This window comes from Uliginosibacterium aquaticum, from assembly GCF_012972705.2.
Classification (GTDB): Bacteria; Pseudomonadota; Gammaproteobacteria; order Burkholderiales; family Rhodocyclaceae; genus Uliginosibacterium; species Uliginosibacterium aquaticum.
Genome location: NZ_JABCSC020000001.1, coordinates 167,764 through 393,904 on the forward strand (window position 1 = coordinate 167,764; position 226,141 = coordinate 393,904).

General features: G+C 63.7%; 205 protein-coding genes and 1 tRNA gene (1 of these 206 cut by a window edge). 101 read left to right on the forward strand and 105 right to left on the reverse strand.

Annotated elements, in window-relative coordinates:
• Window positions 1–225 precede the first annotated feature (225 nt).
• From HJ583_RS00785 to HJ583_RS00795, 3 genes are all read right to left on the reverse strand, one after another.
• Window positions 226–834, reverse strand: a complete 609-nt coding sequence (locus HJ583_RS00785) for a HEPN domain-containing protein (RefSeq protein ID WP_170019660.1) — start codon at window positions 832–834, stop codon at window positions 226–228.
• A gap of 5 nt (window positions 835–839) precedes the next feature.
• Window positions 840–1,865 carry a ParA family protein gene (locus HJ583_RS00790; protein WP_170019662.1) on the reverse strand — a complete coding sequence of 342 codons (1,026 nt, stop codon included), beginning with the start codon at window positions 1,863–1,865 and terminating at the stop codon, window positions 840–842.
• 386 nt (window positions 1,866–2,251) lie between these two features.
• Window positions 2,252–3,544 (reverse strand): HEPN/Toprim-associated domain-containing protein, encoded by a 1,293-nt coding sequence (locus HJ583_RS00795; protein WP_170019664.1) that lies wholly within the window; start codon window positions 3,542–3,544, stop codon window positions 2,252–2,254.
• Window positions 3,545–4,036: 492 nt separating this feature from the next.
• On the opposite strand from HJ583_RS00795, the gene HJ583_RS00800 reads away from it, so the two are divergent.
• Together HJ583_RS00800 and HJ583_RS00805 are read left to right on the forward strand one after the other, a co-directional pair.
• On the forward strand, window positions 4,037–4,762 hold the full coding sequence (locus HJ583_RS00800; protein ID WP_170019666.1) for an FKBP-type peptidyl-prolyl cis-trans isomerase: 726 nt from the start codon (window positions 4,037–4,039) through the stop codon (window positions 4,760–4,762).
• Between the two features lie 165 nt (window positions 4,763–4,927).
• Complete coding sequence (locus HJ583_RS00805) at window positions 4,928–8,992, forward strand: sensor histidine kinase (RefSeq protein WP_170019668.1); 4,065 nt, start codon at window positions 4,928–4,930, stop codon at window positions 8,990–8,992.
• Between the two features lie 63 nt (window positions 8,993–9,055).
• On the opposite strand, the gene HJ583_RS00810 is transcribed toward HJ583_RS00805, so the two are convergent.
• From HJ583_RS00810 to dctP, 7 genes are all read right to left on the reverse strand, one after another.
• Window positions 9,056–9,445, reverse strand: a complete 390-nt coding sequence (locus HJ583_RS00810) for a cupin domain-containing protein (RefSeq protein WP_101942057.1) — start codon at window positions 9,443–9,445, stop codon at window positions 9,056–9,058.
• Window positions 9,446–9,563: 118 nt separating this feature from the next.
• Window positions 9,564–11,207 carry a DEAD/DEAH box helicase gene (locus HJ583_RS00815; RefSeq protein ID WP_170019670.1) on the reverse strand — a complete coding sequence of 548 codons (1,644 nt, stop codon included), beginning with the start codon at window positions 11,205–11,207 and terminating at the stop codon, window positions 9,564–9,566.
• A 321-nt stretch (window positions 11,208–11,528) separates the two neighbouring features.
• A complete protein-coding gene (locus HJ583_RS00820; protein WP_170019672.1) occupies window positions 11,529–12,041 on the reverse strand; it encodes a hypothetical protein in 513 nt (170 codons plus the stop codon).
• Complete coding sequence (gene ypfH, locus HJ583_RS00825) at window positions 12,038–12,667, reverse strand: esterase (RefSeq protein WP_170019674.1); 630 nt, start codon at window positions 12,665–12,667, stop codon at window positions 12,038–12,040. The genes HJ583_RS00820 and ypfH overlap by 4 nt, the downstream gene beginning before the upstream one ends.
• 175 nt (window positions 12,668–12,842) lie before the next feature.
• Entirely contained in the window at window positions 12,843–15,047 is a 2,205-nt protein-coding gene (locus HJ583_RS00830) for a rhamnogalacturonan lyase (protein WP_235943686.1), read from the reverse strand.
• 244 nt (window positions 15,048–15,291) lie between these two features.
• On the reverse strand, window positions 15,292–16,281 hold the full coding sequence (locus HJ583_RS00835; protein ID WP_170019676.1) for a TRAP transporter substrate-binding protein: 990 nt from the start codon (window positions 16,279–16,281) through the stop codon (window positions 15,292–15,294).
• Between the two features lie 158 nt (window positions 16,282–16,439).
• Window positions 16,440–18,596, reverse strand: a complete 2,157-nt coding sequence (gene dctP / locus HJ583_RS00840; protein WP_170019678.1) for a TRAP transporter substrate-binding protein DctP — start codon at window positions 18,594–18,596, stop codon at window positions 16,440–16,442.
• Window positions 18,597–18,803: 207 nt separating this feature from the next.
• Between dctP and ccmA the strand changes: the two genes are divergently transcribed.
• From ccmA to HJ583_RS00890, 10 genes are all read left to right on the forward strand, one after another.
• Window positions 18,804–19,430, forward strand: a complete 627-nt coding sequence (gene ccmA / locus HJ583_RS00845; RefSeq protein ID WP_170019680.1) for a cytochrome c biogenesis heme-transporting ATPase CcmA — start codon at window positions 18,804–18,806, stop codon at window positions 19,428–19,430.
• Window positions 19,427–20,092 carry a heme exporter protein CcmB gene (ccmB, locus tag HJ583_RS00850; protein ID WP_170019682.1) on the forward strand — a complete coding sequence of 222 codons (666 nt, stop codon included), beginning with the start codon at window positions 19,427–19,429 and terminating at the stop codon, window positions 20,090–20,092. The genes ccmA and ccmB overlap by 4 nt, the downstream gene beginning before the upstream one ends.
• 82 nt (window positions 20,093–20,174) lie before the next feature.
• Window positions 20,175–20,912, forward strand: a complete 738-nt coding sequence (gene ccmC / locus HJ583_RS00855) for a heme ABC transporter permease CcmC (RefSeq protein ID WP_170019685.1) — start codon at window positions 20,175–20,177, stop codon at window positions 20,910–20,912.
• Window positions 20,909–21,091: a heme exporter protein CcmD gene (gene ccmD, locus HJ583_RS00860; protein ID WP_235943687.1), complete on the forward strand. Its 183-nt coding sequence runs from the start codon at window positions 20,909–20,911 to the stop codon at window positions 21,089–21,091. Before ccmC ends, ccmD begins: the two co-directional genes overlap by 4 nt.
• 1 nt (window position 21,092) lies before the next feature.
• On the forward strand, window positions 21,093–21,536 hold the full coding sequence (ccmE, locus tag HJ583_RS00865) for a cytochrome c maturation protein CcmE (protein WP_170019687.1): 444 nt from the start codon (window positions 21,093–21,095) through the stop codon (window positions 21,534–21,536).
• Window positions 21,537–21,546: 10 nt separating this feature from the next.
• Complete coding sequence (locus HJ583_RS00870) at window positions 21,547–23,475, forward strand: heme lyase CcmF/NrfE family subunit (RefSeq protein ID WP_170019689.1); 1,929 nt, start codon at window positions 21,547–21,549, stop codon at window positions 23,473–23,475.
• The gene (locus HJ583_RS00875; protein ID WP_170019691.1) at window positions 23,472–24,002 is read left to right on the forward strand and encodes a DsbE family thiol:disulfide interchange protein; all 531 of its coding nucleotides are present in this window, start codon (window positions 23,472–23,474) and stop codon (window positions 24,000–24,002) included. The genes HJ583_RS00870 and HJ583_RS00875 overlap by 4 nt, the downstream gene beginning before the upstream one ends.
• Window positions 23,995–24,441 carry a cytochrome c-type biogenesis protein gene (locus HJ583_RS00880; RefSeq protein ID WP_170019693.1) on the forward strand — a complete coding sequence of 149 codons (447 nt, stop codon included), beginning with the start codon at window positions 23,995–23,997 and terminating at the stop codon, window positions 24,439–24,441. The genes HJ583_RS00875 and HJ583_RS00880 overlap by 8 nt, the downstream gene beginning before the upstream one ends.
• Before the next feature lie 2 nt (window positions 24,442–24,443).
• Window positions 24,444–25,643 carry a c-type cytochrome biogenesis protein CcmI gene (ccmI, locus tag HJ583_RS00885; protein WP_173863636.1) on the forward strand — a complete coding sequence of 400 codons (1,200 nt, stop codon included), beginning with the start codon at window positions 24,444–24,446 and terminating at the stop codon, window positions 25,641–25,643.
• A 175-nt stretch (window positions 25,644–25,818) separates the two neighbouring features.
• The gene (locus HJ583_RS00890; RefSeq protein WP_101942043.1) at window positions 25,819–26,121 is read left to right on the forward strand and encodes a hypothetical protein; all 303 of its coding nucleotides are present in this window, start codon (window positions 25,819–25,821) and stop codon (window positions 26,119–26,121) included.
• On the opposite strand, the gene HJ583_RS00895 is transcribed toward HJ583_RS00890, so the two are convergent.
• The 7 genes from HJ583_RS00895 to HJ583_RS19275 all read right to left on the reverse strand — a co-directional run bounded on the left by HJ583_RS00895 (window position 26,037) and on the right by HJ583_RS19275 (window position 33,055).
• Complete coding sequence (locus HJ583_RS00895) at window positions 26,037–26,768, reverse strand: hypothetical protein (protein WP_170019697.1); 732 nt, start codon at window positions 26,766–26,768, stop codon at window positions 26,037–26,039. The genes HJ583_RS00890 and HJ583_RS00895 overlap by 85 nt on opposite strands.
• Before the next feature lie 70 nt (window positions 26,769–26,838).
• Window positions 26,839–27,468 carry a YceH family protein gene (locus HJ583_RS00900; protein ID WP_170019699.1) on the reverse strand — a complete coding sequence of 210 codons (630 nt, stop codon included), beginning with the start codon at window positions 27,466–27,468 and terminating at the stop codon, window positions 26,839–26,841.
• A 61-nt stretch (window positions 27,469–27,529) separates the two neighbouring features.
• Entirely contained in the window at window positions 27,530–28,243 is a 714-nt protein-coding gene (locus HJ583_RS00905; protein ID WP_170019701.1) for a pseudouridine synthase, read from the reverse strand.
• A gap of 59 nt (window positions 28,244–28,302) precedes the next feature.
• Window positions 28,303–29,136: a bifunctional hydroxymethylpyrimidine kinase/phosphomethylpyrimidine kinase gene (gene thiD, locus HJ583_RS00910; RefSeq protein ID WP_170019703.1), complete on the reverse strand. Its 834-nt coding sequence runs from the start codon at window positions 29,134–29,136 to the stop codon at window positions 28,303–28,305.
• A gap of 163 nt (window positions 29,137–29,299) precedes the next feature.
• A complete protein-coding gene (locus tag HJ583_RS00915) occupies window positions 29,300–31,249 on the reverse strand; it encodes a peptidase U32 family protein (RefSeq protein WP_170019705.1) in 1,950 nt (649 codons plus the stop codon).
• A gap of 112 nt (window positions 31,250–31,361) precedes the next feature.
• Window positions 31,362–31,547 carry a hypothetical protein gene (locus tag HJ583_RS00920; protein WP_170019707.1) on the reverse strand — a complete coding sequence of 62 codons (186 nt, stop codon included), beginning with the start codon at window positions 31,545–31,547 and terminating at the stop codon, window positions 31,362–31,364.
• Between the two features lie 125 nt (window positions 31,548–31,672).
• The gene (locus HJ583_RS19275; RefSeq protein ID WP_173863637.1) at window positions 31,673–33,055 is read right to left on the reverse strand and encodes a DUF4832 domain-containing protein; all 1,383 of its coding nucleotides are present in this window, start codon (window positions 33,053–33,055) and stop codon (window positions 31,673–31,675) included.
• A gap of 107 nt (window positions 33,056–33,162) precedes the next feature.
• Here HJ583_RS19275 and HJ583_RS00930 point away from each other — a divergent pair, with 107 nt between their 5' ends.
• Both HJ583_RS00930 and HJ583_RS00935 read left to right on the forward strand, forming a co-directional pair.
• Window positions 33,163–34,755, forward strand: coding sequence for a putative bifunctional diguanylate cyclase/phosphodiesterase (locus HJ583_RS00930; protein ID WP_170019711.1), 1,593 nt, complete (start codon window positions 33,163–33,165; stop codon window positions 34,753–34,755).
• 74 nt (window positions 34,756–34,829) lie between these two features.
• The gene (locus HJ583_RS00935; protein ID WP_101942035.1) at window positions 34,830–35,024 is read left to right on the forward strand and encodes a hypothetical protein; all 195 of its coding nucleotides are present in this window, start codon (window positions 34,830–34,832) and stop codon (window positions 35,022–35,024) included.
• On the opposite strand, the gene HJ583_RS00940 is transcribed toward HJ583_RS00935, so the two are convergent.
• Window positions 35,021–35,545: a lipocalin family protein gene (locus HJ583_RS00940; RefSeq protein WP_170019713.1), complete on the reverse strand. Its 525-nt coding sequence runs from the start codon at window positions 35,543–35,545 to the stop codon at window positions 35,021–35,023. The two genes, HJ583_RS00935 and HJ583_RS00940, sit on opposite strands and share 4 nt — an antisense overlap.
• A gap of 253 nt (window positions 35,546–35,798) precedes the next feature.
• On the opposite strand from HJ583_RS00940, the gene HJ583_RS00945 reads away from it, so the two are divergent.
• The 3 genes from HJ583_RS00945 (at window position 35,799) to HJ583_RS00955 (ending at window position 38,705) form a co-directional block, all read left to right on the forward strand.
• Complete coding sequence (locus tag HJ583_RS00945; protein WP_170019715.1) at window positions 35,799–36,773, forward strand: TRAP transporter substrate-binding protein; 975 nt, start codon at window positions 35,799–35,801, stop codon at window positions 36,771–36,773.
• A gap of 90 nt (window positions 36,774–36,863) precedes the next feature.
• Window positions 36,864–38,150, forward strand: a complete 1,287-nt coding sequence (locus HJ583_RS00950) for a TRAP transporter large permease (protein ID WP_170019717.1) — start codon at window positions 36,864–36,866, stop codon at window positions 38,148–38,150.
• A 12-nt stretch (window positions 38,151–38,162) separates the two neighbouring features.
• Window positions 38,163–38,705, forward strand: a complete 543-nt coding sequence (locus HJ583_RS00955) for a TRAP transporter small permease (protein ID WP_170019720.1) — start codon at window positions 38,163–38,165, stop codon at window positions 38,703–38,705.
• Between the two features lie 140 nt (window positions 38,706–38,845).
• Here HJ583_RS00955 and HJ583_RS00960 read toward each other — a convergent pair whose 3' ends face one another.
• From HJ583_RS00960 to HJ583_RS00980, 5 genes are read right to left on the reverse strand one after another with little or no spacing between them, the layout of a single operon-like run.
• A complete protein-coding gene (locus tag HJ583_RS00960) occupies window positions 38,846–40,063 on the reverse strand; it encodes an ABC transporter permease (RefSeq protein WP_170019722.1) in 1,218 nt (405 codons plus the stop codon).
• Window positions 40,063–40,764, reverse strand: coding sequence for an ABC transporter ATP-binding protein (locus tag HJ583_RS00965; RefSeq protein WP_170019724.1), 702 nt, complete (start codon window positions 40,762–40,764; stop codon window positions 40,063–40,065). The genes HJ583_RS00960 and HJ583_RS00965 overlap by 1 nt, the downstream gene beginning before the upstream one ends.
• Window positions 40,761–42,044 (reverse strand): efflux RND transporter periplasmic adaptor subunit, encoded by a 1,284-nt coding sequence (locus HJ583_RS00970; protein ID WP_170019726.1) that lies wholly within the window; start codon window positions 42,042–42,044, stop codon window positions 40,761–40,763. Before HJ583_RS00970 ends, HJ583_RS00965 begins: the two co-directional genes overlap by 4 nt.
• 7 nt (window positions 42,045–42,051) lie before the next feature.
• Window positions 42,052–43,443: an efflux transporter outer membrane subunit gene (locus HJ583_RS00975; RefSeq protein ID WP_170019728.1), complete on the reverse strand. Its 1,392-nt coding sequence runs from the start codon at window positions 43,441–43,443 to the stop codon at window positions 42,052–42,054.
• A gap of 60 nt (window positions 43,444–43,503) precedes the next feature.
• A complete protein-coding gene (locus HJ583_RS00980) occupies window positions 43,504–43,992 on the reverse strand; it encodes a Spy/CpxP family protein refolding chaperone (RefSeq protein WP_158239186.1) in 489 nt (162 codons plus the stop codon).
• A gap of 158 nt (window positions 43,993–44,150) precedes the next feature.
• Here HJ583_RS00980 and HJ583_RS00985 point away from each other — a divergent pair, with 158 nt between their 5' ends.
• The 4 genes from HJ583_RS00985 (at window position 44,151) to HJ583_RS18910 (ending at window position 48,065) form a co-directional block, all read left to right on the forward strand.
• Window positions 44,151–44,843 (forward strand): response regulator, encoded by a 693-nt coding sequence (locus HJ583_RS00985; protein WP_170019730.1) that lies wholly within the window; start codon window positions 44,151–44,153, stop codon window positions 44,841–44,843.
• Window positions 44,844–44,845: 2 nt separating this feature from the next.
• A complete protein-coding gene (locus tag HJ583_RS00990) occupies window positions 44,846–46,240 on the forward strand; it encodes a HAMP domain-containing sensor histidine kinase (RefSeq protein WP_170019732.1) in 1,395 nt (464 codons plus the stop codon).
• A 53-nt stretch (window positions 46,241–46,293) separates the two neighbouring features.
• On the forward strand, window positions 46,294–46,656 hold the full coding sequence (locus tag HJ583_RS00995) for a CoA-binding protein (RefSeq protein ID WP_170019734.1): 363 nt from the start codon (window positions 46,294–46,296) through the stop codon (window positions 46,654–46,656).
• Between the two features lie 167 nt (window positions 46,657–46,823).
• A complete protein-coding gene (locus HJ583_RS18910) occupies window positions 46,824–48,065 on the forward strand; it encodes an alpha/beta hydrolase (protein ID WP_217423226.1) in 1,242 nt (413 codons plus the stop codon).
• A gap of 9 nt (window positions 48,066–48,074) precedes the next feature.
• On the opposite strand, the gene HJ583_RS01005 is transcribed toward HJ583_RS18910, so the two are convergent.
• The 11 genes from HJ583_RS01005 to gatC form a co-directional block, all read right to left on the reverse strand.
• Window positions 48,075–48,776, reverse strand: a complete 702-nt coding sequence (locus HJ583_RS01005) for a response regulator transcription factor (RefSeq protein WP_170019736.1) — start codon at window positions 48,774–48,776, stop codon at window positions 48,075–48,077.
• 49 nt (window positions 48,777–48,825) lie between these two features.
• On the reverse strand, window positions 48,826–49,464 hold the full coding sequence (locus HJ583_RS01010; protein ID WP_170019738.1) for an MBL fold metallo-hydrolase: 639 nt from the start codon (window positions 49,462–49,464) through the stop codon (window positions 48,826–48,828).
• 2 nt (window positions 49,465–49,466) lie between these two features.
• On the reverse strand, window positions 49,467–50,453 hold the full coding sequence (locus HJ583_RS01015; RefSeq protein WP_170019741.1) for an NAD(P)/FAD-dependent oxidoreductase: 987 nt from the start codon (window positions 50,451–50,453) through the stop codon (window positions 49,467–49,469).
• A gap of 3 nt (window positions 50,454–50,456) precedes the next feature.
• Entirely contained in the window at window positions 50,457–50,801 is a 345-nt protein-coding gene (locus HJ583_RS01020; RefSeq protein ID WP_170019743.1) for a DUF1840 domain-containing protein, read from the reverse strand.
• An 82-nt stretch (window positions 50,802–50,883) separates the two neighbouring features.
• Entirely contained in the window at window positions 50,884–51,474 is a 591-nt protein-coding gene (locus HJ583_RS01025; protein ID WP_170019401.1) for a hypothetical protein, read from the reverse strand.
• A gap of 52 nt (window positions 51,475–51,526) precedes the next feature.
• Window positions 51,527–51,991, reverse strand: coding sequence for a hypothetical protein (locus HJ583_RS01030; RefSeq protein ID WP_170019745.1), 465 nt, complete (start codon window positions 51,989–51,991; stop codon window positions 51,527–51,529).
• On the reverse strand, window positions 51,991–52,614 hold the full coding sequence (locus HJ583_RS01035; RefSeq protein WP_101942015.1) for a LysE family transporter: 624 nt from the start codon (window positions 52,612–52,614) through the stop codon (window positions 51,991–51,993). The genes HJ583_RS01030 and HJ583_RS01035 overlap by 1 nt, the downstream gene beginning before the upstream one ends.
• 299 nt (window positions 52,615–52,913) lie before the next feature.
• Complete coding sequence (locus HJ583_RS01040; RefSeq protein ID WP_170019747.1) at window positions 52,914–54,014, reverse strand: phosphonoacetaldehyde reductase; 1,101 nt, start codon at window positions 54,012–54,014, stop codon at window positions 52,914–52,916.
• Between the two features lie 4 nt (window positions 54,015–54,018).
• On the reverse strand, window positions 54,019–55,470 hold the full coding sequence (gatA, locus tag HJ583_RS01045; RefSeq protein ID WP_170019749.1) for an Asp-tRNA(Asn)/Glu-tRNA(Gln) amidotransferase subunit GatA: 1,452 nt from the start codon (window positions 55,468–55,470) through the stop codon (window positions 54,019–54,021).
• Window positions 55,467–56,051 carry a D-sedoheptulose 7-phosphate isomerase gene (gene lpcA, locus HJ583_RS01050; protein WP_101942012.1) on the reverse strand — a complete coding sequence of 195 codons (585 nt, stop codon included), beginning with the start codon at window positions 56,049–56,051 and terminating at the stop codon, window positions 55,467–55,469. Before lpcA ends, gatA begins: the two co-directional genes overlap by 4 nt.
• Before the next feature lie 7 nt (window positions 56,052–56,058).
• The gene (gene gatC / locus HJ583_RS01055) at window positions 56,059–56,346 is read right to left on the reverse strand and encodes an Asp-tRNA(Asn)/Glu-tRNA(Gln) amidotransferase subunit GatC (RefSeq protein WP_101942011.1); all 288 of its coding nucleotides are present in this window, start codon (window positions 56,344–56,346) and stop codon (window positions 56,059–56,061) included.
• A gap of 139 nt (window positions 56,347–56,485) precedes the next feature.
• Here gatC and HJ583_RS01060 point away from each other — a divergent pair, with 139 nt between their 5' ends.
• From HJ583_RS01060 to lipA, 9 genes are all read left to right on the forward strand, one after another.
• Window positions 56,486–57,529: a rod shape-determining protein gene (locus HJ583_RS01060; protein ID WP_101942010.1), complete on the forward strand. Its 1,044-nt coding sequence runs from the start codon at window positions 56,486–56,488 to the stop codon at window positions 57,527–57,529.
• Between the two features lie 98 nt (window positions 57,530–57,627).
• Window positions 57,628–58,746: a rod shape-determining protein MreC gene (gene mreC / locus HJ583_RS01065; protein WP_170019751.1), complete on the forward strand. Its 1,119-nt coding sequence runs from the start codon at window positions 57,628–57,630 to the stop codon at window positions 58,744–58,746.
• Between the two features lie 3 nt (window positions 58,747–58,749).
• On the forward strand, window positions 58,750–59,271 hold the full coding sequence (gene mreD / locus HJ583_RS01070) for a rod shape-determining protein MreD (protein WP_101942008.1): 522 nt from the start codon (window positions 58,750–58,752) through the stop codon (window positions 59,269–59,271).
• A 77-nt stretch (window positions 59,272–59,348) separates the two neighbouring features.
• The gene (mrdA, locus tag HJ583_RS01075; protein WP_170019753.1) at window positions 59,349–61,247 is read left to right on the forward strand and encodes a penicillin-binding protein 2; all 1,899 of its coding nucleotides are present in this window, start codon (window positions 59,349–59,351) and stop codon (window positions 61,245–61,247) included.
• Complete coding sequence (gene rodA / locus HJ583_RS01080; protein ID WP_170019756.1) at window positions 61,240–62,373, forward strand: rod shape-determining protein RodA; 1,134 nt, start codon at window positions 61,240–61,242, stop codon at window positions 62,371–62,373. The genes mrdA and rodA overlap by 8 nt, the downstream gene beginning before the upstream one ends.
• Window positions 62,374–62,398: 25 nt before the next feature.
• On the forward strand, window positions 62,399–63,433 hold the full coding sequence (locus tag HJ583_RS01085) for a septal ring lytic transglycosylase RlpA family protein (protein ID WP_170019759.1): 1,035 nt from the start codon (window positions 62,399–62,401) through the stop codon (window positions 63,431–63,433).
• A gap of 38 nt (window positions 63,434–63,471) precedes the next feature.
• Entirely contained in the window at window positions 63,472–63,741 is a 270-nt protein-coding gene (locus HJ583_RS01090; protein WP_101942004.1) for a YbeD family protein, read from the forward strand.
• Entirely contained in the window at window positions 63,741–64,376 is a 636-nt protein-coding gene (gene lipB, locus HJ583_RS01095) for a lipoyl(octanoyl) transferase LipB (RefSeq protein ID WP_170019761.1), read from the forward strand. The genes HJ583_RS01090 and lipB overlap by 1 nt, the downstream gene beginning before the upstream one ends.
• Window positions 64,377–64,395: 19 nt before the next feature.
• Window positions 64,396–65,370 (forward strand): lipoyl synthase, encoded by a 975-nt coding sequence (lipA, locus tag HJ583_RS01100; protein WP_170019764.1) that lies wholly within the window; start codon window positions 64,396–64,398, stop codon window positions 65,368–65,370.
• 65 nt (window positions 65,371–65,435) lie between these two features.
• Here lipA and HJ583_RS01105 read toward each other — a convergent pair whose 3' ends face one another.
• The 3 genes from HJ583_RS01105 to ilvD all read right to left on the reverse strand — a co-directional run bounded on the left by HJ583_RS01105 (window position 65,436) and on the right by ilvD (window position 68,144).
• A complete protein-coding gene (locus HJ583_RS01105; protein ID WP_170019766.1) occupies window positions 65,436–65,873 on the reverse strand; it encodes a PilZ domain-containing protein in 438 nt (145 codons plus the stop codon).
• Between the two features lie 153 nt (window positions 65,874–66,026).
• The gene (locus HJ583_RS01110) at window positions 66,027–66,239 is read right to left on the reverse strand and encodes a DUF3820 family protein (protein WP_170021283.1); all 213 of its coding nucleotides are present in this window, start codon (window positions 66,237–66,239) and stop codon (window positions 66,027–66,029) included.
• Window positions 66,240–66,281: 42 nt separating this feature from the next.
• A complete protein-coding gene (gene ilvD, locus HJ583_RS01115) occupies window positions 66,282–68,144 on the reverse strand; it encodes a dihydroxy-acid dehydratase (RefSeq protein WP_170019768.1) in 1,863 nt (620 codons plus the stop codon).
• Window positions 68,145–68,246: 102 nt separating this feature from the next.
• On the opposite strand from ilvD, the gene lgt reads away from it, so the two are divergent.
• Window positions 68,247–69,140: a prolipoprotein diacylglyceryl transferase gene (gene lgt / locus HJ583_RS01120; protein WP_170019770.1), complete on the forward strand. Its 894-nt coding sequence runs from the start codon at window positions 68,247–68,249 to the stop codon at window positions 69,138–69,140.
• A 296-nt stretch (window positions 69,141–69,436) separates the two neighbouring features.
• Here lgt and HJ583_RS01125 read toward each other — a convergent pair whose 3' ends face one another.
• The 4 genes from HJ583_RS01125 to hemE all read right to left on the reverse strand — a co-directional run bounded on the left by HJ583_RS01125 (window position 69,437) and on the right by hemE (window position 73,785).
• Window positions 69,437–69,832, reverse strand: a complete 396-nt coding sequence (locus HJ583_RS01125) for a type II toxin-antitoxin system death-on-curing family toxin (RefSeq protein WP_170019772.1) — start codon at window positions 69,830–69,832, stop codon at window positions 69,437–69,439.
• Entirely contained in the window at window positions 69,829–70,053 is a 225-nt protein-coding gene (locus HJ583_RS01130; protein ID WP_170019774.1) for an AbrB/MazE/SpoVT family DNA-binding domain-containing protein, read from the reverse strand. Before HJ583_RS01130 ends, HJ583_RS01125 begins: the two co-directional genes overlap by 4 nt.
• A 72-nt stretch (window positions 70,054–70,125) precedes the next feature.
• Window positions 70,126–72,309, reverse strand: a complete 2,184-nt coding sequence (locus HJ583_RS01135; protein ID WP_170019776.1) for a primosomal protein N' — start codon at window positions 72,307–72,309, stop codon at window positions 70,126–70,128.
• A 414-nt stretch (window positions 72,310–72,723) separates the two neighbouring features.
• Window positions 72,724–73,785 carry a uroporphyrinogen decarboxylase gene (hemE, locus tag HJ583_RS01140; protein ID WP_170019778.1) on the reverse strand — a complete coding sequence of 354 codons (1,062 nt, stop codon included), beginning with the start codon at window positions 73,783–73,785 and terminating at the stop codon, window positions 72,724–72,726.
• A gap of 179 nt (window positions 73,786–73,964) precedes the next feature.
• Between hemE and ubiB the strand changes: the two genes are divergently transcribed.
• The 4 genes from ubiB to HJ583_RS01160 all read left to right on the forward strand — a co-directional run bounded on the left by ubiB (window position 73,965) and on the right by HJ583_RS01160 (window position 79,214).
• Window positions 73,965–75,488, forward strand: a complete 1,524-nt coding sequence (gene ubiB, locus HJ583_RS01145; RefSeq protein ID WP_170021284.1) for a ubiquinone biosynthesis regulatory protein kinase UbiB — start codon at window positions 73,965–73,967, stop codon at window positions 75,486–75,488.
• Between the two features lie 184 nt (window positions 75,489–75,672).
• Window positions 75,673–76,431, forward strand: coding sequence for a substrate-binding periplasmic protein (locus HJ583_RS01150; RefSeq protein WP_170019780.1), 759 nt, complete (start codon window positions 75,673–75,675; stop codon window positions 76,429–76,431).
• Between the two features lie 169 nt (window positions 76,432–76,600).
• Window positions 76,601–78,148 carry a sodium:solute symporter family protein gene (locus tag HJ583_RS01155; RefSeq protein ID WP_170019782.1) on the forward strand — a complete coding sequence of 516 codons (1,548 nt, stop codon included), beginning with the start codon at window positions 76,601–76,603 and terminating at the stop codon, window positions 78,146–78,148.
• 13 nt (window positions 78,149–78,161) lie between these two features.
• Window positions 78,162–79,214, forward strand: coding sequence for a VanZ family protein (locus HJ583_RS01160; protein ID WP_170019784.1), 1,053 nt, complete (start codon window positions 78,162–78,164; stop codon window positions 79,212–79,214).
• A 242-nt stretch (window positions 79,215–79,456) separates the two neighbouring features.
• On the opposite strand, the gene HJ583_RS01165 is transcribed toward HJ583_RS01160, so the two are convergent.
• The 6 genes from HJ583_RS01165 to HJ583_RS01190 are packed head-to-tail and all read right to left on the reverse strand — an operon-like array spanning window position 79,457 to window position 83,230.
• Window positions 79,457–80,077, reverse strand: coding sequence for a Maf family protein (locus tag HJ583_RS01165; protein ID WP_170019786.1), 621 nt, complete (start codon window positions 80,075–80,077; stop codon window positions 79,457–79,459).
• A 7-nt stretch (window positions 80,078–80,084) separates the two neighbouring features.
• Complete coding sequence (gene rlmH / locus HJ583_RS01170; protein ID WP_170019788.1) at window positions 80,085–80,555, reverse strand: 23S rRNA (pseudouridine(1915)-N(3))-methyltransferase RlmH; 471 nt, start codon at window positions 80,553–80,555, stop codon at window positions 80,085–80,087.
• A 10-nt stretch (window positions 80,556–80,565) separates the two neighbouring features.
• Entirely contained in the window at window positions 80,566–80,940 is a 375-nt protein-coding gene (gene rsfS / locus HJ583_RS01175; RefSeq protein ID WP_170019790.1) for a ribosome silencing factor, read from the reverse strand.
• A 12-nt stretch (window positions 80,941–80,952) separates the two neighbouring features.
• On the reverse strand, window positions 80,953–81,609 hold the full coding sequence (gene nadD / locus HJ583_RS01180) for a nicotinate-nucleotide adenylyltransferase (protein WP_170019792.1): 657 nt from the start codon (window positions 81,607–81,609) through the stop codon (window positions 80,953–80,955).
• Window positions 81,606–82,355 (reverse strand): BPSS1780 family membrane protein, encoded by a 750-nt coding sequence (locus tag HJ583_RS01185; protein WP_170019795.1) that lies wholly within the window; start codon window positions 82,353–82,355, stop codon window positions 81,606–81,608. Before HJ583_RS01185 ends, nadD begins: the two co-directional genes overlap by 4 nt.
• Complete coding sequence (locus tag HJ583_RS01190) at window positions 82,355–83,230, reverse strand: DUF2189 domain-containing protein (protein WP_170019797.1); 876 nt, start codon at window positions 83,228–83,230, stop codon at window positions 82,355–82,357. Before HJ583_RS01190 ends, HJ583_RS01185 begins: the two co-directional genes overlap by 1 nt.
• Before the next feature lie 143 nt (window positions 83,231–83,373).
• Here HJ583_RS01190 and HJ583_RS01195 point away from each other — a divergent pair, with 143 nt between their 5' ends.
• Window positions 83,374–85,401: a TonB-dependent receptor plug domain-containing protein gene (locus HJ583_RS01195; RefSeq protein ID WP_170019799.1), complete on the forward strand. Its 2,028-nt coding sequence runs from the start codon at window positions 83,374–83,376 to the stop codon at window positions 85,399–85,401.
• A 66-nt stretch (window positions 85,402–85,467) separates the two neighbouring features.
• Here the strand turns inward: HJ583_RS01195 and HJ583_RS01200 are convergent, their stop codons facing one another.
• Complete coding sequence (locus tag HJ583_RS01200; RefSeq protein ID WP_170019801.1) at window positions 85,468–91,218, reverse strand: excinuclease ABC subunit UvrA; 5,751 nt, start codon at window positions 91,216–91,218, stop codon at window positions 85,468–85,470.
• A 283-nt stretch (window positions 91,219–91,501) separates the two neighbouring features.
• Here HJ583_RS01200 and HJ583_RS01205 point away from each other — a divergent pair, with 283 nt between their 5' ends.
• Window positions 91,502–92,665: a porin gene (locus HJ583_RS01205; protein ID WP_170019803.1), complete on the forward strand. Its 1,164-nt coding sequence runs from the start codon at window positions 91,502–91,504 to the stop codon at window positions 92,663–92,665.
• 86 nt (window positions 92,666–92,751) lie between these two features.
• Here the strand turns inward: HJ583_RS01205 and HJ583_RS01210 are convergent, their stop codons facing one another.
• Together HJ583_RS01210 and HJ583_RS01215 are read right to left on the reverse strand one after the other, a co-directional pair.
• The gene (locus HJ583_RS01210) at window positions 92,752–93,024 is read right to left on the reverse strand and encodes a hypothetical protein (RefSeq protein ID WP_170019805.1); all 273 of its coding nucleotides are present in this window, start codon (window positions 93,022–93,024) and stop codon (window positions 92,752–92,754) included.
• Window positions 93,025–93,129: 105 nt separating this feature from the next.
• On the reverse strand, window positions 93,130–95,337 hold the full coding sequence (locus tag HJ583_RS01215; protein ID WP_170019807.1) for an alpha,alpha-trehalose-phosphate synthase (UDP-forming): 2,208 nt from the start codon (window positions 95,335–95,337) through the stop codon (window positions 93,130–93,132).
• 68 nt (window positions 95,338–95,405) lie between these two features.
• On the opposite strand from HJ583_RS01215, the gene HJ583_RS01220 reads away from it, so the two are divergent.
• The 4 genes from HJ583_RS01220 to HJ583_RS01235 all read left to right on the forward strand — a co-directional run bounded on the left by HJ583_RS01220 (window position 95,406) and on the right by HJ583_RS01235 (window position 98,831).
• Window positions 95,406–96,560, forward strand: a complete 1,155-nt coding sequence (locus HJ583_RS01220; protein ID WP_170019809.1) for an AraC family transcriptional regulator — start codon at window positions 95,406–95,408, stop codon at window positions 96,558–96,560.
• Between the two features lie 306 nt (window positions 96,561–96,866).
• Entirely contained in the window at window positions 96,867–98,030 is a 1,164-nt protein-coding gene (locus tag HJ583_RS01225; protein WP_170019811.1) for a porin, read from the forward strand.
• Between the two features lie 78 nt (window positions 98,031–98,108).
• Window positions 98,109–98,300, forward strand: a complete 192-nt coding sequence (locus HJ583_RS01230) for a hypothetical protein (RefSeq protein WP_170019813.1) — start codon at window positions 98,109–98,111, stop codon at window positions 98,298–98,300.
• Between the two features lie 42 nt (window positions 98,301–98,342).
• On the forward strand, window positions 98,343–98,831 hold the full coding sequence (locus HJ583_RS01235) for a MarR family winged helix-turn-helix transcriptional regulator (protein ID WP_170019815.1): 489 nt from the start codon (window positions 98,343–98,345) through the stop codon (window positions 98,829–98,831).
• Window positions 98,832–98,834: 3 nt separating this feature from the next.
• Here the strand turns inward: HJ583_RS01235 and asd are convergent, their stop codons facing one another.
• Both asd and HJ583_RS01245 read right to left on the reverse strand, forming a co-directional pair.
• Window positions 98,835–99,683 carry an archaetidylserine decarboxylase gene (gene asd, locus HJ583_RS01240; protein ID WP_170019817.1) on the reverse strand — a complete coding sequence of 283 codons (849 nt, stop codon included), beginning with the start codon at window positions 99,681–99,683 and terminating at the stop codon, window positions 98,835–98,837.
• A 52-nt stretch (window positions 99,684–99,735) separates the two neighbouring features.
• The gene (locus tag HJ583_RS01245; protein WP_170019819.1) at window positions 99,736–100,137 is read right to left on the reverse strand and encodes a hypothetical protein; all 402 of its coding nucleotides are present in this window, start codon (window positions 100,135–100,137) and stop codon (window positions 99,736–99,738) included.
• A gap of 165 nt (window positions 100,138–100,302) precedes the next feature.
• Here HJ583_RS01245 and HJ583_RS01250 point away from each other — a divergent pair, with 165 nt between their 5' ends.
• Complete coding sequence (locus HJ583_RS01250; protein WP_170019821.1) at window positions 100,303–101,646, forward strand: extracellular solute-binding protein; 1,344 nt, start codon at window positions 100,303–100,305, stop codon at window positions 101,644–101,646.
• 52 nt (window positions 101,647–101,698) lie between these two features.
• Here HJ583_RS01250 and HJ583_RS01255 read toward each other — a convergent pair whose 3' ends face one another.
• Both HJ583_RS01255 and HJ583_RS01260 read right to left on the reverse strand, forming a co-directional pair.
• Window positions 101,699–103,927: a putative bifunctional diguanylate cyclase/phosphodiesterase gene (locus tag HJ583_RS01255; RefSeq protein WP_170019823.1), complete on the reverse strand. Its 2,229-nt coding sequence runs from the start codon at window positions 103,925–103,927 to the stop codon at window positions 101,699–101,701.
• A 61-nt stretch (window positions 103,928–103,988) separates the two neighbouring features.
• Window positions 103,989–104,855 carry a DMT family transporter gene (locus tag HJ583_RS01260; protein ID WP_170019825.1) on the reverse strand — a complete coding sequence of 289 codons (867 nt, stop codon included), beginning with the start codon at window positions 104,853–104,855 and terminating at the stop codon, window positions 103,989–103,991.
• Between the two features lie 286 nt (window positions 104,856–105,141).
• Here HJ583_RS01260 and HJ583_RS01265 point away from each other — a divergent pair, with 286 nt between their 5' ends.
• The 12 genes from HJ583_RS01265 (at window position 105,142) to HJ583_RS01320 (ending at window position 119,624) form a co-directional block, all read left to right on the forward strand.
• Entirely contained in the window at window positions 105,142–107,400 is a 2,259-nt protein-coding gene (locus HJ583_RS01265; RefSeq protein WP_170019827.1) for a TonB-dependent receptor, read from the forward strand.
• Window positions 107,401–107,457: 57 nt separating this feature from the next.
• Window positions 107,458–108,591 (forward strand): DUF1513 domain-containing protein, encoded by a 1,134-nt coding sequence (locus HJ583_RS01270; protein WP_170019829.1) that lies wholly within the window; start codon window positions 107,458–107,460, stop codon window positions 108,589–108,591.
• Window positions 108,592–108,604: 13 nt separating this feature from the next.
• Window positions 108,605–108,955: an energy transducer TonB gene (locus HJ583_RS19280; RefSeq protein WP_170019831.1), complete on the forward strand. Its 351-nt coding sequence runs from the start codon at window positions 108,605–108,607 to the stop codon at window positions 108,953–108,955.
• Between the two features lie 327 nt (window positions 108,956–109,282).
• Window positions 109,283–111,559 carry a TonB-dependent hemoglobin/transferrin/lactoferrin family receptor gene (locus HJ583_RS01280; RefSeq protein ID WP_170019833.1) on the forward strand — a complete coding sequence of 759 codons (2,277 nt, stop codon included), beginning with the start codon at window positions 109,283–109,285 and terminating at the stop codon, window positions 111,557–111,559.
• A gap of 1 nt (window position 111,560) precedes the next feature.
• A complete protein-coding gene (gene cobN / locus HJ583_RS01285; protein ID WP_173863638.1) occupies window positions 111,561–115,541 on the forward strand; it encodes a cobaltochelatase subunit CobN in 3,981 nt (1,326 codons plus the stop codon).
• Complete coding sequence (locus HJ583_RS01290; protein ID WP_217423229.1) at window positions 115,538–116,035, forward strand: MotA/TolQ/ExbB proton channel family protein; 498 nt, start codon at window positions 115,538–115,540, stop codon at window positions 116,033–116,035. The genes cobN and HJ583_RS01290 overlap by 4 nt, the downstream gene beginning before the upstream one ends.
• Window positions 116,032–116,442 (forward strand): DUF2149 domain-containing protein, encoded by a 411-nt coding sequence (locus tag HJ583_RS01295; RefSeq protein WP_170019837.1) that lies wholly within the window; start codon window positions 116,032–116,034, stop codon window positions 116,440–116,442. Before HJ583_RS01290 ends, HJ583_RS01295 begins: the two co-directional genes overlap by 4 nt.
• A 68-nt stretch (window positions 116,443–116,510) precedes the next feature.
• Complete coding sequence (locus HJ583_RS01300; protein WP_170019839.1) at window positions 116,511–116,810, forward strand: hypothetical protein; 300 nt, start codon at window positions 116,511–116,513, stop codon at window positions 116,808–116,810.
• 10 nt (window positions 116,811–116,820) lie between these two features.
• The gene (gene hemP, locus HJ583_RS01305; RefSeq protein ID WP_170019841.1) at window positions 116,821–117,012 is read left to right on the forward strand and encodes a hemin uptake protein HemP; all 192 of its coding nucleotides are present in this window, start codon (window positions 116,821–116,823) and stop codon (window positions 117,010–117,012) included.
• A gap of 128 nt (window positions 117,013–117,140) precedes the next feature.
• Window positions 117,141–117,752 carry a 30S ribosomal protein S4 gene (gene rpsD, locus HJ583_RS01310; protein ID WP_101941964.1) on the forward strand — a complete coding sequence of 204 codons (612 nt, stop codon included), beginning with the start codon at window positions 117,141–117,143 and terminating at the stop codon, window positions 117,750–117,752.
• Between the two features lie 136 nt (window positions 117,753–117,888).
• The gene (locus tag HJ583_RS19025; protein WP_235943688.1) at window positions 117,889–119,157 is read left to right on the forward strand and encodes a DUF2325 domain-containing protein; all 1,269 of its coding nucleotides are present in this window, start codon (window positions 117,889–117,891) and stop codon (window positions 119,155–119,157) included.
• A gap of 11 nt (window positions 119,158–119,168) precedes the next feature.
• A complete protein-coding gene (locus HJ583_RS01320; protein ID WP_170019843.1) occupies window positions 119,169–119,624 on the forward strand; it encodes a ferritin-like domain-containing protein in 456 nt (151 codons plus the stop codon).
• A gap of 35 nt (window positions 119,625–119,659) precedes the next feature.
• Here HJ583_RS01320 and HJ583_RS01325 read toward each other — a convergent pair whose 3' ends face one another.
• From HJ583_RS01325 to HJ583_RS01360, 8 genes are all read right to left on the reverse strand, one after another.
• The gene (locus HJ583_RS01325; protein ID WP_170019844.1) at window positions 119,660–121,906 is read right to left on the reverse strand and encodes a putative bifunctional diguanylate cyclase/phosphodiesterase; all 2,247 of its coding nucleotides are present in this window, start codon (window positions 121,904–121,906) and stop codon (window positions 119,660–119,662) included.
• Between the two features lie 177 nt (window positions 121,907–122,083).
• Window positions 122,084–123,424, reverse strand: a complete 1,341-nt coding sequence (locus HJ583_RS01330) for an ATP-binding protein (protein WP_170019845.1) — start codon at window positions 123,422–123,424, stop codon at window positions 122,084–122,086.
• Window positions 123,421–124,095: a response regulator gene (locus tag HJ583_RS01335; RefSeq protein WP_170021287.1), complete on the reverse strand. Its 675-nt coding sequence runs from the start codon at window positions 124,093–124,095 to the stop codon at window positions 123,421–123,423. The genes HJ583_RS01330 and HJ583_RS01335 overlap by 4 nt, the downstream gene beginning before the upstream one ends.
• 100 nt (window positions 124,096–124,195) lie before the next feature.
• The gene (locus HJ583_RS01340) at window positions 124,196–124,501 is read right to left on the reverse strand and encodes a hypothetical protein (RefSeq protein WP_170019846.1); all 306 of its coding nucleotides are present in this window, start codon (window positions 124,499–124,501) and stop codon (window positions 124,196–124,198) included.
• A 119-nt stretch (window positions 124,502–124,620) separates the two neighbouring features.
• Complete coding sequence (locus HJ583_RS01345; RefSeq protein ID WP_170019847.1) at window positions 124,621–125,067, reverse strand: CopD family protein; 447 nt, start codon at window positions 125,065–125,067, stop codon at window positions 124,621–124,623.
• A 127-nt stretch (window positions 125,068–125,194) separates the two neighbouring features.
• Entirely contained in the window at window positions 125,195–125,620 is a 426-nt protein-coding gene (locus HJ583_RS01350; protein WP_101941957.1) for an ExbD/TolR family protein, read from the reverse strand.
• A complete protein-coding gene (locus tag HJ583_RS01355; RefSeq protein WP_101941956.1) occupies window positions 125,620–126,345 on the reverse strand; it encodes a MotA/TolQ/ExbB proton channel family protein in 726 nt (241 codons plus the stop codon). The genes HJ583_RS01350 and HJ583_RS01355 overlap by 1 nt, the downstream gene beginning before the upstream one ends.
• A 36-nt stretch (window positions 126,346–126,381) precedes the next feature.
• A complete protein-coding gene (locus tag HJ583_RS01360; protein ID WP_170019848.1) occupies window positions 126,382–127,071 on the reverse strand; it encodes an energy transducer TonB in 690 nt (229 codons plus the stop codon).
• A gap of 190 nt (window positions 127,072–127,261) precedes the next feature.
• On the opposite strand from HJ583_RS01360, the gene alaS reads away from it, so the two are divergent.
• Together alaS and HJ583_RS01370 are read left to right on the forward strand one after the other, a co-directional pair.
• Window positions 127,262–129,916 (forward strand): alanine--tRNA ligase, encoded by a 2,655-nt coding sequence (alaS, locus tag HJ583_RS01365; protein WP_170019849.1) that lies wholly within the window; start codon window positions 127,262–127,264, stop codon window positions 129,914–129,916.
• Complete coding sequence (locus HJ583_RS01370) at window positions 129,916–130,218, forward strand: hypothetical protein (RefSeq protein WP_170019850.1); 303 nt, start codon at window positions 129,916–129,918, stop codon at window positions 130,216–130,218. Before alaS ends, HJ583_RS01370 begins: the two co-directional genes overlap by 1 nt.
• Window positions 130,219–130,267: 49 nt before the next feature.
• Here the strand turns inward: HJ583_RS01370 and HJ583_RS01375 are convergent, their stop codons facing one another.
• Together HJ583_RS01375 and HJ583_RS01380 are read right to left on the reverse strand one after the other, a co-directional pair.
• Entirely contained in the window at window positions 130,268–131,284 is a 1,017-nt protein-coding gene (locus HJ583_RS01375) for a glycosyltransferase family 9 protein (protein ID WP_170019852.1), read from the reverse strand.
• Entirely contained in the window at window positions 131,281–132,396 is a 1,116-nt protein-coding gene (locus tag HJ583_RS01380) for a glycosyltransferase (protein ID WP_170019854.1), read from the reverse strand. Before HJ583_RS01380 ends, HJ583_RS01375 begins: the two co-directional genes overlap by 4 nt.
• A gap of 177 nt (window positions 132,397–132,573) precedes the next feature.
• Between HJ583_RS01380 and HJ583_RS01385 the strand changes: the two genes are divergently transcribed.
• Both HJ583_RS01385 and HJ583_RS01390 read left to right on the forward strand, forming a co-directional pair.
• Entirely contained in the window at window positions 132,574–133,785 is a 1,212-nt protein-coding gene (locus tag HJ583_RS01385) for an O-antigen ligase family protein (protein ID WP_170019856.1), read from the forward strand.
• Entirely contained in the window at window positions 133,782–134,765 is a 984-nt protein-coding gene (locus HJ583_RS01390) for a glycosyltransferase family 9 protein (protein WP_170019858.1), read from the forward strand. Before HJ583_RS01385 ends, HJ583_RS01390 begins: the two co-directional genes overlap by 4 nt.
• Before the next feature lie 57 nt (window positions 134,766–134,822).
• Here the strand turns inward: HJ583_RS01390 and HJ583_RS01395 are convergent, their stop codons facing one another.
• Window positions 134,823–136,013 carry a class I SAM-dependent rRNA methyltransferase gene (locus tag HJ583_RS01395; protein WP_170019860.1) on the reverse strand — a complete coding sequence of 397 codons (1,191 nt, stop codon included), beginning with the start codon at window positions 136,011–136,013 and terminating at the stop codon, window positions 134,823–134,825.
• Between the two features lie 119 nt (window positions 136,014–136,132).
• On the opposite strand from HJ583_RS01395, the gene HJ583_RS01400 reads away from it, so the two are divergent.
• A complete protein-coding gene (locus HJ583_RS01400) occupies window positions 136,133–136,642 on the forward strand; it encodes a 3'-5' exonuclease (protein ID WP_170019862.1) in 510 nt (169 codons plus the stop codon).
• Between the two features lie 110 nt (window positions 136,643–136,752).
• On the opposite strand, the gene xerC is transcribed toward HJ583_RS01400, so the two are convergent.
• Genes xerC through HJ583_RS01425 form a run of 5 tightly spaced genes read right to left on the reverse strand, consistent with a single transcriptional unit; the run spans window position 136,753 to window position 140,950 of the window.
• Window positions 136,753–137,661, reverse strand: a complete 909-nt coding sequence (gene xerC / locus HJ583_RS01405) for a tyrosine recombinase XerC (protein ID WP_170019864.1) — start codon at window positions 137,659–137,661, stop codon at window positions 136,753–136,755.
• 4 nt (window positions 137,662–137,665) lie between these two features.
• Window positions 137,666–138,316, reverse strand: a complete 651-nt coding sequence (locus tag HJ583_RS01410) for a DUF484 family protein (protein ID WP_170019866.1) — start codon at window positions 138,314–138,316, stop codon at window positions 137,666–137,668.
• 23 nt (window positions 138,317–138,339) lie between these two features.
• The gene (gene dapF, locus HJ583_RS01415) at window positions 138,340–139,170 is read right to left on the reverse strand and encodes a diaminopimelate epimerase (RefSeq protein ID WP_170019868.1); all 831 of its coding nucleotides are present in this window, start codon (window positions 139,168–139,170) and stop codon (window positions 138,340–138,342) included.
• Window positions 139,171–139,196: 26 nt separating this feature from the next.
• A complete protein-coding gene (locus tag HJ583_RS01420; protein ID WP_235943727.1) occupies window positions 139,197–140,069 on the reverse strand; it encodes a lysophospholipid acyltransferase family protein in 873 nt (290 codons plus the stop codon).
• Between the two features lie 5 nt (window positions 140,070–140,074).
• Entirely contained in the window at window positions 140,075–140,950 is an 876-nt protein-coding gene (locus HJ583_RS01425; protein ID WP_170019872.1) for a lysophospholipid acyltransferase family protein, read from the reverse strand.
• A 200-nt stretch (window positions 140,951–141,150) separates the two neighbouring features.
• On the opposite strand from HJ583_RS01425, the gene metK reads away from it, so the two are divergent.
• Window positions 141,151–142,314, forward strand: coding sequence for a methionine adenosyltransferase (metK, locus tag HJ583_RS01430; protein ID WP_101941941.1), 1,164 nt, complete (start codon window positions 141,151–141,153; stop codon window positions 142,312–142,314).
• A gap of 150 nt (window positions 142,315–142,464) precedes the next feature.
• On the opposite strand, the gene HJ583_RS01435 is transcribed toward metK, so the two are convergent.
• The 4 genes from HJ583_RS01435 to HJ583_RS01450 form a co-directional block, all read right to left on the reverse strand.
• A tRNA-Gly gene (locus HJ583_RS01435) sits at window positions 142,465–142,538 on the reverse strand.
• Window positions 142,539–142,550: 12 nt separating this feature from the next.
• Entirely contained in the window at window positions 142,551–143,726 is a 1,176-nt protein-coding gene (locus HJ583_RS01440) for a glycosyltransferase family 4 protein (protein WP_170019874.1), read from the reverse strand.
• A complete protein-coding gene (locus tag HJ583_RS01445) occupies window positions 143,723–144,904 on the reverse strand; it encodes a glycosyltransferase (RefSeq protein ID WP_170019876.1) in 1,182 nt (393 codons plus the stop codon). Before HJ583_RS01445 ends, HJ583_RS01440 begins: the two co-directional genes overlap by 4 nt.
• Before the next feature lie 3 nt (window positions 144,905–144,907).
• Window positions 144,908–145,690 (reverse strand): UDP-2,3-diacylglucosamine diphosphatase, encoded by a 783-nt coding sequence (locus HJ583_RS01450; protein WP_170019878.1) that lies wholly within the window; start codon window positions 145,688–145,690, stop codon window positions 144,908–144,910.
• 118 nt (window positions 145,691–145,808) lie between these two features.
• On the opposite strand from HJ583_RS01450, the gene thiS reads away from it, so the two are divergent.
• The 4 genes from thiS (at window position 145,809) to ruvC (ending at window position 148,262) form a co-directional block, all read left to right on the forward strand.
• Complete coding sequence (gene thiS / locus HJ583_RS01455; RefSeq protein ID WP_170019880.1) at window positions 145,809–146,012, forward strand: sulfur carrier protein ThiS; 204 nt, start codon at window positions 145,809–145,811, stop codon at window positions 146,010–146,012.
• Window positions 146,013–146,067: 55 nt separating this feature from the next.
• Window positions 146,068–146,853, forward strand: a complete 786-nt coding sequence (locus HJ583_RS01460) for a thiazole synthase (protein WP_170019882.1) — start codon at window positions 146,068–146,070, stop codon at window positions 146,851–146,853.
• Between the two features lie 4 nt (window positions 146,854–146,857).
• Window positions 146,858–147,580, forward strand: coding sequence for a tRNA (guanosine(46)-N7)-methyltransferase TrmB (gene trmB / locus HJ583_RS01465; protein WP_170019884.1), 723 nt, complete (start codon window positions 146,858–146,860; stop codon window positions 147,578–147,580).
• Between the two features lie 112 nt (window positions 147,581–147,692).
• The gene (gene ruvC / locus HJ583_RS01470; protein ID WP_170019886.1) at window positions 147,693–148,262 is read left to right on the forward strand and encodes a crossover junction endodeoxyribonuclease RuvC; all 570 of its coding nucleotides are present in this window, start codon (window positions 147,693–147,695) and stop codon (window positions 148,260–148,262) included.
• A gap of 113 nt (window positions 148,263–148,375) precedes the next feature.
• Here ruvC and HJ583_RS01475 read toward each other — a convergent pair whose 3' ends face one another.
• Window positions 148,376–149,275 (reverse strand): fructosamine kinase family protein, encoded by a 900-nt coding sequence (locus HJ583_RS01475; RefSeq protein WP_170019888.1) that lies wholly within the window; start codon window positions 149,273–149,275, stop codon window positions 148,376–148,378.
• An 87-nt stretch (window positions 149,276–149,362) separates the two neighbouring features.
• Complete coding sequence (argH, locus tag HJ583_RS01480; RefSeq protein WP_170019890.1) at window positions 149,363–150,778, reverse strand: argininosuccinate lyase; 1,416 nt, start codon at window positions 150,776–150,778, stop codon at window positions 149,363–149,365.
• A gap of 73 nt (window positions 150,779–150,851) precedes the next feature.
• On the opposite strand from argH, the gene HJ583_RS01485 reads away from it, so the two are divergent.
• A complete protein-coding gene (locus tag HJ583_RS01485; protein WP_170019892.1) occupies window positions 150,852–151,904 on the forward strand; it encodes a sensor histidine kinase in 1,053 nt (350 codons plus the stop codon).
• Window positions 151,904–152,668, forward strand: coding sequence for a LytR/AlgR family response regulator transcription factor (locus HJ583_RS01490; RefSeq protein WP_101941927.1), 765 nt, complete (start codon window positions 151,904–151,906; stop codon window positions 152,666–152,668). The genes HJ583_RS01485 and HJ583_RS01490 overlap by 1 nt, the downstream gene beginning before the upstream one ends.
• 65 nt (window positions 152,669–152,733) lie before the next feature.
• Here the strand turns inward: HJ583_RS01490 and HJ583_RS01495 are convergent, their stop codons facing one another.
• Window positions 152,734–153,069, reverse strand: a complete 336-nt coding sequence (locus HJ583_RS01495) for a TfoX/Sxy family protein (RefSeq protein WP_170019894.1) — start codon at window positions 153,067–153,069, stop codon at window positions 152,734–152,736.
• Between the two features lie 148 nt (window positions 153,070–153,217).
• Here HJ583_RS01495 and HJ583_RS01500 point away from each other — a divergent pair, with 148 nt between their 5' ends.
• Complete coding sequence (locus HJ583_RS01500) at window positions 153,218–153,763, forward strand: NADPH-dependent FMN reductase (RefSeq protein WP_170019896.1); 546 nt, start codon at window positions 153,218–153,220, stop codon at window positions 153,761–153,763.
• Between the two features lie 68 nt (window positions 153,764–153,831).
• Here HJ583_RS01500 and HJ583_RS01505 read toward each other — a convergent pair whose 3' ends face one another.
• The 12 genes from HJ583_RS01505 to HJ583_RS19285 form a co-directional block, all read right to left on the reverse strand.
• The gene (locus HJ583_RS01505) at window positions 153,832–154,407 is read right to left on the reverse strand and encodes a hypothetical protein (RefSeq protein WP_101941924.1); all 576 of its coding nucleotides are present in this window, start codon (window positions 154,405–154,407) and stop codon (window positions 153,832–153,834) included.
• A gap of 285 nt (window positions 154,408–154,692) precedes the next feature.
• Complete coding sequence (locus HJ583_RS01510; protein ID WP_170019898.1) at window positions 154,693–154,980, reverse strand: hypothetical protein; 288 nt, start codon at window positions 154,978–154,980, stop codon at window positions 154,693–154,695.
• 107 nt (window positions 154,981–155,087) lie between these two features.
• A complete protein-coding gene (locus HJ583_RS01515; protein ID WP_170019900.1) occupies window positions 155,088–156,707 on the reverse strand; it encodes a methyl-accepting chemotaxis protein in 1,620 nt (539 codons plus the stop codon).
• Window positions 156,708–156,794: 87 nt separating this feature from the next.
• A complete protein-coding gene (locus tag HJ583_RS01520) occupies window positions 156,795–157,511 on the reverse strand; it encodes a substrate-binding periplasmic protein (RefSeq protein WP_170019902.1) in 717 nt (238 codons plus the stop codon).
• A gap of 172 nt (window positions 157,512–157,683) precedes the next feature.
• Entirely contained in the window at window positions 157,684–158,115 is a 432-nt protein-coding gene (locus HJ583_RS01525; RefSeq protein ID WP_170019904.1) for a hypothetical protein, read from the reverse strand.
• 14 nt (window positions 158,116–158,129) lie between these two features.
• Entirely contained in the window at window positions 158,130–160,160 is a 2,031-nt protein-coding gene (locus tag HJ583_RS01530) for a methyl-accepting chemotaxis protein (RefSeq protein WP_170019906.1), read from the reverse strand.
• A gap of 20 nt (window positions 160,161–160,180) precedes the next feature.
• The gene (locus tag HJ583_RS01535) at window positions 160,181–162,394 is read right to left on the reverse strand and encodes a methyl-accepting chemotaxis protein (RefSeq protein WP_170019908.1); all 2,214 of its coding nucleotides are present in this window, start codon (window positions 162,392–162,394) and stop codon (window positions 160,181–160,183) included.
• 21 nt (window positions 162,395–162,415) lie between these two features.
• Entirely contained in the window at window positions 162,416–165,178 is a 2,763-nt protein-coding gene (locus HJ583_RS01540; RefSeq protein ID WP_170019910.1) for a bifunctional diguanylate cyclase/phosphodiesterase, read from the reverse strand.
• Window positions 165,179–165,269: 91 nt separating this feature from the next.
• Window positions 165,270–167,177 carry a B12-binding domain-containing radical SAM protein gene (locus HJ583_RS01545; RefSeq protein WP_170021288.1) on the reverse strand — a complete coding sequence of 636 codons (1,908 nt, stop codon included), beginning with the start codon at window positions 167,175–167,177 and terminating at the stop codon, window positions 165,270–165,272.
• A 68-nt stretch (window positions 167,178–167,245) separates the two neighbouring features.
• Window positions 167,246–167,848 (reverse strand): hypothetical protein, encoded by a 603-nt coding sequence (locus tag HJ583_RS01550; protein ID WP_170019912.1) that lies wholly within the window; start codon window positions 167,846–167,848, stop codon window positions 167,246–167,248.
• 116 nt (window positions 167,849–167,964) lie between these two features.
• Window positions 167,965–168,699, reverse strand: a complete 735-nt coding sequence (locus HJ583_RS01555) for a hypothetical protein (protein ID WP_170019914.1) — start codon at window positions 168,697–168,699, stop codon at window positions 167,965–167,967.
• A 100-nt stretch (window positions 168,700–168,799) separates the two neighbouring features.
• Complete coding sequence (locus HJ583_RS19285) at window positions 168,800–169,291, reverse strand: Lrp/AsnC family transcriptional regulator (protein ID WP_328824797.1); 492 nt, start codon at window positions 169,289–169,291, stop codon at window positions 168,800–168,802.
• A 112-nt stretch (window positions 169,292–169,403) separates the two neighbouring features.
• On the opposite strand from HJ583_RS19285, the gene glmS reads away from it, so the two are divergent.
• Window positions 169,404–171,242, forward strand: a complete 1,839-nt coding sequence (glmS, locus tag HJ583_RS01565) for a glutamine--fructose-6-phosphate transaminase (isomerizing) (protein ID WP_170019916.1) — start codon at window positions 169,404–169,406, stop codon at window positions 171,240–171,242.
• Here the strand turns inward: glmS and HJ583_RS01570 are convergent, their stop codons facing one another.
• The 8 genes from HJ583_RS01570 to ppc form a co-directional block, all read right to left on the reverse strand.
• The gene (locus HJ583_RS01570; RefSeq protein ID WP_170019918.1) at window positions 171,243–172,211 is read right to left on the reverse strand and encodes an FHA domain-containing protein; all 969 of its coding nucleotides are present in this window, start codon (window positions 172,209–172,211) and stop codon (window positions 171,243–171,245) included. It lies immediately after the preceding gene.
• Window positions 172,189–173,163: a tRNA 2-thiocytidine(32) synthetase TtcA gene (gene ttcA, locus HJ583_RS01575; protein WP_328824798.1), complete on the reverse strand. Its 975-nt coding sequence runs from the start codon at window positions 173,161–173,163 to the stop codon at window positions 172,189–172,191. Before ttcA ends, HJ583_RS01570 begins: the two co-directional genes overlap by 23 nt.
• 153 nt (window positions 173,164–173,316) lie before the next feature.
• On the reverse strand, window positions 173,317–174,555 hold the full coding sequence (locus HJ583_RS01580) for a sigma-54-dependent transcriptional regulator (protein WP_170019920.1): 1,239 nt from the start codon (window positions 174,553–174,555) through the stop codon (window positions 173,317–173,319).
• A 25-nt stretch (window positions 174,556–174,580) separates the two neighbouring features.
• Window positions 174,581–176,716 (reverse strand): sensor histidine kinase, encoded by a 2,136-nt coding sequence (locus HJ583_RS01585; RefSeq protein WP_170019922.1) that lies wholly within the window; start codon window positions 176,714–176,716, stop codon window positions 174,581–174,583.
• Complete coding sequence (locus HJ583_RS01590; RefSeq protein WP_170019924.1) at window positions 176,713–177,285, reverse strand: DUF4390 domain-containing protein; 573 nt, start codon at window positions 177,283–177,285, stop codon at window positions 176,713–176,715. Before HJ583_RS01590 ends, HJ583_RS01585 begins: the two co-directional genes overlap by 4 nt.
• A 28-nt stretch (window positions 177,286–177,313) precedes the next feature.
• Complete coding sequence (gene rsmB, locus HJ583_RS01595; protein WP_170019926.1) at window positions 177,314–178,741, reverse strand: 16S rRNA (cytosine(967)-C(5))-methyltransferase RsmB; 1,428 nt, start codon at window positions 178,739–178,741, stop codon at window positions 177,314–177,316.
• Window positions 178,742–178,842: 101 nt separating this feature from the next.
• Window positions 178,843–179,988, reverse strand: coding sequence for a type IV pilus twitching motility protein PilT (locus HJ583_RS01600; protein ID WP_101941906.1), 1,146 nt, complete (start codon window positions 179,986–179,988; stop codon window positions 178,843–178,845).
• A 144-nt stretch (window positions 179,989–180,132) separates the two neighbouring features.
• Window positions 180,133–182,901, reverse strand: a complete 2,769-nt coding sequence (gene ppc / locus HJ583_RS01605; protein WP_170019928.1) for a phosphoenolpyruvate carboxylase — start codon at window positions 182,899–182,901, stop codon at window positions 180,133–180,135.
• A 128-nt stretch (window positions 182,902–183,029) separates the two neighbouring features.
• Here ppc and hemC point away from each other — a divergent pair, with 128 nt between their 5' ends.
• The 8 genes from hemC (at window position 183,030) to lnt (ending at window position 190,432) form a co-directional block, all read left to right on the forward strand.
• Entirely contained in the window at window positions 183,030–183,986 is a 957-nt protein-coding gene (gene hemC, locus HJ583_RS01610) for a hydroxymethylbilane synthase (RefSeq protein WP_170019930.1), read from the forward strand.
• Window positions 183,983–184,750, forward strand: a complete 768-nt coding sequence (locus HJ583_RS01615) for a uroporphyrinogen-III synthase (RefSeq protein ID WP_170019932.1) — start codon at window positions 183,983–183,985, stop codon at window positions 184,748–184,750. The genes hemC and HJ583_RS01615 overlap by 4 nt, the downstream gene beginning before the upstream one ends.
• Window positions 184,751–184,784: 34 nt before the next feature.
• Window positions 184,785–185,879, forward strand: a complete 1,095-nt coding sequence (locus HJ583_RS01620) for a uroporphyrinogen-III C-methyltransferase (protein ID WP_170019935.1) — start codon at window positions 184,785–184,787, stop codon at window positions 185,877–185,879.
• 8 nt (window positions 185,880–185,887) lie between these two features.
• On the forward strand, window positions 185,888–187,060 hold the full coding sequence (locus tag HJ583_RS01625; RefSeq protein WP_170019937.1) for a heme biosynthesis HemY N-terminal domain-containing protein: 1,173 nt from the start codon (window positions 185,888–185,890) through the stop codon (window positions 187,058–187,060).
• Window positions 187,061–187,062: 2 nt separating this feature from the next.
• Window positions 187,063–187,518 (forward strand): rRNA maturation RNase YbeY, encoded by a 456-nt coding sequence (gene ybeY / locus HJ583_RS01630; RefSeq protein WP_170019939.1) that lies wholly within the window; start codon window positions 187,063–187,065, stop codon window positions 187,516–187,518.
• Window positions 187,519–187,575: 57 nt separating this feature from the next.
• Complete coding sequence (locus HJ583_RS01635; protein WP_170019941.1) at window positions 187,576–188,418, forward strand: HlyC/CorC family transporter; 843 nt, start codon at window positions 187,576–187,578, stop codon at window positions 188,416–188,418.
• A gap of 11 nt (window positions 188,419–188,429) precedes the next feature.
• Window positions 188,430–188,885, forward strand: coding sequence for a C-GCAxxG-C-C family protein (locus tag HJ583_RS01640; RefSeq protein ID WP_217423233.1), 456 nt, complete (start codon window positions 188,430–188,432; stop codon window positions 188,883–188,885).
• A gap of 80 nt (window positions 188,886–188,965) precedes the next feature.
• Entirely contained in the window at window positions 188,966–190,432 is a 1,467-nt protein-coding gene (gene lnt / locus HJ583_RS01645) for an apolipoprotein N-acyltransferase (RefSeq protein ID WP_170019943.1), read from the forward strand.
• 6 nt (window positions 190,433–190,438) lie between these two features.
• Here lnt and HJ583_RS01650 read toward each other — a convergent pair whose 3' ends face one another.
• Together HJ583_RS01650 and HJ583_RS01655 are read right to left on the reverse strand one after the other, a co-directional pair.
• Window positions 190,439–191,272: a hypothetical protein gene (locus HJ583_RS01650; protein ID WP_170019945.1), complete on the reverse strand. Its 834-nt coding sequence runs from the start codon at window positions 191,270–191,272 to the stop codon at window positions 190,439–190,441.
• 83 nt (window positions 191,273–191,355) lie between these two features.
• On the reverse strand, window positions 191,356–192,279 hold the full coding sequence (locus HJ583_RS01655; RefSeq protein WP_170019947.1) for a type 2 periplasmic-binding domain-containing protein: 924 nt from the start codon (window positions 192,277–192,279) through the stop codon (window positions 191,356–191,358).
• Between the two features lie 146 nt (window positions 192,280–192,425).
• Here HJ583_RS01655 and glyQ point away from each other — a divergent pair, with 146 nt between their 5' ends.
• From glyQ to gloA, 6 genes are all read left to right on the forward strand, one after another.
• A complete protein-coding gene (glyQ, locus tag HJ583_RS01660; RefSeq protein WP_101941893.1) occupies window positions 192,426–193,367 on the forward strand; it encodes a glycine--tRNA ligase subunit alpha in 942 nt (313 codons plus the stop codon).
• Window positions 193,368–193,369: 2 nt separating this feature from the next.
• Window positions 193,370–195,541 carry a glycine--tRNA ligase subunit beta gene (gene glyS, locus HJ583_RS01665; RefSeq protein WP_170019949.1) on the forward strand — a complete coding sequence of 724 codons (2,172 nt, stop codon included), beginning with the start codon at window positions 193,370–193,372 and terminating at the stop codon, window positions 195,539–195,541.
• Window positions 195,542–195,694: 153 nt separating this feature from the next.
• A complete protein-coding gene (gene gmhB, locus HJ583_RS01670; protein WP_170019951.1) occupies window positions 195,695–196,237 on the forward strand; it encodes a D-glycero-beta-D-manno-heptose 1,7-bisphosphate 7-phosphatase in 543 nt (180 codons plus the stop codon).
• A gap of 2 nt (window positions 196,238–196,239) precedes the next feature.
• The gene (locus tag HJ583_RS01675; protein WP_170021292.1) at window positions 196,240–197,004 is read left to right on the forward strand and encodes a lysophospholipid acyltransferase family protein; all 765 of its coding nucleotides are present in this window, start codon (window positions 196,240–196,242) and stop codon (window positions 197,002–197,004) included.
• Window positions 197,004–197,762, forward strand: coding sequence for a M48 family metallopeptidase (locus HJ583_RS01680; RefSeq protein ID WP_170019954.1), 759 nt, complete (start codon window positions 197,004–197,006; stop codon window positions 197,760–197,762). Before HJ583_RS01675 ends, HJ583_RS01680 begins: the two co-directional genes overlap by 1 nt.
• A gap of 39 nt (window positions 197,763–197,801) precedes the next feature.
• Window positions 197,802–198,191 carry a lactoylglutathione lyase gene (gloA, locus tag HJ583_RS01685; RefSeq protein ID WP_101941890.1) on the forward strand — a complete coding sequence of 130 codons (390 nt, stop codon included), beginning with the start codon at window positions 197,802–197,804 and terminating at the stop codon, window positions 198,189–198,191.
• Between the two features lie 69 nt (window positions 198,192–198,260).
• Here the strand turns inward: gloA and HJ583_RS01690 are convergent, their stop codons facing one another.
• From HJ583_RS01690 to HJ583_RS01705, 4 genes are all read right to left on the reverse strand, one after another.
• Window positions 198,261–198,788, reverse strand: a complete 528-nt coding sequence (locus HJ583_RS01690) for a hypothetical protein (RefSeq protein ID WP_170019956.1) — start codon at window positions 198,786–198,788, stop codon at window positions 198,261–198,263.
• Between the two features lie 108 nt (window positions 198,789–198,896).
• A complete protein-coding gene (locus HJ583_RS01695; RefSeq protein ID WP_170019958.1) occupies window positions 198,897–199,148 on the reverse strand; it encodes a DUF6587 family protein in 252 nt (83 codons plus the stop codon).
• Complete coding sequence (gene feoB, locus HJ583_RS01700) at window positions 199,145–201,001, reverse strand: ferrous iron transporter B (protein ID WP_170019960.1); 1,857 nt, start codon at window positions 200,999–201,001, stop codon at window positions 199,145–199,147. Before feoB ends, HJ583_RS01695 begins: the two co-directional genes overlap by 4 nt.
• Window positions 200,998–201,246: a FeoA family protein gene (locus HJ583_RS01705; protein ID WP_101942228.1), complete on the reverse strand. Its 249-nt coding sequence runs from the start codon at window positions 201,244–201,246 to the stop codon at window positions 200,998–201,000. Before HJ583_RS01705 ends, feoB begins: the two co-directional genes overlap by 4 nt.
• 202 nt (window positions 201,247–201,448) lie before the next feature.
• On the opposite strand from HJ583_RS01705, the gene HJ583_RS01710 reads away from it, so the two are divergent.
• From HJ583_RS01710 to HJ583_RS01735, 6 genes are all read left to right on the forward strand, one after another.
• A complete protein-coding gene (locus HJ583_RS01710) occupies window positions 201,449–202,093 on the forward strand; it encodes a TetR/AcrR family transcriptional regulator (protein WP_170019963.1) in 645 nt (214 codons plus the stop codon).
• Complete coding sequence (locus HJ583_RS01715; RefSeq protein ID WP_170019965.1) at window positions 202,090–203,187, forward strand: efflux RND transporter periplasmic adaptor subunit; 1,098 nt, start codon at window positions 202,090–202,092, stop codon at window positions 203,185–203,187. The genes HJ583_RS01710 and HJ583_RS01715 overlap by 4 nt, the downstream gene beginning before the upstream one ends.
• Window positions 203,184–206,318 carry an efflux RND transporter permease subunit gene (locus HJ583_RS01720; protein ID WP_170019967.1) on the forward strand — a complete coding sequence of 1,045 codons (3,135 nt, stop codon included), beginning with the start codon at window positions 203,184–203,186 and terminating at the stop codon, window positions 206,316–206,318. The genes HJ583_RS01715 and HJ583_RS01720 overlap by 4 nt, the downstream gene beginning before the upstream one ends.
• Before the next feature lie 70 nt (window positions 206,319–206,388).
• Window positions 206,389–207,024 (forward strand): protein-L-isoaspartate O-methyltransferase family protein, encoded by a 636-nt coding sequence (locus HJ583_RS01725; RefSeq protein WP_170019969.1) that lies wholly within the window; start codon window positions 206,389–206,391, stop codon window positions 207,022–207,024.
• Window positions 207,025–207,034: 10 nt separating this feature from the next.
• The gene (locus tag HJ583_RS01730; protein WP_170019971.1) at window positions 207,035–207,361 is read left to right on the forward strand and encodes a rhodanese-like domain-containing protein; all 327 of its coding nucleotides are present in this window, start codon (window positions 207,035–207,037) and stop codon (window positions 207,359–207,361) included.
• A gap of 30 nt (window positions 207,362–207,391) precedes the next feature.
• Window positions 207,392–208,699: a TolC family outer membrane protein gene (locus HJ583_RS01735; RefSeq protein WP_170019973.1), complete on the forward strand. Its 1,308-nt coding sequence runs from the start codon at window positions 207,392–207,394 to the stop codon at window positions 208,697–208,699.
• Between the two features lie 46 nt (window positions 208,700–208,745).
• On the opposite strand, the gene waaA is transcribed toward HJ583_RS01735, so the two are convergent.
• Window positions 208,746–210,014, reverse strand: a complete 1,269-nt coding sequence (gene waaA, locus HJ583_RS01740; protein ID WP_170019976.1) for a lipid IV(A) 3-deoxy-D-manno-octulosonic acid transferase — start codon at window positions 210,012–210,014, stop codon at window positions 208,746–208,748.
• Entirely contained in the window at window positions 210,011–210,970 is a 960-nt protein-coding gene (waaC, locus tag HJ583_RS01745; protein ID WP_170019978.1) for a lipopolysaccharide heptosyltransferase I, read from the reverse strand. The genes waaA and waaC overlap by 4 nt, the downstream gene beginning before the upstream one ends.
• Before the next feature lie 66 nt (window positions 210,971–211,036).
• On the opposite strand from waaC, the gene HJ583_RS01750 reads away from it, so the two are divergent.
• The 13 genes from HJ583_RS01750 to HJ583_RS01810 form a co-directional block, all read left to right on the forward strand.
• Window positions 211,037–211,789, forward strand: coding sequence for a glycosyltransferase family 2 protein (locus HJ583_RS01750; RefSeq protein ID WP_170019980.1), 753 nt, complete (start codon window positions 211,037–211,039; stop codon window positions 211,787–211,789).
• A gap of 52 nt (window positions 211,790–211,841) precedes the next feature.
• Window positions 211,842–212,849, forward strand: a complete 1,008-nt coding sequence (locus HJ583_RS01755; protein WP_170019982.1) for an NAD-dependent epimerase — start codon at window positions 211,842–211,844, stop codon at window positions 212,847–212,849.
• 5 nt (window positions 212,850–212,854) lie between these two features.
• Window positions 212,855–215,008 carry a glycosyltransferase gene (locus HJ583_RS01760; RefSeq protein WP_170019984.1) on the forward strand — a complete coding sequence of 718 codons (2,154 nt, stop codon included), beginning with the start codon at window positions 212,855–212,857 and terminating at the stop codon, window positions 215,006–215,008.
• Window positions 215,009–215,013: 5 nt separating this feature from the next.
• A complete protein-coding gene (locus HJ583_RS01765; RefSeq protein WP_170019986.1) occupies window positions 215,014–216,486 on the forward strand; it encodes an oligosaccharide flippase family protein in 1,473 nt (490 codons plus the stop codon).
• Window positions 216,483–217,319: a glycosyltransferase gene (locus HJ583_RS01770; protein ID WP_170019988.1), complete on the forward strand. Its 837-nt coding sequence runs from the start codon at window positions 216,483–216,485 to the stop codon at window positions 217,317–217,319. Before HJ583_RS01765 ends, HJ583_RS01770 begins: the two co-directional genes overlap by 4 nt.
• The gene (locus HJ583_RS01775; RefSeq protein ID WP_170019990.1) at window positions 217,316–218,257 is read left to right on the forward strand and encodes an NAD-dependent epimerase/dehydratase family protein; all 942 of its coding nucleotides are present in this window, start codon (window positions 217,316–217,318) and stop codon (window positions 218,255–218,257) included. Before HJ583_RS01770 ends, HJ583_RS01775 begins: the two co-directional genes overlap by 4 nt.
• Window positions 218,250–219,305, forward strand: a complete 1,056-nt coding sequence (locus HJ583_RS01780) for an MraY family glycosyltransferase (RefSeq protein ID WP_170019992.1) — start codon at window positions 218,250–218,252, stop codon at window positions 219,303–219,305. Before HJ583_RS01775 ends, HJ583_RS01780 begins: the two co-directional genes overlap by 8 nt.
• A gap of 146 nt (window positions 219,306–219,451) precedes the next feature.
• Complete coding sequence (locus HJ583_RS01785; protein ID WP_235943689.1) at window positions 219,452–221,179, forward strand: polysaccharide biosynthesis protein; 1,728 nt, start codon at window positions 219,452–219,454, stop codon at window positions 221,177–221,179.
• 4 nt (window positions 221,180–221,183) lie between these two features.
• Entirely contained in the window at window positions 221,184–222,026 is an 843-nt protein-coding gene (locus HJ583_RS01790; protein WP_170019996.1) for a symmetrical bis(5'-nucleosyl)-tetraphosphatase, read from the forward strand.
• A gap of 195 nt (window positions 222,027–222,221) precedes the next feature.
• Window positions 222,222–223,661 carry a mannose-1-phosphate guanylyltransferase/mannose-6-phosphate isomerase gene (locus tag HJ583_RS01795; RefSeq protein ID WP_170019998.1) on the forward strand — a complete coding sequence of 480 codons (1,440 nt, stop codon included), beginning with the start codon at window positions 222,222–222,224 and terminating at the stop codon, window positions 223,659–223,661.
• Window positions 223,658–224,452 (forward strand): ABC transporter permease, encoded by a 795-nt coding sequence (locus HJ583_RS01800; RefSeq protein WP_170020000.1) that lies wholly within the window; start codon window positions 223,658–223,660, stop codon window positions 224,450–224,452. The genes HJ583_RS01795 and HJ583_RS01800 overlap by 4 nt, the downstream gene beginning before the upstream one ends.
• On the forward strand, window positions 224,452–225,678 hold the full coding sequence (locus HJ583_RS01805) for an ABC transporter ATP-binding protein (protein ID WP_170020002.1): 1,227 nt from the start codon (window positions 224,452–224,454) through the stop codon (window positions 225,676–225,678). The genes HJ583_RS01800 and HJ583_RS01805 overlap by 1 nt, the downstream gene beginning before the upstream one ends.
• Window positions 225,675–226,141: the start of an FkbM family methyltransferase gene (locus HJ583_RS01810; RefSeq protein ID WP_170020004.1), read on the forward strand. Its footprint extends 787 nt past the window's final position; the window shows 467 of its 1,254 coding nt (coding positions 1–467); its start codon is at window positions 225,675–225,677; the stop codon falls past the right edge of the window. The genes HJ583_RS01805 and HJ583_RS01810 overlap by 4 nt, the downstream gene beginning before the upstream one ends.

Genomic DNA, 226,141 nt, shown 5'->3' on the forward strand with positions numbered 1-226,141 from the left:
TCGGAATGGCCGCAGTACTTTGATACCTGCCGGACGGCCAATTCACACTACTCGGCCACTGCGGCCTGTCATGCACATGCACAGCGCCGTCCGCTCTAGTGTCTAGAGCGACCGTCGGCCGATGTAGGTGGCAAGGTTCAACATCTGACGTGAGGAGCCCTGCACAGAAACTCAAGCCTTTTCGGAAATTGCCACCGGATGTTTTAGTGCCTCCTGGGGCATGCATCAGACAACCAAGAGGCAGATTTGATTGCCGAGAGCGAGACAGAAATCAGATATATCCGTTGCTTCCGCCCGCGTAATTGGTTGTTTTTGGGCGGTCACCGGATGGAGGTCGGCCTCGTGCACAATCGCGTTTCGTCGTGTAACGATCAGTTTCTGTTTGCGCTTGGCGTCCTCGTCGGTCATCCCTAGTCCTACAGCGATCCGCTGCCACTTCTGGCTCTCATCCCAGATGTAGCTCAGGCCATCGGCGATTTTCGTAGGATCTTGGAAAGACAGCTTGCTGAGCTTTTCCCGAACGATTTCCTCAAAGCGGACGGAGGGAGGAAGAACTGCGCCGGCCGTCAAATCCTGGAGATGCTGGATTGCAATCGTTTCGTTCAGGTATTTTCCAGTCGGGGCTCTCTGCCTCTCGAAGATCTTGACCATGCCAATACGAATCAAATCGTGCATCAGCTTGTCGAAAGCGCTAACGGCATTGACGATTTGCGAGCGTAGCAAGTCATCGAACTGTTCCGGAATGGTCACCATGCCGCTCAGCTGAGCGTATAGGACTCCAAGCTCATTCGCTTTCTGAATGTTTTGGTGAAATACCCACTTGGCGTTGAGCATGATTTTCAGTGCATGAGATCCTGCAGCGTCTGTGCGACGGTGGAAAGCTGCGCATGAATCTGACTGCGCTTATCTTGCGAATTGGCCAAGACCACGCCGGTTGCGTTTAGCTCATCGTCATGCAATGCGAAGACCGGTACTCCGGCCTCATGAGAGCGTGGTAACAAGCCACCGAAATCCGGTATTTCCTCTAGGCAGAAGCCGTTGTTGCGAAGAGCTTCCGGATACTCGTTATCGGGCAGAGTGAGCCCGGCGTTCCTGAGTGCCGCATACAGGCGATGCTGGGTGATGTCCTTGATATCCGCTATGTTGTCCCGATACGGCGCAGCCGCGCGCCCCTTTCGCACATTGAAGCGCTGGATCACGGTACCAACGAACTTGGGGAGGCCGGGCCGCAGCGGGTAGGCAGAGTCGCGGAACACTCCCTCGTTGCCAGTCTTCCAAGTGGCCCAGCGCGGGAAGATGGATTCCAGTGTCTGCAGCGCCATGATAGAGAACGGGTCAGGATTGGTCGGGATCAGAAAGAAGTCTGAGTTCAAGAAAAGATTCTGGTTGATCGCGCTCAGCCCCGGATTGAGGTCGATGATGGTGTAGTCGATATCGTTAGCCTCCTCGACTTGGCGAATGAGCTCGTGGAAAGCACCCGGGAGGTTTTGTAATGTAGCCAACGCATTTGAGTTCTGGGCGAACGTCAGCGATGCGTCGTACTCAGAAAGCGTTGCATGGCCGGCCAAAAGCTGTACCCGTGGCTGGCGGTCTGGAGATTTGCAGATCACGGGCTGAATGGGGGTGGGCTTCCCAGTAAAGGCCGGAGCAACGCCGTCCTTAATATTCTGAAGTCGCGTCGCGTCGTCCAAGTAGTACTCATCGAAATCATCGCCGAGGATCAGGCTGGATAGGTTGCATTGTGGGTCAGCGTCCACTAGCAGAACCCGATGCCCCTGCTCTGCCAGCATCCAGCCCACGTTGTAGACCGTTGTGGTCTTACTGACGCCCCCTTTGTGATTGAACAAAACCAATCGCTTTGTCATTTCGACCCCCTGGGAATGAAACATCTTTGAGTAAGTGCTACCGCCACGTTCCGGTCAGCCATTCTAGGCGGAAGAAGGCCCCATGAGCACAATGCATGGCAAGACAGGCCTCACCTCGGCCGCACGTTCAGCTTCCGCCATTCTCCCGAACTCGCCAGCCAGCAGACGGCATGTAATTCAGGATGGTCACGCGCTAACTTGCGGGCGTGGTAGCCAGCGTCATTCGCCCCCCGCTGAATAGTGACCATTTCAGAAACGACACCCTTATCCGGCTGGCCGGGTTTCAACAGCTCCGGTTCTCCGGCAACCTCTCACGCCTGGTCCTTCATGCGTGGCGTCTCTGTCCTATCACCCAGGTGAAGCCATTTCATTGACTCGTAAAACGATCAAGGAGTGGAATGCGCCAAGGACATTGTGCAGCATTCGCGAAAGACACAATCGAGCACGGTGCGCAATTTGCCAACATCATAGGCGCCGGTGGCTATTGTTTGGGGGGTTTGATCCAGAAATGCTCTCATGTAAGTTTCTTTGTATTCGAGACTGCCTTGGTAGTCATTGCGTTCCTTCTTGTAGTTTGTCCACACGACCCGTGCCGGCGGTCTTCCTTCGAGACGCAGGTCCAAATAGCACTCGATAGCAGCGGCGCGCCGATTGATGTCCCCTGCCTTGACACCTTGTGGGCCAAATGCTGCGAAGTTTCGAAACTCATCAAGTTCCGGCAGGACCATGGTTCGCATATTCGGTGGCAGTTGGTAGCGCTGCACGTCATCGAATGCTGACCATCCTTCGGCATCATTATCGAATAGAAACAGAATTCGATTTTGAACATCGATCTTGACGAGTCCCTCAGCAAACTTAACGAGTCCCCCTGTACCTGAAAATGGATGCCTCTCACTAACGTCAATAAACCTGAAGAAATCCTGAACTTCCGGCATTAGTAAGGAAATCGCATGCTTAAGAATATGAACATCTGAACTTCCCTCGGTGGCAATCAGGAATGTTTGCTCGCGCCTCGCATTAGGTGCAAATTCAATCTCTTGCGCCCAGCCGTTGTTAACGAGCGTACCGTAGTGCCAGACAACTTCCGAAGTGTGGTTCTGCGGCACTAACGCCAGCATCCTCATCACAAAATATGGATGCAGGAATCCAATGAGCGAGCCGAAGTAACTACTTTCGGAATAGCCGTCACTTTGCTCCATTTGTGGAATTCGGTCATGCGCCGGGTCGGAAACAAAGCGGCTTCGAATTCTCGCCCTATCCTCGCTGCCAAACCCTTCAACGAAAGTAGAGTCAAGCGACTCTAGCGGGTGTCTGGTCAGAAATTCGATGAATTCAGTGAAAGGAAGTGGAGCCGGAGAGTTGGCGCCATTCATTTCAAGAATGTCATTCTGATATTCAAGGTACTCAGCAAGTAGCGCTTCGTATGCCGACTTAGTAGCATCCAGAGTGAATCCCAAAAGTTCAAGTCGCGGGACGACAGACTTCAATGATCGGGACAGCGCGCGTTCTGCAGGTTCTGTATCAACTCCGTGTTCTTCGCAGTATTCATAGTTCGTCTGGTCCGAATGAATGTGAGTCAAATCACTCATTTGGAATAGCGCGCCGTGGTCATAACCACGGCTATTCTTACTCCAGTCAACCATTACGTGACCAACTGTCAGGTCTATTTCAGTTCCCATTTCGTTGCGTCCTTGTAGATGTCATTTCACGTCATCAAGCGACCTCTGACGATGGCGATTTTATGCGTCAATTTCGCCATGAGTGCGGGCAACAACTTTATGCATAGAAAAGCGGGCCCGTAGGCCGACGAAGTGAGCGGATGCGATTCAGGCGCAACGTGGCCAGCCTCTTCGGATTGCCCGGACGTGGACGGGATGGGATCTGCTGGGCGTTGCCGTGGACACTGGCACCTAAAATGGACGAATAATTGCAATGTCTGTGGACATTCAGCACACTGCCCGGCAACGCTTTGGCAGCAAAGCATTTAGGCTCTGTCCATGGGCGCCCAACTCGCGCTTAGGTCGCCAGCCAGGGCATCAACGATTGATCGAAGACGGCTCCGGGGGAACTGCAGGCTGCTGCGCCGGTCTGCAAGCGCTGGAGCTTTCGCTGCAATTCCGTATGCTTGCCCCTCGTGCCGGCTTGACCGGCCTCATCCACAAGGAACCGTAATGAAGAAACTTGTTCTCGTTGCTGCTTTGAGCCTGGCCCTGCCGCTGCATGCGGCTGACATGACCGATGACCAGAAGACGATGTATGCGCTGGGTACGGTGCTGGGCCAGCAGGTGTCCAACTCTTTCAGCGCGACGCCGGCCGAGCTTGAGTTCATCAAGAAGGGTCTGACGGATGCGGCCAGCGGCGCCAAGCCGGCGGTTGAGATGGAAGTGTATGGCCCCAAGATCCAGCAATTGGCGCAGGCGCGTGCCGCCGTCAAGGCTGAGAAGGCCAATGCAGCCGGCAAGGAATTTGCGGACAAGGCCGCCAAGGAGGCGGGTGCCGTGAAGAGTGCTTCAGGCCTGATCTACATTCCGCTCAAGGAAGGAACAGGCGCCAGCCCGGCAGCGGCTGACATCGTGAAGGTGAACTACCGTGGCACGCTGACTGACGGCAAGGAATTCGATAGCTCCTACGCCCGCAACCAGCCGGCCCAGTTCCCGCTCAACGGCGTGATCAAGTGCTGGACTGAAGGTGTGGCCAAGATGAAGGTGGGCGGCAAGGCCCGTCTGGTCTGCCCGCCGGGCATCGCGTATGGTGATCAAGGCACGCCTGGCGGCCCGATCCCGCCCTCTGCGACCCTGAACTTCGAAGTCGAACTGCTTGAAATTACCAAGGCTGAAGCGCCCAAGGCCGCAGCCAAAGCGGCCAAACCGGCCGCCAAGGACAGCAGCAAGAAGTAAGCATCACCTGCCGCAGAGGCCGCCCGAGGGCGGCCTTTTTCTTTTCCGCTGACGGGGACTCAGGGGCGGCAGATGCCAGCAGGTTGTCACAAACCCGGACCGAGGCGTTAAGCTGCGGACGCGAATCGCTCAAGACAAGAAAGCGGGCAGGGCATGGAGTGGGGCATGGAGGGAATGGAGGCGCTCGCAGCCAGTTTGCTGGCGGGGCTGGTATTTCTCGGCTGGAAACTCGTGGAGCTGCGCCGCGAACTGGGTTATGCGCGGGCGGCGCTCGATCTGGGCCATCTGCCCTATGTGGTGCTGCGCGAGGACGGGCGGATTCGTGCCTGTAGCGAGGCCTTCGCACTGCTCAGCGGGGTGGCCCGCGAACGCCTGCTGGATGTGCGTCCGGACGCAGTGCTGCCGCGAGAATGGTGTCTGGTCCAGGCGCGCCAGCAGGCGCGTGCCTTGTCCGGCGAAACCGTGCACACGGAGCAGGCCTGGCTTGAGCGGCAAGATGCCGAACCGGTGCTGGTATCGCTGCGCGCGCGTCTGCTGAGTCGCGGCGGATTGCGTGAAGTGCTGTTGAGCTGTGAGGATTGCAGTCAGCTTGCCGAGGCCAGCCGCGAGCAGCTCGAAGCCACCATGCGGGCCCGCACCTATGTGCAGAGCCTGATCGACGTGATTCCGCAGCCTGTCTTCGTGCGCGATGGTGAGGGCCGCTACGTGCTGCTCAACGAAGCTTGCGCCAAGGCCCTGGGCCGGCCGCGCGAGCAGATTCTTGGGCATACGCCCGCGGAAATCGGCACGCCGATGGAGCAGGCCAGCGAGATCCTGCATGAGGATGCCGAGGTCTTCGCCGGGCGGGTGATCTACAAGGAAATCGACAACTGCCACGCCTGGGCGGGTGAGCATCGCCATCTGGTGCTTTCCAAAGGGGCGTGTGCGGACGCCAGCGGGCGCCCGGTGGTGGTGGGCACCTATTTTGACGTGACGCGCTGGCGTGCCGCCGAGACCGCCCTACAGGCCGCGCTGGAGCGCGAGACCCTGCGACGCGAGCGCACCCAGGCCTATGTGCAGCGCCTGATCAACGTGATTCCGCAGCCGGTGTATGTGAAGGATGCGCAAAGCCGCTACCTGCTGGTCAATGACGCTTTCTGCACTGAGCGTCGGCGCTCGCGGGAAGAGCTGATGGGGCAGAGCTCCTATGGTCTGGCCGCCGATCGCCAGCTCTCCAGCTCGATCGCCGACGAGGATCTGCGCGTGCTGGCCGGCGAAGTGATCCTCAAGGAGGAATGCCTGCCGCACATGTACACCGGTGAGGAGCGCTTCCGCCTCATCACCAAGGGTTCCTGCCTGGATGCCGAAGGGCAGCCGGTGATCGTCGGCGCGAATTTCGATATCACTCACTGGCGCCAGGCCGAGCGTGCTGCCGGGCAGGCGGCCGAGCGCGAGCGCCGGCTGCGCGAGCGCACCCAGGCTTTTATCCAGCGCCTGATCGATGTGATCCCGGAGCCGGTGTATGTGAAGGATGCGCAAAGCCGTTACCTGATGGTTAACGACGCTTTCGCACGCGATTTCCAGATGCCCAAAGAAGACATCCCGGGCATCGATTCGATCTCGCGGGTGGGCGAAGAGGACCCCGCCATCGGCGAAGCCGTGCGCAGCGAGGACCTGGCCGTGCTGGCCGGCGCCTCGATCCGCAAGGAGGATCATCGCCCCTGGCTGCTGACCGGCGAGGAGCGGCATCGCATCGTGACCAAGGGCAGCTGCGAGGATGCCGATGGCAATCCGGTGATCGTGGTGGCGAGCTTCAATGTGACGCGTTGGTACCAGGCCGAGCGTGAATTGCAGCAGGCCTTGCAGCGCGAGGTGGAGCTACGTGAGCGTACTCAGCAGTACATTCAGCGCCTGATCGACGTGATCCCGCATCCGGTGTTCGTGAAGGACGAGGAAAGCCGTTTCCTGCTCGCCAACCAGTCGATGGCCGATTACTACGGCTGCAGCGTGGCCGAGCTGATCGGCCGCACCTCCTTCTCAAGAGAGCATCCGCAGTCGCCGGTGGCGCTCAAGGTCAATAGTGAAGACCGGGCGGTGATCCATGATGGCCTGATCGTCAGCAAGGAAGAGCGCACCCTGCACCGCAGTTCGGGCGAGATGCGCGATCGCCTGTTTGCCAAAGGCCCTTGCGTGGATCCTTATGGCCGTACCGTGCTGGTCGGCACACATATCGATATCACCTCGCTGCGCAATGCCGAGCGCGAATTGCGAGCCGCCCTGCAACGCGAAACCGAGCGCCGCGAACGCACCCAGGCCTTCATCCAGCGCCTCATCGACCTGATTCCGCAGCCGGTGTATGTGAAAGATGCCCAGAGCCGCTTCATGATGGTCAACGAAGCTCAGGTTCGCGAGATGGGCGTGCCGCGCGAGGACATCATCGGCCTGCGCTCCTTTGCCTGGATCGAGGAGAGTCATGCGGCACTGACCCACACCGTGACTACCGAGGATCAGGAGGTGCTGGCCGGCAAGGTCGTCTTCAAGGAAGAACACGGCCCCAGCCCGCTTACCGGCGAGGAGCGTCATCGCCTCGTGTCCAAGGGCAGCTGCCTGGATGCCGACGGCAATCCGGTAATCGTGGTGGCCAATTTCAACGTGACTCGCTGGTACGAGGCCGAGCGCGAGCTGACCGAGGCCCTCGAGCGCGAGCAGCTCAATCACGAGCGCACCCAGCACTATATCCAGCGCCTGATCGATGTGATCCCCTATCCGGTCTACGTGAAGGATGCGGAGAGTCGTTTCCTGCTCGTCAACAACGCCTTTGCGCAGGATCGTGGCGTGAGCAAGGATGAGTTGCGTGGCGTCAGCTCGGTCACGCCAGAGGTCAGTACCGAGATCGGCATCACCCAGACGCGTGAAGAAGATGCGTTTGTGCTGGGCAGTCGTGAGCTGATCGTGAAGGAGGAGTACAAGCCCCACCCGCGCACTGGCGAAGAGCGCTACCGGGTCATTTCCAAAGCCTGTTGCGAGGATGCTTCCGGCAAGCCGGTGATCGTGGTGTCCGTGTTTGACGTCACGCCCTGGCGCCTGGCCGAGCGCCAGCTCTCGGAGGCCCTCGGACGCGAAACGGACCGCCGCCAGCGGATTCAGGAATACGTGCAGCGCCTCATCGATGTGATTCCGCAGCCGGTGTATGTGAAGGACGCCAGCAGCCACTACCTCATGGTCAATGAGGCCTTCGCCAAGGATCGTGGTCTGGCGCGCGAGGAGCTGGTGGGGAGGGTCTCCTCGGTGAGCCCGGAGATGTCGCGTCTGGTGTTCGCGGAAGATGCCGAGGTGCTGCAGGGCCGCAAGGTGCTCAAGGAAGAATATCGCCAGCACCCAAGCACGGGCCAGCCACGCTATCGCGTGATCGCCAAGGGCTGCTGCCTGGATGACGAAGGCCGGCCGGTGATCGTCGGCGCCAATTTCGATGTCACGCCCTGGCGCCTGGCCGAGGCGCGTCTGTTCATGGCGAAGGAAACCGCTGAGCGCGCTAACGCGGCGAAGTCCCTGTTTCTCACCAATATGTCGCACGAGCTGCGCACACCGATGCATGGCATCCTGAGCTTCGCCCGGATCGGCGTGGAGCGCGCCCTGACGGTGGAGCCGGAGCGCCTGCTCGGTTACTTCGAGCGCATCGTGGTCAGCGGCGAGCGCCTGATGGGCCTGCTCAATGATCTGCTGGATCTGGCCAAGCTCGAATCCGGGCGCATGGAAATCCAGTTGCATGAACAGGATCTGGCCGGGCTGATGCGTGATGTGCTCGGTGAATACGAAGCCATGGCGGCCGGGCGTGGCCAGAGTCTGCTGTTCGAACATGCGGGCGCCGCGTTTGCGGCGGTCGACAGCAAGCTTTTTGGCCAGGTGCTGCGCAATCTGCTCTCCAACGCGATCAAGTTCTCGGCGCCGGGCAGCCAGATCGAACTGGAGCTCCAGCCAGGTCAGCTCGAAGGCAAAGATGGCAGCCGGGTGCCCGCCATCGAGGTGCGGGTGGCCGATCGCGGCCCCGGCATTCCGGAGAACGAACTCGATGCGGTGTTCGACAAGTTCGTCCAGAGCAGCAAGACGCGCAGCGGCGCCGGCGGAACTGGTCTTGGCCTGGCGATCTGCCGCGAGATCATCAGCGCCCACCAGGGGCTCATTGTGGCGCGTAACCGCGTCGATGGCGGCGGTGCGGAGTTTATTGTCAGCCTGCCGCTGCGCCGGAGCTGAGTCCGGCGGCCACCCTGTGCAGCCGCCTACTGATTGGGGGCTGTACAGGGGTCACAAGCGTCTTCAGGACTTCACGAACACCGTTACCAGCGGCTGATTTCCGATCTGGCGGCTCCAGTGGCCGTGAATGGCGGGATCGAAGGTCGCGCCTTCCGGCAGGGTGTCGGCCGAGTAGAAGTGCTCACCGGCGACGAACACGCGCGAGCTGCCATCGACCAGACCCACTTCCATCGCGCCGCTGAGAATGAACAGCCATTGCGGCGTGCCGGTGCAGTGCATGGCGCTGCGGAAACCGACCGGGCTCTGGCGGAACTGCACGCCGCTGGCATTGAGGATCTGCGACAGGCGGGCGTTGGGGTTGCCTTCGGTCAGCGCGATTTCCTCTTCGCGAAAGCGGGCGCGGCCGTCGGTATCGGTGTACAGCGTGACCTGGGTGAAGCTGGGTGTTGTCATGGCGGGGTTCCTCGGCAAAAGAGCGCCATGTTACTCCTGAAGCCGCAGCAGGCGCTGCCACCCGTGCGCCAAGAAAAACGGGCCGCCTGAGCGACCCGTTGGATGCTTTGCTGACGAATCAGCTGAGATTGCGCAGGGCTTTCAGGCCACGCGCAAACACGCCCTTGATCCCCTTGCCCGGTTCCGGCGAGAGGTGGGTGTCGCGGCCGGCGCGATTGCCGTCTGCATCACGGCGCGGTGCCTCGGGTACGTTGCCATTGACTTCACGACGCGCACCGGCCGGCTTGTTGCCGTTGGGCTCGCCGCGGCGTGGCGGGCGGGCATGCTGCCCCTGACGCGGTGATTGATGCGCACGGCCGGCACTTTCGCCAGCGGGGCCGTTGCGACGAGTCTGGCCCGCCGGACGCTCGGCGCGGCCTTCTTCGGCAGGCCTGGCCGGTGCTGCGCGGCGCTCGTTGCCTTGGGGGCTGCGGCCTTCACCACTTCGTGCGTGCGGCTGAGCTGGCTTGCGGGCGGCTCCCTCGCGGCCCCCTTCGTTGCGGCCGCCCTCACGACGCTGGCCCTGACCCTGGCGACCACGGCCCTGCGGCTGGCGCGGCGGGCGGTCGTCGGTTTCGGCGGCAGCGTTTTCCGGCATCTCGAAAGCCGGTACTTCGATACGTTCGATCTTGCGCTTGGTGAGTTTCTCGATGTCGGCCAGGAACTTGCCTTCGTCGGACGACACCAGCGATAGCGCTTCACCGGTGGAGCCGGCACGGCCGGTACGGCCGATGCGATGCACATAATCTTCCGGCACGTTCGGCAACTCGAAGTTCACCACATGCGGCAACTCCGAGATGTCGATGCCGCGCGCGGCGATGTCGGTGGCGACCAACACCTGCAGGTCACCACTCTTGAACTCGGCCAGCGCACGGGTGCGGGCGTTCTGGCTCTTGTTGCCGTGGATCGCCAGCGACGGAATGCCGCCCTTGGTCAATTGCTCGGCCAGACGATTCGCGCCGTGCTTGGTGCGCGTGAACACCAGCACCTGGAACCAGGCGTGTTCCTTGATCAGGTGGGCCAGCAGATGGCGCTTGGCTTTCTGGTCGATGAACATCGCGCGCTGGGTCACCAGCTCGATCGGCGCATTGCGACGCGCCACTTCGATCATCGCCGGCTTGTTCAAGAGGCCATCGGCGAGCGCCTTGATTTCGTCCGAGAAAGTCGCCGAGAAGAGCAGGTTCTGGCGTTGCTTCGGCAGCAGTGCCAGTACCTTCTTGATGTCGCGGATGAAGCCCATGTCGAGCATGCGGTCGGCTTCATCGAGCACCAGGATTTCGACGCCGGAGAGGTCGATCGTCTTCTGCTGCACATGGTCGAGCAGGCGGCCAGGGGTGGCAACGAGGATGTCCACGCCACGCTTGAGCTGGCCGATCTGCGGATTGATGGAGACGCCGCCGAACATCATCATGGATTTCAGCGGCAGGTGCACGCCGTAGTGGCGCACGGATTCTTCCACCTGGGCGGCGAGTTCGCGGGTCGGAGTCAGCACCAGGGCGCGGATTGCGCCCTTCTTGCGGGCCGGGGTTTCGGTCAGGCGTTGCAGCAGCGGCAGGGTGAAACCGGCCGTCTTGCCGGTGCCGGTCTGGGCGCCGGCGAGCAGGTCGCCACCGTTCAGCACGGCCGGAATGGCCTGGGCCTGAATGGGCGTAGGGGTAGTGTAGCCACGCTCGGACACGGCGCGGACGATGGGCTCACTGAGCCCGAGGGATGCAAAGGACATTGTTCTCTCAATCAGAGAGCTGCGTCGACCAGCCGCTGCCTTCAGGGCGCGGCTCCAGTCGAGGAGGACGAAGCAGGTTCGTTGGATTCCTGAGAGCCGGAGAAAAATCGTCGCGAGCGGCGCAAGCTTGAAGAGATCAGCGAAAACGTACGTGAATACGTTGAGCACCGGAACTTCGAGATTGCCGCGCGCAGTAGATCTTTACTGGCTCTGAGGGCAGCAGAGGCTGCATACAGACTGTGACGGGGAGACTGGAACACGTGCCACAGGCTGCGCAGTGTGCACCAAAGCCGCTGCTTTGGATAGGCGCGCCACGATTCTTTACCTGACACGAACCAGCTCGGCGAAGCCAAGGTGGTGCATCACTTCGCGCAGGATCAGCAGGCTGGCTGCAAAGCTGGCGTCATCGGGTAACCCGCTGGCGCTGAGTGGAAAGCCCTCCGCGACCTCGGCAAGAAGGCGGAACTGCTGCTCCACGGCCTCACGGCTCAGCCATTCACGGCCCGCGAACAGCGGCTGCAGCGCAGCGTCGGCGGCAAGCAGCAGATGCAGGCGCGCTGCCGGTCGTAGTTGCCTGGCCAGCGGCGCCAGCTGATCTTCCACGACGGCGATGGCTTCTTCCAGCGCCAGCGCGCTGGGGGGCATGTGCTGGAAATGGCGACGGCCGATGACCTGGGCGCCAGCGGCCAGTACAAAGCAATTGGGCTCCGAGCCCGACTCGCCATTGATGAGATGACTCTCCAGCGCGCCAATCTGCAGCAGGCTCAGTCCGCTGGCGGCCGGCTCGGCCGTATTCAGGCGGGCGTAGTGCTGGCGCAGGCCGGCTTCGGTCATGGCGCAGCCCCTTCGGCGAGGCGTTGCAGTACGCAGGCCAGCGCGCGTTCATCGATGCCGTGGCCAAGCCCTGGGATCAGGTCCAGGCTGTGAGTTACGCCCAGTTGCTGCAAGGCGCTGGCGGCAGCCTGGCTCTGCTGCACGGGGATGACCGGATCGGCCGTGCCGTGCAGCAGATGTACTCGTACGGCACTGGCAAGGGTCGGCGGCGTGGCGAAGCGGCCGGCGATGGAGAGGATCTGCGCGGCCGGCGGGTCAGCCAGCTGCGTGGCTGCGAGGGACATGATGGCTCCTTGCGAGAAGCCGACGAGGCTGGTGTGCTCAGCTGTGAGGCCCGCCACCTCTTGCCAGTGCCGGACGGTGGCAACAAAGCCCGGCAATGCGGCGGCAATCCGCGCCAGCCGGTTTTCCTCATTTATCCCCTGTACCGAAAACCACTGGCGGCCACGCCCCAGATCCGATGGCTCGGCGGCGGCTATGCTCAGCACCATGGCGCCAGCTTGGGCCTGCGCGATGGCCTGCCCCAGTGGCAAGAGATCGCGGGCATCGGCGCCGACGCCATGGAACAGCAGGATCAGGCGCTGCGCAGCAGTGGCCGGTTGTTGGATCAGGAGTGTGTCATTCATGGCGCAAGCCTCGAGTGAAGGAGCGGGGAGGGGTATGCAGCCACTCTATTCGCGGCTTGTTCCGAGATAAACAGCGCTTTCATGGAGGCACTGTCCCGGGATTCGGGATTCTTGCGGGAGGCGCCCCAAAAAAAACGGGCTGCCGTGGCAGCCCGTTGTACGCCAGCCGGATGGATCAGGGCGTGCGGATGGCGGGCAGGCTTACCGTGCCCATGCCGTTGCCGAGGAAGAAGCTCGGGTGCGGGGGCTGGTTGTAAGCCATGTTCTGGCCAGCCACCTGCACGCGGTACTGCGGATCGTGCATCAGGGTCGGGAAGCGGTAGCCGGTCGGGATAGCGGTCGAATAGATCAGCAGCGCACTATTGTCGGTGTTGCGCCAGATGACTTCTTCGCGCCAGTCTCCGAAGAGATCCGCCGAAATCACCGGATTGGCCTTGGTGCTGTTGTTGGAGGCTGCGTTGGCGCCGGTTACCAGGCGGGTGACGCTGGACGAAGCAGGGACCCACTTGTCGATCTTCACACCATCAAGGAGCTCGCGCGACAGATCACCATCCCACCAGATGCCGAAGTTGATGCTCGGGCGCGAGCTGCTGATCGATACGCCCGTGGCGCTGTAGATGCCACCCACGCTGGACCAGCACTCATAACCGGGGAAGGACGGATCGATATCGGCGCACATGCCACGCCCGGTATCCACGCCGGTCTTCACGCCCCACAGGATCTTGCCGCTGGCCGCATCGTGCATTTCCATGCCGTAGGCGGCGCCTGTCTCCTCGTGCACCATGAAGACTTCCTGACCGCTGCGGTTCGGATCCAGGTCCGACATGTGCAGCGCATCGCCGTGGCCCAGGCCGGTGCGGTAGAGCAGCTTGCCATCGCTGCCGATGGTGGCGGCGCCGTAGATGATGTCGTCCTTGCCGTCCTTATTGACGTCGCCCACGGTGAAATAGTGCGCGCCTTGGCCATAGGCGCCGGAGCCGGAGGTCGGGCTGTCATGCGTCCAGCGCTGGGTCAGCTTGCCGTCGCGCCAGTCCCAGGCCACCAGCACCGCGCGGGTGTAGTAGCCGCGTGAGAACACGGCCGAGGGCCTGGTGCCGTCCAGATAGGCGACGCCCGCCAGAAAGCGGTCCACGCGGTTGCCGTAGGAGTCGCCCCAGCTCGAAACTGTGCCACGTGCCGGCAGGTAGTTGGTGGTGGCCATGGCGGCACCGGTGGCGCCGTTGAATACGGTGAGGTATTCCGGGCCGGAGAGGATATAGCCGGAGCTGTTGCGGTAGTCGGCGGTGCCTGAGCCGATCAGCGTGCCCTTGCCGTCGATCGTGCCGTCAGCCGTCTTCAGCATCAGCTCGGCCTTGCCGTCGCTGTCCAGGTCATACACCACCATCTGGGTGTAGTGCGCACCGGCGCGGATGTTCTTGCCCAGGTCGATGCGCCACAGACGGGTGCCGTTGAGCTTGTAAGCGTCGATGAAGGTGTTGCCGGTGTAGCCGGACTGCGAGTTGTCCTTGGAGTTGGTTGGTTGCCACTTGAGCACGATTTCGTACTCGCCGTCGCCATCCAGATCGGCGACCGAGCCGTCATTGGCGTCATAGGTGTAAGCCACGCCATCCGGAGTGGTGCCGCCTGCCGGCTTGTTGAGCGGGATGGAGAGGTAGGGATTGGCAAACACGGTGGCGTTGCTGCCGGCTTGCTCCGCGCCATTCACAACCGCCTTGACGGTGTAAGCCGAGCCGGCGCTGCCGGTGCTGTCCTGGTAATTGGTGCTGGCGGTGATCGGGCTGCTGTTGAGCTTGACCGATCCGCGATAGACGTTGAAGCCGGTGCTGGCCGACTCGGTGCCGAGCAGGCGCCAGCTCACCAGCATGCCGCTGGCGGCGGGCACTGCCACCGCGCCGCGGCCGAGCTTCTCGACATATTTACCGCTCGCGGCAGCGGAGCTGGCTACCGCCGAGCTGGCAGCTGCGGAGCTGGCGACGGCAGATGAAGCCGCTTTGGAACTGGCGGCGACGGAAGTGGCTGCGGAGGACGCTGCCGAGGAGGCCGCGACAGAGGATTTCGCCGCGCTTGATGCCGCGGCGCTCGAAGCGGCGACACTGGACGCTGCGGCGCTGCTGCTGGCTGCGGCCGCGTAGGAGCAGTAACGGGTGCCGGTGATGTGGGTGCTGCTCGGGAACAGCGGGGCCTGACAGGTGAAGCTGCCACTGAGGGTGGCATATACGAAGACGCCGGACTTGCCGAAGGAGACGCTGCGCGTGCCCGTCATGGCGCAGGCGGCGCCTTCCTTGGCGCATTTGGTATAGCCGCTGGGATAGTCGGTGGCGGCCTGGGCATGGGCCGTCAGCAACATGATGGCGAGCCCGCCGAAGAGTTTGCTGCGCATGGAGTGCCTCCTGGATTGGCTGCCTCACTGCGGCAGCTCTGGCTGAGTGCTTTGGATGTAGGAAAAACTCTTACATTCCTTCAAGCAGAGTTCCGCAACGTAGGTGAGGAGAGGTGCGCCGTCAAGCGCCTTCCGTACGGAGGCGTGTGATTTCCGTCAGACGGAATTATTCAGCCAGATCATGTACTTGTCAGGCATCCGGGTTCGGGTGCGAGGGCGCGCACCCGAACCCGGGGCGGGCTTATTACTGTGCCAGCACCTTCTGCCAGTCGGTCACCGTCCAGCGCGTGGCAAACAGCTGCCTGATTGCCGGTTCGGCGGCCTTGCGGATGGCGGCGGCATCCGGGGTCACGATTTGCATGCCGCCAGTCTGCAGTTCGGCGAGCAGACGGGCTTCGTCCTGCTGGATCTTGCGGCTGCCCCACAGCGCCGCCTTGTGCATGGCATTGCGCACCTTTTCCTGATCCGCGGTGGAGAGTTCGTTGCGGAAGAAGCAGGCATTGGCCAGTGGCATGCCGAAGCCGACGAGATGATTGGTGATCACCAGCTGCTTCTGTACTTCGTTGAGCTTGAGCGACTTGATCTGGGTGAGATCGCCTTCCGAGGCCTGGGCACTGCCCGTCTTGAGTGCGTCGTAGATGCCGGGCAGGGGCACTTGCACCGGGGCGACACCGAGCGGCTGCCACACCGAGATCCAGTCCGGCACCGGCGGCAGGCGCAGCTTCACGCCCTGAAAGTCAGCCGGGCTTTTGATGGGCTGGTTGCTGGTGAACTGACGGAAGCCGCGATAGACCGGCGCGAAGCTGACCATGCCACCCTTGGTTTCGAGCTGGTAGCGCAGGCTGTCGCCGATGCGGCTGTTCCACACGCGTTGCAGGTGATCGAAATCGCGGATCACATAGGGGCCGTTGAAGAAGAACCACTCCGGCGCGTAATCCTGGATCGGCTGGCCGCCGGTGAGCAGCAGTTCGCCGACCCGCTCGCCGGGTGCGCACTTCTGGAAGGCCGGGTTGATGCTTTGCTCGTTGAGCACGCCGGCCTGCACGCTGACCTGGATGTGCGGAGCGCTGAGCGCGAGCTCCCGCTTGAATTGCTGGGCGGTGTCGGCCAGCAGGTGGCCGTTGGCGAAGGGTGTGACTACGCGCAGGCTCACCGGAGCCGGGGCGGCCTGCGCCAGACCGGCTGCGAGCGTGGCGGCGAGGCTCAGGGTGAGGGATTTCAGGGCGATCTTCATGGATTTCCTCCGGGCTGTTTTGTGAGGCAGGCGTGCTGCCTCGGCCATGCTAGAGAACTGCCATGAAGCTTGTAATTACCCTTTTGGCCGGCCTGAAAACAAATCCGCCGGCAGGGGCCGGCGGGGAGGGGCACTTCAGGGCAGGTGCCCGGCTGGTTTCAGCGCAACTCCTGGATCGCGCGCAGCAGGCTCTTTTGTTCGGAGGATGTGATGAACTGGTCGTAGACCGGGCGCATCGCGTTCTCGAAGGATTGCTTGTTCACATCCTGGATGAGACGGGTGCCGGCGGCGACCACCGCCTTGCGGGCGCTGTCTTCGCGCTCCTTCCAGTACTGGCGCATCAGGCGCACAGAGTCGCGCGCGGCAGCACTGATGAGCTGCTGATCCTCGGCTGAGAGGCCATCCCAGCGGCGTTTGGAGAAGACCAGGATGTCCGGCGCCATCGAATGCTCGGTGAAGGAGTATTGCTGGAAGATCTCGAAGTGCTTGAAGCCCTCGTAGGAGGGCAGGTTGTTTTCGGCAGCTTCGACGAGCCCCATGCGCTGGCCGGCGATGATTTCATCCAGCGCCATCGGTGTGGGCTGAGCACCCATGGCTTTGGCAATCGCGATCCACAGATCGGATTGCGGTACGCGCAGTTTCAGGCCGCGCATGTCGGCCAGCGAGCGGACAGCCTTGTTGGCGTAGACCGAGCGCGCGCCGCTGTCGTAGAAGGCGAGGCCCACATAGCCGCCGGCTGCGCAGGAGGCGAGGATCTGCTGACCGGGCCCTCCGTCCATGCTCTTCTGCATGTGGTCGATCGAGCGGAACAGGAAGGGCATGCCCGGCACCACGGTGAGCGGGCAATCCTTGTTGAGGCTGGAGAGCATGCTGCGGGTCATGTCCAGTGCGCCATTCTTGATCCCTTCCAGCGCGTCCTTCTCCGAGCCGAAAGCGCCCTTGGACATCACGCGCAGGCGGATCCGCCCCTGCGAGCGCTCCTGGATCATCTCGGCCATGGCGCGCTGGGCACGCACCGCTGGGTGCTCGTCGGCATGGATATCTGCGACGCGCAATTCGAGGGTCTGCGCACCGGATGAAATGCGGTAGCGCGAGAGGGAGGCCACGATCTCGCGCCCGACCTGGCCGATGCGGCCGACGGCGACTGCCGAGGAGGCTGCGGCTTCGGAATTCTGCTCGCTCATCTGGGCGATCTGCTCGATGTTCTGGGCGATCTCGGTGCTGGAGGTCTGCTGCTCGCGGATGGCGCCGGCGATTTCCTCAACCACCCCGGCCGCTGCAGATGAGCCTTCCTTGATACGTTCGATCGAATCTCCGGCCTGCTGGGCGCTTTCCACGCCCTGACCCACAGCGGTCTCGGTGGTGGTCATGCTGTCGACGGCGGAGCGGGCGCTGTCCTGCATGCGCTGGACCAGGGCGGTGATTTCCTGGGTGGATCGGGCGGTGCGTTCGGCGAGCTTGCGCACTTCGTCGGCCACCACCGCGAAGCCGCGACCCTGCTCCCCGGCACGCGCCGCTTCGATGGCCGCATTCAGGGCCAGCAGATTGGTCTGGTCGGCGATCTCGCGGATCGTGCCGGCCATCGAGGAGATGCCGTCGCAGTCGGTGCGCAGGGTCTTGATGCGGGCAGAAGCCTCGCGCACCGAGTCGGCGATGGCACGGATGCCGTCCACCGTGCTGAGGATGGCGCCCGCGCTGTGGCTGGCAATGTCGCTGGAGTCCTGGGTATGCTGATTGGCATCCCGGGCCTGCTGGGCCACAACCGAGATGCTGACCGTCATTTCCTCCACCGCAGCGGCCATATTGGCCGAGGCGTCGCTCTGGATCTGCGAGTTGCGCGCGATCTTGCGCGAGGTGACGTCCACCTCCTCGGTCACTTCGAGCATGTGGCCGGTGGCTTGCTGGATCTCGGTGAAGCTCTGGCGCAGGCGCTCGAGCAGGCGGTTGTAGGCCAGCAGGGTCTGGCCGATTTCATCCTGGCTGGCGACCGTGATCTCGCTGGTGAAGTCGAGCTGATCGGCTGTGCGCTCGATCGTGCGCTGCATGATCTTGAGCGGGGTGATCAGGGCACGCCACAGCACGTAGCCGACTATCAGGATCAGGCCGACCCCGAGCACCAGCACCACAATATTGGTGCCGCGGGCCGCAGCGAAGGCTGCTTCGACGGTGCGCAGCTTGTCGGCACCATCGCTACCGAGCGCCTTGGCGGCTTCGGCATTCAGGCTGGAGAGGCTGGACAGGGCCACCCCAAACATGACGCAACAAGTGGCCAGTGCCGCGCCGATGAGGAACTGGATTTTTCGGGTGATGCTCATTTGCTGTTCTCCGCTCCCTGTGATGCTTGTTCGGCCTGGTGTCGCGCTGCTGCATGCGCAGGCAGATTCCGCCGGGTTTCTTGCGGGCTTACGGCAGGCCTGGCGGGTTTCTTGAGACGGGTTTGCCCGCATTGGGCGCCGCCCTTCTGCATGGCAGGCAGGCGCCTGAGGTGGCCGCGCCGCCTGAGTTGTGCTTGAATGCCGGCCATGCTCGAAACCCGTAAACTCGCCTGCCAGCGCGGCGAACGCCTGCTCTTCAAGGGCCTGGACCTGCGCCTCGGTGCAGGTGAGCTGCTGCGCATCGGCGGTGCCAACGGCATGGGCAAGACCAGCCTGCTGCGTCTGCTGGCCGGCTTGAGTCTGCCCGCGGCGGGCTCGGTAAGCTGGCAGGGGGCGGAGATCCAGAGCAGTCGCGAAGCCTTTCATGCTGCGCTCCTGTATCTGGGCCATGCCCCTGCATTGAACGATCTGCTCACGCCGCCCGAGAACCTGGCTTTCGCTTGCGCTACGGCCAGCCTGCTGGTGAGCGCGGTAGCCTGCCAAGAGGCGCTGACCCGGCTCGGGCTGACCCGACAGCTGGAGCTGCCGTGCAAGCTGCTGTCGCAAGGGCAGCGTCGCCGTGTCGGGCTGGCGCGCCTCGCGCTGTCGGCGAGCCGGCCCTTGTGGATTCTCGACGAGCCTTTCACGGCGCTGGACGTGGCGGCCGTGAGCGCGCTGGCCGCCCAGATCGACGCGCATTGTGCTGCGGGCGGCAGCGTGATTTTCACCTCGCACCAGGACGTGCCCTTCGCCACGCCCCTGCGCGTGCTGGACGTGGAGGCCTTCGCGCCATGAAGGTCTTTCTTGCGGTGCTGCGGCGTGACCTGCTGCTGGCCTGGCGCGCGCGCGCCGATCTGCTGGTGGCGCTGTCCTTCTTCCTGATCGTGGCCAGCCTGTTCCCTTTCGGCGTGGGGGCGGACCCGAACCAGCTGCGCGCCATCGGCCCCGGCGTGGTCTGGGTGGCGGCCCTGCTTGCGGTGTTGCTGGCCTTGCCGCGCCTGTTCGACAAGGATTTCGACTCCGGTGTGCTGGAGCAACTGCTGCTCTCGCCGGAGCCGGCCGTGCTGTGGGTGGCTGCCAAGATTGCCGCGCACTGGCTGGCCACTGGCTTGCCGCTGGTGATCCTGTCGCCGCTGCTGGGCACGATGTACCGCCTTGAGGGTGTGGAGCTTGGGGTGCTGGCAGGCGGCCTGCTGCTGGGTACGCCGATTCTGTCACTGGTGGGCGCCATCGGCGCGGCGTTGACCCTGGGCCTGCGCGGCGCGGGCTCACTCTTGGCCCTGCTGGTGCTGCCGCTCTTCGTGCCGGTGCTGGTCTTCGGCGCCGGGGCGGTGGATGCCTGGGGCGCCGGGATGGGCGTGAGCGCCCAGTTCTCGCTGCTCGGTGGCGGCCTGCTGGGGGCACTGGCCTTGTCACCTCTGGCCTGCGCGGCAGCCTTGCGTCTCGCCGTCGAGTGATTTCTTGAAGCGGATCAAGGCCGGTGCCGGGCCATTCCTGCGTATCATCCGGTTCAGCTGAACAGCCTGCTGACTGACAAGCATGAATATTTTCCGATTCTCCTCACCGCAGACTTTCTACCCGCTGGCTGGCCGCCTCGTGCCGGTCTTCGCGGTGCTGGCCGCTGCCTTCCTCGCTGCCGGCCTCTACATCGGTTTCTTCGAGGCGCCCACCGATGCCGTGCAGGGCGAGGTCTATCGCATCATCCACATCCATGTTGCCGCAGCCTGGATGAGCATGTTCATCTACCTCGTGATGGCCTTCTGGTCGGCGATCGGCCTCGGCTTAGGCACGCGCCTGTCCTTCTACATGACCCAGGCCCTGGCGCCCACCGGGGCGCTGTTCTGTTTCATTGCGCTGTGGACCGGCGCACTGTGGGGCCGCCCGACCTGGGGCGCCTACTGGGTGTGGGATGCACGCCTGACTTCGCAATTGCTGCTGCTCTTCCTCTACTTCGGCTTTATCGCCCTGACCCGCAGCATTGAAGACCCGCGCCGGGCCGACAAGGCGGGCGCGATCATCGCGCTGGTCGGCGCGGTGAATGTGCCGATCATCTATTTCTCGGTGAAATGGTGGAACACCCTGCATCAGGGCGCTTCGGTGAAGCCGGGCGGCTCCAGCATGGCCAGCGTGATGCTGTGGGCGATGCTGCTCACCGCGCTGGGCTGCTGGTTCTACAGCCTTGCGGTGACCTTGACCCGTGCCCGCAGCATCATCCTTGAACGCGAACGTCATACCGACTGGGCGTCCATCGAGATCGCACGACTGGGGAGCAAATGATGGTCTGGCAATCCTTCAGTGACTTCATCGACATGGGCGGGCGTGGCGCCTTCGTGTGGGGCAGCTATGGCCTGAGTTTTCTGCTCATGGCTGCGGAACTCTGGCTGCTGCGTAGCCGTCGGAAGCAGAGCATCCGGCGCCTGTGTCAGCTGCAACAACTCGAACAACAGAAAGACTGACGTGAAACCTCGCCACAAGCGCTTCCTCCTGATCGGCATCGCCCTGACTCTGCTGGCCGGCGCGACTGCGCTGGTGCTGAACGCCTTCAACGACAATCTGGTCTTCTTCCATACGCCCAGCGAAGTGGCGGCCGGCAAGGCGCCGCAGGGCCGCACCTTCCGCATCGGCGGCATGGTGGTCGCTGGCTCGGTGCAGCGCGCGGCCGACGGCCAGACCGTGCGCTTCATGATTACCGACACCGCGCAGGTCGTGCCTGTGGTCTACAAGGGCGCGCTGCCGGATCTCTTCAAGGAAGCCAAGGGTGCGGTGGCGCAGGGCAAGCTGGGCGCCGACGGGGTCTTCACCGCCAGCGAGGTGCTGGCCAAGCATGATGAGAACTACATGCCGCCCGAGGCCAAGGACGCTATCGATCAGGCCCACGCCACGGCCAAGACCCTGAAATGAGGCACGCCTGATGATCCCCGAACTCGGCCATTTCTCCCTGATCCTTGCTTTTCTGGTGGCGCTGACGCTGGGCGTGCTGCCCCTCATTGGCGCGGCCCGCAACGATGCGGCCTTGATCGGTCTTGCCCGCCCGGCCGCGCGGCTGGAGTTCGCACTGATTGCGCTGGCTTTCCTGTGCCTCACGCAGAGCTTCATTGCCAATGATTTCTCGGTGGCTTACGTTGCTTCGCATTCGAACACCAAGCTGCCGCTGGCCTACCGGATTACCGCCGTCTGGGGCAGCCACGAAGGCTCGCTACTGCTATGGGCGCTGCTGCTGGGCTTGTGGACTTGCGCCGTGTCCTTCGCGCGCAACCTGCCCGAGGAGTTTACGGCCCGCGTGCTGGCGGTGATGGGGCTGGCGGCCTCCGGCTTCCTGGCCTTCATGCTGTTCACCTCCAACCCCTTCGAGCGCCTGCTGCCCGGCGCGCTGGAAGGCAATGACCTGAATCCGTTGCTGCAGGACCCGGGCATGATCATTCACCCGCCCTTGCTCTACATGGGCTATGTGGGCTTCTCGGTGGCCTTTGCCTTCGCCATCGCGGCCTTGATCGGTGGCCGGCTGGACGCGGCCTGGGCACGTGCCTCGCGGCCGTGGACCCTGATTGCCTGGGTTTTCCTCACCCTGGGCATCATGGTCGGCTCCGGCTGGGCCTATTACGAACTCGGCTGGGGCGGCTGGTGGTTCTGGGATCCGGTCGAAAATGCCAGCTTCATGCCCTGGCTGGTCGGCACGGCGCTGGTGCACTCGCTGTCGGTGACCGAGAAGCGCGCGGCCTTCAAGAGCTGGACGGTGTTGCTGGCCATTTCGGCCTTCTCGCTGTCGCTGCTGGGCACCTTCCTCGTGCGCTCCGGCGTGCTGACTTCGGTCCATGCCTTTGCGACCGACCCCAAGCGCGGCATCTTCATCCTGGCCCTGCTAGTGCTGGTGATTGGCGGCTCGCTGCTGCTGTATGCCTGGCGGGCGACGAGTCTCGCCGGCGGCGGCAAGTTCGCCCTGTTCTCGCGTGAGACCTTCCTCCTGATCAACAACGTGCTGCTCTCGGTGGTGGCCGCCACGGTGCTGCTCGGCACGCTTTATCCGCTGCTGGTGGATGCGCTGGGCATGGGCAAGCTGTCGGTCGGCCCGCCGTATTTCGAGGCGGTGTTCTTCCCGCTGATGACGCCGGTGGTGCTCCTGATGGTGGTCGCGCCCTTCGTGCGCTGGAAGGATCAGGCGCTGCAGGCCTTGTTGCGCAAGCTGCTGCCGGGACTGGCGCTGGCCTTCGTGCTCGGCAATCTCGCCGCCTGGCTGGCCGGTGGCTGGAGCGTGCGCAGCGGCTTGGGCCTGTCGCTGGCGGCCTGGGTGCTGATTGGCAGCGGGCAGCTGCTGTGGCAGCGTCTGCGCGGGCCGGAAGCCAGCTTGCGCAATATTCCGCGCGCTTGGTGGGGCATGTGGCTGGCGCACTTCGGCATCGGCATCTTCATCATTGGCGTGGCAATGGTGAAAACCTTCGAAGCCAACATCGATACCACGCTCAAGATCGGCAGCTCGGCCGAGCTGGCGGGTTACCGCTTCACGCTCGACAAGGTCGAAGAAGCACGCGGCCCCAACTATGCGGCGGCACGTGCCACGGTGAGCCTGAGCCGTGCTGGCGCGAGCATCAACACCCTGCATCCGGAAAAGCGCATCTATCTGGCGCGCCAGATGCCGATGACCGAATCCTCGATCGACACCGGCCTGCTGCGTGACGTGTATGTGTCGCTGGGCGATGCCGTGGCGGACGACAGCTGGGTCGTGCGCCTCTACTACAAGCCCTTCATCAGCTGGATCTGGGCGGGCTGCCTGCTGATGGCGCTGGGCGGCCTGCTGGCAGCGCTGGATCCGCGTTATCGCAAGACGAAGAAAGTGGCCGCATGAAAGCCAAAGCCCTGATCCCGCTGGCGCTCTTCGTGGGCCTCGTGGCCCTGTTGGGCATCGGCCTCACCCTCAAGCCGCGCGAGATTCCCTCGCCGCTGATCGACAAGCCGGCGCCGGCCTTCAATCTGCCGCAGCTGCTGCAGCCGGATGCCCGCCTGAGTCTGCCCGACATGCAGGGCAAGGTGTGGCTGCTCAATGTGTGGGCCAGCTGGTGCGTGGCCTGCCGCGAAGAGCATCCGGTGCTGGTGCAGTTCGCCAAACAGAACGTGCTGCCAATCATCGGCCTGAACTACAAGGACAAGCGTCCGGATGCGCTGAACTGGCTCAAGGAAGGGGGTGATCCCTACACCCTGTCCATCGTTGATGCGGATGGCCGCGTCGGCATCGACTACGGCGTGTACGGCGTGCCCGAAACCTTCCTGATCGATCGCAATGGCCGTATTCGCTACAAGCACATCGGCCCGGTCACACCGGAAGCCCTTGAAAAGGAACTGATGCCGCGCATCAAGGAGCTGCAAGGTGCCTAAGCTGATCCTTTGCCTGCTGCTGTGTCTGACGAGCCTCGCCAGTCTGGCGCAGACCGACACGGCGCTTGAAGCACATGTCATGAAACTCTCCGAGGAGCTGCGCTGCCTCGTGTGCCAGAACCAGTCCATCGCCGAATCGCAGGCTGAGCTGGCGCAGGATCTGCGCCGCCAGGTGCGCGAGATGCTAGCGGCCGGCAAGAGCGATGATGAAGTGCGCAGCTTCATGGTCGAGCGCTATGGCGATTTCGTGCTCTACGAGCCGCCGGTCAAGCGCAGCACCCTGTTGCTGTGGCTGGGCCCGGCCGTGCTATTGCTGGGGGCGCTGGGAGCCTTCCTGTGGCGCCTGCGTAGTCGTCGCCAAGAGCAGGCTGAAGTGCCGGATGCAGCAGCGTTGGAAAAAGCGCGCGCCTTGCTGGCTGAACAAGACACCAAAGGATGAGCATGACTGCGTTCCTGATCGTTGCAGCGCTGGTGCTGCTGAGTGTGACTGCGTGGCTCGTCCGCCCCTTGCTGGCGCCGAAGGCGCTCTCCGCGGAGACGGAAAGCCCTGCCCTGCGGGTGCTGCGCGAACAGCGCCGCGAGCTGGAAACCGATCTGGCGGCTAACCGCATCAGTGCTGCAGAACATGCTGATAGCATGGCTGAACTGGAGCAGCGCACGGCCGCCGAAATGGCCGCGCTTGCCGCGCCCGGCGAAGCGCGTGCGGCGCGAGGCTGGGCGGCTGCGCTGGGGCTCGGCCTGCCGGCCGCCGCAATCGGCCTCTATCTGATCATCGGCCAGCCGGCCGGGCTGGATCCGGCCAATACCGCGCCGCAACAGGCTTTCGGTGCGGGCGAAATCGAGGCCATGGTGAGCAAGCTGGCCGCAAAGGTGGCCGCCAATCCGGATGATCTGGAAGGCGCTCAGATGCTGGGGCGCTCTTACATGGTGCTGGAGCGTTTTGATGAAGCGGTGAAGGTTTTCGCCGCATTGGCCCAACGCCGCCCACAGGATGCCCAGGTGCGGGCCGATTGGGCCGATGCGCTCGGCAGCGTGCAGGGCAATCGGCTCAGTGGCGAGCCAGCGCGTTTGATCGATGAGGCGTTGACGCTTGACCCGGACAACGTCAAGGCACTCGCGCTGGCCGGTTCGGTGGCCTTTGAGCAGGAAGACTATCGGCGCGCCTTGCGCCACTGGCAGCGCATGGCGAGCAAAGTGGATCCGCAGAGCGAGATCGGCCGCAATGCCGATGCCATGATCGCTGAAGCGCAGCAGCGTCTGACTGGCGCTGCGCCTGTGCCCGCACCGTCGCCTGCTGTGGCTGCAAACGGTTTGCAGATGGCAGGACGGATCAGTGTGTCTGCCAGCCTGCATAGCCAGTTCTCGCCAGACGACGCTCTGTTCATTTTTGCGCGTCCTGCCGCAGGCGGACCTCCGATCGCTGCCCTGCGCATGAAGGCAGGTGATCTGCCGGCAAGTTTTGATTTTGCTCGCGCCCAGTTGATGGGTGGTGACCCGGGGCAAGGGCCATTCGTCATCGGCGCACGTATTTCAAAGAGCGGAGAGGCGAAGGCGGGCGTAGGTGATATGGAGGGTTATTCTGTAGGTGTTAGTCCTAATACTAAAGACATAATCATAGAAATCGACAAAATCATCAAATGACAAACGGTTTTGTTGAATAGACTTGCTGAAAACGCCCTTGCAGCAAGCTTTGTGCATTAAGTCACAGATTGTGGTGGCGTTAATCCCGAGGACGCCGCCTTTGGTCATTACGCACCTTCAGACAGTATTTAAAGAGGGTGCGAAAAGCTAGGATGCAGGCATTGATTACAGCTTCATGTCTGCCATGTTCGATATCGCCATCTACAGCAAGACCGCCCTTGGCCGCGCCGAGATGAACGAGCGCAGGCTGGGCCTGAGCCAGCGTCTGCGACGCGCCCTGATTATGGTGGACGGCAAGACGCGCTACGGCATCCTGCGCGAGATGCTCGAACCGTTAGGTGAGCCCAAGGAAGTCATTGAGCAGCTCGTGGAGCTTGGTCTGATCGAGTCGGACTACGATCTGCCGCCTATGCCGGTGTTCGGCAACATGCTGGTAGAAGATCCTTCGACGCTGATGGATGTCCATCCCACCAGATGATGTTGTCGTGGCGTGAGGGACCACGCTGTGTGTTCCTGTGCAGGCAGCACACCGAAGCTGCCATGATCAAACAGTTCTAGTTCGCCGCCTGACCAGAAGGCGGCCAGCAGCTGCTCCAGACTTTCTCCCTCCTGCCACTTGCGCGCCTGTGTATTGCGCGGCGTGCGGCTGCCTGCGACCACATCGTGATAGCTTGCCCATGAGCTGCTCTGCAGGGCCTGCAGGAGTTGTGTCGGCCAGCGTGAATCGAGTTGTGCGAGTTGCTGACCGAGCGAGTTGGCAAACAGGAAGGCCGCTTGCGGATAGTGCTGGCGCAGGGCTAATGGTCCATGCAGGCCAGCGAAGCAATCAAGCTGGCCGTGCCGGAAGTGGATGGCCGGGAAGCGTCGGCGTAACAGGGCGCGCGCCAGCGGGTCCGGCTCCAGGATTTCCACCTTTGCAAAGCGGACGAGGAAATCGGCATTCAGCGTGTAACCGGCACTCGGACCAATGATCACCAGTTCTTTTTGTGGTGGCTGCCAGGCGGACAACCAATATCCCACCTGAGTCACGAAGGGCTGCCACAGGCGACGGCGATAGCGCAGGGCACGCCAGTGGTAGATCAGCCCGCCGCTTGGATTCCAGAGGTGGTTTTGCAGGGCGCTCATATCTGCAGGAGCGGCCGCTGGCCGTGAGTTCGTTGCCAGTGGCCGCCCCAACAGAAATCGGGTCGCACACTCACGCCAGGAGTGCCTTCAACTCTGCTACTTCGGTGCGCAATTGCATCACTTCTTCCCGCAGACTGGCGACTTCAGCGGCCAGACCCACACTTTCTGCGCCTCGCGTGGCGGGGGCTGCAGGCAATTCCGGTGTTCCGCTCAAGAGATGGGCCCAGCGGCTTTCTCGGGCTCCGGGCGCCCGAGGCAGCAGGATGGTCAGTGGATTGGCGGCGCGGATGGCAAGCTCCTCCAGGAAGGCTTCCAGCGAGGAGGCGTCGGCGAAGCGATAGAGGCGCTCGCAGTTGGCGCGCAACTCGGCCACGGTCTGCGGACCGCGCAGGATCAGGGTGGTGAGGATGGCCACCGAAGGCGTCGGTAACTGGAAGACCTTGGGCAGGTTGTGACCGTATTTGGTCACGCGTCCCCCTGAGGACTCGATGATCAGGCTGTAGCTGCGCAGGCTATCGATGGCTTCCAGCACGGCGGCTTCGGATAGTTCCATCACCGGCTCACGGGCGGTTTTCTGATTGCAACCAGTGACCAGCGCATTCAGCGAGAGCGGATAGGTGTCGGGAACGGAGGCCTGCTTTTCAACCAGAACGGCGAGGACGCGGGCTTCAATGGGGGAGAGCTGTTGGGGTTCGGACATGCTTTTTTTCGCTGCGGGTAAAAACCCAATCATAGCTGCCTGGCCCGTGAAACTATGCGATTCAGGCGTCCGGCCAGGGTAGCAGCCAGGGTTTGCCAGTGAGTTGGTCGGCAATGCGGGCAAACAGCTCGCCTTCTATCGGCCGTTCGAGGAAGTCGAAACACACGTTCTGCCAGGTGAAACGCAGGGCATAGGCATGCAGATAGCCGCGGTCGGCCGGACTGCCGCCGTAACGTGCGTCGCCGAGGATCGGGGCACTGAGGCTCTTGAGCGCCACGCGTAGCTGGTGGGTGCGGCCGGTGAGTGGGCGCAGCACGAACAGGCGCAGGCCATCCCCGGCCGAGAAGGCAAAGAATTGGGTGGCTGCGCGCAAATCGCCTTCACGCGACAGGCGCCAGCTGCCGCCACGCGCCTTGAGCATCGCGCCCTTGATCCAGCCCTGTTTCTTGGACGGTTTGTAATCGGACAAGGCCAGATAGCATTTGCTGATCTCGCCTGCCTCGAACATGCGCCCGAATTCGCGTGCCGCGTCGGCATGCCGGGCGAACAGCACCAGCCCCGAAGTGATGCGATCGAGGCGGTGCACCGGATGCAGGCCGGCCTCGCCAGTGGCGGCTTTCACCCGGGCGACGAAACCGGGCTCGTCCTCCTCGGTGTGAAAGCTCACGCCCGCCGGCTTGAGGGTCAGCAGGAAATCTGGATGGCTGTAGAGGACGAATTGCGCAGTCTTTGCGCAGTGATCGGCACTGTCTTTTGCGTCAGGGGTTTGCAGCATTTTTCCAGAAGCTATCCACAGGCTTGCTCAGGGTTCTTGGGGATATCAAAGGCTGTGAGTCACTTCCACAGTGCGTGGAAATGATGCACAGGACCATGACCGCTGCCGACCTGCAGGCTGCCCGAGGTGGCAATGGCACCGCGCAGCCAGTCGCGTGCGGCACGTACTGCGTTTTCGGTACGGCGGAATTCTCCGGCCTGTGGCAAGAGCGCTGCAATCGCAGAAGACAGCGAGCAGCCGGTACCGTGAGTGTTCTTTGTTTCGATGCGCGGGGCAGGCATCTCGATCATGCGGTCGCCGTCGAAGAGCAGATCGACCACTTCATTGCCAGGTAGGTGGCCACCCTTGAGCAAGACCCAGCGTTCGCTCGACAAAGGTTGCATCTCGCGCAGGCGTTCCACGGCGCGGTACATCTCCTTGACTGTTTCCGGCGCGCGCTGCTCCAGCAATACGCCCGCTTCCGGCAGGTTCGGCGTGATCATGAAGCTTTGCGGTAGCAGTGCTTCGATCAACATGCTGACTGCATTCTTCGCCAGAAGGTGATCGCCGCTCTTGGCCACCATCACCGGGTCGCACACCACATACGGGGCCTGCCAGTGGGCGAGGCGCTCGGCCACGGTGTGCACGATCTCGGCCGAGCCCAGCATGCCCAGCTTCACGGCGTGGATCTTCACATCTGCAAAGAGGGTATCGATCTGCAGCTTGAGGAAATCGGTGGGTGGCACATGCACGCCGGTGACGGCCTGGGTGTTCTGTGCGGTGAGCGCGGCCACCACGCCGCAGCCGTAGGCACCAAGGGCCGAGAATGATTTCAGGTCGGCCAGGATGCCAGCGCCGCCAGAGGGATCGACACCGGCAATGGAGACGACATTGGGGATCAGGCGTTGGCTCATGAGGGTGACTTGATTCAGTGGAGCGGGGATTGTACGGCTGCGCCGGGATTGTGGGAGCGGCCGGAGGCCGCTCCTACGAAATCACCGTGCCCCGTAGGGCCGGCTTCAGCCGGCGGGGCCCGAGGTGGCATGGGCCCATGCGGCTAAAGCCGCACCTACAAAATCAGGCGGGCCGCTTGGCGTGGAAAGTCAGCGGCACGCTCACCGGTGGTGGTGATTTTAGGATGTGCGACTTCATCTTGCCCATGACATGCATTTCGCATGGCTTGCAGTCAAAGCGCAGGGTGAGCTTTTCCTTGCCGTTGATCAGGGTCATCGGCTCGGCGCGCACTTGCCCTTGCACGCCGGTGACGCCCTTGGCCTGCTTGGGGCACAGATTGAAGGAGAAGCGCAGGCAGTGCTTGGTGATCATCAGGCTCACCTCGCCATCTTCCTCGTGCGCCTCGTAGGCCGCTTCGATCAGCTTTACGCCATGCTTCGAATAGAAGCGCCGCGCCGCGTCGTTGTATACGTTGGCCAGATACGATAAGGATTCGTCCGGATACTGCGCGGGCGGTTCACTGGCGGCGAAACGCGGCGGGCGGCCGAGTGCTTGGAGGCGGGCTGCTTCGAGCGCCTCGATGGCCTCGCGGCGCAGGGCGTTGAGTTGCGAAGCGGGCAGGAACCAGGGCTGCTGCCAGTCGACTGAAATTTCGCGTGCCGAGAAGATCGTGGCGCCGAGCTTGGCGAGGTGTTCGCGCAGGCTGGCTTCACTCTTTTCCGGATGTTGCGCGGGCTGCTTGTCGCAGGCCAGTTGCGCCGATGCTTCTGCGCCGGATTCATCCACTACGCGTAGCGCGAAGCCCTCGGGCGTCTCGGAGAAATGCAGGTCCAGTGCGATGCGGCGCTCGGCGGATTTCTTGAGCAGGGCCTGTTCCCAGGCGTGGTCGCGGTTGCGCGAGATTTCCACCCCCACGACCAGCCCCGGCAGTTCGCTGATTTTCTGGTTCGGCGTCACGCGCCATACATTGCCGATCTGCTTCACCGTGTCGGCCTGCACACCCTGCAGGCGGCGCTTGTAGAGCCAGCTGAGGCCGTCGCTGTTGGCGAGCGGTGCGGCGGATTCCAGTTCGAACCAGTCAGTGCTGACTTTCGTCACGGTGCCCAGACGTTCGCCTTCGTGGCTGGGTGCGTCGAAGGCGCCGATGTCTTCCTTGCGGCCCTGCACGAAGTAATCGGTGCTGCTGCGGTTGAAGCTTTTGTCCGGGTCCGGCTGGAAGCTGAATGCGCTCTTGCCGTGCGAGGCGGCGGCCAGTTCCGGCCGCTCTTCGAGAATGCCGTCGAGCAGCTGGCGGTAATGCGCGGTGATGTTCTTCACATAGCGCATGTCCTTGTAGCGGCCTTCGATCTTGAAGCTCTGCACGCCGGCGTCGACCAGTGCGCGCAGGTTGGCGCTCTGGTCGTTGTCCTTCACCGACAGCAGATGCTTGTCGAAGGCCACCACGCGGCCCTTCGAGTCTTCCAGCGTGTAGGGCAGGCGGCAGGCTTGCGAGCAGTCGCCGCGATTGGCGCTGCGCCCGGTGTGGGCGTGGCTGATGTAGCACTGGCCCGAGAAGGCCACGCACAGTGCACCGTGGATGAAGAACTCCAGTGGCACGGCCGGATTCACGGCGGCGCGGATCGCAGCAATTTCGTTCAGCGTGAGTTCGCGCGCCAGCACCAGCTGCGAGAAGCCGACTTCGCCGAGGAACTTTGCTTTCTCCACGGTGCGGATGTCGCACTGGGTGGAGGCGTGCAGCGCGATCGGCGGCAGGTCCAGTTCGAGCAGGCCCATGTCCTGCACGATCAGTGCGTCCACGCCTGCGTCGTAGAGCTCGCGGACCAGCTTGCGCGCGGGTTCCAGCTCGGCGTCGTGGAGGATGGTGTTGAGGGTGACGAAGATGCGCGAGCCATAGCGGTGCGCGAATTCGACTAGCCCGGCAATGTCGCTGACCGGATTGTCCGCCGAGGCGCGGGCGCCGAAGGAAGGGCCGCCGATGTAGACGGCGTCCGCGCCGTGCAGCACGGCTTCGCGGCCGATGTCGGCGGTCTTGGCGGGGGCGAGGAGTTCGAGTTGGTGACGCAGGAGGCTCATGGGGGCGCAGGGCAAATCTTGTTGTAAGCCGCGAGTTTACCTGCAAGCGCTCCGCGCTTCCCCTGAAAACACGAGCGGCCCCGCGGGGCCGCTGTGACGGAGGGGGAAGACTTCAGGCCGCCGGGCGCAGCGGCAGGCTTGCAGCGGCCGCCGTGGCTTCGGCTTCGTCCAGGGCGTCATGCCGGGGCGGCTGCTTCCTGTCGTCGTCTGCCGAGGCGGCGCGGCTGCCACCGGTGCCGGGCGAGCCGGACATGGCCGTGGCCAGCAGGAGCATCAGGAACATCGGGGTTTGCTTCATGGCGTGCGCCTCCGGAACTTCATGAACTGAAGCATAGGAAGGGGTTTTCCCGCACACAAGCGCAGAATTTGTTGTTGCACTGCGTCGCGTCTGAGATGGATCAAAGCCGGGTGTATCGGCATCAATCAGTGGAGTGTCAGCTTTTCCAGGCTGAGCCAGCCCGCCAGGTCTGCATCCTGCGTGCTGTTTGCGAAGCGTAGCGGCAGGCCTTTGGCAAGCGGATTGGTGGCGCGCAGCAGCAGACGATAGTGCCCGGCGCCGAAGCCCGCCAAGGGCAGGCTGGCCTCGCGCCGGTGGGCCGGCTGGCCTGGCAGGATGCCGTGCAGACCGCTCGCCAGATCCTGTTGCGCATGGAGCTTGCCGTGCTCATCGAGGAGGGCTAGTTGGAGTGGCCAGGGGTGATAGAAGGGGGCGACGCCACGGTTCTCGATTTCAAGCGTGATCTCCAGCCGCCCGCCCGAATGCCGCAGGGCGATGCGCGGCACGTGGAATTCGTAGCCCATGCGCCGCACCTGCTCAAGGGCGCGTGCGCGGCGCTCGGGGGGATTGGCGGTTTTGAACATGCCTGAATCCATCAGCCAGCTGACATGGGTGGCGGCCACGCACTCGGCAAAGTCCTGCAGTTGCGGCAAGCCCGGCGCGGTATCGAAGACCTTGCCCCAGGCTTCGGGGCGGATCTCGCCACCGATCGGGCGGGTCTGCCAGGCCTCCAGCGCGCCTGCCGCCTGCAGCTTGGCGACGAAATAGCTGGTCTTGCTGGGCAGGGTGTTCCAGGCGAAGGAGTCGTCGTGGAAACCGAATGGGCTGGCGGCATTGGCGACATACACCGGATCCGCGTCACCCGCCGGGTAGCGCAGCAGGACGGGGGTGCTGCGGAAGGCCCGTGCATAGGCGTCCATCACGCTTTGCTGCAGCGCCCGGTCGGCAAACAACTCGTTGCGGGGATAGTCATGCCATTCGCCCCACAAGCCGAGCAAGCCGGCGGTGATGAAGCCGATGCGGGCGTCACCGTCATAGCGTTGGCCAAGGGCGGCAATGAAGTTGGTGAGGGCGGGGGCGAGTGCCGGATGGCGGTAGTCCGGCGTTTCGTTGAGGACGGGCGGGCGGGGTGGGGTACTGGGGCGTTCCCAGCGCGTGAGCGTCACTACGTCGCGCAGTCCGGCCGGCAGGCCGGAAGGCTTGCCCGGATATTCGAGGTAGAAGCGGAAGATGGCCTGATGGCCGCGTCCTGCTACCTGATCGAGAAAGCGCTCCAGCACGCTCCAGTCGTACTGTCCGGGGCCACGCATCACAGCAGCGAGCGGGAAGTAGCTGAACTCCATGCTGTGCGGGAAATCGTCCGGATTTGCCGCACCGGCATAGGGCACCAGACCCTTGAGCGGGTTACCCGCCGGCGCCGGCGCATAAGCCAGCGGCTGCCAGTCCAGAGCATGCGCCTGAGCGCACCATAACCCTGTGGCCAGCAGGACGAGAAGGCATGAAAGGCTGACTCTCAGGGCATTTGTCACACGAAACATAATGTTGCATACGCTCAGGTATGTTGCTGGGCAGGATGGACTTAAGCTTGCGTCGAATCCTGCGCATAGTCATGCGCGGGCAGACGAGACAGCATAGCTTGAGAGTCAAACCCGCCGCGCCACCGCGCTTTTCTTTTTCCCCCCAGGCTCGCCGCGATAGCGTCGGTTTCCTGCTGCTCGGCCTGTGCCTGACCGCCAGCCTGCTGTGGCTGGACTCCTTCGACTGGTTCGTGCGCTTTGCGATGACTCACGAGCATTGGGAGCTGGATGAGCTGGCCACCGCGCTGTGCGTGATGGGGGGGCTTGGCTACGTCTTTGCCTGGCGCCGGATTACCGAGCTGCGGGGCGAGATCCTGCGCCGCGAGCAGGCCGAGGGGGAAGCGCGGCATCTGGCGAGCCATGATGCCCTGACCGGTTTGCCCAATCGCCGTTCGCTGCGCGCCCATTTCGATGCGCTGAGCAGCGCCCGGAGACAGAGCGGTTTTTACCTGACGATCCTGGACCTCGATGGCTTCAAGGCCATCAATGACCTGCATGGTCATGCGATCGGCGATGCCTTGCTGCTGGAAGTGTCACGCCGCCTTGAGCTGTGCTTTGGTGCGGATTTTGTGTGCCGTCTGGCCGGCGATGAGTTCGCCGTGATCGTCAGCTCGGTCGAGTCCGAAGCCGCTGCCCGTAGCTTGATCGAGCGGGCCGCCGCCGCCTTGCAACAGCCGATGCAGGTGGAGGCGCGCGCGCTGCAGGTTTCTGCAACCTTCGGGGTCGCGGTCTGGCCGGCTGATGGTCAGCAGCTGAGTCTGTTGTTGCGCCGGGCGGATCTGGCGCTCTATCAGGGCAAGAATCTGAGCCGCAGCAGCGTGCGTTTCTTCAGTGCCGAGCTCGATCAGCAGATCGAGGCGCGTTCGCGCGTTGAGGCTGCGGTGCGCGAGGGGCTGAGGCATGGGCGTCTGAGCGTGCATTTCCAGCCCATCGTCGAACTCGCCAGTGGCCGCATTGCCGGCTTCGAGGCGATGGCCCGCCTGCATGATCCGGAGCTGGGGAGCGTGGCGCCAGAGAGCCTGATTGCCGCGGCGGAACGTGCGGGGCTGATCGTGCAGGTGGCCGAGCAATTGCTGGAGCAAGCCTGTCGCGCGGCGGCCGCCTGGCCGGACGAGCTTTTCCTGTCATTCAACCTGTCGCCCATGCAGTTGCGGGATCGCTTGCTGGTGGAGCGTTTGCTGCGTGTGCTGGAGCGCAGCGGGCTGGCGCCGACGCGGCTGGAGCTGGAGGTGACCGAGACGGCCATCCTGCTCGACGCTGACGAAGCCGAACAGACTTTTGCCCGCCTGCGGGCGCTGGGCATGCGGGTGTCGGTGGACGATTTCGGGGCTGGCTATTCGAGTCTCGGGCGCTTGCAGGGCTTCCGCTTCGACAAGCTCAAGATCGATCCGGCTTTCACCCAGGCCATTGGCCAGCCCGGGCGAGGGGAAGACATCCTGGAAGGCTTGCTGGGTCTGGCGCGGGGGTTGAACAGCGACGCGCTGGCCGAAGGTGTCGAGACGCCCGCCCAGGCACACTGGCTGATGCAGCGTGGCTGCCGCTACGCGCAGGGCTATTTCTTTGGCGAGGTGCTGCCGGAAGAGGCCGTGCTGCCGATGCTGCGTGAGCAAACGCAAGCGGCCGACGTGGCCTGGCAACGCGAGGCCTCTTGAGGCCGGCTGAACGCTTATTTGGCGCCAAAGCCCCGTTTCCCGGCGAAATCGCTTACCGTGGAAGCCATTCTCACTTGAGCACGGAAGACGTCACCTTGGCCAAACCTAATTACTCGTTCGAAAAACGTCAGCGCGAACTCGCGAAAAAGCAGAAGAAGGAAGAAAAACTCAGGCGCAAGACCCTGCCGGGCGAGGCTCCGGAGGACGACGAAGCGGCCGAGCCGGATGCTGCCGCGACTGACGCTGCGCCTGAGGGCGATACGGCCTAATCGTGCTTCACCAGGATCAGCTTGCCGGTATCGAAGCCTAGTGCGGCCGCCTTGGCGAGCAGGGCGTCGCGCACGCCCGGATCGAGCTGGGGTGAGCGGGCGAGCAGCCACAGATAGGACTTGTCCGGCCCGCTGATCAGCGCGTACTGATAGCCCGCGTGGTCCAGCTCGAAGATGCCGTAGGCGCCGTAGAAAGGGCCGAAGAAGGACACCTTCAGATGGCCTGTGTCTGCCGCGCCGACGAAGCGGGCCACGCCTTCGGCTTCCTTCCATTTCTGGGTGCCGGCGTCGTAGCCACGATTGAGTACCCGCACCGCGCCGTCCTCGCGCAGGCTGTACTCCGCTGAAACGCGGGAGAGGCCGCGCTCGAAGGAGTGATCGAGGCGGGCGACCTCATACCATTTTCCCAGATAGCGATCCAACTGGAAGTTGCTCACCGGACGCACATTGTCCGGCAGGCTGGTGCAGCTTGCGAGGCACAGCAGCGCAAGCGCTGCGATCAAGGAGTGGAGGGTTTTCATGGCAGCGTTCCTCGGGACGAAGCCTGGATTCTCGCATGCAGAGCCGCTTCGCTTGCCTGACAAGTCGCGGGCCCTAAGGGCAAAAGGGAGGTGGCCGCGAATACGCCCGCTTTTGGCAGCCGCACGTTTTACCTGCGTTTACGGGAAAACCCCCGGTATCGGTTTGCCATGCAATCCTCGTATGCTGCCCGACAACTGGCGCAGCCTGCGCCAGTACGCCATTGTCCTGTTCAATTGCCTGAGGAGGAGATTCATGAAGCGACTCGCGTTCCTGATGCTGCTGGCTTTTTCCGCTCCTGCTGCGCTGGCCCAGGTCGAGCTGAAGCTCGGTCACTTCGGGGCTGAAGATCACCCTGCCCAGACGGCAGCCAAGCAGTTTGCGAAGAATGTTGAAACCCGCACCGGCGGCAAGGTGAAGATCAAGCTCTTCCCCAACAACCAGCTTGGAAATCCACCGGAAGTACTGGAACAGGCCATTCTTGGTGCGATCGACATGAGCCTCTCGGGGCAGGACCAGATCGCCAAGTACGTTCCGAAATTCGACGCGGTGAGCACACCCTTCGCGTTCAAGGATTATGCGATGGCTGATAAGGTGCTTGATGGCGATTTCAAGAAATGGGTGGCCAAGGATCTCGAAGCGAAGGGCCTGGTGTACCTCTCCGCCTGGGAGTGGGGCTTCCGTGAAGTGAGCAACTCCAAGCGCCCGATCCTCAAGCCGGAAGACATGAAGGGCCTCAAGATCCGCACGCCACCGGCCTTTGCCTATCAGGCCTTTGTTGAAGCCTGTGGCGGCCTGGTGCAGACCATTGGTTTTTCCGAGCTGGTGATGGCCATGAAGACCGGTGTGGTGGATGGGCAGGAGAATCCGATTGCGGTGATCTACAACCTCAAGCTGTATGAATCGCAGAAGTACATTTCGATGCTCAACTACACCTACAGCTCGATGACCCATGTGGTCTCCAAGCGGGTGTGGGACAAGCTCACGCCCGATCAGCAGAAGGTGATCCAGGAAGAGTCGGATTCGGCCAGCAAGCTGATGCGCCATCTGGTGCGCGATCAGGAAGCCACTCAGATTGCCGAGATGAAGAAGCTGGGCATCCGCATCGATACGCCGGATCTCACCCCCTTCAAGGCGGCTATGCCATCGGCTTACGAAAAGGTGAAAGCCAAGGTCGGCGCCAAGAACTTCGACGAGTTCATGGCGATCCTCAAGAAGAACGGCGGCTGATCCGCCTCGTGCGGGCGCCGTGCTGGCGCTCGCACGCTTCCTTTTTCCTGATGACTCAGCGTGGCCCACCGGGCCACGGTGGAGACGCACATGCTGACACTTGTGATCTTCTCGGTTCTGCTGGTCCTGCTGATGATCGATCTGCCGATCGCGGTGGCCATCGGCCTGACCGCCGTGGGCTTCTTCCTGTGGGAAGACCAGGCCTCGATGCTGGTGATGCTGCCGCAGCGCATGTATTCAGGCACGACTGGCTTCACTCTGCTGGCGATTCCCTTCTTCATCCTCGCCGGCAATCTGATGAATACCGGTGGCATCACCAACCGCATCTTCCGCTTCGCCAAGGCCTGCGTGGGCCACATCTCGGGCGGGCTGGGGCAGGTCAGTGTCGTCTCATCGATGATCTTCTCCGGCATGTCTGGCTCGGCCGTGGCGGATGCCGCCGGCCTCGGCCAGATCCAGCACAAGGCGATGGTCGATAACGGTTATCCGAAACCGCTCTCGGCGGCCATCGTGGCTTCGGCCAACTGCATCGGGCCGGTGATCCCGCCCTCGATTCCGTTCGTGTTGTACGGCGCGATCACTTCGGTGTCGGTCGCCAAGCTTTTTCTCGCCGGCTTCATCCCGGGCTTGCTGATGGGCGTGGCGATGATGTTTGCCATTGCATTGATGGCCCGGCCGCGTGGCTTGCCGCGTTCCGAGAAGGCCAGCTGGACCGAACTCAAGGAAAGCACCAAGGCGGCTTTCTGGCCGCTGCTGGCGCCGGTGATCATCATCGGCGGCATTCTCACCGGTTTCTTCACGCCGACTGAAGCCGCCGTGATCGTGAGCCTCTACGCGCTGGTGCTCGGCTTCGCCTATCGCGACCTCAAACTCAAGGCGTTGCCGGCGATCCTGTTCTCTTCGCTGAAGCAGACCACCGGCCTGCTCTTCATCATGGCCGCAGCCAACTTCTTCGGCTGGCTCACCATTCACCAGGGGATCCCCAATGCCGTGATCGAAGCCCTGGCCGGCATGAGCGCTTCACCGGCCGGGGTGATGTGGATGATCATCGCGGTGGTGGTGGTGCTCGGCTGCTTTCTCGAAGGCAATGCGATCTTCCTGATCACCCTGCCAATCTTCATGCCGATCGCGCGGCTTTTCGGCATTGATCTGATCAACCTTGGCGTGGTGATGACCCTGCTGATCATGATCGGCAATCTCACGCCGCCGGTGGGCATGTGCCTGTTTGCGGTGGACAGCTTTGCGCGCACCGGCGTGTGGCCGCTGGCCAAGGAATGCCTGCCCTTCATTCTGGGCATCCTGCTGGTCACGATCCTGATTGCTTTTGTGCCAGAGATCGCTCTGTTTCTGCCCAATTACTTCATGCCCGCGATGTAAGGGGAGTTATCCATGAAAGCTTTTCACGCCGCCTTCGACAAGTTTGACGCCGTCATCACCCTGATCCTCGAATGGATCTGCATCGTCCTTTTTGCCGGCCTCACTCTGCTGCTCACGGCCAACATCTTGATGCGTTTCGTGCCGCTGTTTTCCTTGCACTGGTTCGACGAGATCGTCGAGCTGATCTTCGCCGCGCTGGTTTTCTATGGTGCGGCGGCGCTGTGGGTCACGCGCGGGCACTTTAGCGTGGGTGACTGGATCTCGGGACGCATCCCCAATCTGCGCCTGCGCTACGTCTACCGCCTGTTTATCGAGCTCGCGTCGTTGTTTTTCATGGCCGTGTTCCTGAAGTATTCATGGGAGCTGACCCAGCGTGCCGATGATGTGACCAATGCCCTGCAGCTGCCCAAGGCGGCGCTCTACGCCTGCATGCCGATTGCGGCGGCGATTATGTTGATCTACAGTCTCAAGAACGTGCTCATCGAGATCGGCTGCATCATCGATCCGGTGAGCGGCGAGCAGTTTCGCGACGCGCCGCCGCCAGCAACGGAGTGAGAAGCCGCAACAAAATGGTTCTGGCGTTGTTGTACGGCTTTGCCGTATCTCCCGTACTGTCTGCGGCAGTGCGCCTAGGCAGAACCGTTGCGCTGCGTTTCACTCCATTTTGTTGCGGCTTTCAGGAGCAAGCGGCCGCATCACTCGTGGCGTAACGCCTCGATCGGATCCAGGCGCGCCGCACGGCGCGCCGGTACGAAGCCGAAGAGTACGCCGATGCCGGCCGATACGGCGAAGGCCAGCAGCATGATCTGGAAGTCCAGCACGAAGGGTAGGCCCATCGCGCTGGTCAATCCGAAGGAAGCGACCAGCGCCAGGGCGATGCCGACCAGGCCGCCGAAGGCTGAGAGCGCCACGGCCTCGACGAGGAACTGCAGCAGCACCTCGCGCTCCAGTGCGCCGATGGCGAGGCGGGTGCCGATCTCGCGGGTGCGCTCGGTGACCGACACCAGCATGATGTTCATGATGCCGATGCCGCCCACCAGCAGGCTCACGGCGGCCACCGCACCGAGCAGGGCGGTGAGCACGCGGGTGGTGGAAGAGAGTGCATCGGAGATCTGGCGCGTGTCGAAGACCGAGAAGTTGTCATTCTCGTTCGGGGCGATGCCGCGCCGTTCGCGCATCAGGGCGCTCACGTCGCGCACCACGCGCTCGGTGGACAGACCATCGCGCACCGACAGCAGCAGGGTGCCGACATCCTGCCGCGAGCGGCGGCCGGCGATGCGGCGCTGATAAGCCTTCAGCGGCATCAGCACAATGTCATCCTGATCCTGGCCCATGGCGGACTGGCCTTTGGGGGCGAGCACGCCGATCACTTCGCAGCTCACACCGCGTGTGCGGATCTTCTCGCCGATCGGGCTGCTGCCCGAAAACAGCGCCTTCTTCACGGTGTCGCCCAGCACGCACAGGGCACGTCCGGCGCGTTGCTCGCTGTCGTTGAAGAAGCGTCCTTCGGCGATCTTCCAGTTGCCCACCTCGAGATAGCTTGGCGTGCTGCCCACGATTGGCGTGAAGGTGCTCTCAGTCATCCACGCCACGGTGCTGCCGCGCTGGGCGATGCCGGCCACTTCGCGCACCGCATGCACCGCCTCGAGGATGGCCTGCATGTCCTCTTCCTTGAAGGCCGGTGCCCAGCCGGCGGGCTGGCCCGGCGACATGCGCTGGCCCGGGCGCACGATCACGAGGTTGGAGCCGAGGCTCGCAACTTGGGCCGTGATCAGCGCCGTGGCACCGTTGCCGAGCGTCACCATCGTAATGACAGCGGCAACTCCGATGATGATGCCCAGCACCGTCAGCGAGGCGCGCATCAGGTTGCGGCGGATCTCGCGCAGGGCGAGGAGGAGCGCGTTCCACAGCATCAGTCGGCTCCCACGTAGGCGGTGTCGTGGCCGATGAGGCCATCGACGAAGCGCAGGGTGCGCGAGGCGTAGGCCGCCATGTCCGGCTCGTGGGTCACCATCAGCACGGTGATGCCATGCTCCTGGTTGAGCCCGGTGAGCAGCTGCATGATTTCGGCGCTGCGTTCGGAATCGAGGTTGCCGGTGGGCTCATCCGCGAGCAGCAGGGCCGGGCGGGTGACGATGGCGCGTGCGATGGCCACGCGCTGCTGCTGGCCGCCGGAGAGCTCGGCCGGGGTGTGATGCTCCCAGCCGGTAAGGCCTACCAGCGCCAGCGCAGCCTTGGCCTGGGCATGGCGCTCGGCCAGCGGCAGGCCGCGGTAGAGCAGCGGCAGCTCGACATTTTCGAGTGCCGTGGTGCGCGCCAGCAGGTTGAAACCCTGGAACACGAAACCCAGGCAGTGGCGGCGCAGCAGGGCGCGCTCGTCGCGGTTGAGCAATTCCACATGCTCGCCCAGGAACAGGTATTCGCCGGAAGTGGGCACATCGAGGCAGCCGAGGATGTTCATGACGGTGGATTTTCCGGAGCCGGATGGCCCCATCACCGCTACGAATTCGCCCTCGGCGATGTCGAAGCTCACGCCCTTCAGCGCCTGGAAAGCGGCCTGCCCGCTGCCATAGGTCTTGGTGACCTCGCGCAGGCTGATCAGTGTTTCCTTCACCGTGCCTGTTCCGCCGTATCGGTGATCACTTCGTCGCCCGGCTTCAGTTCGTCGGACTCGATCTCGGTATTGCGGCCATCGCTGAGCAGGGTGCGCACCCGGATCGGGCGCAGCTCACCCTTGGCATCCTTGACCCAAACCCGGGCGCGATCCTTGCCGCCGTTGCGGTTGCCGACCTGCGGTTTGGGCGGGGCCGGCGGGCGCGGCATCAGCAGCGCCATGAAACCGCCCTCGCTCTTGGGCTTGGCCTCCGGCGGGCGAAAGCGCAGCGCGGTGGCCGGCACCAGCATCACGCCCTTGTGCTCGGCGACCTTGATGTCGGCGGTGGCGGTCATGCCCGGGCGCAGCTTGAGATCTTCATTCTTCACCAGCAGCACGGTCTGGTAGCTGACCACGTTGTCCACCGTGGTAGCGCCGTAGCGCACTTGCTGGATCTTGGCCGGGAAATTCTTATCCGGATAGGCGTCTACCGTGAAGCTGGCACTCATGCCTTCCTTGATCTGACCGACATCGGCTTCCGACACCGAGACGATCAGCTCCATTTCGCTGAGATCTTCGGCCAGCGAGAACAGCACTGGCGCCTGCAGCGAGGCGGCCACGGTCTGGCCGCGCTCCACGGTGCGCTTGAGCACGATGCCATTGGTGGCCGAGCGGATGGTGGCTTTGCCGAGATCGGTTTCGCCCTGCTTCACGGCGCCGGCCGATTCGCGCGCGGCGGCTTCGGCAGCCGCCAGATCGGCCTGAGCGCGGGCCAGCTTGGCGCGGCCGGCATCCAGCTCCGTGGCCGAGGGCACCTTGCCGCCGGAGAGACGGGCCACTTCCTCCAGCCGGGTCATGGCGATGCGTGCTTCCTCCAGGGTGGCTTTGGCCTGGCCGATCCGGGCTTCGTTGGCCGCCAGCGTGGCGCGGGCGCGCTCCAGCGCGGTGGCGAGTTTGGTGGTGTCGAGCTGAGCGAGGATCTGACCCTTCTTCACGCGGTCGTTGAAGTCAACGAACACGTCAGCAATGGTGCCGGAGATCTCCGAGCCGACGTCCACGGTGTTGATCGGCTGCAGGTTGCCGGTGGCGGTGACGGTGACGGTGATGTCGCCCTTGCTGACCTGGGCGGTGATCCAGCTCGGGCCTTTCCTGGCATTGCTGCGCCACACGCCGATGCCGCCGGCCAACAGTGCGAAGCAGGCGATGAGGCCGAGGATCAGCCACAGGCGCCTGGCTGGGCGCCGGGCGCGGCCACTGGCAAGGATCTGGCGGAGCTTCGAGGAGGAAGTCTGGTCGTTCATGCGCGTCTCACCGGGAGGCTGTCTCGTCGGCGCTGAAGCCACCGCCGAGCGATTTGTAGAGTTGCACCAGGGCGCTGGCTTCGTCGCCTTGCGCGCTGGCTTGTGCATCGAGCACCGAGAGCGCGGTGCGCTGGGTGTCCTGCAGGGTGCTGTAGTCGATCAGGCCGGCTGCGTAGCGATAGCTGGCGAGCTTTTCGGCGAGTTGGGCCGATTCGGCGGCGCTGCGCAGGCTGGCGAGGCGGCGGCGGGTGTTGGCCAGGGCCACGAGGGCGTTTTCCACTTCAGCCAGGGCCTGTGCCACGCTTTTCTCGTAGGCGATCAGAGCCTGCTCCTGCAGGGCGCTCTGGATCTCGATGTTGCGACGCAGGCGGCCGCCTTCGAAGATCGGCGTGGTGACCCCGGCCAGCAGGCTGCTGGTGGCCGCTTCGGGGCGCAGCAAGCTATCCGTGCTGAGCGCTGCGACGCCGATGCTGCCGGTGAGCTTCAGGCTAGGGTAGAGCGCGGCGGTAGCGACTCCGATGTTGGCGGTGGCCGCGGCGAGCCGGCGTTCGGCGCTGCGCACGTCGGCACGCTGGCGGATCGTCTCGGTTGGCAGGCTGATGCCTAGCGCGGGCGGGGTGGCCGGCATGGCGGCGGGGGCGGCGAGGCGTGCGGCAATCTCGGCGCGCGGGCGGCCGGTGAGCACGGCCAGCGCGTTGAGATCGGCTTCCAGCGCGGTATCCAGCGGCGGGATGCGCGCCCGGGCCTGCTCCAGGGTGCTGGTGGACTGGACCTTGTCCAGCTCGGTGACCAGCCCGGCCTGATGGCGCCAGCCGACGAGCTCATCGCTGGCGACGAGGCTGGCCAGATTGTCGCGGGCGATCGCGAGGCGGGTCTGCTGGGTGCGCAGGTCGAGATAGGTGCGCGCCACTTCGGCAGCGAGCGAAACCTGGGCGTCATGTATGCCGGCCTCGGCCGCCGCGGCCGTGGCCTCGGCCGCTTCGATACTGCGCCGGGTGCCGCCGAAGAGATCGATTTCCCAGCTGGCGTCGAAACCGATGCTGTAGCTGTCCGCCGCCACGCCGCTGCCGGCTGACTCACTGCGCCGGGCATTGATCGTGTTGCCCACACTGGGAAGGCGTGCGGCGGCGGCTACGCCGGTGCGGGCGCGGGCTTCGCGAAGCTTGGCCTGGGCGGAGCGCAGATCGGGCGCACCCTCAAGCGCCGTGGCGATGAGGGCGTTCAGCGCCGGATCATTGAACTGGCGCCACCAGCCGGCCAGGGCGGCCGGCCCGATGGTGGCCGGCGCGTTCCAGCTGGGCGGAACGGCCGGGTCAGGCGTCTGATAGTCGGGCCCCACCGAGATGCAGGCGGCGAGCAGGCCGCACAGGGGGACAAGGGCGAGGGAGCGGATGCGCATGCGGCTAGCTTAGCGGAACTTTGTGGCGGCATGCTTGTGACGCGCGCCGCTCGCAAACGTTCAGCGCCGTGCCGGCTTCTGTGCGCGCTCGGCGAGTTGCTTGCGCTGCTCCGGAGTGAGGATCTGTTGTGCCTTGTGGCCTGTTTCGGCCATGGCCAGCGCCAGTTCCGCATTCTTCTTGCCGATCTCGCTGGCGATTGCCGAGGCCCGCTCGGGCGTGTAGTTGCCGTCGATCACCAGCTTGTGCAGGGCCTGGCGCGCTTCGCGCAGAGCCTCGCGCTTGTCCTGGGTGGCCGTGCGCTGTTCCTGCATCAGGGCGCGCAGCTTGTCGCGCTGCTCGCTGCTGAGCTTCAGATCGCGCAGGGCGCCCATGAACTCATGGCCCTGCTCCATGCCGTGATGGCCGCGATGCGACATACCTCCGTGCGGTGCCGGGCGGGCCGCCGGGGCCGATTGTGTCGCTTCCTGTGCCTGAGCGGAGAAGGGCAGCGCCAGCGCCAGGGCGCTGACACAGAGGAAGCGGCGAATGATCTGATCGTGCTGCGACATGAGGCTCTCCTTGTGTCGGGATGGGGTGAATGGAGTGTGCGCGTGCGCTTGGTTAAGCTGGGTGAGGGCTCCGTAAATAAAGGTTAAGGAGCTGTAAGCAGACTTGGCGGGAGGGGGCGCAGTCGTATCATGCAAGCCTGTTTTGTAAGGGATATGGCATGAACAAGGTCCTGCTGGTCGATGACGACACCGAGCTGTGCGCATTGCAGGCGGAATATCTGCGCGCTGAAGGTTTCGAAGTGGCGGTGGAGCACGACGGCGAGCGCGGTGCGGTGGCGGCGCTCTCCGGCACCCATGCCATTGTTGTGCTGGACGTAATGATGCCGCGCGTGAATGGGGTCGAGGCGCTGCGCCGCATCCGGCAGTCAAGCAGCATTCCGGTGATCATGTTGACCGCGCGGGGTGACGATATCGACCGCGTGCTGGGCCTCGAACTCGGGGCCGACGATTACGTGCCCAAGCCCTGTACGCCACGTGAGCTGGTGGCGCGCATCCGCGCCATCCTGCGGCGTGCTGAGGGCAGCGGACGGGTGCGCGAATCGCATGCGCCGCTGAGCGTGGGCGTTTTGAGCCTGAGCCCGGAGCAGCGCCGCGCTGAATGGGCGGGGCAGGCGCTGGATCTGACCAGTACCGAGTTCGGCCTGCTGGAAGTGCTGGCGCGCCAGGCCGGTAGCCCGGTGAGCAAGAATGATCTGTCCGAGAAGGCGCTCGGCCGGCCACTCGCACGCTATGACCGAAGCATCGATGTGCATGTCAGCAATCTACGCAGCAAGCTCGGCGTGCTGGCAGATGGCCGCTCGCCGATCCAGACCGTGCGCGGCGTCGGTTATCAGTACATCCTCGAGCAGTGAGCATGGGACGCCTGTTCTGGAAAATCTTCGCCGGCTTCTGGCTGACCCTGCTGCTCACCGTGTTGGTGGTGACCGCAGCCCTGGTGATCCGTGAAGAAGCCCGGCGCAGCGAGGAGAGCGTGCTGGCGGCCGGCCCGCGCAGCAGCATCGCCCTGCGCATGGCGTGGACCACGGCGCGGCATGGTGGTGAAGCCGGTCTGCGTTCGCTGCTCACGAACTGGCCCGAATATGAAGGGGATCCGCCGCTGGTCGTGAATGCGGCGGGGGGGGAGTTTCTGGGGCGTGAAGTGCCGCCCGAAGTGTTGCAGATCGCGCGTGAGCGCTATGCCGAGTGGAGCCAGTTGCGCGATAGCGAGCGCGGCGGTGAATGGCGCAAGCGCAGCGTGCGGGCCTGGCAGGATGCGGCGGGCGAAGAGTGGCTGATGTTCTTCCCGCAGACTGCTGCCCGGGCGCCTGAACGCAGCGCTTCCATCAGCATCGGGCGTATCGAGGCGCCGGCCTTGCTGGCGCTGGCAGCCTTGCTGGCGAGCCTGGCGGTGAGTGCAGTGCTGGCGCGCCACTTCTCGCAGCCGATCCGCAAGCTGCAGGATGCTTTCCTGGCTGCCTCGAAGGGCGAGCTGGGGGTGCGCGTGGCGCAGGTGATGGGCCGCCGGCGCGACGAGATTGGCGAGCTGGGGCGCGAGTTCGATGGCATGGCGCAGCAACTGCAGCAGCTCGTCGGTTCGCAGCAGCGCCTGCTGCACGATGTGTCGCATGAGTTGCGCTCACCGCTGGCGCGCCTGCAGGTGGCCGTGGGGCTGGCACGACAGAAGCCGGCACAGGCCGAGGCGGCGCTGGCGCGCATCGAGCGCGAGGCCGAGCGGCTGGACATGCTGGTCGGCGAGATACTGACTCTGGCCCGCCTCGAAGGCCAGACGCCGCAGCGCGGCGAGGACTATGTGGACATCGTCGAACTGCTCGACAGCGTGGTCGAGGATGCGCGCTTTGAAGCCGAAGGTAGCGAGCGCCGGGTGGTGTTCACCACCGGCGTGGAGGGCGAACTGGTGATCCGCGCCCGCGGCGAGCTGCTGCACCGTGCGGTGGATAATGTGCTGCGCAACGCCTTGCGGCACTCCCCGCCGCAATCCGTAGTGGAGCTCAATCTCAGCCGCGATGCGGCCAGCCGGGCGCTGCATATCACCATCGCGGATGCCGGCCCAGGTGTGCCGGAGGCCGAGTTGGCGGCGATCTTCGAGCCCTTCCATCGCGGTGAAACCACCAGCGGCAGTGGTTATGGGCTTGGCCTGGCGATTGCGCGGCGTGCGGTGGAGGCTCACGGTGGCCGCATGTGGGCGCACAACCGTGCCAGCGGCGGGCTGGAAGTGCATATTGAGCTGCCGCCTGCGGCCGCGCTGTGAGCAGATGCGCCGCCGGGCGCATAATCCGCACATTCCCCGCAGCGGAGCTCGTCATGGAAACAGTCGTCGTCATCGGTGCCAGCAACAACCCCGAGCGCTACTCCAACAAGGCCATCAAAATGCTCCTGGAGTATGGCCATCAGCCGATTCCGGTGGCGCCGGCGCTGCGTGAGGTGGAGGGCATCGCCGCGTTTGCCTCGCCGACCGAGGTGCTGGGCCCGGTCGATACGGTGACCCTGTATGTCGGCCCGGCGCGCCAGGCGGAGCTGCTCGATGGCATCGTGGCGTTGCAGCCGCGCCGGGTGATCTTCAATCCCGGTACCGAGAATGCGCAGGCCTATGCCCGCCTCGATGCGGCTGGGATCGAGCATCTGGAGGCCTGCACTCTGGTACTGCTGCGCACCAAGCAGTTCTGAGTCAGGGCCGGGCTGCTCCGTCGCCTGTAAGTTTCTCGTGAACAGACTCTGGCGTCCGCCCGGTTGAGACTGAGTTTGCAGGATTTGAGACGCTTTTACCTGTGCCGGCAGCAGGCTTACGCAGTGAATTGCCAGAATGCGGCGTCTGCTTCTCAAGGCCCTCTGCCATGCGCCTGCCCTGCCTTTTCCTGTGTCTTTCCTTGTCCTTGCTGGCGGCCTGCGCTGGCCGCCCGCCCGCGCCGAATGCGGCGGCCATGCCACAGCGCCAGCGCAGCGCAGGCTACGAGCCGGACCAGTTCCATGCGGTGCAACTGAGCCGTGGCGCGCTGACGATTGGCGACGAGCATGTTGAACTGGTTCTGCGTGTGCCCGGTCAGCCTGGGCGCCAGCCCCTGTTGGTGTATCTGGCAGGCCTCGGTGAGCCGGCCGATGCCGCCAGCAGCCTGCTCGAGGCCTGGGCCCAGGCAGGCTATGCGGTGCTGGCGGTGCAGGGCTCACGTGAAGGGCCGGCGATTTTCAGTGCGACGCGGGAGGCTGCTGCCAGCGCGCGCCAGCAGGTGCAGCAGGCCTATGCGGCCGAAGCGCTGGGGCGCCGCCTGAGCCGTCTGGAAACGGTGCTGCAGCAGTTGCAGGGCGCGGAGGCGGGCGGCCTGCCGGCTGAGGGCCTGGCGCGGATCGACTTCGGGCGCCTGCTCCTGGTGGGCTTCGATGTGGGGGCGCAGACGGCTCAGGCCGCCGCTGGCGAGCATTGGTCGGGCGTCAAATCGCCGACCCTGGCCGGGCTGCGTGGCGTGGTGCTGCTGAGTCCGCATGCCGAGTTTGGCGGCGAGCCCTTCGCCACGCGCTACGCGGGCATGCGATTGCCGGTCCTCGCGGTGAGCAGTGCCGAGGATGTGGATGCTTTTGACTTCGTGAACAATCCGCGCCTGCGTCAGCAGGTGTTCAACAACCTGCCGGCAGGTGACAAGTATTCGCTGGATCTGAGCTGGGCCTCGCATGCCGTGATTGGTGGCAGCAGCGAACGGGCGCCCTTGCCGGGCGCCGAGGCGAACACGCGAGGCGCAGGCGGTAACAAGGGTGGGGACGGTGGCGGCAAAGGTGGGCGCGGGCCGTCCGGAGGGGGTGGCCCCGGTGGAGGCATGGGCGGTGGCGGGCCGGGCGGTGGAGGTAGTGGCGGCCCAGGTGGTTCGGGTGGCCCCGGCGGAGGTATGGCCGGTGGGCGAGGCGGTCCCGAGGGCGGCGCTGCGGCGCTGCAGCCAGCGGGTCAGACCGAACAGGCCAAGTCCCTGCGTGTAGTGTCGCTGGCCTTCATTGATGCGGTGTTGCGTGAAGATGAGGTGGCGCGCCAGTGGCTCAGCCGCGATGCGAATCGCTGGCTGGCCGAGACTGGCAAGCTGTATCAGCGCTGAGGGCGCTGCTCAGGCCTCGGCCTGCTGGGTGTCCACCTGCTCCAGGCGATAGCCGAAGTTGTAGGTGGGCACAACCCGGAAACCGTTTTCGGGGCGCAGCTGGAGTTTGTTGCGTACCCGCGAGACGTGGGTGTCCACGGTGCGGGTCGGGATGTCCGGGCTGCGGCCCCAGACGGCTTCGAGCATGTGGCCGCGCGAGATCAGGCGGCCAACGTTGCGGAACATGAACAGCGCCAGCGCGAACTCCTTCTCGGTCAGTTCGAGCGCTTCGCCCTTCAGGCTGATCAGGTTCTGGGCCGGATCGATGCGGTAGGGCGCCAGCTCCAGGATGGCGTGCATATCCCGTGGTTTGGCGCGTCGCATCACCGCCTCGATGCGCGAGAGCAGGATGCGCTGGTTCAGCGGCTTGATGATGAAGTCATCGGCGCCCGCGGCGAGGCCGGCCACCACGTCTTCTTCGGCGTCGCGCGAGGTCAGGAAAATGGCCGCGGTGGCATCATTGCGCTCGCTGCGCAACCAGCGCAGGAACTCCTCGCCACTCTGGTCTGGCACGATCCAGTCCAGCAGATAGAGATCCACGCTTTCGCGTGCGCAGAAGCGCTTGAGATCGGCCGTGAGGCGGAATTCATGGACTTCATGGCCGGCGTTGCGCAGGCAACTGGTGACGATGAGCGACTGGGTGGGATCGTCTTCCAGCAAGGCAATACGCATGATCTTCCTGTGCTTTGGGTGGGGTGGGCCGATTCTAAGCCCAAGGCTCTCAGTCCGCCACGAAGGGATTGCTCTGGCGTTCTTCACCAAAGCTCGACATCGGGCCGTGACCGGGGATGAAGCGGGTGTCATCACCGAGCGGCCACAGCTTGAGGCGAATCGAATCGAGCAGGGCCTGGTGATCGCCGCGTGGAAAGTCGGTGCGGCCGATTGAGCCGGCAAACAGCACGTCGCCCACCAGTGCCAGCTGCGCGCTGCGGCTGTAGAGCACGACATGGCCCGGGGTGTGGCCAGGGGTGTGAATCACCTCCAGCACTTCCTGGCCGAGGCTGATGCGATCTCCTTCTTCGAGCCAGCGCGTGGGTGTGAAGCCTGCGACCAGCGGGAAGCCGAACATGCGGCATTGCTCGGCGAGATTCTCGATCCAGAAGGCATCCTCGCGCTGCGGGCCTTCGATCGGCAGGGCGAGCCTGGCTGCCAGCTCGGCGCTGCCACCAACGTGATCGAGATGGCCATGGGTGAGCAGGATCTTGGTGAGCTTCACGCCGGCGCGCGCCACGGCCGCTTCGATGCGGGCCACGTCGCCACCCGGATCGACTACGGCGGCCTCCATGCTCTGGTCGCACCAGATCAGGCTGCAGTTCTGCTGGAAGGGTGTAACGGAGATGATCTGGTACTGGAGAGCCATGGTCAGCGCGGGCGGGTCTGGTTGAGATCGAATTCTATGGTCTTGGCGACCTGGGCACCTTGGGCCAGGGCGCTGAGCACATTGGGGAAGGCTGGATTGCCGACGTCGCCCGCCACGTAGAGACCGGGGGTACTGGTGCGGCCGAGCGCATCGCCGCACAGGTAGCCGCGTTCGTCTTTCTGCGGAGGGGCAACTTCGGCGGCCAGGATGCCGTCGAGGAAGGCGGTGTTCGGTGCATAGCCGGCGAGCAGGTGTACGCGATCGACTTCCAGCTGCCATTGGCCTGCGGCACCTTCGAGCGAGGCGAGCAGGCCGCCGGGCGAGGGCTGCAGGGCGGTGAGGCGGGCATCGGCATGCAGGGCACAGTGCCCCGCGGCTTGCAGGCGCTCGATGAAGCGGGCCTGAGCACGGAACTGGTTGCGCGCCACCACGGTGACGCTGGCACCGGCATCGAGTGCGAGGGCGGCGTTTTCCAGGGCGTTGTCACCGCCGCCGATGACCAGCAGGCGCTTGCCGGCCAGCATCGAGAGGCGCGTGAAGCAGTGTGGGCCGTAGCGCAGGCGGCCCGGATCGCACTGGCCAAAACCGGGCAGGCCGATGAGGATCTCGCGGCCACGGAAGCGGGTACCGGTGGCCAGCACGATGGCATCTGCCTCGACGCTGCTGATGCCTTGCGGGGTTTCTAGGCTCAGCTGAAACTGGCCATGAGCATCGCGGGCAAGCCGGGTCGGACGGCATTCCAGCAGCAGCGGGATGGCCAGACTCTCGATGTGCTCGGTGAAGCGGGCGGCCATTTCGAGTCCGCTCAGGCCGCGCTGGCCCAGCACCCAGTTGTTGTTGAGGAAGTTCAGCAGCATTGCACCGCCGGGCGATTTTTCGGTGTCGACCAACGTTGCTTCAAGGCCCAGGTTGTGCAGCCACAGCGCACAGGACATGCCGGCCGGGCCGGCGCCGATCACGCAGACGCGGGGCGGGAAGGCGGCAGGCATGGCTTAGCTCTCCCAGGTGACATGGGTGTTGTCGCGCCGGGCGTATTCCAGCATCGTCAGCAGCGGCGCGGCGCGGCGCGCGAAGCTGACGTTCTGCTCGCGTTCGCGCTGGACCTGTTGGTCGACGGCGTCACGACCCCAGTTGTCAGCTTCGGGCGGCGGCGGATTGTCGGTCTTGTCCTGCTCAATCGCGGTGCGCAGGGCGGCGATGGCGGCGGGCAACTGTTCCTGGGTGACGATGCCCTTGGCGTCCTGTGGGTCTTTGCCAAGAATGGCAAGCATCTGGCGCCCGACATTGCCGAACATGATTACATCGCCATCGGCGCGGGACTTGAAGGTGATCAGCATGACTCTCTCCTGTGGCAGCGCAGCATCCAGCCTCGCAATGTAGCCGATTGGGTGCAAGGCGCCCAGCGTTCAGGCACGAGCCTCAGTCGCAGCGGCCGCTGGGCTGGTCGATCAGTACCGGCCAGATGTACTTGAACACCTCCGGGCTGCTGCAACGCGCGGCGCAGGCCGAGTAGGAAATCGTGAGTTGCGGGCCCTGATCCCAGATGCGTACGGTGCAGCCGTCGGCATGGCGCAACTCGATGGCCGGGCTGCGGGCGGTCTGGCGGAAGCCGGCGTTGTCGAAATTGCAGTAACCGCTGGCGAGCGGTACCTCGATGCTGGTGGCGAGGCGGCGGACCTCGCTGTTGGCAATGTCGACCTGGGTTGAGCCCTTGTAGCCGGTTTCATTGCGGAAGGAGCAGCGGTGGCTGATGTTGATCGGCTTGCCTCCCTGACGGACCTGCGCATTGAGCTTGCTGCGATCGACCTTGCCCAGCAGGCTACCGGGCTTGGCGCGTGGCAGGCTGGGAGCGGCGGTGGCGGCCGCGGGCGGCGCGCTTGCCGCCGGGGCGGGCGCGAGCGCTTCAGGCTCGGTGGCGGGGGGCGTGCTGGTGCAGGCAGCGAGCAACAGCAGGGCCGGCAGGAGGCGGTGCGCAGTCATGCCGGCAAGGCTAGCGAATGTGTCGGACAAGGTCAGCGGCCTGTCCGATGGTCGGGGGGAATGCCTGCCCGGCAGGCAGGCTTCAGTCGCAGCGCCCACTCGGCATGTCGATCAGTACCGGCCAGACCTTCTTGAAGTTCTGCGGTTGGGTACAGCGGGCCTCGCAGTGGGTGTAGGAGATCGTCAGCTGCTGGCCCTGGGTCCATAGTCTGGCTGTGCAACCATCCGGATGGAGCAGTTCGATGGACGGACTGGAACGGGTCTGGCGAAAACCGGGCCCTTCGAAATTGCAGCGACCGCCGTCGTGGGGCAATTCGATAGCGGTGGCCAGGCTCAGGACCCGGTTGTCCTCAATCTCGATCCGGTTCGATCCCTTGTAGCCGGTTTCGTCTTGAAAGCTGCAACTGTTGCGGTAGCTCAGGCTGTGGCTGGTGCTGCGAAGTTGCTTCTGCATGCGGCCCTGATCAATCTGGCGCGAGAGCTTGCCGCCACCCGCCGCACAGGCTGCGAGCAGCAACGCAGCCAGCACGATCAGCGGGCAACGCATCAATGCCTTCTGAAGCCCGCCAGCAGCAGGCCGGCACCGATGAAGAGGCTGCCGAAGCCGCGATTGAGCCAGCGGATGTGACCCGGATCGCGCAGGGCGCTGAGTACCCTGGCGGCGAGCAGGGTGTAGCCGCTCATCACGACCAGATCGGTGAACACCAAGGTGGCAGCACAGATGGCGTATTGCGGCCATTGCGCCAACTGCGGATCGATGAACTGCGGCAGCACGGCGAGCATGAAAACGATGCCCTTGGGATTGCTGGCATTGATCAGGAAGGCGCGCAGGAAGAGCTGGCCAGGTGTGTCGCGCGCATCTTTGGCGTCGGGGGTGAGCGGCGCGTCCGGTGCGCGCCACTGCTGCACGCCCAGCCAGATCAGATAAGCCACCCCGGCCCATTTGATGGCCATGAACAGCGTCTGCGAGGCCGCCAGCAAGGCGCCGAGACCGGCGGCGCAGATCAGCATGATCAGGACGATGCCCGTCTGCAGGCCGAAGATGTTCCACAGGGCGCGGCGATAGCCTACGCGTTGGCCGGCTGCCATGCAGGAGACGGCTCCAGGGCCGGGCGAGAGGCTGATCAGCCAGGCGGCAACGAAGAAGGTGAGCCAGGTATCGAGCGGCATGAGAGTGAGATGCGAGTCGGCGAAGGGGCCAGTCTAGCGCTCTGCAGGCGCAGAGAGAACCGCTAGCCGGCGTTCCTTGGAAGCTGTTCCCGATCTTACTGCGAGGCCGCTCATTGATCACTGAGAGGGCTCATGCGCGGCTCGGGCCCCTCATTGATCAACATAAACACCGGTTCCTGTGCTGCGCTTCCCCACGGTTTGCTTTGCACCGCAAACCGGCTGCGGCAGCGCAGAGCAGGCTCTGCTAAACCCTGCCTCGCCCCTGCTGACGGCCTCTCAGTAAGATCGGGAACAGCTTCTTAAAGGCGCAGGCCCTTGGCGATGAAGTTGTGGCCCTTGGGGTTGTGCATGTGTTCCAGCACGATGCGTGCGCGCTCCGATTCGGAGAGTCCCCAAGCCTTCGGCTCGGTCGGCACTTCGAGCTTGTAGAGCAATTCGCATAGACGGGCGACGGGATCGGTTTCGCTCGGCCCGTAGATGCGGCTGAGCACGGCATCACGCTCCGCGCTGTTGTTCTGGGCTTGCTGCCAGACCCAGGGCAGTGACCATGAGCTGGCCAGTCCGTGCGGAGTGCCCTGTTTGATGGTCAGCGGGTAGGACAGGGCGTGGGCCAGTGCGGTGCGGGTCTGGGCCAGACACAGGCCGGCCTGCCAGGCCGCGCGGGCGATCATGATGCGGGCCTTGAGGTGGCCCTGGAAGTGCCAGGCGATCGGCAACTTGGCGATCAGGGTGCGCGCAGCTTCAACGGCGAGCAGATCGGTCATCGGTGTGGCATTCACGTTCCAGATCGCTTCGAGCGCGTGCGACAGCGCATCCAGCCCGGCGTTGCGCATCACCAGTTTGGGCTGGCTCAGGGTCAGCTCCGGGTCGATCAGGGCCGTCTCGGCATACATGCGCGACTGGTGCAGGGTGAATTTCGTCGGGTTTGCGTCGCGCGTATCCCACAGCACCGAGAAGGGCGTGACCTCGCTGCCACTGCCGGCAGTGGTCGGCACCGCAATCATGCGCAGGCGTTTGACCACCGGGGTGCTGCGCGTGATCAGGTCGAAGAAATGGCCGGACTCGGGCAGGCACAGCAAGGCCTTTGCATAGTCGATGACGCTGCCACCACCGACGGCCACCACCAGCTCCACGCGCCGTTCTCGCCAGATGCGCTCATGGGCCTGCTGCACATCCTTGAGCTCGGGGCGGCTGGGCACCTCGTCGATGAGATCCACCAGGCGATCACCGAGCAGGCCCTTCAGGCGTGCCAGCAAGCCGATTTCGCGGGCACTCTTGAAAGTGACCAGCAGCACGCGGCGTTTGCCGACCAGCTCCGGCAGATGCTCCAGACTGCCCGGTCCGAAGATCGTACGGACCGGGTTGTAGTGCTGGAAGTCGAAGCCGGTTTCGTGCGGCATCTACTCAGGCTTGTGGCCGCTGTAGATGCCAGTCGGTGGCTTGTTGCAGCTGGTGGGCTACGTTCAGGAGGCGCGCTTCGCCGAAGTAATTGCCGATCAGCTGCAGGCCGACCGGCAGTTTCTCGGCCGAGAAGCCGGCCGGGGTGGACAGCGCCGGCAGGCCGGCGAGGTTCACCGCGATGGTGTAAATGTCCGCCAGATACATCTGCACCGGATCGTCGGCCATCTGGCCAATGCCCCAGGCAGCGGTCGGCGCCACCGGGCCGGCGATGATGTCGCACTGGCTCAGGGCCTGCTTGAAATCCTCGGCGATCAGGCGGCGCAGCTGCTGGGCCTTGATGTAATAGGCGTCGTAGTAGCCGTGCGAGAGCACATAGGTGCCAACCAGAATGCGGCGCTGCACTTCCTTGCCGAAGCCTTCCGAACGGCTCTTGGCGTACATCTCCGCGAGATCCTTGTACTCGGCGGCACGGTGGCCGTAGCGCACGCCGTCGAAACGCGACAGGTTGCTTGACGCCTCGGCCGGCGCGATCACGTAGTAGGCAGGGATGGCCAGATGCGTGTTGGGCAGGCTGACTTCGACCGTGCTGGCGCCGAGCTTGCGCAGTTCGGCGAGCGCGTTTTCGATAGCGGCGCGCACGTCTGCTGCCAACCCTTCGCCGAAATACTCTTTCGGCAGGCCGATCTTCAGGCCGGCCAGCGGCTGGCTCAGTTGCGCGCTGTAGTCGTCCTTGGCGCGCTCAAGGCTGGTCGAGTCACGCGAATCGAAGCCGGCCATGTGGTTCAGCAGCAGGGCGCAGTCTTCCGCAGTGTGGGCCATCGGGCCGCCCTGATCGAGCGAGCTGGCGTAGGCCACCATGCCGTAGCGCGACACCGTGCCGTAGGTCGGCTTGATGCCGGTGATGCCGCACAGGCCGGCGGGCTGGCGGATCGAGCCGCCGGTGTCGGTGCCGGTCGCGGCCGGGATCATGCCGGCGGCCACGGCAGCGGCCGAACCACCCGATGAGCCGCCCGGCACGCGGGAAAGATTCCAGGGGTTCTTCACCGCGCCGTAGGCCGAGTTCTCGTTGGTCGAGCCCATCGCGAATTCGTCGCAGTTGGTCTTGCCTAGACTCACCACGCCGGCCGCCTTGAGCTGGCTGACGACATGCGCGTCGTAGGGGCTGACGAAGTTGGCGAGCATCTTCGAGCCGCAGGTGGTGAGCACGCCTTCGGTACAGAAGATGTCCTTGTGCGCGATCGGCAGGCCGGCCAGCGGGCCCGCGGTACCGGCGGCAATCGCCGCGTCGGCGGCGTCGGCGGCGGCCAGCGCACCAGCACGGTCGACGGTGATGAAGGCGTTGATCGCGGCGTTCTGCGCCTCGATGCGGGCGAGGTAATCCGTCACCAGCTCGCGGCTGGAGATTTTCTTGCTGGCGAGCTGTGCTTGCAGGGTCTTGAGGGTCTGGAGGCTCATTTTGCGTCGACGTAGCCCAAGCCGATCTCGACATGGTCGATCAGGGCGTGGATGAACTTGATGTGGATTTCCTGGATGCGGTCGGCGTAGCCGAAGTGCGGCACGATGATCTCGGCGTCAGCCAGCCCCTTCATCTTGCCGCCGTCCTTGCCCATCAGCAGGATGACCTGCATGCCGCGCGCCTTGGCGGCCTTGGCGGCAGCGAGGATGTTGGCGGAATTGCCAGAAGTGGAAATGCCGAAGAACACGTCGCCAGCGCGGCCAAGGGCCTCGACCTGACGGCTGAAGATGAACTCGAAACCGTAGTCGTTGCCCACGCAGGTGATGTGCGAGGGGTCGGAAATGGCCAGCGCGCCGAGCGCCGGGCGGTTGTCGCGGTAGCGGCCGGAGAGCTCTTCGGCGAAGTGCATGGCGTCGCAATGCGAGCCGCCATTGCCGGCCGAAAGGATCTTGCCTCCGGCCTTGAGGCAGGCCACGAGGATGTCGCCGGCCTTGTCCACCTCATTGAGCAGGGCCTGGTCGGCGAGAACACGGGTCAGCAGTTCCTGACCTTCTTGCAGATGCTGGAGAAGACGGCTCATGACTTCCTCACTCGATGACTTTGGGGACGAGATAGAGGCCGGCTTCGGCCTCGGGGGCGACAGCCTGGTAGGCGGCGCGGCGGTCGGTTTCGCTGATGGCGTCCGGGCGCAGACGCTGGACAACATCCTGCGGGTGCGACATTGGAGCGACGCCGGTGGTGTCCACGGCCTGCATCGCTTCGATGAGGCCGAAAATTCCGTTCAGCTTGGCCTGGGTGGCCGTGGCGTCAGCGGGGCTGAGTTCGATGTGGGCGAGTCGGGCGATGCGCTCGACCTGTTCCAGCGAGAGAGACATGTTTCGGGGCCTCTGGGGGATCAAGTCCACCGTCAGGCGGACACATTGGAAACAACGGGATAGGGTAACATACGCGGTTTCTCACGGTCCGGGTTTGCGCACGGCGCGCCATGCCCGTCACACAGAGGTAGCTCTCCCCATGTTCGGACTCCTGCGTTCCTATTTTTCCAACGACCTGGCCATCGACCTTGGCACGGCCAATACCCTGATCTACGTGCGCGGCAAGGGCATCGTGCTGGACGAGCCCTCGGTGGTGGCGATCCGTACTGAAGGCGGCCCGAACGCCAAGAAGACGATTCAGGCTGTTGGCCACTCGGCCAAGCAGATGCTGGGCAAGACGCCGGGCAATATCACGGCGATCCGCCCGATGAAGGACGGCGTGATCGCCGACTTCACCGTGACTGAGCAGATGCTCAAGCAGTTCATCAAGAAGGTGCACGATTCGCGCCTCTTCTCACCCTCGCCCCGCATCATCATCTGCGTGCCCTGTGGTTCGACCCAGGTCGAGCGCCGTGCGATCCGTGAGTCCGCACTGGGCGCTGGCGCCTCGCAGGTCTACCTGATTGAGGAGCCGATGGCTGCTGCCATTGGTGCTGACCTGCCGGTGGCGGATGCCACCGGTTCGATGGTGGTGGACGTCGGCGGCGGCACCACCGAAGTGGGCGTGATCTCGCTGGGCGGCATGGTGTATGCCGGCTCGGTGCGCGTGGGCGGCGACAAGTTCGACGAAGCCATCGTCAATTACATCCGTCGCAACTACGGCATGCTGATCGGCGAAACCACCGCCGAATCGATCAAGAAGACCATCGGCTCGGCGTTCCCGGGGTCCGAAGTGAAGGAAATGGAAGTCAAGGGCCGCAATCTGGCCGAAGGCATTCCGCGTTCCTTCACGATCTCGTCCAACGAAATCCTCGAAGCGCTGACCGACCCGCTGAATTCCATCGTCTCGGCGGTGAAGATCGGCCTCGAACAGACTCCGCCGGAGCTGGGCGCCGACATCGCCGAGCGCGGCATGGTGCTCACCGGTGGTGGTGCCCTGCTGCGCGATCTGGATCGCCTGCTGATGGAAGAAACCGGCCTGCCGGTGATCGTGGCCGAAGACCCGCTGACCTGCGTGGTGCGCGGCTCGGGGCTGGCGCTGGAAAAGATGGACAAGCTCGGTTCGATCTTCGCTTCCGAGTGATTTGCAAGGTGAGGCAGAACAGCTTCCCATGGAACGCGCCGCAAGGCGCGTTGTCTTGTCTTCTGCCTTACCCCTTTCCCGCCTTCTATCGCTGAGTCATGGTCACCGGCCACCAGACCCCTCCCTTCTTCAAGCGTGGCCTGCCCCTGCCGGCCCGGGCGACGATCTTCCTGTCGATCAGCCTGTCCCTGCTGGTGGCTGACCTGCGTCTGAACTATCTGGAAACGCTGCGTCAGGCGCTCACCGTGCTGAGCTACCCGCTGCAGATCGCGGCGGCGACGCCGGCCGAGTTCGTCAGCAATACGGCGACTTACTTTTCCGGGCTGGCCAGCCTGAAGCGCGAGAACCAGCGCCTGCAGGCTCAGCAGCTGGCGATGGCCGAGAAGCTGCTGTTTGCTGAGCAACTGCAGCAGGAGAACGCCACGCTGCGTGGTCTGCTGAAGGTGAATCGCGCCATCGGTCTGCGCACGATTGCGGCTGAAATCGTGTTTTCTGCGCGTGACCCCTTCTCGCGCAAGGTGATCCTCGACAAAGGCAGCATGCAGGACATTGAGCCCGGCTCGCCGGTGGTCGATCCGCAAGGCCTGATCGGCCAGGTGACCCGCGTTTTCCCCCTGCATGCCGAGGTCACCCTGCTTTCCGACAAAGAACAGGCCATTCCGGTGATCGTCGAGCGCAGTGGCCTGCGCGCGGTGATGTTTGGCAGTGGCAACGGTTTGCTGGAGCTTAAGTTCCTCGCCGCCAATGCGGAGGTCAAACCGGGCGACCGCATCCTGACTTCCGGGCTGGATGGCCTGTTTGCACCGGGCCTGCCGGTCGCCACGGTGCTCAAGGTGACGCGTGACAGTGCCGAGTCGTTTGCCCGCATCCTGTGCAAACCGATCGCCAGCGTGGAGCGCAGCGGCGCCGTGCTGGTGCTGTCGCGGACCGATCCGGCGCCGCAGCGGCCGGCGGATGATCGCGACGAGGCTTCGCGCCGCGCCTCGGCGGGACGTATCCGCAACCGGGTGAGCCAGGCTTTCCCCGAGCCCGTCGCGGCAGACTCGGCCCCGGCGGCCGGTGCTTCCGCGCCGCAGCCTGCGACTACTGCACTGCAGGCTGCGGCCTCGGCACCGACGCCGGCTCCCCTGGCCAGCGCACCGGTCGTCAGTGCTCCTGTGGCGGCCCAGAGCACACCCAGAGCGGCGGCCAGCAACCCCGCACCGAAGGGAGATTGAGGCATGCTGCCGAATCACCGCTCCTCCCGCCTGCTCCTGCCTGTGCGCATGGGCTTCGTTTGGTTCAGCCTGCTGGTGGCCCTGGTGCTCAGCTGCATCCCGGTTGGCCGGGTTCAGGCCATGCCGGATTTCGTCGCCCTGGTGCTGGCCTTCTGGTGCATCCGTGAGCCGCACCGGATCGGCATGGGGGCCGGCTTCTGCCTCGGTCTGCTGGTTGATGTGGCGCATGGCTCAGTGATGGGCCAGCATGCTACGGCCTACATCCTGCTGGCCTGGGCGGCCCAGGCCAATTCGCGCCGTCTGCTGTGGTTCTCGCCTTCCACCCAGACCCTGCACATGGTGCCGCTGTTCCTGATGGTGCAAGTGGTGATGCTGGTGCTGCGCATGCTGGCGGGCGGGCGTTTCCCGGGCTGGGAGTACTTCTTCACCTGTTTCACCACGGCCGTGCTGTGGCTGCCTGCCTACTATCTGCTGCTCTTGCCGCAGATGCGGCCGATTGATCGCGATGAGAATCGCCCCCTGTAGGGCTTTGAGCGTCGGAATACGGGCCTAGGCTCGCGCCCCGCCCGCTTCCCCGCTCACTGCTCCTGACTCCCGACACCATGGAATTCAAGGCCCCCGAACAGGAACTCTCCCGCTTCCGCGCCCGCGTGGCGGCTGCGGCTGCCTTCGTGCTGCTGGGCTTTGGGCTGATCGTGGCGCGCTATGTGTATCTGCAGGTGCTGCGCTACGACTATTACGCTACCCGCGCTGAAGAGAACCGCATCTCCTTGCTGCCGATCGTGCCCAATCGCGGGCTGATCACGGATCGCAATGGCGTGGTGCTGGCCCGCAACTACTCGGCCTACACCCTCGAAATCACGCCCTCCAAGGTACATAACCTGGATGACACGATCGACGAGCTGGCCGAGTTCATTGACATCCAGCCCAAGGACCGGCGGCGCTTCCGCAAGCTGCTCGAAGAGAGCAAGAACTTCGAATCCTTGCCGATCCGCACCCGCCTGACGGATGAAGAGGTCGCCCGCTTCATCGCCCGCCGCTACAAGTTCCCGGGGGTGGACATCAAGGCGCGGCTGTTCCGCCAATATCCTTTCGGCGAACTGGCTTCGCACGCCATCGGCTATATCGGTCGGATCAACCAGAAGGAAATGGCGAAGATCGAGGACGACGAAGACCTCGCCGCCAATTACCGGGGGACCGAACACATCGGCAAGACCGGGCTGGAGCAGAGCTACGAGAAGGAACTGCACGGCGTGACCGGCTTCGAGCAGGTCGAGGTGGACGCTTCCGGCCGGGCCGTACGCTCCCTGGCACGCACCCCGCCAGTGCCCGGCAACAATCTGCAGCTGACCATGGATTCCGAACTGCAGCGGATTGCCGAACAGGCTTTCGGCAACCGCCGCGGTTCGTTGGTGGCCATCGAACCCGGCACCGGCGGCGTGCTGGCCCTGGTGTCCACGCCGCGTTTCGATCCCAACCTGTTTGTTGACGGAATCACGCCGGATAACTGGGATGTGCTCAACACCTCGCTGGATCGCCCGATGATCAACCGGGCGCTCAATGGCGCCTATCCGCCCGGTTCCACCTTCAAGCCCTTCATGGCGCTGGCCGCACTCGAAACCGGCAAGCGCACGCCGCACCAGGCCATCTCGGACCCGGGCTATTTCGTGTTCGGCAACAACACCTTCCGCGATGACAAAGTCGGCGGCCACGGCATGGTCGACATGGTCAAATCCATCATCGTCAGCTGCGACACCTATTACTACCTGCTGGCCAACGACATGGGGATCGACCTGATCTCCGAGTTCATGGGCAAGCTGGGGCTGGGCAGTCGTACCGGCATCGATATTGATGGCGAGTCCACCGGCGTGCTGCCTTCCCAGGCCTGGAAGAAGAAGCGTTTCAAGAAGCCCGAGCAGCAGAAGTGGTATGCCGGCGAAACCATCTCGATCGGCATCGGTCAGGGCTACAACGCCTACACCCCGCTGCAGTTGGCGCACGCCACCGCCACGATTGCGGCGGGCGGCGTGATGTACAAGCCGCACATCGTGAAGTACGTGGTGGATGCCCAGAACGGCGCGAAACGCGTGATCGAACCGACGCCGCTGGCCGATCTGGGCTTCAAGCCCGAGAACGTCGAGGTCATCCGCAAGGGGATGGTCGGCGTGATCACCAGTGGTACTGGCGCCCGCGCCTTTGCCGGAGCGAAGTACCAGGCGGCCGGCAAGACCGGTACGGCCCAGGTCTTCTCGCTCAAGGGCGCCAAGTACAAGGAAAGCGATACGCACGAGCGCCTGCGGGACCACGCCTTGTTCATCGCTTACGCCCCTGCCGACAATCCCAAGATCGCACTGGCGGTGCTGGTCGAAAACGGTGGTTTTGGCGCCGCAGCTGCCGCGCCGATCGCCCGCCAGGTGCTGGACTACTATCTGCTGGGTATCAAGCCGGCAGGTGCGGCGCCGGAAGACCCGGATGCCGACCCGGAGCATGCCCATGATTAACCTCGCCGACATCCGCCTCGGTGCCTTGCGCCTGGTGCGGCCGATCGACCCCTTCCTGCTGGTCATCACGGCCGCCATCATTGCGGTGGCCACCCTGATGCTCGGAAGCTCCTCGCCGGAGCGCATGAACGCCCACCTGGTCAACGTCGGGGTGGGGGTGGCGGTGATGTGGGCGATGGCCAGTCAGCCACCGCAGCGCCTGCACAGCTTCGCCCTGCCGCTGTATGTGGTGGGGGTGCTGCTGCTGATCGGTGTGGCCCTGTTTGGCGATGTGTCCAAGGGCGCGCGGCGCTGGCTCAATCTGGGCGTGATGCGGATCCAGCCCTCCGAGCTGATGAAGATTGCCATGCCGCTGATGCTGGCCTGGTACTTCCAGAAACGCGAAGGCAGCCTTAAGGTCCGCGACTTCTTCGTCGCCACCCTGCTGCTGATGGTCCCTGTCGGCCTGATCATCAAGCAGCCGGATCTGGGCACCTCGCTGCTGGTGCTGGGCGCGGGTTTCTTCGTGATCTTCTTTGCCGGCCTGTCCTGGAAGCTGATCATCCCGGTGGCCGTGCTGGGGACCGCGGCGATCATTGCCATCATCAGTTATGAATCCCAGATCTGCGCACCCGAGGTAGCCTGGCCCGGTCTGCACGACTACCAGAAACACCGCGTGTGCACCCTGCTCGATCCTTCATCGGACCCGCTCGGCAAGGGTTTTCACACTATCCAGTCCACTATCGCGGTGGGCTCCGGTGGTCTCGTCGGCAAGGGCTGGCGCCAGGGCACCCAGACCCATCTGGATTTCCTGCCCGAACGCCATACCGACTTCGTGCTGGCCGTGATCTCGGAAGAGTTCGGCCTGGCCGGCGTGCTCCTGATCGTGGTGCTCTACTGCCTGTTGATCGGGCGTGGCCTGATGATTGCCGCCAATGCTGCGACCCTCTTTGGGCGCCTGCTGGCAGGTTCGATCACCATGATTTTCTTCACCTATGCTTTTGTGAACATGGGCATGGTGGCCGGTATCCTGCCCGTGGTCGGGGTGCCCCTGCCCATGGTGAGCTACGGCGGCACCGCGCTGGTGACCCTGTGCCTGGGTGTGGGAATCCTGATGAGCGTGCAGCAGCATCGTCGTCGGCGCTGAAGCCGGGGCGGGCAGGAGATATCCGATGCATTCCTTTCATTCCGTGAATCTGCTCGTCGTTCTCGCCATGCTGCTGCTCGCGGCCTGCGCCAGCACCCCTTACGAGGAGAGCACGTCGCCACGTCCGGCTCCGGTACAGAAGCCGGTTGCCGTGCCTGCCAAGCCGGCGCCTTCCTCTCCCGTCCTTACCCGGAAAGGTGGCGGTTTTTACAAAGATGACGGTCCCGGCGAAGACGTGCCGCCCAATCTCGATGAGATCCCGGATGCGGTGCCGCGCCGTGAGCCGATACGCCCCGCCAATGCACGTCCCTATGAAGCACTGGGCCAGACCTTCAAACCGATGCAGGCCCTCGGTCCCTTCAGTCAGACCGGCGTTGGTAGCTGGTACGGCAAGAAGTTTCATGGCGCGAAGACCAGCAGCGGCGAGCGCTACGACATGTACGCGATGAGTGCCGCCCATCCCACGTTGCCACTGCCCAGCTATGCGCGCGTGACCAATCTCGAGAATGGCCGCAGCGTGGTGGTGAGGGTCAATGATCGCGGCCCTTTCCTGCACAGCCGCATCATCGATCTCTCTTATACCGCTGCCTACAAGCTCGGCTATGTGAGCAAGGGCAGCGCCCGCCTGCAGGTGGATGCCATCACTGCAGAAGAAATCGACAGCGGCGTGTATGCCCGGACCCCTGCCTTGCCACCGGCGCAGGTCGCGAGTGCTGCGCCTGCGGAAGCGCCGTCCCGGCCCGTGATTGAGCCGGTCACGCCGGATCCGCTTGAAGCCCTGGCCACTGCGGTGCCGGCCGTCGAGCCCGCCGCGCCTGCGCCGCTGGTGGCCAGCGGCGTCTTCCTGCAGCTTGGCGCCTTTGCCTCCAGTGCCAATGCTGACGGTTTCCGCGACTATGTGAAGAATGAACTCAAATGGCTGGGGCAGGACGTCAGCACCCACCTCGTCGGTGACAAGTACCGCCTGCGGGTCGGCCCCTTCAACGATGCCGCCGAGGCTCGTCGTGTTGCCGACCGGATTGCCGCCGCCATCCGCATCAAGCCCTTTGTCGTGCAGTAAGCGCTTGAAAAAGCAGCCACATCCCCCATCTGCCTGAAATGACTGAAACCCGCCAGAGCCTCCTCGAATTCCCCTGCGACTTTCCGCTCAAGATCATGGGCGCGCGCCACGATGAATTCGCCCAGACCATTGCCGCCGTGGTGCTTCGCCATGCGCCGGACTTCAACCCGGCCACGATGGAGATGCGTCCCAGCAAGGCAGGCAACTACCTGTCGCTGACCTGTACCATCCGCGCCACCTCTCAGCTGCAGCTCGATGATCTATACCGCGAACTCTCTTCGCACCCGATGGTGAAGGTGGTTCTGTAATGGAGGCTGCGTCCTGCGTCGTCCGCGAGTTGGGCGTCGTCGGCTATGCAGAGACATTTGAAGCTCAGAAGCGCTTCACTGCCGAGCGTGGGCCGGAGACCCCGGACGAACTTTGGCTGCTGCAGCACGAGCCGGTCTACACCCTTGGCTTGGCTGGCAAGCCCGAGCACCTGCTGATTCCGAGTGAAGTGCCGGTGGTGAAGATTGACCGCGGTGGTCAGATCACCTATCACGGGCCGGGGCAGGCCGTCGTATACCTGCTGATTGATCTGGCCCGCCGCAACCTCAAGGTGCGTGAGCAGGTCACGCTGATGGAGCAGGCCATGCTCGACGTGCTGGCCAGCCACGGCATTAGCGCCGAACGCCGCGACGGCGCGCCCGGGGTGTACGTGAAGGATGCCAAGATCGGCGCGCTGGGCCTCAAGATCTCGCGCGGCTGCAGCTATCACGGCCTGTCGCTGAACGTGGATCTGGACCTGGCTCCCTTCCTGCGAATCAACCCTTGTGGCTACGAGGGTCTTGCCAGCACCAGCCTTAAAGAGCAAGGAGTCACTGTCGGCACTGACGCAGTGCTGGCACAATTGGCGACCCGCCTGAGTGAATTACTCGACCGTGACTACCCCCGCACGGCATAGAACAGAAAGACCCAACCCGATGAGCAGCGAAGCCTCCAAGAAACTCCGTGGCGCCGACAAGACCGCACGCATCCCGATCAAGATCGTGCCGGCTGAAAAGCTGCGCAAGCCCGACTGGATCCGTATCAAGCTCGGTACTGCCGAGGAGACCGCGCGCTTTAACGAGATCAAGGACACCCTGCGCGATCACAAGCTGCACACGGTGTGCGAGGAAGCCTCCTGCCCCAACATCCACGAATGTTTCGGCAAGGGCACGGCCACCTTCATGATCATGGGTGACATCTGTACGCGCCGCTGCCCCTTCTGTGACGTCGGGCACGGTCGCCCCGAGCCGCTCAATGCGGATGAGCCGAAGGAGCTGGCCAAGACCATCGCCGCGATGCGCCTGAAGTACGTAGTGATCACCTCGGTGGATCGCGACGATCTGCGCGATGGCGGTGCGAAGCACTTCGTTGAATGCATCCAGGCCACCCGTGAGGCCAGCCCGCGCACCCAGATTGAAGTGCTGGTGCCGGATTTTCGTGGCCGCATGGAAGTCGCGCTGGAGATCTTCAAGAATGCGCCGCCGGACGTGATGAATCACAACATGGAAACCGTGCCGCGCCTTTACAAGGCAGCGCGTCCCGGTGCCGACTACGCCTATTCGCTCAAGCTGCTGAAAGAGTTCAAGCTCATGCATCCGGGCGTGCCGACCAAGAGTGGCCTGATGGTTGGTCTGGGCGAAACCGACGAGGAAATTCTCGAAGTGATGCGTGACATGCGTGCCCATGATGTCGAGATGCTCACCATTGGCCAATACCTCCAGCCCTCTGGCGGCCATTTGCCAGTGCTGCGCTACGTGACCCCCGAGACCTTCAAGATGTTCGAGACCGAGGCGCTCAAGATGGGCTTCAAGAATGCAGCCTGTGGCCCGATGGTGCGTTCCAGCTACTGGGCAGACCAGCAGGCGCATGGGGCCGGTGTGGTGGATGAGGCCAGCCTGCAGCGCAGCTGAGCCTGGGCGTGTAGTGGATGTGAAAAAGGCGACCTCAAGGTCGCCTTTTCATTTGGCTTCAGTTTTCAGCTGATATGCGGGAATTTGGCCGCATAAAGATTGATCCACTCGAAGGCCGCGGTGGCGCTGTCGATATCGCGCCCTTCCTTTTTCATGACCTCACGGCGATAGCGCTCGATGTAACAGAGTTGCTCCACCATGCGGACGGCGAAAGCATCTTCATGGGCTTCGAACTGGATCCCCAGCTCATAGCAGGTATGGGAGTGGCGGCACCATTTCACGGCGCCTTTGGCGCGGAAAGGTTCGCGACCGATGGGGATTTCAACAGACACCTCGCTGCCAACCGGCAGGGGTTCTTCCGAGCGGCAGGCGAGGCCGCCGACGCTCACATTGGCAAGGCGGCGCAGGCTGCGCCCCTTGTGGCTCTCGCAGTGGATATGGATGGGCAACTCCGATGGGTGACGGAGATAGGCTCGATCCTGATGGCAGACGGATGCGTTCACGTTTTTAGCCCGGACTCTCTGTTGCTCTGAAGCTAGTATGACGGCAGCGTCAGCGCCATCTTGAGGGCTCGCCCGTAGAGACAGGTGTCACACTGGACACAATAAATTGCACCGAACCTGAGTTTTGTGCGCCCTAAGCAGGCGGATCCGGGATCAGCGCGACCGCAGTGGATCGAGCAGGCCGCGCAGATTGTTGTGATCGAGTTCGTACATCAGGGCCAGTAATTGACCTAGCTCGCCCTTGGGAAAGCCCTCGCGCGAGAACCAGCCGAGGTAATGCCCGGGGAGGTCGGCTATCTTCCTGCCCTGGTACTTGCCGAAGGGCATTTCGCGGCTGAGGAGCTTTTCGAGAAGTTCGGGTGACAAGGCGGGGGCGGGGAAGGGTAGGCCTTCCCCGCTGGGCATCGATCAGCGCTTGAGCTGGTTGATGTCGCGCACCGCGCCAGTGTCGGCCGAGGTGGTCAGCGCCGCATAGGCCTGCAGGGCGGCGGAAACGTGACGCACGCGGTTGACCGGCTTCCAGGCGTCCGGGCCGCTGGCATTCATGGCAGCGCGGCGCTTTTCCATCTCGGCGTCCGAGATCTTGAGGTTGATGCTGCGGGCCGGGATGTCGATCTCGATGGTGTCGCCATCCTCGATCAGGCCGATTTCACCGCCCATGGCCGCTTCAGGCGAAGCGTGGCCAATGGAGAGGCCCGAGGTGCCGCCGGAGAAGCGGCCATCGGTGAGCAGGGCGCATTGCTTGCCGAGCCCGCGGCTCTTCAGATACGAGGTCGGGTAGAGCATTTCCTGCATGCCCGGGCCGCCCTTGGGGCCTTCGTAGCGGATGATCACCACGTCGCCGGCCTGCACTTCTTCATTCAGGATGCCTTCCACGGCGTCGTCCTGACTTTCATAGACGCGGGCGCTGCCGGTGAACTTCCAGATCGATTCGTCGACGCCGGCCGTCTTCACGATGCAGCCATTGCGCGCGATGTTGCCCTTGAGCACGGCCAGACCGCCGTCCTGAGAGTAGGCGTTCTGCTTGTCGCGGATGCAGCCCTTGCTGCGATCCATGTCCAGCTCGGGGAAGCGCTGGTTCTGGCTGAAGGCCACCTGGGTCGGCACGCCGCCGGGGGCCGCGCGGTAGAACTCGAACACGGCCGGGCTGCCGGAGTGCATCACGTCCCATTGCTCAAGCGCGCCCTTCAGGGTGTGGCTGTGCACCGTGTAGGTGTTGTGGTTGAGCAGGCCCGCGCGATCCAGCTCGCCGAGGATGCCCATGATGCCGCCGGCGCGATGCACGTCTTCGATGTGGAACTTGTCGGTCATCGGCGCCACCTTGCACAGGCAGGGCACGCGGCGGCTGATGCGGTCGATGTCGGCCATGGTGAAGTTCACCCCGGCTTCGCTGGCGGCCGCCAGGAGGTGCAGCACGGTGTTGGTGGAGCCGCCCATGGCCACGTCGAGGCTCATGGCGTTCTCGAAGGCCTCAAAAGTGGCGATCGAGCGCGGCAGCACCTTGTCGTCGTCTTTCTCGTAGTAGCGCTTGGCCAGTTCGACGATGGTGCGGCCAGCCTTCAGGAACAGGCCCTTGCGGTCGGCATGGGTGGCGACGATGGTGCCGTTGCCGGGCAGCGAGAGGCCCAGCGCTTCGGTCAGACAGTTCATCGAGTTGGCGGTGAACATGCCGGAGCAGGAGCCGCAGGTCGGGCAGGCGCTGCGCTCGACTTCTTCGACTTCGGCATCCGAGATGTTCTTGTCGGCGGCCTTGACCATTGCATCAACCAGATCGAGCTTGATGACCTGTGCCTTGCCATCCTTCACCAGGGTGGCCTTGCCGGCTTCCATCGGGCCGCCGGAAACGAAGATCGTCGGGATGTTCAGGCGCAGGGAGGCCATCAGCATGCCCGGGGTGATCTTGTCGCAGTTCGAGATGCACACCATCGCGTCGGCACAGTGGGCGTTGACCATGTACTCCACCGAATCGGCGATCAGCTCGCGGCTGGGCAGGGAGTAGAGCATGCCGCCGTGGCCCATGGCGATGCCGTCATCCACCGCGATGGTATTGAACTCCTTGGCCACGCCGCCGGCTGCCTCGATCTCACGTGCTACCAGCTGACCCAGATCCTTGAGGTGCACATGGCCCGGTACGAACTGGGTGAAGCTGTTGACCACCGCGATGATGGGCTTGCCGAAATCGCCATCCTTCATGCCGGTGGCACGCCACAGCGAACGGGCGCCGGCCATGTTGCGGCCGTGGGTGGAAGTGTGGGAACGATACTGGGGCATGGTGTTTTTCTCCGGGTGCGCGCGGCGGCAAGGAGGAATAAGCGGATTGTCGCGCCGGTGTGGTTCAATTGAGCCCTCAATTCTAGCCTGCCGCTGCTCAAGATGCCTGCCCTGCCTTTCATCCATCCGCAGTTCGATCCGGTGGCCCTTGCCATCGGTCCACTGGCCGTACGCTGGTATGGCCTGATGTACCTGCTTGCTTTCTTGTTCTTCATCGTGCTCGGTCGCCAGTACATGCAGCGTCGGCCCGATATGGGCTGGACCCGTGAGGCGCAGGACGATCTGCTCTTCTACGGCATGCTCGGCGTGATTCTCGGCGGGCGCTTGGGCTATGTGCTCTTCTATAAGGCGAGCTTCTACTTCTCGCATCCGCTCGAAATCCTCAAGGTATGGGAAGGCGGCATGGCCTTCCACGGCGGCCTGCTCGGCGTGCTGATCGCGCTGTGGCTGTTCGGCCGCAAGAGCGGGCGCCACTTCCTGCAGGTCGGCGATTTCGTCGCGCCGCTGGTTCCGACCGGGCTGGCGGCGGGGCGCATGGGCAACTTCATCAATGGTGAGCTGTGGGGCCGCGTGACGGCGCCGGATGCGCCCTGGGCGATGGTGTTCCCGCAAGCCTGGCAGGCCGATGCCAAGCTGGTGGCGGCCGATCCTGCCTTGCAGACCTCGCTCGTGCAGTATTTCGAGCCGGTTAGCCAGCAGATGGTTACGGGTTTGCCGCGCCACGCTTCGCAGCTGTATCAGTTCGCGCTCGAAGGCCTGAGCCTGTTCGTGATCCTGTGGCTGTTCTCGCGCAAGCCGCGGCCGATGGGCGCGGTGTCCGGCCTGTTCCTGATCGGCTACGGCTCCTTCCGCTTCATCGCCGAATTCGCCCGCGAGCCGGACGACTTCCTCGGCCTGCTCGCCGGCCACCTGTCGATGGGGCAATGGCTTTCGCTGCCGATGATCGCTGCCGGTGTGGCGATGATGATCTGGGCGTATCGGCGCAAAGCGGCCTAGGGTCTGTTGATAATCACTCGCCGGATCGCGTTGAAGCGTATGGCTTGCGGGACAAGGCGCGCGACGCAGTGCGGGGTGGCTCCCCCGCACAAGGAGTGCAACGTAGTAGCGCAAGCCATACGCTTCAACCCTCCGGGCTCGGGCGCGTTGGGCGCGGCGCCGCGTTGCAGCTTCTCGTCAGGGGGCCGCCCTGACTTCGGCGCTGCGCCTTGCTCCGCACTCAACGCGCCGCGAGCGCGACCGGCGGATGATTGTCAACAGACCCTGGGAGCAGGCGCTGGCGGCCGGAAGCTTGCTCAGCGCGGCGCGAGGTGTTGGCGCAGCCAAGCGGCGAAAGTGGCTTCATCGATGTCGCCGGCGGCTATACCCAGCATGACCTGAGTGGCTTCCAGCTGGCTGGCCGCCAGACGCTGGCCGTTGGCAAAAAGGAACATGCCCAGCGACAGGAAGGCAGCGCGCTTGTTGCCATCTACGAATGGATGGTTCTTGGCCAAGCCGATCACATAGGCTGCTGCAAGCTCAGCCAGATCCGGTTCACCGTAGTGGGCCAGGTTTGGGGCGCGTGCCAAAGCTGAATCCAGCAGGCCTTCGTCGCGGATGCCCGGCAGGCCTCCGTGCACGGCGAGGCTTTCATCGTGAAGCAGCAGCAAGCCGGGCTTGCTGACCCAGCGCCAACTGCCCTGGCCGCTCATTTCGCCAGCGCGTGAAAGGTGTCGCGGAATTCACGCATGAACTCGCGCCCGGCTTCCAGCTGCTCCTCCAGGGCCGGATCGTAAGGCGTGAGTGCCAGACCGTTCGGCGTTTCCGAGAGGAACAGGCTGTCACCCTTTTCCACTTTCAAGCGAGCAAGCGCTTCCTTCGGCAGGATCACGCCCATCGAATTGCCGATCTGGGTGATTTTGAGTGCGAGCATGATGGGCTTTCTGACGGTGTTATAACAATTGTTATATTAGCCTGCTCGCAGCGAAATTCAAAAGCGCTTCGCTTACAGCTCGCCCGGATCGACGTCGATGTGCCAGCGCAGATCCTTGGGGCTCTTGAGCGCGTAGAGCTGCGGCATCAGTTCGGTGAGCATGGCTTGCAGGCCTGGGCGGGTGTCACATTCGATCACCAGCTGGGCGCGTTCCAGGCGTGCCTTGCGCACCAGGCGCATGGGCACCACATCGAACAGGCGTACCGGGCTCTGCAGGGCTTCGGCAGCATGGCGGGTTTGCTGCAGGAAGGCCACGGCCGTATCCAGTTCCGGCGCTTCGGCGCGCAACACTGCGTGGAAGCCATAAGGCGGGAAGCCGGCGAGCTTGCGCTCGGCCAGTTCGCGCTTGGCGAAGCCGGGGTAGTCGCGGCGGGCGAGCGATTCGTAGAGCGGATGCTCGGGGAACTCGGTCTGGACCAGCACTTCGCCGGGCAGCTCGCCGCGCCCGCTGCGCCCGGCCACTTGCATCAGTTGCTGGAACAGGCGCTCGGGCGCGCGGTAGTCGGCGGCGTAGAGGCCCGCGTCGGCTCCGACGATACCGACCAGCGTGAGCATCGGGAAGTCGTGGCCCTTGGCGAGCATCTGGGTGCCCACCAACACGTCGATCTCGCGCGCTTCGATGCGGCCGCGCACCTCTTCCCATTGCGCTGGGGTGCGCACGGCGTCGCGGTCCACGCGTTCGATCCGGGCCTCGGGGAAGTGTTCGCGCAGACGTTCTTCCAGCCGCTGGGTGCCGCGGCCGAAGGCTTGCAGATCCTGATTGCCGCAGCCGGGGCAGATGTGTGGCACGCGGCCTTCACCGCCGCAATGGTGGCAGCGCAGCGAGCGGTCGGCGGCATGGAAGACCATGTTCGCCGAGCAGTGCGGGCAGGCGCTGATCCAGTTGCACTGCGGGCAGGCGATCACCGGGGCGTAGCCGCGCCGGTTGAGGAAGACGAGGCTTTGCTCGCCACGCTCGATACGCACCCGGATGCCTTCGATGAGCCCGGGCGAGAGGCCGTGATCGAGCTTCACGCGGCGCGTGTCGATGCGTCGCAGGCTGGGAGGTTTGTCGGCCACTGCGGGTAGCGGTAGGTCCAGCCGGGTGTAGCGCCTGGCTTCGGCGTGGAGCCAGGTCTCCAGTGAGGGCGTGGCCGAGCCGAGCACGATTGGCAGTTTTTCGTACGCGGCGCGCCACACAGCGAGATCGCGCGCCGAGTAGCGCAGGCTGTCCTGCTGCTTGAAAGAGGCGTCATGCTCTTCGTCAATCACGATCAGGCCCAGGCGCGGCAGCGGTACGAAGACCGAGAGGCGGGTTCCGAGCACGATGTCCGCCTCGCCTTTGAGCGCCTGCACGAAACCCAGCGAGCGCGCGCCATCGGCCATGCCGCTGTGCAGAGAAACGAGATTGGCGCCCGGGAAGCGGCTCGCCACGCGCTCCATCAATTGCGGCGTGAGGCCGATCTCGGGCACTAGCATCAGCGCTTGCTTGCCCGCCGCGAGAGTGTGAGCGATCTGGTGCAGGTAGACCTCGGTCTTGCCCGAGCCGGTCACGCCGAAGAGCAGGAAGGGTTTGAACGTGCCGGCCGCCGCATTGACGGCGCTCACGGCGTCGGCTTGCGCTTCGTTCAGCGTGAGTGCGCCGATCGGCTCGCGCTCACCGGCACGCGCTACGACTTCCAGCCAGCCCTTGTTGCGCGCCTCGCGGATCGCGCCGGAAGCATCGCCTTCCAGGTCGGTGAGCAACTGGCTGCGGCGGCGGGCGCCTGCGGCCTGCACCGCTTCGACGGCGGCCAGCGCCTTGGTGATCCGCTTTGCTTCGCCCAGTGCGGCCCGACCTTCGGCGGTGGTGGCCAGCCAGGGATCATCGTCGCGCGGCAGCTTTACGGTGCGGCGGATGCCCGGCGGCAGGGCAGCGGAGATGACTTCGCCCAACGGGTGCTGGTAGTAGCGCGCGGCGAACTGGGTGAGGGCCAGCCACTGGGCTGGCAGGGGCGGGATTTCGGCGAGCAGTTCGAGGATGGGCTTGAGCTTTTCGACTGGCAGCGCGTCAGGCGGGTCAATAGCGACAATTACGCCGGTTTTTTCACCCGGACCAAAGGGTAGGCGTACGCAGTGTCCGACTTCGGGCCGGGCTTCAGGTCCTGCCAGGTAATCGAACAGACGGGGCCTCGGAAGCGGCAGGGCGATGCGAACGATGCGGTGCGAAAGAGTCATCCCGGCGGAAGGCGAAGTCGATTTCAGATCAGTGAGTTGCGCGCTGAAGCTGAAGTTGTTTCGGCGCTTTGCACGGCAAGCATCTGCCGGGCTTGGGTCTTCTTTTTATCCACAAAAGCTGTGGATAAAAGTGTGGGTTGTAATCGCGCTGACGGTGCATGGACAGGGCTTGCTTCGTCTTTGTGATTCGTGTTAAAGGGGCTTCAAATAATAAAAACTTCTTTCTAATCAATGATATGAGTATGCAATAAGGGTTTGTGCTTAGCTGTGGAAGGAGCGGTGCCTGGCAGAACTGCGACTTGTGCATAAGTCAAGCCCCCTCAAACTCTTCCGCCAAGTGTTTGTTACTTAGTGCAAACCCAGTTGCAGCGGGCTTCACGCTTCCCCGGCTGCAATAAAACCGTCATTCCAGCTTCATGTGCGCAGGGCTCGGCTGTGGCGGTGCACAACGTCCACCAGAACGGCTACATTCTCCGGCGGGGTGTGCTGTGAAATGCCGTGACCAAGGTTGAAAACATGCCCTGGCGCAGGGCCGAAGGCCTCCAGCACACGGCGGGTTTCAGCGGCGACCCCTTCGGCCGAACCCATCAGGGAGATCGGATCCATGTTGCCCTGCAGCGCGACGCGACTGCCCACAAGGGCACGCGCTTGAGCGGGGTCAACCGTCCAGTCCAGCCCCAGCGAGTCGCAGCCGGTGTCGGCCATGTCGGTGAGCCACTGGCCGCCGCCCTTGGTGAACAGCACCACCGGCACGCGCTCACCGTTGTGCTCGCGCTTCACGCCAGCGACGATGCGGCGCATGTATTCGAGCGAAAACTCGCGATAGGCCGGGCCGCTGAGGATGCCGCCCCAGGTGTCGAACACCATCACGGCTTGCGCGCCATGCTCAATCTGCTGGTTCAGGTATTCGGTGACGGTGCGCGCATTCACGTCGAGGATGTGATGGAGCAGGTCGGGGCGCGAGTACATCAGCCCCTTGATGTGGCGGAAGTCGTCCGAGCCGCGGCCTTCGATCATGTAGCAGGCGAGCGTGAAGGGGCTGCCGGAGAAACCGATCAGGGGCACGCGATTGCCCAGTGCCTTGCGGATCGCGGCGACCGCGTTGAAGACGTAGTCGAGCTTTTCCATCGGCGCGACTTCCAGCGCGCGGATCGCGGCCTCATCGCGCAGCGGGCGGGCAAAGCGCGGGCCTTCGCCCTCGGCGAAAGACAGGCCCAGACCCATCGCGTCCGGCACGGTGAGGATGTCGGAGAACAGGATGGCAGCGTCAAGCGGGAAGCGCTCCAGCGGCTGGAGGGTGACTTCGGTGGCGAAATCGGCGTTGCGGCACAGGTCCATGAAGCTGCCGGCGGTAGCACGGCTGGCGCGGTATTCAGGCAGGTAACGGCCGGCCTGGCGCATCAGCCACAGCGGGGTGTAGTCGGTCGGCTCGCGCAGCAGTGCGCGCAGCAGGGTGTCGTTGGTGGGGCGGGTCATGGCAGGGCGCTCGGTTTGGGGTGGAGGGATTGTAAGTGAGACCGGACTGAGTAACGAGGACTGAGGGCTGAGTGAAGCTCCAGCCAGTGAAATGACGGGACAGAGTGCCCGGCCATCCTCTGCAGTCCTTCGTCGAAGGCGGTGCTACCATCGCCTCTTTCCCCCGCCCAAGCCCCATCGTGCGCCTGTTCCGCCTCGCCAAGATCATCACCGTCAGTCTGCGCTTCGGTCTGGATCAGATGATCCGCGAACATGCAGCCAATACCCGTTTTGGTGAGTGGGTGCATCGACTCCTGCCGGCTCGGCAGTTTGCGGCGCCGCGTGGCGAGCGTTTGCGCCTGGCGCTGGAGTCGCTGGGGCCGATCTTCGTGAAGTTCGGCCAGATGCTGTCCACCCGCCGCGATCTGCTGCCGCTGGATATTGCCGACGAGCTGGCCCTGCTGCAGGATCGGGTGCCACCTTTCCCATCGCACCAGGTGCTGGAGGTGCTGGCGGCGGAGTATGGTCAGCCAGTGAGCGAGGTATTCAAGCATTTCGAGCCCGAGCCAGTGGCTTCCGCTTCGGTGGCCCAGGTGCATTTCGCGGTGCTGCCGGACGGCACTGAGGTCGCCGTGAAAGTGCTGCGCCCTGGCATCGAGCCCGTGATCGCGCATGACGTGGCGCTGCTGGATACGGCGGCTTTCCTGATCGAAAAGCTGTGGGCCGACGGTCGCCGCCTCAAGCCGCGGGAGGTTGTGCAGGAGTTCGCTCGTCATCTCGAAGACGAGCTGGACATGATGCGTGAGGCTTCCAATTGCTCGCAGCTACGGCGCAATTTCAAGGACTCGAGCCTGCTTCAGGTGCCCGAGGTGTATTGGGATTTCTGTGCGCAGCGGGCGCTGGTGATGCAGCGCATGGTCGGCACGCCGGTGTCGCGAACGGACGCTCTGCGTGCTCAGGGGGTTGATCTGAAGGCGCTGTCGCGCGCTGGGGTGGAAATCTTCTTCACCCAGGTTTTTCGCGACGGCTATTTTCATGCCGACATGCATCCAGGCAACATCCTCGTTGCCGCCAATGGCCAGTACGTGGCGCTGGATTTCGGCATCATGGGCACCCTCACTGACCGCGACAAGGCCTATCTGGCGCAGAACTTCCTGGCCTTCTTTCAGCGCGACTACAAGCGCGTGGCGCAGGCCCATATCGATGCGGGCTGGGTGCCGGCGCACACCCGCGTGGATGAATTCGAAACCGCAATCCGCGCCGTGTGCGAGCCGATCTTTGATCGCCCGTTGAAGGACATCTCCTTCGGCAAGACCCTGCTGCGCCTTTTCCAGACCGCACGCCGTTTCGAGATGGAAGTGCAGCCGCAACTGGTGATGCTGCAGAAGACCCTGCTCAATATTGAAGGCCTGGGCCGCCAGCTCGATCCTGAACTGGATCTGTGGCAGACCGCCAAACCCTTCCTTGAAAAATGGATGAGCGAGCAGATTGGCTGGCGCGCCTTCATCCGTCACCTGAAGGACGAAGCACCGAACTGGGCTGCCACCCTGCCGCAACTGCCACGGCTCCTGCACCGGGCCCTGGCCAGTGATGCAGAGGAGCGCGCAGCGGCACGCCATGCCGAGCTGATGGCCCTGCAGCAGCGACGCAACCGCTGGCTGATCGCGCTGAGCGTGATGCTTGCCGGGCTGGTTCTGCTGGACCTGCTGAAACCCTATCTTTGACCGCGACGCTGCGCGCGACGGTGGTTTCTGTTCGGTTCTTTCCGGCTTGCGCTGAAACTTGTGCCGCCTGAGTGAGCCATCAGGGCAAGGCGGAGCGGAAGTCTTCTGCCGCCCTTTAAGCTGAAGTGGGTTACGCAACAGGAGCAGACTTGTGCGTGGGCGATTTCGGCGATCTCTGGGCTGTGTGCTTTTCTGCCTGCCATGGCTGGCATTCGCTCAGCCGGAGCCTGTGGTTGTCACCTATTCGACCAATCCTGGTTATCCGCCATACCACTGGGCGGTGAGTGCAAGCGCCTTTGACGGGGCAAGCATCGAACTGCTGGAGCTGATCCGGCCAGCCGGCGTGACGTTCAAGGCCCTGGTCTATCCGTGGAAGCGGGCGCTGGCCCTGGCTGCAGATGGCCAGATCGACATGCTGCTGAGCCTGCGCAAAACGCCTGAACGTGAGGAGTTTCTGAATTTCGTGCCCCACCGCGCGTTTGCAAATCCGATTGCCGTGTTCGTGCGCGAAGATCGCCGCTTCAGGTTCGGCAATTGGAACACCTTGCAAGGGCGGCAGGGAGGCTACAGCGCAGGCGATACCTTCGGGGGCGGCTTTGATGAGTACTGGCGGCTGAATCTGACCATGGAAGGCGCCCCGTCCATGGAAAACAACTTTCGCAAGCTGCTCCTTGGGCGGATCGACTATTTTGTCACCGGTTATTACACGGGTATGACCTATGTGCAGAGCCATCCGGACGCGGGCGTGATCAGCGCGCTCCAGCCAATGATTTCGGATCAGCCCATCCATTTTGCGTTCAGCAAGAAATCGGCACACCTGGGGCTGATTGCCGAGATCAACCGGAAACTTGAAGAGCTCGATCGCAAAGGCGTGCCTGACGCCCTGCTTAAAAAGCACCTGGAACGCTTTGCCGGGACCCCGCCGATCATTCGTCTGCCCTGATCGTTCTGCCTGCCCTTCGCACGCTCGTGCGAAGCGGAAAAACCCTTGATTCCCCTGTCTGTGAAACCTGCCCCTGTGGGTATAATTCGGCACTAAACCCCTGTTTCTACGGCGGATGGCCGGATCGCAGCACTGCGGGCGCATGACGCCCGCGCACCGGAGTTTCGAGATGCTGATTGCCTTTGTGGTTCTGTACTTGCTGGTCTCCGTGGGTATCGGTTTATATGCCGCCACGCGCGTGAAAAACTCGAGCGATTACGTTACCGCTGGTCGCCATCTGCCTTTTTACATTACCGTCGCAACCGTGTTTGCGACCTGGTTCGGCGCGGAAACCGTGCTGGGCATCTCGGCGACTTTCGTCAAGGATGGCATGTCCGGCATCATTGCCGACCCCTTTGGTTCATCGGCCGCACTGATCTTTTTCGGCCTGTTTTTCGCACTTCCGCTGTATCGCATGAACCTCATGACGCTCGGCGACTTCTACCGTCGTCGCTACGGTCGGGCGGTGGAAATCATCACCTCAATTGTCATCACGATTTCCTACCTTGGATGGGTGGCGGCGCAAATCTCTGCTTTGGGACTGGTCTTTGCCGTGCTCTCTAGAGGCCAGATCACGCCGGAGTGGGGCATGGTCATTGGTACCGGCGTGGTGCTGCTCTATACGCTCTATGGCGGCATGTGGTCGGTGGCGTTGACGGACTTCATGCAGATGCTGGTGATCGTTGCAGGTCTGCTCTACATCGCTTACGCAGTGGGCGATATGGCTGGCGGCGTAGGTACGGTGGTCGATCATATGGCGGCCAATGGCAAGCTTGAGCTGCTGCCCAAGGGCAACTGGCTGCAGTGGGTGGCTTTCATTGCCGGTTTCTCGACCATGGCGCTCGGCTCCATTCCGCAGCAGGACGTGTTTCAGCGCGTGAATTCGGCGCGCAACGAAACCGGTGCGGTGTGGGGCACCATCACCGGTGGTGTGGGCTACTTCTTCTTTGCCTTTGTGCCCCTTTTTATTGCCTACTCGGCCTCCATCGTGGCGCCTGAGTTGGTGGCCACTCACCTGGCCGAAGGTGGCGATTCGCAGATGATCCTGCCTCAGCTGGTGCTGACGCACATGCCGGTGATGGCGCAGGTGCTGTTCTTCGGTGCCCTGTTGTCCGCCATCATGAGTACGGCTTCGGGCACCTTGCTGGCGCCTTCCGTGACATTCTCGGAAAACGTGCTGCGTGGCTTCATGCCCGGGATGAGCGACGTGCACTTCCTGCGCATGACACGCATCATCGTGGTGATCTTCACTGGCCTCACGCTGAGTTTCGCGCTCAACAGCGAGGCCTCGATCTACCAGATGGTCGAGCAGGCTTATTCGGTGACGCTGGCCATGGCTTTCGCGCCGCTTGCCTTTGGCCTGTACTGGAAGCGTGCAACCAATCAGGGGGCGATCTTTGCTATTGCCTTCGGTGGTCTGGTGTGGATCAGTCTGTTGCTGCCGATGATGGGCTGGCTGCCGGCGCCTGATGCCTGGATCGAACTGGCGATGACCATTCCGCCGCAGTTCATCGGCCTTCTCGCCAGCGTTGCGGCGATGGTGGCGGGTTCTTTGTTGCCGCAGTGGCTGCCTACAGCGGCCGAGGGCATGCGCCAGCACCATGGTCATCATCTTGGGGAGGCCGCGCATCACGGAATGGCGGCCGCTCTGACCGAGCACACCCCCCCGCGGCCGTGAGCCTGGCGGCCGGATGAACCCCCACGGTCGCCTGCCTCGCTATCTGTGCGCCCTGTGGCTGGGGCTCACCCTGTATGCCTGCCTGCACCCTTTCTCCGGCTGGACCAGTCCGGGCGTGTCGCCGCTGGCCTTTCTTGTGGCGCCCTGGCAGAAATACATCTCTCAGCTCGATGTATGGCTCAACATCGCCGGCTTCCTGCCTTTCGGTTTTACCCTGGCGGCCAGCATCGCCAGCCGGCGCAAGCCGGGCCGGATCGTGCTGGGCGTCCTGCTGGCCAGTCTGTTGCTGAGTTTTGCCATCGAGTTCGCGCAGAACTGGTTACCGGGGCGTATCTCGTCGAATCTCGATCTGGCCACCAATACCCTTGGCGGAGTGCTGGGCGCTCTGGCGGGCTTGCGCTGGGGACATTTCCTGGCTGAGGGTGGAGCCCTGCAGCGCTGGCGGCGTCAAGCGCTGTTGCCGGGGCATGCCGGAGAGTTCGGACTGCTGCTGGTGGGGCTGTGGTGGTTGGCGCAACTGGAGCCGACCGGGCTGCTCTTCGGCAATGGAGATTTGCGTAGTCTGCTGGATCTGCCGGCGCCGCTGGCTTTCTCGGCGCGCCGCTATCTGCTGCTGGAGACGGCGGTGGTCGCCAGCAGCACCCTGGCGCTGGGACTGCTGCTGGCGCGCGGCAGTCGTGAAGCTTCGCTGCCGCGCCTGCTCGGCGTGCTGTTGGCAGGCTTGGCCCTGCGCACCCTGGCGTGTGCTTTGTTTCTGGTGCCGGCCGATCCCTGGCAATGGGCGACGCCGGGCGCTGTGCGGGGCTTGCTGCTGGGGGCCGTGTTGAGTGTGCTGGCGTTGCGTCTGCCGCGCTGGAGCCAGCACGCGCTGGTGAGCCTGACTCTGCTGCTGAGTACCGTGCTGGTCAATCTTGCGCCGGACAATCCCTTCATCGACGCTTCGGTCCGCACCCTGCAGCAGGGGCACTTCCTGAATTTCTACGGTCTCACCCAGTTGGTCAGTTCGCTGTGGCCTTTTCTGGCACTGGCCTGGCTGTCAGCACAGGCAGGTCTGCAGCGGCGCTGAGAAGCTGTTCACGATCTGTAGCGAGAGGCCGTCAGCAGGGGCGAGGCAGGGTTTAGCAGAGCCTGCTCTGCCCTGCCGCAGCCGGTTTGCTGTGCAAAGCAAACCGTGGGGAAGAGCCGCACAGGAACCGGAGTTTATGTTGATCAATGAGGATTCCGAGCAGCGCATGAGCCCTCTCAGTGATCAAAGAGCGGCCTCGCAGTCAGATCGTGAACAGCTTCTGAGGCCAGCGCCGTTCGTGATCAGACTTCTAGTCCGAATTTGCGCAGCAACTCCGAGGTTTCAAACAGCGGCAGGCCCATGATGCCGGTGTAGGAACCGCTGATCTCGCGGATGAAGCTTGCTGCCCGCCCTTGGATGCCATAGGCGCCGGCCTTGTCGAAAGGTTCGCCGCTCGCGATGTAGCGGCGGATATCCTCGTCGTCGAGCGGGCGGAAATGCACCGTGCTGACCGACAGGCTGTGCTCCATGCGACTCGCGTCAGCGACTGCTACGGCAGTCAGTACGCGGTGGCTGCGCCCGCTCAACTGGCGCAGGATGGCGACGGCGTGGGTCTCATCATCCGGCTTACCGATGATCTCCCCGTCCAGATCCAGCGTGGTATCGGCCGACAGCACCGGTTGCGGACGCAGGCTGCGCCAGCCTAGGCGGCGCAAGGCTCCGTCGGCTTTGGCACAGGCCACGCGCTGGACATAGGTTTCGGCATCCTCGCCGGGCAGCACGGCTTCTGATACGTCGGCATCATCGCGCGGCGGGGCGCGGAAGGTGAGGGTGTCGAACTCGACGCCGATCTGGTGCAACAACTCGCGCCGGCGCGGGCTGCGTGAGGCCAGATAGATGCGTGGATGGCTGAAGGGCGGCATGGCGGCCTCACTCACGGTGATAAGGGTGGTTGTTCACAAGGCTCCAGGCCCTGTACAAGGCCTCGGCCAGCAAGGGCCGTACCATCGCATGCGGCAAGGTGAGGCTGGAGAGACGGATCTTCTCCTGTGCCTCGGCCTTCAGCACAGGATCCAGCCCGTCCGGTCCGCCAATCACGAAGGCCACATCGTCGCCCATGCCCATCCATTTCTGCAGGCGTTCGGCGAGCTGGCGGGTACTGATGTCGTCGCCGCGTTCATCCAGCACCACCAGCCGGCGCCGTGCAGGCAGGGCAGCGCGCAGGCGCTCAGCTTCTGCCGCCATCATGGCCGCCGGGGTTTTTCCGGTGGTACGGGGCTCGGCTTTGACTTCGAGCAGCTCGAGCGGACAGTCGCGCGGCAGGCGCTTGGCGAATTCTGCGTATCCGGTTTCGACCCAGGCCGGCATCTTGGTGCCGACTGCGGCGATGACCAGTTTCATGGCTGGATGATTACTCGCGTGCCGCCGCCTCGTTGGCTGCGATCAGCTTGCCACGACGAGCCGGGGTGGTGGACCATAACTCTTCGAGGTTGTAGTACTCGCGTACGGCTGGTTGCATGAGATGAACGACGATGTCGCCCAAATCGACCAGCACCCACTCGCCGCTTTCCTCACCTTCGGTGCTCAGTACTTCACCGCCGGCCTCTTTGACCTTTTCCTGCACATTGTTGGCCAATGCCCGGGTCTGGCGGTTGGAGCTGCCACTGGCGATGATCACCCGATCGAACAGCGAGGTGAGTTTGGTGACGTTGATGACTTCAATATCTTGCGCCTTGATGTCTTCGAGAGCATCAACGACGATTTTCTGCAGCTTGCGGAGTTCCATGTAGCGGGTGCGTCAGGTCTGGTAGAGATGATGGTCCTGAATATAGTCCAGAACCGCGTCGGGCAGCAAAAAGCGCGGGCTGCCGTGGTGGGTGAGGGTGGCGCGAATGGCGGTGGCCGAAATGGCTAGCGGAGTCATCGCGAAACTGGCGATGCGGCCGGCTGGTGTTGCGGCCAGCAGGCCGGGGCGGGCCGCGTTGCGGCTTTGCAGCTCGGTTGCGAGGCTGTCGCCAAGGGTCTGCTCGGCGAGGGTATAGCCAGGGCGGGTCGCGACACCGATATGGGCGAGGCTGAACAGATCCTGCCAGCGGTGCCAGCTGGCAAGGCTACGAAAGGCGTCCATGCCCAGCAGCAGTACCAGCGGCTGGTCCGGACCGAGCTCGGCGCGCAGGCGCTCCAGTGTCGGCACGGTGTAGCTGGGGGCATCGGCGAGTACTTCGGCCGGATCGACTTCCAGATGGGGGCAATCCTCTACCGCCAGACGAGTCATGGCCAGACGCATTTCGGCTGGCGTGGCGGGTTGCTCGCGATGTGGCGGGCGGCCTGCGGGAATCAGGCGCACCCGGGCGAGGCCGAGTGCCTCACGGGCTTCCTCGGCCATGCGCAGGTGACCATAGTGGATCGGATCGAAAGTGCCGCCGAGAATACCCAGCGGCGGGCTGACGCTCATGCCTGCAGGGCCTCGCCGAAGATGTCGCAGGCGGCGGCATGGAAGCTGGCGTAGAAGACCGGCATCATGATCAGCAGGGCTGGCGGAGCAAGAAGGCTCAGCAAGGCCGGCGCAAGGCTGACCAGCATGGCTGGCAGCGCCACGCAGATCACCGCCCAGGCCGCGAAAAAGACGCAGATCGCGCCCAGATTGCGCCAACAGGCTACCGCGCTGAAGAACACCGCCTTCATGGGCTTCACCTCGGCCAGGGCGATCAGGACCGGCGAGAACCAGAACAGCATTTCCAGTGGCAGACCGAGGACGAGGCCCCACAACATGAAGGGCTGCAGCTCGGGCGTAATGCTGGCGCTCTGGCCATCTTCGGCCACTTGCAGCAGCGGGGCCGAGCCGTCGACTCCCGCAAGCAGGCCGGCTAGCCACATCACCAGCAATTGTCCGGCGATACGCAGCAGGCCCAGCACCACCTGCTCCGGCAGATGCAGGCGGAAACCGCGGAACAGCATGCCGGGCTGGGCTGGCTGGCCAGCGCGGACGGCGCCGCACAGCAGGAACATGCCAACGCCCAGCGGCAGCAGCACGAAGGAGGCCAGGAATTGCCCCAGTAGCGGGATGATGAGCGCCACAAAGAGTGTCATCAGCAGGGTGATGCTGGCCGCGATGAGCATCAGCGGCGCGCGGCGCCACACTGCAAACCCGGTCTTCAGCCATTGCCAGCCCTGGGCGGGCGGAAAGCTTCTGGCCTGCATCAGGTGTTGGCTCCGTTCGGCAGCGGCGGCTCGGGATCCGGTTCAAAGAGTTCGGTATGCGCCGCCTGGACGGCTCCGACGACGACCGGGATATAGATCAGGATGCCCAGCCCGGCCGGTAGCAAGGCCAGGATGAAGAGCAGGTAGAACATGATCGCGAGCATGAACATCGCGCCGGGATTGCGCAGGCTGGCCTTGAGGGAGAGGCGCATGGCGTCAAAGGAGGCGATGTTGTCCTTCATGATCAGGGCCGGGGCCAGCAGCAGAGCCAGCAGCATCATGCCCCACAACAGCAGGAATGCACCGAGGGCCACGCCCAGATCGGCCAGTACCCCCATGGCGCTGGCGGCCAGGCTGTTGACCGTGGCGCCCAGCGAAATCCCCAGCAGGCTCACCAGCAGGCCGCCACTCAGGGCCAGGTAGGCGAGCAGGTGCAGCAGCACCAGTGGGATCGCGTAGAACAGGCCGACCAGGGTCAGGTTGCCAGCATGACGGCGAAACCCCGAGAACAAGGTCACAAAGCCTGTGTGGGCGGTGTTGGGTTCAATTTCAATCCACTGCCCATTTTCCATTCGTTCTAAGGGTGAGCGATCTGGGTGTAGTTGCTTGTCGGCAGCTTCAAGCATGCCGCCCATCAGCAGGGCCAGCAGCAAGGGCGGCAGGATCGGGCCGATCAGCGGGATGGGCACCAGCAAGGTGGACACGGCCAGCAGCGCGAAGGCGCCGAGGGCCATCAGGATCCAGTCTGCCGGATGGGCTGCAAACAGGCGCCAGCCGGCGGCCAGCCAGGAAAAACAGCGCAGGGGGCTGACGCGACGGGCCTGCGGCAGGTGGGCAAGGCCGTGGTGGCGAAGCGATGATGCGGTCTGGTTCATTGAGCTGCGAGGGGAGGGTAAACAGGGCCGGGCGCAGGGCGCGCGGGCGAATCAGAGGCTAGCACAGATCGCAGCCGGGCCGCAGTGGTGGGTGGTATTCGGTCACAAGCGTGACATATTCCACAGTTCAGCAGTCTGTTGGCATGCCTATAATCCGCCGCATGCGTGTGACTACCCTGTTCATCCTGACCCTTCCGGCCTGGCTGCATCCCGGCCTTAGTGCGGCGAGCGAAGCTCCTTACTTTGAAGAGCTGCCGACGGTGCTGACGGCTTCGCGCCTGCCCCAGCCGCTCAATGAAGCGCCGGGGGCGGTGACCGTGCTGGATCGCGAGTTCATCAAGGCGACCGGCTATCGTGATATCGGCCGCCTGTTCCGCCTCGTGCCGGGCATGCAGGTGGGGCAGGAGCGTGCCACCACGCAGTGGGTGACCTATCACGGCTTGTCCTCCACCTATCCCTCGGAGATGCAGGTGTTGATCGATGGCCGCTCGGTGTATTCGCCGGCCGCCTTTGGCGGGGTGGATTGGAGCACCCTGCCGATCACCATTGATGACATCGAGCGCATCGAGGTGGTGCGTGGCTCCAACCCGGTTACGTATGGCGCCAATGCCTTCCTCGGTGTGATCAATATCATCACGCGTCACAGCGATGAGGCGCCGGGCGGGCATGTTGCCATCAATGGCGGATATCCCGGCCTGCTCGATATTGCTGCCGGAGGCAACGGCAAGCTGGGTGACATGAGCTTGCGTGTGAATGCCCAGCGCCAGCGCGACAGTGGTTTTGCCAATCTGAATGACAGCCGTGAGGTGAATATCCTCAGCCTGCGTGGCGACTACCGGATCAGTGCCGTCGACGAAGTCAGCGTGCGTCTGGCGGGCAGCGATGCCGACAAGGGGGCCGGCTATCCGGACTCGGTCAACAGCAACAATGCGCTGCGCGACATCCGCAGCCAGAGCTACACCTTCCATACCGAGTGGAGTCATGCGCCGAAAGCGGGCGAGGAGTTGCTGCTGCACTACTACCGCAATCAGGAACGGATAGCCGAGCGCTGGAACGCACGCGGAGCCGATTCGCCGTATTTTCCGGGAGGCCCGGTGGTGCCAGTGGATCTCGACCGGCGCGCGGTGCGTGATCACGTTGAATTGCAACAGCGCCTCTCACCGACGGGCAATACCCAGACCGTGTGGGGCCTTGAAGTGCGCCGCGATGAAGTGGATGCGCACTATCTGTATGCCGGCGATGAGTCGATTGTGACCCAGATGGGGCGTCTCTTCGGCAATGCCGAATGGAAATTCCGGCCGGGCTGGCAGCTCACGGGCGGCGCAGCCCTGGAGCAGTACGAGCATGAGCCGGCGCATGTAGCGCCGCGACTGTTCCTGAACTGGCAGGCCAGTGCCAGCGACACCCTGCGCGCCGGTGCCGCGCGGGCCTGGACCCAGCGTCCGACCTTCGAAACCTCGGGCGATGTACGAGCGACCGAGCAGAACACCGGGCTGCTGATCCAGCATCCCTATGTGCCGAATCCCGATCTCCGGCAGGCCCAGGTGGATAGCGTGGAACTTGGCTATCTGGGCCGGTTCAAGCCTATGGCATCCTCACTTGACGTGCGCCTGTACCGTGAGCGGGTGCGTGGTTTCATCTACCGTCAGGCAGCCGTGTCGCCGCTATCGCCGGTTCTGAACACCTACACGGATTCCGCGCAGTATGTGAATGCGGCGAATCCGGTCACCCTCACCGGCATCGAATACCAGTTCAAGTTCAGCCCCTGGCGTGAGGGCAACTGGATCTTCAATCACAGCATGGTGAGGATGGACTCGGACGAGGCCCTGCAGCACCGCGTCTCTCCTTACACCGTCAGTCTTTCCTGGCAGCAAGGCTGGGGTGCAGGCTGGAGCTCGATGATCTCGGCTTTTCGCATGGGCCCGCTGGCGGGTGGGGACGGCATGGTGCCGATCTACAGCTATGTCGCCAAGGCCTATAACACCTTCGATGCGCGCATCGCTTATGCCACCCGGATTGGCGGGCGCAAGTACGAGTTTTCGCTGAATGCGATCAATATCGGCGAGCGCCATCAGGAGGTGGCCGACCGTTCGCAGCAAAGCTTGCAGGGCCAATGCCCGGCCAACCGGGTATCGGCCGTGGGCTACCTGGGGCTGGCCGTCGAACTCTAACCCCACCCCGCGGGAGTGAGGCCCACGTCGCGAAGTCTCGCTGCGCGACGTGGATTACTCCCAGGCTTAGTTTTCCTGCTGTGTGCGCTTGAGAAAGTCTCTTAACGCCTTGCCGGTGTGGCTATTCGCCTGCAGTACCCCCTGCAGCGGGCCTTCATACACCACGCGGCCGCCCTCGTCGCCACCTTCTGGCCCCATGTCGATCAGCCAGTCTGCTTCGGCCATCACGTCCAGATCGTGCTCGATGACCAGTGCGGTATTGCCGGCTTCAACGAGGCGATGCAGCACGGTGATCAGCTTGGCGACGTCAGCCATATGCAGGCCGACGGTGGGTTCGTCCAGCACGTAGAGCGTGTGCGGGCTCTTGAACTTTGAAGCGCGCGCGGCCGGGTCCGTCTTCACTTTCGCCAGTTCGGTGACGAGCTTGATGCGCTGCGCTTCGCCACCCGAGAGCGTTGGCGAGGCTTGGCCCAGCGTGAGGTAGCCGAGGCCCACATCCTGCAGCAGCCTGAGCGGATGCGACACCTTGGGATGCGCGGCGAAGAACTCGACGGCCTCGTCGACTTCCATCGCCAGCACCTGCGCGATGCTCTTCTCGCGCCACAGGGCGGTGAGGGTGTCGGCGTTGAAACGCGCGCCATCGCAGACTTCGCAATGCACTTTCACGTCCGGCAGGAAGCTCATCGCCACGGTCTGCACGCCCGCGCCTTCGCAGCTCGGGCAGCGCCCGTCGCCGGTGTTGAAGGAGAAGCGTGCGGCTTGCCAGCCACGCAGCTTGGCGGTTTCGGTGTTGGCGAAGAGCTTGCGGATTTCATCCCAGAAGCCGACGTAGGTTGCAGGACAACTGCGCGGCGTCTTGCCGATCGGCGTCTGGTCGACTTCGAGCACGCGGCCCACTGGCTGCCAGCCGGTGATGGAGGTGCAGCCCTGTATGCCACTGGCAAGCTTCTCGGTGCGCGGCATCGGCTTGGCGGATTTGCGCCCGGCCGGTTTGGCCTTCTCGTCTTCGTCGCCGCCGATCAGACGCTTCAGGTTGGCGTGCAGCACATCACGCGCCAGCGTGGATTTGCCCGAGCCGGACACGCCGGTGACCACTGTCAGCCGGTTCAACGGCACGCGCACTTTTACATCCTGCAGGTTGTGCAGCGTGCCGCCAGTGAGCTCGATGAAGGGGTCTGCAGATCCAGGCGCAGCGCGGCTGTGCAGGGGGTGCTGCAGCGGTTCGCGCAGGCATTGGCCGGTGACCGAGTCAGGCGAGGCAATCAGCTGTGCGGCCGTGCCCTGGGCGATCAGGCGCCCGCCGCGCGTGCCGGCGCCGGGGCCGAGGTCCAGAACTTCGTCGGCGCGGCGGATGGTTTCCTCATCGTGCTCCACCACCACTACCGTGTTGCCTTTGGCGCGCAATGCTTCAAGCATGTCCAGCAGCACGCTGTTGTCACGCGGGTGGAGTCCGATCGAGGGTTCGTCGAGCACGTAACACACACCACGCAGATTGCTGCCGAGCTGGGAGGCCAGACGGATACGCTGGGCCTCGCCGCCGGAGAGCGTGGGCGCGGCGCGATCCAGCGCGAGGTAGCCGAGGCCCACGTCGTGCAGGAAGGCGAGGCGGTGCTTGAGCTCGCTGATGATGTCGCGGCCGATGCCGGCTTCGCGGCCTTCAAGCTGCAGACCATTCACCCATTCGCCCAGCGCGTTCACCGAACGCTTGCTATAGCCGGTGATTGATACGTCGCGATAGCGCACCGCGCGCGCCACCGGGTTGAGGCGCTCGCCGTGGCAGCTGCGGCATTCGACTTCCGCGCCGTCCTCGTCATCGAGCCCGGCGAATTCCATTTCGGCGACGTCCACCTCCGGGTCCTTCATCCATTTCGGAATCTCCACGCCGGTGCCGCAGCAGCTCTCGCACCAGCCGTGCTTGGAGTTGTAGGAGAAGAGGCGCGGATCCAGCTCCGGGAAGCTGGTGCCGCAGGAGGGACACGCGCGCAGGGTGGAGAACACAGCGTCGCTGCCGTCCGGCGTGATCACGCGGATCGTGCCCTTGCCGATGCCCAGCGCGTCGGCAAGCTTCTCGCGCAGCTCGGCCTCGTGGTTGGCATGCACATCCACATCGCATACCGGCAACTCGATGTTGTGCTCCTTGAAGCGGTCCAGCCGCGGCCAGGGCGAGACCGGCAGGAATTCGCCATCGACGCGCAGATGGGTGTAGCCCTTGTTCTTGGCCCAGCGTGCCAGCTCGGTGTACAGGCCTTTGCGATTGACCACCAGCGGGGCGAGCAGGCCGATCTTCTGACCGCGATAGTCGCGCAGCAGGCGTGCCGCGATGGCGTCCTGACTCTGCGGCTCGATCGCGCAGTTGCAGTCCGGACAATGCTGGGTGCCGAGCTTCACGAAGAGCAGGCGCAGGAAGTGATGCACTTCGGTGAGTGTGCCGACGGTGCTCTTGCGCCCGCCGCGGCTGGTGCGCTGTTCGATGGCCACGGTGGGCGGAATGCCGTGAATTGCATCCACATCCGGCTTGCTCGCCGGCTGCACGAACTGGCGCGCGTAGGCGTTCAGCGATTCGAGATAGCGGCGCTGGCCTTCGGCAAACAATATGTCAAAAGCAAGCGTGGATTTGCCCGAGCCGGACACGCCGGTGACCACGGTGAACTTGTTGTGCTGGATCGCCAGTGAGACGTTCTTGAGGTTGTGCTCGCGGGCGTGGGTGATCTGGATGGTGTCGGGCGCCTGCACCGCCAGGTAGCGCACGCGTGGCTCGGCAGCCTTGAGCGGCGCCGCATCGAGCCGGTATTCCGCCAGCGCGCGGCCGGTATGCGAGCGCGGCTCGGCGATCAGGTCTTCAATCGTACCGGCGACGAGGATTTCGCCGCCGGCGTCGCCACCTTCCGGACCGAGGTCGATCAGCCAGTCGGATACGCGCATGACATCCAGATTGTGCTCGACGACCAGCACGGTATTGCCGGCATCGACCAGCGCACGCAAGGCACGCAGCAGCTTCTCGATGTCGCCGAAGTGCAGGCCTGTGGTGGGTTCGTCGAACAGGAACAGGCTGCCTTTTGTGGAGGCTTTCTTCTTTGATGATTTGGCTGCGTATTCCGCCAGATGCCCGGCCAGCTTGAGGCGCTGCGCCTCGCCGCCGGAGAGCGTCGGCACTGGCTGGCCGAGGGTGAGGTAATCGAGGCCGACGTTGACCAGAGGCTGGATGGCGCGCACCAGATCCTTGTCACCGGCAAAGAAGTTCAGCGCGTCGGCACAGGTCAGCTCCAGCACCTCGGCGATGTTCTTGCCCTGCAGTTGCAGCTCAAGAATTTCGGGGCGGTAGCGTTTGCCATCGCAGTCCGGGCAGCGCAGATACACGTCGGAGAGGAACTGCATCTCGACGTGCTCGAAGCCATTGCCGCCGCAGGTGGGGCAGCGGCCGTCGCCGGAGTTGAAGGAGAAGGTACCGGCGGTGTAGCCGCGCTGCTCGGCGTCGGGCAGCGCCGCGAAGCGCTTGCGGATCACATCGAAGGCGCCGACGTAGCTGGCTGGATTGGAGCGCGTGGTCTTGCCGATCTGACTCTGATCGACCATGACAATGGCTTCGATCAGCTCTTCGCCGACGAGCTTCGCAAACGCACCCGGCGCTTCGGTGGCTTCGCCCTTGGCCTTCTTCAGCGCGGGCCACAGCACATCCTGAATCAGGGTGGACTTGCCCGAGCCGGACACGCCGGTGACGCAGACCAGTCGCCCCAGCGGGATGGAGAGGTCCACGTTTTTAAGGTTGTTGGCGGTTGCACCGAGCAGCTTCAGTCGCGGCGTTTTGACTTCGACTGTCTGGCGCACGAGGCCGGCGTCGACCTGCTTGTGACCGCCGAGGTATTGGGCGGTGAGGGTGTCGGTGCGGGCGCGCAGCTCGTCCGGCGTGCCGTTGAACACGATGTTGCCACCCGCAGCACCGGGGCCGGGGCCGATGTCGACAATGCGATCGGCATTGAGCATCACGGCCGGGTCGTGCTCCACCACCACCAGCGAGTTGCCCGCGTCACGCAGGCGGCGCATCACGCCGTTGATGCGGTCGATGTCGCGCGGATGCAGGCCGATGGAGGGTTCGTCGAGCACGAAGAGGGTGTTCACCAGCGAGGTGCCCAGCGCAGTGGTCAGGTTGATGCGCTGCACTTCGCCGCCTGAGAGCGTGCGGCTCTGGCGATCCAGCGTGAGGTAGCCGAGGCCCACTTCACACAGATAGCTGAGTCGCCCGCGAATCTCGTTCATCACCAGATCGACCGCATCGCCCGCGCTGCCTTCGATCTGCAGCTCGCGGAAAAAATCACGCGCGCGTTCGATCGGCAGGCTCATCGCGTCGTGCAACGACAGGCCGGGCAGGGCGTCGAGCGTTTCCTGTTTGAGGTGCATGCCGACCGGGCGGAAGCGATGGCGTTGCGCCGGAACGTACTCCCCTCTCCCGCTTGCGGGAGGGGGGCTAGGGGAGAGGGGGGCGTGCTTGCCGAGCGCCCTCTCCCGGCCCTGCGGGCCACCCTCTCCCGCAAGCGGGCGAGGGGAAATGCCGAGAGCCGCGTCAGCTTGCGCCTTGCTGCCCACGCGCCACAGCAGCGAATCCGTCTTCAGGCGCGCACCGGCGCAGGCCGGGCAGTCGGTGTAGGCGCGGTAGCGGCTGAGTAGCACGCGGATGTGCATCTTGTAGGCCTTGGTTTCCAGCCAGTCGAAGAAGCTGCGTACGCCGTACCAGTACTTCGGCCAGTGGCGCTGCCAGTTCTTGAACTCCGGCTCGCCTTCCATGACCCAATGCCGATGTTCTGCAGGCAGGTCGCGCCAGGCGATGTCGGTGGCCACGCCGCGCAGGCGGCACATCTTCATCAGGTCGTCCTGACATTCCTTGTAGCTCTCGCTCTGCCAGGGCTTCACCGCACCGCCGGCGAGGGTCTTCGATTCGTCCGGCACGATCAGGCCGGGATCGATGCCGATCACGCGGCCGAAACCCTTGCAGGTTTCGCAGGCGCCGACGGCGGAGTTGAAGGAGAAGTTGGCCGAGGTGGGCGCGCTGTAGTGGATATCGCACTCGGCGCAGTGCAGGTCGGCGGAGAATTTCCAGACCTGCCCGGCGGCTGCATCGAGCAGGGCTTCGCCGCCCAGATGCACTTCGAGCTTGCCGTTGCCGAGTTTCAGTGCTGCCTCCAGCGCTTCGCTGACGCGCGCGGTTTCGGCATTGCCGAAGCGGAAGCGATCCACCGTCACCAGAATACGTTTGTCATCCCCGGTGATGCGCGTAAAGCCCTGACGCTCCAGATGGCCGCGCATTTCTTCAACCGTGAAATTCTCGGGAACCGGCAGCGGTGCGACGATGGCCAGTCGCGGGTCCTCATGCTGCGGGCAGCGCGTGGCCAGCGTGGCGAGGATGTTCTGCGGCGTTTCTTTCTCCACCTTGGCACCGCAGCCCTTGCAGTACAGATGGCTGGCGCGGGCGTAGAGCAGCTTCAGGTAGTCCGCCAGCTCGGTCATGGTGCCGACCGTGGAGCGCGAGGTGCGCACCTGATTGCTCTGGTCGATGGCGATTGCTGGCGGCACGCCCTCGATGGCGTCAACCTGCGGTTTGTCCATGCGGTCGAGGAACTGCCGCGCGTAGGGCGAGAAGGTCTCGACGTAACGGCGCTGGCCCTCGGCATAGAGCGTGTCGAAGACCAGCGAGCTCTTGCCCGAGCCGGAAGGACCGGTCACCACCACCAGCTCGCCGAGCGGGATGTCGAGACTGATGTTCTTGAGATTGTTCTGGCGAGCACCGCGAATGCGGATGCTGGCTTTGTTGTATGGATGCGACATGGCGGGGGCTGGGTGGCGCTGTTCTTGTACGCCTGAATTGTGGCAGGAAGCGCCGTCTGGCGCTGCCCGAGTCCATTAATCCTGTGTATGGGTGGATTGATCTTTTTATTTCGTAAGTGCCGCTGGCGGATTACGAAATTGAGCCCGCTTGCGGCTGCAGGTCAAATCGCCCTGCCTCTGATCAACAGTCGTGCCGCCGCAAGCCGGAACCCCGCGGGGAGCGGATCTGGCTGTAATGCCGGCACGACCGGAGGATCATTCAAATAATGTCAGGAGACTAATCGTGCAGAAAAAACTTATTGCTCTGGCTGTAGCCGGTTTGATGTCCGGCACCGCTTTTGCTCAGACTTCCGTGACCATTGGCGGTAAGGTGGATGCCGGCTACCAGTTCGGTATGACCCAGAAGGCAGACGGCGTCTGCGGCACTTCCGGCGATTGTGGTGGTAGCACGACCGAACAGCTGACCGATGGCAGCGCTTCCACTTCGCGCATCACGATCGGGGCCAAGGAAACCATCAACAATGATCTGGAAGCCGGGGTCAGCCTCGACATGCGCTTCTCCAACTTCCATGACGGCAAGGGCGTGAACAACAGCACGACCTCGACGCTGGCCGGTATCGGCGGTCTGACTTCCAACGACAAGAAGGCGGTCTATCTCAAGAGCAAGCTGCTCGGTGAGCTCCACTGGGGCGTGCAGAACGCCGGTGACGAGTTCTACGTGGCAACCAAGCCTTATATGGTCGAGCCGAAGGATACTGAACTGGTCAAGTACGGCATCTCGGGCTATCGCGCCTCCAGCCTGACCGACCGCACCACCAAGTACATCACCCCGACACTGAGCATTGGCGCCTTCCAGCTGGCTGCGATGAGTACTTACTCGTTTGGTGAAGCCCGCAAGAGCGGCGCCAGCAATGTAGATGGCACCGGCAGCGGCGATGTGCTGGCAGGCGGCATCCAGTGGAAATTCGGCAAGCTGATTGATGGCGGTTATGACCGCTGGACGCGTTACACCAGCAATGCGACGGCAGAAGACGGTTTCCACTTCCAGCGCACCTACTTCAGCCTATTTCCGTGGGCAGGCCTGAAGATTGCGGGTGTGTATATCAACAACTCAGGCTACGCGGCGGGCAAGCCCTTCCAGGACAAGAACACCAACCTGGTGGTGTCCTACAACTTCAATGCCAAGGCCAACATCGGCTTCGGCTATTCGATCGTGCGTGACGTGGGGGACGAGCGTAACAGTGGCCATGCCTGGCAATTCGGCGGCACCTACTTCCTGAGCAAGAGCGTCTATTTGTACTCGGCCGTGACCAAGACTGACTGGGAGCGGAACCAGGACAAGATCGGTGGCAAGTTCGATGGCACAGCTTCCGGTTTCGGGACTTCATCGACGGCCAGCAAGCTGGACAGCCGCCTGACCAAGATCGGTCTGGTCAAAGAGTTCTGATCCGCGCCTTGTCTGCAAAGATTCCTTCACAGTTGAATTCAGGCCTGCCTCACGGCGGGCCTTTTTTTTTGTGCTCTGGCAGCGGCTTACTTGCTGAAGGTTTCCCGGGTCTTCTTGCCTACTTCCTTGCCGGCGCTGGCGGCATCGTTGCCGATCTGTTTGCCGATCTCGCCGGCGCCGTGATAGGCCTCGACGGCCGTATCCTTGACGACCTTGGCCGCCTCCACCGCGCCGTTGGCGACTGTGCTGGCGCCCTTGGAAACCTCACTGCTGGCACTCTTGCTGCCGTCCTTTACCTCTTGTACGGAGCAGGCGGAACACAGCAGCAGGGCGAGAAGGGCTAGGGGGAATCGGTTCATGGCAAATCCGGGGATGAAGCGTTTGACGATTCAAGCATAGACGCGGCATTGAGACATGGGCAGCGGGCAGGCTGCAAGCGTGCAGGATCGACGGCTGGATGGCATTCAGCTGTGCTGATAGCGATGCAGCCGCTCATGCATGCGCGCCTGCAAGCGCCAGCGGGCGGCATCCTCAAGCATGCGGCCAGCCCACAGGTAGACGTTGGCGTCGTGGATCTGCCGACGCAAGCTGCTCATGCGCTCCCGCTGCTCGGCCGGGTGCATGCACAGGGCTTGTTGCAGCGTGTCGGCGAAGGATTCTGTGTGGTAGGGATTGATGCTCAGGGCCTCACCGAGTTCGCGCGCAGCGCCAGCGAAACTGGAGAGCACCAGCACGCCCTGTTCGTCGTCGCGGGTGGCGGCAAATTCCTTGCACACCAGATTCATGCCGTCGTGCAGGCTGCTCACCACGCACACATCGGCGGCGCCATACAGTGCCCGCACCGCAGCCTGGTCGCGGTGCTCCACGAGCAGCGTGACCGGGGTATAGCCGGGGCGGCCGAAGCGGTTGTTGATCTGCATTGCACGGCGCGCCACGCGCTCGCTGAGCGCGGCGTAATCGGCGAGGCTGCTACGCGTCGGGGCGGCCAGTTGCAGCAGGCACAGGCGGCCAATCCATTCAGGGTGCTTTTCGAGCAGGCGTTCGAAGGCAATGAACTTCTCCTCGATGCCCTTGGTGTAATCGAAACGATCGACGCCGAGAATCAGCTTTTGTCCAGCCGTGATGCCCAGGGTCTCGCGGCCGAGCTGCCGCTGGCGGGCGCTGTCAGGCGCGGTGGCGGGCCAGGCGATCGAGATCGGATAGCTGTCGACCAGGGTTTCGCGGCCGGCATGGAACACGCTGGAGCGCTCGGTTTCGAGGCGCGCCTCGAGGAAGCGCTCGACCGTGGCGAGGAAGTTCTGCTGGTGGTGACGGGTCTGGAAGCCGAGGATGGTCGAACCCAGCAGACCTTGCAGAATCTCGTTGCGCCATGGGCAGATGCCGAAGGCTTCCGGCGTGGGCCAGGGAATGTGCCAGAAACACAGGATGGTGGCTTCCGGCAGGCGCTGGCGGATCAGTGCCGGTACCAGGGCCAGCTGGTAATCCTGCACCAGCACCACCGGGTTGTGGCTGCGCGCTTCGGCGATCACGGCATCGGCAAAGCGCTGATTGACCTGGCGGTAGTGCTGCCAGTCCGCCTCGCGGAATACCGGCCGCACATGAGCCAGGTGGCACAGGGCCCAGATGCCTTCGTTGGAGAGGCCGTCGTAATAGCCGCGCACCTCTTCCTCGCTGAGCCACAGGCGGCGCAGGCGGTAATCCTGTTGCCCGGGCGGCAGCATGAGGTGGTCTGCCGCGTCGACACATTCACGGTCCGCGTTGCCGCTGCCATGGGCGATCCAGGTGCCGGAGCAGGCCTGCAGCACCGGCTCAAGCGCAGTTACCAGGCCGCTGGCGGGCTGGCGCACGAGCAGGGCGTCGCCGATGCGTTCATGGGTCCACGGTTCGCGGTTGGAAACGACCAGTAGTTCGTCGCCATGCAGATGGCTGGCGAGCAGGCTGCGCAAGCGTTCCGCGGTCCAGTCGGCGTCGCTGTACTGACCGTGGCGGTAGTGGTCCTCCAGGTCGCGCAGACGGGTGCGCAGATCATCCATGAAGGAGCGGAATTCCGGCGGAGCGGCCAGGGTGTTGCTGGCCGGATTGAGCATTGTGCGCAGGGCCAGGTTCCAGCGCCGCCAGTTGTACTGGGTGAGGAGCACGATTAGCAGGGCGACGGTGAGCCCCATCATGAGCATGAACACCAGCAGGTATTGCTGCGACAGGCGGGTACGGCGCTCAACGAAGGCCAAATCGTGCAGCAGGACCAGATCGGCAATGTGATGCTCTTCGGTGCTGACCGGGAAGATCCCCAGCATGACCTTGCCGAGCGGCAGGGTGAGTTCCACGTTGCCGCTGCGTTGCAGGGCGTGGGCCTGGGCGCAGTCGAGGTCGGTCGGAAAATCCTTGGTGCGATGCATCAGCAGGCCATCGGTGCTGCACAGGGCGATGGCGCTCAGGCGTTCGTCGCGGATGGTGCGCTCGAAGAGGGCGTGGATGCGCTCCCACTGGCCATTCACGAGCACCTTGCTGATGGTGTCGGACTGGGCATTGGCAATCAGGTTGCCGCGCAAGCCCAGATCGCGCAGGAACCAGCGCTCGGTGAGTTCTTCGGTCACGTTCATGGCCAGCCAGCCACCAAGGGCGAGGATCAGCAGCAGGGGGGCCAGCAGGCGCAGGTAGAGCCGGAGATGCATCAAGGAAGACGGACAATGTATTTGTAGCAATACAGTACACTCGCCGGCTGTGTACCTCAACCGGAGTCATGATGAAGACCAAGCGCGTGCGCCATATCCTGCTGGTTCTGGATAGCGCGCAACCTTTCCATCGTGCCGTGATGAGCGGCGTCGGGGCCTTTGTGCGCGGCAGTGAGCTGGACTGGCGCCTGAGCATCAGCAAGCGCCTGCCGGAAGATCTGAGCGGTATGGATGGCCTCATCACGGACGCTGAAACGCCCGGACTTGAACTCGTTCTGCCTCGGATAAGCGCGTTGCCGGGGGTGTTCATCGCGAGTGCCGCGAGTGCCGGACTCGCCGCTGCGGCGCCGCGGGTGTGTGCGGATAACGCGGCCATGATCGGACTGGCCATCGCGCATTTGCGGGAAAACGGGGTGCAGTACCTGGCCGGGTTTTCCCTTCTGCGTTATCAGGACATGCCCTGGGCCAGGGAGCGCTTGGAGGCCTTCCGGGAGCAGGCGGGGGCCAATCCGCGCCTGCGTGAAGCGGTTTCGCCGCCGGATGGCAGTACCGCCAGCATGCAGGATCTCGACTGGGTGCGCGCTCTGCCCACTCGCACCGGTGTAGTCGCTGTGAATGATTCGGCGGCGCGGGAGTTGCTCCAGCTGTGCGAGCAGGCGGGGCGCCAGGTTCCGCGCGACATCGCGATCGTCGGAATCGACAATGATCCGCTAGTGGCCGCCCTGTCACCGCTGCCGATTTCTTCAGTGACCCAGCCTGCCGAAGAAATCGGGCGCAAGGCCGCCGAGCTGTTGCGCCGGCGCCTGCAGCGCCCGCTGGAGGCGCCGGCCGGGCTGGCGATTGCGCCGCAAGGGGTGCAACTGGCGGCGACCAGCAGCAAGGCCAGCACTCTCGTGAGTGGCGCGCTGGAATTCATCGATGCGCAACTGGGGCGCTGCATCAAGGCGCAGCAGGTGGCGGATTTCATGGGCGTGTCGCGTGCCACCCTGGAGCGCAGCTTCCTGACCCAGTTGGGGGTGACCGTGCATGACGAGCTGTTGCGTCGGCGCATTGCCCAGGCCAAAAGCATGCTGGCGCGGCGCGAGCTGAGCACCTCGGAGATTGCCCGGCATTGTGGTTTCCGCACCCAGCAGTACATGCATGTGGTGTTCAAGCGCGAGATCGGCCTGTCTCCGGCCGAGTTCGCCCTGCATGCGCCGCAGGTCGGCGAAGCCCCTGAATGAAGCAGGGCTGTTGTGCTGGTGCAACACCTTGTTGCGCCAGTTCGGGGTTTTCCCGCCCCGGCCTGCTTTCCTGGGCGCTACGAGCAATCCCCGCCAGGCATGGCTTTCAGGTGCGCCCTGACGCGATTTCAAACAGATTGCCCGGCAATAACGAAATTGAGGGGGGCGGGGCCTGCGGGTCAAATCGCCCTGACCTCTGATCAACGTCCGCCCCGCAGCCATGCCGGGGTGGCCCCGCAGGGTGCGGGGATCCAGCCATCGGCGGGGTTCGGCGAGAGAGTCATCCATTCACGTGAGGAGAAATCCATGCAGAAGAAACTCATTGCCCTGGCCGTTGCTGGCCTGATGTCCGGCGCCGCGTTCGCCCAGACTTCCGTGACCATCGGCGGTAAGGTTGATGCCGGTTATCAATTCAAGAAGACCGCCAACGCTGATTCCAGCGGCGGCTCCAACGGCGGCAAGACCACCGAAACCCTGTCGGATGGCAGCGCTTCCACCTCGCGCATCACCGTCAGCGCCAAGGAAACCATCAACAAGGATCTGGAAGCCGGTGTCAGCATCGATCTGCGCTTCTCCGATTTCTTCGATGGCAAGGCCACCAACAACAGCACCACCTCCACCGTTGCCGGTGTGGGCGGCCTGACCTCCAACGACAAGAAGGCCGTGTACCTGAAGAGCAACATGCTCGGCCGTCTGCAGTGGGGCGTGCAGAACTTCGGTGACGATTTCTACGTCGCCAGCAAGCCTTACATGGTTGAGCCGAAGGATCTGGAATTCGTCAAGTACGGTGTGTCCACCTATCGCATGACCGCGCTGACCAACCGCACCACCCAGTACCTGACCCCGACCCTGAGCCTCGGCTCCTTCAAGATCGGTGGCCAGGCTGTGTACGCCATTGGTGATGGCCGCAAGAGCGGTGACAGCAACGTTAGCAGCACCAGCAGCGGCGACGTTCTGGGCGGTGGCTTCCAGTTCGCCTTCGGCAAGGTGGTGAACGGTGGTTACGACTACCTGAGCCGTGCCAGCACTGGCGTGACCGATGCAACCGAAGATGGTCTGCGCTTCCAGCGCGCCTATGTGTCGGTGTTCCCGGTTGGTGGCCTGAAGCTGGCGGGTACCTACTCCACCCAGAATGGCCGCGCTCGCGCTGTCAACACCGCCTTCCAGGACAAGATCACCAACGCCGTCGTGTCGTACAACTTCAACGACAAGGCTGCCATCGGTGCTGAGTACTCGATCGTGCGTGACGTCGGCAGCAACCGCAACAGCGGCCATGGCTGGATGCTCGGCGGCGCTTACTTCCTGACCAAGAGCGTCTACTTCTACGGCGCCGTGCAGAAGAGCGACTGGGAACGCAACGAAAACAGCGTGGGTGGCTATGACGGCACCTCCGCCGGCTTCGGTGCAACCCGTTCCGCTACCAAGCGTGACGAGCGTTACACCCGCGTGGGCTTCGTGAAGGAGTTCTGATCCTTCCTCTGGAAGCGTCAAACGACTTGAAAAGGCAGCCTTCGGGCTGCCTTTTTTTCGGCTGCACGGAGAACACACATGAACATCCATGCCAGGGAAGTACTGCTGCGGCTGATGCTGCTGGAAGAGCTGCTTGCCGTAGCGGATGACGAGGCTGGACTTGAAGCTTTGCTGGCAGGACTGAGCCGGCTTGATGAGGGGCTGTTACAACGCCTGGAGCGGGATCTCGGCTTGGTGCAAACGGCGCTGGAGCGCTGCTCGCCGGTCTGAAGAGAGCTGTTTCGGCGGGGATTGTGCGGCTATCATCGCCCCATGCCTGCCCTTGCCCCGGATGCCATCCGGTTTTCCTCCAGCACTGCACCGGAAGATCCGGCGGAGCGCCTTGCCTGGCGCCTGCAGCTGCTGCTCAACGCGACACGCCGGCATGCGCGTCGTCGCGAACGCGAAACCGGCCTTGGCCTGCCCCAGTTGCGTGCGCTGCAGTGCGTGCAGGCCCGGCCCGGACTGGGAGTGAATGAGCTGGCGCGCGAACTTGGCCTGCATCAATCCACTGTCAGCAACATGTTGCGCCCACTCACTATGCAGGGCTGGCTGGAGGCGCGCCGCACCGGCAGCGATCGCCGGGCGGTGGCCCTGTATCTGTGCGAGCCCGAAAAGCCCCTGCCTGCACCCTGGCCTCAAGGGGGCAGCGAGCCTTTGCCAGAGGCGCTGGCGAGCCTCGACGAAGCCCTCCTGCGGCGCCTCGATGCGGACCTGGCGCGGGTACAGGCGGCCTTGCTGGAGCTATTGCCGGAAGGCTGAGGCTCAGGAGCCGGTGTGCCCCATGGCTTCGCCCATGCGGATCGCCCCACCCGGCAGCCAGGTCGGATTGAAGCTCACGCCAGGCTGCGGGAAGAGCATCACGACGGTGGAACCGAGCAGGAAGCGCCCCATCTCGGCGCCCTGGGCCAGACGGATGTCCTGCCCGTCGTAACGCCATTCGCGCACATCCTTCACGCGCGGCGGATTCACCACTCCATGCCATACCGTGGCCATGCTGCCGACAATGGTGGCGCCCACCAGCACCAGCACAAAGGGCCCGGCCTCCCCCTCAAATACGCACACCACCCGCTCGTTGCGTGCAAACAAACCCGGCACGCCGCGTGCGGTGGTCGGATTCACCGAGAACAGCTCGCCCGGCACATGGATCATGCGGGTGAGGCGGCCGGCGGCCGGCATGTGGATGCGGTGGTAGTCGCGCGGAGACAGGTAAAGGGTCGCGAAGCTGCCGTTGTCGAACTGTCTGGCGAGTTCGGCATCGCCGCCGACCAGGGCGGTGGTCGAGTAGCTGTGCCCCTTGGCCTGGAACACCTGATCCCCGGCAATCGCGCCGAACTGGCTGATGGCGCCATCCACCGGGCAGATCAGCGGTGCATCGGCCAGCGGACGGGCATCCTCACGCAAGGCGCGGGTAAAAAAATCATTGAAGCTCGGGTAGGCCGTGATATCCGGATTGGCCGCCTCGCTCATGTTCACGCCGTAGCGGCCGACGAACCAGCGAATGACGGCACTGGTCAGCCCGCCCAGCGGTTTGCTGGCGAAGCGCCCGGCCAGTTCGGTGAGCATTTGCTTGGGCAGCAGATGCTGGGGCAGGACTTTGAGACGATCGGACATGGCAGCGGCGAGGTGAGCGGACAGGGCCGCAATTGTAGCTGCCAGGGCGCACTCAGTGCGCGCTAGTGGCGGCCTTCGAGCTGCGACGGCGGCTGCTTTTGGGCGCGCTTTCTGCTGCGGCTTCTTCCGCGCCCGCCTCTTCTTCTGCTTTGGCCTTGCTCTTGGGCATTGCGCCCAGCGTGGGCAGTTCGGGCTTCACGGTGTCGATCTTGTTCTCGGCCATGTAATCGTTCATTTCGCGCCAGCCGGCGAAGATGGCCGCCTTGTGCCCGCCCGGATTCAGGGTGTAGCAATCCTCCAGCGCCCGCCCGGCATGTCGGCAGGCGCTGCCAATGGCCTTGCCTTCTGCCTCCTTGGCCGCTGCATCTTTGGCCGGGTCGGGAATGCCCAGTTGCTCGCAGGCGCCGAGGCTGAGCAGCAGGAGCAAGGGGGAAATCAGGCGAGCGCGTGTCATGGCAAGGGTCCGGAAGGAGAATGTCCTGCAAGCAATAACGTCACCCGGCGGGGAGGACTTGAACCGTCCGTCACCCGGTGCCTGCGCTGCGCGTTCCGGGTTTGGGAGGGGCGTGAGCGGCGCCTATAATCCGGCTCTCTGTTGTTGCTGCTTCCGGAGTTTTTCATGACCCAATTCCCCCTTCGCGCCGGCACCTTGCTGACGTCCCTCGTGCTGGCCGCAGCGGCCATGCCGGTTCATGCCGCGCCTGCCAAGGCGGCACCCGCCAAGGCTCCGGCCACCCCGGTTCAGATCGAGCTGAGCCATGGCCTCGGTGCTGACAAGGGCGCTCAGTTGCTGAAGCTGGTCGAGCGCTTTAATGCCGCCAACCCCGGCAGCACGGTGATGCTGAGCGAGCGCCACTGGAGCGAAGGTGCCCAGCCGGTGCTGAGCATCGTGGCGGAAGCGGATGAAGAGAACTTCCTGAGCGGCCCGTCGCGTTTCAAGCCCTTGTGGCAGGTCATGAAAGACGCCCGCGAGCCGCTCAATACTCTGCGCCCAGGTGACGTGAAGGTCATGGTGCCTTCCTCGCTGGACAGCGCCGGGCGCCTGCAGGCCCTGCCGGTCGCCTTGTCCACACCGGTGATGTTCTACAACGTCAAGGCACTGGAAGCGGTTGGCATCAATGGCAGCAATCTGCCGAAGAACTGGAACGACTGGCAGGCCGTGCTGGGCAAGCTGGTGGCAGCGGGGCAGGCCTGCCCGATGACGGTTTCTCAGCCCGTGTCCACCCTGCTCGAAAACGCCAGCGCCTGGAATAACCAGGCCTTCGTCACGGGCGGCAAGAACGAGCAGATCGCCGTCAACGGCCTGATTCAGGTGAAGCATCTGGCCAAAATGAGCACCTGGTACAAGGCCCGCTACCTGCACTACTTCGGCCGCGGCAATGAAGGCGAGGCGCGCTTCGCCCGCGGTGACTGTGCCGTGCTGGCGGCGCCTTCCGGCGCTTACCCGACCCTCGTGCGTGAAGCCGGCTTTGAAGTGGGGGTGGGCGGCTATCCGTATCACGACGATGCCTATGGCGCGCCGCAGAACACCTGGGCGGATGGCCCGGCGCTGTGGGTGGCCTCCGGCAAGTCGGCGGCCGAATACAAGCTGGCAGCACGCTTCATCCGCTTCTGGCTGTCGGCCCAGAGCCAGGTGGAGTGGCAGCTTAATTCGGGCTACCTGCCGCTGAGCGAAGCCGGCCTGCTGGCCACCCAGGCCAGCAAGCTGCTGCGTGATGAGCTGGTTGCCCAGCGCGTGGCCATCAGCCAGCTCACGTACAAGCCTGTGACCAGCTTCTCCTACGCCACTGCCTTTGCCCACCGTCGCGGTGTGCGCCGTGTTCTGGCCGAAGAAATGGAAGCTGTGTTTGCCGACCAGAAGCCGCCCAAGCAGGGCCTCGACGACGCGGTGCAGCGCATCAAGGCCGGTGAGCAGGGCTGCTGCCGTCCGCTGGCGACCATGCCGGCCGGCCAGCTGAACTGAGTCTGTTGCGCCGTTCTGAAAGCCCGGGATCGCCGCAAGGCTCCCGGGCTTTTTAACGCCTGATCTCTGCCGCGGGTACCGGCCGCGAAATCAGGTAGCCCTGCAGGTATTCGCAGCCGAGTTCGGTCAGCATGCGTGCCTGCTCTTCGGTTTCCACGCCTTCGGCCACGATCTTCATGCCCAGGCTGTGGCCCATGGCGATGATCGCGCGGACCAGGGCGAGATTGCGTTCGCTGTGTTCGATGCCGTTCACGAAGGCTCGGTCAATTTTCAGGGTCTGCAGGTGGAAGCGGGTGAGATAGCTCAGCGATGAGTAGCCGGTGCCGAAATCGTCGAGCGATACGCCGATGCCCATGGCATTGACGGCGTCGATGACGCGGATCACCGTGTCGGCTTCGTCGATGAGCACCCGCTCGGTGAGTTCGATTTCCAGCTCGTCGGGCGCTGCGCCGCTACGGGCCAGGAATTCGCGCAGTAGGAGCAGGAAATCCGGATCGACCAGCTGGGCGGCGGAGACGTTCACGCTCACGCAGATCGGTCCGGCGGCTTCATCGGCCCAGCTGCGAGCCTGGCGGGTGGCCTCCTGCAGCACCCAGCAACCAATCTCCACGATCAGGCCGCTTTCCTCGGCAATCGGGATGAAGCGATCCGGGCCGACGAAACCGAGGCTGGGCGTGCTCCAGCGGATCAGTGCCTCCACCTTGCTCAGCTTGCGGCTGCGCGCCTCCACGATGGGCTGATAGACGAGGTGAAACTCGTTGCGGGCGATGGCGTGCTGCAGCGCCTCGTCGATCAGCAAGGCGTCGCGGGCGAGGGTATTGAAGGCCTCCTCAAAGACCTTCAGGCGTCCGCGTCCGCCATCCTTGGCTGCATACATCGCGGAATCGGCTGCGCGCAGCAGATTCTCCGGGTCCGTACCATGGCCGGGGCTCAGCGCGATGCCGATGCTTGCAGACATGGCGACGCGGAAAGGTGGCAGTTCGAAGGGGTCGCGCAAGTCATCAAGAATGCGCTGCGCCAGGCGTGAGGCGGCTTCCTGCGCGGCCGTAAGATCGAGCTGGCTGGACACGATGACGAACTCGTCACCGCCGAAACGGGCCAGTATGTCTTCGCTGCCGGCAAGCTTGCGCAGGCGCTGGCCGACCAAGCGCAGCAGCTCGTCGCCGACTGAATGGCCCAGGGTGTCGTTGATGCGCCGGAAGTGATCGAGATCGATCAGTAGCACGCTGCAGGCGCTGCTGCTCTGGCCGGACAGCTTGAGCGCTTTGTCCAGATGGTGATGCAGAGCCAGGCGGTTGAGCAGGCCGCTGACCGGATCAAAGTTCGCCGCTTGCCAGAGCGCCTGTTCCTGTTGCTTGCGCTGCGAGATGTCGATGATCTGGGTCAGCACGCTGGTCTGGCCGCGAATGCTGCAGGGGCTGCTGATCAGTTCGACTGGCAGGCGCTGGCCGTTGCGAACGATGTACTCATCATTGCTGATCAATGGAATCGGAGCGCCGGGTGCCGTCACGCGCATAAACCATTCATGAGCTTTGGCCGTGCTGCGCCCGGAGGCGATCTCGCTGATGTTGCGGCCGACCAGTGCGTGGGCGTTGGGCTGGCCGATCAGTTGGGCGAACTTGTTGTTCGCGGTCAGGATGATGCCGCTTTCATTACGGATCACGAAGCCGTTGCCCTGACCATCGATGGTCGCGCGCAGCAAGGCTTGTGATTCGCGTAGAGCGGCGTGGATCAGGCCCAGGCTGGAAGCTGTTTTGAATACAAAACCCAGCGTGAAGATCAGCGCCGGGGAATGCTCCAGCCACAGGATCACTGGCCCAGAAAAATTCACGAGTGCGCGCAACAGAAGTAGCAAGGCCAGCAGACGATAGGCGCGGTCGCCACGCCCGATCTGCACTGCGCACCAGAGCAGCACCAGGCCCAACAGGATGAACTTTCCGGTGGAGGATGCTGCAGGCTGATAGACGCCCAGGGCATACAGGGCTGCAGTGAGCAGGCCCAGCACTGCGCCGCCGGCACGCCACTCCAGTGGCAGGCCGCAGAAGTGACGGGTGCCGAACCAGTAGCCAGCGACCCCCATCGTGAAGCACAGCAGCAGGGCCGTCTGCAGCAGTACATGCCCCGTAGGCAGCAGGAGCCAGCCCAGCGTCGCCAGACCGAGCAGGATCTGGCCACCACCCCATAGCAGGGCGTACAGATCCTCCCTGCGGACCAGCCACAGCACGATCAGGAGGCTGCCCAGGGTGCAGTCTGCAGTGAAGGAAAGTTCGGCGGAGTTCACGGCGCGGCAGTTGTGGGCTATCTGCTCTTTATCGGCAGGCCGCCGGAGTTCTGGATGGCTATCAGCCTTTCGGACGCCAGCCGTTGGCCAGTGCCGTGCCGGCCAGCACGATCACGCCACCGGCGAGCATCGTGAGGCTGATCTGTTCGCCCAGAAACAGCGCCCCCCACAGCACGCCGAAGACCGGGATCAGGAAGGTCACGGTGAGGGTGCGAGCCGGGCCGATCTCGCTGACCAGGCGGAAATAGATCAGGTAGGCCCAGCCGGTGCAGATCAGTGCCAGGGCTGTTACGGCCAGCCAGTCACCTGCCTGCGGCACGCTGCGTGCCGGGATCAGCAGTGCCAGGGGCAGCACGCACAGGCTGGAGGCCCACATGCTGCCGTGGGCTTGATCGAAGGACGGGATGTGGCTGGCATGTTTCTTCGCGTAACTGGTGGCCAGCGCGTAGCACAGCGGCGCGAGCAGGGCCGCACCGGCCGCGAGTGCCGCACCTTCGCTGCGCGTGCTGGCCTCGCTTCCCACGATCAGGGCCACACCGGCAAAGCCCAGGCTCAGGCCGATGGCCGCGCCCCGGCTCAGCGGCGTACCGAGCCAGATGCGGGCGACCAGCGCACCGAAGATTGGTGCGGCCGCATTGATGATGGCCAGCAGGGAGGCGTTCAGGGTCTGCGCCGCAAAGGCATAGAGCAGAAAGGGCAGGCCGGAGTTGAAGACTCCCATGAAGGCGTAGTGCCGCCCGTTGGCGCGCCAGTGGGCCGGTTTGTGCCAGTACAGCGCCAGGGCCAGCAGGAACACGGCTGCCAGACCCACCCGCAGGAGGATCAGCTTGCCCGGCCCGAATACCGGTACGCCGATGCGCATGAACAGGAAGGAGGCGCCCCAGATGGCGGCGAGCAGGATCAGGCGGGCGAGGTTGAGCGCAGACATGACAGGAGGCGAAGGCCGGGGAAGGCACTCACGTTAGCCGTGGTCAGTGGCTGGGGTCAATGTGGCGGAATGGCTCTTTGAGGGGGCTGCGCAGCATGCACGCAACACGTATGCAGGTGCCCCCGCAAGAGACGCAGAAACGACTTGTTCATTTTTGTAAAATAAAGTACAAATGCGAACGATTCGCAAAAACGGATCAAAAATAGAACCCGGGGTGCCAACGGTCTGTCAAAGGCCGGGCTTCGACTCCGGCAATCCCGCAGACCCTCACTCCGGAGTAGTTGCAATGCGCCCGAATTCCTTGCGTGTGTCCCGCCTTGCCCTGGCGGTCAATCTTGCGTTGATGTCACTGGCTGCCAGCCAATCCGTGCTGGCTCAGACCTCCCCCGCCAAAACAGACGAGAAGACTCTCGGCACGGTCCGTGTGACGGCTGACAAGCCGGCCGAGATCGAAGCCAAGAGTACCTACCAGGCCACTACCACCACCATCGGCAAGGGCAAGCAGGCGCTGCGCGACATTCCGCAGTCGGTGACCGTGGTTACCGAAAAGCTGATCGATGACCGCAATCTGGATACCCTCAAGGATGTGCTGCACCAGACCGCTGGGGTGACCTTCCTGGCGGCCGAAGGCGGCGAGGAAGACATCCGCCTGCGTGGTTTCTCGCTGCAGCAGAGTGGTGATATCTACATTGATGGCATGCGCGACCCCGGCATCTACGAGCGCGACACCTTCAACTATGACCGCGTCGAAGTGCTGCGCGGCTCGGCTTCGATGCTCTTCGGCCGTGGTTCCACCGGCGGGGTAGTGAACCAGGTCAGCAAGCAGGCTTTCCTGATGGACCAGAACGAGGTGGATTTCACCTACGGTACGGGCAATTACAAGCGCCTGGAGACCGATCTGAACCTCGTCACGGGGCAGGCTTCGGCCTTCCGCCTGACCGCCATGAAGGCGGATGCAGAGAACAACGGATCGGGTTCCTCGATTGACAAGGAAGGCGCTGCCGGCAATTTCCGCTACGGGATTGGCGAGCGCGATGAGTTTACTGCTTCGCTCTATTACCTGAAGAACCGCAATGGCATCAACTACGGCCTGCCCTGGCTGGCGCCGGACGCCCAGACTTCCGGGCTTGGGTTGATCGACAAGGATCCGTCCGCTTACTACGGAGTGGATAGCGATTACGCCAACAGTGACATCCTGCATGGCACCGTGGGCCATATCCACCGTTTTTCCGGTCAGGCTGAGCTGAAGACGGTTTTCCGTGCCGGCCAGTACAACCGCGACCAGCGTGCCAGCGCTGTGCGTTTTGCTGCGGCCAGCGCCCAGCCCAACCGACTGGCAGTAAACGGCGCCACCATCAGCGACAACACTGTGTTGACGCGTGGCAGCAACAACAAGGCCATGGATCTGGAAGTGCAGAGCCTGCAGAGTGATTACTCGGACAAGCTCACGCTGCTGGGCATGAAAAACGAGATCCTGTCCGGTGTCGATATCAACCATGAGCGCCGCAATACCTATGGTTTCGTCACCCCGACCGGGGTCAACCTCGCCAAGAGCAACACTACCCTCGGTGACGATGACGGTACTTCCGGAGTGACCGAGGAGTTGCGTCAGAAGCAGCGCAGTGCCGACTTCGACTATCTCTCCGCTGGCGCCTATTTTCAGGATCTCGTACAGATTGCTGAAAACTGGAAGCTGCTCGGTGGTATGCGCTACGACTACGCCAATGGTGAGTACCGCACTTGGGGGGTTCCAGGCGCGGCAGGGGTGACTCCGGCTCAATATGGCAAGGTCACGGCTGAACGTGGCCGTCACGACAAGATGCCGAGCAAGCGTTTCGGTGCGATGTATCAGCCGAGCGCGGCGACCTCGTTCCACTTCTCGTGGGGCACCTCGTTCAACACCTCGGGTGATACCTATCAGTACGATGCTCTGGGCAGCAACACCGATCCCGAGAAGAGCAAGAACGTTGAAGTGGGGAGCAAGCTGGAGTTCTTTGGCGGCGACATGAGCGTGCGCACCGCACTGTTCAAGTCCACCAAGTACAACGAGCGCAATACCGACACCGATACCGTGAACGCCACCAACTACGTCCTGTCCGGCGAGCGCTACACCAAGGGTGCCGAGCTTGACCTGGCGGGTCGCATCACGCCGGCCTGGGAGGCTTACCTGTCCTACTCCTGGATCCCGGTGGCCAAGATCTCCAAGGGTGCCCTGACCGGCAGCGAGCAGGTAGGGCAGCGTCCCGGCCTGATTCCCAAGCATCAGGCTTCCTTGTGGTCCACCTACAAGGTTTCGGCTGACTGGCGTCTGGGTGCCGGCGTGGCCGGGCGGACCAAGATGTACCCGCAACTGATCAACACCAATCAGGTCGAGGGCTACCTGACCTACGACGCGATGGTGGAATATGCGGCCACGCGCGACCTGACCCTCAAGCTCAATGGCACCAATCTGGGTAACAAGCTGTACGCGGACAACGTTTATCGTGGTCACTACATCCCCGGTAAGGGCCGCACGTTCGAGCTGACCGCGTCCTACAAGTTCTGAGTCTTATCGTTGTCGGGCCCGCCAAGTGCGGGCCCGTTTTGCTTTGTGGAGTCTCTGATGGATAAACGTAGTTTCCTGCGCAGTGCGGCCGCCATGCTCGCTGCAGCTTCCTTGCCTTTGCCGGCGCTGGCGGCCATGCCACGCCCCACCCGCCTGCTGGCCGGTTGGCGCAGCACGGTGGATCTGCCCGCGCCGCTCAGCGGCGCGCCTGGTGACTATGTGGGCGTGATCGAGATCGACTGGGCGGGGGCGGCGATCCGTTTGCAATCCGCGCTGCCGGTTTCTTCGCGCGGGCATGGTCTGCTCGGCCTGGCCGATGGTGGTTATCTGGCCCTGGCCTATCGCCATGGCCTGTGGGTCATGCGTGCCGATGCTCAAGGCAAGCGGGCGGCGCTGATTGATCTGGCGACGGAGTCCGCGCGGGTTTCCGGCGGTCATATCGAACTGGCGGCGGATGGCCAGCATTTCTTTACCAGCGAGATCGAGCCCAAGAGCGGTCAGGGCTGGGTCAGCGTGCGCAGCATCGCCACGCTCAGGAAAGTCGCAGAGTGGCCCACGCGTGGTATGGACCCGCACCAGATTGCGATCGATGCCCAAGGCATGCTGCTGATTCCCAACGGCGGGATCCGCTACACCCCGGAAGGGCGCAAAGACAAGCTCGACGACATGGATTCCTCGCTGGTGCGCCTGAATCCGGCCAGTGGTGAAGTGCTTGGTCAGTGGCGCCTGCGCGATGCGCGCCTGTCGATGCGTCATCTGGCCTGGAACGAAACGCCGAAGGGCGAAACCCTGCTGGGCATCGCCATGCAAGGCGAGCATGCCGAGCCGGAGCGGCGCAAGGAAGCGCCGGTGCTGGCGGTGTGGAATGGCAAGGAAATCTCCATTCCGAGCCAGTCCCCGCTCGGCGAAGGCTATACCGGCGACATCATGGCCGGCCCTGGCGGCGGCTTCATCCTCAGCGCCCAGCTCTCCGGCAAGGCCTTGTTGTGGCATCCGGGCGAGGCGGCCCGCCTGACCCTGATCGGTGAGTTCTTCCGCGCCGGTGCGCTGTCCGGCCCGGATGAAGAAGGCGGTTTCCTGATCGCAGGCGAGAAGGGCCCGGCGCGCTGGCATCTGCGTGAGAAAGCCCAGATGCTGGCCTGGCCGATTCCGATGTCGCCCGACAATCACTGGAAATTGCTGGAGGCCTGAGCGGATGGGGCGCGTGTCGCGGGTCTTGCTGGCAGCTCTGGCGTTGCTGCTCGCGGCGTGCGCCAGTACGCCGGAGGAGGCCTGGCCTGAGCGCGAGGTATCGATCTTCCAGATGCGTCTGCGCGAACCTTTTCCGCTCGTCTACAACTACCGCCTGATGGATGGCCCGCCCAAGGGGCGCCTGATCCTGCGCCTGCATGTGGATGCGGCGGGTGACGTGCGTGGCGTGCGTCTGGTCCAGAGCAGTGGTCAGCCGAATCTCGACGAAGGGGCGATGCAGTCGGTCTGGAAGGCCAGCTTCCATCCCTGGCGGGTGGACGGGCAGGCTGTGCCGGTCAGTGTGGTCTTGCCCTTGCAGCGCTGAGTAGCGCCCCAAAACTCAATACGGCTGGCCCTCAAGGCCGCGTTTCCGGATATCGGAGCGCGGCCTTTTGCTTGGCGGCGCGTTTCAGGCGGGAGGACGAGCGGAATTTACATTCAAGATATATTGCGAATCGTTCTCATTTAGATATAATTCATCTCAAGCCGTATGACCTGTCTGGTTCTGCGGCTGATCCGGATACGGTCGCGCCTCTCTCTCGCGACCGGGCTGGCGGGCCGGGGGCGGTCTGCCAGCCGCGCCGGGTCATTAGCGCAAGCCAGCGGTGATTGATACCAGCCAGCCAGCGATCTTTTCTGGATAGGCGTGGACATGGCAAAGCAACACAAGAACATCGGGCGAATCGCGGCTGCGGCTGCGCAAGAACAATTCAGGCTGCAGCGCATGGCGCTGGCCGTGATGTGTGCCTGGCCACTGGCCGGCATGGCCCAGCAGGCCAGTGAGCCGCAACTGGGGACGGTGGTGGTGACGGCCACCCGCTCCGAGGCGCATGCCAATGACGTGGCGGGTACGGTGACGGTGGTCACGCAGAAGCAGATCGAGCAGCGCCAGGCGCGCAATCTGGCCGAGGTTCTGGCTGATGAGCCGGATGTGAGCGTGCCGTCCGACCCGCGCCGTTTTGGCGGCAGCCATGTGAACATCCGCGGGATCGAAGAGAACCGCATCCTGATGCTGACCGATGGCGTGCGTGCCGCGGATTTCCGCAGCCCCGGCACCACCAACTATGACGCCAATAACCGCGATATTCCCTTTGTGGAATTCTTCAAGCAGGTTGAGGTGCTGCGTGGTCCGGCTTCCAGCCTGTATGGCTCGGATGCGATCGGCGGCGTGCTGGGTTTCCTGACCCTTGATCCGTCCGATCTGCTCAAGGGGCGCGAATTCGCCGCAGGGGGCTCGCTGGGCTATCACAGCGTGGATAAGAGCAAGCGCGCCACGGCCTCCTTTGCGGCCGGGGGGGAGCGTTTCCAGGGCTTGTTCATGGTCGGCCATGCACGCGGCGAGGAAACCGACAACCAAGGCAGTAGCCGGGTTCAGGGCGTGCAGCGCACTGCGCCGAATCCGCTCACTTACGAGCAGAGCAATGTGCTCGGCAAGCTGCTGTTCACACCGAATCGCGAGCATCGCTTCAAGCTGACGCTGGAGCACAAGGAAGGCGAAACGGCAGTGGATGCGCAGCGTGTGGGGAATGGCACGAGTCTGTCCCGCATCACCACCAATACCGGCGTCGATTCGCTGGAGCGCAACCGTGTGGTGCTCGATTATGACTACATGCCGGAAGCGAGCTGGTTCGATCGCCTGTCTGCCAAGCTCTATACGCAGACCCAGACGACGGATAACCAGAACTACCAGCTGCGCACAAACACTTCCAGCTCCTGCTCGGCCACCACGGCCGGTACGACCAATTGCAGCGTCAATCAGCGCTTTGCCTACGAGCAGAGCCAGACCGGGCTGAATCTGCAGCAGGAGAAGGCTTTCACGCTGGCCGGTCTGCCGAACCAGGCGATCTGGGGGGCGGATCTGTTGCGCCTGCAGACCGAGGAATCCAAGACCGGGGTCTGGACCAATCTCGCCACTGGAGCCACCTCCACTGTGCTGGTGGGCGATAGCTATCCGAAGGCGGAGTATCCGCGCGGCCACACCGATCAGCTGGGCCTGTTTGCGCAGGACGAGATCACGCTGGGCAAATTCAAGCTCACCCCGGGTTTGCGTTATGACAGCTTCAAGCTCGAGCCGGAGAGCGATCCGCTCTACAAGCGCACCGATGGTCGCGAGGCCGTCAGCAAGGAAGGCAGCCACCTGTCGCCCAAGCTCGCCGGTGTGTATGGCCTGAGCCAGGACTGGAATCTCTACGCCCAGTACCTCGAAGGCTTCCGTGGCCCGAACTATGAAGAAACCAACCGTTACTTCTACAACAGCTCGCAACGCTACGCGGTGATCGGCAATCCGGATCTGAAGCCGGAAACCAGCCGCAGCTTTGAGGTGGGCAGCAAGTATGCCGGCTCCGCCTGGGGCAGCCAGTTCGCGCTGTATGAAAACCACTACAGCAACTTCATTGAATACACCCTGCTGCCCAGCGGCAGCGCAGAGGGGGTGACGGGTTACTCCACCTACAAGTATCAGAACCTGTCGAAGGTGGTGATCCGCGGTGGCGACTGGCGCGGCTACTGGCAGGCTCTGCCGGCCCTGCGTCTCTCGGCGGGCCTGGCGATCACGCATGGCTACGATAAGTCGAGCGGCAAGCCGCTCAACAGCATCGAACCCAAACGCGGCACTTTTGCGGCGATGTGGACGCCCTCGGAGCAATGGGGGGCGGAATGGCGCCTGCGTGCGGCCACTGGCAAGGATCACATCGACACCTCCAGTACCAACTACTACCGCACGCCGGGTTACGGGGTGAACGATCTGTCGGCCTGGTGGCAGGTGCAGCCGCGCGTGAAGCTGAATCTGGCCATCAACAACCTCTTCGACAAGACCTACTACCTGTGGAGCGATGTACGCCGCTCTGGCCTTACCGCCACCGATCCGGCGCCCGAGTTCTACACCCAGCCGGGACGCAATGTTGCCCTCAGCGTGAAGTTTGATTATTGAGATGCCTGTGTTGCTGAAGTTTCTGCGCGCCGGGCTGGCTCTGGCCAGCCTCACACTCCTCGTTGGAGTCAGCCCGGTATCCGCGGCTGTGCCGAAGGTGGCCTGGCTGACGGCTGCCCCGGCACCGGCCGGCAAGTTCGAAGTGCTCAGCCGTGCCGCGCGCGAGCAGGGCTTCGAGCTGGAGGCGCGCTATCTGGAAAAGCTGGACGAAGCGGGCCTGGCCCGCTTTGCCAATACGGCCGATCTGCTGATCGTGGATACCCCGCGCCCCGGCCTGCTCGAGTTCATGCTCGGCAAGCTGGGCCCGCAGTGGAGCGAGCGCAAAGGCGCGCGCCTGCTGCTGGATGACGAACGGGTAGAGGCGCGTGGGCTGGATGCCGCGTTGGCCAGTGAGCTGCGCCGCTACGTGAGCAATGGCGGGCGGCGCAATCTGGAGGCCGCTGCCCAGTTGATCGCGGCGCGCGTCTTCAAGCTGCGCAGCGCCGAGGGCATCGCGCCGCTGCAGCTGATGCCGGCGGCGGCCTATTACCACCCGAAGCTGGCCGAGAGCGTCACCACGCGTGCCGACGAGGCGCTGGCTGTGTCCGGCAAACCGGGTCAGCCGGTGGTGGGCGTCGCGATTCACCAGTCCTATGTGTCGGCCGTGGACTCGGCCTATGTGGATACGCTGGTGGCCGATATCGAGCGTCTGGGTGGTCGGGCGCTGGTGTTCTACACCCCGATGATGGTTGAGGATGCTTTCCTCAAAATGGCCGCGCCGGGCGGAAAACGCATCGTCGATGTGCTGGTGAACAACCAGATCATGTACGACGCTGGCGGGCGCCGCGCCGAGTTTGAAAAGATTGGCGTGCCGGTGATCCAGGCCATTCCCTACCGCCGTGGCGACACCGCCGACTGGCAGGCCGATCCGCAGGGCATGCGCCTGATCGATCTGCCTTTCTACCTGGTACAGAGCGAGATTGCGGGCAGCATGGATCCGCTGATCGCTTCGGCCATTGCCAAGCAGAGTGGCAAGGTTGAAGCCATCGCACCGCAGGTGCGCGCGATTGCCGCCAAGGCCATGAATCTGGCGCAGTTGCGCCGCACCGCGAACGCCGACAAACGTGTCGCGATCCTGTTCTACAACTATCCGCCGGGCGAGAAGAACCTCTCGGCCTCTTTCCTGAATCTGCCCAAGAGCCTCGCCAACACGCTGGCTGCCATGAAGGCAGCCGGCTACCGCACCGAAACGCTGGACGAGGACGCGCTGACCCGCGATCTGGGCCGCCTGCTGACGGCTTTCTATCGTGATGACCAACTCCAGCCGCTGCTCGACGCGGGCCTAGCGGCCTGGCTGCCGATGGCGGATTACAAGCGCTGGTTCGCGACCCAGGCTCCTGCCCTGCGCGAGCAGGTGATCGCGCGTTGGGGCGAGCCCGAGAAGAGTGCGATGGCCTATCGCTACAAGGGCGAGGCCGGTTTCGTGATTCCGCGCCTGCAACTGGGGAACGTGAGCTTCATGCCGGTGCCGCCGCGTGGCGAGCGCAAGGAAGATCACGAGGCCGCGATCTACCACTCCACCAAGGAATCGCTGAACCACTTCTACATGGCGGCCTATCTGTGGGCGCGCAGCAATCGCGATGCGCTGGTGCATTACGGCACCCACGGCACCCAGGAGTGGACGCCGGGCAAGGAGCGTGGCCTGTCGATGGACGATCAGCCCTTCGTGGTGCTCGGCGATATTCCGGTGGTCTATCCCTACATTGTCGATGACGTGGGCGAGGCGCTGCAGGCCAAGCGGCGTGGCCGCGCCACCATCATCAGCCACCAGACCCCGAGCTTTCGCCCGGCCGGTCTGCACACCGAGCTGAATGCCATGCACGACCAGCTCCACACCTGGCTGCAGCAGGACGAAGGCGGTGTGAAGGAAGCCCTCAAGCGCGATCTGCTGCGTACCGGCGCGAAGATGCATCTGTTCGAGGATATGGGCTGGACGCCGGCCCGCGCCGAGGCCGACTTCGCCAACTGGATCAACGCCCTGCACGATCACCTGCATGCCCTGGCAGCCCAGTTGCAGCCTTACGGCCTGCACGCCTTCGGCCTCAACAAGTCCGACGAGCTGCGTCTCTACACGGTCATGAGCATGCTGGGCAATGACTTCTACAAGCGTGTGGAGCCTGAAGATCCGCAGGAGGTGTTTGCGGTCGATTACGAGAAACTCGCCGCGAGCAAGCCTTTTGCCCTGCTGCGCCATCACCTGATCGAGGGGGCTGCGACCAGCGAAATCCGCAACGCGGCCCTGCGCGAAGACGTGGAGCGCGCCAAGGTCCTGTGGACCAGCCTGGATGCCACGCCGGAGACCACCGGCCTGCTCGCTGGCCTGAATGGCGAATTCATTCCGACCAGCACCGGCGGCGACCCGGTGCGCAACACCGATTCGCTGCCCACCGGGCGCAATCTGTACGGATTCGATCCGTCCAAGATTCCGACCAAGGCTGCCTGGGAAGCCGGCCAGCAGGCCACCGAGGCGATGCTCATCGAATACCGTCAGCGCCATGGCAAGTACCCGCAAAAGCTCGCCTATTCGTTGTGGAGTGTGGAAACCATGCGTCACGCGGGTGTGCTCGAAGCGCAGGCCCTGGCCGCGCTGGGCGTGCGACCGAAGTGGGATCAGGGCGGGCGCCTGTCAGGCGTCGAGTTGATTCCAGCGAAGGAACTGAAGCGCCCGCGCGTGGATGTGGTGCTCTCTGCCACGGGTCTGTATCGCGACCATTTCCCGAATGTCATGAAGTGGCTGGCCGAGGCGGTGAAGCTCGCCGCCGCCCAGAGCGAACCGGACAACGCCGTGCGTGCGGCTTCCAACGCGATCCGAGCGGCGCTGGCCGGCAAGGGTGTGTCCGAAGCGAAGCTGGCGACGCTGGCTGATACGCGCATCTTCAGCAACCAGTCCGGCGCTTATGGCACGGGACTCAACGAAGCCACCCTGGCCTCCGACAGTTTTGCCAGCAAGGGCAAGGAGGCCGATGCCAAACTCGCCACGATGTACCTCTCGCGCATGCAATATGCGTATGGTCCGGATGAGGCGGAGTGGGGCCAGAAGCTCGAAGGCGTGAATCTGTATGCCGAGAACCTGAAGGGGGTGGAGGCCGCGCTGCTGGCACGCTCGTCCAACCTCTACGGCATGCTCACCACCGACGATCCCTTCCAGTATCTGGGCGGGCTGGGGCAGGCGGTGCGCCATCTCACCGGCAAGGCGCCGGAACTCCTGATCTCCAATCTGCGCGATCCGCGGGCAGCGCGTACCGAGACGGCCGCTGGTTTTCTCTCGACAGAACTGCGCACACGCAACTTCCATCCGGGCTGGATCGAGGGCATGAAGGCCGAGGGCTATTCCGGCGCGCTGAACATGCTCGACTCGATCAACAACTTCTGGGGCTGGACCGCGACTGCGCCGGAGATCGTGCGCGACGATCAGTGGCAGGAATTCGCCGAGGTCTACGTCAAGGACAAGTACAAGATGGGGCTCGACAAGTGGTTCGAGCAGCACGCGCCGCAGGCCCAGGCCCAGATGATCGAACGCATGCTGGAAGCCGCGCGCAAGGATTACTGGCAGACCGATGCGGCCACCCTCAAGCAGCTTGCCCAGCGTTATCAGAACCTGTCGAAGCGCTTCGACATTCATAGCGACAACGCCGCCTTCCGCGACTTCGTAGCGGCCAAGGCGCCGGCGCCCACGCCGGGCTTTGGCCTGCAGGCCACGACGGCGGGTGCGGCTGCGCCCGCATCCCCGGCGCCGGCGCCTCAGCAAGCACCCGAGCCGGTGCCGGCCCCGCCGCCGGTACAGGGCATGAAGCTCGAAAAGGTCGAGCCGCCAGCCTTGCCGCCGGCCTCGCTGGCCTGGCTGTTCGGGGGGGCCTTGATGCTCCTGGCCTTTGGCGGCGGTGCGCTGCGCAGCTTCCTGACGACTTCTTCCAACCCAGCTCTTCGCAAGGTAACTGTATGACCCCGAATCCGCTCGAAACCATGATGTATGACATCGGCCAGCTCTTTCTGCTGCCGGTGCTGCTGCTGATCGCCATCCTGTTCCTCTACGCCTTCTGGGCGCTCGGCGAGTTCTGCCTCCAGGCCTGGCTGCGCACCCGCCATCAGCCGGCCAGCGGCCGTGGCTATGCCTTGATCGCGCACGCAAAAGCCCATCGATTGCAGGATCCGGAAGCCCTCGACGTGGCGGCCCACAAGCTGCTCGAGAAGGCTCGCATCGCCACCCGCGTGGCGCCGATGTTGGGGCTGGTGGCGACCATGATCCCGATGGGCCCGGCGCTGCGTTCGCTGTCGGACGGCAATCTCGGCAATGTCGGCATGAGTCTGACCATCGCCTTCTCGGCGGTGATTCTGGCCCTGATCGCGGCCTCGATCACCTTTCTGGTCGTGGGCGTGCGCCGCCGTTGGCTGGCCGAGGAGATGGTGTGGCTGAACCAGCAACAGGTGAGCGCATGAACGCGCCCGAGGCGGCCATCGAGCAGGCTGTGGCGGCCCAGCCGGCCGTGCGCCGGGCGCGCACCTCGAGCTTCCTGCATGAGGACGAAGGTGATGACCCGATTCTGTCGGTGGTGAACCTGATCGACGTGTTCCTCGTGATCATCGCCGCCCTGCTGGTGAGCGTGGCGCAGAGCCCGGCCAATCCCTTCGGCGCGGAAAACGTCACCGTCATCAAGAATCCCGGCAAACCAGACATGGAAATCACCATGAAGGAAGGCCAGAAGATCACCCGCTACCAGGCCAAGGGCCAGATCGGCAGCGGCGATGGAGAGAAGGCCGGAGTGGCTTACCGGCTCAAGGATGGCTCGATGGTGTACGTGCCCGAGGGCACGGGCGGTGAGCCCGCAGCAGCAGTTCAACCCTGACGTTTTTTACCCGCAGTTCAATCCGCAGTGATCTCGCAGTGATCCGAAATTCCCCAAGGAGTGAGCAGATGAACAACCTGGACCCCGACTTCGCCGAAGCCCGCCCTGCCGTGCTGATGGCGGCCGCGCTGCATCTTCTGAGCTGCTCCGCCGCCCACGGCATGAGCAGCGCCAAGGCCCGCGCCCTGGTGCAGCACCTCAATACGCTGGCCGAGCGGCCGGATACCGATCCGCTGCTGGCGCGCACTTGCGATGAGCTGGCCGATGTGTGGCATCGCCTCGGCAACGAACTGGAGGCACGCAAGACTGAAGAAGCCGCCCAGCGTCGAGCCCTGGCCGAGCGCGGCCAGCACGCCGTGCTGCACTGAGGAGACGCCCATGAGCACCGCACTCGCTCCCGCGCTGCCCTTGCCGCGCAACGTCCCCGCCGCAGCTTCCCTGCCTGCCAGCGAAACCATCGTTTCCAGCCGCAGTCTGCTCGGTGGCGCCAGTACCTTGGTCATCGAGCATCAGGGCATGCATTACACCCTGCGGGCCACGCGCAACGGAAAGCTGATTCTCACCAAGTGAGTCAATGAATGACTGCCGCAGCCTTCTTTGCAGGATGGGGAATGCTGCGGCCATGAACATCCATCCTGCATGGCAGGGCGTGTTGACGCCCCGTCATCCACATGCCCTTTGCAAGGAGTGAAACAAATATGTCCCGTTACACCGGCCCCCGTCTCAAAGTCATGCGTGCGCTCGGCGTTGATCTCCCCGGCCTGTCGCGCAAGACCATCGCCGATCGCGATCAGCGCCCCGGCCAGCACGGCGCCAAGCAGCAACGCAAGTCCGGTTACGGCCTGCAGCTGCTCGAAAAGCAGAAGTTGCGCTTCAACTACGGCCTCACCGAGCGCCAGATGCGCATCCTGGTGACCGATGCGCGGCGTTCGCGCGATTCCGCCGGCGCCAAGCTCGCCGAGCTGCTGGAGCGGCGTCTGGATAACGTGGTCTTCCGCGCCGGCTTTGCGGGCTCCATCCCGGCCTCCCGCCAGCTGGTCAATCACAGTCATGTGCTGGTCAATGGCAAGCCGGTGAACATCCCGTCCTTCCGCACCCGTGTCGGTGATGTCATCAGCATCCGTCCGAAGAGCCGCGAGCTGCTGGTGGTGAAAGCCAGTCTCGCCGATCTGGCGCTGACGCGTCCCGAATGGCTGGCTTTTGACGAGGCCAAGGCCGAGGCCACCGTCAGCCATCTGCCGGATATCGCTGACATTCCCTTCCCGCTGGAAATGCAGCTGGTGGTCGAGTACTACGCCCAACGTCTCTGATTCCGCTGCAGGGCCAAGCCGCTCGTTGGCGAGTACGCCATGCCTTGCCACTGTCAGTGGCAGGTCTTCGCGATCGGCTTGAGCCTGTAACGGAATGGGCACTCTGGCCCGTGGCGTCACGATTGGAGGACTTCTCATGTTCAGCACCCACTTCATCAAGCAGACCTTCACCACGGCCGTCCAGCCGGTGGTGCTGAAACAGGGTTCGAAGCGGCGCCGGCTGTGGGAGCTGGCCTCGCATGTGCATTGCCCGGTGATCGGGGTGTGTCTGCCCATGGCAGCGCTGCGCCGGCTAGTCGTGAAGGCCGCACCGGAGATGGCGCGGCTGGATGACTATGCCCTGCACTCGGCGGCCGTGCAGATGGGGCGTAGCCGCAACCGGCTGGCCGAATCGATTCAGGATGAGCTTGATCAACGCCACGCCACCATCGTGAAGGCACTGCGCCGCCTGCCGGATCGGGTAAGCCTGGAGGCGGCCTGGCAAGAGGCGGTGACGGCGGGCGAAATTGCCGGCGCGCTGTGGGCCACGCTGACCCATCCGGCCTGTGATCCGATCCTGGCGGAAGTCATCAGCCAGCAGATGCACATGATCCAGCATCAGGCGGGGGCATCGTTGCGCCTCGATATTGCGCATTACCGTGCCCTGCAGGAAGAGAACGCGGCACTCGCCCGCAGCCTGGCGACTGCTCAGCAGCGCTGCGAGCGCCAGAGCCAGGAGAAGGCTGGTGAGCTCGAGCAATTGCAGGCTCAGCTGATCCGCACGCGCAGTGAAGTCATTAGTCGTGACACCGAGCTCGGCGCGCTGCGCGAAGAACTCGAAGCCCTGCGCGCAGCGGTGCCGGATCAGGCCGCACGGCGACGCCTGGAACACCAGCTGATGTATCAGGAAGAGCGCAATGCGCGCCTGTGCCTCGAGAATGCCCGCCTGCGCAAGGAGCTGGACGCCGCCTTGAGTGCCCCGGCGCCCAGTGTGGCTCTTGCCAACGCGAGCGTGTTGCCGGACGAAGTGGCGCCGGAGGCTTCGCTGGAAGGCCATCGCATTCTCTGTGTGGGCGGCCGCGAGAATGTGGTGGTGGTCTATCGCAAGCTCATCGAGCAGGCAGGGGGGCAGTTCCTGCACCACGATGGCGGTGTGGAGGATCGCTTCGGCCAGCTCGACTCGGCGCTCGGCGCGGCTGATCTGGTGATCTGCCAGACTGGCTGCATCAGTCACAACGCCTATTGGCGCGTGAAGGATCACTGCAAGCGCACCGGCAAGCGCTGTGCCTTCGTCGAGAATCCCAGTGCGGCGGGGTTGGCCCGCGGCCTGCGCTGCCTGCTGAGCGACGCGCTTGTAGAGAGCCAGGATGAGGTCCAGACTGCAGTAAGCGGCAGCGCGATGACTGCCGGCATGCAGCAGACCTGACGGAGCCCCCTATGAACAAGAGCGATACCAAGAAAGCCATTGCCGCACTCAACCGCATCATGGAAACCGAGCTGGCGGGCGTAGTGCGCTACACCCACTACTCCTTGATGGTGTACGGCTACAACCGCATCCCGATCGTCTCCTGGCTCAAGGACAACGCTTCGGAAGGGCTTGCCCATGCCCACAAGGCCGGTGAGCTGGTGACGCTGATGGGGGGCCATCCTTCACTGAAGATTGGCGCCCTGCTGGAAACCGAGCAGCACGACATTGGCGACATCCTGCGCGAGAGCCTTGAGCACGAGAAGAACGCGCTGGCGGGCTACTACGAGCTGCTCAAGATCACCGAAGGCAAATCGGTGCTGCTCGAGGAATATGCCCGCGAGATGATCGTGGCCGAAGAGCTGCATCTGGATGAAGTGAACAAGATGCTGCGCAAGCCCGGCGACCTGGACCCCTTCCACGACTGATGACCGCACCGGCGGCTGGCGCCGCCAGCCGTCCATCAGGCTTCTGTGGTAGTCGTGAGGCCGGGGAGCTCACCCGGCGGCAACGGGCGCGAAATCAGATAGCCCTGCAGGTATTCGCAGCCGAGATCGGCGAGGAGGCTGGCTTGCTCTTCGGTTTCCACGCCCTCGGCAACGATCTGCATGCCCAGACTGTGGCCCATGGCGATGATCGCGCGGACCAGCGCCAGGTTGCGTGCGTCATGCTCGATGCCGTTTACGAAGGCGCGGTCGATCTTCAGCGTGCGCAGGTGAAAACGCGTGAGGTAACTCAGTGACGAGTAGCCGGTGCCGAAGTCATCGAGCGAGGAGCCCAGTCCCCTGGCATGCAGCGCTTCGATGACCCGGATGACGGTGTCGGCCTCTTCGATCAGCACCCGCTCGGTCATCTCAACCTCCAGCATGCTTGCGGCGGCGCCGCTGCGCATGAGGGCGTCCTCCACCGTGGCCATGAAATCCGGGTCAGTCAGCTGGGCCGCCGAGACGTTCACGCTGATGCAGCCCGGCGCGCCGGCTTGCCCGGCCCAGGCGTGGGCCTGGCGCGCGGCTTCCTGCAACACCCAGGCGCCGATGTCGACGATCTGGCCACTTTCCTCGGCGATCGGAATGAAGCGATCCGGGGGGACGAAACCCAGCGCGGGGTTTGTCCAGCGCAGCAGCGCTTCAACCTTGCACAGGCGCCGGCTGCGAGCTTCCACGATGGGTTGATAGACGAGGCGGAATTCCTTGCGGGCGATGGCTTGCTGCAGGGCCTCGTCGATCAGCAGAGCATCGCGGGACTGGGCGCTCATCCGCGCTTCGAACACGCAGTAGCGATTCCGGCCAGCATCCTTGGCGCTGTGCAGGGCGGTGTCGGCGGCGCTTAACAGACTCTCGGCGTCGAGCCCGTGGGCGGGGCCGAAGGCAATCCCGATGCTGGCTTTCAGGGTGATCCTGAACGGTTCGAGCGGGAAGGGCGTGGCCAGTGTGAGAAGGAGCAGGCGAGCCAGGCGATCGGCTTCTTCTGCGGCACTGGCAGGGTCCAGGTCCGGTACCACGAGCACGAATTCGTCACCGCCGAAGCGCGCCAGGATGTCGTGTACCCCTTGCAGGCCCTGCAGCCGGGTGGCGACCAGACGCAACAACTGGTCACCCACCGAATGACCGAGGGTTTCATTGATGCGCCGGAAGTGATCGATATCGATCAACAGCAAGGCTGTATGCCGACCGGAGGTGGCACTGTCTTCGAGCAGCCCACCGAGCAACTGGCGCAGCGTGCTGCGATTGAACAGCCCGGTCTCTTTGTCGAGCATCGCGCTGCGCTGCAGCGCGGCCTCCTGGGCCTTGCGCGCCTGGATGTCGATGATCTGGCTCAGCACCAACGTCTGGCCACGGTCTTCGTAGGGCACGCTGATGATCTCGACCGGAATTTCCACACCGTCCTTGCGCTTGTGCAGCGCTTCGTCGATGCAGGGCAGGCGCGTGCCGGGCGTGGTGACCTGGCGGAACCATTCGGCGCTCTGCTCAACGGATCGGCTGTGCGTGACGGCGGAGATGTGTTTGCCAAAAAACGCTTCTGCGCTGGCATTGCCGGTGTACTGGACCAGTTTCTGGCTGGCAAAGCGGATGATGCCGTCCGCATCGCGGATCACGAAGCCGTGACCGAGGCCATTCAGGGTAGCCAGAAAGCGCTCTGCATTTTCATGCAGGACGGCGTGGATCAGCCCCAGGATCGAGCCGGTCTTCAGGATGAAACTGATGGCAAAAGCCAGATCGAGATTCATGTGGGTCAGGAAGTTGCTGGCGAAGGCCAGATTCATGAGGGCGCGCAGCGCAAAAAACACGCCGACTACGAGGTATGCATGTTTGCGCCGCGAGAGCTTCCAGGCACACCAGCCGAGCACGCCTGAAAGCGCCGCCAACTCCAGGCTAAAGCTCAGACTGGGCCAGAAATGGGCGATGCCGATCAGGAGCAGGGCGTACAGGCCCCAGGCCATCAACTGTTGGCGCCAGCGGATGGGGTGCGCGCAGAAGTGCAGGGTGCCGGCCACGTAACCCAGCAAGCCTGCTGTACCGGCGGTGGCGATCAGGGCTGCCTCCCCAAGGCCGTGGGTTCTGAGGCTCCAGAGGCTGGCGGCGCCCAGCATGATCTGGCCAGCACCCCAGTAGAGCGCGTGGCGATCACTGCGGCGCACCACCCACAGGAAGATCAGGATGGAGCCCAGGGCCAAGTCGGCCAGCAAGGAAAGGTGGATGCCGGAATACATCGTGGACGGGTCGTGCTCTGAGTGGGCGCGGAAAGCGTCGGATCAGACAGCTTTAGCGGCCAGACCACGGATTAACTTGAAGAAAGCCTGCGTTTTGGCCTGCCGGCGGTCTCGCCCGGGGGCGTCTCGCGCGCGCAAAGATCGGCCCGGGAGCGCCGTTCCGCAGCCTGGCGCGAATCAGGCGTCCGCGTCCGCGGGTTTGAAAGTCAGGTGCACGGCGAGGCCGCCGAGTGTTTCCGAGCGGTCCAGGCGGATATCGATCTCCTGGCGGGTGGCAATGGTACGCACGATGGCGAGGCCGAGGCCGCTGCCGCCCGCATCCTGCCCGCTGTGGCCACGGCGGAAACGCTCGAACAGCACGCTGCGCTCTTCCGGGGCGATGCCGGGGCCATTGTCTTCCACGCTCAGGGCGATGTGCGTGGCTTCGCGGGCGAGCTTCAGGGTCACGATACCGCCGCGCGGGCTGTACTTGATGGCGTTGTCGAGCAGATTACGCAGCAAGGTACGCAGGGCTTCGGCATCGCCGCGCACGGTGAAGACCACTTCCGGCAATTGCTCCTGCAATTCGGCGCCCAGATCGATCTGGCGCGCCTGGGCCTGGGTCAGTACGTCGGAGAGGGCGAGCCGCGCAACCTGGGGCAGGGTGGTGATGTTGTGGCCGGGCCGAGCGGCGTCTTCCCGTGCCAGCACGAGGAGTTGCTCGACCAGCCGGGTGGCGCGGGTGATGCCGGCCAGCACACGTTCCTGCGCCATGGCCTTGGCTTCGGGCGACTGGGCGCGCAGCAGGCCCTGGACCTGCAGTTTCAGGGCCGCCAGCGGTGAGCGCAGCTCATGTGCAACGTCGGCCACGAACTCGTTACGGGCGCGGAATTCGGCGTTGATGCGGGTGAACAGCACATTGATCTCGTTGACAAAGGGCAGTGCTTCCTCCGGTACGCAGGCGGTACTCAGCGGTTGCAGGTCATTGGCTTCGCGTGCAGCAATTTCCCGGCGCGCCCGCCGCAAGGGGGCGAGGGTATGGGTGGTGCCCCAGGCGATCAGCAGCAGCAGCAGCGGGGCGCTGATGATGATCGGCAGGATGGTGCGCAAGGCCAGGGCTCGGGCCGTCTGGGCGCGTACGGCGAGATCGTGGGAGACCTCGATGTGGGCTCCCGGCACGTCCACTTCCAGCACTCTGAGAGTCTGCGGGCCGTCCTGGCGTTGCGAGAAGTGACGCAGGACTTCGGGTCGCGTGCTCGGCTCGTGCTCCGCGTTTTCGGTGCGCCGGACCTTCAGCGTGAAGCAGTTGCTCTCGTTGGCCGGCAGGGATTTGCTCGGCGGCATCGGCACGATCTGGGTGGTGTCCGGCATGCTGCGATGCACGGCGCGGGCCATCTCGAACATGTAGAAGTCCGAAATGGTGTCGACTTCGTTCAGGGCCACGCGATAGGCGACGATGGCTTGTGCCAGGGTGGCAAGGCCGATCACCAGCGCCACGATGAGGAGCAGGCGCGTGCGGATGGAGCGGATTGCGGTCATTGCGCAGAGCCTTGTTCTTTGGGGATCAGGTAGCCGACGCCGCGTACATTCTGGATCAGCTGGGCGCCGAGTTTCTTGCGCAGACCGTGGATGTAGACCTCGACGGCATTGCTGTTCACATCATCCTTCCAGCTGAAGAGTTTTTCCTCCAGCCGGGCTCGCGACAGGATCATGCCAGGGCGCGCCAGCAGCGGCTCCAGCACGGCCCATTCGCGTGCCGAGAGCAGGACCGGCTGACCATCGACCGTGACTTCGCGGGTGGCCGGGTTGATGCACACGTTCTGGTATTCGTAGACCGGCTCGGCGCGCCCGGCACTGCGCCGGAGCAGGGCGCGGATGCGCGCCAGCAGCTCGTCCAGGTCATAGGGTTTGACGATGTAATCATCGGCCCCGGCATCCAGGCCCAGCACGCGGGCCGGCACGGCATCTCTTGCGGTGACGACCAGCACCGGCACCCGCTCCTTGCGTGCGCGCAGCGCGCGCAGCAGCTCCAGTCCATCGCGGTCCGGCAGGCCCAGGTCGAGCAGGATCAGATCGTAAGTGCCGCTGGCCAGCGCGCTGTCGGCCATGCCTGCGCTACGCACCCAGTCGACGGCATAGCCGTCGTCGCGCAGCAGATCGAGAACGGACTCGCCGATCATCAGGTCATCTTCTACCAGCAGCAGGCGCATCGGTTTCTCCAGCGGGGCAAGCTTCATTATCGGTGCAGTCATGCCCGCCGTGAACGGCTACAGCCCGTGCGCGGGCACGGGCTGTGGTGGCTGGGCAGGATCAGTTGGTGCCGCCGTCGTCATCCAGCTGCACGCTGAGAACCTTGTCACCGGCGCCGACGGTGACATAGGCGCGGGTGCTCGGCGAGTCACCATTGCGCACCGGGTAGACCAGGGATTGGGTGCCATCAGCCCAGCGCGGGGTGGCGTCCGGCTTGCCCAGGTTCTTGAGCACTTCGGCGCGGCTCTGGCCGGCGCTGATGGACTTCAGCTGTTCGGTGCTGACGCTGGCTGCCGACGCCTGACCGGCGAGGGCCAGCAGGGAGAGGCCGAGGGTGGTGATCAGCAGGGGGGATTTGATTTGCATGATGAACTCCTTGTTTTTTGGGGGAAGAACGATTGGCTGTGTGCCAGTCGATGGAGCCCAGTCTAAGGAGCAAGACTTAGCGGAAACTTAAATCTGCGGGTTTTCTGCCGAGTATGTTTTCAGTAGAACAACCAGCCGGTGCGGATCGCCACACCACTGAGCACGAAGAGTACCGAGAGGGTGGTGACGGTGAGGATGTGAGCGGCCATCAGCGGCAGCTTTTCCGGCGTAAGACGCGGGATGATGCGCAGGCGCGCATTGGCGGCCACCAGCACGGTGCAGCCCAGCAGTGTCAGCTTGGTGAGAATCGCGCGGCTCAGCGGCAGATCAGTGTTCAGCCATTGCTGCGGTTCGGGCAGGAAGGTGTAGGCAAGCCACAGGCCGCTGGCAAGCTGGATCAGCAGGGCGGGCAGGCCGACACGCTCGAAAGCGCCCTCAAACTGGCGCAGGCGTTCCACTGAGCGTGTGCGCATCACTTCTGGTAGCACCGCGATGGCCAGCATCAGGTGGCCGCCGGTCCACACGCAGGCGCCGAGGATATGGGCCAACAGGACATATCTGTACATCGGGCTCTCTCCTCGGCACAAAGCCGCATTCAAGCACAGGCCGCGCAGTCATGCCGACGGGATGTCACCGCTGCACAGGTAAAAAAAGCGGCTCCGTGGAGCCGCTGTGTGTGCATGCTGCCCGGACTTACTCCGGCTGACTGACGAAGGCGATCTTGGACAGATGCGCGCGCGCTGCGGCGGCCATCACCTTGGCGACTGCGTCGTAAGGCGTGGTCTTGTCGGCACGCAGATGGATCTCCGGTGCGCTGGCGGCATCGGTCACCGCAGCGCCGGCAGCACTCATGCGGGCTTCCAGTGTCGGCTGATCGAGCTTCTCACCGTTCCAGAAGATTTCGGATTCGGGCGTCAGCGCGATTTCGATGCGCTCGGCCTGGATCTTGTTTTCTTCGCTGGAGGTGCGCGGCAGCTCCACCTTCACGGCGTGGGTCAGCAGCGGAGCGGTGAGGATGAAGATCACCAGCAGCACCAGCATCACGTCGATCAGCGGCACCATGTTGATCTCGGCCATCGGAGCCGAGTTGGCTTCCTTGTTGAATCCACCGAAGGCCATCACGCGGCTCCTTGCTTGATGTTGGTGAATTTGCCGTTCTGGTTGTGCGCGCCCGTGGTGAGGTAGGCGAAGAGGTCGTGGGCGAAGGCGTCAAGGCTGGTCAGGGTCAGGCGGTTGTGGCGCGTGAAGCTGTTGTAGGCCACTACAGCTGGGATCGCCACGGCGAGGCCGAGGCCGGTCATGATCAGGGCTTCGCCGACCGGACCGGCTACTTTGTCCAGCGTGCCGGCGCCGCTCATGCCGATCGACACGAGTGCGCCATATACGCCCCACACCGTGCCCAGCAGGCCCACGAAGGGGGCGGTGGAGCCCACCGTGGCGAGTACCGTGAGGCCATTTTCGAGCTTGGCGGTTTCCTCGTCGATCACCTTGCGCATGCTGCGGGTGAGGAATTCAGCCAGGGAGCCGGCTTCGCCGAGCTTGCCACCGCCGGTGCGCTGATGATGTTCGCGGGCAAACAGCGCGTGGCTGGTGAGATGCGAGAAGGGTTCGGTGGCGCCGTGGGTGGTGATTTCGTTGCGCACTTCTTCCAGCGAGCTGGCGTTCCAGAACAGATCCACGAAACGGCCGGATTCACGACGCTGACGCCACTTTGAAATGGCCTTGGTGATGATGAAATACCAAGACACCACCGACATCGTCAGCAGGATTACGAACAGGGTCTTGCCAAGGCCGTCAGCCTGGGCCAGGAAGTGGGCGAAGCCCAGGGTGGTTTGGGTTTGCATGATGTTGTTCTCGGAAGCGGGGAGGAGGGAAAATTGTCAGCGATTCAGTTCAAACAGCACGGGTACGCGCACCCAGTCGACGACCGGCTTGCCGCCGCGTGAGCCAGGCGTGAAGCGCCAGTTGGAGACGGCTTCGCGCGCAGCACGATCCAGGCGTGGATAGCCGGAGCTAGTGTCGAGCAGCACTTGCAAGGGGCGGCCGTCTTCGCCGACCTGCACCCGCAGTAGTACACGGCCCTGTTCGCCGAGGTTGCGGGAGGCCGAGGGATAGGCTGGTGCGGGGTTCTGCAGATAGGCTGCATCGAAGCGCGGCGCCTGCACCGGCTCCGGGCTGGGGGCGCTGACCGGCCCCGGCGCAGCCTGCGGCGCGCCAGCATCGGTGACGGCCGGCGTGGCTTCCTTTGGCGTGGGCGCGGCTTCGATGACCGGCGTATTGGCCGTGATGGGCGCCTGCGTCTGCAGCAAGGGCGGAGCAATCGTGCGCTTGACGGGTTCAACACGCTGTTGTGGCTTGGGTGGCAGAGGCTTGGGCGGCTCGGGTGCCTTCAATTCAGGCGCCGGCGGGGCGATCAGCTCGATCTGCACGCTGCTGCCGAGCATCTGCTGGATCACCGGCTGAGCCAGGCGCAGCAGCAGAAAGCCGGCCAGCAGATGAAAGCCGATCACGACAGCCAGACTCAGACTGCGTTCCGAGAACAAAGGGCGAACGAGGGCGGGGGCGTTCATGGTTGGCGACTTTCAGCGCAGGCTGGCGCAAGAAGTTAAAGCTTGTTATTGAGAATTATTCTCGTTGCGATGCGATGCGTCAAGCCCTTCTGCATCCGCCGCTGACGGGGCGGCGGCTCGCGCCGTTGCGAGCATCCGGGGTAGAATCACGCCCCTTGATTCCCAACGCTTTTTCGATACGGCCCCGCCCATGAAAGCCGCAGACATCCGCTCCACCTTCCTGAACTACTTCGAATCCAAGGGTCACCAGATCGTGGCCTCCAGCCCGGTGGTGCCTGGCGACGATCCGACCCTGCTGTTCACCAACGCCGGGATGAACCAGTTCAAGGATGTTTTCCTCGGCTTCGACAAGCGCCCGTATTCGCGCGCAGCCACTGCGCAGAAGTGCATCCGCGCCGGCGGCAAGCACAACGATCTGGAGAACGTGGGCTACACCGCGCGTCACCACACCTTCTTCGAAATGCTGGGCAACTTCAGCTTCGGCGATTACTTCAAGCAGGACGCCATCAAGTACGCCTGGGAGTTGCTGACCGAAGTCTTTAAGCTGCCCGCCGACAAGCTGTGGGCCACCGTGTATGCGGAAGATGACGAAGCCTACGAGATCTGGACCAAGGAAATCGGCTTGCCCGCTGAGCGCGTGGTGCGCATCGGCGACAACAAGGGCGCGCGCTATGCCTCCGACAACTTCTGGATGATGGGCGACACCGGCCCTTGCGGCCCCTGCAGCGAGATCTTCTACGACTTCGGTCCGAGCATTGCCGGCGGCCCTCCGGGCAGCCCCGACGAAGATGGCGATCGCTACACTGAGGTGTGGAACAACGTGTTCATGCAGTTCAATCGTCGCATCGACGAGAACGGCAACTACGTGATGGATCCCTTGCCCAAGCCCAGCGTGGATACCGGCATGGGCCTCGAGCGCCTCGCGCGCGTGCTGCAGAACGTGGCGACCAACTACGACATCGATCTCTTCGTGAACCTGATGGCGGCCGCCAAGCGTGAAGTCGAAGCGGCCGGCGGGCAGGATGTGGACAAGGATTCGCCTTCGCTCAAGGCCATTGCCGATCACATCCGCGCCTGTTCCTTCACCATCGCCGATGGCGTGGTGCCGTCGAACGAAGGCCGCGGCTACGTGCTGCGCCGCATCGCTCGTCGCGCCATCCGTCACGGTTACAAGCTCGGTGCGCGCACCCCCTTCTTCTACAAGTTGGTCGACGCGCTGACCGCCGAAATGGGCAAGGCCTATCCGGAGCTGGTCGCCAAGCAGCGCCGGGTGACCGAAGTGCTCAAGCAGGAAGAGGAGCGCTTCTTCCTGACCATTGCCAACGGCATGGAAATTCTTGAGGCCGCGCTGGTCACTCTGGCTCAGGCGGGCGGCAAGGTGCTCGATGGCGAGCTGGCCTTCAAGCTGCATGATACCTATGGCTTCCCGCTGGACCTCACCGCCGACGTGCTGCGCGAGCGCGGCCTGGCGGTCGATGAAGCCGGCTTCAATGCCGCCATGAATCGCCAGCGCGAGCAGGCGCGCGCAGCGGGCAAGTTCAAGATGGCTCAGGGCCTCGAATACAGCGGCGTGCCGACTGACTTCAAGGGCTACGAGAAGATCTGGGTCGAAGACGCCAAGGTGGCCGCACTGTATGTGGACGGCAGCCCGGTGGAAGTGATCCGTGCCGGTGATGATGCTGTTGTCGTGCTCGAAGCCACCCCGTTCTACGCCGAGTCCGGCGGCCAGTGTGGAGACGCAGGCTGGCTCATGAACGGCCAGGCGGGGTTCAATGTTGATGACACCTTCAAGATCCAGGCCGACGTGTTTGGTCACCATGGCCGCGTCATCGAAGGCGAGATTCGCGTGGGTGACACCATTGACGCGCGCGTCAATGGCAATCGCCGCTCCGCTGTGACCCGCAACCACTCCGCGACCCACCTGATGCACAAGGCGTTGCGTGAAGTGCTGGGCAATCATGTGCAGCAGAAGGGCTCGCAGGTCGACGCGGAAAAGACCCGCTTCGACTTCGCCCACAATGCGCCGCTGACCGATGAAGAGATCCGCAAGGTCGAGCAGATCGTGAACCGCGAAGTGCTCACCAATGCCGAGACCCAGGCCCGTGTGATGGGCATTGAGGATGCGCAGAAGACCGGCGCCATGATGCTTTTCGGTGAAAAGTATGGTGACTCGGTGCGCGTGCTCGATATCGGCTCCTCGCGCGAGCTGTGCGGTGGCACCCACGTCGCCCGTACTGGCGATATCGGCTTCTTCAAGATCGTCATGGAAGGTGGCGTGGCGGCAGGTGTTCGGCGCGTGGAAGCTGTGAGCGGCGAGAACGCCACCAACTACGTGCTGGCCCGCGATGCAGCGCTGGGCGAAGTAGCCAGCGTGCTGAAGGCCCCGATCAGTGAAGTGCCGGCCAAGCTGGCGCAGACCCTGGAGCATGTACGCAGCCTCGAGAAGGAAATTGCCGCGCTCAAGGGCAAGCTCGCCAGCAGTCAGGGTGACGCCCTGCTCGAGCAGGCTGTTGACGTGAATGGCATCAAGGTGCTGGCGGCACTGCTTGATGGCGCTGACGTGCCTGCCTTGCGTGAAGCGGTCGACAAGCTGCGCGACAAGCTCGGCTCGGCGGCGGTGGTGATGGCCGCCGTGAATGAGGGCAAGGTCAGCCTGATTGCTGGCGTGACCGCCGACCTCACCGCCAAGGTGAAGGCCGGGGATCTGGTGAACTTCGTCGCCCAGCAAGTGGGCGGCAAGGGCGGTGGGCGTCCGGACATGGCACAGGCCGGTGGTACTGACGCTGCCGCACTGCCGGCCGCATTGGCCGGTGTGCAGGCTTGGGTGGCGAGCAAGCTGGCCTGATGCGCAGCCTGCTCATTGCCCTGAGTTGCCTCCTTCCCTGCGCGGTTCAGGCGCAGGAGGCGGAGCGCGCGCCACTGGAGGCGCAGACGGCGAGTGGCGAAAAGGTGTTGCTGCACCCAAATGGCCGCTGGGAATTCGTCGACGCAAAGAAGGCCGAGGCGGCCCGGAAAGTCGCGGAGGAGTACCCGGAGAACAAGACCCGCCCGGTTGAAGCACAGGGCGGCTTGTTCGGCGTCGGCCGCACGATCATGCCGGGCGACAAGGATTACAACCGTGGCAGCCTGAGTCCAAAGACGCGCTGAGCATCTTTTTGCATGAATGAGCGAAAACCCGGCCAGTGGCCGGGTTTTTTCATTTCAGCAGGCTTTCAAGCTCGGCGAAAACGGAGGCGTCTTCGAGTTGCGAGACTGCTTTTGGGGCTTCCAGCCAGCGCGCGCGCGGGCCGACTGGCCCCCACTGCGCAGGCGCCGGTGAAACGTCGGTTTCGGCAAAAAAGCCGAGCACGCCACCGGGGCTGGCTGCGGCGAAGTGCATCAGGCCGCTGTCTGGAAAGAGGCTGGTGCGGCCGTTGAAGATCAGGCCCAGCGCGGGCTTGAGCGGGCCGCGGAAGGGTACGAGCCAGGGCAGCTTGGCGTCCAGCACCGGCTGGGCGGTTTCGTCATCGCCGGGATACATCGGGTTGTCGCTCTTGCCCGGGGTCCACATGAAGACTGTCTTGAGGCCCCAGGCTTCATGGAAGTGGCGCGTCCAGCGAATGATCTGCTCGGTGGTGGGCTGTTTCTTGGCGCGGCGTGCACCAAGGCCCAGGGTGATGTAGCTGCCCGGCGTGAGGCCTTGCTCGGCCAGCCACTGGTTGGCGAAGGTCTGGGCTTCGGCCGGCAGCTGGAAGCGCAGGGGCGGCAATACCTCCGGCAGACTGATGCCTAGCGGTGTGAGCAGGTTGGCCATGCGCCGGGCTTCGTGGATCTGGCGCGGGATTTCGAGCGGATGGTTAACCTTGCGATGGCTGTTCTTGGCGTCGGTGTAGGACACCAGATTGCAGCCGCCGAGCCAGGCCGCGCGCTTGATCGCGCGGTGTGAGGCATCACCGTTGGCGACGATGATCCAGTCGTACTCCTCGGCGCGCAGGGCGAGGGTCTGGCGCAGCTGGGCAAAGGCTGCTCGCCAGTGAATGCGCCCGCCTTCCTTGACGCGCTGGTAGGACCACACGCGGCTCACGTCGGTGTTCCCGTCGATGACCCAGGCGTTGTAGGTGTTGGCCAGCACGTCAATCCGCGCGCCGGGGAAGTGCTGGCGCAACAGGGCGAACATCGGCGTGGTGAGCAGCATGTCGCCGAGTTTGTCGCGCTTGAGGATGAGGATTTTCATGAGCGGATCAGGGTCAGGTATTCGCGGGTAATGTGAGGGGCTGAGAAGCGCTCGGTTGCGTCGGCACGCACGGTGGGCGGGCTGTCGTGGAACTGGCGCATGCGCTCGGCGAGGGCTGCCGCGTCGCCACTCGGCACCAGGCCTTCAGGGAAACTCTGCGACAGGATCTCGGCCGGGCCCGAGGGGCAGTCCGTGGCGATGGTCGGCACCCCCAGCGCAAGGGCTTCGACCAGCACATTGCCAAAGCCTTCGTAATTAGACGACAGCACCAGCATGCGTGCCTGCCTGATCACCGGGTAAGGGTTGGCGAGAAAGCCGCCGAGGATGACCTTGTCCTGCAGCCCGAAGCGCTCGATCAGGGCGCGGATCTTCGCTTCATCCTTACCCTTGCCGAGCAGCACCAGCTTGCAGGGCAGGTCGGCTTGGGCGAAGGCTTCGAGGAGCAGATCCTGGCGCTTCTGTTTAAGCGTGAAGGCGCCGACGTGAAGGATGTAGTCCGTCGCCGGCAACTCGGCAGGCTGGGCCGCGAGGGTGCGGATCTCGTCGAAGTTGAAGGGGTTGTAGATCGTGCGGGTGGCGCGCGGGCGTACCCGGCAGTGTTCGATCAGATCCTCGATCACCCCGGCGGATACACCGATGATCTGGCGCCGGTCGTAATCGCGCTTGAGGTGACGGGTGCGCGAGAAGCGCTTGCGCCAGCCAGCATGGCGAATGCCATTCTGCAGCGACAGGGCGTTGTGGATCACATGATGGATGCGCGCATCGCGCAGGCCGGTGAGGATGCGGTCGATGCGCGGCAGGGCCGAGAGGATCAGGTCGACCCGCCCGTCTTTCGCTTCGATCCGGGCTAGCAGAGCCTTGAAGCGGCGGCGGTTTTCGAGATCGGTGAGGCCGCTGAGAAAGCGCCACTTTCCGCGCAGCTGCGGCTCCAGCCGGTAGAGCGCAACGCGCGGATCGAGCTTGAACTCAACCACGTCCTCGAAGATCACGATGCTGGCCTTGTGACCCATGTTGACCAGTGCTTCAGCGAGATTCACCACCACCTTCTCGGCTCCGCGACCGGTGAGGGAATCGATGGCGAGCAGGACATGGCGCACGGGTGCGTCTGGCATGGGAAATAGTCCTCAGGCAGCGGACTGAAGCGCCCGCAAGGCCGGGGATTGTAAAGTCCGGTCAGCGGAATGGGAAATCTGGCCCATAGGCTATCATTGCGCATCGCAAAAACTCCGTCGCGTCTCATGCAAGCTTCCGCTCCTGCTGTTCGTACGCTGTCTAGGCCAGAGTTCGTCGTGCTGGCCCTCTTTGCAGTGGCCCTGCCGCTGGTGGAGGCGCCGAAGAACGTGTTCTGGTTCCTGTTTCTGGTGCTGTGGTTTGTAGGCAGTATCCGCCAGCGCAATTTCGGCCAACTCGCGCGGGGGTGGGACTGGGTCTTCGCGGCCCTTATCGTGGCGCCGGTGGCGAGCATTCTGAATACTGCCTACGCGCCGCAGTGGAAGGAAGTGGGCGACATCATCGGTTACGTTTCGCTGGGCTGGATGATCGCGCGCAGCCGGCTCGATTCGCAGCAACTCAAGTGGCTGCTGCTGTGTCTGGTCGGGGCGACCCTGCTTGGTGCCTTGCACGGTGCTTGGGTGATGGCCATCGAGCCGAAGCGGATCTGGCTGCAGCTCAATTCGGTGGGCCATGTGAATCACTCCGCCTTGTACGGCGCGGGCGCCGCTGCGCTGGCGGCGGCCTGGATCGCCGCGGGCTGGAAGACGCTGGAGCGCGGCCAGCGTCTGCTCGGCCTCGCGGTGGCGCTGCTGATGTTCGGCATGATGATCGCCTTCGCCAGCCGGGGCGCGCTGATTGCCTATCTGTTCGCGGTGGTGGTCCTGGCGCCGGTGCTGTCTGCCGTGCGCCTGCGTACCCTTGGTGTGGTGGCGCTGGCAGCCATCAGCCTCGCGCTTGGCGCACATTGGGCTACCCAGCAACTCATGGGCGGCAAGAACAACCAGACCGTGATCCAGAAAACGCTTGATGGGATGCGCAGCGGCAAGCTTTCATCCTATCGCGTGGAGACCTTTCACACCGCCACCGAAATGATCCGCCAGTACCCGCTGACGGGTGTCGGCGCCGCCAATTTCAGCGCGGTTTCGCCAGAGGCGGTGCAGGGGTGGGTGGAGGCGCGCGGCGAGACTTTCGTGCGCGACGATTACTACTTCTCCAGTCATGCCCACGGCCTGTTTACCAACACGCTCGGCGAACGTGGCCTGCTCGGCATCAGTGCCCTGCTGGCGCTGACCATCGGCTGGTCGGCTGCGTTGCTGTGCCGCAAACCGGGAGCCGGGGCGCCGCTCGATGCGCGTCTGTGCTGGGGGGCAGGGGTGGCGGGTTGGTCCGTGGTGTTCATCGGCGGACTCTTCAATACCACCCTGCATCATGAACACGGCATGCTCGGCATGGTCTGCCTTGGTCTGCTGCTCTCCGGTGCGCCCTTGCGCGTGAAGGCCGCAGCGTGAAGATCCTGGTCATCCGCCGTGACAACATCGGCGACCTTGTGTGCACCCTGCCCCTGATCCGGCGCCTGCGCGAGCAGTATCCACACGCCTGGATCGGGGCCCTGGTGACCCGGTACAACGCCGAGGTGCTGCAGGGCTGCCCGGATCTGGATGCGGTGTTCAGCTACACCAAGGCCAAGCATCTGGCGGCTGGCGAGAGTGCGCTCGGTGCAATGTGGGCGAGGCTGCGCCAGCTGTGGCAACTGCGGCAGATGAAGCTGGATCTGGTGCTGCTGCCGGCCAGTGGCAGTCAGGCCAGCGCCCGCCGCATGGCCCGGCTGGTCGGCGCGAAACGCGTGATCGCGCAGGACGATGTGACAAGCGATCCGGCCGCGCTGCATGAAGTGCCGCGTGCCGCTAACCTGCTGCGTGCCCTCGATCTCCCCGTGACTGATCTGCCTGCCGCGCGCATTGCGCCGCGTGCCGAACTGCTGGCCGCAGCACAGGCGAAGCTGGGCGCAGGACCGGTGCTGGGTCTGCACATCAGCGCGCGCAAGTCCTCTCAACGCTGGCCGGCCGAGTGCTTTGCCGAGCTGATCCGGCGCCTGCATGCGGCTGACCCGGCCTTGCGCTTTGCGCTGTTCTGGGCGCCGGGCGCCAGCGACAATCCGCTCCATCCGGGCGACGACGCCAAGGCACAGCAGATCATCGGGGCCTGCGCGGGCCTGCCGCTCACGCCGATGCCGACCCATGAACTCAGTGAGCTGATCGCTGGCCTCGCTGCCTGTTCGCGCGTGCTGTGTTCGGATGGCGGCCACATGCACCTCGCTGCCGCGCTGGGCAAGCCGATCGTGTGCTTGTTCGGCAAGTCGGACGCTGCGCGCTGGCATCCTTGGGGCGTTCCCTACCAGCTACTCCAACCGGCCTCGCGGGAGGTGGGAGAGGTCACGGTCGAAGAGGTCGAGGCGGCGCTGGCAGCGTTGCCGGACGTGCTTGTGTAGGGCCGGCGCGAGCCAGGGCTCTGCGGCTAAAGCCGCGCAGCTGAAGCCCAGCAGCACTCAGTCAATCTGGCAGGCCAGTCCCTTGAGATATTCACCTTCCGGCACGGCCAGACCAATCGGGTGATCGGCGCCGGCCGACAGGCGATGGATGATGCGGCCATCCACGCCGGCATCCACCGCTGCGCCAGCGACGATCTGCTGGAACAGCTCCTGGCCGATGCCGCCCGAGCATGAATAAGTCATCAGGATGCCGCCCGGGTTGAGCAGGCGGAAGCCGAGGATGTTGATGTCCTTGTAGGCGCGCGCGGCGCGCTGGGCGTGCGCGGCCGAAGGCGCGAACTTGGGCGGATCGAGCACGATCAGGTCGAACTTGCGGCCATCCGTGCGCAGCTTGCGTAAGGCTTCGAACACGTCGGCTTCCCACCATTCGGCGCGGGCTGCATCGAGCTGCGAATTCATGGCCAGATTACGGCGCGCAGATTCGAGCGCCGGACCGGATGAGTCGATCGATAGGGTGCTCGCCGCCCCGCCCGCCAGCGCCTGCAGGGAGAAGCCCGCGGTGTAGCAGAAGCAGTTCAGCACGCTGCGCCCCTTGGCGAGCTGCCCGGTGAGCAGGCGGTTGTCGCGCTGGTCCAGATAGAAGCCGGTCTTGTGGCCGCTCACCACGTCCACTTCCATGGTGACGCCGTTCTCACGAATGGTCAGCGGCCCGGCCGGCAACTCGCCGTACACCACGCCGCTGCGTGGCTCCAGGCCTTCGAGCTTGCGCACGTCGGAGTCCGAGCGTTCATACACGCAGACGCAGCCGGTAGCCTGCACCAGGCCCGCGATGATCGCCTCGCGCCACTTCTCGCCGCCGGCGCTGGTGATCTGCAATACCACGACTTTGCCGAAGCGGTCGGCAATCACGCCGGGCAGGCCATCGGACTCGCCATGGATCAGGCGCACGCCATCCAGCCCCGCCAACTGGGGATGAACCGCGCGACGCGCCACGCTGGCCGCCACACGGCGCTTGAAGAAGCCGTGATCAATGGATTCATCCGCATCGAAAGTCCACATCCGGGCACGGATCTGCGAGTTGGGAGAGAAGGCCGCGCGGCCCATCAGCTGACCGCGGTCATTGAACACCTCGACGGTATCGCCGGGCTTGGAGCGGCCAGCGAGCTTGGCTACCGAGCCGGCGAAGATCCACGGGTGGCGGCGCATTACGGAGCGCTCTTTGCCGGGGGCGAGAATCAGTTCGGCCATGGTGAACTCCTGCGGAAACCTGTCTGGAAGGGTGCGAATGCTAGCGGAAAACGCCGATGGGGGTAGTGTTCCGGCCCATGTCATCATGCGAAACCCGCTTGCTGCAAGGAAATCCCGCGATGCTCCAGCCGCCGCCGATCATTGATGTGGAAGCTTCCGGCTTTGGCCGGGGGAGTTACCCCATCGAGGTCGGCTGCGTGTTGCCGGATGGCCGTACCTATTGCGCTCTGATCCAGCCCATTGCCGAGTGGCAGCACTGGGATCTCTCCGCGGAGGCTATCCACGGTATCAGTCGTGAAGATTTGCGCGAACACGGCTTGCCACCGCTGTCAGTGGCGATTCGTCTGAATACTTTGCTCCGGGGGCTTACCGTCTATACCGATGCCTGGGGGCATGATTATGTGTGGCTGGCCGCGCTTCACGAGGCGGCTGGCGTACCGCCGGCCTACCACCTGGAGCAGCTCTCGCGGATCACGCCGCAGATCGAAGCCGAGCAATGGCGCGAAGTGCGCAATGACGTGGAGCGCAGCCTGCAGGTGCGGCGCCACCGGGCGAGTGCCGATGCGCGTGTGCTGCAGATGACCTGGATGTGCGTGATGGGCAGCGCGGGGCTGGGTAACGAGGGCTGATCAGCCGGGGGCTGCTTGCAGCAGGCTCCGTAATTGATCGTGCGACCCCGTACGAACGGAGTGTCAGCGTTCTTTGGCCGCGACGACGAAAGCGCCGGGCACTTTGCAAGTCAGTCCTTCTTCTTTGCCCGCGGATGGGCTGCATCGTAGATCTTTGCCAGATGCTGGAAATCCAGATGGGTGTACACCTGTGTGCTTCGGATGCTGGCGTGGCCCAGCAATTCCTGCACCGCACGCAGATCGCCTGAGGACTGCAGCACATGGGAGGCAAAGCTGTGACGCAGCATGTGCGGATGAACATGCTGCGGTGCGCCCTTTTCGCGCGCCCAACGCGCCAGTCGGGCCTGGATGGCGCCATGCGAAAGGCGGGTGCCGCGCTGGCTGAGGAAGAGCGCGCTTTCGCCATTTGCTGCGAGCGCCGTGCGTACTGCCAGCCAGTTCTCGAGCGCGTTCAGCGCCTGGGTGCCGACGGGGACGCGGCGCGTCTTGTTGCGCTTGCCGAGTACGGTGACTTCGCCATCCGCGATGCTGTACAGACCATCGACGTCGAGTGCGGCGAGTTCGGCCAGACGCAGGCCGGAGGAGTAAAGCAGCTCGAACATGGCCAGGTCGCGGATCTCTAGAGCGTCCTCTGGCAGCGCATCGAGCAGGGCGGAGGCGGCATCGACCGACAGCGCTTTGGGCAACAGCTTGCCGGCACGAGGTGGGCGGATGCCCAGCACCGGATTGCTGCTGACCTGTTCGCGGGCCAGCAACCAGCGGAACAGGCCACGCCAGCAGGAGAGGGCGCGGGCAATCGAGCGGGCCTCCAGTCCGCCAGCATGCAGCTTGGCGGCGAAGCGGCGGATGTCCGCCGGTTTCAGCTCGGCGAATGTGCGGGGCGCTGCAAAGGCATGCAGCTTGCCGAGTTCGCGGCGGTAGTTGGTGAGGGTGTGCGGGCTGACACGCCTTTGCTGAGCCAGATAATCCAGCCAGGCAATGGCCTCGGCCGGCAAGATGGCTGAGGCCTGCTCGCTCATGGCATCAGCCGATCTGCTTGAGCACGGCTGCGCCGACCAGATCGCCGATGCGTTCGACGTACATGGTGCCCATTTCGGGGAAGAAGCGTTGCGGATCTTCCGAACCCAGCGCCAGCATGCCGAAGATCTGTGCGTCCCGGCGCAGCGGGATCAGGGACACCGAGCGCAGCAAAGGAGCTGCTTCGCCAAACCAGGCTAGGATTTCCTGATTCTGAGCCGCGCCACAATAGGGCTGGCGCAGGTCGGCTGCGTAGAAGCGCAGCTCTTCCGAAACCTCGATGAATTCCGGCACCGGGCGCTTGAGGATGCTGTTCCAGATGCGCAGGGCTACGTGGGGGACAGCGAAATCTTCCTGAAGGTGGTTATAGACCGCGAAGTTCACCGCCTCGAAGCTCTCGGCCTGCAGCAGGGAAAGGGTCAGGCGATGCACTTTCTCGGCGATCACATCATTCTCTTCGCCGAAGCTCACCAGCTCTGCGAGCTTGCCCTGCACCTGGGCGAGCTTCTCGCGCAGGGTCAGCAACTGGCGCTCGGTCAGCGAGATGGCCTGGCCGTTGACCGGGTGTGGCACGGTCAGCTGGTTGAGAATCTCCGGGTGCTCGTCGAAAAATTCCGGGTGCTGCTTGAAGAACGCAATGATGTCGTTGGCATTCATGGTCGGGTTCCGGTCAAGGGTGTTCAGATTTCGATCGAGCCTTCGAAGACGCTGACGGCCGGCCCCGTCATTAGCACCGGGCTGCCGGGGCCGCCCCAGGCGATCGACAGTTCGCCACCGCAGGTCGCCACGCGTACTGGCGAGGCCAGCAACTGGCGCTGGATGCCGGCAACCACCGCAGCACAGGCGCCGGTACCGCAGGCCAGCGTTTCGCCTGCGCCGCGCTCGAACACGCGCAGGCGGATCGAGTGTTCGTCCACCACCTGCATGAAGCCGGCATTGACGCGAGCCGGGAAGCGCGGGTGATGTTCGATGGCCGGGCCGAGCGTTTCCACCGGCGCGCTGTCGACGTTACCGACGACTTGGACGGCGTGCGGATTGCCCATCGAAACGGCGGTGATGGCCAGCCTCTCACCATTCACCTCGAGCGGCTGCACGACCGCGTCGGACTCAGAGCTGAACGGAATGCGCGCCGGCTCGAAGATCGGCACACCCATGTCGACCGTGACGAGGCCGTCGTCCGCCAGCCGCGGCTCGATGATGCCGGATTTGGTTTCGACGCGGATCGCGGTCTTGTGCGTGAGCTGCTTGTCCACCACGAAGCGCACGAAGCAGCGTGCCCCGTTGCCGCACTGCTCGACCTCGGAGCCGTCACCATTGAAGATCCGGTAACGGAAGTCCACGCCCGGCTGCTGGGCGCGCTCGACGATCAGGAGCTGATCACAGCCCACGCCGAAGCGGCGGTCGCCGAGTTTCTGGGCGAGGGCTGGCGTCATCTCGACGGGCTGGTTGATCGCGTCAATTACCACGAAGTCGTTGCCGAGGCCCTGCATCTTGGTGAAAAGGAGTTTCATGGGCGGATTGTCCTGCGTTGCGGAGTTCAGTAAAACCGGGCTTCGCCTTCTGGCCGGGTCTTGAAGCGCTTGTGCACCCAGTAATACTGCTCGGGCATCTTGCGCACCTCGGCCTCGATCCAGGCATTCATGCGCGTCGTGTCCGCTTCGACATCTTCGGTCGGGAAATCGCTCCACGGATCCTGGAATTCGCCTACGTAACCCTGCCCCCAAGGCTTCATGCGCACTACCAGCGGTACGACGGCCGCGTGGGCGAGCTTGGCGATGCGCGGCAGGCCCGGCACGGTGGCGGTCTGGATGCCGAAGAAGGGCACGAAGATCGATTCTTTCGGGCCGAAGTCCAGATCCGGCAGGTAGTAGAAGGGGCGGCCGCGCTTCATGGCCTTCACAGCGCCGCGGATGCCGTCCTGGCGTGACAGCAGCTCCTGCTGGCCGAAGCGGGTGCGGCCGTGCAGCAGCATCTTTTCGACCAGTTTGTCGTTCTGCGCCGAGTACATGCTCACACAATCCATTTCCATCGCCATGCGGCTGCCAGCCATGTCGAGCCCGACGAAGTGCGGCACCAGCATCACCACCGCGCGGCCTTCGGCATGCAGGCGCTTGATCTTGTCCACGCCCTGCAGTTCAACCAGCTTGCGGATGCGCGTTTCAGAGGCCCACCACAGCACGCCGCGCTCCAGCATTGAGCGGGCCACTGCGACGCACACACGGCGGGCGAGGCGGCGGCACTGGCAGGCGGAAAATTCCGGAAAGCACAGGCGCAGATTGGTGTGGAGCACGCGGCGGCGCGGCACAACCAGCAGATACAGCAGCTGGCCGATGCACCAGCCCAGCACAGCTTGTACAGGCAGGGGCAGCCAGTGGAAACACCACAGGAAAGCGAGGAATAAGCGGGTCAGGACGATCATTGGGGAGTCGAAGGTGGCGGCGTGGCGCCGGCGGGCACCTTGTAACGGTTATAGGCCCACAGATACTGGGCGGGGCAACGGCGGATCAAGGCTTCGATCTCGCGATTGATGGCGGCAGCACGCTCTTCCAGCGTGCCCTCGATCGGGCTTTGTGGCGCCAGAATATGGAGGCGCCAGCCGTGCCCGATCACACGCTCGCCCCAGAACAGCAGTACCCGGGTGTTCTTCACCTCGGACAGGCGTGCCGCCAATGTCATCGTATAGGCGGGCTTGCCGAAGAAGGGCAGCCATACTCCTTCCCCTTTGCCTGGAGCCTGGTCCGGCAGCAGGCCAGTGGAAATGCCCTGACGCAGGCCCTTGATGATCTGGCGTACGCCAGCCAGATCTGCAGTGGCAAGCGAGAGCTGGCCGCGCTCGCGTCCGGCGCGCAGGATGGGTTCCACGCTGGTCTGCTTGGGCGGGCGGTAGAGGATGGTCAGCGGCATTGATCGACCAAGATACAGCGAGGCTATCTCGAAGCAGCCCATGTGCGGGGTCAGGGCGATCATCGCACTGCCTTCAGCCCGCATGGCCTCCACATGCTCCATGCCCTCCACTTCAAATACGTGCTGCATGACTTCTTCGAGCGGGCGCTGCCACACAAAGGGCAGCTCCAGCATCATACGGCCGGTTTCGCGGGCATTCGAGCGGACCTCTGCGGGGGTAGGCGGGCGGCCGAGACACAGCGCGAGGTTGGCCGCTATACGCCTGCGCATGCTGCCCGAGAGCCGGCAGGCCAGCAGTCCGCCCCAGCCACCGAAGCGGTGCAGGGTGGGCAGCGAGCAGCGCCCCAGCAGGCGGAACAGGAAGGGCAGGAGGTGGTTCTGTAGCACGTGGCGGGCAGGCGGGCGATAGACCCTTGCATTATAAGGTCGGCCACCTATAATCCCCAGACCGCTGAGTTAAAGACAACTTGCAGGGCGGGTGCAAGGCGTGAGCCTCGCTGACAAATTCTGCTAAAGCGTCGACCACTCGAAACCCCGGAGTCGGCCGCGCCGACGATCATCCGGGGTTTTGTTTTGTGGAGAGCCAAATGGCCAATGATTATCTGTTTACTTCCGAGTCGGTCTCGGAAGGCCATCCGGACAAGGTCGCTGATCAGGTGTCCGACGCCATCCTGGACGCGATTTTCGCCCAGGATCCCCGCTCCCGTGTGGCCGCCGAGACCCTGTGCAACACAGGTCTGGTGGTGCTGGCGGGTGAAATCACCACCAATGCCCATGTCGACTACATTCAGGTCGCTCGCGACACGATCCGCCGTATCGGCTACGACAATACCGAGTACGGCATCGACTACAAGGGTTGCGCAGTCATGGTCTGCTACGACAAGCAGTCCAACGATATCGCCCAGGGCGTCGATCACGCCAATGACGACTACCTGAACCAGGGCGCGGGCGACCAGGGCCTGATGTTCGGCTATGCCTGCGACGAGACGCCGGAACTGATGCCTGCGCCGATCTACTACGCGCACCGCCTGATGCAGCGTCAGGCTGAGCTGCGCAAGGACGGTCGCTTGCCCTGGCTGCGCCCGGATGCCAAGAGTCAGGTCACCTTCCGCTATGTGGACGGCAAGCCGGTCGAGATCGACACCGTGGTGCTGTCCACGCAGCACGCACCGGACGTATCACAGGAAACCATTCGCGAAGCGGTCATCGAAGACATCATCAAGGCTGTGATTCCGGCCTCGTTGCTGAAGAACCCGAACTACTTCGTGAACCCGACCGGCCGTTTTGTCATCGGCGGCCCGCAGGGCGACTGCGGTCTGACTGGCCGCAAGATCATCGTCGACACCTATGGCGGTGCTTGCCCGCACGGCGGCGGCGCCTTCTCTGGCAAGGATCCGTCCAAGGTTGACCGCTCGGCAGCTTATGCTGCCCGCTATGTGGCCAAAAACGTCGTGGCGGCGGGCCTTGCGCGCGAATGCCAGGTTCAGGTTGCGTATGCCATCGGTGTAGCCAAGCCGATGAACGTGACGGTCTTCACCAATGGTACCGGCGTGATCGCCGATGAGAAGATCTCCGCACTGGTGGCAGAGCACTTCGATCTGCGCCCGAAGGGCATCGTGCAGATGCTGGACCTGCTTCGTCCGATCTATGCCAAGACTGCCGCTTATGGTCACTTTGGCCGTTCCGAGCCGGAGTTCACCTGGGAAGCGACCGACAAGGCCGCCGCCCTGCGCGCTGCCGCCGGACTCTGAGAGCAGGGAGCCCGGCTCCCGGAGCACTCGAAAGCCTGCACATGTGCAGGCTTTTTTATTTTCGGGGAGTGGTGGTCGAGTTTTCTTCCCGCAATTGCCGGGTGCGGGCAATAAAAAAGCCAGACTCAGATGTCTGGCCGGCCGGATTCCTGGAGCGGGCGATGGGAATCGAACCCACGGCTCTAGCTTGGGAAGCTAGGGTATTACCATTATACGACGCCCGCTCGGGCCGCCGATTATCCCGCAAAGCGGCGCCGGACGGAACCCCCGTGCGTGGTTTGGGACATATTCTCGAGAGCCAGGCGCAGATGCTGCTCGAAGCGCTCAACGATATGACCCCAGTGCAGCGTTTCGACCCGCGCGCGACCCGCGTCTGAACATCGTTGCCGCAAGGCGGCATTGCTGGCCAGCTGGCAGGCTGCGTCAATGAAGGCGGCTTCGTTGCCGCTGGGAGCGGTCAGGCCTTGTTCGCCGCTGATGATCAGTTCGGCCGCCGCCGCTTCGTGGTAGGCCACCACAGCCACTCCGCTGGCCATCGCTTCGGCTACGACGTTGCCATAAGTTTCGCTGAGGCTGGGGAACAGGAAGAGGTCTGCGCTGGCGTAGTGGCTGGCCAGATCCTCGCCGTGGCGGGCACCGGAAAACTGGTGGAGCGGATGTTTTCTTTCGAGGGCCTTGCGCGCCGGGCCGTCACCGACCCATACCATGCGCGCGCCGGGCTGTTGTAGCTGGATGGCAGCGAAGGCGGCGGCGGCCAGGCCGAGATTCTTTTCCGGCGCAAGACGGCCGACATTCATGACAACCAGATCATTTTCGCCTGCGCCCCACTGGCGGCGCAGCGCCTGGCTGCGCCTGGAGGGCGAGAACAGGCGGGTATCGACGCCGCGGCCGAGAACCTGTGCACCGCTGATACCGGCTTGTCGCAGCTGCTTGACCAGCGTTTCGGTCGGGGCCATGGTGACCCCCGCGCGCCGGTGAAAGCCATGCAGCCAGCGGCGCACCAGTGGCGTGAGCAGGGCCGCACCGTAGTGACGGCTGTAGCCATCGAAATGGGTGTGGTAACTGGAGCTGAGTGGGAGGTCCAGTGCCTCGGCGGTTTTGAGGGCAGACCAGCCGAGGGGGCCTTCGGTGACAAGATGCACAATGTCCGGGCGTTGTGCCTGCCACAGCCGGCGTAGCTGGCGCCCGGCGGGCAGACCGAACTGGAGGCCGGCATAGCCGGGCAGGGGCAGACCCGCGACGAGAAAATCTGGAGTCGTTGGGCTTTCTTCGCGTTGGCGCGGGCGGATGATCTGAACCTGATGGCCCTGACTGCGTAAGCCGGCGACCAGGCGGGAGATGGTCATGGCGACGCCATTGACCTCAGGAGGCCAGGTTTCGGTGACCAGCGCAATCTGCAGAGCGGCTTTCATGCAGCCAGCTCCTGGAGCAAGGGATGGGTTGTGCGCGGGCGACGCAGGCTGCGATAAAGCTCGGCAAGGCGGGCGGTGAGGGCATGATCAGTCCAGCCACGCGCCCATTCGAGTCCGAGCTGGCGCATCTGGCGGGCGAGCTCGGGTTGCTCTAGCACCTGCACGATGGTGGCGGCGAATGCTGCGACGTTGTCTGCCGGGGTGAGGGCGCCGGAGCCGGCGGCGAGAACGTCGCGGGTGCCCATCTCGGCCAGCGCCACCACCGGCAGGCCAGCAGCCATGGCTTCGATGAGCACCAGCCCCTGGGTCTCGGTGCGCGAGGCGAAGACGAACAGGTTGGCGGCGGCATAGCAGTCCGGCAGAGCGGTGACGCGATCCATGTAGCCAATGAAGCGTACCGCGTGAGCCAGGCGCATCTTGTCGACTTTCTCCTGCAACGTACGCCGGGCCGGTCCTTCACCGGCAATCACCAGCAGCAGTTCGGGCTGGCTGCGCAGGGCGTGCGGCAGGCTGTCGATCAGGAAGTCGATGTTCTTCTCGTGCGCAGCACGGCCCACGTAAAGTGCCACCGGGCGGTCCGAAGGAATGTTGTGCTCGCGTCGGAAACGAGCTCCGTCGCCGCGGCCGAAATGCGCCAGCGGTACGCCGGTGGGCAGGATGTGCAGCGGCCGCGCTACACCATAGGCTTGCAGTCGTTCGGCGAGCGGCGATGAGGGAACGACGATGGCATCCAGTCCGTTGCACTGCTGACGCGACACACGCCGCGCCAGACCACGCAGGCTGGCTGCGGGCAGGAAGGGTGCGTAGTGGTGCAGATATTCCTCGAACAGGGTGTGGTAACTGGCCACCACCGGCAAGTTACAGGCGCGGCTGGCAGCCAGCCCGGCGCCGTGTGCACAGAATGGTGTGTGGATATGAATCAGATCGCAGTCGCGCGCCGCTTCGATGGCGGCCTGACGAAACACGGCGGGCCTTACGAAACGGTCTTCCGGGTCCAACGGCACTCGCCAGCCAGCCAAGCGCTGGATTCCCGCTTCGTCGGCCTCGTTTTCATAGCGTGGGGCGATCAGCAGGGTTTCAATGCCGCAGTGTGCGAGTTGTTCGCGGTAGGTCTGGATCGCGGTGGAGACCCCGTTGATGCGGGGGAAGTAGACGTCGGACAGCATCAGTACGCGCATGATTCAGAGACTCTCCACGGCCAGTTCGCTGGCCTCGGTTTCGGAGCACGCGGCGCGCGCCCATTCGATGAGTTCGAGGCGCCCGTCGAGATGCTCGACGATGGCCGTGCAGCTATCCACCCAGTCGCCGCAATTGACGTAGCGCAGGCCATCGATTTCGCGGATCGTGGCCCAGTGGATGTGGCCACAGACCACGCCATCCAGGCCGCGTGTGCGGGCTGCATGAGTGACGCTGGCCTCGAAATCGAAGATGAACTGCAAGGCTGTCTTGACCTTGCGCTTGGCATAGCCAGCGAGTGACCAGTAGCCGCTGATGCCCAGCTTGCGCCGCGCCCACGACAGCCACACGTTCAGCCGCACCAGCAGGTTGTAGGACACATCGCCCAGTACTGCGACCCATCGATGGTGACGCGTTACCTGGTCGTATTCGTCGCCATGCACCAGCAGCAGGCGTTTGCCATCGGCGGTTTCATGCACCCACTCGCGCTCGACGCGGATGTCGCCAAAGCGCATGCCGCAGTAAAGGCGCAGCGCCTCGTCGTGATTGCCCGGGATGAGGATGATTTCTTCGCCGTGGCGGGCGCGGCGCAGCAGTTTCTGGATCACCGTGTTGTGGCTGGCGGTCCACGCCAGCGAGCGCTTCATGGCCCAGAAATCGATGATGTCTCCGATCAGGAAGACCTTCTCGGCCGGGTGCTCGCGCAAAAAAGCGAGCAGGCGGTCAGCCTGGCAGGCACGAGTGCCGAGGTGGATATCCGAGAGGAACAGGGTGCGTACGCGGGACATGCGGCGCATTCTCCGCAGGCACTGTTGCAGTCTTGTGACCCCGTCCGGCGGCCGGTCGGGCAGGGGGCGCGTGATAAACTCGCGGGTGCTTCAACCCAGCTGTCCGAGGTTTCTCACCATGCTCCAAATCACCCTGAACGGCGACCGCCGTTCCCTCGCCAGTGGCAGCTCTGTGCTGAACCTGCTCGAAGAACTCGAACTGGTCGGTAAGCGCCTGGCTGTCGAGCGCAATGGCGAGATCGTTCCCAAGGGCCTGCATGCCAGTACGGTGCTGGCAGAGGGTGATGCGCTGGAAATCGTGGTTGCAGTCGGTGGCGGCTGAGCCGCGCCCGCCTCTGCGTTTTCCCCAGCCTCCCGTATCTTTCAGAAAGCTCATCATGAACGACCCCCTGCTGATCGCCGGCCGTGAATACCATTCCCGCCTGCTGGTGGGTACCGGCAAGTACAAGGATTTCGACGAAACCCGCCGCGCCATCGACGCTTCCGGCGCCCAGATCGTCACCGTGGCTGTGCGCCGAGTGAACCTTGGCCAGAACGTGGGCGAGCCGAACCTGCTCGACGCTCTGCCGATGAAGGATTTCACCTACCTGCCCAATACCGCCGGCTGTTATTCGGCTGACGAGGCCGTGCGTACCCTGCGTCTCGCACGTGAGCTGCTCGATGGCCATGATCTGGTCAAGCTCGAAGTGCTGGGCGATCAGACCACTCTCTTTCCGAACATGCCCGAGACCCTGAAGGCTGCCGAGACATTGGTGCGCGATGGTTTCAAGGTCATGGTCTACTGCTCGGATGACCCCATCCAGGCCAAGATGCTCGAAGAGCTCGGCTGTGTGGCCGTGATGCCGCTGGCGTCCCTGATCGGCTCCGGCATGGGCATCCTGAATCCGTGGAACCTCAAGCTGATCATCGAGCAATCGAAGGTGCCGGTGATTGTCGATGCCGGCGTGGGTACCGCCTCGGATGCCGCGATTGCGATGGAGCTGGGCTGCGATGGCGTGCTGATGAACACCGCTATTGCCGCAGCGAAGGATCCGGTGCTGATGGCCGGCGCCATGAAGAAGGCTGTGGAGGCCGGCCGCGAAGCTTTTCGCGCCGGCCGCATGCCGAAGAAGCTGTACTCGGCTACGCCGAGTTCGCCGACCACCGGCCTGATTGGAAGCTGAGCGCATGACAGACTCTAACGACAAGCCGGATAGCTCCGCTGGTGAGCCCACAGGGCGCTTCTCGCGCCAGCCGATCCGTAGTTTTGTATTGCGCCAGGGGCGCATGTCTGACGCGCAGAAGCGCTACATGGACGAGCTTCTGCCGCGCTTTGCGATCCCCTACCGTGAGCAGACGCTGGATTACGCCGCCACTTTTGGCCACAGCGCGCCGGTGGTGCTGGAAATCGGTTGTGGCATGGGTGACACCACGGCGAAGATCGCCCGCATCCGTCCGGATACCGACTTCATCGGCATCGAGGTGCACGGCCCCGGCGTGGGCAATCTGTGCAAGCTGATTGACGAGCAAGGTCTGACTAATCTGCGCGTGATGCAGCACGACGCCACGGAGGTGGTGCGCGACATGCTGGCGCCGGATTCGCTGGCCGGCATTCATGTGTATTTTCCGGACCCCTGGCCGAAGAAGCGCCATCACAAGCGGCGCATCCTGCAACCAGCTTTTGTGGCGCAACTGGCCTCGCGCCTCGCGCCCGGCGGCTATCTGCACTGTGCGACGGATTGGGAAGAGTATGCCCAGTTCATGCTCGAGACGCTCTCCGCCGAGCCCTTGTTGCAGAACACGGCGGCCGACTATGCCGAGAAGCCGGACTATCGCCCGCTGACCAAGTTCGAAGCGCGTGGTTTGCGTCTTGGGCATGGGGTGTGGGATCTGGTTTTCAGACGCGTTTGAGGCCGCAAAGAGTGATTCTGGCGTCCTTGCGCCTCCTTGCCGCGCTGAGCGTACTGTTTGCGTCGGCACGCCGCGCCAGAAACGTTTCACTTCATTTAGCGGCCACCTCGTGATGAGCGCGCCGCTCGCTCTGCCGCCCACGCGCATCCTCGGTATTGATCCGGGCCTGCGCATCACCGGCTTCGGCGTGATCGAGCGCCAGGGCAGCCAACTGCATTACGTTGCCAGTGGCTGCATCCGCACGCCGGATGGCTCTCTGCCCGAGCGTTTGAAAGTGATCCTGGCCGGGGTGCAGGAAGTGGTTGATACCTACCATCCAGCTGAGGCTGCGGTGGAAATCGTGTTCGTGAACGTCAATCCGCAATCCACCTTGCTGCTCGGGCAGGCGCGCGGGGCGGCGATCTGCGCACTGGTAAGCCGCGATCTACCGGTGTCCGAATACACCGCGCTGCAGGTCAAGCAGGCGGTGGTCGGCTACGGCAAGGCAAACAAGGAACAGGTCCAGCACATGGTCAAGCGCCTGCTGCAGCTTGCAGGCGATCCGCAGGCGGATGCGGCGGATGCACTGGCGGTGGCTATATCCCATGCGCATGGCGGTGCGGCGGCCGGTGGCCTGCTGGCAATGGCCAAGACTTCGCGTAAGCGGGGCGGGCGACTGATGAGTCTTCCTGAGAGAAAGTAAGAGCGGCCTCTGGCCGCGAGCTCGCGGTCAGAGGCGGTGTCAAAGCCCTGTTCTCGTAGGGCGGACTTCAGCCCGTTATTCATGTGTGGTGTGCGACTGAAGTCGCACCTACATCAACGCCCGAGCTCGGTGGCGAGCATGGCCGCCATGCGTTCGGCCTGGCGCAGGTAGCCGCCACCGAAGAGATTCAGGTGGTTGAGGACGTGATACAGGTTGTAGAGCGCCTTGCGCTGCTCATAACCCTCAGCCAGCGGCCAGTTGGCGCGGTAGGCTGCGTAGAACTCCAGCGGCAAACCTCCGAAAAGCTCGCTCATCGCGACATCCGTGTCGCGGTCTCCGAAGTAGCAGGCCGGGTCGAACAGTACCGGCGTGCCATCAGCCAGCGCCGCCAGGTTGCCGCTCCACAGATCTCCATGCAGCAGGCTGACAAGCGGCCGGTAATCGACAAACAGCCCCGGCGCGCGCTCGGCGATGCGCTCGCCATTGCGCTGCAGATCCCCTTTGAAGCCCTTGCTGGCGGCGAGTGCGAACTGCGGCTGGAGGCGTCTCTGCACGAAGAATTGAGACCAGTTGTCGGTTTCAAGGTTGCGCTGCGGGGTGCTGCCGATGAAATTGTCCTGCGCCCAGCCGTAATGCTCGCCGGTGCACTGGTGCAGGGCGGCCAGCGCTGCGCCGGCGCGGCGGGCCGTGGCCGCGTCGCGCAGCGGGCTCATGTCCAGCCATTCCAGAAACAGGAAGGCTTGATCTGCCGCTTCACCAATCCCCAGTACGGCCGGTACCCGGATTGCATCACAGTTGGTCAGTGCCTGAAGGCCATCGGCTTCAGCTGCGAACATGGCTGCGTCATGTGCTGGACGGAGTTTGGCGAAGATTGCGCCCTCGGGGCCTTCAAGCTTGAGTGTGGTGTTGATGTCTCCGCCGCTGACGGGCGTCACCGAATCGATGCGGAAGGCGGTGCCGAAAGCGGCCCGGGCTTGCGCTTCAAGTTCGGCATGCAACGAAGCGGAGAGCATGGTAGCGATCCTTCAAGCGTGCGCTTTTATGGGAAACGGCCTCTGGCCACGAGTGCTTGCGATCAGAGGCTATTCCTCCTGTGGTGCTTACTTTGCGAGGCGTGCCCGGGCACGGACAATTGCCGCGCGGACCTGCTCTGGCGCGGTGCCGCCGATGTGGTTGCGCGCGGCCAGCGAGCCTTCGACGGTGAGCACCGCAAAGATGTCATCACTGAGCTTTTCCGGCGCGCCCGGCACATGGGCCATAGAAGCGCGCAGCTCTTCGAGTGACATGTCGGGCAGGTCGCAGCCCTTGGTCTCAGCGGCACGCACGGCGAGCGCCACGGCTTCGTGCGCATCGCGGAAGGCGAGGCCTTTCTTGACGAGGTAGTCGGCCAGGTCGGTGGCAGTGGCGAAGCCGAGCTTCAGGGCCTCGCGCATGTTGTGCGCCTTGACCTTGATGCCGGTAATCATGTCCGCATAGATGCGCAAAGTGTCGATCATCGTGTCGGCGGCATCGAAGATCGGTTCCTTGTCTTCCTGATTGTCCTTGTTGTAGGCCAGCGGCTGGCCCTTCATCAGGGTCAGCAGCGCGATCAGGTGGCCATTGACGCGGCCGGTCTTGCCGCGCACGAGCTCGGGTACGTCGGGGTTCTTCTTCTGCGGCATGATCGAAGAGCCGGTGGTGAAGCGGTCGGCCAGATCGATGAAGCCGAAGCGCGGGCTCATCCACAGGATCAGCTCTTCCGAGAGGCGCGACAGGTGCATCATGGCCAGCGCTACGGCGGCACAGAATTCGATGGCGAAGTCGCGATCCGACACGGCGTCCAGCGAGTTCTCGCAGACTTCGTCGAAGCCCAGCTCGCGCGCCACGAATTCGCGGTCGATCGGATAGGTGGTGCCGGCCAAGGCGGCGCTGCCCAGCGGCAGGCGGTTGACGCGGCGGCGTACGTCGGCAAAGCGCTCGGCATCGCGGCGCAGCATTTCGCTGTAGGCCATCAGGTGGTGGCCGAAAGTCACCGGCTGGGCGATCTGCAGGTGGGTGTGGCCGGGCAGCGGAGTGGCGGCGTGCTCTTCGGCAAGATTCAGCAGATTGGTCTGGAAGTCGCCGATCAGGGCAAGGATGCTGTCGATGGTGTCGCGCAGCCACAGGCGGATGTCGGTGGCAACCTGGTCGTTACGCGAGCGGCCGGTGTGGAGGCGCTTGCCGGCCATACCGATCAGGGCGGTGAGGCGTTGCTCGATGTTCATGTGAACGTCTTCGCCGTCCAGCGTCCAGACAAATTCACCGCGTTCGATTTCGCCGAGAATCTGCGCCATGCCGCGTTCGATGTCGGACAAGTCCTGCTCGCTGATGATGCGCTGCCTGGCGAGCATCTTCGCGTGGGCGAGTGACCCGCGGATATCCTGCGCAGCCATGCGGCAGTCGAAGAACACCGAGGCGGTGTAGCGTTTCACCAGATCCGAGACGGGTTCGGAGAAACGACCGGACCAGGTACCGGTGGCGGATGATTTATCAGTCATAATCGCGGAATTCTTGAATCAGCTTTCGGGTTCGGGCCGCAACGAAGTGGCCCGTCAAGGCCGGTAAATAACCATGGCAGCAGCGCCGGAGAAGTCCGCAAGTATAAAGCAAGCCTCGGAGCGCTCCGCGATCCCCGAGCGCCTGCGCGTGCCGGTGCCGGATTTTCGCAATCTCGGTGCCGTACTGAGGGTGCTGCTGGTCGGCAATGTGCTGATGCTCATTACCGTGCTGATCAGGGCGCCGGCGCTGGGGGAGATTGGTCAGACCCTGCTGATGATGGCCGGACGGGTTGAACTGCCGCTGATCCTGTTCGCGACGGCCTTGTTCGTGCTTGGCCACTGGTTGAGCCACCTGAACTGGCGTGACCTCACGCTTACTGTGGCGAGCCTGGCCCTGGCTTCGACCATCTTTTGCCAATCGTGGATCCTGCTGCCGGTGAATGCTGATGGTTATCTGCGTGGGATGATCTGGGCGCTGGCCAGCTCGATCTGTGTGATGGCCTACTTCCGCTGGCGCCAGATTGCCCAGATGCCGGCGCTGGGGGAAGCGCGGATCCTTGCGCTGACGGCGCGTATCCGCCCGCATTTCTTCTTCAACTCGATCAATGGCGTGCTAGGCGTGATCCGCTCGGACCCGAAACGAGCCGAGGAAGCACTGGAATCGATGGCCGAACTGTTCCGCGAGCTGATGCGCGACAGCCGCGAGCTTGTCACCTTGTGTGACGAAATCGAGCTTTGCAACCGCTACCTTGAGCTGGAGCGCCTGCGTCTGGGCGAGCGCCTGAAAGTGAAGTGGGAGCTTAAACATGCGCCGCTCAACGCCCAGGTTCCACCGCTCATGCTGCAACCCCTTATTGAGAATGCAGTGTTTCACGGTATAGAACCGAACCCTGAGCCTGGACAGATACTGATCCGCATTGTGCGTCGCGGCAACATGCTCGACATGCGGATCAGCAACCCCGCCCACAAGGTGGAGCGGCGGGCGACTGGTAACCGGATGGCGATGAACAACATCCGTGAGCGCTTGACCCTGTTTTTTGATCTTGAAGCAACCCTGACAACCGAAGAAACCGACGGCGAGTTCAGGGTGCGTGTCCGCATCCCACTACGAAGGGAGGAGAAGTAATGGAAGCTGCAGCAACACTGGCCGTACTGATCGTTGATGACGAAGCCCCGGCTCGCGAGCGCTTGCGCGACCTGCTGGGCGACATTGCCGCAGATCAGCCTACCCGTGTGGCCGGGATGGCCGGCAATGGCCTGGAAGCGTTGCGCATGCTTGAAACCACTGCGGTGGACGTGATTCTGGTGGATATCCGCATGCCGGCCATGGATGGCATCGAATTCGCCCAGCATGCCAGCCGCCTCAAGAATCCCCCGCGTCTGATTTTCGTGACGGCCTATGACGAACATGCGGTACAGGCTTTTGAGCTGAATGCCATCGATTATCTGCTCAAGCCGGTGCGTGCCGAGCGCCTCTCCGCTGCGCTGCAGAAGGCCCGCCAGGCTACTCCGGTGAGTCGCGAGAATATCGACACGATCGCTGAGCCGCGTCGCCACCTGACCTGCAGCGAGCGCGGCAAGATCCATCTGATTCCGATCTCGGATGTGCTCTACCTGAAGGCGGAGCTCAAATATGTGACCTCCCGCACGGTGGCGCGCGAGTTCCTGCTCGAAGAGTCGCTGGTGCAACTGGAGCAGGAGTTTCCGGATCGCTTCGTGCGTATTCACCGCAATTGCCTGGTGTCGCGTGAGGCGGTGGTTGGCTTCGAGCGCTCGGTGGGTGAGGATGGGGGCGAAGGCTACTGGAGCGTGCGTCTCAATGGCCTCGCCGAACTGCTGCCAATCAGCCGTCGCCAGTGGGCCAACGTGCGGGCTGTGTTGGGCGATTGAAGGCTGCGTGCCTGTCAACGAAAACGCCGGCAGCCGCCGGCGTTTTCGTTTCCGCCCGAGAGGAGTCAGGGCTTGCGCGCGCGCAGGGCCGCCGCCAGCGCGCTGCGCGCCCACGGGCGCATCAGCTCGGGCGAGTCCAGGGCTTCGTCCGGGGCACGGTGGTAGCCCAGCTGCACGATCTTGCCGCGCGCCTCATAGCGGAATGCTTCCAGTGCCTCGCGCTCGAACTCGGCGCGGTTCTCTGCATCGGTTTTGAGATAGAGCTGATCGTCGATGACGATGGCAAAGAAATGCTCGTCACAGTAGAGGCCTGCACCGCCGAACATGCGTTTGCTGCGGATGCGGCCGAGCGGAGCGAGAAGTTCGCAGATGAAGGCCAGATAGTCGGCGGAGATGGGCATGGCTGCTAAATCCCGGCAGGCAAAAAAGTAATCTTATCCGCTGCCGGCTGGCCGTGCAGGTGAGGCTGCCGGGCAGGGCAGAACGCTTGGTCTAAAGTAGAGAGGCCGTTCGCTGCGGCATCCTCCAACTCTCGATAAGGACAGCATCATGGCATTCAAACTTGTGGGTATTTCGGGCAGCCTGCGCAAGGCTTCGTGCAACAGCGGCCTGTTACGCGCGGCGCAGGAGGCCTTGCCGGCCGGAGTAACGCTGGAGATTGCCGATCTCACGGATGTGCCCTTCTACAACGGCGATCTCACGGAGAAACCGGCGGCGGTTAAGCGTGTGCTGGCACAGATCGGGGCGGCGGATGCGCTACTGTTGGCCTGTCCTGAATACAACTATTCGGTCGCCCCGGCGCTGAAGAACATTCTCGACTGGGCGTCGCGCGAACCGGACAATGCCTTGCTGGCCGAGAAGGCGGTGGGCCTGATGGGCGCCGGTGGTGGCATGGGCACTTCCCGTTCGCAATATCACCTGCGTCAGAGCTGCGTGTTCCTGAATCTGCATCCGCTGAACAAGCCCGAGGTTTTCAGCAATGCCTTTGCTGGCGGCTTCGATGCGGCGGGCAATGTGACTGACCCGAAGATCCGTGAGCAGGTTGCAGGCCTGGTTGAGGCGCTGGTGGTGTGGGCAGGCAGGATCAAGGCCTGAGCGCACGCGCACCAGGCGCCGCCATGGCACAAGGTGAAGCCCGGGTCACCCAGGCTTCACCGGAGGGCTCAGAGCGATTCCAGTTTGATGGACTCGATCTTCACGCGGGCACCGGATTCGGCGCGCAATTGCAGGAAGGAGCGCGCATCGCCGAGGCTGGCGGTGAACACGTTGTCTCCGGTCTTCAACTCTTTCACCGGCACACGGGCGATGACAGAGGCTTCGCCATGCGGTGACAGCGTCATCTTGGTGCTGCTGTTGTTCACGTAGATGAAGAAGTTGTCCTTGCCTTCGACCAGGCTGCTGGCCTCAGTGATCCGCAGCGTGATGCGGTAGGGCTTGCTCAGGTCGATCACGCCTTCGGGGCGGCTGGAGGCGGAGGATTCCTCTATCTTGCCGGCAGCGCCGGACACTGCGCCGAGGGTGATGCGACCGTTCTCGAGGAGCAGGTTGCCGGCCTCGCTTTTCGGTTCGCCGAAGGTGATGGCGAAATAGGCTTTGGCCGGATCTCCCGGCAAGGCCTTGAAGGCCGGGGTGAAGATCTGCTCGCCGGTGAAGCGGGTATTGAGCAGGTCGGCAGAGTGGGCCAGGCCACACAGGCCGAGACCGAGGGCAAGCGCCAGTACGGTTTTACGAAGCTGCATTACAGAGTCTCCAATCATGTATCAGTTTTGTAGGCCGACGGACGAGTCATGATCCTGCCCGTGGCGGCTCCGGCGAGGCCGTGACCGGACTTGATGATGGAGGGATTCCCTGCTCTGAAAGGGGCCTTTCGTAAGGCTTTTGGTGACGTCCAGCGCGGCGAAGATATGCAATTGTGCTGGCTCTGAGATGAGCGGCGCAGCGTGCGGGAGCAACGGTAAAAGACAGGCTGCGCGCCCCTCTTGGGGGCGTCGCCGCCTGCCGCTTGGTGATGCGGGGTCGGCGCTTCAGCGCGGCGGGGGCGGTTGGCCGCCAGGGCCGCCCTTGGGCATGGCGGCCAGCGTGCCATTGAAACTCTGGCAGGTGCCGCTGAAGGTCTGACCTTCCGGCCCGGCAAAGCTGACCTCAGAGCCCTCACTCTTGCCCTTGCAGGCGGCAATGGCTTCGGGGGGCGGGCCCGGCGGACGGCCAGCGGCGGTACTGGAGGCGGAACTGCTGGCAGCCTGGGTGCCGCTACTGCTCAGCAGGGCAATGAGGAGGGCGGGGCCAAGCAAGGCGGGGAAACGACGCAACACGGGGATCTCCTGAGCGTGGATGACCCGCTCAGTATTGTCAGTGCGTTTTCGGCAAGCCAGTGTTTTGACCCCGGCAGCGGATTCTTTGCGGCGCTTTGCACCGGTTTTCAGATCCTGAACTGGCGCACGGTGTCCGTGAGCTCGCTCATGTTCTGGCGGGTCTGGCCGACGAGCTGGTCGAGTCCGCTGGCGTTGTGGCTGGTGGTGACGGCAGACTGGCTGACGCGTTCGATGGCCTGGGCAATGCTGTGCTGGCTTTGGCGCTGACCATCGAGGGTGGCACTGATGTCACGCATGTTGCCGAGTACGCCGGCGGCAGCGCGAGGGATTTCGGCAACCGCATCGGCCGATTCGGCGGCGCGGCTGATGCCGGCACTGACGACCTGCACGCTACTATCCACGCTGTTGACCGCGGCTTCGCTGGCATGACGAATGCGTTCGATGAGCTGAAAAATTTCATCGGTAGAGCGGCTGGTGCGCTCTGCCAGTTTGCGCACTTCATCCGCCACCACGGCAAAGCCGCGCCCCTGTTCGCCGGCGCGGGCTGCTTCGATGGCGGCATTCAGGGCGAGCAGATTGGTCTGATCGGCAATTGCGCGGATCGCCACGACCACTCCGGAAATTTCGTTGGCATGCTGAGCAAGGCTGCTGATGACGCTGGAGACTTCGCGCACGCTCTGGCCGATGCCTTCGAGCTGGTGGGCGGTGTCACGCACGCTGTCGGCGCCGCGCTGGGAGAGCTCGCCGGCACTCTGGGCCGCATGCACCGCATCGCGGGTATTGGTGGCAACGATTTCGATGGCCTCGGCCGCCTCTTCGAAGCCAGCCAAGGCCTGCTGCAACATCTGGCTCTGGTCGCTGGCGCCGCGCTGGACTTGCTCCGAGAGCTGGTGGGCGGCGTCCATGCCCTGCTGTACCGCGCGTGAGGTGGCATGGGTTTGGCTGATGACCTGGCGCTGACTGACCAGCATTTGTTGCAAGGCCTGAGCCACGCTGCGCACCTCGCGGCAGCCTGCCTCCTCGATAGGCAGGGTGAGGTCGCTGCTGCGCGCGATTTCGCTGGCGCTCTGGGCCAGCTGGCGCAATGCCGGCACGCTGCTGCGATGAACGAAAAAGGCAGCACCGCAGAGCAGGAGTATGCCGCTGAGGGCACTGAGCAGGATGTTGCGTCGGGCGCTATCGGCGGCTTGCTGGGCGAGGGCCGACTGCTCAGCGCTGCTCAGTTCGATGCTGTCGGTAAGGGCGGCGAGCTGGTCTTCGAGGGCTTCGAAATCGGCGTGAAAGCTGATGAGCCGGCTGTGCTGGGGGTCGTCCTGTGGTTGGGCGAGGAGAGTGGTGGCGCTGGCGAGGTAGCGCTCCAGTACCGGCCGGGCCTGCTCGGCGATCGTTTGAGCCGCCGACGGCAGTTGTGCGAGATTGGTGCTGAAACCCGATTTGAGCGCCGCCGCGTGTTCGTTGAAATCCTTGCGTGCCGCCTCCAGTTCGGGGCCGCCGCCGGCGTTGAGAAAGGCCTTGTAGACATCGGCACGGATGGCGTCATGCATCATGTCGACGTCGCTCTGGGTGCGGGTGAGCTTGCCGCTGTGCTGGATGGCCGCATTGGAGCTGGTCAGTGCCGTGAGGCTGGCCCAGCTGATGGCTGCGGACAGGGTGAGGATCAGCATGGCCGTGGCGACCAGGCAGGCGAGCAGGCCGGCCAGAGGGGCGGCAGCAATGGTCTTGTTCATCAGGCGGACCTCACGGTGCGGAGCACAAAGGTATAACGGCCCGCTGCCGAGCGACTTGACCGGCTTGGCGGATGGCAGGGCTGCGCCTCAGCTGCATTGCAGCCAGCGCTGGCGTACGCTTTCCTGTAGGCGTTGCAGGCTGCCATCCTTCTGCATCTGCTGGAGCGCGCTGGCGAGCTGCCCGACGAGCTCGGCGTGCCGCTTGTTGAGGTGGTGGTAGAGGTCGATGCGGACCAGGCTGCCTTCCTGCATGCGGATGCCCTTGAGGCCTAGCTGCAGGGGGCGACAGGCACTGCCCCGGGTGAGCAGCACGAGGTCCACCCGGCCGGCCTCGAGCTGGCGGAAGGCCTGGTCGCCATCGGTGGCGTAGAGCACCTGGAAACCGTCCGCCGCGAGTTCCTCAAGTTCCTTGATGCCGCGCACCGTTGACAGACGGAAGGGGCGCAGGCTTTCCTTGCCGGTGACGCGCAGGCGCTGGCCACGGCCGTAGGCCACGAAGTCATCCTGGGCGAGAGGGATGGGAACCGGGATCAGGGCCGGGTAATTGGACATGCCGGGCGTGGTGCGCATCAGATCACCGTCGATGGCGCCGATGTTGGCCTCGACCAGGCCGCGCTCCAGCGGCATCGGGGTGATGCGCAGACTGTGGCCGAGGCGGCGGTAGGCTTCGGTGGCGACGCTCTGACTCATGTCCAGCGCCATGTGTGGCCGCCCCGGCGCACTGATGACGTATTCACGCGCGCTGGCCGTGCTGGTGAGCAGCAGGCAGATCAGGGCAGCGCAGAGTGGGCGGTGAAGACGCATGGCAGCACGGGTGGACAGAGCTGCTTGCAGTCTAGGGTGGGGCTCGCCGGCGTGCGTGGAGCCTGCGCCTCAGGGCGGGGTGGTCGGTGCGGCGGCCAGCGTGGGGGCTGCGTCACGCTAGGGCTGCCAGCTCACCGGCGCGCTGGTGGGGCCTGAAAATAGGCAAGGCCGTTCAAGGCGCTAATCCGCTGGCAGGCGCGGCTGCCTGGACGGCGAGTTCGGCAAGCTTGCGGTGGGCGGCATGGGTGGCGTGGGGCAGGAGGCTGGTGAGATCGGCAGGATCGAAGCGGGCAGGGTCGATCTTCTGGCCGTTGGCGAATGTGAGCTCCACCGCGCCCGGTTTTTGATGGCAGATGCCGATCAGGAGCAGGAAGGGCATCGGGTTTCCGATGCGGGGCACCGAGCCGCGCAGGGAATCTCCATTGAGGACGAGAAAGGGCAGGGCGTTGCTGCTGTGGCGCACCGTCCAGATGTGTTCGCGCTGGTCTGTCTTCGTTTCGAATTTGGTGATCGTGTTCCAGCGTGCGATCACGGCTTCGGCGGCCGCAATCAGGCTGCGCCAGTCAAGGCTGCTCTTCCACATGAATTCGTTGAGCCCGTTCATGTTTGCCTCCTGGCTTAGACGCCGTTGCGGATCTGGCGGATCTGGCCAGCCAGCTGGCTGGCCAGCGCATCCAGTGCGCGTGTGGTGATGAGGGTGCCCTGCGCGCTGCCATTGTTGGCTTCGGCCATCTGGGCAACGCGTTCGATGTTGCGGGCAATGTCGCTACTGGTCGCGCTCTGCTCGCGCAGGGCCGCCGAGATGTCGGCCACTACGCCGACCAGCCGCGCCGAGGACTGCTGGATGCTGCGCATGGCTTCGCCGGCTTCGCGGGTGAGGCCCACGCCATCGGCTACGCGGGCCACGCCTTGCTGCATGGAGCCAACGGCATCGGTGGTGCCGCGCTGGATGGTTTCGATCATGGCCGTGATTTCGAGGGTGGCACGGGCAGTGCGCTCGGCGAGCTTGCGCACTTCGTCGGCCACCACGGCGAAGCCACGTCCGGTTTCACCGGCCCGTGCGGCTTCGATGGCGGCATTCAGGGCGAGCAGATTGGTCTGCTCGGCGATCTCTTTGATGGTGCTGACGATCACGCTGATGCGCTGCGAGTTTTCAACCAGCTCGTCGATTACCACCGAGGATTGCTGCACCGCCTCGGCGATTCGGCCGATCTCGGCTTCGGTGCGGGTAGACAGCTGCTCGCCGGCGGCGGAGGCCTTGCCTGAGGCCGCGGCCATGCTTTCGGCGTCTTCGGCAAAGCGTGCGATCTCGTTGATGCCCACCGTCATCTCTTCCATGGTGGCGGCCATCGCACCGGAGGCTTCGCTCTGGCGTGCGGATTCCTGCGATACGGCCTGGGCGCTGCTGCTCAGTTCGCGGGCCGCGGTTTCCACTGCGGCGGCGGTACTGGCTACGCGCTGGACAACGCCATCGAGCGATTCGAGCATGGCATTGAAACGCGTGGCGACTTCGCCGAGTTCATCCTGGGTGGTGTGCTCCAGACGATGGGCAAGGTCACCGGCGGCGGCGCGGCGGGTGCCATCCGTGAGCTGCTCGACGGTATCGCTGACCGCCAGATACATGCTGATACCGATGTAGGCCAGCAGCAGCACCATGCCCAGCGCCAGCAGGTTGAGCAGCCAGAAACGCGCGGTGAGTGAGAAACTGCGCCAGCCGATGATGCCGTCGAGCTCGTCGATGACTCCGTCGGCGGCCTTTTCGTCGAAACTGCGCATGGCTTTCAGGCTGGCGCTGGCGAAGTCTTCGGCCTTCATGTCACGCGAGCCGGCGAGGATGCTGCTGCGCACGCTCTCGGCGAACTGCTGGTTGGCTTCGCTGAGCGCCTTGTGGCCCGCGCTGAGTTGGGCGGCCAGGCCGCTGTCACCGCGTCCAGCGCGGGCAAGCTGTTCGGCGAGCGTTTCTTGCCCCGCATTGATGGCATCCAGCATGGCACCCATGCGGCGCCATTCGCGGGCGAAGCCTGCTACGCCCAGCACCATGACACCGGTGTTCCTGAGCTCGGCGAGCTGATCGCCAAGCGCCGGCAGGGTGATCACTACGGCCTCGGCAAGATAGGCGGCGCGCGGGTCCGGATCGCGCATCAGGCCGGAGGCATCGGCCAGCTCGCGCAGGAAGGCCTGCTGGGCTTCGATCAGCGGGCGATGGGCCGTGGCGAGCGTGCTGCGCTCGGGTGGGGTGGCCGGATCGCGGAAGGCCTGCCAGGCGCTGTCCACTTTCTTCCAGGCTTCCGCAAGGCCCAGCTCGGGGGCATCGGCAACGGCCTCGGCGAGCTCTTTGAGCGCCTGGTCGGCCGCCGTGCGGCGCGCATTGGCGAGTTCCTTGTGTTTGTCGTCGCCTGCTGCGAGCAGGCTCACGCCGACGTAGTTCTGGGTGGCCAGCAGGGCTGCGCGGGCCTCGTTGTGGATTTCCAGTCCGAGTTCGGCGCGCTGGGTGCTGGTGAGCGCGCTGCGCATCTCGACGGCCAACATGAGCATGAAGTAACCCATGGTGACGACAGCGAGGGCGCCAATGAGGCCGAACTTGAGGCGGAAGTCGAGCCGCTTGAGCAGCGCGATAGCCGGGGCGAGGAGCAGGGTAAGGAATTTCATGGTGGCGTTCCTGGGCGTGCTCAGGTGCGGAAGCGGCGGATGTCTTCGCCGAGGCGGGCGGACAGGCCAACCAGCTCGCGCGCGGTGTGGTTGGTGCGGGAGACCTGCGCATGGTTGGCTTCAGCCATCTGAGCCACGGCCTCCACGCTCTGGGCGATTTCGGTGCTGGCCGCCGCCTGCTCGCGCAGGGCACCGGAGATCTCGCTGACCGAGGCCAGCACGCGGGCCGATTCGTCGCGGATCTGCTGCATGGCGGCGCCGGCCTGGTTGGAGAGGTCCACCCCGCCCTGCACGCGGCGCACGCCGTCCTGCATGGCCGCCACGGCGCGGGTGGTGCCGGCCTGGATGGCGACCACCATGCCGCCGATCTCGGCGGTGGCGCGGGTGGTGCGCTCGGCGAGCTTGCGCACCTCGTCGGCTACCACGGCGAAGCCGCGGCCATCTTCACCGGCCCGCGCGGCCTCGATGGAGGCATTCAGGGCCAGCAGATTGGTCTGGTCGGCAATTTCCTTGATGGATTTGACGATGCCGCTGATCTGGGCGGAATTGCGCCCCAGCTCGCTGATGACTTCGGAGGAGCCACGCACCGCAGCGGCGATCAGCTCCATCTCGCTGACCGTGCGCGCCACCACTTCGCCACCGCTGGCCGAGAGCTGGCCGGATTGGGCAGCCACTTCATCGGCCGCACCGGCGTTGCGCGAAATTTCGTCGATGCCAACGGTCATCTCCTCGACGGCGGCCGCCATGCTGGCGGCCGCTTCACTCTGTTGTTCGGAGCTCTGGGCGACCTGGGCGGCCGAGCTGGCGAGGCCTTCGGCGGCACTGCCGAGCTCCTGCGAGGTGCGCTGAACCTGCTGGATGATGGCAGCGAAGGCGCCGGCCATGTGATTGAACTGGGCGGCCACGCCGCGCAGCTCGTCGTGGGCAGAGTAGGCCACGCGGAAGCCCAGATCGCCCTCGCCGATGTGGCGGGCGCCTTCCGAGAGCTCGCGTACCGACTGCAGGATGCTCACGAACAGCGCGGCACCGCAGTAGAGCAGGCTCAACACCAGCAGGCTGCCGATCAGGCTGGCGATCCAGAAGCGTTCTTCGAGGCGGCTGGAGCGAGCCTGCAACTGCTTCTGCAGCACCCCGGCAAGCGGCGCGGTGTGTTCGAACTGCGCCAGGGCGGCGCTGCGGGCGCTGCCGAGGAATTCTTCACTGCTGAGCGCGAAGGCGCCTTTGCGGATCTCGCGATCGGTGACCTCGAGGATTTCCGCCCAATGCGTGCGCAGCTCACCGGCTGCGGCTTCAAGCTCGCTGCGGTTGGCGGGATTGGCATTGGCCGTGCGGGCCAGGGTATCAAGCAGGGCATCACGTGCGCGCTCGGCGTCCGTGGTGATGGCGGCCATCCGGTTCCAGTCGGCGCCCATCTCCTTGCTGCCCAGCAGCAGGGCCGAGGTGTTGCTGAGTGCGGCGAGTTGTTCGGAGGCCTGGGGCAGTTTGCGGATCAGCAGGTCGGCGATCAGCGCGGCTTCGCGGCGGTCGTCCGCGAGGAGGCCGCTGGCTTCGCCGAGATCACCAATGAAGTCCAGCAGCAGGCGGCTGAATTTGGGCTGGGCGGTTTTCACGCTCTCGGCCGTGAGCGTTGCCTCGCCGCTACGCAGCTTCTGTGCTTCGCTGCGCAGGGCAGCCCAGCGTGGGGCGAGGGCGAAGCTGTCGCCTTCCTGCTTGAGTGCATTGTCGACGGCGGCGAGAGCGGATTCCAGCGCCGCCCCCTTGGCCGCCACGCCGGCCGCGAGGTTCGGATCGCCAGCGGCCGCCCAGGCCTGCAGGCTGTACAGACGGTTAGCCTGAAGGGCCTCTGCGAGAGGGGGGTAGAGCGCCAGGGCACGCGCTTCGCTGCGCGCCGCGTTGATTTCGCTGCGCATCGAGACATTCAGGCCGACCACGTAAAGGCCGGTGGTGGCCAGCGCCAGCGCCCCGAGCAGACCGAACTTCCAGATGTAGCGACGGGCGTTGAGCAGGCGGATACCGGGGCCGAAGAAGGCGCGCAGGCCCCCTTCGCGGTAGGTGGCGAGGGCTTGCTGGCGCACGGCCTGGAGTTGGCCGAGCACCTGGCCCGGTTGCAGGCGCATGTGCAGACCGCTGGCCCGGGTGGCGAGGCCGGCCGGCAAGCGTGCAGCAAGGAAGCTCAGCAGAGGCTGGAAGAGCCGCTGGAGGAGGCTGAAGAGGAGTTTCAGGAGTCTCTGCATGGAATCTCTCTCGCGGCGGGGTCAACCCGTCTGGATGGGAAGCGGGGCCTGCATCACCCGCAGGGCGGCGGCATGGGCCATGGGCTTGCTGAGCACATAGCCCTGGGCTTCGTCGCAGCCGTACTCGCGCAGGCGACTGAGGGTCGCGGGGTCTTCCACGCCTTCGGCCACGACCTGCAGGCCGAGGCTGTGGGCGAGGCCGATGGTGGAACGCACGATGATGGCGTCCTGATCGTCGTGGAGCATGTCGCGCACGAAGGAGCGGTCGATCTTCAGGGCGTGCAGCGGCATGCGCTTGAGGTAGGCCAGCGAAGAGTAGCCGGTGCCGAAGTCGTCGATCGACAGGCGCATGCCGAGCTCCGCGAGGCGCTCGATGGTCTGCATGGCGCGGTCGGGGTCGGTCATCAGCGCCGTCTCGGTGATTTCGAGTTCCAGCGAGCCCGGCTGGAGGCCGTATTCCCGCAGCAGCTCGGCGAGGGCTTCGGGCAGGGTGATGTCCAGCAGATTGCGGGTGGACAGGTTGATCGAGGTGGAGATGCACAGGCCCGTCTGCTGCCACAGGGCCAGCTGGCGCACGGCGGTGCGTGCCACCCACAGGGTCAGCGGGCGGATCAGTTCGCTGGTTTCGGCAAATTGCACGAATTCGCCGGGCGGGATGAAACCCAGCTTCGGATGCTGCCAGCGTACCAGCGCCTCGCAGCTGCACCAGCGCCCTTCCTGCAGGCTGTAGCGCGGCTGATAGTGGAGTACCAGTTGCTCGCTGCGGATGGCCGAGCCGAGCTCGGTGATCATGGCCAGGCGACGCGGGTTGTGGGCGTCGTGGCTGTTGTCGTAGAGGCTCACCGAGCTGGCATTGCCCTTGGCGGCATACATGGCCACGTCGGCGCAACGCAGCAGGGCATGGCTGGTGCCGCCATGCTGCGGATAGACCGCCACACCGATACTGGCGCCGAGTTCGATGAAGATGCCTTCGACCTCGATCGGGGTGCGCAGCGCCGCAACGATGCTGCGGGCGATGTTCTGGGCCTGGTCGGCATCTGTCACCGAGCGCAGCAGGATCGCGAACTCATCGCCGCCGAGGCGTGCCAGCATTGCGTCCTCGCGTTCGATGGCGGCCTGCAGGCGGGTGGCGACGAGTTTCAGGAGCTGGTCACCGGTTCGGTGGCCCAGGGTGTCGTTCACTTCCTTGAAGCGGTCCAGATCGAGCAGCATCAGGGCCAGCTGGCGTGGGCTGCCGGCGATCCAGCGCAAGGATTCGGTGGCGTCGCGGTGCAGCTGGGTGCGGTTGGGCAGGCCGGTGAGCGAATCGTGGGTGGCCTGGAACTCGAGCGCCTGTACGCTGCGTGCGTTGGCCAGGGCCAGCGACACGGTCTGGCTGACGGCGCGCAGGATCTCCAGTTCGGCATCCGAAAACTCGTTGCCGCAGTCGTAGAACTGCAGGCCGATCACACCCAGCTGCTTGTCCTGATAGACCAGCGGCAGCACGGTGAAGGAGTGGATGCCGTCGATCAGTGAGCGCTCGCGGATGGCCGGATCGATACGCTCGTCGTCCTCGACGTTGGTGCAGTGCAGGATCTGGCCCAGGGCCAGGGCCTGACCGGAGAGGCTGCGCTCGATCGGCATGCGCCGGCGGGCGGCGATTTGCGCTGGGGTGTAGCCGGTTGAGGCGATGACTTCGAAGTGCTCGCCATCTTCGTCAGCCAGATGGAACAGGGACAGCGGTGCGCGCTGCAAGAGCTGCAGCACGCGCAGGGTTTCGTCGGCGATGGCTTCGGAGTCCGAGCTGCGGTGCAGCTGGCTGGCGAGGTTCAGCACGACCTGGAGGGCCAGGTTGCGCTGCTTGAGCAGCTCGGCCGAAGTCTGGCGGATCTGCTCGGCGAGGCGGCGCTCGGTTACGTCACGCACGATGGCGGTGACCTGGCAGCGCCCGGCCAGCCAGATCGCGGACAGGCTGACCTCGGTTTCGATGCGGCTGCCGTCGGCGCGGCGATGGGTCCATTCGTACTGCTGCGGGCCGACATCGATGGCTGCCTGCAGCAGGCCCTCGGCCTTGTCGTCAGAGCGCCGGCCATCGCCCTGGATGTCCGGCGAGAAGTCTGTCACCGGTTTGCCGATCAGCTCGGCACGCGGGCGCCCGAGCATCAGCTGGGCCTGGGGATTGCAGTCGGCGATGAGGCCATCGACGATGGTCAGGATGGCGTCGCCGGCGGCGTCGAAAATGCTGCGATAGCTGCGTTCGCGATCCTTGAGGGTATGGAAGACCTGCAATTGGGAGAGCAGATCGGCCACCGAGATGGCCAGGAGCTGTTCGTCCCGGCTCCACAGGCGCGGGCTGCCCAGATGCTCCAGGCACAACACCCCGGCCAGCTGACCGGCTTCGTGGAGGGTGGCTTCGAGGCAGGCGCCGATGCCAAGCGGGCGCAGATGGCCCGGATAGCGTTCCTGCACACGCTGGTCGTTGGCGGCATCGGGCACGTCGAGCAGGCGTTCTTCATCGAGCACGCCGAAGTAATGCGGAAATTGCGCTGCCGGCAGGCTGGCGCCGGACTCGAAGCCCTGGCGGTCGGTACGGAACAGCAGCTGGCAGACCAGCTCCTGGCGGTCCGGCGACATCCGCCAGACGCTCGCGCGCCCCACCTCCAGCACCTCGGCGAGGGTGGTCGTGACATTGCGCAGGGCGCTGTAGAGATCGCCGCTCCACAAATGCTCGTCCTTGGCCAGCCGGATGAAGGCGGCCTGCAGGCGATTGCTCAGCTTGTCGAAGGAATCGGTGGCGGGATGCATGCTGCCGCTTGGCTCTGTCTGTATTCGTTTGTCGGGGCGAAACGGGCCTACAGGCAGGAGTAACGGCAGAGACGGCAAAAACTGGAGGGGCTCAGCCCTCCTGGAGGGCGCGGGTGATGAAGTGCCTGGCGACCTGCGGGCGCGGCACGCGACACTCCTCGAACCAGTTGCGCACGTCCTGATCCAGCCCGATGCCGTGCATGAAGTTGTAGATGGCTTTCGACAAGGCCCGGCCCAGAAGGGCGTGATCGACGCCGCTGGGGTCGATGAAGGCGATGTCGTTGTTGGCGAATGTGCCCTTGGGGCGGGGGATCAGGCGGATGCCGTAGTCCTCCGGGTGCTGGCCGACCGGCGAGTGCACGGTGCAGGAGAAGCGGTGGAAGAAGCCGGACTGGATGCAGCCGGCGGCAAACAGTTGGCGCACGTACTCGAGGGCATCGACCGTGTCCTGTACCGTCTGGGTGGGGAAACCGTACATCAGGTAGGCGTGCACCAGGATGCCGGCCTCGGAAAAGGCATGCGTGACGCGCGCCACCTGCTCGACCGAGACGCCCTTCTTCATGAGCTTCAGGAGCCGGTCCGAGGCGACTTCCAGCCCGCCCGAGATGGCGATGCAGCCGCTTTGCGCAAGCAGCTCGCAGAGTTCGGGGGTGAAGCTCTTCTCGAAGCGGATATTGCCCCACCAGGTGATGGCGAGATTCCGCCGCAACAGCTCTTCGGCCATGGCGCGCAGGGCTTTGGGCGGCGCGGCCTCGTCCACGAAGTGGAAGCCGCTCTGACCGGTTTCGGCGATGATGGCTTCGATGCGGTCCACCAGGGTGCTGGCATTGGCGGCCTCGTAGCGCGAGATGTAATCCAGACTCACGTCGCAGAAGCTGCATTTCTTCCAGTAGCAGCCGTGGGCCACGGTCAGCTTGTTCCAGCGCCCGTCTGACCACAGCCGATGCATCGGGTTGAGCATGTCCAGCACCGACAGGTACTGGTCGATCGGCAGGCCGTCCCAGGTGGGCGTGCCGACTTCGTTGAAGGGCACGTCCAGCTCGGGGAAGTTCACATAGCGGACCCGACCCTCCGTGCGCAGGAAGGTGCGCACCAGGCGCTCCTGCGAGCGCTGGCCGGCAAGATGATCGAAGAGCGCGAGGGTCGGGCGCTCGCCGTCATCGAGGGTGATGAAGTCGAAGTAATCGAAGACACGCGCTTCGCTGAGTTCGCGCAGTTCGGTATTCACATAGCCGCCGCCGAGCACCACGGTGATGGCCGGGTCATGGGCCTTGATCGTCTGGGCGATGCGGAAAGCCCCGTACACCGAGCCCGGGAAGGGCGTGGAGATCAGCACCACCTGTGGCGCATGGCGGGCCAGTGCCTGCAGGGTCAGGCTTTGCAGGGTTTTGTCGATCAAGTTCAGCGGTGCGGCCAGCGCGGCAGCCAGCGGATCGAAGCTGGCGGCGGACTGGGCGATCGATTCGGCGTAGCGCACGAATTCGAAACGTTCATCGACGGCCTCGCGCAGTACATCGGCCAGATCGTTCAGGTACAGGGTTGCAAGGTGGCGGGCGCGGTCCTGCAGGCCCAGCGAGCCGAAGGCCCAGCCGAGCGGATCTTCGTCTTCCTCAACGAGGTATTCGTTGAGCGCGTTGAAACGAGCCCCCTCGGGCAGCAGCATGCGGCCGCAGATGCGGAAGGCCAGGGTCGAGTCGCGTCCCTGCAGGAAGGCGATCACCGGATCGATGGTGGCTGCGTAAGCGGCGAAATGCTCGAGGAAAAAGGCGGTCGCCGCGCTGCGCTGCTTCACTGGCAGGCGCTGCGCCACGCTGCGGATCTCTTCCAGTCCCGTGCGCGAGAACAGGCGAAGCACCAGGGCGATGGCCAGATCCTCCTGCGCCGCCGTGATTCCCTGCTGGCGCAGGAAGCCGGTGAGGTAGGCGGTGGAGGGGTAGGGCGTATTGAGCTGGGTCATCGGCGGGATGACGGACAGCACGCGGAGCGGAGAGACAGACATCGGCAGGGCGGCAGGGGGCGGAGACGCCATTCTACGTTGCTCCCGGCCGCCTTCCCCGGCGGGTGTTGTCAGCCGGCCTGACGTCTGGCAATGGTCGGGGTGATGCGCAAGGCCAGTTCGCTCTCGATTTCGTGGGCGGTGCCGCAATGCGAGCAGACGAAACGTGAGTGCAGGCGGCCATGCCCGCCCTGATCGGCGGGGGCGCGCTGGGTCTGGCGGGCGGCTTCGGCAGCGGATTGCCTGAGAACCGCTTCAGCGTCCGCAAGGCGCTGCTGAGCAACTTCCAGGCGCTCGAAGCCGGAGCGGTGCATCCAGTCTTCAGGAAAACTGGGTTTGGCGGCAGGCTTCGGCGGTGCAGCGGCTGGGCGGGGCGGCGGCAGATTGGGCGGCTGCAGCACGGGAGCGAGCGGGCTTGCGAACGCCGGCTGGTTCTGCAGGCCATCCATGGCTTCGACGCTGACGAGCATGCCCAGAGTTTCAAGGGTTTGCTGGTAGAGCAGGGCGGCGGCGGCGTCGAGCCCCTGTTTGAGGGTCACGCGCTGGCCGGAGAAAATCTGGATGGTCTGGCTGGCGCTCGCACCGAGGCGCAGCTTGGCCTGGGTCATCACATCCGTCCGGTTCAGGCCTGCTCGCAAGCGCCCCTCGAACACGATGCGAAACTGTTTGTTCATGCGCCTCTCCGTTGTTTTTGTGGGTGCTGCGATGGGGCTTACAAGACTAGCGGAGAGGGGCCTTGTTCGGGGAGGAAACAAAACCTGGCGGGCCTTAAAACGGCCAAGGGTGTGAATTAAGTCGCGCCCTGAGCGGCGCCCGGGGCTTTGGCTGCCGGCTCGCCGAGCAGCACCTGCCCCTGCAGGGTGTGGGCGTGGCCACAGTGCGGGCATTGCACGCTGCCACTGAGTGTCAGCCCGGCCGTTGCAGATTTGGCGGCGGAGGCTTGCTGCACCGTGACCGTCATGGGCGATGCGGCGGGGTCCGGGCGCGGCATGGCGGCGGGAGCCAGTGCCGGCGAGGAAATCACCACCGGGGTTTCCTCGCCACTGTTGCCATTGAGCAGGGCTTCGGCGCGGGCGAGGTTCAGGTGGGTGCGGGCGAAATCGGCAAACCCTGTCTCGCTCAGCCAGCCTTCGGTGCGGGTCGCACGCTCGGCAAAGGGCTCACTCTTCGCCGGCTGAGGCTTGGCGGGCTGGGTTGCGGCAGGTGTCGGCGCGGTAGGTTCTTCGGGTTTGACGACCGGCACCGGAGGCTGGGCCGGGGTGAGCGACGGAATTTCCTGCGGAACCCGCGAGGCGGCGGGCGCTTCCAGAGTGACATCAAGTCCCAGTTCCTGCAGTTTGTGCAGGTAGCCCAGCGCAGAAGGCTCGTCGAGATCCTTCTTGAGTACCAGCGGGCGCCCTGAAAACATCCGTACGAGTTGCTCCGGCGTAGCCTTGAGGCGCTCGCGAGCGTGCCGGCGCACCAGGTCGAGCGAGAATCCGGGCAGGATGCCGCCGCTGAACACGATGCGAAAGACGCCAGACATAAACTTGACTCCGGGTGTAGGTGTTTGTCCTACTTTACCAAGAACTGCGGACTCCGCGTGAAACTAAATGTGTCTTTACAACTCACTGTTTTGGCAGCGCTTATTGCTCGGCAGCGGGCAGGCTGATGTGGGGCGAGAATTTCGCCCGATGGACCGAAAAGAAGGCGCGCACATTGCGCACATTGGCGTCGGTGGCGAACAGGCGGCTGGCGGCAGCCTGATAGGCCGGCATGTCCGCCACCTGCAGGATCAGTACGAAATCCGGCCCGGAGCTGACGCGGTAGCACTGCTGCACAGCACTGTCGGCTACAGCCCGTGTCTCGAAGGCGCTCAGACGCTCGGCGGCCTGCTGGTCCAGCGTGAGCTCCACGATGGCGGTCAGGCCAGCACCCAGCTTCTCCGGTGACAGGATGGCCACCCGACTTTCAATGATGCCGGCGTCGATCAGACGCTTGACCCGCCGCAGGCAGGTGGCTGGCGAGATATGGACGCGCTCGGCCAGAGCCTGATTGGTCAGCGAGGCATCGAGTTGTAACTGGGCGAGGAGGCGTAGATCAGTAGCGTCCATGAGAAGGGCGAAATAAAATTTCACGAAAAATTGTTTGTGAAATTTTATTCTACTTACTGGCTAATTATGCAAGCTTGTTTTGTTCTGGCTTGTCTAGCATTCAGTCCATCGCATTCTTCCCGAAGTGGAGCTTTCCATGTGTGGCATCGTCGCAGCCGTCGCCCAGCGCAATATCGTGCCCATCCTCGTCGAAGGCCTCAAGCGCCTCGAATATCGTGGCTATGACTCCTGCGGCGTGGCCGTGCATCAGGATGGCGCCCTGCGCCGCGCGCGCTCCACCTCGCGGGTGGCTGAGCTGGATGCCCTGATCCACGAAGACAAGGTCGAAGGCTTTACCGGCATCGCGCACACCCGCTGGGCAACCCATGGCGTGCCGGCGGTGCGCAACGCACATCCGCATTTCTCGCGCGAGCGCATCGCCCTGGTGCACAACGGCATCATCGAGAACCACGACGAGCTGCGCGCCGAGCTGCGCGCCAAGGGCTACGAGTTTGCCAGCCAGACCGATACCGAAGTGATCGCTCACCTGGTTGATCATTGCTATGACGGTGATCTCTTCGCTGCCGTGAAACAGGCCATCGTGCAGCTCAAGGGGGCCTATGCGATTGCCGTGTTCTGCCGCGACGAGCCGCATCGCGTGGTGGGCGCGCGCGCCGGTTCGCCCTTGATCCTCGGCGTGGGTGAAGGCGAGAACTTCCTTGCTTCAGACGCCATGGCACTGGCTGGCGTCACCAACCAGATCGTGTATCTCGAAGAGGGCGATGTGGTCGATATGCAGCCCGGCAAGTTCTGGATCGAGGCGCGCCAGGGCGAGGGAGCGCAACTGGGTTTCGTGCGTGTCGAACGCGAAGTGCGCACGGTGTACGCCCACTCCGGTGCTGCCGAGCTGGGGCCTTATCGTCACTTCATGCAGAAGGAGATCTTCGAGCAGCCGCGCGCGATTGGCGACACCCTGCAAGGCGTGGAACATATCAGTCCGGAGCTCTTTGGCGACGGTGCCTACAAGGTTTTCAAGGATATCGACTCGGTGCTGATCCTCGCCTGCGGCACCAGCTATTACGCTGGCTGCGCCGCCAAGTACTGGCTCGAATCGATTGCCGGCATCAGCACCCAGGTGGAAATCGCCAGCGAGTACCGTTATCGCGACAGCGTGCCGAATCCGCGCTCACTGGTGGTGACGATTTCCCAGTCTGGCGAAACCGCCGACACCATCGCGGCGCTCAAGCACGCGCGCAGCCTGGGCATGGAGCACACGCTCACCATCTGCAACGTATCGACCAGCGCCATGGTGCGCGAATGCAAGCTGGCCTACATCACGCGTGCCGGCGTCGAGATTGGAGTGGCCTCCACCAAGGCTTTCACCACCCAGCTGGCAGGTCTGTTCCTGCTGACCCTGGCCATCGCCCAGACCCGTGGGCGCCTCAGCGATGCGCAGGAGGCCGATTACATCCGCCAGATGCGTCACCTACCGGTCGCGCTGCAGGCTGTGCTGGCGCTTGAACCGCAGATCATGAGCTGGAGCGAGGCCTTTGCGCGCAAGCACAATGCACTTTTCCTGGGGCGTGGCCTGCACTACCCGATCGCTCTGGAAGGCGCCTTGAAACTCAAGGAGATTTCCTACATCCACGCCGAGGCCTATCCGGCCGGCGAGCTCAAGCATGGCCCGCTGGCGCTGGTGGATGCCGAGATGCCGGTGGTGACGGTGGCACCGAATGATGCACTGGTCGACAAGCTCAAGAGCAACATGCAGGAAGTGCGTGCGCGGGGCGGCGAGCTCTATGTCTTCGCCGACGCCGACTCACGCATCGAGAGCGAGCCGGGCGTGCACGTCATCCGCATGCCCGAGCACTATGGTGCTCTGTCGCCCATCCTGCATGTGCTGCCGCTGCAGTTGCTGGCCTACCACACTGCCTGCGCCCGCGGCACGGACGTGGACAAGCCGCGCAATCTCGCCAAGAGCGTGACGGTGGAGTAATCAGCGCAGGCCGATGTCGAAGTACACCACTTCGGCACCGACCTCGGTCGGCGAGTAGCCGAAGGCGATGCGGCCGCGCAAGGGCAGGTCCGCTTCGCCACGGCGCAGCACCACTTCGTTGCCGGCATCGTCGACCATGAAGGTGCCGTTGGTGCTGGTGTCGATCAGCACGAAGTGGTTGTGCCGCCACTCGATGCGGGCGTGATGGCGCGAGGCGCGGCGATCAGCAATGACCAGATCGTTGCCTTCCTCGCGGCCGGCCAGCACCACTGGCTGGTTGTCCGAGACCGACAGGGTGTTCTTGTTGTGGCGCAGCATCAGTGAAGTACGCTGAGGCGCTGTGGCGGCCTGGTTGAAGACCGGCGACTGGCTGTGCGGGGCCGTGTCAAAAGCGTGCTGATCCAGGGCCAGTGAGGTGGAGGTCGGTGCGAAAGCTTCGACCACGCTGGGCGCGGCGGCCGGCGTGTGGCCCGGACGGAAAACATAGGCTTGCTGAGCAAAGCCGGCAACCTGTTCCGGGGAAAGCTGGCTGCGCACGTTGTCGGGCATGGCGTTGGCGCCCTCGCTGCTGACCAGGACCTGATCCGCCGGGGCCAAGGCGACCAGTTTGCGGGCATCGGCAATGACGGCATCGGCCGGTTGCTGGCTCATGGCATCCAGATTGCCCGCATGAATCGCAACCTGTACAGAGAGAGCTACGCCGGAGACCGGCGGCAACTGCTTGACGCGTGCGCGCAGGTCGAAGGCGGCCAGGGCGGCATTCTCGCCGCGTGGGAAGTGGGCGATCAGGGTGCGGCCGTCGGCCTGCACGATGTAGCCGCGGTAGGCGTCTATGGAGCGCTCTGCGCGGTTGCGGCAGCGCTCGACGGCGCGTTGGGTTTCCACTGCGCCCAGTTTGCCGAGCAGCGGCGCATCGCCGGTGACTTCGGCGATGAGCACGCAGGTGTCAGGAGTGGGCTGGCTGGTCATCGCTCTGGAGACTCCAAGGGTTTGCAGTTCGGGTGTCAGGGCTGGCTTGATTCCAGAATACGGTGCTTGCACCGCTTGCCGCCAGCGGCGAAACGGGAAGATCAGGCGCGTCGAAAGCGATGTCGCCCTCGCCAATCACGGCATCGCGGGTCAGATCCTTGAAGCCGAACAGCGCATTATCCGCCAGATGGCTGGGCACGACGTTCTGCAAGGAGGTGGCGATCGATTCGATGCGCCCCGGGAAAATGCGATCCCACTCGGCCAGCTGGGCCTTGATCAGCTTGCGCTGGGCGTTCTCCTGCGAACCGCACAGGTTGCAGGGGATGATCGGGAAGTCCATGGCGCGCGCGTACTTGGCCACATCTTTCTCGGCACAGTAAGCCAGTGGGCGGATCACCATGTGCTGACCGTCGTCCGACAGCAGCTTGGGCGGCATGGCCTTGATCTTGCCGCCGAAGAACATGTTCAGGAACAGGGTTTCGATCAGGTCTTCACGGTGGTGGCCGAGCGCAATCTTTGTGGCACCGAGTTCCTGGGCCGTGCGGTAGATGATGGCGCGGCGCAGGCGCGAGCACAGCGAGCAGGTGGTTTTGCCCTCGGGGATTTTTTCCTTGACGATGGAATAGGTGTCCTCGGTGACGATGCGATATTCCACGCCTAGAGATTCGAAGTAGCGTGGCAGCACGTCCTCCGGGAAGCCTGGCTGGCGCTGATCGAGGTTCATCGCGATGATGCGGAAACTCACCGGCGCGCGTTCGCGCATGGCCATCAGCAGGTTGAGGAGCGCATAGGAATCCTTGCCGCCGGAGCAGCACACCATGACCACGTCGCCTTCCTCAATCATGTTGAAGTCGGCAATGGCCTGGCCGATAGCGCGGGTAAGGCGCTTCTTCAGACGCTGGGCGGTGTTCGAAAGATCTTCGACGGAGATGCGGGACTGGATGGTTTCCACGGTGCGATGCTTGCTGCTGGACAAGTTCTGATTATATCGGTGCGCTCCGCCTGACCGGGGTGACCCCGATCACACTCGCGCAGATATTGCCTTGTTCCACGCAGGCTGGTACGCCGGCCGGCCCGGGTTTCGGGCGTTCCGTCTGAAAGCGGTTCAGCTTTCGCTGCGCCGACCCACCTGGATGCCCAGTTGCTTGAGCTTGCGGTAGAGGTGGGTGCGTTCCAGTCCGGTTTTCTCGGCCAGACGGGTGATGTTGCCGTCTTCGAGTTGCAGGTGGTGCTCGAAATAGATGCGTTCGAAGGTTTCACGCGCCTCGCGCAGCGGCAGATCCAGCGGCAGGGCGAGCGCTGCACTGGAGGCGCGGGAGACGAAGCGCACGACCTCATCGGCATTGATCTCGTCTTCCAGAGAACCAAGGGCCAGCGAGCGCACGGCGGCCTTCAGTTCGGGAAAGCCGCCGCCCCAGGGGCTGTTGCGCAGCGCGTTGAGTGCGCCGGTAGACAGCGTGCGTACTGGCACGTCACCGGTTTCGGCCAGATGTTGGAGGAGCTGGGTGACCATCTCGGGCAGCTCATCCTTGAGCTCCAGCAGCGAGGGCGGCACCAGCGACACTTCAAACAGGCGGCGGACCAGCAACGGATCCCAGCCTTCCACGAGCAGTTCGTCGGCCGTGCGCGAGCAGGCGGCGAGCAGGCGTTGATCGTGTTTTTCGAGGCGATCAAGGGCGAAGGCGAGGTTCTTCTGCTGGGCGCGATTGAGCAGGCTCAGGTCTTCGATGAAGAGCATGCCGCCGCGCGCGGCCTCAAGATTCTGGATTTCGATCGGTTGGCCGAAGCTGCCCAGGTCCAGCCAAGGGCTACCCGCTGCCTGCAGGCTGCGGGCGCACAGTTCGGCCAGCGAGCCGGCGCCCACGCGCAGCAGCAGCACACGGCTCTTCTGGCAGAGCTGATCAAGGCGGCGGCGCAGATCGCGCAGTGGCGTGGAGCGAGTGAAGGCGTTCAGTGTGAGGTGAGTCTGGGCCTTGCTGGGCTGGCGCTGCAGGCCACGCTTGACGGTGGCAAGGAGCTTTTGCAGGGCGATCGGCTTTTCGAGAAAGTCCAGGGCACCGAAGCGGATCGCTTCCACCGCGGTATCGATGGTGCCGTGGCCGGACATCATGATCACCGGCATCGACAGCAGGCCGGAGGCCGCCCATTCCTTGAGCAGGGTGACGCCATCAGTGTCCGGCATCCAGATGTCCAGCAGAACCAGATCCGGCCGTGCCGCCTGGCGGGCACTGCGGGCTGCCGTGGCATTTTCGGCAAGGATCACGTCGTAACCCTCGTCGCAGAGAATCTCCCGCAACAGTTCACGGATACCGATTTCGTCGTCAACAACCAGAATCTTTGCCATAGGTTCGGAGACTACCAGAGCAGGGTCAATTTGTTGTCGTTTCGCCCGGCGGCGTGGCGTCGAGCTTGGCCAGTCGCAGGCGCAGTTTTACTTCGGCACCGCCCTCGGGGCGATTGGCGATGAAAATCTCGCCACGGTGTTCCTCGATGATCTTGCGCACGATGGCCAGCCCCAGGCCCGAGCCGCGCGGCTTGGTGGTGACATAGGGCTCCATGGCGCGGCTGAGGATGTTGGGCGGGAAGCCACTGCCGTTGTCACGCACCACCAGCTCAACGCGCTTGCCATCCAGGCGCGTGACCAGTTCAACCAGCGGGGCCGTATGCTCGGCCACGGCATCCTGCGCGTTCTGTAGCAGGTTGTGGATGACCTGGCGCAACTGGCTGGCATCAGCCTGCACCAGGGGCAGGCCGGTAGCGAGGATCGGGCCGATCGGCACGGGCGCGGCTTCATACAGCATCAGCACTTCGCGCAGCAGGGCATTGAGATCCAGCGGGGCGAGCTGCGGCGCCGGTAGCCTGGCGTAGTCACGGAAGCCATTGACCAGGTTCTTCATGGCCTCGACCTGATTCACGATGGTCTGGGTGGAGCGATCGAGGAAGGCCCGGTCGGTGTCGCCCAGGCGGTCGGCCAGCTTGTGCTGCAGGCGTTCGGCGGAGAGCTGGATCGGTGTGAGCGGGTTCTTGATTTCGTGGGCCAGGCGGCGCGCCACTTCGGCCCAGGCTGCGTTGCGTTGTGCCGAGATGAGCTCGGAAATATCGTCGAACACCACCACGAAGCCGCCCGTGCTCTCGGGAAGCTGCGAGCCGTGCAGCAGCAAGGTCTGCACCGAGCCTTCGCCATGGGTGATTTCCAACTGACGGTGCCAGTCCGCCTCATGTTCGGCAAAGCCTGCCAGCACCGCATCGCGGAAGCTCAGGTGGGTCTGCCATTCGGCCAGGGGCACGGCTTCGAAGCCGATCAGATCGTCCTGCAGGATAGCGGTGGCTCCGCGGTTGGCTGCGCGCAGCTCGCCTTCGCTCGAGAAGGCCAGTACGCCGGCCGAGAGGTTGGCGAGCACGCTTTCCAGATAGGCCCGTGCGGCGTCGACAGCCGAGCGGTTTTTCTCGGCCAGTGCCCGCGCATCCTGCAACTGGCGGGTCATGCGGTTGAAGGATTGAGTCAGCACGCCCAGCTCGTCGCGGGCCGGCAAGGCTTGGCGTGGCGAGAGGTCGCCTGCCGCTACGGCCTGGGTGCCTTCGGCAAGGATCAGCAAGGGGGCCGAGAGTGAGCGCGCAAACAGGAAGGCTACTGCCATGGCGGCGAACATGGCCAGCAGCAGGGCCAGGGTCAGGGTCACGAGGTAAATGCTCTTGAGGCCCTGGCGCGAGAGCAGCAGTTCCTGATAGTTGCGGTGCAGTTCCTGGATCTGGTCGGCGCTGTGGGCGAGTGCTTCCGGTACGGAGGCACGCACCTGCAGCAGCAAGGGGTCGACCTGCAGGAAGCGGCTCGGCACCGGTACGACCACACGCATCACGAGTTTTTCGCCCTCTCCTTCAACGGCACGATATCCCATCGATTGACGGGCCTGGCGCAGCTGAGCGGTGGCCGGTACGTCCGGCACCAGGCCGCCCTGCGCCGCGCCCGTGGAGCTGACAACGCGCCCGCTGGTGGTGAGGAGGGTGATCTCGTCGGCGTCGAGACGCTCGCGCAGGCGGATCAGGGCTGGCAGGCTGGGTGGGGTGAGCTGGTCGCCGAGCTCCAGGGCGACGTTGCGACTGCGCTCGGCCAACTGGTCGAGCAGGGCATCCAACGCGCTGCGACCGAGGGTGATGCCGGACTCCAGGGCCGAGTCAACGCGCACGTTGTACCAGGACTCGATCGAGCGCACCGCGAACTGCACAGAGATCACGTAGATCAGGGTGCCGGGAGCAATCGCGAGCAGCAGGAACATGCCGATCAGCTTGAGCTTGAGGCGGGAGCCGAACTGGCGCGAGCGGTATTCGATCCACAGCTTGCGCAGTTGCAGGCCGACCAGCACCGCCAGCGCCACGGCCAGCGCAATGTTCAGCCCCAGCAGGACCGGATAGTTGTGGGCAAAGAGCGAGGAGTTGGCGCCTGCCGAGGCCAGCAGGAAGAGCAGGATGGCGCCCAGCGCGAGCACGACAATGAGCAGTCGCCTCATCGCGGATCAGGCCCTTGAGCAAGGAAATTCCACTGCACCCAGCCGGTAGAGACATCCAGCTCGCGATTACCGAAGACCACGACCTGAAAGGGCTTGGGCAATTGCGACATGTCCAGCCGGAAACGCAGCGAGGCCTTGTAGGTCTCGCCGGGTGTGAGGCGGTTGCGGTCGATCACCGACCAGTTGCGGATCGATAGCAGGGCGCGCAGGGCATCCTCGAAGCTGCCGAAGCTGCGGTGGATGCTGCCTACCGAGAGGCGATACTGACGGGTGAGGGCGTGATAGGAGAGGCGGAAGTCCAGATTCCGCTCGACCACGCTCTCATCGAGCCAGTACCAGCGTGCGCGGGTCAGGGTGAATTCAGCCTGAAAGGGGATCGAAACCCCGCTGGCGATCATTTCCTCCAGGCGCGGATTGGCCTGCATCTCGAGCGACGCATTGACCACATACACCTGATCGACCGGGACGATCTCCTGGAAGCGGAAGTCCAGCCCCTTGCCGGCCGCCAGCGCGGCCGGCGCGCAGAGCAGCATGAAGCTCAGCAGCCACAGCCGGCGCAGCAGACACATGACGGCAGCCCTCGTCCCGAGCTGACGCTCAGGCGCTTTTCTCCAGCAGGGCGAAGTAGAAGCCGTCATGTTGCGCGGTGGGCAGCCAGTGTCTCTCGAATGTACCGTCCGGCAGGCGAGCGCGGCGGCAGTCCTTGTGGCGGGCGGCGAAGCGGGCGACCTGCCTTCCGTTCTCCTCTTCGAAGACGGAACAAGTGAGATAAAGCATTTTCCCGCCCGGCGCCAGCACTTGCCACAGGGCCTCGAGGATTTCGGCCTGAACCGTTGCAAAACCCGCAATGTCCTCTTCGCGGCGCAGCCACTTGATGTCCGGATGGCGACGCGCTACGCCCGAGGCGGAGCAGGGTACGTCGGCGAGGATGCGCTCGAAGGGCTGGCCGTTCCACCACTCGTCGAGATGGCGGCAGTCGGCCGTGCGGACTTCGGCAGAAAGGCCGAGGCGGGCAAGGTTGTCGCGCACGCGCTGGCTGCGCTTGTCTTCCACATCCAGTGCCAGCAAGGCGATGTCTGCGGACTCAAGCAGGTGAGCGGTCTTGCCACCGGGGGCGGCGCAGGCGTCCAGCACGCGCTGACCCGCGGCGAGATCCAGCAGCGCGGCCGCTTGCTGGGCGCCCCAGTCCTGCACCGAGACGCGGCCTTCGGCAAAGCCGGGCAGGCTGGAAACGGGCCGCGGTGTGTCGAGCTGAAGAGCCAGTGGGGCGAGTTCGGTGAAGGTGATTGCGGCCTCGGTGAGCTCGGCGCGGTAGGCGTCTGCGCTGCTGCGGCGCGGATTCACGCGCAGGCTCATCGGCGGGTGGGTGTTGTTGGCGGCCAGCAGGGCCTGCCAGTGCTCCGGATGCTGACGCTGTACGGCCTTGATCCACCAGGCGGCATGGCGCCAGTGCGCGGCGGGGTCGGCATCGGCGGCGGCAAGCAGGGCGGCCCACTGACGTAGCGCGTTGCGCAGCACGCCATTGACCAGCGCCTTGAGGCGCCCCTCGGCGAGGCGGGCGGCGGCTTCAACGGCCTGATCGACGACGGTGTGGGCGGTGTCCGGCCGGGTTTCGAGGCGGTAGAGGGCAAGCAGCAGCAGAGCTTCGATGCGTGGCTCCTCAAGCGGCTTGCTGAGCAGCTTGGCGAGAATGAAGCTGCCGCGCCCGCAGTCACGTAGGGTGCCGTAGAGCAGATCCTGCACAGCGCCGCGGGTCGCCGGCAGCAGGTCCGGGTAGGCTTGCCACAGGCCCAGCAGGCCGTCGTTCAGCGCATAGCCCTTGAGCACGGCGGCAAGGCCATCGCTGGCAACCAGCAAGGCTTCGCCGAGCGTGCCGGCGGCCAGTGGTGGCAAGGCCGGGCCGCGTGGGCGGTGATCACGGGCTGGCGGGGGGGTACGGGAGTCCTGCGTGGGGCGGGAGCGGGCGGGGCCACGGCCGGTGGCCGGGCGGGCGCCGGTGCGGCGGGGGAAAGGTTTCTTGTCCATGCCCGCATTGTACGGGTTCGGCTCTGCGGAGGCGGGAGACGAAGCGCTTGCAGCGCCTCAGTGAGCGCAGCGATGGTGCTGGATCGCTGCGCTCAAGCCCGTCAGCGCTTCAATTCCTTTACCATGCCGGCAAATTTCAGCGGATCGGTGCTGGCGCGGCGGGCGTCTTCCACGCTGACCTTGCCGGCCGTGATGAGGCGCAGCAGATCGTCGTTCATGGTGTGCGAGGAGGCGTTGCGCTCCAGGCTCTGGATGTCCAGCAGGCCGCGGATGCCGCTGAAGTTGGCGCTGCCGATGAGATGGGCGGCTTCCTGATTCACGGTGAGGCATTCGGTGGCAAGCTGGTAGCCGTCACCGGCCGTGTTTGGCAGCAGGGCCTGGCACAGCACGCCCCGCAGGCTGCTCGCCAGCGTCTGGGCCTGGGCTTCGCCGTTGCCGAGGAGACGCAGCATCTTCTGCAGTCCCAGTTCGGTGCTACGCGCGTGCAGTGTGGCGAGGACCAGCGGCCCGGCCTCTGACAGGGCCAGGGCTTCCTGTGCGGTGGCCGCATCGCGGATCTCGCCGATCAGGATCACGTCCGGGCGCTCGCGCAGGGCATCCAGCGCGCCGAGGTAATAGCTCGCAACGTCGCCGTCGGTGCCGACCTCGCGTTGGGTGATGATGCTCTTCCTCTGCGGGATCAGGGTTTCGACCGGATCCTCGATGGTGATGATATGGCCCGGGCGGGTCTTGTTGATCTCGTCGAGCAGGGACGCGATGGTGGTGGACTTGCCCTGGCAGGTGTCGCCAACGATCAGCACCAGTCCGCTGGTGAACTTGGCGAAGGCCTGGGTGTTGGGGCGCAGCCCGAGGCTGGCGAGCGGCAGCGGCTCGGCCGGGAAGCGGCGAATTACGCAGCCCAGGCGTTTGCGGGCGTGAAAGGAGAAGCAGTTCACGCGCAGGCGGGCGCTGTAGAGATCCTTGGCACGGTCGAAAGCGCGCTCAAGAATGCGTTCTTCCCAGGCCGGCTCGATCACTTCGAAGAATTCTTCAAGCTCCTGGCCGGTGACCGGAATGTCTGACACGGCCACCAGGCGCTTGGGCTGACGCAGCATGACCGGACTGTTCTGGTGAATGATGATGTCGGAGAACACGATCTCCGAATTGAGCAAGCTGAGGATCTGCTCGATCAGCGTGCCCGAGCCTGGGTAATCGAGATTCTCGGTCGGCGAGAGGGTTTCGATCAGCGAATGATGGGTCTGGTCCATGGCGTGCCCCGGCGGTAATTTTGTTCGACCCGAATCCTTGCCCGAGCGGGCAGGAATTGCAAGCGTCGGGTGATGGAAGTAACAAGGCCCCAGTCGCGTTTGCGTCTGGGGCCTGGGTGCGTAAGGCGGCGTGTTCGAGCTTGCTTAGCCGCTGTTGCGCAAACCTGCCGCCACGCCGTTGATGGAGAGCAGGATGCCGCGACGCACGCGGTCGTCCTTGTCGCCTTCACGGTAGCGGTGCAGCAGCTCGACCTGAACGTGATTGAGCGGGTTCAGGTAGGGCAGGCGGTTGCGGATCGAGCGGGCCAGCAGCGGATTGCCTTCGGTGAGTTCCTTCTGACCGGTGATGGCCAGCAGCACTTCGAGGGTGGACTCCCATTCGGCCTTGATGCGCGTGAAGATGGCGTCGCGCAGCGAGGCGTCCTGCACCAGTTCGGCATAGCGCGAGGCGATCGCCAGATCGCTCTTGGAGAGCACCATGTCCATGTTGGCGAGCTGGGTGGCGAAGAAGCTCCATTCCTTGTACATCGACTGCAGCTGGGCCATGCCGGCGTCGCCGCGCTTGGCGAGGAAGGCCTTCACGGCCGAGCCGAAACCGAACCAGCCCGGCAGCATCACGCGGGACTGCGCCCACGAGAACACCCAGGGGATCGCACGCAGATCTTCGATGGCCGTGCTCTTCTTGCGTGAAGCCGGGCGCGAGCCGATGTTGAGGTTCGCAATTTCCGAGATCACGGTGGATTCCCAGAAATAGGTTTCAAAGCCCGGGGTTTCGTAGACGAGATTGCGGTAGGCCTTGAAGGCGGCATCCGACAGTTCGTCCATGATGGCCAGGTAGTCGGCGCAGGGCGCGGCTTCCGGGTGGGCCAGCAGAGTGGCTTCGAGGGTGGCGGCGGCCAGTACTTCGAGGTTACGGCGGCCCACTTCCGGGTTGGAGTACTTGGAGGCGATGACTTCGCCCTGCTCGGTGAGGCGGATCTGACCTTGTACCGCGCCGCCCGGCTGGGCCAGGATGGCCTGATAGCTCGGGCCGCCACCACGACCGACCGAACCGCCGCGGCCATGGAACAGGCGCAGGCGCACGCCGTGTTTCTTGAATACTTCGATCAGCTGGATCTCGGCTTTGTAGAGTTCCCAGCCGGAGGTCAGGAAGCCGCCGTCCTTGTTGGAGTCCGAGTAGCCGAGCATGCATTCCTGAGCTTCGTCGCGTGAGGCGACGAGCTTGCGGAAGACCGGGATGCTGAAGATACGGTCCATGATGCCCGGGGCGTTCTGCAGGTCGCCAATGGTTTCGAACAGCGGGATCAGGTTGACGTCCAGGGTGCCGGCGGCGGGGTTCAGCAGACCAACCTCCTTGAGCAGCACGGCCAGCTCCAGCATGTCGGAGACGCCGTCGGTCTTGGAGATGATGGCGTTCTGCACGCAGCATTTGCCGTAGATGCGGTGCGATTCGGCAATGGCGCGGAAGATGGCCAGCTCACCGGTGGTCTCTTCGGAATACTGCAGGCAAGGCGAGGACAGCGGGCGCGAGGTGGCGAGCTCCTGCAGCAGGATGGCGATGCGGCCTTCTTCGTCTTTTTCCAGATACTTCGTGCCGGGGTGCGCGGCTTCAAGCAGTTCGGCCACGCTGCGCTCATGCACATCGGAGTTCTGGCGTACGTCGATGCTGGCCAGATGGAAGCCGAATACCGAGGCAGCGCGCTGAAGCTCACGCAGCTTGCCGTGGGCGAGGGCGGGCGAGCAGTACTTGAGCAGGGAGTTGTGGATGATGTCCAGATCCGTGCGGAAAGTTTCGGCATCCGGATAAGGCTCGGCGGCGGCACCGGGCTGGCGGCCTATCGGCTGGATACCCAGTTTCACGGCGGTCGCCCACAAGCGTGCGTGGATGCCACGCATGGCGCGGCGGTAGGGTTCATCCTCGGTGTGGGCACTCTTGTAGGGCGAGCGTTCGGCCAGAGCGACCAGCTCCGGGCTGACGTCCACCAGCCCGCTGGAAAGCGAGAGGCGGTTGCTGAGGCGGCTGCTTTCCTCGATGTAGAAATTAAACGCGACCTGGGACTGCAGTTGCAGCGCGCGGCGCAGGATGTCGGCGGTTACGAAGGGGTTGCCGTCGCGGTCGCCACCAATCCAGCTGCCCATGCGCAGGAAGGAGGGCAGATCGAAGTGCTCGCCGTTCTGGCTGCGCGCGGAAAGCTGGTCTTCGAGGCGGGCATACAGCTTGGGCAGCTCGCGCAGGAAGGTGTAGTCGTAGAAGGACAGGCCGTTGGCGATTTCGTCGACGACTGACAGTTTGGTCAGGCGCAGCATGCGCGTTTCCCACAGCAGCAGGATTTCGCGGCGCAGGGATTCTTCGTTTTCCTCTTCCTCTTCCGGGGTGAGGGCCACGCGGTCGCGCTCGTCGAGCAACTGGGCGATGCGCAGCTGGCAATTGAGGATGGACTTGCGCTGCACTTCGGTCGGGTGGGCGGTCAGTACTGGGCGGATCATCGCCGTGTCGAAGAACTCCTTCAGACGCGCATCATCGATGCCGGCCTGGCTGGCGAGGGTCAGGGCGTGAGCCATGCTGCCCTCGCGTGGTGCGGAGCCCGCCCGCAGGTGGGCACGCGAGCGGCGGATGTGATGCTCGTCTTCGGCAATGTTCGAGAGCTGCGAGAAGTAGCTGAAGGCACGTACCACGTTGAGAGTGTTTTCGTGTGCCACTTCCTTCAGCATGGCCTCCAGCTCGTGGCGGGCGTCACTGTCGTCATCGCGGTGGAAGCGCACCGAGGTCTGGCGGATGCGTTCGATGAGACCGAAAACGTCGACGCCTTCCTGGGCGCGCACAGTGTTGCCGAGGATGCGCCCGAGCATACGGATGTCGTCGCGGAGCGGGGTGTCCTTGTCCTGATCGGTGAGGGGGGCGTGATTGTTCATGCTGGCTCTGAGGGCTAAAAAGCTGTTTTTCTGGGCGGACTGCAGAATATAGCAGCCCGGCGGCCCGCCCGGGCACGCGTGCTAAGATCGAACCGTTCCCGATCAAGCAAGAGCCGTACCCCATCCGAATGCCGAATTCCGCCAAAGCCAGGGTGCAAACCCCCTCCCGCATCGTGATCGCCACCCGTGAGAGCCGCCTGGCCTTGTGGCAGGCCGAGCATGTCAAAGCCCGTCTTGAAGTGACCTGGCCCGGCTGCGTGGTGGAGCTTCTGGGCATGACTACGCGCGGCGATCAGATTCTCGACCGCTCGTTGTCCAAGGTCGGCGGTAAGGGGCTTTTCGTGAAAGAGCTGGAGCAGGCGCTGGCCGATGGCCGTGCCGATATAGCCGTGCACTCCATGAAGGATGTGCCAGCGCAGATGCCCGAGGGTTTCGCCCTGATCGCTACGCTGGAGCGCGAAACGCCGCTGGATGCTTTTGTCTCCAACCGCTACGAGACGCTGGCCGACATGCCGCCGGGCACCGTGGTCGGCACCTCCAGTCTGCGCCGCGAGGCGCAACTGCATGCCCAGCACCCCTATCTGGGCGTGCTGCCCCTGCGCGGCAATCTGGACACACGCCTGAAGAAGCTTGATGAGGGCCAGTACGACGCGATCATCCTTGCCGCCGCCGGCCTCAAGCGCCTGGGGCTAGGCAATCGGATCCGCAGCGTGCTCAGCAGCGAGGACAGTCTGCCGGCCGCCGGTCAGGGCGCGCTGGGCATCGAGGCGCGGGCCGACCGGCCCGAAGTGGCGGCCTGGTTGGCGCCGCTGGTTGATCCGGTTACTACTGCCTGCGTGGCCGCCGAACGTGCACTGACGCAGGCCCTGCAAGGCGGCTGCGATGTGCCGATCGGCGCCTTCTGCGAGTCGCAGGCCGATGGTCGTCTCTCCATGCGCGCTTTCGTAGCGACGCCGGATGGTGCGCAGATCGTGCGCAGCGCGGGCGAGGCGGCTGCGGCCGAGGCGGAAACGCTGGGCCAGCGTCTGGCGGCGGACTTGTTGGCCCAGGGCGCGGCCGCGATTCTTGCCTCCTTGCGCGAATGAAGCCGCTGGCCGGGCGCTGCATCGTCACCACCCGCCCGGCCGCGCAGGCCGCCGTGCTAGGGCGCGAGTTGCAGGCGCTGGGCGCTGAAGTGCTGAACTTTCCGGTGATAGCTATCGCGCCCGCCGATCCAGCGCCGCTGCGGGCGCTCGATCTGGCTGGCTTCGAGCTGGCTTTCTTTGTGTCGGCGAACGCGGTCGAGCAGGCTTTTGCGATCAGGCCGCGCGCACAGTGGCCGGCCAGTCTGCGGGTGGCGACGGTGGGGCCGTCCAGCGCGCGGGCCCTGAGGGATCACGGCTGCAGCGAGGTCATCGTGCCGGCAGAGGGCTTCGACAGCGAAGCCGTCCTGGCCCTGCCCGAGTTTCAGGCGGCGGCCATTGCCGGCCGGCGTGTGCTGGTGCTGCGCGGCGATGGCGGGCGCGAGTTGCTGGCCGACACCCTGCGTGAGCGCGGGGCTGCTGTTGAACAGGTCAGCGTTTATCGGCGCAGCTGTGCTGCACTGGATCCCGCCCCCTTGTGGGCGCGTTTTGCGCGCGGTGAGTTGAGTGCATTGCTGTTTACGGCCAGCGAAGGTTTGCGTTTCTTCCTTGAAATCACCGGCGAGGAGGGCCGTATGATGCTCGCCGGCCTGCCCTGTTTTGCCCCGCATCCGCGCATCGCAGAAGCCTTGCGGGCGGCTGGGGCCACGCAGGTCGAGCAGACCCTGCCGGGCGATGCCGGCCTGCTGGCGGGCCTTGCGGCCTTTTTTGCTGCCCCTTCTGACTAAGCCCGCAGAGGGGCCTATCGGTTAAGATTCGGTCATGGAAAACCAAGTCCTCCCTCCGCAGCCTTCCGCGCCCGAAGCGAAGCACCGCAGCGGCCCGCGCTGGAACCGTATCTACACTTCTGCAGCCGTCGCTGCGCTGGCCTTGCTGGGCTGGCTGGCTTACGACACACGCCACGATCTGGCGAGCGTGCAGGCCGAATTGCAGCAGCGCGTGGCCGAGGGCGATAAATCTGCCCAAGAGGCCCGCACGCTGGCGCGTCAGGGGCTGGAGCAGCTGGAAACCGCGCAAGGCCGCATCACCACCCTGGAGGCGCGCCTGCATGAATCCGAAACCCAGTACGCCTCGGTCGAGGCCTTGCGGGCCGAGTTTGCCCGCATGCGCGACGAGCGTGCGCTGGACGAAATTGCCCTGGCCATCGAGATCGCCGTGCAGCAACTGCAGTTTGCCGGCAACGTGCCGGCGGCCCTGAATGCACTCAAGGCTGCCGATACCCGTCTGGCGCTGCTCGATCAGAGCCGTTACCTGCCGCTGCGCAAGCTGGTCACGCGCGACATCGAAACCCTCAAGACCCTGCCTGGCGCAGACACCGCCAGCGTGGCCCTGCAACTGGAAACCATCATTGCGCGGGTCGATAGCCTGCCGCTGGGGTTCGAGCGTCAGGTGCCGCCACCGCCCAAGGCCGCCAAGGCGCCGACCAAGAAGGCCGCCGCCTCCTCTTCCAGTGCGGCAGCCGAAGCGTCGGCACCGCTCTCCAGCCCGAATGCCCTGATGAGTCTGCTGGGAGATCTGTGGCAGGAGTTCCGCGGCCTGATCCGCATTGAGCGCCTGGATCGCCCGGATCCGGCCCTGCTGGCCCCCAGCCAGGCGGCCTATCTGCGCGAGAACCTGCGTCTGCGCCTGCTCTCGGCGCGGGTGGCACTGCTCCAGCGCGAGGGCAAGCTGTTTGCCGAAGACATGCAGCAGGCGAGCCTCTGGCTCAAGCGCTATTTTGATCTTGAAGCGCCCGCAGTGGCCGGCACGGCCGAGGAACTGGCCCGCATCGCGCAGGCGCGTCCGGGTGTTCAGCTTCCCGCACTTGAGGACACGCAGGCTGCCCTGCGTGCGCTCAAGTCCGGCAGCAAGCGCTGAGGTCCGCCATGCGTGCACTGACCTGGCTGATCGGGCTCTTCGCGATGGCCGTGGGGATCGTCCTCGCGGCGCGTTACAACGAGGCCTATACCCTCTTCGTGTGGCCGCCCTACCGCGTGCAGGTGTCCATGAACCTGCTGCTGCTGCTGCTGTTGGTGGTTTTCTTGCTGAGTTACCGGGTGGCGCGGATTGCCGTGCGCGCCGTTGAACTGCCGGGCGAGGTCAATGTGTGGCGCAAGCAGCGCCGCCGTGAGCAGGCCCAGAACGCCTTGGCTGAAGCCGAGCGCTTCTATCGCGAAGGGCGTTACGGTCAGGCCTTCCGCTCAGCCACCCATGCCTATGCCGGTCTGCCGCAGCCGGGCCTCGCGGCCTTGCTGGCGGCGCGGGCGGCACATGCCATGCGCGATTTCGAGCGGCGCGATACCTGGCTCGCCCACGCGGCCGCGCATGATCGTGAAATCCGCCTGGCGCGCTTGATGACCGAGGCCGAGCTGGCGATTGCCGACCGCCGCTTTGAAGATGCGGCCAGCAGCCTTGAAGGCTTGCGTGCCCGCGGCCATCGCCATCTCGCCGCGCTGCGCCTGTCGCTGCAGGTCGAGCAAGGGCGCGGGCGCTGGCCCGAAGTGGCACGTCTGGCGCGCACCCTGCACAAGCACGGCGCGCTGACGGCAGAGCAGACAGCTCCGCTGCTGCGCCGCGCCCAGCTTGAGCAGTTGCGCGAGGCAGACGGTGATCTGAGCGCCCTGGAACGCGTCTGGCAGGGGGTTCCGGATGCCGAGCGACGCGACGCGGGCTTCTTGTTGCGCGCTGTACCGCACCTGATCGGTGCCGGGGATGACAAGCTCGGCGTGGCAGCCATCGAGGAAGCCCTCAAGCATGACTGGGAGCCCGAGCTGACCAGCCTTTATGGTCGTTGCCAGAGCAAGGATCTGCGTGCCCAACTGGCTACTGCGGAAGCCTGGCTCAAGCAGCATCCGGAAGATGCCAGCCTGCTCCTCGCGCTGGGGCGTTTGTGCCTGCGTGCCCAGTTGTGGGGCAAGGCGCAGAGTTACTTCGAAGCGTCCTTGTCGCAGCAGGCTTCGCGCGCAGCACATCTGGAGCTGGCGCGGTTGGCCGAGCGCCTTGAGCGCAAGGAAGTGGCCGAGCGTCACTATCGCGAAGCCGCTGTGCTGGGGGCCTGAGCATGTCAGCAGTTCCCCGTCGTCTGAATCTCTCGGTGCAATACGCCCTGCAAGCCGAGGGCCTGCCCGAGCGCAGCCAGCTGCGCGGCTGGATCCGCGCGGCCGAGCCGGGCGCGGCCCAGCTTACGGTGCGCTTTGTTGATCGCGAAGAGGGACGCGGCCTCAACGCCGAGTATCGCGGCAAGGATTACGCCACCAATGTGCTGTCTTTCCCCTATGAGCAGGAGCCAATCCTGACCGGCGATCTGGTGCTGTGCTGGCCGGTGGTGGTGGAAGAGGCTGCCGCGCAGGACAAGCCGGTGGAGGCCCATTGCGCCCACCTGATCGTGCACGGTGTGCTGCACCTGCAGGGCTGGGAGCATGAAGAGGATGCCGAAGCCGAAGAGATGGAGCAGGAAGAGCGCACGATTCTTGCTGAGCTGGGCTATCCCGACCCCTACGCCAACGAAAAGGCGTGATGGCCCGTTCCACGAACGTCGGATTACGCCCTGCGGGCTAATCCAACCTACAAAACCATGGACCCTTCCAGTAGTCGCCCCAGTATCCTTGAACGCCTCTCCTCCCTGCTCACGCGTGAGCCGGACGACCGCGAGGCTTTTGTAGACCTGCTCCACTCGGCGCATGAGCGCAAGCTCTTCGATGCTGACGCCCTCAGCATCATCGAGGGGGCGCTGCAGGTGGCCGACATCCCGGTGCGCGAAGTGATGGTGCCGCGTGCGCAGATGGATGTGGTGCATATCGAGCAGAGCTTCGACGAGATTCTGGATATTGCCATCAGCACGGCCCACTCGCGTTTTCCGGTGGTGGGCGAGAACCGTGACGATGTGCTCGGCGTACTGCTGGCCAAGGATCTGTTGCCGGCTTTGCGCCAGGACGACTTCAACCTGCCGGGCCTGATCCGGACCGTGGCCTTCGTGCCGGAAACCAAGCGCCTCAACGAACTGCTGCGTGAATTCCGGGTCAGTCGCAATCACATGGCCATCGTGGTTGACGAGTACGGCGGCGTATCCGGGCTGGTGACCATCGAGGATGTGCTGGAACAGATCGTGGGCGATATCGAAGACGAGTACGACTTCGATGAGCATTCCGACGATATCGTGGCGGTGCCCGGCGGGCGCTGGCGCGTGAAGGCGCTGACGGCGGTGGATAGCTTCAATGAACGCTTCGGCAGCCAGCTCGAACGCGATGGTGTGGACACCATTGGCGGCCTGGTGCTGCAGCATTTCGGCCGCGTGCCGGCGCGCGGCGAGATGATCGAGATCCGCGGCTTCCGCTTCAAGGTGCTGCGGGCTGACCGTCGCCGGGTCTACACCCTGCTGGCCGAGCCTTTGCCGGCACCGGACGGCGTGGGCGGCTAGGTTCTGAGATCATGATGAATGCTCCCCGGATGGCGGCGAAGCACGCGGAAGAATTGTTTGCTTCAGGCTTTTTCTGCGCGGAGAGCGTCTTGCTTGCGCTCGCACGCGCGCAGGGCATTGAAAGTGATGTGCTGCCCAGGATAGCCACGGCCTTTTGCAGTGGTATGGCACGTACCTGTGGGACCTGCGGCGCCCTGACCGGAGCCATGATGGGAATCGGCCTTGGCTCGGGCCGTACGGCCCAGACGGATTCTGTGCAGGCCACCTACGAAGCGACCCGGCAACTCATCAACGCCTTTGAGGCCGAATTCGGTTCAAGGGATTGTCATTCCTTGCTGGGGTGTGATCTTGGAACGCCGGAAGGGCAAGCCACTTTTCGTCAGGATCGGCTTGGCCGGAAGTGCGCGGAATACACGCGCCGGGCAACTGAAATCGCCGTAGAAGTCCTCAACCAGACCGCTGCCTGAGTCTTCGGGCAAGCGAGCATCCATGCGCCTGTCACACGGTCGCGCGTAGAATCGCGGCGGCTTCTTCCGGGTTCGTCACCATGTCCTTCCTGATTGCCCTGCTGGCGGGTGCTGCTAGCGTGCTGGCCTATGCGCCCTTCGAACAGTTCTGGCTGATGCCGCTGAGCTGGGGCGTGCTGTATTTCTTCCTGCGTCAGCCGGATCTGCGACCCGGGCAGGCTTTTCTCACCGGTTGGGCCTGGGGCAGTGGCGCCTTGTTTGCCGGTCTGTGCTGGCTGGTGGTGGCGCTCAACCGTTTCGGCGGCCTGTCGGCGCCGCTCGCCGTATTCCTGATCCTGCTCTTCTGCTGCGCGCTGGCGCTGTATCCGGCCTTGCTCTCGGCGCTGTTTGCTCGCCTGCGCCCCGCGCATTGGGCTGGCCGGGTTGTGCTGATGGCAGCGTGCTGGACGCTGTGTGAGCTGTTGCGCGGCCAGGTGTTTCCCGCCTTCCCGTGGTTGGCGATCGGCTATACCCAGACGCCGCCGAGCCCGCTGGCAGGCTGGGCTGCCGTGCTGGGCGTGTATGGCATGAGCTTTCTGCTGGCCGCCACGGCTGCTTTGCTGGTGGAGGCCTGGCGTGAGCCGGCGCTGCGCCGGCGGGCGCTGGTCTGGGCGCTGCTGCCCTGGCTGGCCGGGGCCAGCCTGCGCCAGATCGAGTGGAGCGCCCCGGTCGGGGCGCCCGTCAGCGTGTCACTGATCCAGACCAATGTGGCGCAGGACCAGAAGTGGCGCGCCGACACCCTGATGGCTCAGCTGCAGCTCAATGCCGAGCTGCTGGCGCGCTATCCCGCCCGGATCATGGTGCTGCCCGAGAGCAGCCTGCCGCTGTTCGTGGACCAGTTGCCGCAAGGCTTTCTTGAGCATATCGAGCAGCAGGCGCGGGTCGCTGGCGGCGATGCGATCCTGGGCGTGTTCACCAGCGATGCGGCCGGCGGGGTCTTCAACAGCGCGATCACGCGTGGCGTAAGCAGCCCTCAGCAGTACAGCAAGAATCATCTGGTGCCCTTCGGTGAATTCCGCCCCTGGGGCTTTGGCTGGTTTTTCGATCTGGCCAACATCCCGATGGCCAACCAGACCCCTGGCGGTGACCGCCAGCCCTTGCTGGAACTGGCCGGCCAGAAAGTGGCCATGAACATCTGCTACGAAGACGTGTTCGGCGAAGAGCTGCGCCGCGCACTGCCCGAGGCCACGCTGATGCTGAACATCTCGAATCTGGCCTGGTACGGTGATTCGCATGCCCAGCCGCAGCATCTGCAGATGTCGCGGATTCGCGCGCTGGAGTCGGGCCGGCCACAGCTGCGTTCAACGAATACCGGCATGACCGCCATCGTGATGCCTGATGCCACAGTGAGTGCCGTGCTGCCGACCTTCACTCAGGGCGCACTGCAAGCAGAGGTGCGTGGTTACCAGGGCGTGACCCCCTTCGTGCTGCTGGGCGACTGGCCAATCTGGTTGCTCGTGTGGCTGGTGTTGCTGGGCGCGTTGATCCGTAAACGTCGGTTGGGCTGAGCAAGCCTATCTGGCTGCTCCGAACTCGGCCGAGAAATCGTCCCACCAGCGAGGGTCGGAAAGTGGTGGTGCGAACCCCGAGAGTTCTGGGTTTTCAAGCCGGAAAAGCCGGCGTCCGGCCAGTGGCAGATCGCGAAGCACTTCGCGTTTGTAGGCCCTGTAGAGGCGCTCGAACTCTCCTGTTGCGGCTAAGCGTTGTAGGCCATCCCGGATGCGTTCGGCCATCTTTTCACCGGTCGGTGTGCGTGGCACAAAGTAATAGCGCGCAAGCGGATAGAGCAGGGCAAGGTGTTTCTCTATCGTCAAGCCCGGCACCGTTTCACGTCGGCTGATCCACTCGGCTCGGATCTCGTTAGCCCCGCGTGAAAACAGCTCGAAGCGATTGGCCTCTAGCCCCTTGAACAGTCCCTCGAAGCTGTCTGTTGCAACCACCTCAAGGCCGTTGTGGCGAAGGATCGTTGTGTCTGTCCAGCTTGGTCGTTGCCCGATTCTGAAGCGCCGCAGCATGTCCAGATTGTTGACCTTCTCAAGGGCCGCCTGTTGGTGCTCCATGATGAGGAAAAGGCGAAGACCGAGTAGCCCCTTATCCAGCGGTAAGGGTATAGCCAGAAGCTTCTGCTCCAGCACCCGGCTTGTGCCCGGCGCAAAGATGTTGACGCGCTCCCCTCCGGACTCCAGCTCCAACTGGATGCGCTGATAGTTCATCGGTACCGGGAAGGCTTCTAGCGTGTACTCACCGTATTGGTTCCGATTGCTTTCCAAGATGGCCGCAAGCAGCCGCCAGTAATAGACTTGGCGTTGATCGTCTGCGTTTTCCGGTGCCGGGTAGGTGAAACGCATTGGATCCGCTGCAGCTGTAACAGCAGTCGCAAGCATCCAGAGCAGCAGGATCCGTAGCAAGTGGCGACGTCGGGAGGGCATTTTCAGCGCCCAGTACGATTCGATGGAGCCAGCTCGGCGGCGAGATCGTCCCACCAGAATTTGTCAGTGAGTGGCGGCGCCTTGTCCGAGAGCTGGGTGTTGGTGAGGCGAAAGACCTTGCGCCCGGAGAGATCCAGATCCGCCAGCACCAGCTTCTTGTAGGCCTGATAGCGGCGCTCGAACTCGCCGGATTTGGCCAGGCGGCGCAAGCCGTCCTCGATGCGCTCGGCCATTTTCTCGCCATCCTTGTTGCGCGGCACGAAGAAGTAGCGTGGCATCGGATAGGCCAGCACGAACTTTTTCTCGATCGCGAGGCCGGGGATCTTGTCCTTGTGGGCCAGCCATTCGGCGTGAATCTCGATGGCGCCGCGCGAGAAGAGGTCGTAACGGCGTACGCCCAGCATCTGGAACAGGCCTTCATAGTTGTCGGCCAGCACCAGTTTGAAGTTGTTATCGCCGAGGATTTTCGTGTCGGTCCATACCGAGGCCTGGCCGATCGTGAGCTGCTTGAGCTCCTCCAGCGTCTGCACCTTGTCCAGTCTGGTCTGGGTTTCCGGCATCACCAGAAACATCCGGTAGCCGAGCAGGCCCTTATCCAGCGGGATCGGAATCGCGCGCAGGCGCTCTTCCAGCTCCAGATTGGTGGCGCGTGAAACGATATTGATGCGCCCCTTCTCGCCGGCCTCGACTTCGGCGGCTGCGCGCTGGAAATTCATCGGCGTGCCGTAGGACATCACCTTGTAGTCACCGTACTTGCTGCGGTTGGACTGCAGGGCGGCCTCGAGGATCTCCCAGTAATAGGTGTGACGCTTGTCCGAGGCATTCTCCGGTGGCGGATGAATGAAGCTCATCGGCTCGGCCGCCCGCGCCGGCAAGGCCGCGTTCAGCAGGCAGCTCAGCAGCAGGCACAGCGCGCTGACTCTCATCCTTGTCTCCTCCTCATCGCGGGCAATCCACTATAACCAAACTTGCGGGCCTGCCAAGCAGGGCCTGCCCCTAGGCGGGCGCTTGCCTGTAAAATCCCCGCTTTCGCATCCGCTGCAGGCGCGGCCGCTCCGGTCGCCCCCCTCACATGAACGCCAAACCAAGTTTTCAGGACATCATTCTCAAGCTCCAGTCCTACTGGGGCAGCCAGGGCTGCGCACTGCTGCAGCCCTACGACATGGAAGTCGGCGCCGGCACCAGCCACACCGCCACTTTCCTGCGTGCCATCGGCCCGGAGCCCTGGCGCGCCGCCTATGTGCAGCCGAGCCGCCGTCCCAAGGATGGCCGCTACGGCGAGAACCCCAACCGCATGCAGCACTACTATCAGTTCCAGGTGGTGCTCAAGCCGGCGCCTGCCAATATTCTCGACCTCTACCTCGGTTCGCTTGAGGCCCTCGGCTTCGATCTGAAGAAAAACGATGTGCGCTTCGTTGAAGACGACTGGGAGAACCCGACGCTGGGAGCCTGGGGTCTGGGCTGGGAAGTGTGGATGAACGGCATGGAGGTGACCCAGTTCACCTACTTCCAGCAGGTCGGTGGCATCGACTGCAAGCCGATCACCGGCGAGATCACCTACGGCATCGAGCGTCTGGCCATGTATCTGCAAGGCGTCGAAAACGTCTTCGATCTGGTGTGGACCACCTGGGAAGAGAATGGTCAGACTCGCGTGCTGAAGTACGGCGACGTGTTCCACCAGAACGAAGTCGAGCAATCGACCTACAACTTCGAGCACAGCGACGCCGAATTCCTGTTCACGGCCTTCGGTGCGCACGAGAAGCAGGCCAAGCACCTGATGGAGGCCAAGCTCGCGCTGCCTGCCTATGAGCAAGTGCTCAAGGCCGCGCACACCTTCAACCTGCTCGACGCCCGTGGCGCCATCTCGGTGACCGAGCGCGCTGCCTACATCGGCCGCATCCGCAATCTGGCCCGCAGCGTCGCGGCCTCGTATCTGGAAAGCCGTGAGCGTCTGGGCTTCCCGATGGCACCCAGGGAATGGGTCGCCGACCTCCCGAAGAAGGAGGAGAAATAATCATGAACAAGAATCTGTTCGTAGAACTGTTTGTTGAAGAACTGCCGCCCAAGGCACTGAAGAAGCTGGGTGAGGCGTTTGGTGTGGGTATTGAAACCGCCCTCAATAGATCCGGACTTATTTGGGAAAGTAAGGTCACCACATATGCATCTCCTCGCCGGTTGGCGGTGCATTTCACGGATGTGCGTGACATTGCTCCGAATATTCAGATCTCTCAAAAATTGATGCCGGTGTCTGTTGGTTTGGACGCCAATGGCGCCGCCACCCCGGCACTGCTCAAAAAATTGGCTTCGCTGGGCGCTGACGAATCGGCCGTGGCGGGGCTCAAGCGCGTGGGCGAAGGCAAGGCCGAAACCCTGATGTTTGACTCGGTGCAGCCGGGCGTGGCACTGGCTGCTGGTTTGCAAAAGGCGCTGGAAGACGCGCTGGCCAAGTTGCCGATTCCGAAGGTGATGGGCTATCAGCTCGCCGATGGCTGGAGCACGGTGAGTTTCGTGCGCCCGGCGCACAAGCTGATCGCCCTGCATGGCGCGGAGATCGTCGATGTCGGCGTGCTGGGCCTCAAGTCCGGCCGCGAAACCCTGGGTCATCGTTTCGAAGCCGCCCAGTCGGTGGTAACTATTCGCGATGCCGATAGCTACGCCGAGCAGCTCAAGAGCGAAGGCGCGGTGATCGCCTCGTTTGCCGAGCGCCGTGCCGAGATCGTGCGCCAGCTCGCCGCAGCCGCGGCCAAGGTCGGCGGTGGTGTGAAGGCCATTGAAGACGAAGCCCTGCTGGATGAGGTGACTGGTCTGGTCGAGCGCCCGAATGTGGTGATCGGGCAGTTCGAGACGGAATTCCTCGCCGTGCCGCAGGAATGCCTGATCCTCACCATGAAGGCCAACCAGAAATACTTCCCGCTGCTGGATGCCAATGGCAAGCTGACGAACCAGTTCCTGATCGTCTCCAACATCGCCCCGGCAGACGCCAGCGCGGTGATTCAGGGCAATGAGCGCGTGGTGCGCCCGCGTCTGGCGGATGCCAAGTTCTTCTTCGATCAGGATCGCAAGAAAACGCTGGCTTCGCGCGTCGAAGGCCTGGGCAAGGTCGTGTATCACAACAAGCTCGGCACTCAGGGCGAGCGTATCGAGCGCGTGCGCGCGATTGCCAAGGCGATTGCGGCCAAGCTGGGCGTGGATGCAGCGGCAGCCGATACCGCTGCACAACTGGCCAAGGCTGATCTCTTGACCGACATGGTCGGCGAATTTCCCGAGCTGCAAGGCATCATGGGTGGCTACTACGCCCGCCACGACGGCCTCGGCGAGACGATTGCCGACGCAGTGGAAGATCACTACAAGCCGCGCTTTGCCGGTGATGATTTGCCGCGCAACGAAGTGGGTGTGGTGGTGGCGCTGGCCGACAAACTGGAAACGCTGGTGGGTTTGTTCGGCATCGGCCAGCTGCCGACCGGCGACAAGGATCCGTTCGCGCTGCGTCGTCACGCGCTGGGCGTGATCCGCATGCTGATCGAGCGCGATCTTCCGCTTGATCTCAATGAAATTTTGCGTCTCGCATTTAGGCAAATTGATGGAATTGTTCAAATCGGGGGAGATCCGGAAGCCCACCGTTCTCACACAATTTTCGGCGCTGATGCAGAACTGATCCCGCTGCTGCGGGGGGCAGAGGATTCCTTGCGGTCGTTTATCTACGATCGCCTCGCTGGCAGCCTGCGCGAGCAGGGCTATTCGGCGCAGGAAGTCGAAGCCGTGCTGGCCTTGCGCCCGCAACGCCTCGGCGACATCGCCAAGCGTCTGGCTGCCGTGCGCGCCTTCGCGGCGCTGCCGGAAGCGGCTGCGCTGGCTGCGGCCAACAAGCGCGTCGGCAACATCCTGAAGAAAATCGAAGGCGAACTGCCGAGCAGCGTTACACCGGCCTTGCTCGCCGAAGAGGCCGAGAAGGCCTTGTTTGCCGCGCTGGGCTCGATTGCCCCGCAGGCGAATGCTGCCTTCGACTCGGGCGATTACACCGCATCCCTGCAGGCCCTGGCGGCACTGCGTGGCCCGGTTGATGCTTTCTTCGACGGTGTGATGGTCAATGCCGAAGAGGCTGCGCTGCGTGCCAATCGCCAGGCCTTGCTGAACCAGTTGTATGGTCTGATGAATCGCGTGGCGGATCTTTCGAAGCTGTCGGCGTAATGCAATGACGGGGCGGGCGAGGCGTGTGCGAGCACTGCGCCCACTCCTTTCTGCCCGATGTGTTGAACGGGAAGCGGGCGAAGCCGGGCCGGAATCGATCCCCTACCGCTTCACCCTTCCCCCTTCTCTTCAACCCTCTTCCCGGAGAGCCAAGTGAAACTGATCATTCTCGACCGTGACGGTGTCATCAACATCGATTCCGCCCAGTTCATCAAGTCGCCGGAGGAGTGGAAGCCGATTCCCGGCAGCCTTGAAGCGATTTCCCGCTTGGGCGAGGCTGGCTACAAGATCGTGGTGGTCACCAACCAGAGTGGTGTCGGGCGCGGCCTCTTCGACATGGATACGCTCAACGCGATCCACGACAAGATGATCAAGAGCCTTGCCACCGTGGGCGGGCGCATCGACGCGATTTTCTTCTGCCCGCATCCGGCTGACTCCACCTGCGATTGCCGCAAGCCCAAGCCCGGCATGTTCCAGCAGGTGGCCGAGCGCTTCAACATGGACCTCAAGGGCGTGCCGGCCGTGGGTGACAGCCTGCGCGATCTGGTGGCCGGCCAGGCGCTGGGCTGCACGCCCTATCTGGTGCTGACCGGCAAGGGCAGCAAGACCGCCCTCGACCCTGAGCTGCCAGTGGGGACCAAGGTCTTCCCGGACCTCTCTGCCGTCGCCAATCACCTGCTCGGATACAAGGCCTGATGCTGAACCTGTTGCGCTCACTGGTCTTTGCGCTGTTCCTGCTCTTTGTTTTCCTGCCCTTCACCGGTTTTGTGGCCCTCACGCGCTGGATGAGCCTGCGCCAGCGCTACGACTTCGTGACTGGCTGGAATGCCCGCTACACCCTCGGCGCCTTTCGCCGCCTTCTCGGCATCACCCATCGCGTACAGGGCCTGGAGAACATACCGGCCGAGCCGGTGGTGTTTCTCGCCAAGCATCAGTCAGCCTGGGAAACCCTGGCGCTGGCCGCGTTCCTGCCGCCCTCGGCGTATGTGGCCAAGCGTGAACTGCTGCGCATCCCCTTCTTCGGCTGGGGGATGGCTCAGATGCCGATCGTGACCATCGACCGCAGTGCCGGCAAGGATGCCTTGCGCCAGGTGGTGGAGCAGGGTGGAGCCTTGATGAATGAGGGCTATTCGGTGGTGATCTTCCCGGAGGGCACGCGCACCGCTGTGGGCGGGCAGCGGCGTTACAAGATCGGCGGCGCCACGCTGGCGGTGGAGACGGGCCGCAAGGTTGTGCCGATTGCGCATAACGCTGGAGAGTTCTGGCCGCGCAATGCCTTCGTCAAGCGTCCCGGGGAAATCACCGTGAGCATCGGCCCCGCCATCGAGACGGCCGGCCGTAGCGCCGAGACCGTGAATGCCGAGGCGGCTGCCTGGATCGAGGGCGAGATGCATCGCCTCTTCCCGCAGCACTATCGTCAGTCGCTTGGCAGCAAGCGCGAAGCGGCCCGGGTCGCCCATTGATGGAGCTGCAGCGCACCGCCCAGAGTACGACCGGCGCGGAACAGCGCACTCTCCGGCTGGGGCCGCGCGAGATCGTATTCACCTTGCGCCGCAGTGCGCGCCGCACGCTGGGCATGCAGATCGACCGGCGCGGGCTTACCGTGACCATCCCACTGCGTGCCAGCCTGCGCGAGACCGAAGCCTTCATGCGCGAGCGTGCGGCCTGGATCGTCGAGAAGCTTGATGAGTGGGCGCAGCGCCAGCCGCCACCCTCCGTGCAGATCAGTGACGGTATGCAACTGCCGGTGTTTGGCGAGCCCTGCACGGTGCATTGGACGGCCGGTGCCAACCGCACGCGCTGGGTGGAAGGCTATGCGCGGCGCGAGCTGCATCTGCATCTGCGCCGTCACGAGGATGCGCCGCGCGTACTCCTGCGCGGCCTGCAGGAGTACGCGCTGCCCTACTTTGCCGGCCGCCTCGATGAGTATGTGTATCTGCTCCAGCGCACTTACCCCGAGATCCAGCGCCCGCCCCTGTATCTGTCGAACGCACGCACGCGCTGGGGCAGCTGCTCGAAGCTCTCCGGCATTCGTCTCAACTGGCGCCTGATCCATCTGCCACGACCACAGATCGATTACGTGGTGGCACATGAGGTTGCCCATCTGGTTGAAATGAATCACTCGCCGCGTTTCTGGCGCCTGGTCGGTGAGCTCAAGCCCGACTACGAGCGCGACGAAGCGGCGCTCAAACAGGCTCACCGCGTCATTCCGGTGTTCTGATTCACGGGAGCTCTGCTCCCCACTTTCAAGGAGTTACATATGCGCGTACTGCACACCATGATCCGCGTTGGCGATCTGGATCGCTCGATCAAGTTCTACACCGAAGTGCTGGGCATGAACGTGATTCGCACTTCGGATCACCCCGAAGGCAAGTTCACCAACGTCTTCGTTGGCTATGGCAGCGAAGCGGACGGTGCGGTCATCGAACTGACCTACAACTACGGCGTGGAAAGCTATGAGCTGGGCACCGGCTTTGGCCATGTAGCGATTGCGGTAGAGGATGCCTATGCCGCCTGCGCTGAGATCAAGGCCCGTGGTGGTGTGGTGACGCGCGAAGCCGGCCCGATGAAGCACGGCACGACCGTGATCGCCTTCGTGCAGGATCCGGATGGCTACAAGATCGAGCTGATTCAGCGCGGTACGCTCTGAGTCTTGTCCCGCTGATTCGCCCAAAGAGAAAGCCCCGCACGCGGGGCTTTCTCTTTGGTGGGGCTAGATTCAGGCCGGCCGGCGGATCTGCTTGTATTCCGTGCTGCCGGGACGGGTGTAGCGATGCAGGATGAAGTCGGCCAGCACCACATTGCCGGCGTTACCACTGCTGTTGTGGCTGTCGCTCAAGCGCTCGGCGAGGAACAGCCGGCCGAGCAGGGTGCTGCGCCAGGCTTCGCCGCCCGCGAGCTGATAGAAACGAGTGCGTTCCAGATGCGCAACCCGCAGCAGGCGGATCGCCTCGCGCGGCGGCCGGGCCATGATGGTGGCGAGCGTCATGCTGTTGAGCACGACGGTGTCCAGCGCGTCATAGAAAGCACGGGTTTCCTGGCCGCTGAAGGATTCGTAGTAGCGATGCCAGTCCTGCGGATGCAGCGGAATCAGATCAGTTTGCGGTTTGGTCAGCCAGTACAGGTTCCAGGCCACGGCGTCCTGGTACTTGTACATAAGGCGGAAAATGCAGTGCTCGGTGCCCGGAATGGCGTAGTACTCCGGTGAGCGCGGGGCATACATCAGGGACCCGTTCCAGAATTTCATGGTGCTTCTCCAGCAGCGGCGGCAAAACTGCCGATCTTGTCCGGAGTAACGGGCGGCGGCGGGCGAGCTTGAGTGCGGGAAAGCCTGGGCTTTGTAAAACTTGGTGCCTCAGCTACGTGGATGGAAGTTCACCGGCGTGCTTTCCGCTGGTTTTTCGCAGCCACCACAACTGCCGCAGCCGCTATTGCAGGCTGCCGGGCTACCAAAAAGCCGGCTGGCGACCGCCTCCGGCAGGCCCGCCTTGCGGGTAGCGGCGCCGATCAGCAGGGAGAGCTTGGGAGCCGCCTTGCGCAGGGCCAGCCACAGGCTGAAGACCAGCACCAGCGCGAGGATGACGGGTTCGAGCGAGGCGTAGCTCATGTCAGTGCGGCCGTGATGTGGAAAGTGAGGAAGGCGGCGCCGTAGGCGAGGCCGGTCAGGAGCGCAGCCCATACGGCGGTGGCGCGCCAGGAGGCGGTTTCGCGGCGCACCACGGAGAGTGTGGCGAGGCATTGCGGGGCGAACACATACCAGGCGAGCAGGGCGAAAGCGGTGGCCAGTGACCATTCATTGGCGATCGCGGCACCCAGCAACTGGGCGGTTTCCTCTTCGCCGCTGCCGGCCACGGCATACACCGAGGCCAGGCCGGCGACGGCCACTTCGCGCGCAGCCAGACCCGGGATCAGGGCTACGCAGATCTGCCAGGAGAAGCCGATCGGCTCGAAGAAGATGGCCAGGGCGCGGCCGATATGGCCAGCGAAGCTGTACTCGATGGCCGGGCGGGTCCAGTCCGCCGGCGGAGTCGGGAAGGTGGCGAGGAACCACAGCAGCACCGACAGGGCCAGGATCAGGGTGCCGGCGCGGCGCAGGAAGATCATGCCGCGCTCCTTGAGGCCCAGCAGTACGTCGAGCGGGTTGGGCAGGCGCCAGGCCGGGATTTCCATCATCAGGGCCTGTTCTTCTGCACCGCGACGACCGAGCAGGCGGGCCACCCAGGCCACGCCCAGTGCGCCGAAGATCCCGGCCATGTAGAGCGCGAAGAGGGTCAGGCCCTGCAGGTTGAACACGCCACCAATGGCGCGGTCAGGGATGAAGGCGCCGATCAGCAGGGCATACACCGGCAGGCGGGCCGAGCAGGTCATCATCGGCGCGACGAGGATGGTCAGGAAGCGATCGCGCGGATCCGGGATGCTGCGGGTAGCCATGATGCCGGGAATCGCGCAGGCGAAGCTCGACAGCATCGGGATGAAGGCGCGGCCCGAGAGGCCTGCACCGACCATGAAGCGGTCCAGCAGGAAGGCTGCGCGCGGCAGGTAACCGGATTCTTCGAGCACCAGGATGAAGAAGAACAGGATCAGGATCTGCGGCAGGAAGACCAGCACGCCGCCTACGCCGGCGATCACGCCGTCGACCAGCAGGCTGCGCAGCAGGCCTTCCGGCAGGTGTTCGCCCGCCAGTTCGCCGAGCAGGCCGACTCCAGCCTCGATACCGTCCGAAAACGGCCCGGCCCAGGCATACACTGACTGGAAGACCACCAGCATCACGGCGGCGAGGATTGCCAGGCCCAGCACCGGGTGCAGTACCCAGCGGTCGATGGCGGCGTCGACCGGGCTGGTCGGGCTCGGCATGCTGACCGTGGCGGCCAGGATGCGGCGGGTTTCGGCATGCAGGTCGGCGTCTTCCGCGAGTTTCGGTGGAGCCGGCGGCAGGTGACCGTCGAGGGCCGCGATCAGGTTAGCCGCACCCTTCTTCTTGATGGCGATGGTCTCGATGACCGGGATGCCGAGAATGGCCTCCAGCGCCTGGGCATCGATGCGGATGCCACGGCGGGCGGCGGCGTCGGCCATGTTCAGGGCCAGTACCATCGGGCGGCCGAGGCGTTTCAATTCAAGTACGAAGCGCAGGTGCAGACGCAGGTTGGTGGCGTCGGCCACGCACAGCAGCAAGTCCGGCTGTTGTTCGGCCGGATGCTGGCCCAGACACACGTCGCGGGTCACCGCCTCGTCAGGACTGGTGGCGTTGAGGCTATAGGCACCGGGCAGGTCCAGCACGCGGGCATGGCGGCCTGAGGGCAGTACGAAGAAGCCTTCCTTGCGCTCGACGGTGGCACCGGCGTAATTGGCCACTTTCTGGCGGCTGCCGGTGAGGCGGTTGAAGAGGGCCGTCTTGCCGCAGTTGGGCACGCCAACGAGGGCCAGGGAGAGCGGGGTGGTGATCAGGCTGGCGCTGTTCATGCACGGGCTCCTGGCAGTTCGATGGTGATGCGCGCGGCTTCCGAGCGGCGCAGGGCAAAGCGTGTGAAGCCGATCTGCACCAGCAGCGGCTCGGCGCCGAAAGGTCCGTGGGCGACCAGACTGACCGGCTCACCCGCCACAAAGCCGAGATCGCGCAGGCGGCTGGCGATCGGATCGGGACTGCCTTGTTCGCAGACTTGCAGGACGGTGGCCGGCACACCCGGCGTGAGTTCGGACAGCTTCATGGTCATCAGTATGCGATGTATTGCAATTGAGAATACTTCTCATCGACTGTTTTGTGAACAGGGTTTTATCAAGCTTTTGCCAAATCCTGTGTCTTCACCAATAATTACTGACCGGTTAGTCATTTGTCTGGCTGATGGCCCCGGCGGCTTGTTGCCTTTCCATCTTTTGTTGCCTTTGCTGCACTGACCCTGCTTGTCTTCCATGACCCGTGCCATTCGCCAGCGTCGCAAGGAAACCCGCCCGGCCGAACTGCTGGCGGCGGCGCTCGACGTTTTCGTCGACAAGGGCTTCGCTGCCGCACGCATGGATGACATTGCCCGCCGCGCCGGCGTTTCCAAAGGCACGGTGTTTCTTTATTACGAGAGTAAGCAAGCCCTGTTCCGGGCCGTGGTGCAGGAGGCGGTGCTACCGCATCTGGCCGCCGGCGAGGCTTTGCTGGAGCGACTCGATGCCGATCCGGAGCAGTTGTTGCGTGAGTTGCTGCTGCGTTACTGGCAGGTGCTGGGCAATCCGCGCCTGGGCGGCATTTCAAAGCTGGTGATGGCCGAGGCGGGCAATTTTCCAGAGATTGCGGCCTTCTATCACGAACATGTCGTGCAGCGCGGCCGTGCCCTGTTCGCGACGGTGCTGGAGCGCGGCATCCAGGCTGGCGTGTTTCGCTCCTGTGATCCGCTGGTGATGTGCCAGCTGGCCATTGCCCCGCTGATGTTCAGTTGTCTGTGGCAGCAGTCCTTTTCTGGCTGCGAGATGCAGACCGTTTCACCCGATCTTTACGTCCAGACCCATCTGGACATGTTCATGCGCGGTTTGCTGTGCGAGCCGCCGCCTGCCAGGAGTTCCCGATGAAAAGCCCCGTTTTCCTGATCGCCAGCGTTCTGACGCTGTCTGCCTGCCACAAGGCCTCCCCGCCGCAGGCGGCGGCGCAGGCGGCGGTGGTCATCCGGGCCGGCAGCTCCGCTGGCGTGAATACCCTGGCCTATGCGGGCGAGGTGCGCTCGCGCTACGAAGCTGATCTGGCTTTCCGCGTGGCCGGCAAGCTGCTTGAGCGACGCGTGAATCTGGGCGACACGGTACGCAAGGGACAGGTGCTGGCTCGGCTTGACCCGGCAGATCTGGGCCTCTCGGCCAAATCCGCCGAGGCCCAGCTGGCAGCCGCCGAAGCGGATCTGGCCCTGGCCAAAGCCGATTACGAGCGGGCGCAGAATCTCTTCGCACAGAAATTTCTCAGTGTCAGCGCCGTGGATGCGCGGCGTAGCCAGTTCGAGGCGGCCCAGGCTCGCCGCCAGCAAGCCCTGGCCGCGCGTGAAGTGGCGCAGAACCAGCTGGGCTACGCGCAACTGGTGGCCGAGCGCGATGGCGTGATCACGGCGGCGCCGGTTGAAGTAGGCCAGGTGCTGGCGGCTGGCCAGCTGGTGCTGCGGGTTGCCGACCCGGCCCAGCGTGAGGTGCTGGTGTGGATTCCGGAATCCCGCGTAGCCGGCCTCAAACCGGGTCAGGTGGCCCAGGTGCAGGCCTGGAGTGCGCCGGACAAGATCTATCCTGGCGTGCTGCGCGAGCTTGCCGCGAGTGCCGACGCCAGTACCCGCACCTATGCCGCGCGCATCAGCGTGACGGCACCCGACGAGCATCTGGGCCTGGGCTCCACGGCAGCGGCGGGTTTTGTGCTGCCCATCCCTGCCGGGGCGAATATTGAGCTGCCTTTGGCCGCGGTGATCCGCGGCGACGGGGGCAAGGGCCGGGTGTGGATAGTCGATGAGCAGGATCAGGTGCAGCCGCGCGAGGTGGAGGTGGCGGCCTGGGGGGATGAGAAGGTGCGCCTGGCGGGGGGCGTGAAGCCCGGCGAGCGGGTGGTGACGGTGGGCGCCCATGCGCTGTCTGCCGGTCTCAAGGTGCGGCCGGTGGAGCAGGGCGCACCGGTGGTACTGGATGTGAAGCGATGAAAAGCTTCAATCTTTCCGACTGGGGGTTGCGGCACCCGCAGATCGTGTTGTTCATGATGCTGGTGGCGACGCTGGTCGGCCTGTTCTCCTATACGCGTCTGGGTCAGAGCGAAGATCCGCCCTTCACTTTCAAGGTGATGGTGGTGACCAGCAAATGGCCGGGCGCCAGTGCGCTGGAAGTCGAGCAGCAGCTGACCGACAAGATCGAGAAGAAGCTGCGCGAGATGAACGAGGTCGAGACGCTGAGAAGCTACTCGCGCCCGGGTGAGTCGCAGATCATCGTGGTGGCGCGTGATTCGCTCAAATCCAGCCAGATGAAGGACATCTGGTATCAGGTGCGCAAGAAGGTGGGCGACATGCGCCACACCCTGCCGACCGGTGCCCAGGGCCCTTTCTTCAATGACGAATTCGGCGACACCTTCGGCAATATCTTCGCGCTGACTGGCGAGGGGCTTTCCTACACCGAACTCAAGCGCCATGCCGAAGCGATCCGCCTCGAATTGCTGCGCCTGCCGGACGTGGCTAAGGTGGAGTTCTTCGGCGAGCAGGAGCAGCGCATCTACATCGAGTTCTCGCCGCTGCGCATGGCGACCCTGGGCATCGATCCGAAGACCCTGATGGCGGCGATCGCCGAGCAGAACAGTAAGCTCGCCGGCGGCTATTTCGAGCTGCAGGACGAGCGGGTATTCCTGCGTGCCAAGGGCGAATTTGTGTCGCTCGACGACATCCGTGCGCTGCCGCTGCGCGCGGGTGGGCGCAGCCTGCGCATCGGTGACGTGGCCGAGGTCAAACGTGGCTATGTCGACCCGCCGGCCACCAAGATGCGCTTCATGGGCCGCGAGGCGCTGGGCATCGGCGTGTCGATGCGCGAGGGGGGCGACATCATCGCGCTGGGCCGCCACATGGATGAGGCCAGCGCGAAGATCGAAGCGCAGTTGCCACTGGGCGTGAAGTTCGAGCGGGTGGCCAACCAGCCGCGCGCGGTGACTGAGTCGGTGCAGGACTTCGTGCGCTCGCTGACCGAAGCAGTGGTCATCGTACTGGCCGTGAGCCTGCTCTCGCTGGGTTTTCGCACCGGCGTGGTGGTGGCGATCAGTATTCCGGTGGTGCTGGCGATCACCTTCCTGTTCATGTACTACTTCAACATCGGCCTGCACAAGATTTCGCTGGGCGCGCTGATCCTCGCGCTGGGTCTGCTGGTGGATGACGCCATCATTGCGGTGGAGATGATGGCGACGAAGATGGAGCAGGGCTGGGAGCGCGCCCGGGCGGCCGCCTTCGCCTATACGTCGACGGCCTGGCCGATGCTCTCCGGCACGCTCGTCACCGCCGCCGGCTTCCTGCCGATCGCCACCGCAGCTTCTTCGACCGGTGAGTACACGCGCTCGATCTTCGAGGTCACGGTGATCGCGCTGCTGGTGTCCTGGGTGGCGGCGGTGCTCTTCGTTCCCTTCATCGGTTACTGGCTGCTGCCGGATTTTTCCAAGAACTCCGGCAAGACCGGCATCGTCGTGCGCCTGCTGGCGAAACTGGCGCCGCGCCTCGCGGTGCGCCTGATCGAGCGCAGCCACCACACCCACTCCGAAGCGGCGATCTATTCCACGCCCTTTTACGCGCGTTTTCGCCAGACCGTGGGCTGGTGCGTGCAGCATCGCTGGATGGTGATCGGCGCGACCCTGCTGGCCTTCGCCGTGTCAATCTGGGGCTTCCGTTTCGTGCCGCAGCAGTTCTTCCCAGATTCGACCCGCCCCGAGCTGCTGCTCGATCTGCGCCTGCAGCAGGGCGCCTCGCTGAAGGCCGTGGAGCGTTCGGTGGAGCGCATCGAGCACTACCTGCGGCAGCAGGAAGGCATCGAGAACTACGTGGCCTATGTGGGCGGGGGGAGCCCGCGCTTCTATCTGCCGCTGGATCAGCAACTGCCGCAGGCCAACTTTGCCCAGTTCGTGATCCTCACGCGCGGCATGCCGGAGCGCGAGGCCTTGCGTGCGCGCCTGATCGAACTCTTCCAGCAAGACTATCCGGAGCTACGCGCCTCCATCAACCGGCTCGAGAACGGGCCGCCGGTGGGCTTCCCGGTGCAGTACCGGATCAGTGGGCCGGAGCACGAACGCATCCAGCAGATCGGTAGCCAGCTGGCTGGTGTGATGCGTGCCAATCCGCATCTGTCGAATGTGCAGAAGGACTGGGAGGAGGCCTCGAAGGTCGTGCGCCTGCATGTGGACACCGAGAAGGCGCGGCTGGCCGGCCTGTCACGCGAAGCGGTGCAGCAATTCCTTGCCACCGCGCTGAACGGTGTGTCGGTGAGCCAGTTCCGCGAAGGCAGCGAAGTCATCGAGTTGCAGATGCGCAGCAGCCGGCGCGATCTGGGCCTGGCCTGGCTCTCCGAGCTGGTGATCCCGGTCGGCAGTAGCCGCGGTGTGCCGCTGTCGCAGCTCGCCACCCTCGAATACGACTTCGAGCCAGGTCTGATCTGGCGCCGCAACCAGCTGCCGACGGTGACTGTGCGTGCCAGCCTGTATGGCCGCGTTCAGCCGGCTGAAGTGGTCCAGCAACTGGCGCCGCAGATCGAGGCGATTCGCGCGGCCTTGCCACTGGGCTATCGCCTGGAGGTGGGTGGAGCGGTGGAAGAAAGTGCCAAGGGCGGCAGTTCGGTAGCCGCGGGTGTGCCGCTATTCATCATCGTGGTGCTGACCATTCTGATGCTGCAGATGCAGAGCTTCGCACGCATGTTGATGGTGCTGCTCACCGCGCCGCTGGGCATGATCGGGGTGACCATCGCGCTGCTGGTCTTTGCGCAGCCTTTCGGCTTCGTCGCCATGCTGGGCACCATCGCGCTCTCGGGCATGATCATGCGCAACTCGGTGATCCTGATCGACCAGATCGATCAGGACGAAAAGAACGGAGTCCCTCCTGCGCAGGCGATTGTCGAGGCAACCGTGCGGCGCTTCCGCCCGATCATGCTGACCGCCCTGGCGGCCATCCTGGCGATGATTCCGCTATCGCGCTCGGCCTTCTTCGGGCCGATGGCGGTGGCAATCATGGGGGGGCTGCTGGTCGCCACAGTGCTGACCTTGTTGTTCCTGCCGGCGCTGTATGCCGCCTGGTACCGGGTGAAAGAATGTAAGGCCTGAGGGCGGGGCCGGCGCGCACAGGCTAGAATTCCCGGCTGACGCCCCGCCCCCAGACAGGAAGGAAACAAGAATGGATATCGAACAGGCACGCTTCTACATGATCGAGCAGCAACTGCGCCCTGCTGAGGTGCTCGACCCGGTCACCCTGGAGGCCGTATCGCTGGTGCGTCGCGAGCGCTTCGTGGCGCCAGCGCAACAGGCCCTGGCCTTTGCCGATGTGGCGCTGCCCCTGCCGGGCGGGCGCAAGATGCTGACGCCCACCGTGGCTGGCCGCCTGCTGCAGGCTGCAGCACCCAAGCGGGGCGAGAACGTGCTCCTGATCGGCACCGGCTCTGGCTATCTGGCCGCCCTGCTGGCCGTGCATGCTGCGAGCGTGCGGGTGGTGGAGGCCGATCCGGTCCTGGTGAGCCTGTCGCGCGCCAATCTGGCCCATGCCGGGGTGGCCAACGTGACTGTGGAAGAGGCTGATGGCCTGCAGGGCGATGCGGCACATGGGCCGTATGACCTCATCGTAGCGAGCGGTGCGGTGCGCGAAGTGCCGGCGGCCTGGCTGGCCCAGCTCAAGCCGGGCGGTCGCCTGCTGGCTTGCGTGGGCAGTGCTCCGGTGCTCAGTGTGCGCCTGTACACGCCGGCGGGCGGCAGCCGTGCCCTGTTTGAAACCTCGGTGGACGCCCTGCGCACGCCGGCGGCCGCCTTCGCGTTCTGAGCGCGGCATCATGGTGACGCCTTTGAGTGCTGAAGACCTGGCCGCCTGGCTGGCCGATGGCGGGCGCGCCGCGCCACTGTTGCTGGACGTGCGCGAGCCCTGGGAAGTTGAGCACTGCGCGCTGGCCGGCATCACGCCGGTACCGATGGCCGAAATCCCGGCGCGAGCGCATGAGCTGCCGGCGCAGCAGGCAGTGGTGTGCATCTGTCATCACGGTATGCGCAGCCAGCGCGTGGCCATGTTCCTGGCGCAACAGGGTTTTGAAAGTGTGTATAACCTCACGGGCGGCGTGGATGCGTGGGCGCAGCGCGTTGATCCGGCCATGCCGCGTTACTGAATTTCTGGGAAGTCTGGAGTGGGAGAGAACATGAAGCGTATTGCCCTGTCCGTCGCGCTGCTGTGTGCCGGCAGCGTTCAGGCCGCCGATCTGCTGGGTATCTATCAGGACGCGCGCCAGAGCGATGCCAAATACGGCGCCGCCCGCTACCAGGTGGAAGCCGGGCGCGAGAAGTTGCCGCAAGGGCGCGCTGGTCTGCTGCCGACCATCAACCTGAATGGCGCCAGCACCTATAACAACCTGGATGCCAAGCTGCCGAACGAGCGCGAGTATGGTTACAACACCAACTCCTACACCCTGCAGCTTTCCCAGCCGCTGTTCCGCTGGCAGAACTGGGTGGCCTACAAGCAGGGCGAGTTGCAGGTGGGCGTGGCGGAAGCGCAGCTCACGGCGGCCGAACTGGATCTGATGGTGCGCAGTACTCAGGCCTACTTCGACCTGCTCAACGCGCAGGATGTGCTCACGGTGCAGAGCCAGCTCAAGAAGGCCTCGCGCGAGCAGCTGGACTTGTCGAAGAAGAGTTTTGAAGTCGGTACGGTCACGATTACCGACGTGAATGACGCGCAATCCAAGTACGACATCGTGTCGGCACAGGAAATTGCGGCCCAGAACGATGTGAACGTGAAACGCGAAGCCTTGCGTGTGCTGATCGCCAAGGAGCCGCCGCAATTGGCGCGTCTACGCGATGGGGTGATGCTGGAGCCGCCAATGCCGGCGGATGTGGAGCAGTGGGCGCTGTCTGCCCAGAAAAACAATTTGGATGTGCAAGTCGGCCAGCTCAACGCAGAAATCGCTGCGCGCGAGGTGGAACGGAACCGTGCAGCACATATGCCGACCATCGATGCGGTGGGCTCCTATGGCCGCAATCATGGCGCGGGCTCTACTTCCTCGCAGAGCGAGTTCGAGTATCGCAACTGGCAGGTCGGCGTGCAGGCCACCTTGCCGATCTTCGCCGGCGGCGGCACCCAGTCCAAGGTGCGCGAGTCGCAGGCTTTGTCGGCCAAGTCGCAGCAGGATCTGGAGGCAGCCAAGCGTAACGCTGCGCAACTGGCCCGCTCGGCATTCCTCAGTGTGACCAGTGGCGTAGCCCAGGTGAGAGGCTATGAAGCGGCTGTGATATCGAGCCGCAGCGCACTGGAGTCCAACAAGCTGGGCTATCAGGTGGGCGTGAAGATCAACAAGGATGTGCTGGATGCCCAGAGCCAGCTCGCCGACACCGCGCAGAAGCTGGCCAAGTCGCGTTACGACACGATCATGGCCCAGGTGAAGCTCAAGCAGGCTGTGGGCAGCCTGAGCCTGAAGGATCTGGAAGAGATCAACGCCTTGCTTGAACGCTGATCGAAGAAGGCTTCAGGATCACGAAGGGCGCGGCAACGCGCCCTTTTCATTGGCTGGCGGTGGCAAGCAATGCGGCAATCGCCTGCAGGGTGCGCTCGGTAGCCCCACGGTTGGCGGCCGCAAAGGCTTCGCCGGCGGCGGCCATGGTCTTGCGTGCAGAAGCATCGGCCAGCAGCTCACGGCAAGTGCGCAGGGCTGTGTCGAGATCCGCGCAGCGCCGGGCGGCGCCGGCTTCGATGGCCTTCATGGCGGCTTCGGTGAAGTTGAAGGTGTGCGGGCCGATCAGCACCGGCGCACCGGCCGCGCAGGCCTCGATCAGGTTCTGTCCGCCCAGTGGCTGCCAACTGCCACCGATGATGGCTACCTCGGCCATGCGGTAGTAGGCCAGCATCTCGCCCATCGAATCGCCGAGCCACACGCGCGTATCCGGCGTGATCTGCAGGCCAGCGCTGCGGCGCTGCAGGGATAGCCCCTGCTTGCTGACCATGGTTGCCACTTCGTCGAAACGCTGTGGATGGCGCGGCACCAGCACCAGTAGCGCGTCTGCCGGTGCATGGATGAGGAAGGCGGCGAGCAGCGCGCCTTCTTCTCCTTCGCGGGTGCTGGCGGCGAGGATCACAGGACGCCCGCCCGCAGCGGCGCGGAATTCCGCGCCGAGGGCGAGCTGGGTTGGCGTCAGCTCCAGATCGAACTTCACGTTGCCGCTCACGATCGGCTGCACAGCGCCGCAGGTGGTGAGGCGGCTGGCGTCATCCGCCGTCTGCGCCAGCACCTTGCTGAAACGACCGAAGCTTGTGCGGGCGAGCTGGCCGAGGCGTTGATAGCCGCGTGCCGAGCGCGCCGAGAGGCGGGCGTTGGCCAGCAGCATCGGCACGCCCGCCTGCTCGGCGGCGCACATCAGGTTTGGCCATACTTCAGTTTCCATCACGATGCCCATGCGCGGGCGAGCACGGGTGAGAAAGCGGCGTTGGGCCCAGGGAAAGTCGTAGGGGAGATAGGTTCGTACGACACGTGTTTCCTTGCCGAACAGCTCTTCGCTGGTGGCGCGACCGGTGGGGGTCATGTGAGTGAGCAGGATTTCGTGCTGCGGATAGCGAGCGAGCAGGGCTTTCACCAGCGGCTGGGCGGCGCGGGTTTCGCCGACCGAGACGGCGTGCAGCCAGATGCGCGGCGTCTGACCTGCGCGTGGCGCCGCGCCGAAGCGCTCGCCCAGATGCTGCAGATACTCCGGCTGTTTGCGCGCACGCCAGGCAAGGCGTAGGCCGATCAGGGGCAGGGCGAGGTGCCACAGCGCGGAGTAGAGCAGGCGATTCATGGGCGGATCTTCTTCGTCAGCATGGGCTGCAGGGCGGCGAGCACCTCGGCCGGCGCGGGGCATTGCCCCCTGCCCCCAAGGTTGAGCGCGTGCGGGCCGGCGTAGACGCCGGTCAGCCCGGGGGCGGTGGCCACATAGAGCGCCACGACCGGGCGATCCAGTGCAGCCGCGAGATGGGTCAGGCCGGTATCCACGCCGATGATGCCGGCGGCCGCGCCGAGCAGCTGGGCCAGCTCACCGAGCGAGGAGGGCGGGGCCAGCTCGGCGCCGGGGATGGCGGTGGCGATGCGGCTGGCGCGTTCGCGTTCGCGCGCTGAGCCGGCCGGCAGCACGCAGCGCAGGCCTTCCGCGGCCAACGCCTGGCCCAGCGTCTGCCAGTGGGCCTCGGGCCACAGCTTGTCGTCCCGGCTGGTGGCGGTGAGCAGTACGCAGTAAGGCTTCGCTGTATCGGCTGTGTCGACATGCAGTCCGTAGCGCAGCGGCAGGTCCGGCGAATAGCCGGCGGCTGCGGCGGCCAGCCAGCGGTTGCGCTCCACCGCGTGCGCGGTTTTCGGGATCGCATAGCGGCAGTCGTAGAACCAGGCGGCGAGTGGCTCGCGCGCGGCTTCGCGACTGTAGCCACAGCGCAGGCCATCGGCCATGCGGGTCAGCAGGGCACTTTTGAACAGCCCCTGGGTGTCGATCACGAGGTCGTAGCAGTTGCTGCGCACGGCTTGCCGGAATGCGCCGATTTCTTGCCAGGTGGCGCGCTGCGTGAGCTGCTTGCGCCAGCGCCGGACCGCGACCGGAAAAACCTTACGCACGCCCGCATGCAAGCGCGGGATCTCGGCGAAGCTTTCTTCCACCACCCAGTCGATGGCCAGCTTCGGCCAGTGGTGCAGCAGGTCGCTGACGACCGGCAGGTTGTGGATCACGTCGCCGAGCGAGGAGGTTTTGACGAGGAGGACGGAACGCATGCGCTAAGGGGAATCGCTGGGTCTGGCATAGAATGTGGCCCGGATTGTAAACCCTGGCCACTGCTCATGAGTGCTCGTCTTCCCCTGTCAGCCGTGCTGATCACACGCGATTGCGCAGGCCCCTTGCGCGCCACGCTGGAGTCCCTGGCGTTCTGCGAGGAGATCATCGCCGTGGATTCGGGTAGCACGGATGGCACGATCGAGCTGCTGGAATCTTTCGGCGCACGTGTGATCCGCGAGGAGTGGCGTGGCTTTGGTCCGCAGAAACAGTTCGCGATCGAGCAGGCTGCGCATGACTGGGTGCTGTGCATCGACTCCGACGAAATCGTTTCCGAGGCGCTGCGCGTCAGCATCGAGCGCGCGCTTGTCCAGCCGGCTTATCAATGCTACGAATTTCCGCGCTGCAATCGCTTTCTCGGCCGCTATCTGAAGCACGGCGAGGGCTATCCGGATCTATCGCTGCGCCTGTTCGATCGCCGCCAAGCGCGCTGGTCCGACGACATCGTGCACGAGCGTGTCATCACGCTCGGTGGTGTAGGCCTGCTGCGCGGGGATTTACTGCACCACTCCGAAGACACGATCGAAAGCTATCTCGCCAAACAGAACCGCTACACGACGCTGGCGGCCAAGGCGCTGGTCGAGGAGGGCAGGCAGGTGTCGGCAGGCAAATTGCTGTTGAGTCCTTTATTCCGTTTCATCAAGTTTTACCTCCTGCGGGCTGGCTTTCTGGATGGCCTTCCTGGCTTGATACACATCCTGATCGGCTGTTTCAACAGCTTCGCCAAGTATGCGAAAATGATCGAGTTTTCGCGGCGTTGAAGCCGCTTTTGTTTTTTCAGCAGCCTGGGCTGCAGGATGGGAAACGACCGGCATGAAAGTCCTCGTCACCGGTGCGGCCGGCTTCATCGGCATGCACACCTCGCTCGAACTGCTGAAACGCGGCGATGAAGTTGTCGGTATCGATAACCTCAACGACTACTACGACCCGCAGCTCAAGCACGGCCGCCTCGCGCAGCTCACTCCCTGGCCGAACTTCCGTTTCATCAAGCTTGATATTGCCGATCGCGAAGCACTGGCGAAGCTGTTTGCGGACGAGAAGTTCGAGCGCGTGGTGCATCTGGCTGCCCAGGCCGGCGTGCGCTACTCCCTGCAGAACCCGCATGCCTATGCCGACTCCAATCTCGTCGGCTTCGTGAACATCCTCGAAGGCTGCCGTCACAACGCCGTGCAGCACCTCGTGTACGCCTCCAGCTCCAGCGTATACGGTGGCAACGAGAAAACCCCCTTCTCCGAGCAGGATGCTGTGGACCATCCGGTGAGCCTCTACGCGGCCACCAAGAAGGCCAACGAGCTGATGGCCCACACCTACAGCCATCTCTACAACCTGCCCACCACCGGCCTGCGCTTCTTCACCGTATATGGCCCCTGGGGCCGACCGGACATGGCGCCCTGGTTGTTTACCAGCGCCATTCTCGAAGGACGCCCGATCAAGGTCTTCAATCACGGCAAGATGCTGCGCGACTTCACTTATATCGATGACATCGTGCAGGGCGTGGTGCGCACGCTCGACCGCTCGGCCGAGCCGGATGCCGCTTACGATGGCAAGGCTCCCAATCCTGCCACCTCCCGGGCACCCTACCGAGTCTTCAATATCGGTAACCAGGATCCGGTGCCGCTGATGGATTTCATCTCCTGTATCGAAACCGCCACCGGTAAAGTCGCTGACAAAGACTTCCAGCCGATGCAACCGGGCGATGTCCCGGTGACCTCTGCAGATGTGTCGGCGCTGACGGCCTGGACCGGCTTCGCTCCCGGTACGCCCCTCGCTGAGGGCGTGAATCGTTTCGTGGCGTGGTTTCGCCCGTATCAGGGCGTTTGAGCCTCATGGCTCTTGTTCCCTTTCTGCGCCAGGTTTTCCTGTCCTTACCTCTGTCGATGGGCGCGCGCACCAGGCTGGTGGATACGGTTTACACGTTCGCTGGACCTGTTTTCAGTCGTGTTCCGCATTACCAGGCGTGGCAACGGGCCCGCCGGGCGCGCGGACTCGCTCCGCTTCAGCTGCCCGTGCTTGAAGCTCTGACGGTCGAGGAGATTCTGGATGGTTTGAGGTTTGCGGAGCATGCGCAACCGGAGGTCTCGATCATCATCCCGACTTTCGGCAATCTCAGAATGACGGCAGCCTGCCTCAAGGCTATTGCGCTCGCGAGGGACCTTGCTGCGTACGAAATCATTGTTTCTGATGACGACTCTCCAGACCCTGCAATGGCTTGGCTTGAGCTGGTCCCCGGGGTGCGCTTCGTGCGTCAGCCCAGAAATCAGGGCTTCGTTGGAAACTGCAACGCCGCCGCATCGATGGCGCGTGGTGAGTTCTTGTTCTTCCTGAACAACGATACGCAAATTCTGAGCGGGGCAATCGATAAGCTTCTGGAGACGTTTTCTTTGCGAGCCGACTGCGGAATGGCTGGGTCTATGCTCATCTATCCGGATGGCCGCCTGCAAGAAGCCGGAGGAATTGTCTGGAGGGATGGGTCTGCCTGGAATTTCGGGCGCCTCGATGATCCATCCAGATCCGAGTTCCGTTATCTAAGGGAAGTTGATTATTGCTCGGGTGCTGCGCTGATGATTCCTTCTGCGCTCTTCCGGGGGGTGGGCTGCTTTGGTGCCGAGTATGCCCCCGCCTATTACGAGGATACCGATCTCGCTTTCAAGGTGCGCGAGGCCGGGCTCAGGCTGTACTACCAGCCGGGCTCGCAAGTCGTCCATTTCGAGGGCGTTTCCAACGGGACTTCGCTTGCCAGCGGCTTGAAGCAGTATCAGGTGCGCAACGCGGTCCGGTTCCGGGAAAAATGGGCGGCATGTCTCGATGTCAACCATCAGCAGAATGGAACGTCCGCAGTGACGGCTCGTGAGCGCAATCACACTGCGCCCATTGTCGTGATCGTGGATCAGTACGTGCCGCGTCCGGATCGAGACGCGGGTGGGCGCTCAGTGCAGCACATCATCGACACCTATCTTCGCGAAGGGTGGCGAGTCAAATTCTGGCCACACAATCTCTGGTACGAGCCTGATTATACCGAAGCTCTGCAGGCGCGCGGGGTGGAGGTTATCTACGGAGCGGAATACGGCGATCGCTTCGGCCCGTGGCTGGCGTCGCTTGGCCCGAGCGTCAGTGCGGTGATCCTAAATCGACCGCTCGTGGCGCGAGACTATATTGAGGATGTACGCCGCTACTCACAGGCCAGGGTAGTTTTCTACGGCCACGATCTGCATTGGGCGCGCATGCAGCGTGAAGATGTGCTGGGCGGGGGGCGCAACGGCGAAGCTGCTATAGCCCGTATGCGCTCGCTCGAGGAGCGGCTCTGGCAGGCGTCGGATCTTGTCCTGTATCCCTCCGACGAAGAAATACGGGAAGTTCAGGCGAAGCTGGGGGTAACCGGCATTGCCCGCCAGATACCACTTTTCTGTTTCGATGCCTTTTCGCCAGCAAAGCTGCGTCCAGGTATCGGGCAGGTGCTGATCTTCGTGGCGGGATTTCGTCATCCTCCCAATATTGATGGGGTGGTTTGGTTCGTGAAGGAGGTCTTACCCCTTGTTCATGCCCGATTCCCCGATACGGTTCTGCGTATAGTTGGCTCGAGCCCGACGGACGACGTGCGTGCGCTTGCAGGGGCAAGAGTGGAGATCCATGCGGACGTCAGTGATGATGCACTTGCCGGGCTTTACGCTTCGTCTGATGTTGCTGTCGTTCCGCTGCGTTTTGGTGCAGGAGTGAAGGGCAAGGTGGTTGAGGCACTGCGCGATGGGCTGCCCCTTGTGACGACATCCGTTGGGGCTCAAGGATTGCCTGGTGTGGCGGACTGCATTTTCGTGCGTGATGCTGCTACCGAATTTGCCGAAGCCATCATTGCTCTGATCAGCTCGGAAGAGTTGCGCTTATCTACTTCGTGCTGCATGCAGAATTACGCAAGCAGGCACTTTACTCGTTCAGCCATGCGTGAGGTATTGCTCGGCGAGCAAACGCTTGGGGTGTCGGAGTAGTGGCCATGAAGCATGGCCAGGGCTTGGTGCGGCATACGGTTTTTAATCTGATGGGCACGGTCCTGCCTTTGATGTTCGCCGTGGTTTCTGTGCCTTTGCTGATTCATTTGGCGGGATCTGAGCGCTTTGGTTTTCTGGCGCTCATGTGGGCCGTAGCCGGGTACGCGGGACTGCTGGATCTGGGGCTGTCCCGGACCATGGCCCGGCGAGTGGCGCAGGGCACCCCTGAGCGGCCAGCGCTTGCCCCCTCTGCCGTGTGGCAGAATTTCCGGCGCGTGCTGATGGTTGGACTTGGTGTTGCAGCCCTTCTGCAGTTGGGCTGGTCGATTTTGGGTGAATCGCTTGTCCGTCGTGGGGATATTCCGCTGCAGGAAATCGACGGGGCCGTTCGCTGTGTCGCCTTGATGGTTCCCTGTATCGCAGCCACGTCGGCGCTGCGTGGAGTGTTGGAGGGAGCGCTGCGCTTTGGTGCGGTAAATCTCATGCGCGGCGGTTTTACCGTAGCGGCCTATTGTGTGCTGATCGCAATAGCTCTGCTCTGCCCAGAGTTGCCCTCGCTCACTGCGGGCGTATTGATGATTAGGGTGGGAGATTTGCTTGCCCACATTTTGGTAGTCAAGAGAGAGCTGTCGGGTTGGCTGCAGACCGCTTCGTCTACGGAGGAGTCCAGTGTCTGGAGCGAGTCGGCATGGTTCATGTGTAGCCAGGCCATCGTGCCTTTTACGATGTACATGGATCGTTTCTTTGTTGGATCAATTATCGGCTTGGGCGCTGTGGCGCACTATTCGGTGCCTTACGAGTTAGCCACTAAGCTGCTGCTCCTACCTTTGGCATTATCATCGGCACTGTTTCCGCGCTTCGCATCGCAGGGCTCAGGTTCATATGAGCTTGCCGGCCGCACTGTGGCATGGTTGATGTGCTTGCCTTGCCTGCTGCTGATATGGCTCGGGGGCGATGTCCTGCATCTATGGGTCAGGTTTGATGTGGCAGGCGAGAGTACCTGGGCATTGATAGCACTGGTTGCCGGTGTCTGGTTCAATTCGGTGGCTCAGGTTCCCTATGCTTGGTTGCAGGCACGTGGATTTGTGCATGTAACCGTAGGGCTCCATCTGTGTGAATTGCCCCTCTACCTTGGGTTAACTTATCTGGCAGCGGAGCGTTTTGGTATCGTGGCAGTTGCTGTCGCCTGGGGCGTAAGGGCTGCCGTTGATTGCATGGCGCTGCAGCTGCTCGTCCGCCATAAAGGTGGGCCATCGTTCAAAGACTGCCTGACCGGTTTTATCGGTGGAGGGTGTGTTGTGCTGGCAGCTGTTCTGTCATCCCTCTACCTTGTTTTTGCTCCGTTCTGGTTCAGGTGGGCGTTGGCCCTGTCCGTAGGTTTTGTGATGGCAATGTTTCTTTGGTTGAAGGTTGTTCCGTCTGCAACCAAGGCGTCTGTGATGATGCGTTTGGGTATTCGTGGAGGAGGAGGGGGATGAACGAGACGCATTGTTTCCCTAGTCCCCAGGTGCAACTTTCTATCAGCCTCGTAACCTATCACCCGGATGAGCCTATGCTGCGCGATACCCTCGCCAGCCTGCGCGTTGCGTTCGCCCATGCCCAGGCGATCGGCGTGATTGGGAGAGCTTGGCTTGTTCTGGTGGATAACGGTGACGATGCGGGTCTCGACGAACTGGTGCGAGCTTCGGGCTGGGAGGATTTTTCCATCGTTTCGGGGCATGGCAATGTCGGTTTCGGGCGTGGGCATAACCTTGCACTGGAGCTTGGGACAGGGGACCTCCACCTGATCCTGAATCCTGATGTCTATCTGCAGCCTGATGCCTTGAGTGCTGCTAGCCTTTTTATGGCGGAAAAGCCCGAGTGTGTGCTCTTGTCACCGGCGATTCTCGGAGTCGAGAACGGCTGGCACTTCTTGTGTAAGCGCTACCCGAGCATGTTTGATCTGGTCTTGCGTGGATTTTTTCCGCATCTCGGCCGACGCTTCTTTGCTAGACGTCTGGCACGCTACGAAATGCTGGAGTCCAGCGGTCAAACGGTATTGTGGGATCCGCCGATCGTGAGTGGCTGTTTCATGCTCATGCGAGCAAGTGTCTTGCGCGAGGTGAGGGGGTTTGATCCGGATTATTTCCTCTACTTCGAGGATTTCGACCTGAGCCTGAGGGCTGCACTCCATGGCCGGATAGCGGCTGTGAGCGATGTGCGGATCGCTCATTTCGGTGGTGGGGCCGGGCGGAAGGGATGGAAACATGTGCGCATGTTCTGTCGCTCCGGTATGCAGTTCTTCAATCGCCATGGCTGGAGGATCGTGTGAGGATTCTCGTGACGGGTGCGAACGGTTTTGTCGGGCGCGAATTCTGTCGTCGGATGCGTGAAGGCGGGCATGCTGTGCGCCCCTGGTTGCGTCAGGCGATTGCCGGCATGCCTGATGATGCGGTAATCGCGGATCTGCGCACTCTGCCGGAGTGCTCGAATGCTTTTCTGGGGGTGGATGTGGTGTTGCATCTGGCTGCTCGGGTGCACAAGATGCAGGAGGATGTGGAAGACCCCGAGGCCGCTTATGCTCTGGAAAATGTTGCGGTGACCCGGCATCTGGTTGAGCAGGCGGCCCGAGCGGGCGTCAAACGGTTTGTTTTCGTCAGCAGCATCAAGGCTTGTGCTGAGCGCTCGCAGGGACGTCCTGTAAGTGAATCTGATGTGCCTGCACCTGAAGATACGTACGGCCGCTCCAAACTCGCGGCTGAGCAGGTCTTGCGCGAGGTGGCTGATGCACTAGGCATGGAGTGGGTGATTGTGCGGCCGGTGCTGGTTTATGGCGCCGGGGTCGGCGGCAATTTCGAGCGCCTGGTTCGGCTGGTGAAGAAAGGTATTCCGCTGCCCTTTGGCAGGGTTGAGGCCTTGCGCAGTTTTGTGAATGTATGGAATCTAGCCGCGCTACTGGAGTGCTGCTGCGTGCAATCTGCTGCGGCGGGCGAGGTTTTTCATGCTGCGGATACTGAATGCGGCACGGCAACGTTGATGTGCGAGATAGCGACAGCTGCAGGTGAGCCTGCTAGGTTGGTGGCAGTTCCGCTGTGGCTGCTGCGGGTCGGGGCAGGGCTCCCCGGTGTGGGGCCTGCCATGCGCCGCCTGACTGGCGAGCTGCGGGTGAGTGGTGACAAGGCGCGGGCAGTCCTAGGTTGGGTGCCGAGTGTGAGTCGTCAGGAGGCGCTTCGACGTACTGTAGGTGGTGAGGGTGCGAGGTTTGTCTGAATTTCATTTTGCCGCTGCCGGACTTACTTTACTGGCGTCATTTATTGGCACCCTTGCCTTGCGGCGCTACGCGCTGGCCCGACAGATCATCGATACGCCTAATGCGCGCAGTTCGCATACGGTGCCGACGCCGCGTGGCGGGGGCGTGGCGATCGTGCTGGCCTATCTGGCTGCGCTGATCTTCTGGCAGCTCCACGCTGGCCTCGCATCCGGTTTGTTCTGGAGCTTGCTGCTCGGCGGGGGGCTGATTGCCGTGCTTGGTTTCTGGGATGATCACGCCCCGTTACCGGCGCGAGTTCGCTTTGCTTTCCATTTGCTGGCAGCTGTACTTGCCGTGCTACTGCTGGGTGGTTGGCCCCAGTTGGATCTTGGCGCTCTGATCCTCCACTGGGGATGGCTGGGGCATTTGTGTGGAGTCTTGTTGCTGGCCTGGGCTATTAACTTCTACAACTTCATGGACGGAATTGACGGCCTCGCCGCATCCCAGGCTGTATTTGTGGCTGGGGCGGGAGGCGTTTTGATGGCCCTGTCTGGTGGCGACGGAATGCCTTTGTGGTTGCTGGCTGCGGCAAGTTGTGGTTTTTTGCTACTGAACTGGCCGCCGGCCAGGATCTTCATGGGGGATGCGGGTAGCGGCTTCCTAGGCTACGCCCTAGCCGTGCATGCCTTGCATGCTACAACGAGTGGGCAGACGACTTTGTGGCCGTGGCTAATCCTCTTAGCCGTTTTCATTGTGGACGCCACGCTTACCTTGTTGCGGCGCGCGGCACATGGCATCCGCGTGACAGAGGCTCACCGCACTCATGCTTACCAATGGGCCTCACGTCGTGCCGGCGCACACAGGCCTGTGACCCTGGCCATACTGGTTACCAATCTGCTGGTTTTGCTGCCGGCCGCATTGAGTGCGCTGGCCTGGCCTGGCCTTGCTTTGCCGGTGTGCCTGACAAGCTTTGCCGTACTGGTTGGTGTGGCCTGGTACTTCGATGCCGGTGTTCCTGAATCTGAGCGCATTGAATGCGCGGCAACGGGCAAACAGAAAGCCTCCTGATGCAAAAAGTCGGACTCAAATCCCTGTTGGTTTTCCAGTTTGACCTGCTTGCCTTGGCATTTGCGTGGTGCGCCGCATTCTGGTTGCGGTTCAATTTTTCCTGGCCTGAAGATTACGGCAATACCGTCCTGGTCGGTTTGTTGTGCATGCTGCCAGCACACGCATTGGCTTGCTGGCTGGCAGGGTTGTATCGCGGCTTATGGATTTTTGCGAGCCTGCCGGACCTTAAGCGGGTGCTCAAGGCGGTGGGCGGTACTTTGCTGGCGATGGTGGCTTATGTCGTGCTGCTGACACCACAGCCACCGGTACCGCGTTCGCTGGTGGTGTTGTTCCCGTTGTTGCTGATCATGGGTATGGCTGGTGGTCGGGTTGCTTACCGGATGTGGAAGGAGCATCGCATGTTTGGCGCTCTCGTCTGCCAGGGGAAGCCCGTGATAGTGATTGGCGCTGGGCGTGCTGCCGCCATGCTGGTGCGTGACATGGAGCGCTCTCCGGATTGGCGGGTGGTTGGCCTGCTGGACGACAATGCCGGCAAATGGGGGCGGGAGCTGGGGGGGCAACGCGTGATCGGAGCGGTTGATTCTCTGCCCGAGGTGGCGAGTGATCTGAAAGTCAGGCATGCCATTTTGGCAATTCCTTCGGCTTCGATTGCAGTGCGTCGTAAAGTTGCGGACTACTGCGCGCAGGCAGGCTTGCAGTTGCTGACCGTGCCTGCGCTTGAAGACATCATGTCGGGCAGGATTGCCGTGAACGCCATCCGCAAGGTCGAAATCGAGGACCTGCTCGGGCGTGAAACCGTGTGCATTGATACGGCCAATGTTGCGGCCGTGCTTGCGGGCAAGTGTGTGTTGGTGACAGGGGCGGGGGGGTCTATCGGTTCAGAGCTGTGTCGTCAGATTGCACATTTCTCCCCCGCGCGCGTGTTGCTGGTGGAGCAAAGTGAATACGCTTTGTACACGATTGAGCAGTGGTTCGCACAGCACCAGCCGCAGATCCCGGTTGTTCCCCTGGCTGCCGATGTCAAGGATGCGGTGCGGCTGCACGAGATCTTTGGCGAATGGCTGCCGCAAGTGGTATTCCACGCAGCAGCCTACAAACACGTGCCGCTGATGGAGGTGCGTAACGCCTGGCAGGCTGTGCGCAACAATGTACTGGGGACGCTCAATGTGGCGCGCTGCAGTCAGTCTTGCGGCGCTGAGCGTTTCGTGCTGATTTCTACGGATAAGGCGGTGAACCCTACCAATGTGATGGGAGCTACCAAGCGCCTGGCTGAAATGCTCTGCCAGGCTCTGTACTCAGTTTCCAACGCGACGCGGGTTGAAACTGTGCGCTTCGGCAATGTGCTGGGCAGCAACGGCAGCGTTATCCCGAAATTCCAGGAACAGATTGCTTGCGGTGGCCCGGTGACGGTGACGCATCCGGAGATAACCCGCTATTTCATGTCCATACCGGAAGCTGCCTTGCTGGTCTTGCAGGCAGGCAGCATGGGAGAGGGAGGCGAGATCTTTGTGCTGGACATGGGAGAGCCGGTGAGAATTACCGATCTGGCGCGCAACATGATCAGACTCTCCGGTTTTTCCGAAGATGAGATCCGGATTGAATTTACCGGTCTGCGCCCTGGCGAAAAACTCTACGAAGAGCTCTTGGCAGACGCCGAGCAGACCCGGCCAACGCACCACCCCAAGCTCAGGATCGCACGCTCGCGCCCTGTTGCAACGGACTTGGTCCGCGAGGTCGAAGCATGGCTGGAGCAACGTGCCAGCCCGACCGATCAGGCTGTGCGCAGCAAGTTGTTGCACTGGGTGCCGGAGTACATGCCTGCTGACATTGCTGCTGTAGCTCCCTGTCAAAGCAACAGTGGTCAGCAGGCTTGACGCCATGGGGGCCACCCATCCGGATCGCCATCGTTATGTGATCGGTGATGTCCAAGGCTGTTTCGACGAGTTGCAGATCCTAATCCAGAAAATCGGCTTCGATCCTGGCCAGGATCGGCTCTGGGTTGCCGGAGATCTGATCAACCGCGGCCCTGGCAACTTGGCCGTACTACGCTATCTCAAGAGCTTGGGTGAGCGCGTGGTGTGCGTGCTTGGTAATCACGATATTTTCTTTCTGGCCGTGGTGTCGGGTGCTGTTTCACAAACGCCTGAGGACACCCTGCAGGATCTGCTCGAAGCACCTGATCGTGATGAGCTGGTGGATTGGCTGAGGCGACGCCCCTTGTTTCATGTCGAGGATGGATACGCCATGGTGCACGCTGGCTTGTTGCCACAGTGGAGCGTGGCGCAGGCCGAGGATCTGGCCGCCGAAGTTGAGTGCGAGCTGGGCGGGGAGCACTGGCAGGACTTCCTGCGAGGCCTATGGGGAGGGAAGCCGTGCGCTTGGCGTGACGACCTGACTGGTCAGGATCGTCTGCGCATCATCGTCAACGCGATGAGTCGGCTGCGTTTCCTACGCTCCGACGCCAGTATCGACCTGAAACCCAAGGGGCGCCCTGAGGATCAGCCAGGGCTTATTCCCTGGTATGCCTACCCGGACGCGCGCTGGCAGACCCACACCATCCTGCATGGGCATTGGTCGGCGTTGGGCTACCGTGATACGGGCGGCGTCATTGCACTTGACTCAGGTTGCGTATGGGGTGGGAGCCTCACCGCTTTTCGTCTGGCAGACCGAGCAGTGTGGAGCAGCCCTGCTTTGACGACGGAGCGAACAGGCGCTGAGTAAGGTTGCACTTGGAAATGGTATAGGCGTGATACCGGTCACCCCGCTTTTATTGCCTGCCCTTTTGTCCACATCAGAGATAAAACAAATAAAGAACTCTGAGAAAAGTTAAAATTCGCAGATTTTGGGGGCGCTGACTGCTTGCCCTTTGGGGTGCTTTGAGCGCCGTTTTCCACTATTTTTTCTGAGTCGCTACCCATGCTCCAGCCCGTCATTCTCTCTGGTGGTTCCGGCACCCGCCTGTGGCCAGCCTCCCGCGAAACCTACCCCAAACAGCTGCTGCCGCTGACGGGCCCGGAATCCCTGCTGCAGATCACCGCGCGCCGCCTCGAAGGCTTCGCCGCCGAGATCGCCAAGCCGATCGTGGTGACCAACGAAGAGCACCGCTTCATCATCGCCGAGCAGATGCGCCAGATCGGCAAGGGGTCGGACCGCATCGTGCTCGAACCGGTGGGCCGCAACACAGCCCCCGCCATGCAGCTCGCCGCGCTGGTCGCCACCCAAGAAGGCGGAGACCCGATTCTGCTCGTGATGCCGGCCGACCAGATCGTCACCCATAACCCCGCCTTCCTCGCCGCCATGAGTGAGGGCCTCAAGCAAGCCGAAGCCGGCGCACTCGTCACCTTCGGCATCGTTCCGGATCGCCCCGAAACCGGCTACGGCTATTTGCGCACCGGCGAAGTCATGCCCGCTGCCAGCAGCGCGCGCAAGCTCGCCGCCTTCGTCGAAAAGCCCGATGCTGCCCGTGCCGCCGAATACGTCGCCAGTGGTCAATACCTCTGGAACGCCGGCATCTTCATGATGCGTGCCAGCGTCTGGCTCAAAGCGCTCGCCGCCCTCCAGCCCGACATGGCCACCGCCTGCCAGACTGCTGTTGATGGTGCCAAGCGCGACAGCGACTTCATCCGCGTCGACAAAACCGCCTTCACCGCCTGCCCGTCGAACTCCATCGACTACGCCGTCATGGAACAACTCGGTGCCCACCCCGAACTTGGCCAGCCCGTCGTCGTCCCCATGGATGCCGGCTGGAGCGACGTCGGCGCCTGGGATGCCCTATGGAGCGTCAGCACCAAAGACGCCGAGGGCAACGCCACCCAGGGCGAAGTGATGCTCGAAGACACCCAAGACAGCCTCGTCTTCGCCCAGAGCCGCCTCGTTGCCACCGTCGGCATCAAGGACCTGATCGTCGTTGAGACCCCTGACGCCGTCATGGTCGCCGACAAATCCCGCGCTCAGGACGTCAAAGCCATCGTCAGCCGCATCAAGGCCGAGGGCAAAACCCTCGCTGCCAGCCACCGCAAGGTGTATCGCCCCTGGGGCTGGTACGACAGCATCGACATGGGCCCGCGCTTCCAGGTCAAGCGCATCGTCGTCAATCCCGGCGCTACGTTGAGCCTGCAGATGCACCACCACCGCGCCGAACACTGGATCGTGGTGAGTGGCACAGCCGAAGTGGTGAATGGTGAGCAAACCCTGCTGCTCGGTGAAAACGAATCCACCTACATCCCGCTGGGCCATGTGCACCGCCTCGCCAACCCCGGCAAGCTGCCGCTGGAGATCATCGAAGTGCAGTCCGGCTCCTATCTGGGCGAAGACGACATCGTGCGCTTTGAAGATACTTATGGGCGCTGCAAATGAACGCTGTTGTACGCGCCCTTTGGGCGTATCGCGGATTTATTCTGGGTAGCGTGAAGCGCGAATTTCAGTCGAAGTACCAAAACTCACTATTGGGCGCAGCATGGACCGTGCTGAATCCCCTTGCGATGATTACTGTATATACAGTGATTTTCGCAGAGGTAATGCGAGCCAAGCTGCCGGGCGTGGATAGTACTTTCGGCTACAGCATATTTCTTTGTGCTGGTATTCTGACATGGGCTTTATTCTCAGAGATTGTCGGGCGAGCACAGAATGTTTTTATCGACAGTGCAAATCTTCTTAAAAAATTGAGCTTCCCACGGCTGTGTTTGCCCGTCGTGATTGTCTTTTCTGCACTACTGAATTTCTCGATTATTTTCGGGATATTCACTGTGTTTCTTTTTTTTAGTGGGAACTTTCCGGGGCTTGCCTTTTTTGCAATAATTCCGTTATTGCTAATCCTGATTGTATTCTCAATAGGCCTCGGCATCACTCTGGGTGTATTGAATGTCTTTTTTCGTGATGTGGGTCAATTTTTCGGGATATTCATCACTTTTTGGTTTTGGCTGACTCCCATCGTTTACGCGCCACAAGCATTGGCCGTGAAGCTGCAGGGAATGCTGGCATGGAACCCAATGGCGCCGCTGATGCAGGCTTTTCAGGGGGTTCTGGTGTCAGGCATCTGGCCGGACTGGTCTTCGCTCTGGCCAATTTCCGTACTTGCGGCTTTTTTCTGTTTGTTGGGCTTTCGTCTGTTCAGGCGGCACGCAGGTGAAATGGTGGATGAGCTCTGATGGGAAGCATAACAGTAAGCAACGTCGGTAAAGCCTATAAGCATTATCCCAACAAATGGGTCAGATTTGTTGAGTGGATTGGGTTGCCCAGTGCCGAGCCTCGGCACAAATTGAAATGGATTCTTCAGGATATTAACTTTACGGTGTCTCCGGGTGAGGCTGTCGGCATTATCGGCATGAACGGAGCAGGTAAAAGCACCCTGCTGAAGATGATTACAGGCACCACGCAGCCGAGTACTGGCAGTGTACAGATGCAGGGCAGAGTAGCTGCGTTGCTGGAGCTGGGCATGGGGTTTCATCCTGATTTCACTGGCCGCCAGAATGCCGTCATGGCCGGACAGCTATTGGGCTACAGCATGGAAGAAATTTCACGTTTGATGCCTGAGATCGAGGCCTTTGCCGAAATTGGCGAGTACATAGACCAGCCTGTGCGGGTCTACTCCAGTGGCATGCAGGTGCGCCTGGCCTTCAGCGTGGCAACAGCCATCCGCCCAGATATCTTGATTGTCGACGAGGCTCTTTCCGTAGGAGATGTCTATTTTCAACACAAGAGCTTTGAGCGTATTCGTCAATACCGAAAACAAGGGACAACGCTACTTCTTGTTAGTCACGATAAGTCGGCCATTCAGTCGATCTGTGATCGCGCCATCTTGCTTGATGCAGGGGTATTAGCAATGGCCGGCGATCCGGAGGCGGTGATGGATTTTTATAACGCCAAACTAGCCGATCATCAAAATCAGACAGTAAAGCAGGAAGTGACGGCTACCGGGAAGATTCAGACTATCTCGGGAACGGCTGAGGCCACGATAGCTGATATTTTTTTGATTGATGAAGAGGGGCGGCGAATTGAGGTTGTGGACGTCGGCCAGCCAATTACATTAAGGGTTTTGGTAACCGCGCATTGTTATATTGAGCGACTGATTTTTGGGTATGGAATCAAGGATCGCCTTGGGCAGGTGGTTTATGGGACGAATACTGACCTTACGAACCAGGCACTCGATAATGTGGAAGCCGGAAGCTCTATTTGTTTTGATATTTCATTTCCGGCAAACTTGGGGGCCGGAGATTTTTCAATACAAACAGCTCTTTGCAGCACCGACACACATCTCGTGAACAATTATGAGTGGCGTGATCTGGCCTTGGTTTTTAGTGTTGTCAATATTAGTAAGCCAAATTTTGTCGGCGTTGCTTGGATTGACCCAATCATTAGGATTGTTCGAACATGAGTTTTGTATCCTACGCCCAAAATTTTGAAGACGTCATGCTTTGGCGCGCTGTCAAGAACGTCGAAAAAGGTTTTTATATTGATGTTGGAGCAAATGATCCCGGCGTAGACTCGGTAACAAAAGCTTTTTACGAACGAGGCTGGTCGGGAATAAACATTGAGCCCTTGCCTTCTCATTACGCAGATCTCTTGCGGGAAAGGCCGCGAGACATTAATTTGCAGTGCGCCGCGGGGGATATGAGCGGTGAAATTGATGTTTGGGAGTGTGATGTCCGTGGCTGGGCGACCGCCTCGAATCACGTGGTTGCTCAGCATTCGGCCAATGGTCATTCCGGCCATTTCCACAAGGTTTCGGTTGTTAGGCTTGCCGATATCTGTGATAAATATGCACAGAACGAAATACACTTTCTTAAAATTGACGTCGAAGGTTTTGAGAAGGCGGTAATTGAAGGAATGGATTTTTT

Excerpts from the sequence above, each read along its gene's own strand:
- HJ583_RS01330 (WP_170019845.1), bottom strand. The coding sequence starts at position 123,424 with ATGACCGCAATCCGCTCCATCCGCACGCGCCTGCTCCTCATCGTGGCG.
- HJ583_RS01530 (WP_170019906.1), bottom strand. The coding sequence starts at position 160,160 with ATGAAATTCCTTACCCTGCTCCTCGCCCCGGCTATCGCGCTGCTCAAG.
- dctP (WP_170019678.1), bottom strand. The coding sequence starts at position 18,596 with ATGAGCATCACCCGAAAAATCCAGTTCCTCATCGGCGCGGCACTGGCC.
- HJ583_RS01010 (WP_170019738.1), bottom strand. The coding sequence starts at position 49,464 with ATGGCTCTCCAGTACCAGATCATCTCCGTTACACCCTTCCAGCAGAAC.
- HJ583_RS00870 (WP_170019689.1), top strand. The coding sequence starts at position 21,547 with ATGATCCCCGAACTCGGCCATTTCTCCCTGATCCTTGCTTTTCTGGTG.
- HJ583_RS01345 (WP_170019847.1), bottom strand. The coding sequence starts at position 125,067 with ATGTACAGATATGTCCTGTTGGCCCATATCCTCGGCGCCTGCGTGTGG.
- glyS (WP_170019949.1), top strand. The coding sequence starts at position 193,370 with ATGAACAAGAATCTGTTCGTAGAACTGTTTGTTGAAGAACTGCCGCCC.
- HJ583_RS00995 (WP_170019734.1), top strand. The coding sequence starts at position 46,294 with ATGGAAACAGTCGTCGTCATCGGTGCCAGCAACAACCCCGAGCGCTAC.
- HJ583_RS01730 (WP_170019971.1), top strand. The coding sequence starts at position 207,035 with ATGGTGACGCCTTTGAGTGCTGAAGACCTGGCCGCCTGGCTGGCCGAT.
- HJ583_RS01260 (WP_170019825.1), bottom strand. The coding sequence starts at position 104,855 with ATGTCTGCGCTCAACCTCGCCCGCCTGATCCTGCTCGCCGCCATCTGG.
- rsfS (WP_170019790.1), bottom strand. The coding sequence starts at position 80,940 with ATGGAACTCCGCAAGCTGCAGAAAATCGTCGTTGATGCTCTCGAAGAC.
- HJ583_RS01085 (WP_170019759.1), top strand. The coding sequence starts at position 62,399 with ATGCATTCCTTTCATTCCGTGAATCTGCTCGTCGTTCTCGCCATGCTG.
- HJ583_RS01765 (WP_170019986.1), top strand. The coding sequence starts at position 215,014 with ATGAAGCATGGCCAGGGCTTGGTGCGGCATACGGTTTTTAATCTGATG.
- HJ583_RS01215 (WP_170019807.1), bottom strand. The coding sequence starts at position 95,337 with ATGCATCTCCGGCTCTACCTGCGCCTGCTGGCCCCCCTGCTGCTGATC.
- HJ583_RS01190 (WP_170019797.1), bottom strand. The coding sequence starts at position 83,230 with ATGAACCAGACCGCATCATCGCTTCGCCACCACGGCCTTGCCCACCTG.
- HJ583_RS01325 (WP_170019844.1), bottom strand. The coding sequence starts at position 121,906 with ATGTATTCCGGCATCCACCTTTCCTTGCTGGCCGACTTGGCCCTGGGC.
- HJ583_RS01195 (WP_170019799.1), top strand. The coding sequence starts at position 83,374 with ATGCCTATAATCCGCCGCATGCGTGTGACTACCCTGTTCATCCTGACC.
- hemE (WP_170019778.1), bottom strand. The coding sequence starts at position 73,785 with ATGACCCGCCCCACCAACGACACCCTGCTGCGCGCACTGCTGCGCGAG.
- HJ583_RS01625 (WP_170019937.1), top strand. The coding sequence starts at position 185,888 with ATGCGTGCACTGACCTGGCTGATCGGGCTCTTCGCGATGGCCGTGGGG.
- rodA (WP_170019756.1), top strand. The coding sequence starts at position 61,240 with ATGATTAACCTCGCCGACATCCGCCTCGGTGCCTTGCGCCTGGTGCGG.
- ccmI (WP_173863636.1), top strand. The coding sequence starts at position 24,444 with ATGACTGCGTTCCTGATCGTTGCAGCGCTGGTGCTGCTGAGTGTGACT.
- metK (WP_101941941.1), top strand. The coding sequence starts at position 141,151 with ATGGCCAATGATTATCTGTTTACTTCCGAGTCGGTCTCGGAAGGCCAT.
- HJ583_RS00900 (WP_170019699.1), bottom strand. The coding sequence starts at position 27,468 with ATGTCCGAACCCCAACAGCTCTCCCCCATTGAAGCCCGCGTCCTCGCC.
- HJ583_RS01160 (WP_170019784.1), top strand. The coding sequence starts at position 78,162 with ATGAACCCCCACGGTCGCCTGCCTCGCTATCTGTGCGCCCTGTGGCTG.
- HJ583_RS01805 (WP_170020002.1), top strand. The coding sequence starts at position 224,452 with ATGGGAAGCATAACAGTAAGCAACGTCGGTAAAGCCTATAAGCATTAT.
- waaA (WP_170019976.1), bottom strand. The coding sequence starts at position 210,014 with ATGAATCGCCTGCTCTACTCCGCGCTGTGGCACCTCGCCCTGCCCCTG.
- HJ583_RS00790 (WP_170019662.1), bottom strand. The coding sequence starts at position 1,865 with ATGACAAAGCGATTGGTTTTGTTCAATCACAAAGGGGGCGTCAGTAAG.
- HJ583_RS01185 (WP_170019795.1), bottom strand. The coding sequence starts at position 82,355 with ATGCAGGCCAGAAGCTTTCCGCCCGCCCAGGGCTGGCAATGGCTGAAG.
- lgt (WP_170019770.1), top strand. The coding sequence starts at position 68,247 with ATGCCTGCCCTGCCTTTCATCCATCCGCAGTTCGATCCGGTGGCCCTT.
- ruvC (WP_170019886.1), top strand. The coding sequence starts at position 147,693 with ATGAGCGCGCCGCTCGCTCTGCCGCCCACGCGCATCCTCGGTATTGAT.
- HJ583_RS01380 (WP_170019854.1), bottom strand. The coding sequence starts at position 132,396 with ATGCCAGACGCACCCGTGCGCCATGTCCTGCTCGCCATCGATTCCCTC.
- HJ583_RS01600 (WP_101941906.1), bottom strand. The coding sequence starts at position 179,988 with ATGGACCAGACCCATCATTCGCTGATCGAAACCCTCTCGCCGACCGAG.
- HJ583_RS00985 (WP_170019730.1), top strand. The coding sequence starts at position 44,151 with ATGAACAAGGTCCTGCTGGTCGATGACGACACCGAGCTGTGCGCATTG.
- rpsD (WP_101941964.1), top strand. The coding sequence starts at position 117,141 with ATGTCCCGTTACACCGGCCCCCGTCTCAAAGTCATGCGTGCGCTCGGC.
- HJ583_RS01200 (WP_170019801.1), bottom strand. The coding sequence starts at position 91,218 with ATGTCGCATCCATACAACAAAGCCAGCATCCGCATTCGCGGTGCTCGC.
- HJ583_RS01790 (WP_170019996.1), top strand. The coding sequence starts at position 221,184 with ATGGGGGCCACCCATCCGGATCGCCATCGTTATGTGATCGGTGATGTC.
- HJ583_RS01235 (WP_170019815.1), top strand. The coding sequence starts at position 98,343 with ATGCCTGCCCTTGCCCCGGATGCCATCCGGTTTTCCTCCAGCACTGCA.
- HJ583_RS01155 (WP_170019782.1), top strand. The coding sequence starts at position 76,601 with ATGCTGATTGCCTTTGTGGTTCTGTACTTGCTGGTCTCCGTGGGTATC.
- HJ583_RS01030 (WP_170019745.1), bottom strand. The coding sequence starts at position 51,991 with ATGCGTTGCCCGCTGATCGTGCTGGCTGCGTTGCTGCTCGCAGCCTGT.
- ypfH (WP_170019674.1), bottom strand. The coding sequence starts at position 12,667 with ATGAATGACACACTCCTGATCCAACAACCGGCCACTGCTGCGCAGCGC.
- HJ583_RS01360 (WP_170019848.1), bottom strand. The coding sequence starts at position 127,071 with ATGAACGCCCCCGCCCTCGTTCGCCCTTTGTTCTCGGAACGCAGTCTG.
- HJ583_RS00940 (WP_170019713.1), bottom strand. The coding sequence starts at position 35,545 with ATGAAAACCCTCCACTCCTTGATCGCAGCGCTTGCGCTGCTGTGCCTC.
- HJ583_RS01800 (WP_170020000.1), top strand. The coding sequence starts at position 223,658 with ATGAACGCTGTTGTACGCGCCCTTTGGGCGTATCGCGGATTTATTCTG.
- lipB (WP_170019761.1), top strand. The coding sequence starts at position 63,741 with ATGGAGGCTGCGTCCTGCGTCGTCCGCGAGTTGGGCGTCGTCGGCTAT.
- HJ583_RS01615 (WP_170019932.1), top strand. The coding sequence starts at position 183,983 with ATGAAGCCGCTGGCCGGGCGCTGCATCGTCACCACCCGCCCGGCCGCG.
- HJ583_RS01130 (WP_170019774.1), bottom strand. The coding sequence starts at position 70,053 with ATGCTCGCACTCAAAATCACCCAGATCGGCAATTCGATGGGCGTGATC.
- HJ583_RS00945 (WP_170019715.1), top strand. The coding sequence starts at position 35,799 with ATGAAGCGACTCGCGTTCCTGATGCTGCTGGCTTTTTCCGCTCCTGCT.
- HJ583_RS01485 (WP_170019892.1), top strand. The coding sequence starts at position 150,852 with ATGGCAGCAGCGCCGGAGAAGTCCGCAAGTATAAAGCAAGCCTCGGAG.
- HJ583_RS01090 (WP_101942004.1), top strand. The coding sequence starts at position 63,472 with ATGACTGAAACCCGCCAGAGCCTCCTCGAATTCCCCTGCGACTTTCCG.
- rsmB (WP_170019926.1), bottom strand. The coding sequence starts at position 178,741 with ATGGACAAGAAACCTTTCCCCCGCCGCACCGGCGCCCGCCCGGCCACC.
- HJ583_RS00800 (WP_170019666.1), top strand. The coding sequence starts at position 4,037 with ATGAAGAAACTTGTTCTCGTTGCTGCTTTGAGCCTGGCCCTGCCGCTG.
- ccmD (WP_235943687.1), top strand. The coding sequence starts at position 20,909 with ATGATGGTCTGGCAATCCTTCAGTGACTTCATCGACATGGGCGGGCGT.
- thiD (WP_170019703.1), bottom strand. The coding sequence starts at position 29,136 with ATGAGCCAACGCCTGATCCCCAATGTCGTCTCCATTGCCGGTGTCGAT.
- waaC (WP_170019978.1), bottom strand. The coding sequence starts at position 210,970 with ATGCGTTCCGTCCTCCTCGTCAAAACCTCCTCGCTCGGCGACGTGATC.
- HJ583_RS00875 (WP_170019691.1), top strand. The coding sequence starts at position 23,472 with ATGAAAGCCAAAGCCCTGATCCCGCTGGCGCTCTTCGTGGGCCTCGTG.
- ccmA (WP_170019680.1), top strand. The coding sequence starts at position 18,804 with ATGCTCGAAACCCGTAAACTCGCCTGCCAGCGCGGCGAACGCCTGCTC.
- HJ583_RS01040 (WP_170019747.1), bottom strand. The coding sequence starts at position 54,014 with ATGCCGCACGAAACCGGCTTCGACTTCCAGCACTACAACCCGGTCCGT.
- HJ583_RS01035 (WP_101942015.1), bottom strand. The coding sequence starts at position 52,614 with ATGCCGCTCGATACCTGGCTCACCTTCTTCGTTGCCGCCTGGCTGATC.
- rlmH (WP_170019788.1), bottom strand. The coding sequence starts at position 80,555 with ATGAAACTGGTCATCGCCGCAGTCGGCACCAAGATGCCGGCCTGGGTC.
- HJ583_RS00810 (WP_101942057.1), bottom strand. The coding sequence starts at position 9,445 with ATGACAACACCCAGCTTCACCCAGGTCACGCTGTACACCGATACCGAC.
- lpcA (WP_101942012.1), bottom strand. The coding sequence starts at position 56,051 with ATGAGCCGTCTTCTCCAGCATCTGCAAGAAGGTCAGGAACTGCTGACC.
- ccmB (WP_170019682.1), top strand. The coding sequence starts at position 19,427 with ATGAAGGTCTTTCTTGCGGTGCTGCGGCGTGACCTGCTGCTGGCCTGG.
- HJ583_RS01490 (WP_101941927.1), top strand. The coding sequence starts at position 151,904 with ATGGAAGCTGCAGCAACACTGGCCGTACTGATCGTTGATGACGAAGCC.
- mreC (WP_170019751.1), top strand. The coding sequence starts at position 57,628 with ATGGTCACCGGCCACCAGACCCCTCCCTTCTTCAAGCGTGGCCTGCCC.
- HJ583_RS01640 (WP_217423233.1), top strand. The coding sequence starts at position 188,430 with ATGATGAATGCTCCCCGGATGGCGGCGAAGCACGCGGAAGAATTGTTT.
- mreD (WP_101942008.1), top strand. The coding sequence starts at position 58,750 with ATGCTGCCGAATCACCGCTCCTCCCGCCTGCTCCTGCCTGTGCGCATG.
- HJ583_RS01535 (WP_170019908.1), bottom strand. The coding sequence starts at position 162,394 with ATGCAGAGACTCCTGAAACTCCTCTTCAGCCTCCTCCAGCGGCTCTTC.
- HJ583_RS01540 (WP_170019910.1), bottom strand. The coding sequence starts at position 165,178 with ATGCATCCCGCCACCGATTCCTTCGACAAGCTGAGCAATCGCCTGCAG.
- feoB (WP_170019960.1), bottom strand. The coding sequence starts at position 201,001 with ATGAACAGCGCCAGCCTGATCACCACCCCGCTCTCCCTGGCCCTCGTT.
- HJ583_RS00970 (WP_170019726.1), bottom strand. The coding sequence starts at position 42,044 with ATGAACGACCAGACTTCCTCCTCGAAGCTCCGCCAGATCCTTGCCAGT.
- ybeY (WP_170019939.1), top strand. The coding sequence starts at position 187,063 with ATGTCAGCAGTTCCCCGTCGTCTGAATCTCTCGGTGCAATACGCCCTG.
- HJ583_RS01370 (WP_170019850.1), top strand. The coding sequence starts at position 129,916 with ATGCGCAGCCTGCTCATTGCCCTGAGTTGCCTCCTTCCCTGCGCGGTT.
- HJ583_RS01335 (WP_170021287.1), bottom strand. The coding sequence starts at position 124,095 with ATGCGCCTGCTGCTGGTAGAAGATGACCTGATGATCGGCGAGTCCGTT.
- ppc (WP_170019928.1), bottom strand. The coding sequence starts at position 182,901 with ATGAACAATCACGCCCCCCTCACCGATCAGGACAAGGACACCCCGCTC.
- HJ583_RS01355 (WP_101941956.1), bottom strand. The coding sequence starts at position 126,345 with ATGCAAACCCAAACCACCCTGGGCTTCGCCCACTTCCTGGCCCAGGCT.
- alaS (WP_170019849.1), top strand. The coding sequence starts at position 127,262 with ATGAAAGCCGCAGACATCCGCTCCACCTTCCTGAACTACTTCGAATCC.
- HJ583_RS01785 (WP_235943689.1), top strand. The coding sequence starts at position 219,452 with ATGCTGCCAGCACACGCATTGGCTTGCTGGCTGGCAGGGTTGTATCGC.
- nadD (WP_170019792.1), bottom strand. The coding sequence starts at position 81,609 with ATGAGCGTCAGCCCGCCGCTGGGTATTCTCGGCGGCACTTTCGATCCG.
- HJ583_RS01125 (WP_170019772.1), bottom strand. The coding sequence starts at position 69,832 with ATGAGCGGCCAGGGCAGTTGGCGCTGGGTCAGCAAGCCCGGCTTGCTG.
- HJ583_RS01710 (WP_170019963.1), top strand. The coding sequence starts at position 201,449 with ATGACCCGTGCCATTCGCCAGCGTCGCAAGGAAACCCGCCCGGCCGAA.
- mrdA (WP_170019753.1), top strand. The coding sequence starts at position 59,349 with ATGGAATTCAAGGCCCCCGAACAGGAACTCTCCCGCTTCCGCGCCCGC.
- thiS (WP_170019880.1), top strand. The coding sequence starts at position 145,809 with ATGCTCCAAATCACCCTGAACGGCGACCGCCGTTCCCTCGCCAGTGGC.
- hemP (WP_170019841.1), top strand. The coding sequence starts at position 116,821 with ATGAGCACCGCACTCGCTCCCGCGCTGCCCTTGCCGCGCAACGTCCCC.
- HJ583_RS01585 (WP_170019922.1), bottom strand. The coding sequence starts at position 176,716 with ATGAGGCGACTGCTCATTGTCGTGCTCGCGCTGGGCGCCATCCTGCTC.
- HJ583_RS18910 (WP_217423226.1), top strand. The coding sequence starts at position 46,824 with ATGCGCCTGCCCTGCCTTTTCCTGTGTCTTTCCTTGTCCTTGCTGGCG.
- HJ583_RS01755 (WP_170019982.1), top strand. The coding sequence starts at position 211,842 with ATGAAAGTCCTCGTCACCGGTGCGGCCGGCTTCATCGGCATGCACACC.
- HJ583_RS01295 (WP_170019837.1), top strand. The coding sequence starts at position 116,032 with ATGAACGCGCCCGAGGCGGCCATCGAGCAGGCTGTGGCGGCCCAGCCG.
- HJ583_RS01715 (WP_170019965.1), top strand. The coding sequence starts at position 202,090 with ATGAAAAGCCCCGTTTTCCTGATCGCCAGCGTTCTGACGCTGTCTGCC.
- HJ583_RS00830 (WP_235943686.1), bottom strand. The coding sequence starts at position 15,047 with ATGCGCAGCAAACTCTTCGGCGGGCTCGCCATCATGTTGCTGACGGCC.
- gatC (WP_101942011.1), bottom strand. The coding sequence starts at position 56,346 with ATGTCTCTCTCGCTGGAACAGGTCGAGCGCATCGCCCGACTCGCCCAC.
- lipA (WP_170019764.1), top strand. The coding sequence starts at position 64,396 with ATGAGCAGCGAAGCCTCCAAGAAACTCCGTGGCGCCGACAAGACCGCA.
- HJ583_RS01580 (WP_170019920.1), bottom strand. The coding sequence starts at position 174,555 with ATGGCAAAGATTCTGGTTGTTGACGACGAAATCGGTATCCGTGAACTG.
- HJ583_RS01635 (WP_170019941.1), top strand. The coding sequence starts at position 187,576 with ATGGACCCTTCCAGTAGTCGCCCCAGTATCCTTGAACGCCTCTCCTCC.
- HJ583_RS00890 (WP_101942043.1), top strand. The coding sequence starts at position 25,819 with ATGTCTGCCATGTTCGATATCGCCATCTACAGCAAGACCGCCCTTGGC.
- asd (WP_170019817.1), bottom strand. The coding sequence starts at position 99,683 with ATGTCCGATCGTCTCAAAGTCCTGCCCCAGCATCTGCTGCCCAAGCAA.
- HJ583_RS01500 (WP_170019896.1), top strand. The coding sequence starts at position 153,218 with ATGGCATTCAAACTTGTGGGTATTTCGGGCAGCCTGCGCAAGGCTTCG.
- hemC (WP_170019930.1), top strand. The coding sequence starts at position 183,030 with ATGCCGAATTCCGCCAAAGCCAGGGTGCAAACCCCCTCCCGCATCGTG.
- HJ583_RS01735 (WP_170019973.1), top strand. The coding sequence starts at position 207,392 with ATGAAGCGTATTGCCCTGTCCGTCGCGCTGCTGTGTGCCGGCAGCGTT.
- HJ583_RS01225 (WP_170019811.1), top strand. The coding sequence starts at position 96,867 with ATGCAGAAGAAACTCATTGCCCTGGCCGTTGCTGGCCTGATGTCCGGC.
- HJ583_RS00785 (WP_170019660.1), bottom strand. The coding sequence starts at position 834 with ATGCTCAACGCCAAGTGGGTATTTCACCAAAACATTCAGAAAGCGAAT.
- HJ583_RS01300 (WP_170019839.1), top strand. The coding sequence starts at position 116,511 with ATGAACAACCTGGACCCCGACTTCGCCGAAGCCCGCCCTGCCGTGCTG.
- trmB (WP_170019884.1), top strand. The coding sequence starts at position 146,858 with ATGACAGACTCTAACGACAAGCCGGATAGCTCCGCTGGTGAGCCCACA.
- HJ583_RS01725 (WP_170019969.1), top strand. The coding sequence starts at position 206,389 with ATGGATATCGAACAGGCACGCTTCTACATGATCGAGCAGCAACTGCGC.
- HJ583_RS01230 (WP_170019813.1), top strand. The coding sequence starts at position 98,109 with ATGAACATCCATGCCAGGGAAGTACTGCTGCGGCTGATGCTGCTGGAA.
- HJ583_RS19025 (WP_235943688.1), top strand. The coding sequence starts at position 117,889 with ATGTTCAGCACCCACTTCATCAAGCAGACCTTCACCACGGCCGTCCAG.
- HJ583_RS01245 (WP_170019819.1), bottom strand. The coding sequence starts at position 100,137 with ATGACACGCGCTCGCCTGATTTCCCCCTTGCTCCTGCTGCTCAGCCTC.
- HJ583_RS00795 (WP_170019664.1), bottom strand. The coding sequence starts at position 3,544 with ATGGGAACTGAAATAGACCTGACAGTTGGTCACGTAATGGTTGACTGG.
- dapF (WP_170019868.1), bottom strand. The coding sequence starts at position 139,170 with ATGAAACTCCTTTTCACCAAGATGCAGGGCCTCGGCAACGACTTCGTG.
- HJ583_RS01135 (WP_170019776.1), bottom strand. The coding sequence starts at position 72,309 with ATGACTCTTTCGCACCGCATCGTTCGCATCGCCCTGCCGCTTCCGAGG.
- HJ583_RS00950 (WP_170019717.1), top strand. The coding sequence starts at position 36,864 with ATGCTGACACTTGTGATCTTCTCGGTTCTGCTGGTCCTGCTGATGATC.
- HJ583_RS01395 (WP_170019860.1), bottom strand. The coding sequence starts at position 136,013 with ATGGCCGAACTGATTCTCGCCCCCGGCAAAGAGCGCTCCGTAATGCGC.
- HJ583_RS01495 (WP_170019894.1), bottom strand. The coding sequence starts at position 153,069 with ATGCCCATCTCCGCCGACTATCTGGCCTTCATCTGCGAACTTCTCGCT.
- HJ583_RS01410 (WP_170019866.1), bottom strand. The coding sequence starts at position 138,316 with ATGAATGCCAACGACATCATTGCGTTCTTCAAGCAGCACCCGGAATTT.
- HJ583_RS00975 (WP_170019728.1), bottom strand. The coding sequence starts at position 43,443 with ATGCGCATCCGCTCCCTCGCCCTTGTCCCCCTGTGCGGCCTGCTCGCC.
- HJ583_RS01015 (WP_170019741.1), bottom strand. The coding sequence starts at position 50,453 with ATGCCTGCCGCCTTCCCGCCCCGCGTCTGCGTGATCGGCGCCGGCCCG.
- lnt (WP_170019943.1), top strand. The coding sequence starts at position 188,966 with ATGTCCTTCCTGATTGCCCTGCTGGCGGGTGCTGCTAGCGTGCTGGCC.
- HJ583_RS01590 (WP_170019924.1), bottom strand. The coding sequence starts at position 177,285 with ATGTGTCTGCTGCGCCGGCTGTGGCTGCTGAGCTTCATGCTGCTCTGC.
- HJ583_RS01545 (WP_170021288.1), bottom strand. The coding sequence starts at position 167,177 with ATGTCTGTCTCTCCGCTCCGCGTGCTGTCCGTCATCCCGCCGATGACC.
- HJ583_RS01695 (WP_170019958.1), bottom strand. The coding sequence starts at position 199,148 with ATGAGCTACGCCTCGCTCGAACCCGTCATCCTCGCGCTGGTGCTGGTC.
- HJ583_RS01720 (WP_170019967.1), top strand. The coding sequence starts at position 203,184 with ATGAAAAGCTTCAATCTTTCCGACTGGGGGTTGCGGCACCCGCAGATC.
- HJ583_RS01680 (WP_170019954.1), top strand. The coding sequence starts at position 197,004 with ATGGAGCTGCAGCGCACCGCCCAGAGTACGACCGGCGCGGAACAGCGC.
- HJ583_RS01515 (WP_170019900.1), bottom strand. The coding sequence starts at position 156,707 with ATGAACAAGACCATTGCTGCCGCCCCTCTGGCCGGCCTGCTCGCCTGC.
- HJ583_RS01525 (WP_170019904.1), bottom strand. The coding sequence starts at position 158,115 with ATGAACGGGCTCAACGAATTCATGTGGAAGAGCAGCCTTGACTGGCGC.
- HJ583_RS01400 (WP_170019862.1), top strand. The coding sequence starts at position 136,133 with ATGCTCCAGCCGCCGCCGATCATTGATGTGGAAGCTTCCGGCTTTGGC.
- cobN (WP_173863638.1), top strand. The coding sequence starts at position 111,561 with ATGCCTGTGTTGCTGAAGTTTCTGCGCGCCGGGCTGGCTCTGGCCAGC.
- ccmC (WP_170019685.1), top strand. The coding sequence starts at position 20,175 with ATGAATATTTTCCGATTCTCCTCACCGCAGACTTTCTACCCGCTGGCT.
- HJ583_RS01290 (WP_217423229.1), top strand. The coding sequence starts at position 115,538 with ATGACCCCGAATCCGCTCGAAACCATGATGTATGACATCGGCCAGCTC.
- HJ583_RS01620 (WP_170019935.1), top strand. The coding sequence starts at position 184,785 with ATGGAAAACCAAGTCCTCCCTCCGCAGCCTTCCGCGCCCGAAGCGAAG.
- xerC (WP_170019864.1), bottom strand. The coding sequence starts at position 137,661 with ATGAGCGAGCAGGCCTCAGCCATCTTGCCGGCCGAGGCCATTGCCTGG.
- HJ583_RS01375 (WP_170019852.1), bottom strand. The coding sequence starts at position 131,284 with ATGAAAATCCTCATCCTCAAGCGCGACAAACTCGGCGACATGCTGCTC.
- HJ583_RS00905 (WP_170019701.1), bottom strand. The coding sequence starts at position 28,243 with ATGCTGCAAACCCCTGACGCAAAAGACAGTGCCGATCACTGCGCAAAG.
- HJ583_RS01020 (WP_170019743.1), bottom strand. The coding sequence starts at position 50,801 with ATGCTGATCACCTTCAAGTCCCGCGCCGATGGCGATGTAATCATGTTC.
- HJ583_RS01520 (WP_170019902.1), bottom strand. The coding sequence starts at position 157,511 with ATGCGTCTTCACCGCCCACTCTGCGCTGCCCTGATCTGCCTGCTGCTC.
- argH (WP_170019890.1), bottom strand. The coding sequence starts at position 150,778 with ATGACTGATAAATCATCCGCCACCGGTACCTGGTCCGGTCGTTTCTCC.
- HJ583_RS01570 (WP_170019918.1), bottom strand. The coding sequence starts at position 172,211 with ATGACCAGCCAGCCCACTCCTGACACCTGCGTGCTCATCGCCGAAGTC.
- HJ583_RS01505 (WP_101941924.1), bottom strand. The coding sequence starts at position 154,407 with ATGCAGCTTCGTAAAACCGTACTGGCGCTTGCCCTCGGTCTCGGCCTG.
- HJ583_RS01250 (WP_170019821.1), top strand. The coding sequence starts at position 100,303 with ATGACCCAATTCCCCCTTCGCGCCGGCACCTTGCTGACGTCCCTCGTG.
- HJ583_RS01555 (WP_170019914.1), bottom strand. The coding sequence starts at position 168,699 with ATGTCTGGCGTCTTTCGCATCGTGTTCAGCGGCGGCATCCTGCCCGGA.
- HJ583_RS01440 (WP_170019874.1), bottom strand. The coding sequence starts at position 143,726 with ATGAAAGCCGCTCTGCAGATTGCGCTGGTCACCGAAACCTGGCCTCCT.
- ilvD (WP_170019768.1), bottom strand. The coding sequence starts at position 68,144 with ATGCCCCAGTATCGTTCCCACACTTCCACCCACGGCCGCAACATGGCC.
- HJ583_RS00915 (WP_170019705.1), bottom strand. The coding sequence starts at position 31,249 with ATGAGCCTCCTGCGTCACCAACTCGAACTCCTCGCCCCCGCCAAGACC.
- HJ583_RS01320 (WP_170019843.1), top strand. The coding sequence starts at position 119,169 with ATGAACAAGAGCGATACCAAGAAAGCCATTGCCGCACTCAACCGCATC.
- HJ583_RS01475 (WP_170019888.1), bottom strand. The coding sequence starts at position 149,275 with ATGCTCTCCGCTTCGTTGCATGCCGAACTTGAAGCGCAAGCCCGGGCC.
- HJ583_RS00895 (WP_170019697.1), bottom strand. The coding sequence starts at position 26,768 with ATGAGCGCCCTGCAAAACCACCTCTGGAATCCAAGCGGCGGGCTGATC.
- HJ583_RS01450 (WP_170019878.1), bottom strand. The coding sequence starts at position 145,690 with ATGTCCCGCGTACGCACCCTGTTCCTCTCGGATATCCACCTCGGCACT.
- glyQ (WP_101941893.1), top strand. The coding sequence starts at position 192,426 with ATGAACGCCAAACCAAGTTTTCAGGACATCATTCTCAAGCTCCAGTCC.
- HJ583_RS00980 (WP_158239186.1), bottom strand. The coding sequence starts at position 43,992 with ATGTCGCAGCACGATCAGATCATTCGCCGCTTCCTCTGTGTCAGCGCC.
- HJ583_RS01280 (WP_170019833.1), top strand. The coding sequence starts at position 109,283 with ATGGCAAAGCAACACAAGAACATCGGGCGAATCGCGGCTGCGGCTGCG.
- HJ583_RS00990 (WP_170019732.1), top strand. The coding sequence starts at position 44,846 with ATGGGACGCCTGTTCTGGAAAATCTTCGCCGGCTTCTGGCTGACCCTG.
- HJ583_RS01060 (WP_101942010.1), top strand. The coding sequence starts at position 56,486 with ATGTTCGGACTCCTGCGTTCCTATTTTTCCAACGACCTGGCCATCGAC.
- HJ583_RS01265 (WP_170019827.1), top strand. The coding sequence starts at position 105,142 with ATGCGCCCGAATTCCTTGCGTGTGTCCCGCCTTGCCCTGGCGGTCAAT.
- HJ583_RS01005 (WP_170019736.1), bottom strand. The coding sequence starts at position 48,776 with ATGCGTATTGCCTTGCTGGAAGACGATCCCACCCAGTCGCTCATCGTC.
- HJ583_RS01165 (WP_170019786.1), bottom strand. The coding sequence starts at position 80,077 with ATGCCGCCCTTCAGCCATCCACGCATCTATCTGGCCTCACGCAGCCCG.
- HJ583_RS01460 (WP_170019882.1), top strand. The coding sequence starts at position 146,068 with ATGAACGACCCCCTGCTGATCGCCGGCCGTGAATACCATTCCCGCCTG.
- HJ583_RS01690 (WP_170019956.1), bottom strand. The coding sequence starts at position 198,788 with ATGAAATTCTGGAACGGGTCCCTGATGTATGCCCCGCGCTCACCGGAG.
- HJ583_RS00820 (WP_170019672.1), bottom strand. The coding sequence starts at position 12,041 with ATGACCGAAGCCGGCCTGCGCCAGCACTACGCCCGCCTGAATACGGCC.
- HJ583_RS01340 (WP_170019846.1), bottom strand. The coding sequence starts at position 124,501 with ATGCAAATCAAATCCCCCCTGCTGATCACCACCCTCGGCCTCTCCCTG.
- glmS (WP_170019916.1), top strand. The coding sequence starts at position 169,404 with ATGTGTGGCATCGTCGCAGCCGTCGCCCAGCGCAATATCGTGCCCATC.
- HJ583_RS01750 (WP_170019980.1), top strand. The coding sequence starts at position 211,037 with ATGAGTGCTCGTCTTCCCCTGTCAGCCGTGCTGATCACACGCGATTGC.
- HJ583_RS01550 (WP_170019912.1), bottom strand. The coding sequence starts at position 167,848 with ATGAACAAACAGTTTCGCATCGTGTTCGAGGGGCGCTTGCGAGCAGGC.
- HJ583_RS01445 (WP_170019876.1), bottom strand. The coding sequence starts at position 144,904 with ATGCGCGTACTGATGCTGTCCGACGTCTACTTCCCCCGCATCAACGGG.
- HJ583_RS01650 (WP_170019945.1), bottom strand. The coding sequence starts at position 191,272 with ATGCGTTTCACCTACCCGGCACCGGAAAACGCAGACGATCAACGCCAA.
- gloA (WP_101941890.1), top strand. The coding sequence starts at position 197,802 with ATGCGCGTACTGCACACCATGATCCGCGTTGGCGATCTGGATCGCTCG.
- HJ583_RS01705 (WP_101942228.1), bottom strand. The coding sequence starts at position 201,246 with ATGAAGCTGTCCGAACTCACGCCGGGTGTGCCGGCCACCGTCCTGCAA.
- HJ583_RS00805 (WP_170019668.1), top strand. The coding sequence starts at position 4,928 with ATGGAGGGAATGGAGGCGCTCGCAGCCAGTTTGCTGGCGGGGCTGGTA.
- HJ583_RS01350 (WP_101941957.1), bottom strand. The coding sequence starts at position 125,620 with ATGGCCTTCGGTGGATTCAACAAGGAAGCCAACTCGGCTCCGATGGCC.
- gatA (WP_170019749.1), bottom strand. The coding sequence starts at position 55,470 with ATGAGCCTCCAGACCCTCAAGACCCTGCAAGCACAGCTCGCCAGCAAG.
- HJ583_RS01220 (WP_170019809.1), top strand. The coding sequence starts at position 95,406 with ATGATGAAGACCAAGCGCGTGCGCCATATCCTGCTGGTTCTGGATAGC.
- HJ583_RS00920 (WP_170019707.1), bottom strand. The coding sequence starts at position 31,547 with ATGAAGCAAACCCCGATGTTCCTGATGCTCCTGCTGGCCACGGCCATG.
- HJ583_RS01270 (WP_170019829.1), top strand. The coding sequence starts at position 107,458 with ATGGATAAACGTAGTTTCCTGCGCAGTGCGGCCGCCATGCTCGCTGCA.
- HJ583_RS00960 (WP_170019722.1), bottom strand. The coding sequence starts at position 40,063 with ATGCTGTGGAACGCGCTCCTCCTCGCCCTGCGCGAGATCCGCCGCAAC.
- HJ583_RS00815 (WP_170019670.1), bottom strand. The coding sequence starts at position 11,207 with ATGTCCTTTGCATCCCTCGGGCTCAGTGAGCCCATCGTCCGCGCCGTG.
- HJ583_RS00835 (WP_170019676.1), bottom strand. The coding sequence starts at position 16,281 with ATGAAGATCGCCCTGAAATCCCTCACCCTGAGCCTCGCCGCCACGCTC.
- HJ583_RS01795 (WP_170019998.1), top strand. The coding sequence starts at position 222,222 with ATGCTCCAGCCCGTCATTCTCTCTGGTGGTTCCGGCACCCGCCTGTGG.
- HJ583_RS01770 (WP_170019988.1), top strand. The coding sequence starts at position 216,483 with ATGAACGAGACGCATTGTTTCCCTAGTCCCCAGGTGCAACTTTCTATC.
- HJ583_RS00955 (WP_170019720.1), top strand. The coding sequence starts at position 38,163 with ATGAAAGCTTTTCACGCCGCCTTCGACAAGTTTGACGCCGTCATCACC.
- HJ583_RS01210 (WP_170019805.1), bottom strand. The coding sequence starts at position 93,024 with ATGAACCGATTCCCCCTAGCCCTTCTCGCCCTGCTGCTGTGTTCCGCC.
- HJ583_RS01655 (WP_170019947.1), bottom strand. The coding sequence starts at position 192,279 with ATGAGAGTCAGCGCGCTGTGCCTGCTGCTGAGCTGCCTGCTGAACGCG.
- HJ583_RS01760 (WP_170019984.1), top strand. The coding sequence starts at position 212,855 with ATGGCTCTTGTTCCCTTTCTGCGCCAGGTTTTCCTGTCCTTACCTCTG.